The organism is Pseudomonas sp. QD4, from assembly GCF_049199125.1.
In the GTDB taxonomy this organism is placed as follows: Bacteria; Pseudomonadota; Gammaproteobacteria; order Pseudomonadales; family Pseudomonadaceae; genus Aquipseudomonas.
The window spans coordinates 337,905-565,761 of record NZ_JBLZOM010000002.1; the positions used below are offsets into that span (position 1 = coordinate 337,905).

221 protein-coding genes (2 of these 221 only partly in view) are annotated in these 227,857 nt (G+C 61.8%); 86 read left to right on the forward strand and 135 right to left on the reverse strand.

Annotated elements, in window-relative coordinates:
• From flhB to ACOZJV_RS12555, 37 genes are all read right to left on the reverse strand, one after another.
• On the reverse strand, window positions 1-931 hold the 5' portion of the coding sequence (flhB, locus tag ACOZJV_RS12375) for a flagellar biosynthesis protein FlhB (protein ID WP_078470992.1). The gene continues 206 nt to the left of window position 1, outside the view; 931 of the gene's 1,137 nt are visible here — the first part of the coding sequence; it begins with the start codon at window positions 929-931; the stop codon falls past the left edge of the window.
• A 2-nt stretch (window positions 932-933) separates the two neighbouring features.
• Window positions 934-1,716: a flagellar biosynthetic protein FliR gene (gene fliR, locus ACOZJV_RS12380; protein ID WP_078470991.1), complete on the reverse strand. Its 783-nt coding sequence runs from the start codon at window positions 1,714-1,716 to the stop codon at window positions 934-936.
• A 3-nt stretch (window positions 1,717-1,719) separates the two neighbouring features.
• Window positions 1,720-1,989, reverse strand: coding sequence for a flagellar biosynthesis protein FliQ (gene fliQ, locus ACOZJV_RS12385; RefSeq protein ID WP_078470990.1), 270 nt, complete (start codon window positions 1,987-1,989; stop codon window positions 1,720-1,722).
• A 23-nt stretch (window positions 1,990-2,012) separates the two neighbouring features.
• A complete protein-coding gene (gene fliP / locus ACOZJV_RS12390; RefSeq protein WP_078470989.1) occupies window positions 2,013-2,729 on the reverse strand; it encodes a flagellar type III secretion system pore protein FliP in 717 nt (238 codons plus the stop codon).
• Window positions 2,730-2,926: 197 nt separating this feature from the next.
• Window positions 2,927-3,322 (reverse strand): flagellar biosynthetic protein FliO, encoded by a 396-nt coding sequence (gene fliO / locus ACOZJV_RS12395; protein WP_207202405.1) that lies wholly within the window; start codon window positions 3,320-3,322, stop codon window positions 2,927-2,929.
• 45 nt (window positions 3,323-3,367) lie between these two features.
• The gene (fliN, locus tag ACOZJV_RS12400) at window positions 3,368-3,829 is read right to left on the reverse strand and encodes a flagellar motor switch protein FliN (protein WP_043230301.1); all 462 of its coding nucleotides are present in this window, start codon (window positions 3,827-3,829) and stop codon (window positions 3,368-3,370) included.
• 68 nt (window positions 3,830-3,897) lie between these two features.
• Window positions 3,898-4,866: a flagellar motor switch protein FliM gene (gene fliM / locus ACOZJV_RS12405; RefSeq protein ID WP_020299284.1), complete on the reverse strand. Its 969-nt coding sequence runs from the start codon at window positions 4,864-4,866 to the stop codon at window positions 3,898-3,900.
• Window positions 4,867-4,875: 9 nt separating this feature from the next.
• Complete coding sequence (gene fliL, locus ACOZJV_RS12410) at window positions 4,876-5,376, reverse strand: flagellar basal body-associated protein FliL (protein ID WP_078470987.1); 501 nt, start codon at window positions 5,374-5,376, stop codon at window positions 4,876-4,878.
• Window positions 5,377-5,666: 290 nt separating this feature from the next.
• Window positions 5,667-7,025, reverse strand: a complete 1,359-nt coding sequence (locus ACOZJV_RS12415) for a flagellar hook-length control protein FliK (protein ID WP_421547739.1) — start codon at window positions 7,023-7,025, stop codon at window positions 5,667-5,669.
• 107 nt (window positions 7,026-7,132) lie between these two features.
• Window positions 7,133-7,477 (reverse strand): Hpt domain-containing protein, encoded by a 345-nt coding sequence (locus ACOZJV_RS12420; protein ID WP_078470985.1) that lies wholly within the window; start codon window positions 7,475-7,477, stop codon window positions 7,133-7,135.
• A gap of 30 nt (window positions 7,478-7,507) precedes the next feature.
• Window positions 7,508-9,214: a fused response regulator/phosphatase gene (locus tag ACOZJV_RS12425; protein WP_078471273.1), complete on the reverse strand. Its 1,707-nt coding sequence runs from the start codon at window positions 9,212-9,214 to the stop codon at window positions 7,508-7,510.
• Between the two features lie 5 nt (window positions 9,215-9,219).
• Entirely contained in the window at window positions 9,220-9,525 is a 306-nt protein-coding gene (locus ACOZJV_RS12430) for an STAS domain-containing protein (RefSeq protein ID WP_020299289.1), read from the reverse strand.
• 86 nt (window positions 9,526-9,611) lie between these two features.
• Entirely contained in the window at window positions 9,612-10,061 is a 450-nt protein-coding gene (fliJ, locus tag ACOZJV_RS12435) for a flagellar export protein FliJ (RefSeq protein WP_078470984.1), read from the reverse strand.
• 6 nt (window positions 10,062-10,067) lie between these two features.
• Window positions 10,068-11,426, reverse strand: a complete 1,359-nt coding sequence (fliI, locus tag ACOZJV_RS12440) for a flagellar protein export ATPase FliI (protein ID WP_201130039.1) — start codon at window positions 11,424-11,426, stop codon at window positions 10,068-10,070.
• Entirely contained in the window at window positions 11,416-12,261 is an 846-nt protein-coding gene (gene fliH / locus ACOZJV_RS12445; protein WP_421547740.1) for a flagellar assembly protein FliH, read from the reverse strand. The genes fliI and fliH overlap by 11 nt, the downstream gene beginning before the upstream one ends.
• Before the next feature lie 9 nt (window positions 12,262-12,270).
• Window positions 12,271-13,290, reverse strand: coding sequence for a flagellar motor switch protein FliG (gene fliG / locus ACOZJV_RS12450; RefSeq protein WP_020299293.1), 1,020 nt, complete (start codon window positions 13,288-13,290; stop codon window positions 12,271-12,273).
• Window positions 13,283-15,070: a flagellar basal-body MS-ring/collar protein FliF gene (gene fliF / locus ACOZJV_RS12455; RefSeq protein ID WP_020299294.1), complete on the reverse strand. Its 1,788-nt coding sequence runs from the start codon at window positions 15,068-15,070 to the stop codon at window positions 13,283-13,285. The genes fliG and fliF overlap by 8 nt, the downstream gene beginning before the upstream one ends.
• A 15-nt stretch (window positions 15,071-15,085) precedes the next feature.
• Window positions 15,086-15,412, reverse strand: a complete 327-nt coding sequence (gene fliE / locus ACOZJV_RS12460) for a flagellar hook-basal body complex protein FliE (RefSeq protein WP_020299295.1) — start codon at window positions 15,410-15,412, stop codon at window positions 15,086-15,088.
• A 129-nt stretch (window positions 15,413-15,541) separates the two neighbouring features.
• Complete coding sequence (gene fleR, locus ACOZJV_RS12465) at window positions 15,542-16,951, reverse strand: sigma-54-dependent response regulator transcription factor FleR (RefSeq protein ID WP_078470981.1); 1,410 nt, start codon at window positions 16,949-16,951, stop codon at window positions 15,542-15,544.
• Between the two features lie 5 nt (window positions 16,952-16,956).
• Entirely contained in the window at window positions 16,957-18,150 is a 1,194-nt protein-coding gene (locus ACOZJV_RS12470; protein ID WP_201132130.1) for a sensor histidine kinase, read from the reverse strand.
• 128 nt (window positions 18,151-18,278) lie between these two features.
• Window positions 18,279-19,754, reverse strand: a complete 1,476-nt coding sequence (locus tag ACOZJV_RS12475) for a sigma-54 dependent transcriptional regulator (protein WP_020299298.1) — start codon at window positions 19,752-19,754, stop codon at window positions 18,279-18,281.
• Between the two features lie 168 nt (window positions 19,755-19,922).
• On the reverse strand, window positions 19,923-20,219 hold the full coding sequence (locus tag ACOZJV_RS12480) for a hypothetical protein (protein WP_020299299.1): 297 nt from the start codon (window positions 20,217-20,219) through the stop codon (window positions 19,923-19,925).
• Between the two features lie 10 nt (window positions 20,220-20,229).
• Complete coding sequence (fliS, locus tag ACOZJV_RS12485) at window positions 20,230-20,625, reverse strand: flagellar export chaperone FliS (protein ID WP_078470979.1); 396 nt, start codon at window positions 20,623-20,625, stop codon at window positions 20,230-20,232.
• A gap of 129 nt (window positions 20,626-20,754) precedes the next feature.
• The gene (gene fliD, locus ACOZJV_RS12490) at window positions 20,755-22,200 is read right to left on the reverse strand and encodes a flagellar filament capping protein FliD (protein ID WP_078470978.1); all 1,446 of its coding nucleotides are present in this window, start codon (window positions 22,198-22,200) and stop codon (window positions 20,755-20,757) included.
• 83 nt (window positions 22,201-22,283) lie between these two features.
• A complete protein-coding gene (locus ACOZJV_RS12495; protein WP_078471272.1) occupies window positions 22,284-22,649 on the reverse strand; it encodes a flagellar protein FlaG in 366 nt (121 codons plus the stop codon).
• A 73-nt stretch (window positions 22,650-22,722) separates the two neighbouring features.
• Window positions 22,723-23,571 carry a flagellin domain-containing protein gene (locus tag ACOZJV_RS12500; protein WP_078470977.1) on the reverse strand — a complete coding sequence of 283 codons (849 nt, stop codon included), beginning with the start codon at window positions 23,569-23,571 and terminating at the stop codon, window positions 22,723-22,725.
• Window positions 23,572-23,845: 274 nt separating this feature from the next.
• A complete protein-coding gene (locus ACOZJV_RS12505) occupies window positions 23,846-24,772 on the reverse strand; it encodes a ketoacyl-ACP synthase III (RefSeq protein WP_078470976.1) in 927 nt (308 codons plus the stop codon).
• A gap of 286 nt (window positions 24,773-25,058) precedes the next feature.
• On the reverse strand, window positions 25,059-26,003 hold the full coding sequence (locus ACOZJV_RS12510) for a class I SAM-dependent methyltransferase (protein ID WP_078470975.1): 945 nt from the start codon (window positions 26,001-26,003) through the stop codon (window positions 25,059-25,061).
• Window positions 26,004-26,068: 65 nt separating this feature from the next.
• Window positions 26,069-29,647 (reverse strand): glycosyltransferase, encoded by a 3,579-nt coding sequence (locus ACOZJV_RS12515; protein WP_421547741.1) that lies wholly within the window; start codon window positions 29,645-29,647, stop codon window positions 26,069-26,071.
• Between the two features lie 114 nt (window positions 29,648-29,761).
• Window positions 29,762-31,342, reverse strand: a complete 1,581-nt coding sequence (locus ACOZJV_RS12520; protein ID WP_078470973.1) for a flagellar hook-associated protein 3 — start codon at window positions 31,340-31,342, stop codon at window positions 29,762-29,764.
• Between the two features lie 13 nt (window positions 31,343-31,355).
• A complete protein-coding gene (flgK, locus tag ACOZJV_RS12525) occupies window positions 31,356-33,413 on the reverse strand; it encodes a flagellar hook-associated protein FlgK (RefSeq protein WP_078470972.1) in 2,058 nt (685 codons plus the stop codon).
• A 10-nt stretch (window positions 33,414-33,423) separates the two neighbouring features.
• On the reverse strand, window positions 33,424-34,689 hold the full coding sequence (gene flgJ, locus ACOZJV_RS12530) for a flagellar assembly peptidoglycan hydrolase FlgJ (protein WP_421547742.1): 1,266 nt from the start codon (window positions 34,687-34,689) through the stop codon (window positions 33,424-33,426).
• Window positions 34,690-34,700: 11 nt separating this feature from the next.
• Window positions 34,701-35,810: a flagellar basal body P-ring protein FlgI gene (locus ACOZJV_RS12535; RefSeq protein ID WP_078470970.1), complete on the reverse strand. Its 1,110-nt coding sequence runs from the start codon at window positions 35,808-35,810 to the stop codon at window positions 34,701-34,703.
• Between the two features lie 15 nt (window positions 35,811-35,825).
• Window positions 35,826-36,521, reverse strand: a complete 696-nt coding sequence (flgH, locus tag ACOZJV_RS12540; RefSeq protein WP_078470969.1) for a flagellar basal body L-ring protein FlgH — start codon at window positions 36,519-36,521, stop codon at window positions 35,826-35,828.
• 55 nt (window positions 36,522-36,576) lie between these two features.
• Entirely contained in the window at window positions 36,577-37,362 is a 786-nt protein-coding gene (flgG, locus tag ACOZJV_RS12545; protein WP_020299315.1) for a flagellar basal-body rod protein FlgG, read from the reverse strand.
• Between the two features lie 45 nt (window positions 37,363-37,407).
• Window positions 37,408-38,148 carry a flagellar basal body rod protein FlgF gene (locus ACOZJV_RS12550; RefSeq protein WP_201130006.1) on the reverse strand — a complete coding sequence of 247 codons (741 nt, stop codon included), beginning with the start codon at window positions 38,146-38,148 and terminating at the stop codon, window positions 37,408-37,410.
• 340 nt (window positions 38,149-38,488) lie between these two features.
• Window positions 38,489-40,054 carry a sigma-54-dependent transcriptional regulator gene (locus ACOZJV_RS12555; RefSeq protein WP_078470967.1) on the reverse strand — a complete coding sequence of 522 codons (1,566 nt, stop codon included), beginning with the start codon at window positions 40,052-40,054 and terminating at the stop codon, window positions 38,489-38,491.
• A 293-nt stretch (window positions 40,055-40,347) separates the two neighbouring features.
• Between ACOZJV_RS12555 and phhA the strand changes: the two genes are divergently transcribed.
• The 6 genes from phhA to ACOZJV_RS12585 all read left to right on the forward strand — a co-directional run bounded on the left by phhA (window position 40,348) and on the right by ACOZJV_RS12585 (window position 44,711).
• Entirely contained in the window at window positions 40,348-41,139 is a 792-nt protein-coding gene (gene phhA, locus ACOZJV_RS12560) for a phenylalanine 4-monooxygenase (RefSeq protein WP_020299318.1), read from the forward strand.
• A gap of 69 nt (window positions 41,140-41,208) precedes the next feature.
• The gene (locus ACOZJV_RS12565) at window positions 41,209-41,565 is read left to right on the forward strand and encodes a 4a-hydroxytetrahydrobiopterin dehydratase (RefSeq protein WP_078470965.1); all 357 of its coding nucleotides are present in this window, start codon (window positions 41,209-41,211) and stop codon (window positions 41,563-41,565) included.
• Entirely contained in the window at window positions 41,565-42,761 is a 1,197-nt protein-coding gene (locus ACOZJV_RS12570) for an amino acid aminotransferase (protein ID WP_421547743.1), read from the forward strand. Before ACOZJV_RS12565 ends, ACOZJV_RS12570 begins: the two co-directional genes overlap by 1 nt.
• 238 nt (window positions 42,762-42,999) lie before the next feature.
• Window positions 43,000-43,128 (forward strand): hypothetical protein, encoded by a 129-nt coding sequence (locus ACOZJV_RS12575; protein ID WP_020299321.1) that lies wholly within the window; start codon window positions 43,000-43,002, stop codon window positions 43,126-43,128.
• 36 nt (window positions 43,129-43,164) lie between these two features.
• Window positions 43,165-43,395: a hypothetical protein gene (locus ACOZJV_RS12580; protein ID WP_238596152.1), complete on the forward strand. Its 231-nt coding sequence runs from the start codon at window positions 43,165-43,167 to the stop codon at window positions 43,393-43,395.
• 116 nt (window positions 43,396-43,511) lie between these two features.
• Window positions 43,512-44,711, forward strand: coding sequence for an MFS transporter (locus ACOZJV_RS12585; protein ID WP_078470963.1), 1,200 nt, complete (start codon window positions 43,512-43,514; stop codon window positions 44,709-44,711).
• Here ACOZJV_RS12585 and arfB read toward each other — a convergent pair.
• The 8 genes from arfB to ACOZJV_RS12625 form a co-directional block, all read right to left on the reverse strand.
• Entirely contained in the window at window positions 44,708-45,121 is a 414-nt protein-coding gene (arfB, locus tag ACOZJV_RS12590; RefSeq protein ID WP_421547744.1) for an alternative ribosome rescue aminoacyl-tRNA hydrolase ArfB, read from the reverse strand. The genes ACOZJV_RS12585 and arfB overlap by 4 nt on opposite strands.
• 156 nt (window positions 45,122-45,277) lie before the next feature.
• Window positions 45,278-46,699, reverse strand: coding sequence for an amino acid permease (locus ACOZJV_RS12595; RefSeq protein WP_421547745.1), 1,422 nt, complete (start codon window positions 46,697-46,699; stop codon window positions 45,278-45,280).
• A 462-nt stretch (window positions 46,700-47,161) separates the two neighbouring features.
• Entirely contained in the window at window positions 47,162-48,379 is a 1,218-nt protein-coding gene (rluB, locus tag ACOZJV_RS12600; protein WP_020299326.1) for a 23S rRNA pseudouridine(2605) synthase RluB, read from the reverse strand.
• 150 nt (window positions 48,380-48,529) lie between these two features.
• Window positions 48,530-48,718: a DUF1289 domain-containing protein gene (locus tag ACOZJV_RS12605; RefSeq protein WP_020299327.1), complete on the reverse strand. Its 189-nt coding sequence runs from the start codon at window positions 48,716-48,718 to the stop codon at window positions 48,530-48,532.
• Window positions 48,719-48,768: 50 nt separating this feature from the next.
• Window positions 48,769-49,782, reverse strand: coding sequence for an SMC-Scp complex subunit ScpB (scpB, locus tag ACOZJV_RS12610; RefSeq protein ID WP_421547746.1), 1,014 nt, complete (start codon window positions 49,780-49,782; stop codon window positions 48,769-48,771).
• Between the two features lie 12 nt (window positions 49,783-49,794).
• Window positions 49,795-50,493, reverse strand: coding sequence for a segregation and condensation protein A (locus ACOZJV_RS12615; protein ID WP_177326802.1), 699 nt, complete (start codon window positions 50,491-50,493; stop codon window positions 49,795-49,797).
• Window positions 50,494-50,613: 120 nt separating this feature from the next.
• Entirely contained in the window at window positions 50,614-51,243 is a 630-nt protein-coding gene (locus ACOZJV_RS12620; RefSeq protein WP_020299330.1) for an L-threonylcarbamoyladenylate synthase, read from the reverse strand.
• Between the two features lie 13 nt (window positions 51,244-51,256).
• Window positions 51,257-52,117 (reverse strand): PHP domain-containing protein, encoded by an 861-nt coding sequence (locus tag ACOZJV_RS12625; RefSeq protein ID WP_020299331.1) that lies wholly within the window; start codon window positions 52,115-52,117, stop codon window positions 51,257-51,259.
• Between the two features lie 87 nt (window positions 52,118-52,204).
• On the opposite strand from ACOZJV_RS12625, the gene ACOZJV_RS12630 reads away from it, so the two are divergent.
• The 6 genes from ACOZJV_RS12630 to ACOZJV_RS12655 all read left to right on the forward strand — a co-directional run bounded on the left by ACOZJV_RS12630 (window position 52,205) and on the right by ACOZJV_RS12655 (window position 56,421).
• Window positions 52,205-52,801 carry a septation protein A gene (locus ACOZJV_RS12630; protein ID WP_020299332.1) on the forward strand — a complete coding sequence of 199 codons (597 nt, stop codon included), beginning with the start codon at window positions 52,205-52,207 and terminating at the stop codon, window positions 52,799-52,801.
• A gap of 1 nt (window position 52,802) precedes the next feature.
• Window positions 52,803-53,102: a YciI family protein gene (locus tag ACOZJV_RS12635; protein WP_078470959.1), complete on the forward strand. Its 300-nt coding sequence runs from the start codon at window positions 52,803-52,805 to the stop codon at window positions 53,100-53,102.
• Between the two features lie 110 nt (window positions 53,103-53,212).
• Window positions 53,213-53,623 carry a translation initiation factor 2 gene (locus ACOZJV_RS12640; protein ID WP_078470958.1) on the forward strand — a complete coding sequence of 137 codons (411 nt, stop codon included), beginning with the start codon at window positions 53,213-53,215 and terminating at the stop codon, window positions 53,621-53,623.
• A 7-nt stretch (window positions 53,624-53,630) separates the two neighbouring features.
• Window positions 53,631-54,308 (forward strand): response regulator transcription factor, encoded by a 678-nt coding sequence (locus ACOZJV_RS12645; protein ID WP_020299335.1) that lies wholly within the window; start codon window positions 53,631-53,633, stop codon window positions 54,306-54,308.
• Window positions 54,309-54,585: 277 nt separating this feature from the next.
• Window positions 54,586-55,023: a hypothetical protein gene (locus tag ACOZJV_RS12650; protein ID WP_020299336.1), complete on the forward strand. Its 438-nt coding sequence runs from the start codon at window positions 54,586-54,588 to the stop codon at window positions 55,021-55,023.
• 63 nt (window positions 55,024-55,086) lie between these two features.
• Complete coding sequence (locus ACOZJV_RS12655) at window positions 55,087-56,421, forward strand: ATP-binding protein (RefSeq protein WP_421547747.1); 1,335 nt, start codon at window positions 55,087-55,089, stop codon at window positions 56,419-56,421.
• A 78-nt stretch (window positions 56,422-56,499) separates the two neighbouring features.
• On the opposite strand, the gene ACOZJV_RS12660 is transcribed toward ACOZJV_RS12655, so the two are convergent.
• Entirely contained in the window at window positions 56,500-57,066 is a 567-nt protein-coding gene (locus tag ACOZJV_RS12660) for a nitroreductase family protein (protein ID WP_078470956.1), read from the reverse strand.
• Window positions 57,067-57,229: 163 nt separating this feature from the next.
• Here ACOZJV_RS12660 and ACOZJV_RS12665 point away from each other — a divergent pair, with 163 nt between their 5' ends.
• Complete coding sequence (locus ACOZJV_RS12665; RefSeq protein ID WP_020299339.1) at window positions 57,230-58,684, forward strand: TrkH family potassium uptake protein; 1,455 nt, start codon at window positions 57,230-57,232, stop codon at window positions 58,682-58,684.
• Here the strand turns inward: ACOZJV_RS12665 and ACOZJV_RS12670 are convergent.
• Complete coding sequence (locus ACOZJV_RS12670; protein ID WP_078470955.1) at window positions 58,641-59,702, reverse strand: AraC family transcriptional regulator; 1,062 nt, start codon at window positions 59,700-59,702, stop codon at window positions 58,641-58,643. The genes ACOZJV_RS12665 and ACOZJV_RS12670 overlap by 44 nt on opposite strands.
• Before the next feature lie 160 nt (window positions 59,703-59,862).
• Between ACOZJV_RS12670 and ACOZJV_RS12675 the strand changes: the two genes are divergently transcribed.
• Both ACOZJV_RS12675 and ACOZJV_RS12680 read left to right on the forward strand, forming a co-directional pair.
• On the forward strand, window positions 59,863-60,174 hold the full coding sequence (locus ACOZJV_RS12675; RefSeq protein ID WP_078470954.1) for a DUF962 domain-containing protein: 312 nt from the start codon (window positions 59,863-59,865) through the stop codon (window positions 60,172-60,174).
• A 118-nt stretch (window positions 60,175-60,292) separates the two neighbouring features.
• A complete protein-coding gene (locus tag ACOZJV_RS12680) occupies window positions 60,293-60,883 on the forward strand; it encodes an HD domain-containing protein (protein WP_421547748.1) in 591 nt (196 codons plus the stop codon).
• Window positions 60,884-60,899: 16 nt separating this feature from the next.
• Here the strand turns inward: ACOZJV_RS12680 and ACOZJV_RS12685 are convergent, their stop codons facing one another.
• Window positions 60,900-61,721 carry a UDP-2,3-diacylglucosamine diphosphatase gene (locus tag ACOZJV_RS12685; protein WP_201129999.1) on the reverse strand — a complete coding sequence of 274 codons (822 nt, stop codon included), beginning with the start codon at window positions 61,719-61,721 and terminating at the stop codon, window positions 60,900-60,902.
• 133 nt (window positions 61,722-61,854) lie between these two features.
• Here ACOZJV_RS12685 and ACOZJV_RS12690 point away from each other — a divergent pair, with 133 nt between their 5' ends.
• Both ACOZJV_RS12690 and ACOZJV_RS12695 read left to right on the forward strand, forming a co-directional pair.
• Window positions 61,855-62,610, forward strand: a complete 756-nt coding sequence (locus ACOZJV_RS12690) for an AraC family transcriptional regulator (RefSeq protein ID WP_421547749.1) — start codon at window positions 61,855-61,857, stop codon at window positions 62,608-62,610.
• A 114-nt stretch (window positions 62,611-62,724) separates the two neighbouring features.
• Entirely contained in the window at window positions 62,725-63,618 is an 894-nt protein-coding gene (locus ACOZJV_RS12695) for a DMT family transporter (RefSeq protein ID WP_421547750.1), read from the forward strand.
• Window positions 63,619-63,657: 39 nt separating this feature from the next.
• On the opposite strand, the gene ACOZJV_RS12700 is transcribed toward ACOZJV_RS12695, so the two are convergent.
• On the reverse strand, window positions 63,658-63,960 hold the full coding sequence (locus ACOZJV_RS12700) for a SelT/SelW/SelH family protein (protein WP_078470949.1): 303 nt from the start codon (window positions 63,958-63,960) through the stop codon (window positions 63,658-63,660).
• A gap of 67 nt (window positions 63,961-64,027) precedes the next feature.
• On the opposite strand from ACOZJV_RS12700, the gene ACOZJV_RS12705 reads away from it, so the two are divergent.
• The 8 genes from ACOZJV_RS12705 to ACOZJV_RS12740 all read left to right on the forward strand — a co-directional run bounded on the left by ACOZJV_RS12705 (window position 64,028) and on the right by ACOZJV_RS12740 (window position 74,026).
• Complete coding sequence (locus ACOZJV_RS12705; RefSeq protein ID WP_421547751.1) at window positions 64,028-66,217, forward strand: patatin-like phospholipase family protein; 2,190 nt, start codon at window positions 64,028-64,030, stop codon at window positions 66,215-66,217.
• Window positions 66,218-66,461: 244 nt separating this feature from the next.
• Window positions 66,462-68,495 carry a type VI secretion system Vgr family protein gene (locus tag ACOZJV_RS12710; protein ID WP_078470947.1) on the forward strand — a complete coding sequence of 678 codons (2,034 nt, stop codon included), beginning with the start codon at window positions 66,462-66,464 and terminating at the stop codon, window positions 68,493-68,495.
• Between the two features lie 2 nt (window positions 68,496-68,497).
• A complete protein-coding gene (locus ACOZJV_RS12715) occupies window positions 68,498-69,076 on the forward strand; it encodes a DUF4123 domain-containing protein (RefSeq protein WP_421547752.1) in 579 nt (192 codons plus the stop codon).
• A complete protein-coding gene (locus ACOZJV_RS12720) occupies window positions 69,076-69,918 on the forward strand; it encodes a hypothetical protein (RefSeq protein WP_078470945.1) in 843 nt (280 codons plus the stop codon). Before ACOZJV_RS12715 ends, ACOZJV_RS12720 begins: the two co-directional genes overlap by 1 nt.
• The gene (locus ACOZJV_RS12725; RefSeq protein WP_421547753.1) at window positions 69,911-71,827 is read left to right on the forward strand and encodes a hypothetical protein; all 1,917 of its coding nucleotides are present in this window, start codon (window positions 69,911-69,913) and stop codon (window positions 71,825-71,827) included. Before ACOZJV_RS12720 ends, ACOZJV_RS12725 begins: the two co-directional genes overlap by 8 nt.
• Before the next feature lies 1 nt (window position 71,828).
• The gene (locus ACOZJV_RS12730) at window positions 71,829-72,752 is read left to right on the forward strand and encodes a hypothetical protein (RefSeq protein ID WP_421547754.1); all 924 of its coding nucleotides are present in this window, start codon (window positions 71,829-71,831) and stop codon (window positions 72,750-72,752) included.
• 41 nt (window positions 72,753-72,793) lie between these two features.
• Complete coding sequence (locus ACOZJV_RS12735; protein WP_421547755.1) at window positions 72,794-73,681, forward strand: hypothetical protein; 888 nt, start codon at window positions 72,794-72,796, stop codon at window positions 73,679-73,681.
• 78 nt (window positions 73,682-73,759) lie between these two features.
• Entirely contained in the window at window positions 73,760-74,026 is a 267-nt protein-coding gene (locus ACOZJV_RS12740) for a PAAR domain-containing protein (RefSeq protein WP_078473934.1), read from the forward strand.
• A gap of 1,360 nt (window positions 74,027-75,386) precedes the next feature.
• Here ACOZJV_RS12740 and ACOZJV_RS12745 read toward each other — a convergent pair.
• Together ACOZJV_RS12745 and ACOZJV_RS12750 are read right to left on the reverse strand one after the other, a co-directional pair.
• A complete protein-coding gene (locus ACOZJV_RS12745) occupies window positions 75,387-76,880 on the reverse strand; it encodes a PepSY domain-containing protein (RefSeq protein ID WP_421547756.1) in 1,494 nt (497 codons plus the stop codon).
• Window positions 76,881-76,887: 7 nt separating this feature from the next.
• The gene (locus ACOZJV_RS12750; RefSeq protein ID WP_421547757.1) at window positions 76,888-79,050 is read right to left on the reverse strand and encodes a TonB-dependent receptor; all 2,163 of its coding nucleotides are present in this window, start codon (window positions 79,048-79,050) and stop codon (window positions 76,888-76,890) included.
• 372 nt (window positions 79,051-79,422) lie between these two features.
• On the opposite strand from ACOZJV_RS12750, the gene ACOZJV_RS12755 reads away from it, so the two are divergent.
• The 15 genes from ACOZJV_RS12755 to gspM all read left to right on the forward strand — a co-directional run bounded on the left by ACOZJV_RS12755 (window position 79,423) and on the right by gspM (window position 95,394).
• On the forward strand, window positions 79,423-80,064 hold the full coding sequence (locus tag ACOZJV_RS12755; RefSeq protein WP_078473930.1) for a response regulator: 642 nt from the start codon (window positions 79,423-79,425) through the stop codon (window positions 80,062-80,064).
• An 11-nt stretch (window positions 80,065-80,075) separates the two neighbouring features.
• Window positions 80,076-83,666: an ATP-binding protein gene (locus tag ACOZJV_RS12760; protein WP_421547758.1), complete on the forward strand. Its 3,591-nt coding sequence runs from the start codon at window positions 80,076-80,078 to the stop codon at window positions 83,664-83,666.
• Between the two features lie 261 nt (window positions 83,667-83,927).
• Complete coding sequence (gene gbpA / locus ACOZJV_RS12765; protein WP_421547759.1) at window positions 83,928-85,415, forward strand: N-acetylglucosamine-binding protein GbpA; 1,488 nt, start codon at window positions 83,928-83,930, stop codon at window positions 85,413-85,415.
• 64 nt (window positions 85,416-85,479) lie between these two features.
• On the forward strand, window positions 85,480-85,995 hold the full coding sequence (locus tag ACOZJV_RS12770; RefSeq protein ID WP_201129986.1) for a cytochrome b: 516 nt from the start codon (window positions 85,480-85,482) through the stop codon (window positions 85,993-85,995).
• Window positions 85,992-86,510, forward strand: coding sequence for a type II secretion system protein N (locus ACOZJV_RS12775; protein ID WP_421547760.1), 519 nt, complete (start codon window positions 85,992-85,994; stop codon window positions 86,508-86,510). Before ACOZJV_RS12770 ends, ACOZJV_RS12775 begins: the two co-directional genes overlap by 4 nt.
• Window positions 86,507-88,414 (forward strand): type II secretion system secretin GspD, encoded by a 1,908-nt coding sequence (gene gspD / locus ACOZJV_RS12780; RefSeq protein ID WP_421547761.1) that lies wholly within the window; start codon window positions 86,507-86,509, stop codon window positions 88,412-88,414. Before ACOZJV_RS12775 ends, gspD begins: the two co-directional genes overlap by 4 nt.
• A complete protein-coding gene (gene gspE, locus ACOZJV_RS12785) occupies window positions 88,411-89,883 on the forward strand; it encodes a type II secretion system ATPase GspE (protein ID WP_421547762.1) in 1,473 nt (490 codons plus the stop codon). The genes gspD and gspE overlap by 4 nt, the downstream gene beginning before the upstream one ends.
• Window positions 89,884-89,885: 2 nt before the next feature.
• Window positions 89,886-91,103, forward strand: coding sequence for a type II secretion system inner membrane protein GspF (gene gspF / locus ACOZJV_RS12790; protein WP_078473923.1), 1,218 nt, complete (start codon window positions 89,886-89,888; stop codon window positions 91,101-91,103).
• A 15-nt stretch (window positions 91,104-91,118) separates the two neighbouring features.
• Window positions 91,119-91,553 (forward strand): type II secretion system major pseudopilin GspG, encoded by a 435-nt coding sequence (gene gspG, locus ACOZJV_RS12795; protein ID WP_078473922.1) that lies wholly within the window; start codon window positions 91,119-91,121, stop codon window positions 91,551-91,553.
• Window position 91,554: 1 nt separating this feature from the next.
• A complete protein-coding gene (gene gspH, locus ACOZJV_RS12800; protein WP_421547763.1) occupies window positions 91,555-92,037 on the forward strand; it encodes a type II secretion system minor pseudopilin GspH in 483 nt (160 codons plus the stop codon).
• Window positions 92,024-92,392, forward strand: coding sequence for a type II secretion system minor pseudopilin GspI (gspI, locus tag ACOZJV_RS12805; protein ID WP_078473920.1), 369 nt, complete (start codon window positions 92,024-92,026; stop codon window positions 92,390-92,392). Before gspH ends, gspI begins: the two co-directional genes overlap by 14 nt.
• Entirely contained in the window at window positions 92,389-92,988 is a 600-nt protein-coding gene (gspJ, locus tag ACOZJV_RS12810) for a type II secretion system minor pseudopilin GspJ (RefSeq protein ID WP_421547764.1), read from the forward strand. The genes gspI and gspJ overlap by 4 nt, the downstream gene beginning before the upstream one ends.
• Window positions 92,981-93,859, forward strand: coding sequence for a type II secretion system minor pseudopilin GspK (gene gspK / locus ACOZJV_RS12815; RefSeq protein WP_421547765.1), 879 nt, complete (start codon window positions 92,981-92,983; stop codon window positions 93,857-93,859). The genes gspJ and gspK overlap by 8 nt, the downstream gene beginning before the upstream one ends.
• A gap of 6 nt (window positions 93,860-93,865) precedes the next feature.
• The gene (gene gspL, locus ACOZJV_RS12820; protein WP_421547766.1) at window positions 93,866-94,945 is read left to right on the forward strand and encodes a type II secretion system protein GspL; all 1,080 of its coding nucleotides are present in this window, start codon (window positions 93,866-93,868) and stop codon (window positions 94,943-94,945) included.
• A 2-nt stretch (window positions 94,946-94,947) separates the two neighbouring features.
• Window positions 94,948-95,394 carry a type II secretion system protein GspM gene (gspM, locus tag ACOZJV_RS12825; RefSeq protein WP_421547767.1) on the forward strand — a complete coding sequence of 149 codons (447 nt, stop codon included), beginning with the start codon at window positions 94,948-94,950 and terminating at the stop codon, window positions 95,392-95,394.
• A gap of 104 nt (window positions 95,395-95,498) precedes the next feature.
• Here gspM and ACOZJV_RS12830 read toward each other — a convergent pair whose 3' ends face one another.
• Both ACOZJV_RS12830 and recQ read right to left on the reverse strand, forming a co-directional pair.
• Window positions 95,499-95,933 carry a MarR family transcriptional regulator gene (locus ACOZJV_RS12830; RefSeq protein ID WP_201129978.1) on the reverse strand — a complete coding sequence of 145 codons (435 nt, stop codon included), beginning with the start codon at window positions 95,931-95,933 and terminating at the stop codon, window positions 95,499-95,501.
• A 117-nt stretch (window positions 95,934-96,050) separates the two neighbouring features.
• Complete coding sequence (gene recQ / locus ACOZJV_RS12835; RefSeq protein WP_020297784.1) at window positions 96,051-98,177, reverse strand: DNA helicase RecQ; 2,127 nt, start codon at window positions 98,175-98,177, stop codon at window positions 96,051-96,053.
• A 275-nt stretch (window positions 98,178-98,452) separates the two neighbouring features.
• Here recQ and ACOZJV_RS12840 point away from each other — a divergent pair, with 275 nt between their 5' ends.
• Entirely contained in the window at window positions 98,453-99,040 is a 588-nt protein-coding gene (locus ACOZJV_RS12840) for a YecA family protein (protein WP_078473914.1), read from the forward strand.
• Between the two features lie 152 nt (window positions 99,041-99,192).
• Entirely contained in the window at window positions 99,193-99,588 is a 396-nt protein-coding gene (locus ACOZJV_RS12845; protein WP_020297782.1) for a YbaN family protein, read from the forward strand.
• Between the two features lie 4 nt (window positions 99,589-99,592).
• Here the strand turns inward: ACOZJV_RS12845 and ACOZJV_RS12850 are convergent, their stop codons facing one another.
• Window positions 99,593-100,189 (reverse strand): tRNA-uridine aminocarboxypropyltransferase, encoded by a 597-nt coding sequence (locus ACOZJV_RS12850; protein ID WP_421547768.1) that lies wholly within the window; start codon window positions 100,187-100,189, stop codon window positions 99,593-99,595.
• 10 nt (window positions 100,190-100,199) lie between these two features.
• A complete protein-coding gene (locus tag ACOZJV_RS12855) occupies window positions 100,200-101,093 on the reverse strand; it encodes a LysR family transcriptional regulator (RefSeq protein ID WP_020297780.1) in 894 nt (297 codons plus the stop codon).
• A gap of 323 nt (window positions 101,094-101,416) precedes the next feature.
• Here ACOZJV_RS12855 and speB point away from each other — a divergent pair, with 323 nt between their 5' ends.
• The 5 genes from speB (at window position 101,417) to ACOZJV_RS12880 (ending at window position 106,370) form a co-directional block, all read left to right on the forward strand.
• A complete protein-coding gene (gene speB / locus ACOZJV_RS12860) occupies window positions 101,417-102,367 on the forward strand; it encodes an agmatinase (protein ID WP_020297779.1) in 951 nt (316 codons plus the stop codon).
• Between the two features lie 9 nt (window positions 102,368-102,376).
• Window positions 102,377-102,784 (forward strand): YybH family protein, encoded by a 408-nt coding sequence (locus ACOZJV_RS12865; protein WP_078473911.1) that lies wholly within the window; start codon window positions 102,377-102,379, stop codon window positions 102,782-102,784.
• A gap of 55 nt (window positions 102,785-102,839) precedes the next feature.
• Window positions 102,840-104,351: a purine-cytosine permease family protein gene (locus ACOZJV_RS12870; RefSeq protein ID WP_078473910.1), complete on the forward strand. Its 1,512-nt coding sequence runs from the start codon at window positions 102,840-102,842 to the stop codon at window positions 104,349-104,351.
• 77 nt (window positions 104,352-104,428) lie between these two features.
• The gene (locus ACOZJV_RS12875) at window positions 104,429-105,808 is read left to right on the forward strand and encodes a sodium:solute symporter (protein WP_078473909.1); all 1,380 of its coding nucleotides are present in this window, start codon (window positions 104,429-104,431) and stop codon (window positions 105,806-105,808) included.
• Window positions 105,809-106,118: 310 nt separating this feature from the next.
• Window positions 106,119-106,370: an acyl carrier protein gene (locus tag ACOZJV_RS12880; RefSeq protein WP_421547769.1), complete on the forward strand. Its 252-nt coding sequence runs from the start codon at window positions 106,119-106,121 to the stop codon at window positions 106,368-106,370.
• Window positions 106,371-106,478: 108 nt separating this feature from the next.
• Here ACOZJV_RS12880 and ACOZJV_RS12885 read toward each other — a convergent pair whose 3' ends face one another.
• Window positions 106,479-106,607, reverse strand: coding sequence for a PA1414 family protein (locus tag ACOZJV_RS12885; protein ID WP_274522656.1), 129 nt, complete (start codon window positions 106,605-106,607; stop codon window positions 106,479-106,481).
• A 124-nt stretch (window positions 106,608-106,731) separates the two neighbouring features.
• Complete coding sequence (gene ptrR, locus ACOZJV_RS12890) at window positions 106,732-107,637, reverse strand: putrescine utilization regulator PtrR (RefSeq protein ID WP_421547770.1); 906 nt, start codon at window positions 107,635-107,637, stop codon at window positions 106,732-106,734.
• Between the two features lie 103 nt (window positions 107,638-107,740).
• Between ptrR and ACOZJV_RS12895 the strand changes: the two genes are divergently transcribed.
• Window positions 107,741-108,952, forward strand: a complete 1,212-nt coding sequence (locus tag ACOZJV_RS12895; protein WP_421547771.1) for an MFS transporter — start codon at window positions 107,741-107,743, stop codon at window positions 108,950-108,952.
• On the opposite strand, the gene ACOZJV_RS12900 is transcribed toward ACOZJV_RS12895, so the two are convergent.
• The 3 genes from ACOZJV_RS12900 to ACOZJV_RS12910 form a co-directional block, all read right to left on the reverse strand.
• The gene (locus ACOZJV_RS12900) at window positions 108,906-109,829 is read right to left on the reverse strand and encodes a DMT family transporter (protein WP_078473905.1); all 924 of its coding nucleotides are present in this window, start codon (window positions 109,827-109,829) and stop codon (window positions 108,906-108,908) included. The genes ACOZJV_RS12895 and ACOZJV_RS12900 overlap by 47 nt on opposite strands.
• A 161-nt stretch (window positions 109,830-109,990) precedes the next feature.
• The gene (locus ACOZJV_RS12905; RefSeq protein ID WP_421547772.1) at window positions 109,991-110,404 is read right to left on the reverse strand and encodes a DUF2177 family protein; all 414 of its coding nucleotides are present in this window, start codon (window positions 110,402-110,404) and stop codon (window positions 109,991-109,993) included.
• Window positions 110,405-110,433: 29 nt separating this feature from the next.
• Window positions 110,434-111,270: a CvfB family protein gene (locus tag ACOZJV_RS12910; RefSeq protein ID WP_020297769.1), complete on the reverse strand. Its 837-nt coding sequence runs from the start codon at window positions 111,268-111,270 to the stop codon at window positions 110,434-110,436.
• A gap of 348 nt (window positions 111,271-111,618) precedes the next feature.
• On the opposite strand from ACOZJV_RS12910, the gene ACOZJV_RS12915 reads away from it, so the two are divergent.
• The 3 genes from ACOZJV_RS12915 to ACOZJV_RS12925 all read left to right on the forward strand — a co-directional run bounded on the left by ACOZJV_RS12915 (window position 111,619) and on the right by ACOZJV_RS12925 (window position 113,658).
• Window positions 111,619-111,807: a hypothetical protein gene (locus ACOZJV_RS12915; RefSeq protein WP_017337097.1), complete on the forward strand. Its 189-nt coding sequence runs from the start codon at window positions 111,619-111,621 to the stop codon at window positions 111,805-111,807.
• Between the two features lie 196 nt (window positions 111,808-112,003).
• A complete protein-coding gene (locus ACOZJV_RS12920) occupies window positions 112,004-112,723 on the forward strand; it encodes a TorF family putative porin (RefSeq protein ID WP_421547773.1) in 720 nt (239 codons plus the stop codon).
• A gap of 65 nt (window positions 112,724-112,788) precedes the next feature.
• Complete coding sequence (locus ACOZJV_RS12925; protein ID WP_421547774.1) at window positions 112,789-113,658, forward strand: DUF6279 family lipoprotein; 870 nt, start codon at window positions 112,789-112,791, stop codon at window positions 113,656-113,658.
• A gap of 37 nt (window positions 113,659-113,695) precedes the next feature.
• Here ACOZJV_RS12925 and ACOZJV_RS12930 read toward each other — a convergent pair whose 3' ends face one another.
• Window positions 113,696-114,088, reverse strand: a complete 393-nt coding sequence (locus ACOZJV_RS12930) for a transcriptional regulator (RefSeq protein WP_078473901.1) — start codon at window positions 114,086-114,088, stop codon at window positions 113,696-113,698.
• Between the two features lie 179 nt (window positions 114,089-114,267).
• Here ACOZJV_RS12930 and ACOZJV_RS12935 point away from each other — a divergent pair, with 179 nt between their 5' ends.
• From ACOZJV_RS12935 to ACOZJV_RS12945, 3 genes are all read left to right on the forward strand, one after another.
• Window positions 114,268-115,215 (forward strand): AraC family transcriptional regulator, encoded by a 948-nt coding sequence (locus ACOZJV_RS12935; protein WP_421547775.1) that lies wholly within the window; start codon window positions 114,268-114,270, stop codon window positions 115,213-115,215.
• A gap of 454 nt (window positions 115,216-115,669) precedes the next feature.
• Window positions 115,670-115,942 (forward strand): hypothetical protein, encoded by a 273-nt coding sequence (locus ACOZJV_RS12940; RefSeq protein ID WP_421547776.1) that lies wholly within the window; start codon window positions 115,670-115,672, stop codon window positions 115,940-115,942.
• A gap of 50 nt (window positions 115,943-115,992) precedes the next feature.
• Window positions 115,993-116,592 carry a DUF4291 domain-containing protein gene (locus tag ACOZJV_RS12945; protein WP_421547777.1) on the forward strand — a complete coding sequence of 200 codons (600 nt, stop codon included), beginning with the start codon at window positions 115,993-115,995 and terminating at the stop codon, window positions 116,590-116,592.
• Window positions 116,593-116,629: 37 nt separating this feature from the next.
• On the opposite strand, the gene ACOZJV_RS12950 is transcribed toward ACOZJV_RS12945, so the two are convergent.
• Window positions 116,630-117,067, reverse strand: a complete 438-nt coding sequence (locus tag ACOZJV_RS12950) for a hypothetical protein (RefSeq protein WP_421547778.1) — start codon at window positions 117,065-117,067, stop codon at window positions 116,630-116,632.
• A complete protein-coding gene (locus tag ACOZJV_RS12955; RefSeq protein ID WP_421547779.1) occupies window positions 117,060-117,488 on the reverse strand; it encodes a hypothetical protein in 429 nt (142 codons plus the stop codon). The genes ACOZJV_RS12950 and ACOZJV_RS12955 overlap by 8 nt, the downstream gene beginning before the upstream one ends.
• A 182-nt stretch (window positions 117,489-117,670) precedes the next feature.
• Here ACOZJV_RS12955 and ACOZJV_RS12960 point away from each other — a divergent pair, with 182 nt between their 5' ends.
• Complete coding sequence (locus tag ACOZJV_RS12960) at window positions 117,671-117,946, forward strand: hypothetical protein (protein WP_421547780.1); 276 nt, start codon at window positions 117,671-117,673, stop codon at window positions 117,944-117,946.
• A gap of 60 nt (window positions 117,947-118,006) precedes the next feature.
• On the opposite strand, the gene ACOZJV_RS12965 is transcribed toward ACOZJV_RS12960, so the two are convergent.
• A complete protein-coding gene (locus ACOZJV_RS12965; RefSeq protein ID WP_078473893.1) occupies window positions 118,007-119,353 on the reverse strand; it encodes a DEAD/DEAH box helicase in 1,347 nt (448 codons plus the stop codon).
• Between the two features lie 193 nt (window positions 119,354-119,546).
• Between ACOZJV_RS12965 and ACOZJV_RS12970 the strand changes: the two genes are divergently transcribed.
• Entirely contained in the window at window positions 119,547-120,845 is a 1,299-nt protein-coding gene (locus ACOZJV_RS12970; protein ID WP_421547781.1) for a mechanosensitive ion channel family protein, read from the forward strand.
• A gap of 133 nt (window positions 120,846-120,978) precedes the next feature.
• Here ACOZJV_RS12970 and ACOZJV_RS12975 read toward each other — a convergent pair whose 3' ends face one another.
• The 3 genes from ACOZJV_RS12975 to ACOZJV_RS12985 all read right to left on the reverse strand — a co-directional run bounded on the left by ACOZJV_RS12975 (window position 120,979) and on the right by ACOZJV_RS12985 (window position 123,115).
• Window positions 120,979-121,845, reverse strand: coding sequence for a carboxylate/amino acid/amine transporter (locus ACOZJV_RS12975; protein WP_421547782.1), 867 nt, complete (start codon window positions 121,843-121,845; stop codon window positions 120,979-120,981).
• Window positions 121,846-122,042: 197 nt separating this feature from the next.
• Window positions 122,043-122,642: an FMN-dependent NADH-azoreductase gene (locus ACOZJV_RS12980; protein ID WP_078473890.1), complete on the reverse strand. Its 600-nt coding sequence runs from the start codon at window positions 122,640-122,642 to the stop codon at window positions 122,043-122,045.
• A 158-nt stretch (window positions 122,643-122,800) separates the two neighbouring features.
• On the reverse strand, window positions 122,801-123,115 hold the full coding sequence (locus ACOZJV_RS12985; RefSeq protein ID WP_078473889.1) for a 3-phosphoglycerate kinase: 315 nt from the start codon (window positions 123,113-123,115) through the stop codon (window positions 122,801-122,803).
• Window positions 123,116-123,164: 49 nt separating this feature from the next.
• Here ACOZJV_RS12985 and ACOZJV_RS12990 point away from each other — a divergent pair, with 49 nt between their 5' ends.
• The 5 genes from ACOZJV_RS12990 (at window position 123,165) to aqpZ (ending at window position 128,288) form a co-directional block, all read left to right on the forward strand.
• The gene (locus ACOZJV_RS12990) at window positions 123,165-124,088 is read left to right on the forward strand and encodes a LysR family transcriptional regulator (protein ID WP_421547783.1); all 924 of its coding nucleotides are present in this window, start codon (window positions 123,165-123,167) and stop codon (window positions 124,086-124,088) included.
• A gap of 29 nt (window positions 124,089-124,117) precedes the next feature.
• Window positions 124,118-124,921 carry an alpha/beta fold hydrolase gene (locus tag ACOZJV_RS12995; protein ID WP_078473249.1) on the forward strand — a complete coding sequence of 268 codons (804 nt, stop codon included), beginning with the start codon at window positions 124,118-124,120 and terminating at the stop codon, window positions 124,919-124,921.
• 3 nt (window positions 124,922-124,924) lie between these two features.
• A complete protein-coding gene (locus tag ACOZJV_RS13000) occupies window positions 124,925-125,488 on the forward strand; it encodes a peptidylprolyl isomerase A (RefSeq protein ID WP_020297750.1) in 564 nt (187 codons plus the stop codon).
• An 88-nt stretch (window positions 125,489-125,576) separates the two neighbouring features.
• Entirely contained in the window at window positions 125,577-127,409 is a 1,833-nt protein-coding gene (locus tag ACOZJV_RS13005) for an ABC transporter ATP-binding protein (RefSeq protein ID WP_078473248.1), read from the forward strand.
• A 183-nt stretch (window positions 127,410-127,592) separates the two neighbouring features.
• On the forward strand, window positions 127,593-128,288 hold the full coding sequence (aqpZ, locus tag ACOZJV_RS13010; RefSeq protein ID WP_201129938.1) for an aquaporin Z: 696 nt from the start codon (window positions 127,593-127,595) through the stop codon (window positions 128,286-128,288).
• 17 nt (window positions 128,289-128,305) lie between these two features.
• Here the strand turns inward: aqpZ and ACOZJV_RS13015 are convergent, their stop codons facing one another.
• Window positions 128,306-129,430, reverse strand: coding sequence for a GNAT family N-acetyltransferase (locus ACOZJV_RS13015; RefSeq protein WP_421547784.1), 1,125 nt, complete (start codon window positions 129,428-129,430; stop codon window positions 128,306-128,308).
• Between the two features lie 85 nt (window positions 129,431-129,515).
• A complete protein-coding gene (locus tag ACOZJV_RS13020; RefSeq protein WP_078473245.1) occupies window positions 129,516-130,403 on the reverse strand; it encodes a LysR family transcriptional regulator in 888 nt (295 codons plus the stop codon).
• A gap of 102 nt (window positions 130,404-130,505) precedes the next feature.
• On the opposite strand from ACOZJV_RS13020, the gene ACOZJV_RS13025 reads away from it, so the two are divergent.
• Window positions 130,506-131,876, forward strand: a complete 1,371-nt coding sequence (locus ACOZJV_RS13025; protein ID WP_421547785.1) for an MFS transporter — start codon at window positions 130,506-130,508, stop codon at window positions 131,874-131,876.
• Entirely contained in the window at window positions 131,857-132,279 is a 423-nt protein-coding gene (locus ACOZJV_RS13030; protein WP_421547786.1) for a DUF4440 domain-containing protein, read from the forward strand. The genes ACOZJV_RS13025 and ACOZJV_RS13030 overlap by 20 nt, the downstream gene beginning before the upstream one ends.
• Before the next feature lie 86 nt (window positions 132,280-132,365).
• Here ACOZJV_RS13030 and ACOZJV_RS13035 read toward each other — a convergent pair whose 3' ends face one another.
• The 4 genes from ACOZJV_RS13035 to aceK all read right to left on the reverse strand — a co-directional run bounded on the left by ACOZJV_RS13035 (window position 132,366) and on the right by aceK (window position 141,198).
• Complete coding sequence (locus ACOZJV_RS13035; protein ID WP_078473242.1) at window positions 132,366-133,709, reverse strand: OprO/OprP family phosphate-selective porin; 1,344 nt, start codon at window positions 133,707-133,709, stop codon at window positions 132,366-132,368.
• 423 nt (window positions 133,710-134,132) lie between these two features.
• Complete coding sequence (locus ACOZJV_RS13040) at window positions 134,133-135,254, reverse strand: beta-ketoacyl-ACP synthase III (RefSeq protein WP_078473241.1); 1,122 nt, start codon at window positions 135,252-135,254, stop codon at window positions 134,133-134,135.
• A 242-nt stretch (window positions 135,255-135,496) separates the two neighbouring features.
• A complete protein-coding gene (gene hrpA, locus ACOZJV_RS13045) occupies window positions 135,497-139,393 on the reverse strand; it encodes an ATP-dependent RNA helicase HrpA (RefSeq protein WP_078473240.1) in 3,897 nt (1,298 codons plus the stop codon).
• Window positions 139,394-139,479: 86 nt separating this feature from the next.
• Window positions 139,480-141,198 carry a bifunctional isocitrate dehydrogenase kinase/phosphatase gene (gene aceK / locus ACOZJV_RS13050; RefSeq protein ID WP_421547787.1) on the reverse strand — a complete coding sequence of 573 codons (1,719 nt, stop codon included), beginning with the start codon at window positions 141,196-141,198 and terminating at the stop codon, window positions 139,480-139,482.
• 413 nt (window positions 141,199-141,611) lie between these two features.
• Between aceK and ACOZJV_RS13055 the strand changes: the two genes are divergently transcribed.
• Together ACOZJV_RS13055 and ACOZJV_RS13060 are read left to right on the forward strand one after the other, a co-directional pair.
• Complete coding sequence (locus ACOZJV_RS13055) at window positions 141,612-143,237, forward strand: methyl-accepting chemotaxis protein (protein WP_078473238.1); 1,626 nt, start codon at window positions 141,612-141,614, stop codon at window positions 143,235-143,237.
• A gap of 72 nt (window positions 143,238-143,309) precedes the next feature.
• Window positions 143,310-144,203 (forward strand): DMT family transporter, encoded by an 894-nt coding sequence (locus tag ACOZJV_RS13060; RefSeq protein WP_078473237.1) that lies wholly within the window; start codon window positions 143,310-143,312, stop codon window positions 144,201-144,203.
• Between the two features lie 45 nt (window positions 144,204-144,248).
• Here ACOZJV_RS13060 and ACOZJV_RS13065 read toward each other — a convergent pair whose 3' ends face one another.
• Window positions 144,249-145,424 carry an L-rhamnonate dehydratase gene (locus ACOZJV_RS13065; RefSeq protein ID WP_078473236.1) on the reverse strand — a complete coding sequence of 392 codons (1,176 nt, stop codon included), beginning with the start codon at window positions 145,422-145,424 and terminating at the stop codon, window positions 144,249-144,251.
• Between the two features lie 33 nt (window positions 145,425-145,457).
• Entirely contained in the window at window positions 145,458-146,783 is a 1,326-nt protein-coding gene (locus ACOZJV_RS13070; protein WP_201129930.1) for an MFS transporter, read from the reverse strand.
• 299 nt (window positions 146,784-147,082) lie between these two features.
• Between ACOZJV_RS13070 and ACOZJV_RS13075 the strand changes: the two genes are divergently transcribed.
• On the forward strand, window positions 147,083-148,027 hold the full coding sequence (locus tag ACOZJV_RS13075; protein WP_078473234.1) for a LysR family transcriptional regulator: 945 nt from the start codon (window positions 147,083-147,085) through the stop codon (window positions 148,025-148,027).
• Between the two features lie 37 nt (window positions 148,028-148,064).
• Here ACOZJV_RS13075 and ACOZJV_RS13080 read toward each other — a convergent pair whose 3' ends face one another.
• The 4 genes from ACOZJV_RS13080 to cysK all read right to left on the reverse strand — a co-directional run bounded on the left by ACOZJV_RS13080 (window position 148,065) and on the right by cysK (window position 151,984).
• The gene (locus ACOZJV_RS13080; protein ID WP_201129929.1) at window positions 148,065-148,451 is read right to left on the reverse strand and encodes a type 1 fimbrial protein; all 387 of its coding nucleotides are present in this window, start codon (window positions 148,449-148,451) and stop codon (window positions 148,065-148,067) included.
• A gap of 173 nt (window positions 148,452-148,624) precedes the next feature.
• Window positions 148,625-149,488: a DMT family transporter gene (locus ACOZJV_RS13085; RefSeq protein ID WP_421547788.1), complete on the reverse strand. Its 864-nt coding sequence runs from the start codon at window positions 149,486-149,488 to the stop codon at window positions 148,625-148,627.
• Between the two features lie 346 nt (window positions 149,489-149,834).
• On the reverse strand, window positions 149,835-150,773 hold the full coding sequence (locus ACOZJV_RS13090) for an aspartyl/asparaginyl beta-hydroxylase domain-containing protein (RefSeq protein ID WP_421547789.1): 939 nt from the start codon (window positions 150,771-150,773) through the stop codon (window positions 149,835-149,837).
• 236 nt (window positions 150,774-151,009) lie between these two features.
• A complete protein-coding gene (cysK, locus tag ACOZJV_RS13095; RefSeq protein WP_020300530.1) occupies window positions 151,010-151,984 on the reverse strand; it encodes a cysteine synthase A in 975 nt (324 codons plus the stop codon).
• 222 nt (window positions 151,985-152,206) lie between these two features.
• Between cysK and ACOZJV_RS13100 the strand changes: the two genes are divergently transcribed.
• The 3 genes from ACOZJV_RS13100 to ACOZJV_RS13110 are packed head-to-tail and all read left to right on the forward strand — an operon-like array spanning window position 152,207 to window position 155,406.
• Window positions 152,207-153,364, forward strand: a complete 1,158-nt coding sequence (locus tag ACOZJV_RS13100) for a M20 aminoacylase family protein (protein WP_078473231.1) — start codon at window positions 152,207-152,209, stop codon at window positions 153,362-153,364.
• Between the two features lie 59 nt (window positions 153,365-153,423).
• Window positions 153,424-155,070, forward strand: coding sequence for a sodium:solute symporter family transporter (locus ACOZJV_RS13105; RefSeq protein ID WP_421547790.1), 1,647 nt, complete (start codon window positions 153,424-153,426; stop codon window positions 155,068-155,070).
• Between the two features lie 27 nt (window positions 155,071-155,097).
• Window positions 155,098-155,406 (forward strand): DUF485 domain-containing protein, encoded by a 309-nt coding sequence (locus ACOZJV_RS13110; protein ID WP_078473229.1) that lies wholly within the window; start codon window positions 155,098-155,100, stop codon window positions 155,404-155,406.
• Here the strand turns inward: ACOZJV_RS13110 and ACOZJV_RS13115 are convergent, their stop codons facing one another.
• Window positions 155,407-156,327 carry a LysR family transcriptional regulator gene (locus ACOZJV_RS13115; RefSeq protein WP_421547791.1) on the reverse strand — a complete coding sequence of 307 codons (921 nt, stop codon included), beginning with the start codon at window positions 156,325-156,327 and terminating at the stop codon, window positions 155,407-155,409.
• A gap of 147 nt (window positions 156,328-156,474) precedes the next feature.
• On the opposite strand from ACOZJV_RS13115, the gene ACOZJV_RS13120 reads away from it, so the two are divergent.
• The 3 genes from ACOZJV_RS13120 (at window position 156,475) to ACOZJV_RS13130 (ending at window position 159,744) form a co-directional block, all read left to right on the forward strand.
• Window positions 156,475-157,551: a DUF748 domain-containing protein gene (locus ACOZJV_RS13120; protein WP_201129922.1), complete on the forward strand. Its 1,077-nt coding sequence runs from the start codon at window positions 156,475-156,477 to the stop codon at window positions 157,549-157,551.
• Between the two features lie 156 nt (window positions 157,552-157,707).
• Complete coding sequence (locus ACOZJV_RS13125; RefSeq protein WP_078473226.1) at window positions 157,708-158,553, forward strand: AAA family ATPase; 846 nt, start codon at window positions 157,708-157,710, stop codon at window positions 158,551-158,553.
• Window positions 158,554-158,565: 12 nt separating this feature from the next.
• Complete coding sequence (locus ACOZJV_RS13130; RefSeq protein WP_020300523.1) at window positions 158,566-159,744, forward strand: vWA domain-containing protein; 1,179 nt, start codon at window positions 158,566-158,568, stop codon at window positions 159,742-159,744.
• Between the two features lie 156 nt (window positions 159,745-159,900).
• Here ACOZJV_RS13130 and ACOZJV_RS13135 read toward each other — a convergent pair whose 3' ends face one another.
• From ACOZJV_RS13135 to ACOZJV_RS13145, 3 genes are read right to left on the reverse strand one after another with little or no spacing between them, the layout of a single operon-like run.
• Complete coding sequence (locus ACOZJV_RS13135) at window positions 159,901-160,824, reverse strand: biotin-dependent carboxyltransferase family protein (protein ID WP_078473225.1); 924 nt, start codon at window positions 160,822-160,824, stop codon at window positions 159,901-159,903.
• Window positions 160,821-161,525 carry a 5-oxoprolinase subunit B family protein gene (locus tag ACOZJV_RS13140; protein ID WP_421547792.1) on the reverse strand — a complete coding sequence of 235 codons (705 nt, stop codon included), beginning with the start codon at window positions 161,523-161,525 and terminating at the stop codon, window positions 160,821-160,823. Before ACOZJV_RS13140 ends, ACOZJV_RS13135 begins: the two co-directional genes overlap by 4 nt.
• On the reverse strand, window positions 161,522-162,274 hold the full coding sequence (locus tag ACOZJV_RS13145) for a 5-oxoprolinase subunit PxpA (RefSeq protein WP_421547793.1): 753 nt from the start codon (window positions 162,272-162,274) through the stop codon (window positions 161,522-161,524). Before ACOZJV_RS13145 ends, ACOZJV_RS13140 begins: the two co-directional genes overlap by 4 nt.
• A gap of 286 nt (window positions 162,275-162,560) precedes the next feature.
• On the opposite strand from ACOZJV_RS13145, the gene ACOZJV_RS13150 reads away from it, so the two are divergent.
• Window positions 162,561-163,475 (forward strand): LysR family transcriptional regulator, encoded by a 915-nt coding sequence (locus ACOZJV_RS13150; protein WP_078473222.1) that lies wholly within the window; start codon window positions 162,561-162,563, stop codon window positions 163,473-163,475.
• A 36-nt stretch (window positions 163,476-163,511) separates the two neighbouring features.
• On the opposite strand, the gene ACOZJV_RS13155 is transcribed toward ACOZJV_RS13150, so the two are convergent.
• From ACOZJV_RS13155 to ACOZJV_RS13165, 3 genes are read right to left on the reverse strand one after another with little or no spacing between them, the layout of a single operon-like run.
• Window positions 163,512-164,054, reverse strand: coding sequence for a DUF2937 family protein (locus ACOZJV_RS13155; protein WP_078473221.1), 543 nt, complete (start codon window positions 164,052-164,054; stop codon window positions 163,512-163,514).
• 11 nt (window positions 164,055-164,065) lie between these two features.
• On the reverse strand, window positions 164,066-164,842 hold the full coding sequence (locus tag ACOZJV_RS13160; protein ID WP_078473220.1) for a class II glutamine amidotransferase: 777 nt from the start codon (window positions 164,840-164,842) through the stop codon (window positions 164,066-164,068).
• 32 nt (window positions 164,843-164,874) lie between these two features.
• The gene (locus ACOZJV_RS13165) at window positions 164,875-165,372 is read right to left on the reverse strand and encodes an MFS transporter (RefSeq protein ID WP_078473219.1); all 498 of its coding nucleotides are present in this window, start codon (window positions 165,370-165,372) and stop codon (window positions 164,875-164,877) included.
• A 100-nt stretch (window positions 165,373-165,472) separates the two neighbouring features.
• Here ACOZJV_RS13165 and ACOZJV_RS13170 point away from each other — a divergent pair, with 100 nt between their 5' ends.
• Both ACOZJV_RS13170 and ACOZJV_RS13175 read left to right on the forward strand, forming a co-directional pair.
• Window positions 165,473-167,527 (forward strand): S9 family peptidase, encoded by a 2,055-nt coding sequence (locus ACOZJV_RS13170; RefSeq protein WP_421547794.1) that lies wholly within the window; start codon window positions 165,473-165,475, stop codon window positions 167,525-167,527.
• Window positions 167,528-167,629: 102 nt separating this feature from the next.
• Window positions 167,630-168,103 carry a cyclic nucleotide-binding domain-containing protein gene (locus tag ACOZJV_RS13175; protein WP_020300514.1) on the forward strand — a complete coding sequence of 158 codons (474 nt, stop codon included), beginning with the start codon at window positions 167,630-167,632 and terminating at the stop codon, window positions 168,101-168,103.
• On the opposite strand, the gene ACOZJV_RS13180 is transcribed toward ACOZJV_RS13175, so the two are convergent.
• On the reverse strand, window positions 168,100-168,405 hold the full coding sequence (locus tag ACOZJV_RS13180; protein WP_020300513.1) for a hypothetical protein: 306 nt from the start codon (window positions 168,403-168,405) through the stop codon (window positions 168,100-168,102). The genes ACOZJV_RS13175 and ACOZJV_RS13180 overlap by 4 nt on opposite strands.
• 76 nt (window positions 168,406-168,481) lie before the next feature.
• Here ACOZJV_RS13180 and ACOZJV_RS13185 point away from each other — a divergent pair, with 76 nt between their 5' ends.
• From ACOZJV_RS13185 to ACOZJV_RS13200, 4 genes are all read left to right on the forward strand, one after another.
• Entirely contained in the window at window positions 168,482-169,168 is a 687-nt protein-coding gene (locus ACOZJV_RS13185) for a spermidine synthase (protein WP_020300512.1), read from the forward strand.
• Window positions 169,169-169,219: 51 nt separating this feature from the next.
• Complete coding sequence (locus tag ACOZJV_RS13190) at window positions 169,220-169,582, forward strand: YajD family HNH nuclease (protein ID WP_020300511.1); 363 nt, start codon at window positions 169,220-169,222, stop codon at window positions 169,580-169,582.
• Between the two features lie 133 nt (window positions 169,583-169,715).
• Window positions 169,716-170,183: an RNA methyltransferase gene (locus ACOZJV_RS13195; protein WP_007926908.1), complete on the forward strand. Its 468-nt coding sequence runs from the start codon at window positions 169,716-169,718 to the stop codon at window positions 170,181-170,183.
• An 81-nt stretch (window positions 170,184-170,264) separates the two neighbouring features.
• Window positions 170,265-170,642, forward strand: a complete 378-nt coding sequence (locus tag ACOZJV_RS13200) for a YgaP family membrane protein (protein ID WP_020300509.1) — start codon at window positions 170,265-170,267, stop codon at window positions 170,640-170,642.
• A 65-nt stretch (window positions 170,643-170,707) separates the two neighbouring features.
• Here the strand turns inward: ACOZJV_RS13200 and ACOZJV_RS13205 are convergent, their stop codons facing one another.
• Entirely contained in the window at window positions 170,708-171,946 is a 1,239-nt protein-coding gene (locus ACOZJV_RS13205; RefSeq protein ID WP_421547795.1) for a hypothetical protein, read from the reverse strand.
• A gap of 54 nt (window positions 171,947-172,000) precedes the next feature.
• Window positions 172,001-172,450 (reverse strand): YcgN family cysteine cluster protein, encoded by a 450-nt coding sequence (locus ACOZJV_RS13210; RefSeq protein WP_020300507.1) that lies wholly within the window; start codon window positions 172,448-172,450, stop codon window positions 172,001-172,003.
• A 277-nt stretch (window positions 172,451-172,727) separates the two neighbouring features.
• On the opposite strand from ACOZJV_RS13210, the gene ACOZJV_RS13215 reads away from it, so the two are divergent.
• On the forward strand, window positions 172,728-173,321 hold the full coding sequence (locus tag ACOZJV_RS13215) for a nitroreductase family protein (RefSeq protein WP_020300506.1): 594 nt from the start codon (window positions 172,728-172,730) through the stop codon (window positions 173,319-173,321).
• A gap of 160 nt (window positions 173,322-173,481) precedes the next feature.
• On the opposite strand, the gene ACOZJV_RS13220 is transcribed toward ACOZJV_RS13215, so the two are convergent.
• The 5 genes from ACOZJV_RS13220 to ACOZJV_RS13240 all read right to left on the reverse strand — a co-directional run bounded on the left by ACOZJV_RS13220 (window position 173,482) and on the right by ACOZJV_RS13240 (window position 178,229).
• Entirely contained in the window at window positions 173,482-174,414 is a 933-nt protein-coding gene (locus ACOZJV_RS13220; RefSeq protein ID WP_421547796.1) for a D-2-hydroxyacid dehydrogenase, read from the reverse strand.
• Between the two features lie 126 nt (window positions 174,415-174,540).
• Window positions 174,541-174,834 carry a YcgL domain-containing protein gene (locus ACOZJV_RS13225; protein ID WP_078473215.1) on the reverse strand — a complete coding sequence of 98 codons (294 nt, stop codon included), beginning with the start codon at window positions 174,832-174,834 and terminating at the stop codon, window positions 174,541-174,543.
• Window positions 174,831-175,964: a ribonuclease D gene (rnd, locus tag ACOZJV_RS13230; protein ID WP_078473214.1), complete on the reverse strand. Its 1,134-nt coding sequence runs from the start codon at window positions 175,962-175,964 to the stop codon at window positions 174,831-174,833. Before rnd ends, ACOZJV_RS13225 begins: the two co-directional genes overlap by 4 nt.
• Window positions 175,965-176,086: 122 nt before the next feature.
• Complete coding sequence (locus ACOZJV_RS13235) at window positions 176,087-176,767, reverse strand: class I SAM-dependent methyltransferase (RefSeq protein WP_421547797.1); 681 nt, start codon at window positions 176,765-176,767, stop codon at window positions 176,087-176,089.
• Window positions 176,768-176,849: 82 nt separating this feature from the next.
• Window positions 176,850-178,229 carry a glutamine synthetase family protein gene (locus tag ACOZJV_RS13240; protein WP_421547798.1) on the reverse strand — a complete coding sequence of 460 codons (1,380 nt, stop codon included), beginning with the start codon at window positions 178,227-178,229 and terminating at the stop codon, window positions 176,850-176,852.
• A 487-nt stretch (window positions 178,230-178,716) separates the two neighbouring features.
• Here ACOZJV_RS13240 and ACOZJV_RS13245 point away from each other — a divergent pair, with 487 nt between their 5' ends.
• From ACOZJV_RS13245 to ACOZJV_RS13260, 4 genes are all read left to right on the forward strand, one after another.
• On the forward strand, window positions 178,717-179,493 hold the full coding sequence (locus ACOZJV_RS13245) for a transporter substrate-binding domain-containing protein (protein WP_421547799.1): 777 nt from the start codon (window positions 178,717-178,719) through the stop codon (window positions 179,491-179,493).
• Between the two features lie 171 nt (window positions 179,494-179,664).
• Window positions 179,665-180,849: a cyanate transporter gene (locus ACOZJV_RS13250; RefSeq protein WP_078473209.1), complete on the forward strand. Its 1,185-nt coding sequence runs from the start codon at window positions 179,665-179,667 to the stop codon at window positions 180,847-180,849.
• A 16-nt stretch (window positions 180,850-180,865) separates the two neighbouring features.
• On the forward strand, window positions 180,866-181,777 hold the full coding sequence (locus ACOZJV_RS13255; protein WP_421547800.1) for a DMT family transporter: 912 nt from the start codon (window positions 180,866-180,868) through the stop codon (window positions 181,775-181,777).
• Window positions 181,778-181,943: 166 nt separating this feature from the next.
• Complete coding sequence (locus ACOZJV_RS13260) at window positions 181,944-182,882, forward strand: LysR family transcriptional regulator (protein ID WP_078473254.1); 939 nt, start codon at window positions 181,944-181,946, stop codon at window positions 182,880-182,882.
• A gap of 110 nt (window positions 182,883-182,992) precedes the next feature.
• Here ACOZJV_RS13260 and ACOZJV_RS13265 read toward each other — a convergent pair whose 3' ends face one another.
• The 8 genes from ACOZJV_RS13265 to ACOZJV_RS13300 form a co-directional block, all read right to left on the reverse strand.
• Window positions 182,993-185,869 carry a filamentous hemagglutinin N-terminal domain-containing protein gene (locus tag ACOZJV_RS13265; RefSeq protein ID WP_421547801.1) on the reverse strand — a complete coding sequence of 959 codons (2,877 nt, stop codon included), beginning with the start codon at window positions 185,867-185,869 and terminating at the stop codon, window positions 182,993-182,995.
• Between the two features lie 351 nt (window positions 185,870-186,220).
• Window positions 186,221-189,253 (reverse strand): GLUG motif-containing protein, encoded by a 3,033-nt coding sequence (locus ACOZJV_RS13270; protein ID WP_421548319.1) that lies wholly within the window; start codon window positions 189,251-189,253, stop codon window positions 186,221-186,223.
• 75 nt (window positions 189,254-189,328) lie between these two features.
• Window positions 189,329-190,972: a ShlB/FhaC/HecB family hemolysin secretion/activation protein gene (locus ACOZJV_RS13275; RefSeq protein ID WP_421547802.1), complete on the reverse strand. Its 1,644-nt coding sequence runs from the start codon at window positions 190,970-190,972 to the stop codon at window positions 189,329-189,331.
• A 1,367-nt stretch (window positions 190,973-192,339) separates the two neighbouring features.
• Complete coding sequence (locus ACOZJV_RS13280) at window positions 192,340-193,365, reverse strand: hypothetical protein (protein WP_421547803.1); 1,026 nt, start codon at window positions 193,363-193,365, stop codon at window positions 192,340-192,342.
• Between the two features lie 384 nt (window positions 193,366-193,749).
• Window positions 193,750-194,949 carry a low temperature requirement protein A gene (locus ACOZJV_RS13285; RefSeq protein ID WP_421547804.1) on the reverse strand — a complete coding sequence of 400 codons (1,200 nt, stop codon included), beginning with the start codon at window positions 194,947-194,949 and terminating at the stop codon, window positions 193,750-193,752.
• 81 nt (window positions 194,950-195,030) lie between these two features.
• Window positions 195,031-195,951, reverse strand: coding sequence for a LysR substrate-binding domain-containing protein (locus tag ACOZJV_RS13290; protein ID WP_078473203.1), 921 nt, complete (start codon window positions 195,949-195,951; stop codon window positions 195,031-195,033).
• Between the two features lie 81 nt (window positions 195,952-196,032).
• Complete coding sequence (locus ACOZJV_RS13295) at window positions 196,033-197,679, reverse strand: hypothetical protein (RefSeq protein ID WP_421547805.1); 1,647 nt, start codon at window positions 197,677-197,679, stop codon at window positions 196,033-196,035.
• A 254-nt stretch (window positions 197,680-197,933) separates the two neighbouring features.
• Window positions 197,934-198,737 carry a phytanoyl-CoA dioxygenase family protein gene (locus ACOZJV_RS13300; RefSeq protein WP_078473201.1) on the reverse strand — a complete coding sequence of 268 codons (804 nt, stop codon included), beginning with the start codon at window positions 198,735-198,737 and terminating at the stop codon, window positions 197,934-197,936.
• A gap of 247 nt (window positions 198,738-198,984) precedes the next feature.
• On the opposite strand from ACOZJV_RS13300, the gene ACOZJV_RS13305 reads away from it, so the two are divergent.
• Window positions 198,985-200,400 (forward strand): amino acid permease, encoded by a 1,416-nt coding sequence (locus ACOZJV_RS13305; RefSeq protein WP_421547806.1) that lies wholly within the window; start codon window positions 198,985-198,987, stop codon window positions 200,398-200,400.
• Here ACOZJV_RS13305 and ACOZJV_RS13310 read toward each other — a convergent pair.
• From ACOZJV_RS13310 to ACOZJV_RS13320, 3 genes are all read right to left on the reverse strand, one after another.
• The gene (locus ACOZJV_RS13310) at window positions 200,397-201,293 is read right to left on the reverse strand and encodes a LysR family transcriptional regulator (RefSeq protein ID WP_078473199.1); all 897 of its coding nucleotides are present in this window, start codon (window positions 201,291-201,293) and stop codon (window positions 200,397-200,399) included. The two genes, ACOZJV_RS13305 and ACOZJV_RS13310, sit on opposite strands and share 4 nt — an antisense overlap.
• A gap of 295 nt (window positions 201,294-201,588) precedes the next feature.
• Window positions 201,589-201,960, reverse strand: coding sequence for a 4-fold beta flower protein (locus tag ACOZJV_RS13315; protein ID WP_421547807.1), 372 nt, complete (start codon window positions 201,958-201,960; stop codon window positions 201,589-201,591).
• Window positions 201,961-202,437: 477 nt separating this feature from the next.
• Complete coding sequence (locus tag ACOZJV_RS13320; protein ID WP_421547808.1) at window positions 202,438-202,833, reverse strand: hypothetical protein; 396 nt, start codon at window positions 202,831-202,833, stop codon at window positions 202,438-202,440.
• Between the two features lie 30 nt (window positions 202,834-202,863).
• Between ACOZJV_RS13320 and ACOZJV_RS13325 the strand changes: the two genes are divergently transcribed.
• Window positions 202,864-203,118, forward strand: coding sequence for a hypothetical protein (locus ACOZJV_RS13325; protein WP_421547809.1), 255 nt, complete (start codon window positions 202,864-202,866; stop codon window positions 203,116-203,118).
• On the opposite strand, the gene ACOZJV_RS13330 is transcribed toward ACOZJV_RS13325, so the two are convergent.
• The 30 genes from ACOZJV_RS13330 to ACOZJV_RS13475 all read right to left on the reverse strand — a co-directional run.
• Window positions 203,099-203,620, reverse strand: a complete 522-nt coding sequence (locus ACOZJV_RS13330) for a lysis system i-spanin subunit Rz (RefSeq protein ID WP_421547810.1) — start codon at window positions 203,618-203,620, stop codon at window positions 203,099-203,101. The two genes, ACOZJV_RS13325 and ACOZJV_RS13330, sit on opposite strands and share 20 nt — an antisense overlap.
• Window positions 203,617-204,243 (reverse strand): glycoside hydrolase family 19 protein, encoded by a 627-nt coding sequence (locus ACOZJV_RS13335; protein ID WP_421547811.1) that lies wholly within the window; start codon window positions 204,241-204,243, stop codon window positions 203,617-203,619. The genes ACOZJV_RS13330 and ACOZJV_RS13335 overlap by 4 nt, the downstream gene beginning before the upstream one ends.
• 53 nt (window positions 204,244-204,296) lie before the next feature.
• Window positions 204,297-204,731 (reverse strand): phage tail assembly chaperone, encoded by a 435-nt coding sequence (locus ACOZJV_RS13340; RefSeq protein WP_421547812.1) that lies wholly within the window; start codon window positions 204,729-204,731, stop codon window positions 204,297-204,299.
• Window positions 204,731-205,948: a tail fiber protein gene (locus tag ACOZJV_RS13345; RefSeq protein ID WP_421547813.1), complete on the reverse strand. Its 1,218-nt coding sequence runs from the start codon at window positions 205,946-205,948 to the stop codon at window positions 204,731-204,733. Before ACOZJV_RS13345 ends, ACOZJV_RS13340 begins: the two co-directional genes overlap by 1 nt.
• Complete coding sequence (locus ACOZJV_RS13350; protein WP_421547814.1) at window positions 205,949-206,557, reverse strand: YmfQ family protein; 609 nt, start codon at window positions 206,555-206,557, stop codon at window positions 205,949-205,951.
• On the reverse strand, window positions 206,545-207,585 hold the full coding sequence (locus ACOZJV_RS13355) for a baseplate J/gp47 family protein (RefSeq protein ID WP_421547815.1): 1,041 nt from the start codon (window positions 207,583-207,585) through the stop codon (window positions 206,545-206,547). Before ACOZJV_RS13355 ends, ACOZJV_RS13350 begins: the two co-directional genes overlap by 13 nt.
• The gene (locus ACOZJV_RS13360) at window positions 207,575-207,973 is read right to left on the reverse strand and encodes a phage GP46 family protein (protein ID WP_421547816.1); all 399 of its coding nucleotides are present in this window, start codon (window positions 207,971-207,973) and stop codon (window positions 207,575-207,577) included. The genes ACOZJV_RS13355 and ACOZJV_RS13360 overlap by 11 nt, the downstream gene beginning before the upstream one ends.
• Window positions 207,974-207,975: 2 nt before the next feature.
• A complete protein-coding gene (locus ACOZJV_RS13365) occupies window positions 207,976-208,482 on the reverse strand; it encodes a phage baseplate assembly protein V (protein WP_421547817.1) in 507 nt (168 codons plus the stop codon).
• Window positions 208,479-209,594 (reverse strand): phage baseplate assembly protein, encoded by a 1,116-nt coding sequence (locus ACOZJV_RS13370; protein WP_421547818.1) that lies wholly within the window; start codon window positions 209,592-209,594, stop codon window positions 208,479-208,481. Before ACOZJV_RS13370 ends, ACOZJV_RS13365 begins: the two co-directional genes overlap by 4 nt.
• Before the next feature lie 3 nt (window positions 209,595-209,597).
• Window positions 209,598-210,848: a DNA circularization protein gene (locus ACOZJV_RS13375; protein WP_421547819.1), complete on the reverse strand. Its 1,251-nt coding sequence runs from the start codon at window positions 210,846-210,848 to the stop codon at window positions 209,598-209,600.
• A 2-nt stretch (window positions 210,849-210,850) separates the two neighbouring features.
• A complete protein-coding gene (locus ACOZJV_RS13380; RefSeq protein WP_421547820.1) occupies window positions 210,851-212,902 on the reverse strand; it encodes a phage tail tape measure protein in 2,052 nt (683 codons plus the stop codon).
• A gap of 130 nt (window positions 212,903-213,032) precedes the next feature.
• Window positions 213,033-213,329 carry a phage tail assembly protein gene (locus tag ACOZJV_RS13385; protein WP_421547821.1) on the reverse strand — a complete coding sequence of 99 codons (297 nt, stop codon included), beginning with the start codon at window positions 213,327-213,329 and terminating at the stop codon, window positions 213,033-213,035.
• Entirely contained in the window at window positions 213,326-213,673 is a 348-nt protein-coding gene (locus ACOZJV_RS13390; RefSeq protein WP_421547822.1) for a phage tail tube protein, read from the reverse strand. Before ACOZJV_RS13390 ends, ACOZJV_RS13385 begins: the two co-directional genes overlap by 4 nt.
• A gap of 60 nt (window positions 213,674-213,733) precedes the next feature.
• Entirely contained in the window at window positions 213,734-215,227 is a 1,494-nt protein-coding gene (locus ACOZJV_RS13395; protein WP_421547823.1) for a phage tail sheath subtilisin-like domain-containing protein, read from the reverse strand.
• Window positions 215,227-215,427, reverse strand: a complete 201-nt coding sequence (locus ACOZJV_RS13400) for a DUF2635 domain-containing protein (protein ID WP_421547824.1) — start codon at window positions 215,425-215,427, stop codon at window positions 215,227-215,229. Before ACOZJV_RS13400 ends, ACOZJV_RS13395 begins: the two co-directional genes overlap by 1 nt.
• The gene (locus tag ACOZJV_RS13405) at window positions 215,424-216,014 is read right to left on the reverse strand and encodes a phage tail terminator protein (protein WP_421547825.1); all 591 of its coding nucleotides are present in this window, start codon (window positions 216,012-216,014) and stop codon (window positions 215,424-215,426) included. The genes ACOZJV_RS13400 and ACOZJV_RS13405 overlap by 4 nt, the downstream gene beginning before the upstream one ends.
• A 61-nt stretch (window positions 216,015-216,075) precedes the next feature.
• Window positions 216,076-216,675 carry a hypothetical protein gene (locus tag ACOZJV_RS13410; RefSeq protein ID WP_421547826.1) on the reverse strand — a complete coding sequence of 200 codons (600 nt, stop codon included), beginning with the start codon at window positions 216,673-216,675 and terminating at the stop codon, window positions 216,076-216,078.
• 80 nt (window positions 216,676-216,755) lie between these two features.
• The gene (locus ACOZJV_RS13415) at window positions 216,756-217,277 is read right to left on the reverse strand and encodes a hypothetical protein (RefSeq protein ID WP_421547827.1); all 522 of its coding nucleotides are present in this window, start codon (window positions 217,275-217,277) and stop codon (window positions 216,756-216,758) included.
• Window positions 217,270-217,632 (reverse strand): head-tail adaptor protein, encoded by a 363-nt coding sequence (locus tag ACOZJV_RS13420; RefSeq protein WP_421547828.1) that lies wholly within the window; start codon window positions 217,630-217,632, stop codon window positions 217,270-217,272. The genes ACOZJV_RS13415 and ACOZJV_RS13420 overlap by 8 nt, the downstream gene beginning before the upstream one ends.
• 2 nt (window positions 217,633-217,634) lie before the next feature.
• On the reverse strand, window positions 217,635-218,186 hold the full coding sequence (locus tag ACOZJV_RS13425) for a hypothetical protein (RefSeq protein ID WP_421547829.1): 552 nt from the start codon (window positions 218,184-218,186) through the stop codon (window positions 217,635-217,637).
• 3 nt (window positions 218,187-218,189) lie between these two features.
• The gene (locus tag ACOZJV_RS13430; protein WP_421547830.1) at window positions 218,190-218,477 is read right to left on the reverse strand and encodes a hypothetical protein; all 288 of its coding nucleotides are present in this window, start codon (window positions 218,475-218,477) and stop codon (window positions 218,190-218,192) included.
• Between the two features lie 48 nt (window positions 218,478-218,525).
• Entirely contained in the window at window positions 218,526-219,845 is a 1,320-nt protein-coding gene (locus ACOZJV_RS13435; protein ID WP_421547831.1) for a phage major capsid protein, read from the reverse strand.
• A 63-nt stretch (window positions 219,846-219,908) separates the two neighbouring features.
• On the reverse strand, window positions 219,909-220,853 hold the full coding sequence (locus ACOZJV_RS13440; protein ID WP_421547832.1) for a S49 family peptidase: 945 nt from the start codon (window positions 220,851-220,853) through the stop codon (window positions 219,909-219,911).
• Window positions 220,850-222,121, reverse strand: coding sequence for a phage portal protein (locus ACOZJV_RS13445; protein ID WP_421547833.1), 1,272 nt, complete (start codon window positions 222,119-222,121; stop codon window positions 220,850-220,852). The genes ACOZJV_RS13440 and ACOZJV_RS13445 overlap by 4 nt, the downstream gene beginning before the upstream one ends.
• A 2-nt stretch (window positions 222,122-222,123) precedes the next feature.
• The gene (locus ACOZJV_RS13450) at window positions 222,124-222,303 is read right to left on the reverse strand and encodes a hypothetical protein (protein WP_421547834.1); all 180 of its coding nucleotides are present in this window, start codon (window positions 222,301-222,303) and stop codon (window positions 222,124-222,126) included.
• Entirely contained in the window at window positions 222,300-224,117 is a 1,818-nt protein-coding gene (locus ACOZJV_RS13455) for a terminase large subunit (RefSeq protein WP_421547835.1), read from the reverse strand. Before ACOZJV_RS13455 ends, ACOZJV_RS13450 begins: the two co-directional genes overlap by 4 nt.
• Window positions 224,077-224,472 carry a phage terminase small subunit P27 family gene (locus tag ACOZJV_RS13460; RefSeq protein ID WP_421547836.1) on the reverse strand — a complete coding sequence of 132 codons (396 nt, stop codon included), beginning with the start codon at window positions 224,470-224,472 and terminating at the stop codon, window positions 224,077-224,079. Before ACOZJV_RS13460 ends, ACOZJV_RS13455 begins: the two co-directional genes overlap by 41 nt.
• Window positions 224,473-224,766: 294 nt before the next feature.
• Window positions 224,767-224,991, reverse strand: coding sequence for a hypothetical protein (locus tag ACOZJV_RS13465; protein ID WP_421547837.1), 225 nt, complete (start codon window positions 224,989-224,991; stop codon window positions 224,767-224,769).
• 124 nt (window positions 224,992-225,115) lie between these two features.
• Entirely contained in the window at window positions 225,116-225,460 is a 345-nt protein-coding gene (locus ACOZJV_RS13470) for a phage holin family protein (protein WP_250329164.1), read from the reverse strand.
• A 1,004-nt stretch (window positions 225,461-226,464) separates the two neighbouring features.
• On the reverse strand, window positions 226,465-227,857 hold the 3' portion of the coding sequence (locus ACOZJV_RS13475) for a DUF5906 domain-containing protein (RefSeq protein WP_421547838.1). 1,304 nt of this gene lie beyond the right edge of the window; the window shows 1,393 of its 2,697 coding nt (coding positions 1,305-2,697); the start codon falls outside the window, past its right edge; the stop codon is at window positions 226,465-226,467.

A 227,857-nucleotide genomic window follows, 5' to 3' on the forward strand; every position in this document is an offset into this window, starting at 1 on the left:
CCTCGTTGGCCACCGCAATCTCGCGGATCTTCAGCGCCAGGAAATCGCTGCCCTTGGCCAGCAGCACCGGCGCCCCGCCCTTCTCGGCGTCGTACTTGAGCGCCACGGCGTAGTGAGTCGGGTTGGTAATGACCACGTCGGCGTCGGGAATCGCCGCCATCATCCGCCGCTGAGACATCTCGCGCTGCAACTGGCGAATGCGCTGCTTGACCTCCGGCCGCCCCTCGTTGTCCTTGTGTTCGTCGCGCACTTCCTGCTTGGTCATCAGCAGTTTCTTGTGGCTCTGGTAGAGCTGCACCGGCACATCGACCGCGGCAATCAGGATCAGCCCGCAGGCCATCCACAACGCGCTCCAGCCCACCAGTTGCAGGCTGTGGACCAACGCCCGCTCCAAAGGCTCGTGAGCAATTTGCAGCAGGTCGTCGATGTCCGACGAGAGCACTGACAACGCCACAAACAGCACCAGCAGAAATTTGGCCAAGGCCTTGAGCAACTCGATCAGCGCCGTCGAGGAGAACATCCGCTTCAGGCCACTGGCAGGATTCATGCGACTGAACTTCGGTGCCAGACTCTTGCCGGCAAACAACCAGCCGCCGAGGGAAATCGGACCGATCACCGCCGCCAGAACCAAGGTTAGCAGCACCGGCTGCACCGCCAGAATCGCGATCTTGCCCGAATGCAGCAGGTAGCGAGCCATGGCTCCGGTGTCGAGTACCACTTCGCGCGGCAGGGAAAAATTCAGGCGCATGATTTCTTGCAGATCCAACGCCAGGCCGCCGCCATAGACCAGCAGCGCACCAGTTCCCGCGAGCATGATCGCGAGGGTGTTGAGCTCCTTGGAACGGGCAATCTCCCCCTTCTCACGGGAGTCCTTCTTGCGCTTGTCCGTGGGGTCTTCTGTCTTGTCCTGACCGCTCTCGCTTTCCGCCATGGCTAACGCGCCTGAGCCAGACTGCGTAACAGCTGCAAGGCTTCAACGGCCAGCGGCTGGTACTGATTGAGGATATCGCCGAGGGTGACCCAGAAAATCACCAACCCCAGCACCAGGGTCAAGGGAAAGCCGATAGAGAAGATGTTCAGTTGCGGCGCGGCGCGGGTCATGATGCCAAAGGCGATGTTTACCACCAGTAGTGCGGTGATCGCCGGCAATACCAGCAGCATCGCCGCTCCCAGCACCCAGCCGAGCTTGCCTGCCAGCTCCCAGAAATGATTGACCAGCATGCCGCTGCCCACCGGCAAGGTGGTGAAGCTTTCGGTCAACACCTCGAACACCACCAGATGGCCGTTCATGCCCAGGAACAGCAAGGTCACGAGCATGGTCAGGAACTGTCCGATCACCGCCGCCGAGACGCCGTTGGTAGGGTCGACCATCGAGGCGAAACCCATACCCATCTGAATCGAAATGATCTGCCCGGCCACCACAAAGGCCTGGAAGAACAGCTGCAGGGAAAAGCCCAGCAGCGCGCCGATAATCACCTGTTCGCCGATCAACAACAGCGCGCTCAAGTCCAGCGCGCGGACCTCGGGCATCGGCGGCAAGCCAGGCACCAACACCACAGTGATTGCCACCGCGAAATACAGGCGCACCCGCCGCGGCACCAGAGTCGTACCGAAGATCGGCATGGTCATCAGCACCGCCGTGATGCGAAACAGCGGCAGCATGAAGGTCGCGACCCAGGTACTGATCTGGGTGTCGGTCAACGCCAGCAAGGACATGGGTCAGCCGATCAACTGCGGAATACTGCCGTACAGCTGCAGGATGTATTCCATGAAGGTCTGCACCAGCCAGGGGCCGGCGACGATCAGCGTGATCAGCATCACGATCAGGCGCGGCAGAAAGCTCAAGGTCTGCTCGTTGATCTGGGTCGCAGCCTGGAACATCGCCACCACCAGCCCCACCAGCAGACTGGGGATCACCAGCACCGCAACCATCATGGTGGTCAGCCACAGCGCTTCGCGAAACAGGTCTACCGCAACTTCAGGAGTCATTGTGCATTACCCGAAAACAAGGTTTAGACACCACCGAAACTGCCCGCCAAGGTGCCGATGATCAGGGCCCAGCCATCCACCAGGACGAACAGCATGATCTTGAACGGCAGGGAAATGATCAGCGGCGACAGCATCATCATGCCCATGGCCATCAGCACACTGGCCACCACCAGGTCGATGATCAGGAACGGGATGAAAATCATGAAACCGATCTGGAACGCGGTCTTCAGCTCCGAGGTGACAAAGGCCGGCACCAGGATGGTCAGCGGCGCCTGATCGGGGGATGCAATGTCCGTGCGCTTGGACAAGCGCATGAACAGCTCCAGGTCGCTGCTACGGGTCTGCGCCAGCATGAAGTCCTTGATCGGCACCTGGGCCTTGGCCACCGCATCCTGAGCCGAGAGCTTTTCCGCGAGGTAAGGCTGCAGCGCATCCTGGTTCACCCGGTCAAATACCGGAGCCATGATGAACATGGTCAAGAACAGCGCCATGCCGGTGAGAATCTGGTTCGACGGCGTCTGCTGCAAACCCAGGGCCTGACGCAGAATCGAGAAGACGATGATGATCCGGGTGAAACTGGTCATCAGCATGACGAACGCCGGGATAAAACTCAGCGCGGTCATGATCAGCAGGATCTGCAGGCTGACCGAGTACTCCTGCTGGCCGTTGGCCCCGGTACCCAGGGTAATGGCCGGAATCGACAGCGGGTCGGCCGCAAACACCAACGGCGCGGCCAGCATCAGCGCCAGGGTCAAGAGGATGCGCGGCAGGCCGCGTGAGAACGTAGTGAGCGAAGGAAAGACAAGGCAAAAACAGGCGAGGACGCGGAGTTTACAGGCGGTAAATGAGCAGTCCGAACCTGTTTTTAACGCAGAATTTCGCACGTGCGACGAAGGAGCGCAGCCTGGAGTAGTTATCACGGGGCCTGACAATGCCATTACTTCCTATCCTTCTGATCCTTGCCCAACAGCTCCATCAGGCGCTGGGCAAACTCGGGTGTCGCCTGCTCGGTACTGGGCACCTGCACCGGCTCTTTCATCACGTGCAAGGCGGTGATGCTGCCCGGCGTCAGGCCAAGCAGGATCTGCTCGTTGCCGATCTGCACCAGCAGCAGCCGATCACGTGGCCCCAGGGCTCGGGAGCCGATCAGGTCGATCACCTGGCCCTTGCCCGCAGGCCCAGCCCGTTGCACACGGCGCAGCAACCAGGCCAGGAAGAAAATCAGCCCCAGCACCAGCAACAGACCCAGCACCAGCTGACTCAATTGCCCGGCCACGCTGCCACTGCCGACAGGCAAAGGCGCGGCGGTCGACGCTACGGGCTCGGCCGCCATGACCATGGCCGGCAGGGCCAGCAACACACCGAGAAACCTTTTCACTTAGCGCAGCTTCTTGATGCGTTCGCTGGGGCTGATCACGTCGGTCAGGCGGATGCCGAACTTCTCGTTGACCACGACCACTTCGCCATGGGCGATCAGGGTGCCATTGACCAGCACATCCAGCGGCTCGCCGGCCAGACGATCAAGCTCGATCACCGACCCCTGGTTGAGCTGCAACAGGTTGCGAATATTGATATCGGTGCTGCCCACTTCCATGGAGATCGACACTGGAATATCCAGGATCACGTCCAGGTTCGGGCCTTCCAGGGTCACGGGCTCATGGTTCTTCGGCACGCTGCCGAATTCTTCCATTGGCAGGCGACCGGGGGCCGACGCGTTGCCGGCATCGGCGGCCAGCAAGGCATCGATATCGTCCTGGCCAGCGTCACCGGTTTCTTCCAGGGCCGCAGCCCACTCATCGGCCAGGGCCTGGTCGTCTTGGGAATTCATATCGTTAGCCATCATTTGTCCTCGGCGGGCAACTCTTCAATCAGAAGCAGTCGTTTAAAAGCAAAAGAGTGAGGCGCCGATTAACGGCGCCCGATCGGCTCGACCACTTGCAAGGCCAGATTGCCCTTGTGGGAGCCCAGCTTGACCTTGAAGGCCGGCACGCCATTGGCGCGCATGATCATTTCGTCCGGCAATTCAACCGGGATCACATCACCCGGCTGCATGTGCAGAATGTCCCGCAGGCGCAATTGGCGGCGGGCCACGGTGGCGCTCAGCGGCACATCGACATCCAGCACGTCTTCACGCAGCGCCTTGCTCCAGCGCTCGTCCTGGTCATCGAGGTCGGACTGGAAGCCGGCGTCGAGCATCTCGCGCACCGGCTCGATCATCGAGTACGGCATGGTCACGTGCAGGTCGCCGCCACCGCCGTCGAGTTCGATATGGAAGGTCGAAACCACAATGGCTTCACTCGGGCCGACGATGTTGGCCATGGCCGGGTTCACTTCCGAGTTGATGTACTCGAAATTGACTTCCATGATCGCCTGCCAGGCCTCCTTCAAGTCGATGAAGGCCTGCTCCAGCACCATCCGCACCACACGCAACTCGGTCGGGGTGAACTCGCGACCTTCGATCTTGGCGTGACGGCCGTCGCCGCCGAAGAAGTTGTCCACCAGCTTGAACACCAGCTTGGCGTCGAGGATGAACAAGGCGGTGCCGCGCAAGGGCTTGATCTTCACCAGGTTGAGGCTGGTAGGCACGTACAGCGAATGCACGTACTCGCCGAACTTCATCACCTGCACACCGCCTACCGCCACATCCGCCGAACGGCGCAGCATGTTGAACATGCTGATACGGGTGTAACGGGCAAAACGCTCGTTGATCATTTCCAGGGTCGGCATGCGTCCACGGACGATGCGATCCTGGCTGGTCAGGTCGTAACTTTTGATGCTGCCGGGCTCGGCAGCACTATCGGTCTGTACCAGACCATCATCGACACCATGCAACAGCGCATCGATCTCATCCTGGGACAGCAGGTCCTGCACGGCCATGTCGAGTTCCTACTGCAGTACGAAGTTAGTGAAGAGCAACTGTTCGACCACCACTTTGCCGACCTCTTTCTGCGCCACTTCCTGCACGCTGGCGGTGGCCTTCTGGCGCAGCATTTCCTGGCCGACCGGGGTCGCAAGGGTGTCAAAGCTCTGCCCAGAGAACAGCATCACTAAATTATTGCGGATCACCGGCATGTGGACTTTGAGCGCATCCAGATCGGCCTGGTTACGCGCCAGCAGGGTAATGCTCACCTGCATGTAACGCTGCCGACCGTTCTGGTTGTAGTTGGCCACAAAGGCTGGCGCCATGGGCTCGTAGATCGCCGCCGGCTTGACGTTGCTGGCTGCTTCCGGGGTCGGTGCAGGCTTGCTCTGGGCACTGTGCATGAAGTACCAGGTTGCCCCGACGGACAAGCCGATCGCCAACAACAAAGCGACAACAATCAAGAGGATAAGCTTGAGTTTGCTTTTCCCTGCGGGGGGTTTCTCTGCTGCTTCGCTCTTCGCCATGCCAATAATCCGTCACTATTCGGGTTTTCACAGTTGCACGCCTAGGCAAGAGCAAGTGTTATGCCAGATTTGTCTGAACGGTCATTGCCCCGCTACACGCCAGGCCGTCGCGGCCGCCAGTAGCTGGCGATAGCCGTGATGAAAGACGGTATGCCCCGGGGGGGGAGATGGCGCCTTGGGCGGACAGCGCAGCCTTCGGCAGCGGCTAAAACGGTCGTGATATTCGGGAGGCAACGCCGCTCGCGCGGGTCAGGGCGACCCGCACGGCGAACAAGGTGGCGCGCTGGGCGTCAGGCGTAATAGTCCACGGCACTGGAGCCAACCACCGACGTGGTGCTGGCGGCGATTTCCGCGATGCCCTGGGGCGTTTCATCATCCATGGCGTCCAGGCGCCCACCATTGGCACTGCTGCCACTGCTGCGGTTCTGGCCTTGCTGGGCCTGCTGCTCCTGACCCTGCCAGCCACGGGACTGATCAGACACGTTGACGTCAACCTGCCCCATGCCCTGCTGGCTGAACATATCCCGCAGGCGGTGCATCTGCCCTTCCAGAGCCTCACGCACACCGGCATGGGCACTCATGAAGCTGACCTGGGTCTGCTGGTCCGGAATCATGTTGACCCGGATATCCAGGCGCCCCAGCTCAGCCGGTTGCAACTGGATTTCCGCCGACTTGAGGTTAGTAGCGGAGAGGTACATGACCCGGTTCACCACCTCTTCGGTCCAGCCGCTCTGGTGCATGGCCAATGGTTGATTCACCGGGATGGCATTGGCAGTCTTGGGCGTGGCCGCCTGAGTCAGTGCCGCCAGGCGGTTGGCGAAATCGTCGACCCGGGTATCGCTGGAGGCGCTTTTCAGGTCTTTCAGGCCATCGTCGATCAGGCCGCTGAAGGCCTTGTCGCCGCCTTGCTCGGTACTGTCCTTGGCCGACTGCAGGTCAAGCATGCCCGCCATGCCATTGGCGAAGTTCTGTGCCGAAGTCGGCTCGGCATCGGTTGGCGTCGCCGGCGCGTTTTTAGGTTGCGCCTGGCTGCTCGCCGACACATGCCCACCCTGCTCCATGGCCAGGCGCACGGCCGGCAAGGCATCGAGCGGATCGGCTTCGGGATCGAACGCAGGCTCGACCGCCACCGCCGGCGCGGCATTGTTCACCGTCGCCGCCACCAGAGGCGTCACTTCAACCTCTGGCGGCGTGGCCACCGGAGCCGGCGCCGCTTCAGCCACCACGACCGGAGGCACGGCTTGCGCGGCTTGCAGCAGGGCCGGGTCGAGGGTCGGATCCACGGGCAGCGCATCGGCCACCGGCGTATCGCTGGCGCTCGAATCGTCGCTGGCGGTTTTGTCGTCACTGCTGGCAGCCTTGTCGGCAGGCAAGGATTTGCCGCTATCGGCAACCGCAGGCTCGGGGGCGGCAGCCTTGTCGCTGGCGACATCCTTCTTGGCGCTGGTGTCCGCGCCCTTGTCGCGCGCCGGCTTGAGCGGGCCATCACTGGCGCTCTGGGCCTTGCTTGGGGACTGGTTGGCGTACACCTGGGCGAAGCTTGAGGCCTTATCCCCGGGCTCAGGAGCATTCGCCACAGTATTGGCGGACGCGGCTTGAGTCTTGGCCTGCGTAGCGGCCTGAAGAAGCAGATTGGGGGCAAGTGGCATAACACGGTCTCCGCTGCACTGGGATCGTAGGTACAGGTAGAAGACAAGACTGCAAAGGTCGAGCCAGCTTTTGCCTTACCCCGATAAATTCCCCAGCCACGAAGCCTTCAGCAGTGAAAGCGCTGCCGCTCCTGCTCGCACAGGCTGCGGACAATGGCGAACTCACCGTCGATTTCGCCGACCAGTTTTTCGATCCCGGAAAGCGACGGCTGTTTGGCGCGCTGCTCCAGCTCATGGCACAACCGCGCCAGGCGAATCGCGCCCATATTGCTGCTACTGCCCTTGAAGCTGTGGGCGGTGGCGACCAGTTCGCCGGCATCGTCGGCGTGGCGCAGCACGCGCAGGCGCTCCTCGGAATCACACAGGAAGGTCTCCAGCAGCACCGGATACTCCTCCTCCATGACCTCCTGCAATGCGCTCAATACGTTGTGGTCCAGATGAATCTCAGCCACTTGTTCACTCCTTGATCAAGAATCGACGAATTATGCCTGAGCCTCCCAGGAAAACTCCACGCAGGCACTGCGACCATCGTCTGACCAACTGGCCCGGCGGCTCAGTTGCCGGACCAGGCTCACCCCACGCCCGGAAAGCCGGTCGGTGTCGTGAGGCCTGGCCATGACCCGTTCGATATCAAACCCCTTGCCACTGTCCTCGACCCGGATGGTCAGGCAACCGCCGGTCGCTTGTGGAACCACTTGCAGATGCACCCGGACAAAGCCTTCCTGCAACTCGGCCAGACGCGCGCCACGCTCACGGTAGTAACGGGCAAACCCCTGGGCGTCTCGCTTGAGGCTCGAGTCCAGGCCCAGTACCCCGTGCTCCAGGGCATTGGAATACAACTCGGCCAGCACACTGTAGAGCGCTCCGCTCTGGGCCCGCAGCCCATGCACCTCCAACAGCAATTGCAACAGGTACGGCAACGGGTTGTAGCGCTTGAGAGTGGCCGCGCGAAATTCGAAACTCAGCGACCAGTCCAGGGGACACGACTGGCCGCTGTCGGAATACACCAGGCTCGGCGGCCGCAGTTGCGTCGGCTCCAGCAGGCCGACTTCGACCATGCTCACATCATCACGCACCTGGCCGCCAAAATCGGCCAGGGCCTGCTGGATTTCCTCGAACAGGCTGTCGACGTGCCGGTTGGCGGCAAACACCTGCTGCAAGCGCTCGGCGCCAAACAATTGATCGTCGGCATCGCCGGTATCGATGACCCCGTCGGACAGCAGGAACACCCGATCCCCCCGTGCCATGGGCCAGACCTCGGTGCGATCGTCAAAGGCTTCCGCCCCGAGCACACCCAGGGGCAGATGCCGGGACACCAGCGGCGTGCGCACCCCGCTTTCCAGGCAGTGCAGGTAGCCATCGGGCATGCCGCCGTTCCAGACCTCCACTGCGCGCCGCTGAAAACTCAGGCTGAGCAGGGTCGCACAACAGAACATGTCCACCGGCAGGATGCGCTTGAGCTTGGCATTCATCTCGCGCAGGGTTTCCGCCAGGCCATAGCCCTTGGCCGTCATGCCATAGAACACTTCGGCCAGGGGCATGGCGCCAACCGCCGCGGGCAAGCCGTGCCCGGTGAAATCCCCGAGCAGGATATGCATGTCGCCGGCCGGGGTGAACGCCGCCAGCAGCAGGTCGCCATTGAATAGCGCGTAGGGCGATTGCAGATAGCGGATATTCGGCGCGTCGAGGCAGCCGGAGTGCGCCACCTTGTCGAACACCGCCTTGGCCACCCGCTGCTCGTTGAGCAGGTAGTCGTGGTGACGGATGATCTGGTCGCGCTGCTGCAGCACCGTGTCCTGCAAGCGGCGCAGGCGATCCATGGCCTTGATCTTGGCCGCCAGGATTACCGGGCTGTAGGGCTTTGCCAGAAAGTCGTCGCCGCCCGCCTCCAGGCAGCGGGCCAGGCCTTCACTCTCGGTCATCGAGGTCAGGAAAATAATCGGCACCAGCGCTTCGCCTGCCAACTGCTTGATCTGCCGGGCCGCTTCGAAACCGTCCATCACCGGCATGATCGCGTCCATCAGCACCAACTGCGGCCGCTCACGCTCGAACAGCGCCACCGCTTCGGCGCCATTGGCGGCGGTCAGCACTTCATGCCCCTGGCGGCGGACGATGCTCGATAGCAACAGGCGATCGGCAGCGCCGTCCTCGGCAATCAAGACACACAACGGCCGCGCCATCGAACGCATATCGATCAACTGATATCGAAGAGTTTGTCGAAGTTGGAAATTGCCAGGATCTTGCGTACATCCGAATTGCTGTTGATCACCCGTACGTCGGAATCGTCGCCCCCGGCGTGATCGCGCAGCAGCAACAACATGCCCAGGGCCGAGCTGTCGAGGTAGGTGGCGTCCTTGAGGTCGACCACGATGGAGTCGGGCTTCTGATTCAGGCGCTCGTAGGACTCGCGAAACTCCTGATGCCGACCGAAATCGAACCGGCCCTTGATCGAGATCGTAAGCGTTTGCCCATCCGGGGACACTTCAGTAACGACTGACATAAGACTGCTTCCTTGTCATTGGCAACGTGCAGAAGGTTTAGCACCCCCACGGCACATGGACAACCCGCAGTAGCAAAATGCGCGGATCAGTACTGATCTTGACGGGGCAGGCGCTGGGAAAGTTCATCGAGCAGCTTCTGCTCACGCTTGTCTTCCAACTGCCTGGCCTCATCGACATAGCGCTGCACCAGCTTGCGCAGCCCTTCGACCCGGGCATAGGCCTGCTGCCAGGTCTCCCGCGCACGATTGAGGTTGGTCTGGTGCCAGACCAGGCTCTGGCGCTGCTGGGCCACGGCTGTTTCCAGCTGGTTGAGGAAGTGCTGGTAGTTCATCAGCCACTGCCCGGACACCCCGTGGCTGCCACGGTCGATCCATTGCTGCTGATATTCGCCACGGAAGCGCTCAAGGTCGCCGAGCTTGCTTTCCGCCAGGCGCACCTGGCCCTGGAAGTGCCCCAGGCGCTGGGCGGCGGTGCGTTCGGCGCTTTGAGCCATGTCGACCACCGGCGCCAGGCGCGCGGCGCGGCTGTTAGCCATGGCCTATCAACCCCCGGGCGCGGGAGCGAAGACCATCTCCAGATGGGCCTCGCTTTCGCCCAGGCTGATGCTGTCGTTCAGGCCCTGGCGCAGGTACACCACCATCGACGGCTGCAAGGCGATCGCGGTATCGGTTTCCCGATCGCCGCCCGGCACATAGGCGCCGACGCTGATCAGGTCGCGCGCCTGCTGGTAGCGCGACCACAACTGCTTGAAGTACTGGGCCCGATTCATGTGCTCGGGGGTCACCACCGCCGGCATGACCCGGCTGATGGAGGCCTCGATATCGATTGCCGGGTAATGACCTTCTTCGGCCAGGCGCCGCGACAGCACGATATGGCCGTCGAGCACGCCCCGCGCCGCGTCGGCGATCGGGTCCTGCTGGTCATCGCCTTCGGACAGCACGGTATAGAACGCGGTGATCGAACCGCCTCCGGCCTCGGCATTACCGGCGCGTTCCACCAACTTCGGCAGCTTGGCGAACACCGAAGGCGGATAACCCTTGGTCGCCGGCGGCTCGCCGATGGCCAGGGCGATTTCCCGCTGGGCCTGGGCGAAACGGGTCAGGGAGTCCATCAGCAACAGGACATTCTTGCCCTTGTCGCGAAAATATTCAGCGATCCGCGTGCAGTACATGGCGGCACGCAGGCGCATCAGCGGCGCATCGTCGGCGGGCGAAGCCACTACCACCGAACGCTTGAGTCCTTCTTCACCGAGGATGTGCTCGATGAACTCCTTGACCTCACGACCCCGCTCGCCGATCAAACCGACCACGATAATGTCGGCCTCGGTGAAGCGGGTCATCATGCCCAGCAGCACACTCTTGCCCACGCCGGTACCGGCGAACAGACCCAGGCGCTGGCCGCGGCCGACCGTCAATAAACCGTTGATCGAACGAATGCCAACGTCAAGGGGCTGGCTGATGGGGTCGCGCTTGAGTGGGTTGATGGTCGGGCCATCCATGGGCACCCAGTCTTCGGCCTTCATCCCGCCCTTGCCATCCAGGGCGCGACCGGCACCGTCAAGCACCCGCCCGAGCATGCTCATGCCCATCGGCAGGCGCCCGGTATCCGCCAGGGGCACCACGCGGGCTCCCGGGGCGATGCCAGCGACGCTGCCCACCGGCATCAGGAACACCTTCGCGCCGGAGAAGCCCATGACCTCGGCCTCGACCTGCACCGGGTGGTAGCTGTCGTCGTTGATCACCAGGCAGCGGGTGCCCATGGCGGCGCGCAGGCCCTCGGCTTCGAGGGTCAGGCCCACCATGCGCAACAGGCGCCCTTCGAGAATGGGTTGGCCAGGCAATTCGCTGGCCTCGGCATAACTGCCGAGGCGCTTGCCGAAGCTGGTGCGCTCAAGGCGCATTGGCAGGCTCCGAATCCGGCTCCGACGGCGCCTCTGGCGTGCCCTCGGTGGCCGGCTCGGCCTCAGGGACCGGCGTTGCGGCCGCCCCCAGCTCAAGGCTCAGGTCGGCCGGCGCCGGATGCAGGACCTGCTCGTGCAACTGGTCATCGAGCTGGTCCATGATTTTGGAAATACGCGTCTCAATGGTCGCATCGATCCGGCTGTGCTCGGTCTCGACCCGGCACCCGCCCGGCAACATGGCTTCGTCCTCGACGATGCGCCAGGTTTCCTCATGGCGTTCGCGCAGGCTTTTGACCTGCTCGAAATCCTGCGGGTTGATATACAGGCGCACATTGCCCACACCCAGGGGCAGCAGCTTGAGGGCTTCGCGCATGACGTGTTCGATCTGCGTCGAGTCCATCGCCAGCTCACGCTGGATCACTTGCCGGGCGACATGCTTGACCAGGCCCACCAGGGACTTCTCGATCTGCGCGTCCTGCTCGGCGATAGGCTCAAACAGGTTGCTCATCAGCAGCTCAAGGCTTTGCAGCTTGGCGCCCAGAGCCGTGTCGGCTTCCTGGCGGACTTTCAGCGTGGTGCTGTGAAAGCCCTCTTTTTCGCCGGTGGCAAAACCTTCGTTGTAGGCTTCCTGACGAATGCTTTCGAGCTCTTCCAGGGTCAGTGGCTGGACTTCATCCAGCGGCACTTCTTCCATCTGCGCCGGCAGTTCTTCTTCCGGCTCAGGCTCGGGCTCAGGTTGATGCGGGTCGAAGCTGGGCAGCGACCAGACGTCGAAACCTCCGACGTCCCGGGCGCGAATCAGGTCGCTGGGGGATTCATCACTGCTGGACGACATAAAGCGACCTTAGATCATTTCTTCGCCGCCCTTCCCGCCGAGAACGATTTCTCCGGCTTCGGCCATACGGCGGGCAATGGTGAGGATTTCCTTCTGCGCGGTTTCCACATCGCTGACGCGCACCGGGCCCTTGGCCTCGAGGTCGTCGCGCAACAGTTCGGCAGCCCGCTTGGACATGTTCTTGAAGATCTTTTCCTTGACGCCTTCGTCCGACCCCTTGAGGGCCAGCACCAGCACATCGGAAGACACTTCGCGCAACAGCGCCTGGATTCCACGGTCGTCGACATCGGACAGGTTGTTGAAGACGAACATGAGGTCTTCGATCTGACCGGACAGATCTTCGTCGACTTCGCGAATCGAATCCATCAACTGACCTTCGATCGAGCTGTCGAGGAAGTTCATGATGTCGGCCGCGCGCTTGATGCCACCCAGGGTGGTGCGCGAGGCATTGGAGTTGCCGGAGAACTGCTTCTCGAGAATCTGGTTCAGCTCTTTCAGGGCGGCAGGCTGCACGGTATTGAGCGAGGAAACCCGCAAAATGATGTCCAGGCGCGCCTTATGGTCGAAGTTGCCCAGCACTTCACCGGCCTGGTCGGGGTCGAGGTACGCCACGACGATGGCCTGGATCTGCGGGTGCTCGTAACGGATCACGTCCGCCACGGCACGCGGCTCCATCCACTTCAGACTGTCCAGGCCGCTGGTGTTGCCGCCCAGGAGGATGCGGTCGATCAGGCCGTTGGCCTTGTCTTCGCCCAGTGCCTGGGTGAGCATTTTGCGCACGTAGTCATCGGAACCGACGCCGAGGCTGGTCTGATCGCCGACGATGTCGACAAACTCGCTCATCACCTGTTCGACCTGCTCACGGTGCACGTTGCCCATCTGGGCCATGGCCACACCCACCCGCTGGACCTCCTTGGGCCCCATATGGCGCAGCACTTGCGCAGCATCGGTGGACCCCAGGGACAGCAGCAGAATCGCGGCTTTGTCGACCCGGGTCAGTTTGGCGGTAGCGACTCGGTTATCACTCATCTGCGTTAATCCACTCTTTCACGACCTGAGCCACACGACCCGGGTCTTCAGCCACCAGACTCTTGATCGCGTTCAATTGAGCGTCATAGCCTTCGCTCGGGCTAGGCAGCAGGATGCTTTGCGGACCACCGAGGCTGACACGGTCGTTGGCCAACTCGCCATCCAGACCGCCCATGCCACCCAGCTCGACATCGCTGCCCAGGCCTGCCAATTGCTTGCCTTTGCCGCCGCCGGTGATGTTGTTGAGCACCGGACGCAGGACACCGAACACCAACAACAGGATGAAGAGTACGCCCAACACCTGTTTGACAATGTCCCAGAACCACGGCTGCGAATAGAACGGAATATCGGCAATCACTTCAGCGCGTTCAGCCGAGAACGGCACGTTGATCACGCTGACACTGTCACCACGACTGGCATCGAAGCCCACCGCGTCCTGCACCAGGCGCGTGAAGCGCGCCAATTCATCGGCGCTCCACGGCGCTCGGCTGGTTTCGCCGTTGGCAGCGTTGACCTTGACCTGATCGTCGACCACGACGGCGACCGACAGTCGATTGAGGCGACCCTGCTGCTGCTTGGTGTGGCTGATGGAACGGTCGAGCTCGAAATTCTTGGTCGATTGTTGACGCTTGTCGGCCGGGTACGGTGCCAGCATCGGCTGGCCGGTGGCCGGGTCCATGATCTGTTGACCGTTGGCGTCGAGCAGTGGCTGGCCTGGCTGCACCATGCCGGCCGAAGCGGTGGCGCCGCCGGTGGTTTGCGGCGCCGAAGCAGGCGCCGGCGGCTGGTTGCTCAAGGCACCCGGCACACCTTGCGGGCCATTGCTGGCGGTACGTTGTTCGTTGACCGACTGCTCGCTGCGCAACGCAGGCTGGTCAGGGTTGAACTGCTCGGAAGTCGATTCGACCGCACTGAAGTCCACATCGGCGGACACTTCAGCCTTGTAGCGATCGTTACCCAGCACCGGTTGCAGGATGTTGTGTACCCGCTGCGTCAGCATGCTTTCCATGCGGCGGCTGTAATCGAATTGCTTGCCGGCCATGGTCAGTTCGGAGTTTTCCGCGAGATCGGAGAGCAGGTTGCCCTTCTGATCGACCACGGTGATCTGCGATTTGCTCAGCTCGGGAACGCTGGTAGCCACTAGGTTGATGATCGCCAGCACCTGGCCGGGCTCCAGGGAGCGCCCGGAATACAGCTCGACCAATACCGAGGCGCTGGGCTTGCGCTCGTCGCGCACAAACACCGAGCTTTTCGGAATCGCCAGGTGCACGCGGGCGCCCTTGACGTTGTTCAGGCTGGAAATGGTCCGCGCCAGTTCGCCTTCCAGGCCGCGACGATAACGGGTCGCTTCCATGAACTGGCTGGTACCCAGGCCCTGTTCCTTGTCGAGGATTTCAAAGCCGATATTGCCGTCACCCGGAGCCACGCCGGCAGCGGCCAGCTTCAGGCGCGCACGGGACAGGTCTTCGGACTTGACCAGCAGGGCCCCGGAGTTGGGCTCGACGGTGTAGGGAATGTCAGCGGAGGCCAGGGTGTCCATCACCTGCTTGGCATCCATACCGGCAAGGCTGCCGTACAACGGACGGTAATCGGGCTGCTGAGACCACAGCACCACGGCAAAACCAATCGCCACGCTCGCCGCCAGACCGACCAGAAGGCCTACCTGACGCAGCATGGTCATCTCGGAGAGGTTTTCCAGGAAGGACAGCCCGAACAGCGGCGGTTTGCCGTCTATCGGGGTGGCCTTGGCCGGTACGTTATCGGCGACTGCTTCTGCCATGACTCAATCTCGTCCTTAAACCGGCATCTGCATGATGTCTTGGTACGCCTGAACCAGCTTGTTGCGCACCTGGGTCAACGCCTGGAACGACACACTGGCTTTCTGTGAGGAAATCATCACATCCGTCAGATCCACGCCGCTTTTGCCAATCTCGAAGGCGCTGGCCAACTGGTTGGAAGCCTGCTGGGTATCGCTGACCTTGTTCACCGCCTGCCCGAGCATGTCGGAGAAGCTGCTGCCGCTGATTTGTGGCACGGCGGCCGATTTGGGCTGAGACATGGCGTCCATTTGCATGGCCCGCATATCCAACATCAATCGATTAAATTCAATACCCTGGCTCATGCTCTACTCTCTCTGACGACCCGCAATTTTTTGACACTCACTCAGCGGTTAGTGAGGTGTTAGCAACAAGGGTGCCAGCTCCATGGCCACGCCGAACAAAAGCCCATCCCGGGCCTAGTGTGAAACGATTCATGTTGCAAACAGATAGGCCTCGACATCCATTCCCGCATCACGCATCTGCGCCAACTTGTAGCGCAGCGTGCGCGGGCTGATGCCCAGGCGCTCGGCCGCCTCTTTGCGGCGCCCACGCTCGGAGCGCAAGGTATCGATGATCATCTGGAACTCGCGCCGCCGCAGGTCATCCCCCAGCGCACCCGCCGATTCACCCACTCCCGCCTCGACCTCTTTCACCTGCGCCCGCTCCGCAACCGGGGTCCGGGGCGCCAGTGACGGCAGCGGAGCGCAGGCCACAGGACCGGCAAGGCAGAAGTCCTGGGGTTGAATCAGGCCGCCCTGCTGCAGGATCAGTGCACGCTGAATGGCGTTGTCCAACTCACGCACGTTGCCCGGCCACGGGTAGCCGATCAGGCAGGCCTGGGCCTCGGGCGACAGCCGCGCCGCGGCGTGTTTCATTTTATTGACGTGCTTGGCCAGCAGACGCTCGGCCAGTGGCAGGATATCGGCGGTGCGCTCGCGCAGTGGGCGCCAGGCCAGAGGAAAGACCGACAACCGGTAGTACAGGTCCTCACGGAAACGCCCGGCAGCCACTTCAGCGGCCAGATCCCGGTTGGTGGTGGCTACCACGCGGATATCCAGGGTGATGGGCTTGCGCGCGCCGACCCGCTCCACTTCCCGCTCCTGCAGCACACGCAGTAACTTGGCTTGCAGGCCCAGAGGCATTTCGGAAATCTCATCGAGCAGAATCGTGCCGCCATCGGCCTGCTCGAACTTGCCGGCCTGAGCCGAGATGGCGCCGGTAAACGAGCCCTTCTCGTGACCGAACAAAGTCGCTTCGAGCATGTTGTCGGGAATCGCCGCACAGTTAATGGCGATAAACGGCTGGCTGGCACGGCCGGAATGCTGGTGGATGTAACGCGCCAGCACCTCCTTGCCCGTGCCCGACTCGCCGGAAATCAACACCGTGGAGTCACTTCTGGCGACCCGCGCCGCCAATTCCAGCAACTGCGCACTGGCCGGCTCGAACGCCACTGGCCCCTCGCCTTCCGCAGCGCCCAGACAACCCAGGGCGTGACGCGCCACCAGGTCGAGCAGAGCCTTGGGCTCGAAGGGCTTGACCAGGTAATCGGCGGCGCCTTGACGCATGGCATCCACCGCGCGCTCGACGGCGCCGTGGGCGGTCATCAACAACACCGGTAATTGCGGTTGGCGCGAGCGCAACACATTGAGTAACTGATGACCGTCCATACCCGGCATGTTGACGTCACTGACCACCAGGTTGAACGATTCGCTGGCCACCGCGTCCAGAGCGTCTTCGGCACTGCCGACCGCCTTGTAGTCATGACCCGCCAGGAGCAGCGTGTCCGCCAAGGCCTCGCGCAGGGCACGATCGTCTTCAACCAGTAACACCTTGATCGCCATTACTTTCACTCCGTTGCGTGAGCGCTGGAGAACAACGGCAAGGTCACCAGCGCACAGGTTCCACGCCCCGAACGCGAGCGCAGCTGCAATTCTCCCTGATGGGCACGGGCCACCGCCTTGACCACCGTCAGGCCAAGGCCGGTTCCATTGGCCTTGGTGGTAAAAAACGGCTCGCCAAGGCGCGCCAGCACCGCTTCTTCGATACCACTGCCACTGTCACTGACGCACAGACGCAAGGTGTTATCGCGGGTGTAGAGGTGCACCTTGAGCCGTGCCTGGCCGGCACTGGCCTGGATCGCATTTTCAATCAGATTGAGTACTGCGCCGACCAGGGTGTCGCGATTGCACAACAACTCGCCGGCATGGCTGTCGCACTGCCAACGGACTGGCACGTCCTGGACCTGGGTCGAGGCGGCCGCCTGCAGCGACTGCAACAAGGATTTGGGGGTGATGCGATCGGTCAGCGGCAGCTCGCCCCGGGCGAACACCAACATGTCGCGCACCTGATGCTCCAACTCGTGCAAACGCTCCTTCAGGCGCCCGGCGAAACGCTGCTGGGTTGCCAGCGGCAACTCCTGCTCAGTCAAATGACTGGCGTACAGCAAAGCCGCCGATAACGGCGTACGAATCTGGTGGGCCAGGGAGGCAACCATGCGCCCGAGGGAGGACAGGCGCTCGTGGCGCGCCAGCTGGTCTTGCAGGTGTCGGGTTTCAGTCAGGTCGTTAAGCAGCACCAATTGCCCCGGCTCGGCATCCAGCGAGCGCGTGGCAATCGACAGGCGGCGCCCGTCCTTGAGGGAGATTTCATGACCATCGTCTTCACGAGGCGCAAAGCAGCGGGCAATGACCTGGCGCCACAGTTGCCCTTCGAGCGGCAGACCGAGCAATTCGCAGGCCGCCGGGTTGGCCTCACGGACCATGCCCTGGCCGTCGATGACGATGACGCCACCCGGCAACAGATCAAGGAGGTTTTGCAGGCGATTGGCCAGGCGTTCTTTTTCCGCCAATTCCTGCATGCGCTGTGCGCTGACCACCGCCAACTCACCCTTGAGCTCGGTGACCCGCGCTTCAAGCATGCTGTAGGAGTCGGTAAGTTGGCTCGACATCTGGTTGAACAAGGCAAACGCCTGCTCAAGGCCAAGCCGGCTTGCCTGCTCTACGGACGACGATTGCCCCGGAGCGTCAGGGACATGAGACATCTGGGCGGCTTGGGGCATCGTGCTCTCTCGCTTGGCTGACCGTCAGTTAAACGGAACGTTGCAAGAGACTTAGCAATACCCGTGCCTAAAAAAAACCACAGCCATTTCAACGAGTTGAAAAACAGGCGTCAATCATCCGCCTGTTCATCACCCTCACGACGACTCATGCCGTACTTGCGCATCTTCTCCACCAGGGTGGTGCGACGAATACGCAAGCGCTCCGCTGCACGCGCAACAATGCCATTGGCATCGTCCAGCGCCTGCTGAATCAAGCCCTGCTCAAGGCTACCCAGGTAGTCCTTCAGATCCAGGCCTTCAGGCGGCAACATGGCGGTGGACGCGAAGTCCGGCGCATGGCCATTGATCGCCACGCGCTCTTCCAGGTCACTGCGCAGGCTGTCGACCAGTTGTTCGTCTTCGTCATCGACATAGCGGAATTTCTTCGGCAACTCGACCACGCCGATAACCCCATAGGGATGCATGATCGCCATGCGCTCCACCAGGTTGGCCAGCTCGCGGACGTTGCCCGGCCAGCCATGGCGGCACAGCGACATGATGGCGGCGGAGTTGAAGCGGATCGACCCGCGCTTCTCGTGCTCCATGCGCGAGATGAGCTCGTTCATCAGCAACGGGATGTCCTCGACGCGCTCGCGCAGCGGGGCCATCTCGATCGGGAATACGTTCAGGCGGTAGTACAGGTCTTCGCGGAAGCTGCCGACCTCGATCATGCTTTCAAGGTTCTTGTGGGTCGCCGCAATGATCCGCACGTCGACGCTCTGGGTCTTGTTGCTGCCCACACGCTCAAAGGTACGTTCCTGCAGGACCCGCAGCAGCTTGACCTGCATCGGCAGAGGCATATCGCCGATTTCGTCGAGGAACAGGGTGCCACCGTTAGCCAACTCGAAACGGCCAGCCCGGCTGGTGATCGCCCCGGTAAAGGCGCCCTTCTCATGGCCGAACAATTCGCTTTCAAGCAGTTCCGCAGGAATCGCCCCACAGTTGACCGGCACAAATGGCGCGTCGCGGCGTTTGGAATGATAGTGCAGGTTGCGCGCCACCACTTCCTTGCCCGTGCCGGACTCGCCAAGGATCAGCACACTGGCGTCGGTATCGGCCACCTGCTGCATCATCTGCCGCACATGCTGGATAGCGCGACTGGTGCCCACCAGGCTGCGGAACAGGTTCGGCTCGCGATGACGACCGCGCTCGCGGGCCTGATCGTACATTTCACGATAGACCTGGGCACGGTGCAGGGAGTCGAGCAGTTTGCTGTAACTGGGGGGCATTTCCAGGGTCGAAAGCACTCGCCGACGCTGGTCTTCAGGCAGGTCAATGGAAGAATTATCGCCCATTAACAAAACTGGAAGGAACTCATCCCAGGTTGAGAGTGTCTTTAACAGGCCCAAAAGCGCGCCAGGAGCACTCACCGTCCCGATCAGTACGCAAATGACTTCACGACTTGATGACAAAGAGCCGACCGCCTGCTGCCAGTCATGGCTGCCGCAGGGTAAATTTTCTTCGCCGAGAAAATTTAAAATTACCGCCAGGTCGCGGCGGCGGACGCTATCGTCATCGATCAGCAGAATTTTGGTTTCACGCCACATGCAATAGCAACTTCCCTAGTCAACTCAATGCCCAGAATGAGGGGCAAGCTAGACGCTTGTAGGCATTATCTGCCTTATAGACGTCTGAAATCTGAAAACAGCACTAGTTAAGTCAAAAAAGCGTGCACAGTCAAATTTATGGCGCGCCAGGTTCGGATTAACTCAACATTAACCGAACAGATGGTAAACCTTTGCCGCGCTCTGTGCTTGATGGATCTGCGACATCTCGTCGACAATCGCCTGACGCTCACCACTCGCCGCCTCCAGTAATTGCTTGTAGACCCCAAGCAACTCCTCAAGATTATTGCGCAACGCCGCCTCGTCCACCGAAGCTTCACTCAAGACGTCTTCCATGCAGGAACGGCACGCCAGGTCCAACTCACCAATGGCTTCCCAATTACGCTCGGCCAGGGCTCCGACCAGGGCATCACGGGTGTGTTCGATACGCTGCAATACAAGACTCATGGCGATCTCCTTAAAACTGCGGACCAGGCTCGGCGATGGCATCCCAGCCATCTTTGACCGTGCGGAGCAAACCTGCGACCTCATCGAGAATCCGGGGATCGCTTTTCACGTTGGCTTCTGCCAGACGCTTCATCATATAGGTGTAGAGGCTATCCAGCTCGCCCAGGGTGTCGAGTGAGTTCTCCAGATCCAGCCCCTCGCGCAAGCCACCGACAATGCCGATGGCCTTGCCGATCAGAATGCCTTTGTTGGGAATGTCCTTGCGTTCCAGGGCGCCTTTGGCCTGCGCGATACGGTCCAGGCCACCCTGCATCAGCATCTGTACCAGACGGTGCGGGCTGGCTTCGGAGGTCTGCGCCTGGGCACCAATTTTCTGATATTGGCGAAGGGCTAACATTGGATTCATGCTCTACCTCATGCAAATTCTATGGTTCGTATAACCAGTGTATCGACAACGCGTCAAAAATCTTTAGACCTGAAACACAAAAGCCCGGAACACCAAAAGGCGCCGCCGGGCTTTTGGCACTAGCGGCTATCAGCTTTTCTGCTGGGCGTTCATCGCTTCAAACATCGAGGTGATGTTGCTCGCAGTGGCTTTGAGCTTGCCGACCAGAGTATCCATGTCGTTGTACTTTTTGGTCAGTACGGCCGTGAGGTTTTCAATACGACGGTCCAAAGCCAATTGATCGTTGGCAAGCTTGGTCTTGGTCTTGGTCAGCGCATCACTACGGGCGGTGAGAATACCGTCAGTCGCAGTGTAAGGCTTGATTGCATCAGTCATCCGCGCCATCAGGCCATTCTCGCCGGAGAACAAATTCTGAACCTCGCCGCCGAGCTTCTTGTCGTTCATCGCCGCGTCGAACTTGGTGGTGTTGAAGGTCAATGCACCTGTTTTCTGGTCGGTATTGATGCCCAACTGAGAAAGTACGGTCAACTTGTCGCCGTTACCCGCTTCAGCCAATGGGCCACGAATGGCCGCAAGGATGGAGCGCGGCATGGCATCGCCAGTTAACGCCGCGGCAATGGTCGGATTGCCATCGTCATCCAGAGAAGGCTTAGTAAGCGAGGTAATGGCGTTGACCACGGCATTGTAAGCATCGACGAACTTCTGCACCGAGGTTTTCAAGCCATCGTTGTTCGGACTGACCACAACCCGCGACTCACCCACCGCAAACAGAGTCATCGACAAACCAGAGACGGTGTTATCGAGCTTATTGCTTGCACTGATAATCGGCATGCCATCGATACTGAACTTCGCATCCCTGGCCAACGCTCCGACAGCACCCGAGGAAGTCGCTGAAGCCTCAGTCGTATCGGTGGGGCCACCGGTTCCAGCCATCACTTTCGTGCCATCGACTTTCAGTTCATCAATCCCGCTGAGAGAAATATCAGAACCAGCACCGGTATTCGACGAACTTACAACCAGGCGCGAACCGAAACTGTCGGTCACGATGTTGGCACTCAGACCACTGAACTGATACTTGTCGTTTATCGACTTGGCAACCGACTCCAGAGTCGCGCCGTCAGGCACTTCCAGGTTATAGGTCTTGGCCGTGTTGGCACTGGAGGCCCCCGTGGTAATCACCATGGTACCGGCGGTGATCGCACTCTTTGGACCGTCCTTGAATGCCGCCGAGGCAATCTTAGAGCCAGAGGCAATCTGATCGACCTTGATGTTGTAAACACCATTGATCGCCGAGTTATTGGCTGTTGCAGAAAGGACTTTAGCGTCGGAAGGGGTCGCACTAAACGCAGTGAACTGAGGCTCAGTGGTGTTACCCAACGCCGTCAAGGTCGTCTGGAATGTCGCCATCAGCGACTTGAGAGTACCGATACCGGAGATGGACGCAGTATTGGTGGTGGTGCCACGGTCAATCTGCCCTTGCTTGGCCGCCTTGTCAGCGTTGACCAGAGCCTTGACGATTGCACCGGTGTCCAGACCAGAGCCTAAACCCGTGCCTGGTAGAATTGGACTTGCCATGAGGAACTCCCTTTTAGTGTCTCGCCGGTCTTTTGACCACTACAACGCCCAAAAGAACATAGCAACAAAATTTGTGCCAGCTGTCAGACTCGAGCGCTGAACAGCAGACTGCTTGCGTCATTCAAGCTATTGGCCAATTTCAGAACCTCTTCGTTGGGGATCTGACGGATCACCTCACCGGAGTCACTGGCTATGACTTTGACGACGACTTTGCCTGAGGGTTCATCAATCGAGAACTCCAGGTTTCGCTTGACCGACTGCACAAACTTTTCAATTTCCTGAACGGCCATTTTAAGTTTGTCTCGCTCGCTGGTCGTATCTTTTGCTTCATCCTTGACCGTTGCCGCAACCGCAGCAGCGGCTTGAGGCTTCTCCGCCACAGGCTCAGCAACAGGCGTTGCAGGCTTCGCAGCAGGATAAGACAAGTTCAGCTTGACGCTCATATCCATGTCCATCACCTCTTTAACTAAAAAAGCGAGAGAGTGCGACTAGCGCACTCCCCCGCCTAAAACGCATCAGCTATTACTGAAGCAGTTTCAGTACAGCGGATGGCAGTTGGTTGGCTTGAGCCAAAACTGCGGTGGAAGCTTGTTGCAGGGTTTGCTGCTTAGTCAACTGCGCAGTTTCAGCAGCGAAGTCGGTATCTTGTACGCGACCCAATGCAGCACTGGCGTTTTCGTTGATGTTCTGCAAGTTGGAGATGGTGCTGGTCAGACGGTTTTGTGCAGCACCCAGGTCAGCACGGGAGGCGTTGATGGTGCCCAGAGCCGCGTCGATGTTGGTGATGGCTTTGGTGAAGTTGGCTTCGATGTCTGCACTGGTACCGGTGATGGCGATAGTAGCGCTGTCAACCGACAGAGTAGCGGCGTCGAACTTGGCGCTCAGGTCCAGAGTGATCTGGTTGTCAGCACCGGTGTTGGAACCGACCTGGAAGGTCATGGTGCCAGCGTCGCCGTTCAGCAGAGCCTTGCCGTTCAGGTTGGTGGAAGTAGAGATACGAGTCAGCTCAGCACTCATTGCCACGAATTCTTTGTTCAGAGCAACGCGATCGTCGGTGCTGTTGTTGTCGTTTCGCGACTGAACAGCCAGTTCACGCATACGCTGCAGAATGTTGCTTTGCTCTTGCATCGCGCCTTCAGCAGTCTGGGCGATGGAGATACCGTCGTTGGCGTTTTTGATTGCCATGGTCTGACCACGGATCTGCGAAGTCATGCGGGTTGCGATTTGCAGACCAGCGGCGTCGTCTTTAGCGCTGTTGATTTTCAGGCCGGAAGACAGGCGAGTCATCGAAGTCGACAGAGCATCGGAAGCGCGGCCCAGGTTTTTTTGGACGTTCAACGATGTGACGTTGGTGTTTACTGTTAAAGCCATGACGAATTCCTCGTTGGTTGGGTACTGCGGCTTCCGGCCCTGGCAACCGCCGGGTGTGGCCTAGAGAACCTTCGTAATAGTTATCGTCGCTATGGCAGGTTGCTTGAGGGCTTTTTTGAAAAAAATTACTAGCACTCAGCCATCCCCAATAAAACAAGGGTTTAGCAACGTCGTCGCGTTGAAAAATGACGTCAAAAAAGCCTCTGTGAATACTTCAGGCAAAAAAAAGCGCCACCGGCAAGACCGGTAGCGCTATGCAACAACCAATCAGCGATCAGTCGCGATAGATGATAGCTGAACCCCAGGACAAGCCGACGCCGAACCCACTGAGGGCTACGCGCTTCCAGTTTGAGGTCAATACGTGCTTTTCAAGCAGAAGAGGGATGCTGGATGAAACGGTGTTACCGGTCTCCACCATGTCCTTGATGAACTTCTCGGGCTCGCCTTCAAACCGACGGGCGACGGCGTCGACTATCGCCGCACTGCCTTGGTGAATACAGAAGGCATCGATATCGCTGGTTGTCAGCGACGACTCATCCAGCAGCTCGTGCAAGTGCGCGGGCACCTTCAACAAGGCGAAGTTGAACACCTGGCGCCCATTCATGAAGAACACACCGTCGGTGACCTTCAGGTGCGGCGCTCCGGAACCATCAGTCCCGAACTTGGCCTTGCCCAACTGCCAAGACGCATCCTCCCCCATCCAGGTGGCGGTGGCGGCATCGCCAAAGAGCATGGTGGTGTTACGGTCTTCTGGATCGACAATTTTCGAATAAGGGTCGGCGGTGATCAGCAGGCCATTCTTCAACCCGGTTGCCTCCATGAAGCCCTTGATCGCATAGATACCGTAGACATAACCGGAGCAGCCCAGGGAAATGTCGAATGCCGCCACGGTAGTCGGCAGGCCGAGCTTGTCCTGAACGATCGCCGCGGTGTGGGGCAAACCTTCCTCATCGCCGTTCTGGGTGACGACAATCACCACGTCGATGGATTCGCGCGTCAGCTGTGGATTGTTGGCGAACAACGCGTTTGCAGCTTCGACACACAGATCGGAGGTTTCTTGACCAGGATCTTTGCGGGGCAGGAAGGCCGAACCGATTTTGCCGAGGATGAATTCTTCATCCTTCTGGAATTTTGCACCTTGTGCGTAATTGTCCACGCCCGCTGCAGGCACGTAGCTCGCAATGCTTTTTATGCCAATCATCATGGCTTCCCAATAATAAACAACTAAACGTTGACCCCTGAAACAAAATCCGGAGCGCTATCAAATAGAGTTGATTTGCCTGGGACAGGCGAAAAACGGGCGTATGCAACGACGCCGCAGAGCCTCCCCACCGCAACACAATACTGTGAAGATGCACTTTATGACCGAAAGGTCACTCTGTCATGGGAAGGTTGCTGTTTTTGCGCAAGATAACGAGCAGACAGGAGCAGAACGAGGAAGAAAGCACGCGATATGCCACAGGGACATATCGCGCTTTACAGCTGAATCACGCCTTGGCGGTGACCATTTCCAGCACTTGCTTGAGCTGGGCATTCAGCGCCTGAGACTCACGCAGTTCACTTTTGAGCTGAGTGATCTGGCGATCCATGTCTTGCAGCAGACCGGCAGCTTGGTCCATTTGATCAGCAGATTGCTGCATCGAGGCTTCGTTTTTCTGGTTCAGCACGCGCATGTAGTTCTGCAGCGACAACTGCTGACCCTGGGCGTGGAAGTAGCTGCGGGCGTTATCCGGCAGTGCCTGCAACTGTCCAAGCAAATCCAGGAAGGTTTGCGGCACTGCTTTGCCCACGCACAATATCCCCAGGCCGTGACCATGGTGGAATTCGAACGAATTGTATTGGCTGGAGATATCAGCCCAGAGCTTCCACACACCAAAGTTGCGATCACGCACCACAGTGTCATGGAACAGGATCACGCCGCGCTCACTCATCTTCGGCAGCCAGGTCTCGAAGTCATGCTTGACAGCTTCGTAGGTGTGCAGGCCGTCGATGTGCAGCAGGTCGATGGAACCGTCGGCGAAATCATTGCGTGCGTCATCAAACTTCATGCGCTTCATTTCAGAGAAATGACCGTACGGCTTGTCATGTACCGACTTCAATCGATCGTAGACTTCCTGACCATAGAATCCGGCGTGCGGGTCGCCCTCCCAGGTGTCCACGGCAAAGGCGCGCATCGGCAACTCGAGGGTTTTCGCTGCCTGGCAGAAAGCCACATATGAGTCGCCATGGTGCGAGCCCAGCTCGACAAAAATATCCGGGCGCAGGGCTTCGACCGCCAGGAAGGCGAACGGGATATGTTCAATCCACGCGCTGCCGCCTGAAAGGTAATCCGGCTTGGCACTGAGCAAAGAAAACGTCAACAGATTGCCTTTCATCGGTATCTCCAAATATTGAGTGAGCGGCATGTGCGCATTATTTATAAGGGCGGCCATTTTTTTGGCAGCAGGCAGGGGGTAACAGCAGCTTCTGTGCCAGAGTTAAATATCGATGCCTGTGATCAGTCGCCGACCCAGGCATTGAACCAGCGGTCCAGGGTATCGCCCTGCAACAACCAATCACGCATCACCGCCTCATGCAGGGCGTCGCCCATACGATAGCTGGCATCCGGGTCGCTCAAGTGCATGCGAATCGCCGCCACCCAATCCTCGGTGCTGTTGCTCGGTACACGGGTGCAGGGCAAATCTCCACGATAGGCCTCGGTATCGGAGCAAATTACCGGGAAGCCACAGGCGCCGTACTCCAGCAGCCTCAGGTTGCTTTTACAATCATTGAAAATATGCTGTTCCAGCGGCGCCAGAGCGAGGTCAAGATTCAAACTTGAAAGCTTGGCCGGGTAGTCCTTCAAACTGATGGATGCATGAAACTCATGAACATAGGGCAGCAGCCCTTCAGGGCACATGCCAAAAAAGACCCATTCCACTTCATCGGCCAGCTCTCTCACCACTTGCGCAATGATCTCCAGGTCGCCGGTGTGGCTGGAACCTCCGCCCCAACCGACCCTTGGCTTGCGCGACGTTGCACGTTGAGCACGCAGCCCGTTCCATATCTGCGGTACCAGGGTATTGGGCACCACCCGAATGTCCTGGTGCATGTTCGACAAGGCATTGGCCAACGCGTCGGTGGTCACTACCACACGATCACACAGGTCGATGGATTTGCGCACAATGTCTTCGATGTTCGCTGCCTTGTTCCGCGCATGGTTGTTTTTCTTCGGCGCGCTGATGACGTAGTCATCCAACTCAAAGATGCGCCGAGCGCTGGAGTAGGTCTTGAGTCGCTGCAACTCGGCGGCAGAACCTTCGCCATAGCGGCATTGCAGCAGGATCATGTCCGGCGCCATGCGCTCGATATCAATCACCGACGGCGGCTCATAGACAAAACGTCCTACCACCCTCCCCGCTGACTCCAGTGCCTTGAAAGGCTCGGTTACGCGGTAATGACCAGTGGCGGAGCTGTTGATCGGCAACGCCAGAATCGATGGTACGGCGCGGGTATAGAGCGGGTTCCAGCTGTCGCGAATACCTGACTCGAGCCTGAAGTTGGAACTGTTCAAACTCAACTGCGGGTTGTAGGCCGGATCGCGGGCCAACTTCGGCAACCAGCGTAGATAGAAGGTTTCCTCCTCCAGCACACGCAACTCGTTAGCAGCTGACTCAGGCACCTGCACAACGTGCGAGCCCAGCATGATGCTGGCGTGCGGCGTCCAGACCACCAGATAGCCCGCCTGCCCGATCCTCAGGCACAGATCCAGATCATTCAGGCCAAGGGTAAATGCCTGCTCATCGAGACAACCAATGTCCTCGAACACCTGCTTGCGCACCATCAGGCAGTCACCACTGACCGCACTCCAGTTCTGCGCGACTTGCAGGCGCTGCAAATAACCACGGGCCTCGATGTCTTCGTCCTGGAATGCGCTATTGGCCGGCCCCGCCATCCCCAGCACCAACCCTGAACGCAAGACCTTGCCTTGCGGGCTCAGGACTCGAGCACCGACCACCCCGACCTCTGGACGCTGTGCATGGTTAAGCAATTGCTCCAGCCAATCGGCAGCGCAGATCACACTGCGGGCGTTGAGCAGTACCAGATAGTCACCACGGGCCTCGCTCGCAGCAAGGTTGTGGATGGCCGCGTCATTCGGTGCATCGGAAAAGCCGATAACCCGTAGCATCGAGGCACCTAGCTGGGCCATCGCCAGCAGCCACTGCGCCATCTGCGCATCGCCGGCACCGCTATCGACAATCAGGATTTCATAGTGGGCATAGCGGGTCGTCTCAAACAGGCTTTCAACGCAACGCTGCAAGCCCGGCAGGTCGGTGCCGGCCTGGATGATTATCGAAACCACGGGCTTGTGCTCATGCAGGTATTCAACGTGGTTGAGCACCGGCAATGGGTCGGAATGCAAGCGGAAAGGCACGCGCAGCCGTTCCAGATGCGCAGCAACCAGCAGGGCACTGTGCTCGACCACCTGCGGTAGCGAAAGCCACTGGGCAAAACTCAAATTCGACTCGACCTGGATCTCGGCAATATGCTCGACCGTCTGCGGCCCAACCGCTTCCACCAGACGCCATAGCGCATCCTGAGGTGACAGCTCGGCAAAAGCATGATCAAAACCGCCCAATTCAAGGATGCTCTCGCGCTCGAAAGCCAGGGTTCGACCGACATAGGGGTAGCTGCGCATAAGGTCGAGGTTGAAGTCAGGCTTGAAGACCGGCTCACCCGACTCGCCATCGACCAACGCACCTTCATCGCTGTACACGCATCGGATTCCCGAGAGGTGGGCAATTCGCTCGGCCAACAATAGCAACGCCGAATCCGCCAGCTTGTCGCCTGCCTGTAGCAGGTAGAACCAGTCACAACCTTCCAGGGTCGGCAGCAGATCGTTCAGTTGCTGCACCCAGTCCTGGGCTGCCGGCAACTGCAATACATCGCTTTTCGCTTCATACAACACATCAGACAGCAGCACCACCTGGTGGGGCGCGTAGATCTGACGCTGCAAACTTTGCAGCGTGGCTCGCAACGGGCCACGCTCACCTACAGCATCGATAATGATCGGCACCAGAGCCGGCCGCCGAGGCCATGCATCAACTTTTTGCGACATCAACTGGCGCTCGACCACCGAGAAACTGCGCGCAGCCAGCCACTCCCGATAAAACTCGGCGTAGCTTTCGCTTTGGGTACCGATACGCGCCTTAAACGCATTCTGACGATTGGCCAAAATCAGCGTCACGCACACTTCCTTCCAGGCCCTGCCACCGTCGGTGGTAGGCACCTCCAGTGCAACGTGACGCACCCAACCCGAAGCTGGAGGCTGCTCACCCGTACGGGCGCCCAGCATCGCCTTGAGCCAATCCAGCTCGGTCGGCGCCGCAGCAGCGACATGTGGTTGTTTGCTAAGTTGGTCTTCGTGCAAACGCTCGGTACTTAACACCTGAGCCAGCATCGCAAAGTTGCCACGCCGCAGCAGGCAGACGAACAGAGCAAAATCCAACTGTGCGAGAAAGCCGCCCGTTGCTTGCGTCAGCGCCGGGACCAGTGCCAGCAGATCACTGCGACGCATTAGTGCAGCACTGAAGTTACCCAGGACATTGCGCGGGCTTTTTTCAAATATCGCCAACAAGTCCTCGCCTTTGAAAATCGCATCCGTGGGCACCAGGCCGCAATTATCCAGGCGCATGGGCAAGGCGAAACTGTTGGCATCGGTAAGCAGTCGCAAGCCAAACACCAGATTGACGTCTGCGTGATCATTCAACACCTGGGCCTGGCGGCTGATGCATTCGTCAAACAACAGGTCATCGTCGCAGAGCACTTTCACCAACTCGCCCCGGGCCGCCTCTATACCGCGTAAGAGATTACCGGTGAACCCCAAATTCTCGGGGTTGCGCAGATAGCGCAATGGCACCCGCGCCTGCGCCGAAAACGAGTCGACAATCTGCTTGATCTCGTCATCGAAGCAATCGTCACAGACGATGATTTCAAGATTCTGATAGGACTGGCTCAGCGCACTTTGTAGGGCAAGGCCGAAGAAACGCGGACTGAAGGCAGGGATGACGATGCTGACGAGGGGGGCTGTATTCACGAAGGGTAACTCTCGAGCGGCGCACTCCCCAGCCAAGGCAGATGGGGAGCACAGAACCGCTTAAAAAAGGACGGCGGCGCTCGCTGGTAAACGGCAGGACAGAGTCCCGAACATTTACACCTTGTTGAACAGCCCAAGCTGGGCAATTTTGCTGAACGCCAATTGCGAAGCCTGCAACATGGTTTGCTGCAACGTCAGGCGGGTCATGACCGCGGCCGGGTCGGAATCACGGATACCCGACTGAGTCTGGGCATTGGCCAGTACCAGTGACTGGTTGGTGTCATTCTGGGTCTCCAGCGCCGCCCCCCGACCACCGACCGAGCTCAGGCCAGCAGAGAGCTGATCGTTGCCGCTGGCCAGGTTGGCAAGGCCCGAGGCCAGGCCGGCATTAAGCTTCTGCAGCGCAATCGGATTGCCATCTACCGGAGTATTCAAGGTTTTTTTCAACTGGCTCACGGTGTCCAGAATGTTCTGGGTCTCGTGGGTGTTGACCGCCACGCTGTACTGATTTCCCGCGGCTGGTGCGGTGCTGTCCAGGGTGAACTCGACACCGGACGCGGTGGCCTTGTTGCCCACCACAGTGCCGCTGGATACCGGCTTGCTGCTGGAAGTCAAGGGCGCGGCGTACAGCTCGAAGTCAGTGGAACTGGTGAACTTCAGGATCGCCGAACCGTTTGGGAAACTGGCGTGGTAAGCGGCTGGGTCGGTGACCTTTGAGCCGGTTATCTGAGTTGTGGTGGGGTTACCCGGGCTGCGAGTGACGTTGAACGAATCCGGCTTGGACGCCAGTTCGAAACTGTAGTTGGGCAGATCGGCAACCGGATCATCACCGGCGGCCAGATTGATATTGAGGTTCAGATCAACGCCGCGAAATTTGACGCTCTGCGTATCTTTCTTGGTGGGATCAAAAGCGCCGGCCAGGCTGGCCTCGGACGTTACATCAAGATTGTTGGAGTCGGTGATCTTCAGCTGGTTGCCACCGACAATCTCAATCTTGTAAGGCTCGCCACTAAGGAACTTGTTGCTGTACGTCACGCTGGACGTCACCTGACCATTGGACAGAGTGATTTGGTTCTTGTCCTGCGGCGACCCTGGCACGGGTGCGGTCGCAGTAACCTGGCTGCGGCTGGTGTTGATCGCTTGCTGGAACACTTCCCAACCAGTGCTGTTGGTGGCCATCGACATGCTGTCGCCGACTGGCAAGTCCAGGGTCACCTGGTCACCGTTGTAGGTGTAGGTGCCGTCACTGTTACGCGAGAATGGCGCAACGTCACCCTTGGAACCGGAGAAAATATATTTGCCGTTTTCGTCCTGGCTGTTCATCAGGCTCAACAGCTGCTCTTCGATCTGCCCAAGCTCCGAGGCGTTGGCCTGGCGGTCGGCGTCGGTGTAGCCGGCACTGCCTGCACCAACGGTGAGTTCCTTGGCACGCTGCAGCACATTGTTGATGCTGGTCATCACCGATTCGGTTTGCCCCAGGGTCGCCTTGATGGTACTGGTATTGGTCTTGTACTGATCCAGCATCGAGGCTTGCTGCCCCAGTTGCAGCAGACGCGAGGCACCGACCGGATCATCGGCGGCGGTGTTGACGCGCACCAGGCTGCTGGCCTCTTCGCTGCTTTTAACGACGTTGGCGAAGTTCTTCTGGTAGTTGGCAGCGGTGGACTCGTAAAACTGGGCGGTAGAAATGCGCATGGGCTACGACTCCTTAAAGACTGTTGATCAGTGTGCTGAAGATTTCCTGCGCAGCCTTGATGATCTGCGAAGACGCGGTGTAGTACTGCTGGTACTTGACCAGGTTGCCGGTTTCCTCATCGAGATCGACCCCCGACAGCGAATCCCGGGCGCCCTTGGCGTTGGCCAGGATGGCCGAGGTCGCGGCGTTGTCGAGCTTGCCCTGGGCGGCCTTGGCGCCCACACCTTCGACCAGCTTGCCGTAGGCATCAGTCAGGGAAATACCTTTACTGGCACTGCCGGTATCGACGGTTTGCGCCGTCTGCAAGCCGGCCAGGGTCGTGCCGTTGCGGTTGTCCAGGGTGCCTGGCTGGCTGAGGGAAATATTGATCCCGGCAGCCGAGGCTGGAGAGCCTGCGACGGTCATCTCGAACGCGGCGGTGCGCTGCACCGGCGGCGTGCCCGAATCCATGATCGCGTTGCCGCTAGCGTCGACCAGCGGAATGCTCAGGCTCAAGGTGTTGCTCTGGCCGGGCACGATGGTGCCGTTGCTGATCTCGTGGCCGCCAGCGTCGAGTAACTGGTAAGTCTGGGTCGTGCCGCCGGCAGTGCCGAAGACCAGCTTGACCGGAGTCGATGTCTTCAGGCCGTTCTGGATCGCCTGGGTAGCCGCCGTGTCGTAGATATCCAGCGAGGTTTTCAGGGTCGGCTGACCGCTGGCCGGGATCGACAGCGTGCCACTGCTGCCCGAGGCGATGGCGGCACCCAGCGGCGCGGCAATGGCCAGGCGCTTGGAGTCGGTCATCTCGGTCTTGATGCTGGTCGCGGCGTTACGGGTCGGGGTCAGCTTGAAGGTGTCGCCGGCAGTCGCGCTGGTAGCGGTGAACTTCAGGGAGAAGCCATCGATCACCGGCGGCGTGGTGGCCGTGGTGCTGAACGAGCCTGCGGAGCTGCCATCGGACAGGCGCTGCACGGTGTAGTCGGTGGCGCTGGTGAAGGTCACCTTGTAATCGCTGATCGACAGCTTGCCGGTGTCTTCAATGTTGACATTGAAGGTGCCCGCGCCAACGTTGGAGGTCGAGGCGACACTGCGCTGAGCAACCTGGGAGGCACTGTTGATGCTGCTGAAAATGTTCGAGCCGAATTCACCGTTCTTGTCGATGCCCTGGGCCTGGATGGTGTTCATCTGGTCGGCGACCACCAAGGCCACGCGCCCCAGTTCATTCATGGCCGGGTCCAGCACCGTGCTGCGATAACGCAACAGGCCGCCGATCTCGCCACCGGTCATGATCGAGGTGATGTCGATGGTGCTGGCGCCACGATTGAGCTGAATCGCCGAACGCGACGGATCGTCCTTGCTCGGCACCACTTCCAGGGTGCTGACGGTGCCGCCCATGACCAGCGGCTGGCCGCTGCCCAGGTAGATATCCAGGTTGCCGTCGCGCTCCATGACCTGAGCGCCGGTGAGGCTGGAAAGCTGGCGCACGGTTTCGTTGCGCGAATCCAGCAGGTCATTCGGCATGCCGCCGGAGCTGGAGATCTCGGTGATGCGCTGGTTCAACTGGGCCACGGTACTGGCCAGCTTGTTGACCTGGTCCGCCATGCTCGACAGGTTGCCGTTGATGGTGGTGTTCTGCTCGTTCAACTGGGTGGACATCGAGTTGAAACGGTTGCTCAGGGCCTGGGCATCGCTGAGCAGCAGTTGGCGCGATGCATCGTCACCCGGCTTGGAGTTGACGTTCTGCACCGAGGCGAAGAATTTGGTCAGAGCGCCATTGAGGCCCGTGCCACTGTCGGAGAGCAGGCTGTCGAGCGGCGTGACCTGGCCCAGGTAGGCGGCCGAGTCGCTGTTGAGCGAGGTCTTGGTCTGCAGTTGCGCGTCAAGGTAGCTGTTGTAGACGCGGCGCACGTCGGCCAGGGTGGTACCGGTGCCGATATACACCGTGCCGTACTGGATGGAGGCCTTGGTGCCCTGCACGGTTTGCTGGCGCGAATAGCCGGCGGTATCGGCGTTGGCGATGTTGTTACCCGTAGTCATCAACGACGATTGGCTGGCTGACAGCCCCGACATCCCGATATTGAGCAAACTCATGGTTCAGACCTTATAAATTCGTGGAAGCGCCCGCCGCAGCGTAGTTCTCGTAGCTCTTCATCTGCTTGGCAATCTGCGAAATCTTGCTTGCGTAATCCGGGTCGGTTGCATACCCGGCTTTTTGCAACTCGCGTACAAACTGTTCAGGCTTATCGGCCGACTTCAGCACTTCTTGATAGCGATTGTTGCTCTGCAACAAAGTCACCAGGTCATGGAAACTGTCCTGATAGGAATCGTAGGAACGGAACGCTGCCGTCTCCTTGACCATCTCGCCATTTCTGAATTCGCTGGTGATCGCTCGTGCCTGATCACCCTTCCAACTGCTGCCGGCCTTGATGCCGAACAGGTTGTGGCTGCTGGAGCCATCCTGCTGGCGCATGACCGACTTGCCCCAGCCAGTTTCCAGCGCGGCCTGGGCCACCAGGTAGCGCGGATCGACACCAATGCGCTTGGCCGCCTGCTCTGCCATCGGCAGCATGGTGGCGACAAAATCATCGGATGAACTGAAGGCGCTCTTGGCCGGCGCCAAGGGCGGCTGGGCCACGGCGCGACCGTAGATCTGCATCCGTCCACGGGGCGCGGCGAAGGTCTGCGCACTTTGCCAGTCACCCTTGATCACAGCGTCAGTGGCGGCTGTAGTGCGCCCTGGCGCGGCGTTTTTGCCGGAGGCATCGGTGCCGGTAGCAGAAGGCACGATGCCCGCCAACAAGCGATCGGTCAGCTTGCTCGGCAGCGAGATCCGCCGCTGATTGAGCAAGGCCATATCGTTGTGCGCGGTCCCCGAGGTGTGCGGATCGACGGCGCGCGAGGCCCACAGCGGACGCTGGCCGTTGACCCGGGTCAGCGGCCCGCCGATGGCGGTGGTGCCCGCGGCAATGGCGGTGGGCGTCGCCTTGGCGTCGGCAGTGGCCCCCGGCACGGCAGCCGCTGTGCCCGGAACCACCGGTTTATTCTTCGACATCTGGCGCATCAGCACATCGGCCAGGCCGATACCGCCGCCATTGCGCGACAGGGAAACCGCCAGCTGCTGGTCGTACATTTCCTGGTACTGCTTGGCCGCTGGCGTATTGAGCGGGTTGTCCTTGCCCAGGGCTTCGGTGGCCGAGCGCATGGACTTGAGCATTTCCCCGAGGAACAGCGACTCGAACTCCTGCGCCACCTTGCGCATGTTGGCGTCACTGTTCTTGTCGCCGACCTTGAATTGGTTAAGCCGGTTGAGGTCCGAATACGACCCCGAATCACCGCTGCCCACCAGGCCGCTCTTGCGAATATCCATGCTCGCCTACCTCAAATCACAATCAGGTCGGCTTGCAACGCGCCAGCCTGTTTCAACGCTTCAAGGATCGCCATCAAGTCACCCGGCGCTGCACCGACCTGATTCACCGCCCGCACGATCTCGTCCAGGGTGGTGCCCGGGCCGAACTTGAACATCGGCTTGGCTTCTTGCTGGGCGTTGACCCGCGAGCGCGGCACGACGGCCGTCTGCCCATTGGACAGCGGGCCCGGCTGGCTGACGATCGGGTCTTCGGTGATGGTCACGGTGAGGCTGCCGTGGGTCACGGCGGCCGGCGAAACCTTGACGTTCTGGCCGATCACGATGGTGCCGGTGCGGGAGTTGATGATGACCTTGGCCACCGCCTGCCCCGGATCGACTTCCAGGTTCTCGAGAATCGACAGGTAGTCCACGCGCTGGCTTGGATCGAGCGGCGCGGTCACCCGGATCGAACCGCCATCGATGGCCTGGGCCACGCCAGGGCCGAGCATGTCATTGATCTTGTCGACAATGCGCTTGGCGGTGGTGAAGTCGGAGCGGTTGAGGTTCAAGGTCAGGCTGTTGCCCTGATTGAAACCGCTCGGCACCGCACGCTCGACCGAGGCCCCGCCCGGGATGCGACCGGCCGACGGAACGTTGACGGTGATCTTCGAACCGTCGCGCCCCTCGGCATCAAAACCGCCCACTACCAGGTTGCCCTGGGCGATGGCGTAGACGTTGCCGTCGATACCCTTGAGCGGCGTCAGCAGCAAGGTGCCGCCGCGCAGGCTCTTGGAGTTGCCGATGGAGGACACGGTGATGTCCACCACCTGCCCCGGCTTGGCGAACGCCGGCAGGTCAGCGCTGATCGACACCGCCGCGACGTTTTTCAACTGCACGTTGCCGGAACCGGCCGGCACCTTGATGCCGAACTGCGACAGCATGTTGTTGAAGGTCTGCAGGGTGAACGGCGTCTGGGTGGTCTGGTCGCCCGTACCGTTAAGCCCGACCACCAGACCGTAGCCGATCAATTGGTTGGAACGCACGCCGGAAATACTGGCGATGTCCTTCAACCGCTCGGCCTGTACGCCAAGGGATGTGGACAGCAACAACGCGGCCGCCATCAGGTGCTTGAAATTCAGCATTTGATTTTTCATCACCTAGAAAGGGAACAGCGGGCTTAGGAAGAAACGGTCGAACCAGCCCGGCTGGTTCGCATCGGCAAACGAACCGGTGCCCGAATAGGTAATGCGCGCATCGGCGACCCGGGTCGAGGACACGGTGTTGTCGGTGGCGATATCGTCGGCCCGCACCAACCCGGCAATCCGTACCAGCTCATCGCCGGTATTGAGAGTCATCCACTTCTCACCGCGCACGGCGATGATGCCGTTGGGCAGCACGTCGGCCACGGTGACCGTGATCGAACCGGTCAGGCTGTTGCTCTGGGCGGCCTTGCTGTCGCCCTTGGTGGCGCGGTTGCCGCTGTATCCGGCATTCAAGGTCAGGTCGCCATCGCCCAGCGGGTTGTTGGTATTGGGCACGGCGCCGAACAGCGAACTCAGGCCGATGCTGTTGTTGCTGGTCTTGGTCAGCGCCGAGTTGGCCCCTTTGCTGGCCTGGGTCCGCTCGTTGAGGGTGATGGTGATGATGTCACCGACCCGGAACGCCTTGCGGTCGCCATAAAGGTTCTGCTCGAAGCCGGCCTGGTAGATCGAGCCGTTATTGGCGGCTGCAGGCAACGGCGTGCGCGGCAACACCGGCGCGTAGTACGGGTCATTGGGTTTCGGCGGCGGGCTGACACAGCCCGCGAGCACAGTGATCCCACTCAGCGTTAGAACACACACAAACCGATTCATGACCCTACCTCACGGTGTTGCAGGCGCGCCGTTCAAGGCCGCCTCGAAGACTTGATTACAGATTCTGCGTTACGAACGAGAGCATCTGGTCGGCGGTGGAAATCACCTTGGAGTTCATCTCGTAGGCACGTTGAGTGGTGATCATGTTGACCATCTCTTCAACGGTGCTGACGTTGGATGTTTCCAGGGTGTTCTGCAGCGTGGTGCCGAAACCGTTGAGGCCCGGGGTACCGATCTGCGGCGCGCCGCTGGCGGCGGTTTCCAGGAACAGGTTGTTGCCCACGGCTTGCAGACCGGCCGGGTTGATGAAGTCGGCAGTTTGCAGGTTGCCGATCACTTGCGAAGCCGGGTTGCCGGCCACGGTGATGGAAACCGTGCCGTCCTGGCCTACGGTGAAGGTCTGGGCATCGTTGGGAACCACAACCGCAGGCTCCAGGGTGAAGCCGTTGGCGGTGACGATCTGGCCATTGGAGTCCAGGTGAAAGGTACCGTCACGGGTGTAGGACGTGGTGCCGTCCGGCTGCAGGATCTGGAAGAAACCACGACCGTTGACCGCCAGGTCGAGCGGCTGCTCGGTGGTCTGCAGGCTGCCGGCAGTGAAGTTCTTCTGGGTGCCGACGATGCGCACACCGGTACCGACTTGCAGGCCCGATGGCAGCTCGCTGTCCTGGGTCGACTGCGAACCAGGCTGACGCTTGATCTGATACAGCAGGTCCTGGAACTCGGCGCGATCACGTTTGAAACCCGTGGTCGAGACGTTCGCCAGGTTGTTGGAAATAACGGTCAGGTTGGTGTCCTGGGCGGACAGACCGGTTTTGGCAACCCATAGAGCCGGAAGCATTCGATTCTCCTCGTGCGCCTGTTTTACGGCGCTACGTACTGGTGATTAGCTGATCTGCAAGACCCGAGCCATGGCCTGGTCGTCTTCTTTCGCGGAATTCATCATCTTGATGTGCAATTCGAACTGCTTGGCCAACGCCAGGACCGAAGTCATTTCTTCAACGGCATTGACGTTGCTCGACTCCAGGAAACCCGACACCAACTGCACATTGGCATCGGCCGGCGCGGCCTGGCCGTCCTTGGTCTGGATCGAGCCGTCGAGGCCCTTGGTCATGCTTTTCAAATCCGGGTTGACCAGCTTGATGCGGTCGACTTCGGCCATCACCCGCGGGCCTTCGCCCATGGCGCGGATGCTGATGGTGCCGTCCTGGCCGATTTCGATCTTCTGCTCGGGCGGCACGGCGATCGGACCGCCATTGCCCATCACCGCCATGCCGTTGCCCGCCCGCAACACACCCAGGGCGTCAACATTCAGGCTGCCGGTGCGCACGTAGCTTTCACCGCCACCCGGGTTCTGCACGGCAATCCAGCCATTGCCACTGACGGCCACATCCAGCTCGCGACCGGTTTCCACCAGGGAGCCAGGCGTGAAGTCGGTGCCAGGACGTTCCGACATGGCAAAGGCGCGCGCCGGAAAGCTGTCACCGAACACCGGCATCGAACGCGCCTGCTCCAGGTCGCGCTGAAAACCGTTGGTGGAGATGTTCGCCAGATTGTTGGCATGAGCCTTTTGCGCCAGAGCATTCTGGCTGGCGCCGGTCATTGCCACGTAAAGGTACTTGTCCACAGTCTTTCCTCTGTCTGCCGGACGTTTGCCGCCCACCGCTGTACTGATGAGCCTTAAGCAATAAGCGCACCAACTTTTTTTAGAGCGATCAATCCCCAGGCGGAGCAAGGCTTTGGCGGGGCGGGGAGGAAATTCGGAGCGCGGCGAGAGACGGAAAAACGGCGGTCTTATGCCGCTAACGGCAAGTAACGGCCTGGATACACAGTTGCACCCGAGGTATTACGGCACTCGCCGCTACACGTGTAGCCGCTGCCATGCGCAACGCCGCGCTTCTCCAGGCATCACTCCAGCACCCGCCCGAGCCCAGCATCCGAACTCGTCCCAAACCTATCCACATCGGCTACCGGTCGACAGGGGTTTTGCCGAGCTGATGATCACGCAATTTATTGGCGATGGTGGTGTGGGAAACCCCCAGGCGCTTGCCCAGCAGGCGGCTGCTCGGATGCTCGGCATACAGGCGCTCAAGCACCGTCTTTTCAAAACGCCCAACGATATCCTCCAGGCTGCCCTCCAGGGAAAAATCGCCAAGCGGCTGACGCACGCCATAGTCCGGCAAGCGAATATGCTCGGCCTTGACCAACGCCCCATCACATAACGAAACCGCCTGGAACAACACGTTCTCCAACTGCCGCACATTGCCCGGCCAATGGTAGTGGCTGAGCCGCTCCATGGCGGGCGGGGCCAGGGTCGGCAACGGGCAGCCGATCTGCCGGCTGGCCTGGTCAAGAAAGTGCTCCACCAGCGGTGCCAGACCGTCGAGGCATTCGCGCAATGGCGGGATATGCAGGGACAACACATTGAGCCGATGGTAAAGGTCCTGGCGAAACTCGCCGCGCGCGCAGAGCTCCGAAAGATCGACCTGGGTCGCGCAGATCACCCGCACATCCAGGTACACCTCCTCATCACTGCCTACTCGGCGGAAGCAGCCATCCTGCAAAAAGCGCAACAGCTTGACCTGCAGCCGCGGGCTCATCTCCCCGACCCCATCCAGAAACAGCGTGCCACCGGCGGTCAGCTCCAGCAGCCCGAGCTTGCCTTCAGCCCGCGCGCCCTCAAACGCACCCGGGCCGTAACCGAACAGCTCGGTCTCGGCCATCGACTCCGGCAACCCGGCGCAATTGAGCGCCATCAGCGGCGACTGCCCACGGGGGCTGGCCAGGTGGCAGGCTCGGGCCAGCAACTCCTTGCCGGTGCCGGTCTCGCCTTCGATCAACAGTGGCGCATCCAGCGGCGCCATGCGCCGCGCCTCGCGCACCACCGCCGCCATGACTTTGGAACTCTGGAAGATACTGTCAAAGCCTCGCAGCTCCTGCTTGCGCACGTTATAGATGCGCTCACCGACCCGATCCGCGCGGTGCAGGGTCAGGACCGCGCCCGCCAGCGCCTCGCTGTCGTCATGCTCCGATTGCAGGGGCGCGATATCCGCCAGAAATACATCCCCCTTGACCTTGACCCGCAGGCCGTTGATTCGCGACTTGCTGGCCCGTACCAGCTCCGGCAAATCAAAATCCTCGGCGTACCGCGACAGCGGGATCCCCGGCACCTCGTCCACCCGCACCCCGAGCAACTGCGCCGCCGCGCGGTTGGCGGCCACGATCGAACCGCCCATATCAATCGACAGCACCGGGAACTCCAAGGCACCGAGCAAGGCGTTGAGCTCCATATGCCGGCGCTCGCTGGGCATCAGCCCCACCCGCTTGACCCCGAACACCCCGGTAATGGACTCGAACTTGGGGCGCAAGGCCTGGAACTGCAGATTGATCAGGTTCGGGCAGTGCAGGTAGATCGCATTGCCGTGCTCCCCGCCCACCTCGCCCCGAGCCACGTTGATCCCGTACTCCACCAGCAGGTTGAGAATGTCGCGCAGGATGCCGATGCGATTTTGGCAGTGGACTTTGATCCGCATATAAAAGACCCGAAACAGGTAAAGAGAGGCATGAGCGCCAAAACCAGCGGCCCGCAGCGCCGACTTTTTCAGACGTGGCGCAAATAGACGTAAAGATTATGTGACAGCGATCGCCGTTATCAACTCAAGAAAACGCCATGATTACGCCACATAGGTCAATTCGTAACGAATACTTTACGATTCTTGATTAAAAAGCGCCTGCGAGGCGCCGGCGACCTGCTGCATGCTCCGGCACCTTGGAGTATCTCTAGCGTCATACATAACAAGAACGCAGCCCCTTGCAGGAGAGCAGCATGAAGCAGACGCAGTACGTGGCCCGCGAGCCCGACGCGCACGGTTTTATCGACTACCCGGCCGAAGAACATGCGGTGTGGAACACCCTGATCACCCGCCAACTCAAAGTGCTTGAAGGTCGCGCGTGCCAGGAATACCTGGACGGCATCGAAAAGCTCGGCCTGCCCCACGACCGCATCCCGCAGTTGGGCGAAATCAACAAGGTACTCGGTGAAACCACCGGTTGGCAGGTGGCCCGGGTTCCGGCGCTGATCCCCTTCCAGACCTTTTTTGAATTGCTCGCCAGCAAGCAGTTTCCCGTAGCCACGTTTATTCGCACCCGCGAAGAACTGGACTACCTGCAAGAGCCGGATATCTTCCACGAGATCTTTGGCCACTGCCCCTTGCTGACCAACCCCTGGTTCGCCGAATTCACCCACACCTACGGCAAGCTCGGCCTGCAGGCGACCAAGGAAGAACGGGTATACCTGGCGCGTCTGTACTGGATGACCATCGAGTTCGGCCTGGTCGACACCCCCCACGGCAAACGCATCTATGGCGGCGGGATTCTTTCGTCGCCCAAGGAAACTGTCTACAGCCTCTCCGACGAGCCCGAACACCAGGCCTTCAATCCCCTGGAAGCGATGCGCACGCCTTATCGCATCGATATCCTGCAGCCCTTGTATTTCGTCCTGCCAAGCCTTGAGCGCCTGTTCGACCTGGCCCATGAAGACATCATGGCCATGGTCCACCAGGGCATGCAGTTGGGCCTGCATCCACCCAAGTTCACGCCCAAGCCCAAGGCGGCCTGAGCAGATCACACTCGCGACGTGCCGCGAAAGATAGTAATTTCCAACAAGAATCGATTTCAGGAACACACCATGACCGCTCTGAACCAAGCCCATTGCGAAGCCTGCCGTGCCGATGCCCCCCAAGTCAGCGACGAAGAACTGCCGGTACTGATCAAGCAGATCCCCGACTGGAACATCGAAGTACGCGACGGCGTGATGCAGCTGGAAAAAGTCTTCCTGTTCAAAAACTTCAAATTTGCCCTGGCTTTCACTAATGCCATGGGTGAAATTTCCGAAGCCGAAGGTCACCACCCAGGCCTGCTCACCGAGTGGGGCAAAGTCACCGTGACCTGGTGGAGCCATTCCATCAAGGGCCTGCACCGCAACGACTTCATCATGGCCGCACGCACCGACGAAGTGGCCCAGACCGCAGAAGGACGCAAGTAATGCACTTCGACGCCATCGGCCGCGTACCCGGCGACCCGATACTCGGCCTGATGGAGGCCTACGCCTCGGACAGCAACCCACTCAAATTCGACCTCGGCGTGGGGGTCTACAAGGACTCCCAGGGCCTGACTCCGATCCCGCAGTCGGTAAAACTGGCCGAGCAGCGCCTGGTCGATCGCCAGACCACCAAGACCTACATCGGCGGCCACGGCAACGCGGCCTTCGGCAAGCTGGTCAATGAACTGGTGCTGGGTGCCGATTCCAAGCTGATCGCCGAGCAACGCGCGGGTGTTACCCAGACCCCGGGCGGCACGGGAGCCCTGCGGCTGTCGGCCGATTTTATCGCCCAATGCCTGCCCGGCCGCGGCATCTGGCTGAGCAACCCGACCTGGCCGATCCACGAAACCATCTACGCCACCGCCGGGCTCAAGGTCAGTCATTACCCCTATGTCGGCAGCGACAACCGCCTGGACGTGGAGGCGATGCTCGCCACCCTGAAGCAGGCTCCCAAGGGCGACGTGGTACTGCTGCATGCCTGCTGCCACAACCCGACCGGCTTCGACCTGTCCCATGACGACTGGCGCCGGGTGCTGGAAGTGGTACGCGCTCGCGAGCTGCTACCCCTGATCGACTTCGCCTACCAGGGTTTTGGCGACGGCCTGGAACAGGATGCCTGGGCTGTACGGCTGATGGCCTCCGAGCTGCCGGAACTGCTGATTACCAGTTCCTGCTCGAAGAACTTCGGCCTGTACTCCGACCGCACCGGCGCGCTGATCGTCTGTGCCAAGAATGCGGAAAAACTCACGGACATTCGCAGCCAGCTGGCCAATATCGCCCGCAACCTGTGGTCCACCCCACCGGATCACGGCGCGGCGGTGGTGGCGACCATCCTCGGCGACCCCGAGCTGAAAAGCCTGTGGGCCGACGAAGTGGAAGCCATGCGCCAACGCATCGCCCAGTTGCGTGCCGGGCTGGTCGAAGCCCTGCAACCCCACGGGTTGGCCGAGCGCTTTGCCCATATCGGCGTGCAGCGCGGGATGTTTTCCTACACCGGGCTGTCGCCAGCCCAGGTCAAGGAACTGCGCGACCACCACAGCGTGTACATGGTCAGCTCCGGCCGGGCCAACGTCGCTGGCATCGATGCCACCCGTCTCGACCTGCTGGCCGACGCCATCGCCAAGGTCTGCAAGGCCTGATCCTCGTCACCCTCCAGTGCCTGCCCCGAACCGGCAGGTGCTGGCGGAATGACCTTTCCCAAAGGCCACCGACAGCTCCCGCCCCAAGCCGGAATCGAGCCTTGATGAAATCCCTTTCATCTCCAAAGGCGCAATAAACATCTTTTTGTCATTTGCACTGCTGTATCCTGCCCAAGCTTTTTAAAAGCGCGGATCTACCCAGCGATTTAAAAAACAGACCTTGCGAGGAGCAACGAACATGCATGAGATTCCTAATCTCCCCTTCCCAAGCCTGCACGAAACTGAGCAGACAACCCCGCAACAAGCCAGTGCGCAAAAACCTGAAGTGAAAGAAGCCGAAAGCCGCAAGGCCGACAGCAAAGACTAAAGAGCACTGCCCAGACCGTGTGGAAAGCGCAAACTGATGCGCTTTCCACACAGCCTGAATCCCCCGCCCCGCGAGCCCCGAACCATGACCGACTCCTTCAGCGACACCCAGGCCAGCGTGCTGCTCGGCACCGCCGAGAAGATGATCGATGTCTGGAACCGCCTCTCCCCGGAAAAACAGGCCGCCCTGCTGGCGCGCTTCGGCACCCAGGAAAACGCCCTCGCGGCCCTGGTGACCACTCAATTGCTGGCCCCGGCAACACGCTGATACCGCCCCTGCCATAGAAACATCGCGACGCCACGTCGATTTCTCCCCCTGCATCCCTGCAAGCATCGGTATCATAAGCAGCCTATCTATCCTGCCGTGCCAGTGGACCTTTACCCATGCCAGATACCCAGCGACCCATGGCGGTCACGCTGCAAGTCGTTTCCATCGTCCTTTTCACCTTTATCGGTTACCTCAACATCGGCATCCCCCTGGCCGTCTTGCCCGGTTACGTGCACAGCGACCTGGGCTTTGGCGCCGTGATCGCCGGGCTGGTGATCAGCGTGCAATACCTGGCCACCCTCCTCAGCCGGCCCTATGCCGGACGCATGATCGACAACCTCGGCAGCAAGCGCGCAGTGATGGTCGGCCTGGCCGGCTGTGGCCTGAGCGGCGTGTTCATGCTGCTTTCGGCCTGGCTGCACACACTGCCGGGCCTGAGCCTGGCCTGCCTGCTGGTGGGCCGTCTGGTGCTGGGCAGCGCGGAGAGCCTGGTGGGTTCCGGCGCCATTGGCTGGGGCATCGGTCGGGTCGGCGCGCAGAACACGGCCAAGGTCATTTCCTGGAACGGCATTGCCAGCTATGGCGCCCTGGCTATCGGTGCACCGTTCGGCGTGTTTCTGGTGGGTCAGCTGGGCTTGTGGAGCATGGGGGTCAGCATCATTCTCCTGGCCCTGCTCGGCCTGGCCCTGGCCTGGCCGAAAGTCGCGGCGCCGATCGTGGTTGGCGAACGCCTGCCGTTCATGCATGTGCTGGGCCGGGTATTGCCCCACGGGTGCGGCCTGGCCCTGGGCTCGATCGGCTTTGGCACCATCGCCACCTTTATCACCCTGTATTACGCCACTCAGCACTGGTCGAACGCGGTGCTGTGCCTGAGCCTGTTCGGCGCCAGCTTTATCGGTGCGCGCCTGTTGTTCGGCAACCTGATCAACCGCCTGGGGGGCTTTAGGGTGGCGATTGCCTGCCTGTCGGTGGAAACCCTGGGGCTCTTGCTGCTGTGGCTGGCACCGGATGCCCACTGGGCCCTGGCCGGAGCGGCGCTGAGCGGTTTTGGCTTCTCCCTGGTATTCCCGGCGCTGGGGGTCGAGGCGGTCAACCTGGTGCCGGCCTCCAGTCGCGGGGCGGCGGTGGGTGCCTACTCGCTGTTCATCGACCTGTCCCTGGGCATCACCGGGCCGCTGGCCGGGGCGATTGCCGCCGGTTTCGGTTTTGCCTCGATCTTTCTGTTCGCCGCCATTGCCGCCTGCAGCGGCCTGATCCTCAGCGTCTATCTGTACCGTCAGGCGCCGAAGTACCGCCAGGAACGCGCGGGCCGCTAGAAGTCCACCCGGCCGCGGCCGGCCTTGATGTCGCCGCGCTTGGACTTGGATTCCAGGCGGCGCTTTTTCGAGCCCAGGGTCGGCTTGGTCGGGCGGCGCTTCTTTTCCACCTTGGTCGCGCTGAGGATCAACTCGGTCAAGCGCTCCAGGGCATCGGCGCGGTTCTGCTCCTGGGTTCGGTACTGCTGGGCCTTGATCACGACCACACCGTCACTGGTGATGCGACTGTCACGCAGCGCCAGCAGCCGCTCCTTGTAGAACGGCGGCAGGGACGAGGCCGGAATATCAAAGCGCAGGTGCACGGCACTGGAGACCTTGTTGACGTTCTGCCCACCCGCGCCCTGGGCACGAATCGCCGTCAACTCGATCTCGGCATCCGGCAGATGCACGTTGTTGGAAATCACCAGCATGAAAAACCATCCGCGTTCAGGGCCCACAGGATACCCATTTGTATCGCCGCAGGCTCGCCGGCAAACGCCAGCCAAGACCGCTGGGCGTCCGCAAGCCCACTCCCAGAAACGAAAAACCCGGCGCCAGGGCCGGGTTTTTCAGAGCCATTCAAGGGCTTACTTGATCGACGAACTCAGGGTTTGCACAGCCGGTTGCTCACTGCGCTTGCCTTTGATCAGGTAGCAGACCCACATAAAGACCAGCCACACCGGAATCGCGTACACCGAGATCTGGATCCCCGGAATCAGCAGCATGATGCCGAGGATAAACACCACGAACGCCAGGCAGACAAAGTTGCCGTAGGGGTACCACAGCGCCTTGAACAGTGAGGTCTGCCCGGTGCGGTTCATGTGCTGGCGGAACTTGAAGTGCGAGTAGCTGATCATCGCCCAATTGATCACCAGGGTCGCGACCACCAGCGACATCAACAGCTCCAGCGCGTGCTGCGGAATCAGGTAGTTGAGCACCACGGCGACGAAAGTCACCAGGGCCGAGGCCAGGATCGAACGCACCGGTACGCCGCGCCTGTCGATCTTGGCCAGAGCCTTGGGCGCATCGCCCTGCTCGGCCATGCCCAACAACATGCGGCTGTTGCAGTAGGTGCCGCTGTTGTACACCGACAAGGCCGCAGTCAGGACCACGAAGTTGAGGATGTGCGCCGCCGTATCGCTGCCCAGCATCGAGAACACCTGGACGAACGGGCTGCCACTGTAGGCATCGCCGGAAGCATTGAGGCTCACCAGCAGGCTGTCCCAGGGGGTCAGGGACAGCAGCACCACCAGGGCGCCGATGTAGAAAATCAGGATCCGGTAGATCACCTGATTGATTGCCTTGGGAATCACGGTTTTCGGCTGGTCGGCTTCCGCTGCGGTAAAGCCGAGCATCTCCAGGCCACCAAAGGAAAACATGATGATCGCCATGGCCATGACCAGGCCGCTGACGCCATTGGGGAAAAAGCCGCCGTGTTCCCACAGGTTGCTCACCGAGGCTTGCGGGCCACCGTGGCCGCTGACCAGCAGGTAGCTGCCCAGGGCGATCATGCCGACAATCGCCACCACTTTGATAATGGCGAACCAGAACTCGGCCTCGCCGAAGACTTTGACGTTGGCCAGGTTGATCGCGTTGATCAGCACGAAGAACACCGCGGCCGAAGCCCAGGTCGGCACGTGCGGCCACCAGTAGTGCACGTACTTGCCGACCGCAGTCAGCTCCGACATGCCCACCAGGATGTACAGGATCCAGCAGTTCCAGCCCGACAGGAAACCGGCGAAGCCACCCCAGTATTTATGGGCGAAGTGGCTGAAAGAGCCGGCAACCGGCTCCTCGACGATCATCTCGCCCAACTGGCGCATGATCATGAAGGCGATAAAGCCGCAGATGGCGTAGCCGAGGATCATCGACGGGCCGGCGGATTTGAGCACGCCGGCGGATCCGAGGAACAAGCCGGTACCGATCGCGCCACCCAGGGCGATCAGTTGAATATGGCGATTTTTCAGGCCGCGTTTCAGCTCGCCTGAATGCGAGTTCTGTCCACTCATTGAAAAGGTCTCACGCAAGGTTTGATGATGTTCGATAGGCGTTGCTGCAAGGCGTTGGCTAAGCAGCGCAGATCAAACCCCAGCGCAGGCACCAGGAGTTCAGCGTTTGTTTAACGGTCATACGTCACCTGTTTGTTTTTATCTGTGACGAAATCGAACCCACCACGCTTGTGACGCGGCGGAATGAACAAGGCGGATAGCCCTGAATGTATTGCTCGTCGAGCTGGTAGCCAGCGGCGGAAGACAAGCCTTCGAACCGCGTCGGCACCAGTAGATCAGACGCAAAATGCGCGGATACGCAGTTGGGTCACAGTTAAAACGCCGCGCATTGTACACCCCTGATCCCCTGCTGCCAGACACTGCGACATCAGCGCCCCTCTGCACTGCCAGGCAAAAAAAAACGCCAACCCGGAGGTTGGCGCTTTTCACTTGCAGCTTTCAGCCTTGCGGCTTAGGCCTGCCTCACTCCGGCTTGCGACGACCAAAGCCCGGACGCTGGCCGGAACCGGCTGGTGCGCCACGACGCTTGCCCGATGGCGCATCGCGGTCGACCAGGACAATGCCCGGACGCTTGGACTTCGGCGCCGGCTTGGCCGGACGCTTGGTGTCGCTTGGACGGTCGGCCACGGGCGTGCCACGACCCGACTCACCACGACCGGCCGCCGGACGTGGAGTGCGTGGTCCGCGCTCGCCATCCTGACGCGCTGCCGGCTTGCGCCCTGGGCGCTCGCCTTCGATGTGCGGCTCACGCGCGGGACGGGCGCCGCCTGCGGCGGGAGCACCGGCAGCAGGACGCAGGGTGCGCACGCGCTCGCTCTTGCCCACCGGGCGCGAGGATTTACGCTGCATGCGTTCCAGCTTGTCCTTGCTCTTGGCGTTCAACTGCGGCATAGCCACCGGCGTCAGGCCAACCTCGGCACTGAGGATATCCACCTCGTACTGAGTCATTTCACGCCAGCGGCCCATCGGCAGGTCGGAGTTGAGGAACACCGGACCGAAACGCACACGTTTCAGGCGGCTGACCACCAGGCCCTGGGATTCCCACAGGCGACGCACTTCACGGTTACGGCCTTCCATCACCACGCAGTGGTACCAGTGGTTGAACCCTTCACCCCCTGGCGCCTGCTTGATGTCGGTGAACTTGGCCGGGCCGTCTTCGAGCACAACACCGGCTTTCAGGCGTTCGATCATCTCGTCGTCGACTTCGCCACGCACACGTACCGCGTATTCACGGTCCATTTCGTAGGAAGGGTGCATCAGGCGGTTGGCCAACTCACCGTCGGTGGTGAACATCAGCAAGCCCGTGGTGTTGATGTCCAGGCGACCGATGTTGATCCAGCGGCCCTCTTTCGGGCGCGGCAGCTTGTCGAACACGGTTGGACGGCCTTCAGGGTCGTCACGGGTGCAGATCTCGCCGTCGGGTTTGTTGTACATGATCACGCGGCGCACCGATTCGGCGGCCTCTTCGCGCTTGATCACCTTGCCATCGATGGAAATGGCGTCATGCAGGTCGACGCGCAGGCCAAGGGTGGCGTCTTTGCCATTGACCTTGATCCGGCCCTGGCTGATCCAGGACTCTACGTCGCGGCGCGAGCCGACGCCGATACGGGCGAGGACTTTCTGCAGTTTTTCGCCTGCTGGGCCGATTTCCTGGCTGTCTTTCTGGTCGTTGTCACTCATCTGGGCACCTCCCGGTGTGTCGATTCAGGCGGTGAGTGGCCTGAAACGTGTAAAAACAGGTCTTGTGGCGAAGGGATCGCCAAAGGGTCGCGAATCATACGCTCATGGCGTCGGTTGCGCATCACAGACTAGTTGATATGTCGCGAGGGGCTACTTTTTCCGCCGACCGGTGGCGCCCAGGGCCAACAGGCGCAACTCGGCCTCGGCCAGGACGCCGCGCTTGTCGACCTTGTCGAGCTTCTTCCAGGCCTTGATCTCGCGCTTGCTGCGCCCACAACCGATGCAGATATCGTCGCTGAACTTGCAGACACTGATACAGGGGTCTTTGGTGGAGCTCATGGGCCTTCTCCAGTAATCGCGATGGCCGGCAGCCCGACCCCAGAAAAGGATCAGTCTTCCAGCAAGCGTCTTTCATTCTCGATGGCTTCGGCCAAGGCCAGGGCCTCGGCTTCTTCATCACTCAGACTGGGGGCCGGTGGCTCCAGGGCAGCCACGGCGGCCAGCAACTTGGCGCGCGCCTCTGCCACGCCCAGCACATCGTCATCGGTTTCGACTTCCAGGCTGGCGTCAGGTTCGACCTCAAGCACCGCCTCGACCTCGACGGCAACTTCAACAGCCACCTCGACCGGCACATCGGGCTCGGGCGCAAGCCCGCTCTCGACGCTGGACTCGGAGGAATCCGGAGCGCCATCGCGCAGCAGGTCATCGAAGTCGGTCTTGATCCCCTCCTCCATCGAATCCAGCTCCAGCAGCAAGGTGTGGAAACTGGTTTCTTCCTTGGGCTCTTCCGGTTCGGCACTGGCATCGGCCAGGGCCTGCAGATTTTCCGGCACTGGGGCGTCGTCGAACTCGAGCACCGGCTCGACTTCCATCTCGCGCAACTCCGCCAGGGGTGGCAGGTCGTCGAGGTTTTTCAGGTTGAAGTGGTCGAGAAACACCTTGGTGGTGGCAAACATCGCCGGCTTGCCCGGTACATCACGGTAGCCGACGACACGGATCCACTCACGCTCAAGCAAGGTCTTGACGATATGGCTGTTGACCGCAACCCCACGCACATCCTCGATTTCGCCCCGGGTAATCGGCTGGCGGTAGGCGATCAGTGCCATGGTTTCGAGCATGGCCCGCGAGTAACGCTGCGGGCGCTCCTCCCAAAGTCGCCCGACCCAGGGGCTGAATTTCTCGCGGATCTGCAACCGATAACCGGAGGCCACTTCCTTGAGTTCAAAGGCCCGGCCGTCGCAGGACTTGGCCAGCAGCGTCAGCGCCTTTTTGAACACGGCCGGCTCCGGCCGCTCACCCTCCTCGAAGAGTTCGAACAGGCGATCCAGGGATTGGGGCTTTCCCGAGGCCAACAGAAAGGCTTCAAGCAGCGGCGCCAGCTCGCGGGGTTCAGTCAGATTCATTGTTTCAGCTCGTTATTCGGCTCGCGCCCGCACATGGATCGCCGCAAAGGGCTCATTCTGCACCAGCTCGACCAGGGATTCCTTGACCAGTTCGAGGATCGCCATAAAGGTCACCACGACCCCCAGGCGCCCTTCCTCGGCGGTGAACAGCTCGACGAAAGGCACGAAACCGCCGCCCTTGAGCCGCTCCAGCACATCACTCATGCGCTCGCGGGTCGACAGCGCTTCGCGGCTGACCTGGTGGCTCTCGAACATGTCGCCCCGGCGCAGCACCTCGGCCATGGACATCAGCAACTCTTCCAGGCTCACGTCCGGCAGCAGCTTGCGGGCCCGGGCCTCGGGGGCGTCCAGCTTGGGCACGACCACGTCGCGGCCGACCCGGCTCAGGTTATCGATACCTTCGGCGGCAGCCTTGAAGCGCTCGTACTCCTGCAGGCGACGGATCAGCTCGGCGCGCGGATCGTCTTCTTCCTCTTCGATCTCGGCAGAGCGCGGCAGCAGCATCCGCGACTTGATCTCGGCCAGCATGGCCGCCATCACCAGGTACTCGGCGGCCAACTCCAGGCGCACCGACTGCATCAGCTCGACATAACCCATGTACTGGCGGGTAATTTCCGCCACCGGGATATCGAGGATGTTGATGTTCTGTTTACGGATCAGGTACAGCAGCAGGTCCAGCGGTCCCTCAAAGGCCTCGAGAAAGACCTCCAGGGCGTCCGGCGGGATGTACAGGTCCAGGGGCATTTCCAGCACCGCCTGGCCATAGACCATGGCGAAGGGCAGTTCTTGCTGGGCGCCTGCCTGGTCGTCGACGGTTTGTACTGCGGACATCTAGGCCTCGGCCATGAACGGCGCAGGGTCGCCGCAACCGATGCGGATCACTTCCGGCTCGCCATCGGCCAGGTTGATCACCGTCGACGATTCGGTGCTGCCGAAACCGCCATCGATGATCAGGTCCACCTGATGTTCGAGCAACTGGCGCATTTCATAAGGATCGTTCAACGCCTCGCTTTCGCCGGGCATGATCAGGCTGACGCTCATCAGCGGCTCGCCGAGTTCGGCCAGCAGGGCAAGGGCAATCGGGTTGCGCGGCACCCGCAGGCCGATGGTGCGCCGCTTGGGGTGCAGCAACAGCCGCGGCACTTCGCGGGTGGCATTGAGAATGAAGGTGTAAGGCCCCGGCACATAGGCCTTGAGCAGGCGGAACGTGCCGGTGTCGATCTTGGCGAACAGACCCAATTGCGACAGGTCGCTGCAGATCAGCGCGAAGTTGTGCTTATCGTCCAATTGACGCAAGCGTCGCACCCGCTCGATGGCGCCCTTGTCGCCCATCTGGCAACCGACGGCATACGACGAATCGGTGGGGTAGATCACCACCCCGCCGGCACGGATGATTTCAACCGCCTGTTTGATCAGGCGCGGTTGCGGGTTCTCCGGATGTATCTGGAAAAATTGACTCACTGTCTCTACCTGTTCAGGCGGCAATAATTGGGTCATGTTTGAATCGACACCAAAGCGGCGGCAGATCCTCCGGAACCGGGCGGTACTCGCCTATTTCGGACCAGCCTCCAGGACCATGGAAATCACTGCCGGCACTGACCAGCAGACCGAACTCACGCGCAAGAATCGCCAGGCTGCCCACTTGTTCCGCAGGCTGATGGCCATTGACCACTTCGATAGCGTGGCCACCCGCTTGAATATAGTCGGCAATCAGGCGCCGGCGCTTGCTGCGGGTGAAATCGTAATGCCAGGGGTGCGCCAGGCTGACCCAGGCTCCCGCTGCACGCAGGGTGCCGACGGTGTCTTCCAGGGTCGGCCAATGTTGCTTGACGTCCCCCAGTTTGCCGGCCCCCAGCCACTTGCGAAACGCTTCGGCGCGATCCTTGACGTAGCCGGCACGCACCAGGTAGTCGGCAAAGTGCGGCCGCGCCGGGGCATTGCCGCTGTCGCCCAACTCCTGCTGGATGGCCCGGGCCCCTTCTAGGGCGTCCGGCATGCCTTTGAGCGCGAGTTTGCGGCTTATTTCTTCTGACCGCAGCCAGCGCCCATCGTGCAATTTGGCAATGGCCTCGACCAGCGCGGGGGCGTTGACATCAAAGCCGTAACCCAGGACATGGATGGTCGCGCCGCCCCAGGTGCAGGACAATTCAACGCCGTTGACCAGTTGCATACCCAGCTCGACCGCCGCGCGACGGGCCTCATCGAGCCCTTCCAGGGTGTCGTGGTCGGTCAGGGCCAGGACTCGCACGCCTTTTTCAAACGCACGCGCAACCAGTACCGCAGGCGCAAGAGCGCCGTCGGAGGCCGTGCTGTGGCAGTGCAAATCAACATTCACGGGACTGTTCAACCTCAAGTCAGCTGGCGCTTTCGCTACCATGGATGTTTGTTATTATGCCGCCACATCCTGCTTCTGGCTGCCACTGTGAAACAATTCATCGACTTCATCCCGCTGTTCCTGTTTTTCATCGTCTACAAAATCGATCCCCGCGTGGTCGACATTGCCGGTCAACAAGTGACCCTGGGCGGCATCTACAGCGCCACGGCGATGCTGATCATCAGCTCCCTGGTGGTCTACGGAGCCTTGTTCATCTCCCAGCGCAAACTGGAAAAAAGCCAATGGCTGACCCTGGTAGCCTGCCTGGTCTTCGGCAGCCTGACCCTGGCCTTCCACAGTGAAACCTTCCTCAAGTGGAAAGCCCCGGTGGTCAACTGGCTGTTCGCTCTGGCCTTTATCGGCAGCCATTTCATCGGTGACCGCCTGCTGATCAAACGCATCATGGGCCACGCGCTGACCCTGCCGGACCCGGTCTGGACCCGACTGAACATCGCCTGGATCGGCTTTTTCCTGTTCTGCGGCGCCGCCAACCTGTTCGTTGCCTTCACCTTCCAGAGCATCTGGGTCGATTTCAAGGTGTTCGGCAGCCTGGGCATGACCCTGCTGTTCCTGGTCGCCCAGGGCATCTACCTGTCGCGCCATATGCATGACACCGAACCCACCACGCCGAAAACCGAGGACTGACATGCTTTACGCAATCATTGCCACAGACGTCGCCAACTCCCTGGAAAACCGCCTGGCCGCCCGCCCGGCGCATCTGGAGCGGCTGCAGCAGCTCAAGGCTGAAGGCCGCGTGGTCCTGGCCGGACCGCACCCGGCCGTCGACAGCAATGACCCGGGTGCCGCCGGTTTCACCGGCAGCTTGATCGTCGCTCAATTCGACTCGTTGAGCGCCGCCCAGGCCTGGGCCGATGCCGACCCGTATATCGCGGCAGGCGTCTACGCCAGTGTTTCGGTCAAGCCGTTCAAGCAAGTCCTGCCGTAAATCCTCTTCCACGCGATGAACCTTGTCGGTTCATCGCGTTCTCAATCGCTCATTATTCTCGTTTAACGGCCGACAACCTGCCCAACACTCGATTGGAATCAGGAGTTCCGATGCGCCAAGGTACGTTGTGTCTGCTGTTGGTCATGTTATCGATCGGGGCCGTTGCCCATGCCGAAGAAACCCAGGACTCGGGCCGCTCCACGCCTCTGTCCCTGAGTGCCGGCAGCCAGATCACCGAGTTGCAGCAACGCTTGAAAGAAAGCGAGCGGCTGCGTGATGAGTTGAGCAAACAACTGCAAAATGCCGATGCCGAACGCGAAAGTGCCCAGCTCGCCCGCTTGCGCCAGGAGAACCAGCGCCTCAAGCTGCAACTCAAGGAAGCCCAGGCCAGCCCGGTACCACGCCTGCTGACCGATCAGCAGCAATGGTTCGTGACAGGCGCAGGAGTGGCACTATTGGCCCTGCTCTGCGGTATCTTCGCCAGTGGTGGGCATCGAAAGCGTCGACAATGGCTAAATTGAGTGATGAATGAGCGACCTGTTACTGATTGATGACGACCAGGAGCTGTGCGAGCTCCTGACCAGTTGGCTGAGCCAGGAAGGTTTCCAGGTTCGGGCCTGCCACGATGGCCAGAGCGCCCGCCGCGCCCTGGCCGACAGTGCACCGGCTGCCGTGGTGCTGGACGTGATGCTGCCCGACGGCAGCGGCCTGGAGTTGCTCAAGCAACTGCGCAACGATCACCCTGACCTGCCGGTGCTGATGCTGTCGGCTCGCGGCGAACCGCTGGATCGGATCCTTGGCCTGGAACTGGGCGCCGACGACTATCTGGCCAAACCGTGCGACCCGCGCGAGCTCACCGCCCGCCTGCGCGCCGTGTTGCGTCGCAGCCATCCGGCCGCGGTGTCGAGCCAGATGGAGCTGGGCGACCTGTGCTTCAGCCCGATCCGGGGCGTGGTCAGCATCGATCAGCAGGACATCACCCTCACCGTCTCCGAAAGCCGCCTGCTCGAAGCCCTGCTCAAGCAGCCCGGCGAACCGCTGGATAAACAGGAACTGGCGCAGATCGCCCTGGGCCGCAAGCTGACCCTGTACGACCGCAGCCTGGACATGCACGTCAGCAACCTGCGTAAAAAGATCGGCCCCTACCCCGACGGCCGCCCGCGTATCGTCGCCCTGCGCAGCCGCGGCTACTACTACAGCCTGTAAGACCGTGTGCTGGCGGGCGACGTCGCGCACGCGCTGCAGCCGATAGGCCCGCTTCCCCCACTCCCATCGTCCGCCGGGGGCGCCCATGAAGGCCGCGGCCGAACCCGGCCCGAGCCTATCGGCAGCGGCTACAGGCGTTCATCTCCGGTGGAGAATTGTCAGGCCGGGGGATTTTCGTCTTTACCCAAGCTTTACCCTTCGCTGACTGCCGCTGACCTTGATCTGCGTAACCTGAACTCATCCGGAACTGACCGGGAATGAGACAAGGAGACACACCATGCGCAAGACCCTTATCGCTCTGATGTTCGCCGCTGCCCTGCCGACCGTGGCCATGGCCATGCCTGAAGGCGCAGGCCCGATGGGGCCGATGGACGGCCCACGCCACAGCGAGCACATGCGCGGCAAAGGCCCTTTCAGCCAACTGGATCTGAGCCGTGAACAGCGCCAGCAGATTGGCAAGCTGATGGGTGAGCAGATGCACGAACGCAAGCAACTGGTCGAGAAGTACCTGGAGAAACTGTCCCCAGCCGACCAGAAGGCCATGAAGGACGAGATCGCCGCCAAGAAACAGAAAACCGAAGCGGACATCCGGGCGGTGCTCAAGCCGGATCAGCAGAAAGAGTTCGACGCGATCCAGAAGAAACAGGCTGAGCGTCGCGCCGAATGGGCCGAGTTCAAGGCCTGGAAAGCGCAGCAACCGCAAAAAGCGCAATAATGCGTTAGCGTTTCCCCAGCCCAGTGGCCCCCCCACTGGGCTTTTCCTGTTTGAGGATTTCCTGTGCGTTCATTGTTCTGGCGCATCCTGGCCAGCTTCTGGCTGGCCATCGCCCTGGTTGCAGGGCTGTCGATCCTGCTTGGGCACATGTTGAATCAGGACGCCTGGATTCTCAGCCGTCATCCGGGCCTCAACACCCTGGCCCAGGAGTGGACGCAAAGCTACGAAGCCCAGGGCGAGGATGCCGCCCAGGAGATCCTGCAGCAGCGCAAGCGCCAGTACCATATCGACGTGCAGGTGCTCAATGACAGCGGTGATCCGGTGGTACGCGGCACCTTCCCCAAGCGTGCAGCGGCCTTCGAGGCGCGCCAGAACAGCGATGATCGGCATTTGCCGTGGCGCCGCCTGACCGACGAATACACCAGCCCCAAGACTGGCGACACCTACCTGCTGATTTACCGTATCCCGCACCCTGAGCTCGACGCCTGGCACCGCGACAGCCTGATGTGGCCCTTGAGCGCCCTGGCCATCGCCCTGGTGGTACTGACGTTGTTCAGCCTGCTGGTGACCCTGTCCATCACCCGCCCCCTGAGCCGCCTGCGGGTTGCGGTGCATGACCTGGGCCAGGCCACCTACCAGCAAAACAGCCTGGCCCGGCTGGCTGCCAGGCGTGACGAGTTCGGCGTGCTGGCCAACGATTTCAACCGCATGGGCTCGCGCCTGCAAAGCCTGATCGGCAGCCAGCGCCAGTTGCTGCGGGATGTCTCCCACGAACTGCGCTCGCCCCTGGCCCGGCTGCGCATCGCCCTGGCCCTGGCCGAACGCGCCGAGCCTGCGGAACGCGAACGGCTGTGGCCGCGATTGACCCGGGAATGCGACCGCCTGGAAGCCCTGATCAGTGAAATCCTGGTCCTGGCGCGGGTCGACGCCGACAACGCCAGTGCTGAAGACGTGGACCTCAACGCCTTGCTCGGCAACCTGCAGAAAGATGCGCAACTTGCCTGCCCCGAGCAAAGCGTGCGCATCGAAGCCGAACCCGGCCTACTGCTCAAAGGCTGGCCGACCATGATCGAGCGCGCCATGGACAACCTGCTGCGCAATGCCCAGCGGTTCAACCCGGACGGCCAATCGATCGAGGTATTGGCGTTGCGCCAGGGAGAAAAGATCGTACTCAGCGTGCGTGATCATGGCCCCGGCGTGGAGGCCGAACACCTGGGGCAACTGGGCGAGCCGTTCTATCGCGCCCCCGGGCAAACGGCGGCGGGCCATGGGCTGGGCTTGGCGATTGCGCGTCGCGCGGCGGAGCGCCACGGCGGCAGCCTGATCCTGACCAATCACCCGGAAGGCGGTTTTATTGCCAGCCTGGAGTTGCCACTGGAACCGGGGGCGGTGGCCTAATACCGAATGCAACGGGCCCCTGCCTGGAGTGGCAGGGGCCCGTTCAGCGATCAGCGGCATTTAGCCCCATTGCTTGAGTCAGCCCTGGCCCGACCAGGCGCTGACAAACTCCGCCGTGTCGACCTTGGGCGCCACGCGGGGTTCGTTCTGCGGCGTGCCCAGGTACAGGAAGGCAATGATCTCCTCGCCTTCACCCAGGCCCAGGCCCTTGGCAACATGGGCCGAATAGGACAGCTCTCCGGTACGCCATACGGCACCGATGCCCTGAGCGTAGGCCGCCAGCAAAATACCGTGGGCGGCACAACCGGCAGCCAGCAGTTGCTCGCTCTTGGGCACTTTGAAGTGCTCCTGCAAACGGGCCACCACCACAACCACCAGCGGCGCACGCAACGGCATGGCACGGGCCTTGTCCAGCGCCGCCTGGGTCACCTCGCCGCCCTGCAATTGCACGGCTTCGGCCAGCAACTCGCCCATCTGCTCGCGAGCCGCGCCTTCGACCGTCAGAAACCGCCACGGCCGCAATTGGCCATGATCCGGAGCACGCAGAGCCGCGGCGAACAGCGCTTCACGCTGGGCGGCATCCGGCGCCGGGTCGAGCAGGCGCGGTACGGAAACACGGTTGAGCAAAACGTCGAGAGCCTCCATCGGCCACCTCCTGCAAAAAATGTCCGGCCATTCTAGGGGCAGTTGACGTTTGGCGACAGGCCGCAACCGCGCCCCACGGGCAAACGCCGAGGGGGCCCCGGTTTACATGCCTCGCCCCGCAGGTAGAATGGGCGCCCTTCAGTTATCAGCCCGAGCGGACTTCATGGCGTTGCCGACCTTACGGATCATTGGTTTCATCATCGGCATCTTCCTGATCACCCTGGCCATCGCCATGGTCATCCCGATGGCAACCCTGGTGATTTTCGAGCGCACGGGCGATCTGCCGTCGTTCCTCTGGGCCAGCATGATCACCTTTATCGCCGGCCTGGCGCTGGTGATCCCCGGGCGCCCGGAGCATGTGCACCTGCGTCCGCGCGACATGTACCTGCTGACCGTATCGAGCTGGCTGGTGGTGTGCATCTTCGCCGCCCTGCCGTTTCTGCTGACCCAGCACATCAGCTATACCGATTCGTTTTTTGAAAGCATGTCCGGCATCACTGCCACCGGTTCCACGGTGCTCAGCGGCCTGGACACCATGTCCCCGGGCATTCTGATGTGGCGCTCGCTGCTGCACTGGCTTGGCGGCATCGGCTTTATCGGCATGGCGGTGGCGATTCTGCCGCTGCTGCGCATCGGGGGCATGCGCCTGTTCCAGACCGAGTCTTCGGACCGCTCGGAGAAAGTCATGCCCCGCTCGCACATGGTGGCGCGGCTGATTGTGGCGGCTTATGTCGGTATCACTATCCTCGGCAGCCTGGCCTTCTGGTGGGCAGGGATGACCCCGTTCGACGCCATCAACCACGCGATGTCGGCTATTTCCACCGGTGGTTTCTCCACGTCCGACGAATCCCTGGCCCACTGGAAACAACCGGCGGTGCATTGGGTGGCGGTGGTGGTGATGATTCTGGGCAGCCTGCCGTTCACCCTGTATGTCGCCACTTTGCGTGGCAACCGCCGGGCGCTGCTCAAGGACCAGCAAGTGCAAGGCCTGCTCGGCCTGCTGCTGGTCACCTGGCTGGTACTCGGCACCTGGTACTGGTGGACCACCAACCTGCACTGGCTGGATGCCCTGCGCCACGTGGCGTTGAACGTGACCTCGGTGGTCACCACTACCGGTTTTGCCCTGGGCGACTACAGCCTGTGGGGCAACTTCTCGCTGATGCTGTTCTTTTACCTGGGGTTTGTCGGCGGCTGCTCCGGCTCAACGGCAGGCGGGATCAAGATCTTCCGCTTCCAGGTGGCCTATATCCTGCTCAAGGCCAACCTTAACCAGCTGATTCACCCGCGCGCGGTGATCAAGCAGAAATACAACGGCCATCGCCTCGACGAGGAGATCGTGCGTTCGATCCTGACCTTCTCGTTTTTCTTCGCCATCACCATCTGCATGATCGCCCTGGCCCTGTCCCTGCTCGGGGTGGACTGGATGACGGCCCTGACCGGTGCCGCCAGTACGGTGTCCGGCGTCGGCCCGGGACTGGGCGAGACCATCGGCCCGGCCGGCAACTTCTCGACCCTGCCAGACGCAGCGAAGTGGATCCTGTCCCTGGGCATGCTGCTCGGGCGCCTGGAAATCATTACGGTGTTCGTGCTGTGTATTCCGGCGTTCTGGCGTCACTGACCAAGGCTGAATCCTGCAACAGCCGCGCCCGATATTCGCCGGGCGTGGCATCGAACCAGCGGCGGAACGCGCGGAAGAAGTTGCTCGGATCGGCAAACCCCAGCAAATAGGCGATCTCCAGCAAGGTCATGCTTGGCTGGGCCAGGTACTGTTCGGCCAACTCACGGCGGGTGTCATCGAGCAGGGTCTGGAAGCTGGTGCCCTCTTCCTGCAGCCGCCGTTGCAGGGTGCGCTGGGACAGGTGCAGGGTCTGGGCCACCATCTCGCGCTTCGGTTCGCCCTGGGGCAGCAGTCGGCACAACACCTGGCGCGCCTTGTGGGTTACCCGGCTTTCGGAAAACCGCGCCAGGTATTCGCCGGCAAAGCGATCGTGCAACAGGGCCATGGCCTCATTGGCCGTCGGCAACGGCGCTTCCATGTCGCCCCGCTCGAAAATCAGCGCATCGTAGGGCGCGTTGAACACCAGCGGCGCATGAAAAGCGTGTTTATAGGGCTCCAGGTCCGCAGGCGGAGCGCCCTGGACCAACACCTTGCGCGGCTGCAAGGTGCGCCCGGTCAGCCAGCCGCACAGGGCCAGGGCGCAGGCCAGGGAGGCTTCGGCACTTTGCCGGGTCGGCGGCAGATGATCGCCATGCACGGTCAGAATCAGTGCATAGCCTTCAGGTAAAAGTCGAAAACTCAAATCAGCGCTTTCGGCAATGATGCGTTGATAGCGCACCAATCGCTCGAAACCCTCGGCCAGGGTGCGACTGGACATCAAGGCATAACCGGCCACATGAAACGACGCCGGGCGCACCACCTTGCCCATGTTCAGGCCGATCGCCGGGTTGCCCGACAGCTCGACCGCGCGCTGCCACAGGCGGGTCATCGAGTCCTGGGGGAAACGTGCATCAGGGTCGTCCAGCGATCCATAGTCGAGGCCCAGCTGCTTGAACAATGCACGGCAGTCGAGGCCATCCATCTCCAGCGCTTTGACAATTCCCATCGCCCAGCTTGCAGAAGTCGTTCGTTCGCTCATGGCGTTTTCTTACATGGTGAGCCGCATGCTACGGCCAGATTTGCAAGGATACTAAAGTGGCGCCCATTGTCACTGGCTACATCCATTGATGACTCTAGACTCAAATAAGCTCCCCGCGGCACATCCCATTATCAGAACAACTACCAGCGAGGCCGTAGGCGTGGAAAACATCAAGCGATTCAACAGCTTTGCCGAATTCTATCCGTACTACCTGAGCGAACACGGCAACAGTACCTGCCGCCGTCTGCATTTTATCGGCACCAGCCTGGTGATCTTCATCCTGGCCCTGGCCATTGGCAAAGGTGCCTGGCTGCTGCTTCTGGCGCTGCCGGTGGCGGGCTACAGCTTCGCCTGGATTGGGCACTTCTTCTTCGAAAACAACCGCCCCGCCACCTTCCAGCACCCCTTCTACAGTCTGCTGGGGGATTTCGTCATGTACCGCGACATGATCCTCGGCAAGGTGCCCTTCTAGTCCAGACTCCCCTGCGAGCCACGCGGCTCGCCTGGTCAGCAAGCCGTCTCCCACAGCCACTGCGCGGGCAATCACAGGGCATAGACTCGAACCATCATCCACAACAAGAAGATGGCCCATGAGCGATCACGCCCGTTTTACCCATATGCAGGATGGAACCGAGCAGGACTGGGCGATCATCGCCGCCGACTTCAGCACCTATGCCCGGCAGCTGGCATCGCGCATCGTCACCCACTTGCGGCTGCTCGAAGGCGACTTCGGCGGCTTCCCGGTGGATCGCCTGAGCCACTCCCTGCAGACCGCCAGCCGCGCCTGGCGCGATGGCCAGGATGAGGAGTATGTGGTCTGCGCCCTGCTCCACGATATCGGCGACACCCTGGGCAGCTACAACCACCCGGATATCGCCGCCGCCATCCTCAAGCCCTTCGTCAGCCCGGAAAACCTGTGGATGGTGCAGCAGCACGGGATTTTCCAGGGCTACTACTTCTTCCATCACCTGGGCATGGACCGGCACCTGCGGGAACAATTCAAGGACCACCCGCAGTACCAGCGCACCGCCGAGTTCTGCGCCAAGTACGATGCCGCCGCCTTCGACCCGGACTACGACAGCCTGCCCCTGAGCTTCTTCGAACCCATGCTCGAGCGCCTGTTCGCCCAACCGAAAAACTCGATCTACAAGGCCGCCATGCAAGAACACCACGCGGCCTGAACCGCGCCAGCGGGGCTCATGCCGGCTCCGCCACCTTCTGCTGTTCGGCCTTGAGCTGGGCTTCGCGCGCCTGGGCATCGGCCAGGCGATACAGCTCGATGGTGCCGTCCCAATGCTCGATCAGCGCTGTGCATGACTCCACCCAATCGCCGCAGTTGAGGTAGTCCACCTCGCCGACCTTGCGGATCTCGGCATGGTGAATGTGCCCGCAGACCACGCCCTGCAAGCCGCGCTTGACGCATTCATGGGCGATGGCTTGTTCAAAGTCGCTGATAAAGCTGACCGCGGTCTTCACCTTGTGCTTGAGGTAGGCCGACAGCGACCAGTAGCCGTAGCCATAACGGGCGCGCCAGTGGTTGAGCCAGCGGTTGAGGGTCAGGGTAAATTCGTAGGCCGAGTCGCCGAGAAAGGCCAGCCAGCGGTGGTAGCGGGTGATCACATCGAACTGGTCACCGTGGATCACCAGCAGGCGCCGACCATCGGCGGTGGTGTGCAGCGCCTCGTCCACCAGTTGGATATTGCCCAGGATCAGCTTGGAGTAGCGGCGCAGGAATTCATCGTGGTTGCCGGTGACGTAGATCACCTCGGTCCCGCGTTTGCTCATGGTCAGCAGCCGGCGGATCACATTGGTGTGGGCCTGGGGCCAATACATGCCGCCGCGCATTTTCCAGCCGTCGATGATGTCGCCCACCAGGTAGATGCGGTCGGCCTGATAGCCCTTGAGAAACTGCGACAGATGCTCGGCCTGGCAATCTCGGGTGCCCAGGTGCACGTCGGAGATCCATAAAGTTCGCACCCGCTGCTTACGACTGGGTTTGACGAGTTCGGCGCTGGTCATGGGCACTCTCCTGCTGTTTTTGCGAGCTTGCTCCGTGGCGATTAATAGCCCATGACACAAATACGACCGTCCGATGACAGCCCGCGCGCAACGGCCCCCGGTGTAGACTGCCGCCTCTGCCAAGGAGACCGGGATGCGACCGATCCTCACCCTGCGCCACTACAGCCACGACCTGATCGTCCACAGCCATGACCATGCGCAACTGGTGTTCGGCCTGTCGGGCCGGCTCGACTTCGAAGTCGACGGCCAGGGCAGCCAGGTCGGCCAGCAGAGTTTCGTGGTGGTGCCGGCCGGCGCCCACCATGCCTGTGGCAGCCCCGACGGCAGCCACTGCATGGTGCTCGACGTGCCAAGCGAGCACTGGGTCATGCAATCGCTGGGGGAACACGCCGAGGCCAGCCGGCGCTTGCTCGACACTCCCGGGCGCCTGCTGCTGGCCCCGGCCCAGAGCCAACTGGTCGACTGGCTGGCCGCCAGCCCGGTGGCCGATCCGCTGATTGCCCAGCAAGGGGCAGTGCTGTTGCTGGCCAGCCTCAACAGCGCGCTGCCGGTCGGTGGCGGTCGGCGCCTGCCCTATGCCGCCTTGAATGCCCACATCGACCAGCACGCCGCCCACCCGCTGCAAGTCGCCGATCTGGCACGGCTCGCCGGCCTGTCCAGCGCACGCCTGCATGCGCGATTCGTTGCCGAATGCGGGCAGACGCCGATGGACTACATCCGCAGCCGCCGCCTGCACATGGCGGTCAACCTGTTGCGCGACTCGCCCCTGGCCATCGGTGAAATCGCCCAGCGGGTGGGCTACAGCTCACAGAGCGCGTTTGCCGCTGCCATCCTGCGCGAATACGGCACCAGCCCCGGCAAGTTGCGGCGCGCCACGGAGCCGCGCTAGTTCCTCGACAAAAGACGCGAGCCCCGCGACAGACAGCGCATCGGCCACGCCCGTAAACTGCTGCCCTGCCGCAGCGCCCGCCAGAGGGCCCGGCTCTATTGTTTAAGGATTGAAATGACTCCGCGTACCGCCCTCGGTGCCCTGCATATCGGCGCCCTGATGTTCGGCCTGACCGGGGTGTTCGGCAAACTGGCCGCCGCCTCGCCGGCGATTATCGTGTTTGGCCGCGCCGCCTTCGCCGTCCTGGCCCTGGCCTGTTTTGCACGCCTGGCCAGCAACACCCGCTGGCAGCCATTGACCCGCGGCGACTGCTCGCGCCTGCTGCTCAGCGGCCTGCTGCTGGCCGGGCACTGGGTGAGTTTCTTCATCGCGGTAAAGGTGGCCGGGGTGGCCATCGCGACCCTGGGTTTCGCCAGCTTTCCGGCGTTCACCGTGATCCTCGAAGGCCTGATCTTTCGCGAGCGCATCCGCCTCAACGAGATGGTGCTGGTGCTGCTGGTGAGCATCGGCCTGGTGCTGGTCACGCCGGACTTCGACCTGGCCAGCGAGGCCACCACCGGCCTGCTGTGGGCTGTGGCCTCGGGGCTGTTGTTCGCCCTGTTGTCGTTGAACAACCGGGTCAGTTCCGGGCGTATTCCGGCGGTCCAGGCCGCCCTGTGCCAGAACCTGGTGGTCGCTGCCTGCCTGCTGCCGGTGGCGGCGCCGGGGCTGGGCGAGGTGCGGGCGCTGGACTGGCTGTGGCTGGCCCTGCTCGGGGTGTTCTGCACCGGCCTGGCCCACAGCCTGTTCGTCGCCAGCCTGGCGGTGATCAAGGCTCGCACAGCGGCGGTGGTATTCGCCCTGGAGCCGGTCTACGGGATCAGCGTGGCCTGGTTGCTGTTCGGCGAAACCCCGACCCTGCGCATGTTGCTCGGCGGGGCCTTGATCATTGTCGCCATCGTGGTCTCCAGCCAACTGGGCGCTGCTTCAACTCGCAAGGCTAGTAACGAGCATGCCCCCTCTCACTGACGCCCCATGCTCGACGCGCCGCTGTTTTTGGTACAGGAACTAGACCGTAGGCGGGTTCTGAGTGCGGTCGTTATGGCCCAGGTCGCGCTGCGGGTCGATCTGGTCCCGCAGCCGCTGCTTGAGCACCTTGGCCTCGGGGAAGCCGCCATCGGCCTTGCGCTCCCAGATCTGCACGCCATCGCAGGTGATGCGAAAGGCGCCGCCGGTGGCCGGTTCCAGGGCCACGCGCCCCAGGTCGTCGCTGAACGTGCTCAGCAGTTCCTGGGCCAGCCAGGCGGCGCGCAACAGCCACTGGCATTGGGTGCAATAGGTGATGACCACTTCGGGTTTACGTTCAGTCATGGTTCGGCGGACTCCTGAGTTTCGGCCGCTATAATAGCCGCCTTTTTCCGCCGCCCCGAGAGCCGTGATGCGCCGCCTGTTGTCCTGCCTGTTGCTGTGCCTGTTGCCATTGATGGCCCAGGCCGCAGAAATCCCCCGTCCCACCATCGGCCTGGTGCTGTCGGGGGGCGCCGCCCGGGGCCTGGCCCATATCGGCGTGCTCAAGGCATTGGAGGAGCAAGGCATCCGCATCGACGCGATTGCCGGCACCAGCATGGGGGCGGTGATCGGCGGGCTGTACGCCTCGGGCTACAAGATCGACGAGCTGGAAAAACTCGCCCTGGGCATCGACTGGCAGCAAGCCCTGTCCGATGCCCCGCCGCGCGAGGACGTGCCCTTTCGCCGCAAGCAGGATGACCGCGACTTCCTGGTCAAGCAGAAGCTCAGCTTCCGTGACGACGGCAGCCTCGGCCTGCCCCTGGGGGTGATTCAGGGCCAGAACCTGGCCTTGCTGCTGGAGAGCAAGTTCGCCCACGTCAGCGACACCCGCGACTTCGACAAACTGCCGATTCCGTTTCGCGCGGTGGCCACCGATATCGCCAGTGGCGAGAAAGTGGTGTTCAGCAAAGGCCACCTGCCCCAGGTGATTCGCGCCAGCATGTCGATCCCGGCGGTGTTCGCTCCGGTGGAGATCGACGGCCGCCTGCTGGTAGACGGCGGCATGACCGACAACATCCCGCTGGACGTGGCCCGGGACATGGGGGTCGACATCGCCATCGTGGTCGACATCGGCTCGCCGCTGCGCTCGCGCAAGCAATTGACCACCGTGGTCGACGTGCTGACCCAGTCGATCACCCTGATGACCCGGCGCAACTCCGAAGAACAGCTGGCCGCCCTGCACCCGGACGACATCCTGATCCAGCCGCCCCTGTCGAGCTATGGCGTGACCGATTTCGGCCGCGCCCAGGACATGATCGATGCCGGCTACCGCGCCACCCGCATCCTCGATGCGCGCCTGGCCCGCCTGCGCCCGACCACGACCGTGGATGCCGAACTGACCGCGGCCCGGGCGCCGAGCCAGCGCACACCGATCATCAGCGCGATCAAGGTCGAGAACGACTCCAAGGTCAGCGATGACGTGATCCGCTATTACATTCGCCAGCACATCGGCGAGCCCCTGGACCTGGGCCGCCTGCAAACCGACATGGGCACCCTGTACGGCCTGGACTACTTCGAGCAGGTGCATTACCGGGTGGTGCACAAGGACGCGGACAACACCCTGGTGATCACTGCTCGCGGCAAACGCAACGGCACCGATTACCTGCGCCTGGGGCTGAACCTGTCCGATGACCTGCGCGGCGACAGCGCCTTCAATATCGGCGCCAGCTACCGGGTCAACGGCATCAACAGCCTCGGGGCGGAATGGCTGACGCGCTTGCAGTTCGGCGATCAACAAGAGCTGTACAGCGAGTTCTACCAACCGCTGGACGTGGGTTCGCGCTACTTCGTCGCCCCGTACATCGCCGCCGAATCACAGAACATCGAGTCGGTGCTGGACAACGACCCGATCGCCGAATACCGCCTGGAACGCTACGGCTTCGGCCTCAACCTGGGGCGGCAGATCGGCAACAGCGGCGAGATCCGCTTCGGTGTCGGCGAGGCCTGGGGCAAGGCCAAGGTGCGCATCGGCGAGCAGGACCTGCCCAGCGAAAACTTCAGCGAGGGCTACTACCAGCTCAAGTACTCTTTCGACTCCCTGGACAACGTCTACTTCCCCCACAGCGGCGAAGACATCGGCCTCTCGCTGCGCCAGTTCGAACCCAACCTGGGCTCGGACAAACGCTACCGGCAATGGGAATTCAAACTGGACAAGGCACTCAGCAGCGGCCCCAACACCTTCATCCTCGGCGGCCGCTATGGCCGGACCCTGGACCAGGCCGACGTGGTGTCGTCGAGCTTTGTGCTGGGCGGCGCGCGCCAGCTTTCAGGCTTTCGCCAGGACGCCCTTTCCGGACAGAACATCAGCCTGGCGCGGGCCGTCTATTACCGCCGCCTGACGCCTCGGGCCTACCTGCCGCTGGACTTCCCGCTGTACATCGGGGGCTCCCTGGAACGAGGCCGGGCCTGGAACAATGACAATCAATTCGACAGCGGCTACATCAATGCGGCGAGTATTTTCCTCGGCTTCGATACCCCCCTGGGGCCTTTGAATTTCAGCTACGGCGTCAACGACGACGAGCAGAAGGCGCTGTACCTGAACCTGGGGCAGACGTTCTAGTCCCTCAGGCGCGTAGATACTATGGCGAGGGAGATTGAGTGTTTGTCGGAGCGTCGGACCCGATTGCTCCAAGTCATAGGGCGCAAATAAACAACGCACGTAGCCTTCTATCAAGAACAAGAATGTTCCCACGCATTAATCAGACAACCCTTATATACCAGCCTTGGAGGCCTCTTATAACTTGGCGCGTTCAACTTGATGCCAAGGACAGACCTATACGGCCTGTCACAACTGGAAACTCGCCATGCCCATCCAGTCCGACCTGCGCTTTACCTTCAGCGCAGGCAAGGAGTCTTTCGACGTAGTCGAGTTCACCTTGCACGAAGCGCTGTCCGAGACCTTCCTCCTTGCGGTTGAACTGACCAGCGACAACCCGGCCATCGACTTTGGGCAGGTGCTTGATCGCTCGGCGCTGCTGACTCTTTGGCACGGCGAGCGTCCCGTACGCTACGTGCATGGGGCTGTCTCTTCCTTCGTCCAGCACGACAGCGGCTTCAGGCGTACGCGCTATTCGGCAGTGATCGAACCTCGCCTTGCGCGACTAAAACTCAGCTCCGACTGGCGCATCTTCCAAACCCTTACTGTCCCGCAAATTACCGAAGCGGTGCTCAAGGCCCACGGTCTGACTCAAGACTACGAACAACGCCTCACCACCGAACACCAAGCCCGAGAATACTGCGTACAAGCCGGTGACACTGATTACCACTTTGTAGAACGCATCATGCGCGAGGAAGGTTTCTTTTATTCCTTCCGCCACAGCGCCGAAGGCCATCAACTGGTCCACAGCGATCGCCTGTTTATCCACGGTCGGGTGGGCGATGAACCGGTGCAATACAACCCCACGCCCGGCGGCGACCAGCCGCAACCCGCGTTACGCCGTTTTGCCTACAGCGAAAACGTGCGTACCGCACGCCAGACCCAGCGCGACTACACCTTTCACCACCCCAACTACAGCCACCAGCACAGCCGCGATGGCGTCGAACTCGACCACCAGGGCCGCGAATACGAACGCTACGATTACCCGGCCCGCGCCAAGTTCGACGAGGCCGGAAAACCCTTCGCCGAGAACCGCCTGCGCGGCCATCGGCGCGATGCGCGCATTGCCCTGGTCGAGGGCGATGATCCGCGCTTGCAGCCCGGTATTTCTTTCATCCTGGCCGGCCACCCACGCGATGACATGAACCGTGGCTGGCGTCCGGTGAGCATTGTTCACCACGGCAAACAGCACACCAGCCAGGGCGAAGAAAGCGCCGAGGCGCAACTCGGCACTCACTACAGCTACCAAGCCGAACTGGTGCCGGACGACGCCGAATGGCGCGCCGAACCGCTGCCCAAACCTCGTATTGACGGCCCGCAAAATGCCACGGTGGTCGGCCCCAAAAATGAGGAGATATTTACCGACGAATACGCCCGGGTGAAGGTGCAATTTGCCTGGGACCGCGAAGGAAAACAGGACGAATACAGCTCCTGCTGGATCCGCGTTTCGCAAAATATCTCGGGCGCCACCTGGGGCCATATGGCGATCCCGCGTATCGGTCAGGAGGTTATTGTCGACCATTTTGACGGGGATCCGGATCAACCGGTTATCACCGGCCGAACCTTTAACCGCCTGCAACTGCCGCCCTACGAACTGCCCCGGCACAAGACCCGGATGACCCTCAAGAGCAAAACCCACAAGGGCGAAGGCTTCAACGAACTGCGCTTCGAGGATGAACAGGACCAGGAAGAAATCTACGTCCATGCACAGAAAGACCAGAACATCCACGTCAATCACGACGAGAGCCGCGCGATAGGTAATGACCAAACCAACGGGATCGGTCGTGACCGCAACACCAACATTGGCCAGGACGATACGCATAGCGTTGGCCGCGACCGCAAGGAGCATATCCGCCAGGATGTTTTCAGCACCATCGACCGCAACGAAATCCGCAAAGTCGGCAACTCTCAACGAGAGGACATTGCGTCCAGCCGCCAGGTCAAAATCGGCGAAAACGAGACCATTGTCATTGAAGGCATTCAATCGATCGAGGCTAAAACTTCCCTGCGGACGCTGACCCGTGACCATGTATTGCAGGGCACTGACCGCATACTGATCCGTGGCCCGGCCGGAACGATCATCCTTGATAGCAACGGCATCAGCCTGGATGCCCCCAATATCCTGCTCAAAGGCAATGTAAAAATACTGTCGCCCGGCTCCAATCAGGTCAAGGCGATAGAAGCGGCCATCCGCGAAGGCTCGCCGTTGATTGAAGAGTGCCCGCTGGATAAGGGGAATTGACCATGAGCCTGCAGAGTTGGCTTGCAGACCGGGGCATCGCTCCAGCCGTTCCTGAAATGAACGTCTTTTTCCTGGCACAAATGTCGGCTCACACTGAACTGCGTGCTCGCCTGGAGTTTCACGACCAACCTTATCGTTTGCTGTGGAAACTGGAGCCCCAAAGCACGCTGGAGCAACATGCACCCTGCCTGTTTCAGAGCGATGCCGACTCTGCCTTCGACCATTGGCTGGGCAGTACGATTGACGCATTCCCCCTGAGCATTCTGCTCAGCCGCGAGGGGATCGATGGTATCGGTGCGCGTCTGCGTCGGTTCACCAAGTTCGAGGACAGTGCCGGCCGCTACTTTCTGCGATTGGGCGATCCTGCGGCCCTGCGCCTCTATCTCGACTCCATCGCCCATACGCCCGAAACCGTGGCGAAACTGTTCGGCCACAAGGGTGTAGAGGCGCTCTATCTCCATGCACCAAATGTTGCGCTGTCTCAGCGGGTGGAGCCGCTCTTCGAGCACGGTTGGGACCACCCCGGCCGTGAAGGTTATCTCCTTTGGAGAGACGCACCCGCTTTGTCGGAGCGCACGTAATGGCCCTGCTCACCATCGATCGAAAGCAACTCGAGCGGGCAGCAACGCTCGAGACCGACCGCCAACTGATTCGGTACATCCGTGACACGCTGGGCCCCGTCCTCCCTCGCTTACCCGCGCAACCCGAGCTTATCGGCCCCTTCGTCCAAAAGGCGGGCCGGGAAGCTATTGAGAGTGGGTATGGCGACGGTGGCCAGTACAGCTTCCATATCCTCACGAGCTTGCTGTTGGGCTCGTCTTGGGAGCATCACTCGTTCTACACCGGACGGTTCGAGAAGTATCTGGATACCCCGGGCATGGAACAGAGCGCACGCATCACGTTAGCGCTGGGTGCTGTTATTGATGCGCGGCAGGCGCTAGAGGCTGTTTTGCCCAGGCTGATCGACGCCGCCGTTGAGTCGCTGGGCATTTATCCCGAGCGGTTCAAGCCTGAGGACATCTGGAATACCTTCCAGCACATGGCGCACGCACGCGGTTTTCAGCCTCGCCAAGTGCTCCCGTTGTTTGAGCATTTTGAAGCCGGCTTCCGCAAAGGAAATGGGTTGCCCCCGATACGGCGCGAAAAGCTCGCGGGACACGTAGAGGTCGGGTACATAGCGCAAGGCATACCGCTGCCCAAGCCCAGTGACGCTATCCGTGACCTCAATTCGCTCCAACTGATGAACTTCAACGGCAGCCTCCTGTTGGCGCTGATCTATGGTCCGGCATTTACCTACAACCTGTTTTTCAACGGGCTCCTGCAGACCCTCGACAGCACCAACCAGCCCGACGTCTATCAACACGAATTGAAAGAGTTCCTGCTCTCCCACCGTAGAGCGTTATCGGAGAACACTGATGAGTGAGGGTGCGGTAGCCGCAAGCTACAACAAGCTGGCACAGGACGCGGCGGATGGAACCTTGCCTCAGCCGCAGAAAATCTGCGTGGAGTGCACGGTGCCAGGTCCTATATTTTCCCTCAATCCGGATGGCGGCCCACGCAACGCCGACCTGCTTCTGGGAGTCCCCTCACAGGGAACCGCCGCGACGTACCGGTGGTTTATGGACAACCCCTGGATCCGCGACAAGGAGCGCAACTTCCGTGACACCTTATTGCTGCAAGTCCTGGAGCGTTTTGGGGCTAAGTATGGTGAGGCCTGGCTGGCGGAACTCTCGGCATTCATTTCGGTACAGGACTGCGAAATTATCTGCCTGGATGATGAGATCGCAGACGACACACTCTCTCCAGGCGTGCTCGCCAACTTCGGCAAGCGCACCGATGACGGCATGGGGTTTAGGATACAGCGCAACTTCGTGTTCGCCGGCGGGAAACTCTACTACCTGACATTCACCGCCATTACCTGGAAGGAAATTCCCCGAACCGAGTACGTGCATGAAGACGGCCTGAACGGGATAAGCATGCCGTTCACCTGGAACACTCCCAAGGGCTTGTACTCCATTGACCATGCGGTCCAACAGTTGGCCGCGGAGTTTGAGCGCGCCAAAGCGAATGTCCGAATCTGGGAGGCCATCAAGGGTTTTTTCGAAGTCGCCACGGCACTGCTGGCGTTCGTACCCGTAGCAGGTGGAGTCGCTCTGGGCGCGCGTGGAGCGGTCGCCAGCGTGCGCTACATCTTCGTTGCGGTTGACCGCGCGCTGGCACTGGATGCCCTGGTAGATGGCTCCAGCCGCATGATTACCGGCGAAGGGTTGAACATCGGCGAGAAGTTTTTCGAATCGCTCGCCGCCCTGGCTAATCCCACGACCGCCGAGGATCGCGGGAAGCAGGTCTTTATGAGCATCAACCTGGCGATGCTCACACCGTCGATTTTCGGCACCGCCCGCTGGGTGATGCGCCAGATAGGCGGCAAGGCCGTGAAGCTGGACACCAAGCTGCTCACCGAAGCCGAACTCAAGCGATTGACCCAGCATAAGAATGCTCAAATCACGGCGCTCGAAACCGTTGTGCAAACCCGTGAGCGCGTACAGGGCGGAACACGGGTACAGGTACGAGAGCGTCATTCCCTCGACACCAACAAGAGTCAGGTGATTGTTCAGGCTGATGCCGGTCGAGCCGATTTCGCCGTCACCACCAACAGCCTTAGGGAGCGGCTGGTTCTGCAGTTGCATCTGCTGGCAAGCGCTCGAAAGGCGAGGAACCTGCGAAACGTACTGGGTGACGTGGGAGAGGAAGTCTTGGCCTATGGGCTGGTCAAACACTGGGGAGTGAAACCCGAGAATATCTTGGGCTACAACCAGAAAAATGCAGGCATCAGCTACTTCGGCCTGAAAAACAAGAACGGCCATGGACTCGACGTTTTGCTCAAGGTACCCCCGCCGCCCAAAATGAAAATCCGTATTCCCAGCGCCGAAGCACGCCACCATATCGAAGGGCTACGCGACCCGTCCCAATACAAAACGCTGACGTTTGCAAAAGAGACGCTGCTCGTGGTGGAAGTCAAAGCGACGTTGGGAAAAAGCAAGACGCCAGATTTTTATGCAAATACCCAAGGGAAAGGTGGGGAACAAAACACTGAGCGCGTGGTGAACTTGGCCAAACGTGCAGGACCGTACTGGAAGCGAGAGAAGGTTTTAGAAGTTGACCCATCTGCGATGGATAAAGTGGATGCCATCGAAAAAGCTAAGATTTCTGGGAATATTCAATACATTCACGCTCAGGTATTTCTCAATAGCGAAGGGAAGATCAATACCCTGGTAGGTAAGGGCGTTGGTCAAGGATCAGGTATTCAGCTCAACGATTGGCCTAGGATGTGATATGAAAACCAAAAAAACCAAGTCCAGACTGGATAAAACGTTGCCCAAAGTCGAGGCTTGGGCAAAAGACATGTGGCCCCCGAGAAGTTGGTTTGATGAGTACCTGTCAGGGGGAGGCGAAGCAGGTCTTGCCGCTGCGGATCTTTACCGGCACGGAATGATCCAGTGTGCTCAAAGCCTGTCGTACGCCAAGCAGGGGCAATTGTCAGAATCCATACATCATATGGCAAATGGCTTCGCGAGAAGAGCCATTGCAGAGGCGATAAGTGTAGAAAGACTGAAGGGAACAACCCGGTATGCCACCGGAGACCTCGATGGCCTTACCGACCTGATGTTCGGAACCATCGCATTGGGTCGTCCGGACGTTGCCAAGGGCCTGTACCAGGCGGCACTCGGTGGTATCGAAGGCGGCTATGGCGTACGTGATGGCCACGATCTGCCCATTGGCACCACGCTGCGCTATGCAGCCTTCGGCCTGAGCATCATCAGCAATTGGCTCGGCCAGCCGCTGGACCTGGATAAGCACGCCCTGCCTCGTGACCCGGCCTGGGGGCCGTTGGTATCACAGTGGCGGGAGCCCGATCCCAACACGTTTCTGTCGGCGCTACTGACGGCCTGCGATGTCCACGTAGACCGTATCGCGGTCACTTATCGCGAGCACGAAACCATCGCCGAAGAGTTCGAGTTCGCCACACCGCTACTGGCCGTTCATCCCACTGAAATCCTGGCCGTGCTTCGTCTGCGCGATCTGCTCGGCTTGCCAAACCCGACACAGATCGACCATCCGTTGATGCAGACACCCTACGCGCAAATCACCTGCACCCCGGAGCTCCTGGCTTCCCAAGGCCAACGCGACGAGTTGCTGGAGAAATTCCTCGACACCGTTCGCCAACGAGACCCTCAGGTCCTGCCTGGAGGGCTATAACGATGGCAAACCGAGCGCCAAAATCAAGACTGGAAAAGACGTTGCCCAAAGTCGAGGCTTGGGCAAAAGACATGTGGCCACCAAATGAATGGCTGGAACAATATATTTCAGGTGAGATCGATAGACCGGGCTTGGCAGCCATAGATATGTATAAGTTCGGAATGCTCCTGTGCTCTAGAAGCCTGCTGTTCGCCAAGCAAGAACAAGTAATAGACTCCGTTGTGAACATGAGTTCTGGTTTTACGCGAAGGGCAATCTCTTACACCATTCAAATTGAGCGCCTCAAGGGAACAACGCGGGTTGCCGTTGCAGACCTCGATGGCCTTACCAACCTGATGTTCGGAACCATCGCATTAGGTCGCCCGGACATTGCCAAGATTCTGTACCAGACGATACTTGCCGGTATGGAAGGGGGCTATGGCGTCCACGATGGCCACGATTTGGAAATCGGCACCACGCTGCGCTATGCGGCCTTCGGCCTGAGCATCATCAGCAATTGGCTCGGCCAGCCGCTGGACCTGGACAAGCACGCCCTGCCTCGCGACCCGGCGTGGGGGCCGTTGGTATCACAGTGGCGAGAGCCTGATCCCAACAGGTTTCTGCCGGCGCTACTGACGGCCTGCGATGTCCACGTAGACCGTATCGCGGTCACTTATCGCGAGCACGAAACCATCGCCGAACAGTTCGAGTTCGCCACACCGCTACTGGCCGTTCATCCCACTGAAATCCTGGCTGTGCTTCGTCTGCGCGATCTGCTCGGCTTGCCAAACCCGACACAGATCGACCATCCGTTGATGCAGACACCCTACGCGCAAATCACCTGCACCCCGGAGTTCCTGGCTTCCCAGGGCCAGCGCGACGAGTTGCTGGAGCGCTTCCTTGAAACTGTACGTCGCCGCGACCCTGCGGTCCTGCCCAAGGGGCTCTGACCATGGCAAACCCTGTTGAAATCACCCGGAGCGCTTTGTGGTCCATGACGATAATTTGCGCCACGAAGGAGCCTTTTCATGTCTAGAGGCGCCATTCGGCTCGGGGACAAGCACTCTGGTGGCGGCGTCATGATAGAAGCCAGTGGGTTCCCAGTGAACGGTAAGCCCCAATGCCTGCTCGGTGACAAAGCGGTATGCCCTACGCACAAGGGGGTGTTTCCCCTGGTTTCCGGTGGGGATGAAACCGCCATTCACAACGGCCGCCCGGTGGTGTTTGAGCCGGCCAAACTCGCATGTGGCTGCCAGGTTTCCTCATCGTGTTCGGCGCATTACCGAAAGGCGTAGGACAAATGGTTCCTCGTGCATGCAAAGCGGGTCAGCCATGACCAAGAGTCGCGAACCCGACAACGCCCTTGCGCAACCGAATCACCCAGTTCTCGATCGTGATCCAGGCTTGCGCGCCGCTGCCGTTCGTAGCGGACTCGATTGCCTTGACCATCAGTGGAAAGGGGTGAACGCCATGTATCGCTTTCGCTGTGATCGAGGGCATGTGTTCCTAAGAACGCTTCAGACATTTTCTCGAGTATCGAACGCGAAATGTCCAACGTGTGCTGTTGAAGCGCACATGAATCAGTTGCGCACGCTGGCAGATCGGAACGGGGTGAAATGCCTTGAAACGCGCTGGCTCGGCTGGGATGCCGCCCATAGATTCCAATGCGCACAAGGGCATATCTGGAGCCGCCGGGGCAATCGCGCCCTATCCGGCATTGACTGCCCCCATTGCGGCAAAGCCTCTGGCTACGACCGCAGACGCGCTGAGAGTCTGGCTCGACTCCATCAGATAGCCGCCGAGCGCGGCGGTGTGTGCCTGAACACGAGCTACCAGGCGAATAAACCCTATAGATTCCGCTGCGCTCGTGGGCATGAATGGGAGGCGCAGGGTCATGAAGTGAAGCGTCGAACCTGGTGCCCCGAATGTGCCCGCCTGCGCAAGGTTGAGGGGTATCGCCATCAGGATGGGCTGGAACGCCTTCGACAAAAGGCCGCTGAGCGCGGTGGGCAATGCCTGGCCGAAGCGTACCTTGGCGTCGGTTCGCGCTACCGCTTTCGCTGTGCCAAAGGACACGAATGGGAAACCCTCGGGCGGCGAATGCTACGTGGTGGATGGTGCCTTATCTGTGCCTATGACAAAAAGCGGCTCTCCATTGAAGATGCACACGCCAGCGCCAAAGCTCGGGGAGGCCAATGTTTGTCGACCTCGTACATCAGGGTCATCGATAAACTGCATTGGTTGTGTCACCGCGGCCATAGTTGGCATGCCCAATATGCAAACATTCGAGCGGGCCACTGGTGCCCGGAATGCGCCAGTATGGACCGAGTCACTAACCCGAAATCCAACGCTTGGAAACGCTATAAGGCAGTTCCATTTGCAATGGATGCGCTCTTATTCGGTGATCGCGCTGAGGAATAGGAAAATGACGTCTCCAGGCTGACGGCATGCGCACTGTCCAGATTAAGAGGATCTCAGATGCCCAGGTTCAGCCTTCCACCTAGCATTTAGCCCGGTTTGTGCACTCAAGGGGCTTTCGCGGCATATCCTCACTCACTGCGCCCAATTCGGAATGAAGCACCGTACTATCCACGCGGAAATGCAGCTCCCCCGTCGACACAGGTCAGCGAAGCATTCGTCCAAGCCCACTGCCCCTTACTTTCGCTTCGCCGCCAGGCGCCTGGCCAAAGGCTTGCGCGGCCGCAATCGGCGCCAACCGAGCCAGGTGGCACTCAGGCTGAGTAACGAACCGCCGACGCTCAGGGTGATCAGCATGCCTTGCCACAGCGGCGGGCGCTCCAGCAGCGGCAGCCAATCCCAGCTGTGCAGCAGGTTGAACAGCCAGCGATAGACCCGGCGCCGCTCGTCCAATTGTTCGATCAAGGCACCGCTGCGCGGGTCCAGGTGCAGCCAGGTGGCGGCCGGGTCGTCGAACCTCAAACGCAGGGCCGGCAAGGGTTTGTCCAGGTGGCCGAGCATGCTGTGCTCGGCGCGACCGTAGTAATAGGCATCGTAGGCATGCAGGGTTTCGACTTGCGGTGTGCCGGCCGGCCACATGGCCGCTGCGGCGCGGACCAGGGCCTCGGGCTCCAGGCTTTGATGCACGCGGCCGTCGCCGTCCAGCAGGCGCACCGCGCCAGTGCCATCGCGGGCCAGTAGATAACCCTGGCCGCCGATCCGCCGCCACTCGATCTCCCGGGGGATAAAGCCCTCGGCCGTGAAGCGCGCCAGGGCCTCGGTAGTGTCTGTGGCAAACGCCTCAGCAATCAAGGGCCCACCCTGATAGGCGGCGCTGGCCAAGGCTTGCGGATGCTCGAACACCCGCCACGGGTTCATCGACAACCAGCCGCTGAAGACCCAGGTCAAGGCCAGGCTGCCAAACACCAGGCCGAGCAGGTGGTGCCAACGGGCGATGCCTTTATAGGGGGTGCGCGAACCGCTGCGATAAGGCTTGGTAAAACGCCAGCGCAGCACGCCGACCAGCATCCCGGAGAGGCACATCAGGCTGGCGGCGAACGCCAGGCTGGTCACCACCCAACCCCAGGCGCCATCCAGCACCCCGCCGCGCAGCGGATACAGCCAGTGCAGCCAAGCCCCGACCCAATTCCACAGGCGTTCGTTGCCGGTGGCCACGCGCACCACCGCGCCGGTCTGCCCGGAGAGGTACAGCAGGCTGGCGTCGCGGTCCTGCAACTGGATGCGGTGCAGCGGTCGCTCGGAGTCCAGGGCTCGGGAGTGGCTCCAGGCGTCTTCCCATACCGAACCCAGGTACACCGCCGGCGCCGGGTCGAATTGCTCGGCACTGGCCATCAACGAACCCAGGGTCGGGTACACCCGCTGCCCGCTGCGGGCATCTACCGCAACACTTTCACCAGCGCGGTAGCCCAGCAGGTAATGCGGGCGGCCGGCCAGGCTGCTGAGGCGAATACTGCTCGGTGCATGCTCGCGCTGCGCCGCCTGCAACGCCACGCTCAGGTCGACGCAGCAGCCTTGAGCCGACAAAGGCGGCAGCCGCGCCAGGTGCTCGGCGGGGGTGAGTTTGGGGTAACCGACATAGAGCATCACCACCCCGGAGAAAAACCACAGCGCCAGCAGCAGGCACAGGCCAATCCCCAACCAACGGTGCCACAGGTACAGATAACGTTTCATTCGCGCCTCAGAACCGCGTGTCCAACGCCAGCTCAACGCTGCGCGGGGCTCCCAGGTACAGCTGCGTGCCATTGGCGCGCTCGGCATAAATTGCGTCTGTCAAGTTGCGCACCCGTGCCGTCAGGCGGGTATCGGCGCTCAGGCGGTAACCGGCAAATGCCCCGAACACCTGGTAACCCGGGACCCGCCGCTCGTTGGCCGCATCGGCATACACCTGGGCCACATGGCGGCCGTCGAAACCGAGTTGCCAGGCCGGGTCCAGGTCCCAGGTCAGCCACAGGTTGGCCACCTGACGCGGGGTGTTGCCCGGTGTGTGCCCCTTGCGCGACACACTCACGCCATCGACCCGCTCATTGAAATCGTCGTACCAGGCCTCGGTGTAGGCCAGGTTGCCTTCCACCAGCCAATGCGGGGTCACACGCAGCGAGCCGGCCAGTTCCAGGCCACGGCTCGATTGCTGGCCGACTGCCAGGCTTTGCCCGGGATTGAGCGGGTCGGCGGTGGCCAGGTTCTTGCGCTCGATCTGGTACAGGGCTACGGTGCCGGCGCCGCGCCCCTGAAGAAAGTCGAACTTGGCGCCCACCTCCAGCTGCCGGCCACGGGTCAGGTCGAAATCCTCGACCTGAACCAGGGTCGCGGTGGCGAGCATGCCGGCCGGCGGATCGGCGGCAGTGCTGTATTGCACATAGACGTTGGCGTGCGGGGTCAACTGGTAGACCAACCCGGCGCGACCGGTACTGGCAGCGTAATCACGGCTGAAATAGGCCGGGTTGCTCGCGCTCACCGCGCGGTAGTTGTCGACCTGCAACTCGATGCGCTCATGGCGCAGGCCGGTGAGCAGCGACAGACGCTCGGTCAGTTGCAGGTGGTGCTCGAAAAACAGCCCCCGGGTGTCCACCTGGTTGCGCCGGTCCTTGTGGAATCCACGCTGCATGCCGGGGATGTCCCAGAAACTGCCCGGGTCGAAATCCCCCGGATCCACCTGGTCCACCACGCCGGGCATCGAACGCGGCAGGCGCATCTGTACGTTATGGCTGTAGTCCAGCCCCAGCAGCCAGCGGCTGTCGAGGTCGAACAACGGCTGTTCGCGGTGCAGCTCGAAACGGTTGCCGATGACCTGTTGCTCATGGCGCTGCAACAGCGCGCCGGAACGGATCACCGCGCTGTTGTCGGCGTTGTAGCGGTAGTTTTCCAGGTTCTGAAACTGCCGCGTGGCCTGGTAGCGGTAGAGGGTGTTGCGCAGCTCGGTGGCCTCGTCGAAGCGGTATTCGCTGAGCGAGCGCAACCACTGCACGCGCTGCTGGTACAGGCTGTCGTCGACATTGAAATTGCGCAGGCGGTCGCGGCGGTCGATCTTCATCGTGCGGCCAGTGCCATTGAGCACCGGCGTGCCCCAGTAGGGGTTGTCGACCCGTTCTTCCTGATACTCCAGGGCCAGGGTGTGGCTGAACTGCGCGCTGATATCGCTGAGCAGGGAGAAGGCGCTGGTAAAGGCCTCGCGCCGCTCGCGGTCGGCATAGCCCCGGCCCTGGCTGTGGCTGAAGTCCAGGCGCGCGACGTGGTTTTCTCCCAGGCCGTGGTTGAAGCCCAGGGCGGTTTCACCGCTGTGATCCGAGCCCTGGCGCAGCCGAGCCTGGTTGAAGTCGTGGCCGCGCAGCGGCTGTTTGGAGATGTAATTGAGCGAGCCACCCACCGCCCCGGCGCCATTGAGAAAACCCGAGGCCCCGCCAATGGCTTCGACCCGGTCGTAGATCCAGCCGTCCACCGGACTCGCGGTGATGCTGTCGTAATGCAGGCCGATACCGTTGAACAACTGGCTCACCTGGCCGCCGCCAAAGCCGCGCCAGCTCACGGCATTGCCCATGCCTGGCGGTGCCGACGCATTGAGCCCGGGCACGCTGTCGAGCATCTCACCAGTGGTGCGGGCGCCGCGGCGCTCGATCTGCTCGCGGGTGACCACGCTGACCGAGGCCGGGGTCGAACGCAGGTCAAGGCCCAGCCGCGAACCGGTGCTGCTCAGGCTGTCCAGTTCCAGCCCCGGGCTGAGGGGCGCCTCATCGGCGCTGACGACCTGATCGGGCAGGACCAGCGCCTCTTCGGCCAAGGCCGGGGAACACAGGGTGGCGCACAGCAGCGCAGCGTAACGACGGCGGGCCGGGAGGTGGTTCATGACGGGCTTTCCTGAAGACGCGGGGCGCTGCAAAAGACCCCGCGACGGGCTCGGGGCACGCCAGGTCGAATCGGCGACCGGGCGCACCGGATTAAGGGCGCCATGGTGCAAAAACAACGGTCCGAGGCCTATCGGCCAAGTACTAAAACCTCAGCCCCGCTCACGCTTCGAGCTGCATATCCGGCCATCGGAAACCAACACTTCTTTACAAAAAAGGCACCCCGCGTTCAGGCAGGTGACAGGTTTTTCTCTATAGAATCGCCGCCCCTCGCTACCCCCCCAGACAACACACCCCCTGACAAGCGGTGAACGGAGCCCTATTGCCAGGCCAGCAAGCCCCCCTCTCCCCTGAATCAAAAGAGACCCGACCCGATGCCAATCCAAACCGTGATCGTCGATGATCACCCCATCACACTGATCGGCATGCGCGCCCTGTTGAGCGATAACCCCAAGCTGTCGATCGTGGGCGAGGCGCAGGACGTCGGCGGGCTTTTCGAACTCCTCGGTCGGCAATCCTGCGACCTGCTGATCACCGACCTGATGATGCCCGGCAGCGAGCAGGTCGATGGCCTGCGCCTGATCCAGCAACTGCGCCGTCGCTACCCGCAGCTGGCGATAGTGGTGGTCACCATGCTCAACAACCCGGCCCTGATCGGCTCGGTGCTCAAGCTCGGGATCCAGGGCCTGGTGAGCAAGCGCGGGCTGCTCAATGACTTGCCCAAGGCCATTGGCGCCAGTGCCTCGGCGCCCTTTCTTTCGCCCGTGTTCAGGCAACTGCTGGACCTGGGCGAGGCCGAGCACGGCAAACCGCTGCTGCAATTGGAAGAACTCTCGCCACGGGAAGTCGAGGTCCTGCGCCTGTATGGCAGCGGCCTGACCATCGGCGAAATCGCCCTGCACCTGAACCGCAGCAAGCAAACCATCAGCACCCAGAAGATCAGCGCCATGCGCAAGCTGGGGCTGGACACCAACGCCGCGCTCTACCTCTACATCCAGGAAAACGGCCTGACGTGAAGGCGACTGCCATGCATCGTTTGCTGCGGTCCCTGATCGCCCCGTGCCTGCTTGGCCTGTGTGCTCTGACAGGCCCCAACAACGCCCTGGCCGACGCGCCCGAGCCGACCCCGGCCAGCCTGGCCCAGCTCAACGCCATGCGTCAGTCACTGCCGAGCAAAACCCTGCGCGTGGCGCGCATCACGCCACCCGAGAATGTGCGCGAAGGCAGCGCCAACCTGGCCCTGCGCGCCATCACCGAGGACTACCTGCAACTGGTCGGGGACTTTCTCGACCTGTCGATCGAGGAGGTGTCCTACCCCAGCGTGGCGGCAGCCATAGACGGGCTCAAATCCGGGGAAATCGACCTGCTGACCCGGGTCACCGACTTTGAACGCCAACATGCCAGGCTGATACTCAGCCGCCCGTACCTGACCAATGCACCGATCATCGTCGGCCGCAGTGCCGACAACAGCCTGCCTCCCGACCTGGAAGGCAAGCGGGTCCTGCTGCTCGCCGACTACATGGACTTGGCCACCGTGCTCCAGGCCTACCCGCACGCCAAGCTGAGCACGGTTGCGAACACCGCCGAAGGCCTGCGGCGCCTGGCGGAGGGCGAAGTCGATGCGTTTATCGGCGACAAGGTACGGGCCAATTTCCACATGCTTGCCCTGCCCGAGATGAAGCTGCAAAACAAGTTCGCCGCGCACCTGAGCAGCGAAGGTTTCTCCTTCGCCGCCCGGGAAAACGAGCACGACCTGATTACCCTGATCAACGTGACCCTGGAAAGCATCTCCGAGGCGCGCAATCGCGAGATCATCGAGCAGCGTACCCAATCCACCCGGCTGTTCGCCCCGGCGGACGCCTTTGCCCTGACCCCCAAAGAGCGTGAGTGGCTGCACCAGCATCCAACCCTGACCCTGATTGCCAGCGAGCAACCGCCCTACTTCTATCGCGATAACGAGGGCCAGTGGATCGGCCTGGGCATGGAGATCCTGCGGGGCCTGGGCGACGTCTACCCCCTGCAACTGGAAGTGCTCGCCAGCCAGTCGCCCGCCGCCGACCAGCAACTGCTGCAAGGCGGCCGCGCGCAGTTGGCCACCAGCCTGCCAGCCACCGCCGAACGCCGGCAGACCCTGGCCTTCAGCGAACCCTTCGGCGCCCAGGCCTGGACCTTCGTGATTCGCCGCGACGCCAGTTCGCCCAGCTCCCTGGAGGCCATGGTCGGCCGCCGCCTGGCCTTGCCGTTCAATCACCCCCTGGACAGCTGGTTGCAGACCCGCTACCCGCGCGTCCAGGTGGTGCGCACCCAAACCACCGAGCAGGCTCTGGCCCTGGTGGAAAGCGGCAAGGTCGACGCCACCCTGTACACCGCGCTCTGCACCCGTGGACGCCAGCCGTGGCTGAGCGGACGCGACCTGCGGGCCGGGCAGACGATCCAGGCCATGTCCCTGCCCCAAGTGTTCGCCATCAGCCCCAGCGCCCCCGAGCTGCGCGGCATTCTCGATAAGTTGCTCGGGTCGGTGGCCGGCGAGCTCAATGGCCGGGTCAAGCTGCTGACCAGCCCCCAGGCCGAACACGCACCCTGGGAGCAACTGCCGGATGGCTTCTGGCACGCCGTGGTCCTGGCGCTGGTGGTGGTCCTGCTGTCGCTGCTGTGGAACTGGCGGCTCAAGGTCCAGGTGCGCCAACGGCGTGCCGCCCAGCATCAGCTGAGCGACCAGTTGGCCTTCCAGTTCTCCCTGCTCAACGGCTTGCCGACGCCGCTGTACGTGCGCGACCTGGAGTTGCGCCTGAGCACCTGCAACCGCGCCTACGAAAGCTTCTTCGGCAGCGCCCTGGAACAGCTGCAAGGCACCACCCCGCAGCAGCAGGGCATGGCGCCCCACAGCCTGGCGCTGAATCTGGAAGAGCAGTACCGGCTGCTGCTGGACAACCGTCAGCCGCAGTTTTTCGACGGTTGCATCGAGGTCAACGGCGAGCGGCGGCATATCTACCATTGGCTGGTGCCGTTCTACAGCGCGCGCGGCAAGTTGCAGGGCCTGCTCGGCGGCTGGATCGACATCAGTGAACGCAAGGGCCTGGAACTCAAACTGCGAGAGGCGCAACAGACCGCGGTCGATGCCAGCGCCGCCAAGGGCGAGTTCCTGGCCACCATGAGCCACGAACTGCGCACCCCGCTCAATGCCCTGGTCGGCCTGCTGGAACTGGAAAGCCGGAGCGAACGGGCACCGTCGGAAAACCTGCGGATCGCCCAGCAGTCGGCCCATTCGATGATCGACCTGATCGGCAATATCCTCGACCTCGACAAGATCGAGAGCGGACAGATGCAATTGGCGCCGCAGCCGGTGGCCCTGGCGCCGCTGCTGCAAGACTGCCTCGATCTGTTTGCCGCCCAGGCCCGGCAGAGCGGCCTGGCCCTGAGCCTCGACTGCTCCGGCCTGACGCCCCAGCGCCACTACTGGCTGGACCCCATGCGCCTGCGCCAGGTGCTGCAAAACCTGTTGGGCAACGCGTTGAAGTTCACCGCCCGCGGCCAGATCCGGCTCAGCGTCGAAGAGCTGGACCTGGGGGGCGACAAGAGTTTATTGACCCTACAGGTCAGCGACACTGGCATCGGTATCTCCAAGGCCATCCAGCCACGGATCTTCGAACCCTACATGCAGGCCCATGCCGAGGTCGCGCACCTGTATGGCGGCTCCGGGCTGGGGCTGAACATTTGCAGCCAGCTGGTGCAATTGATGGGGGGCCGGATCTGGCTCGACAGCCAGCCCAACCAGGGCTGCCAGGTCAGTGTCGAACTGCCCCTGACCTGGCAGCCGGCGCCGGCGCTGGGTAGCGATCCACAGCACCATCTGCCGCAAGCCTTGAGCCAGGCGCTGAAGGTGCTGATCGTGGACGATGTCTCGACCAACGGCCTGGTGTTGCAGCAGCAACTGGCCAGTCTTGGCCACCGCGCGACCTTCGTCTGCAGCGGCGCGGCGGCCCTGGAGGCCTGGGAGCGCGAGCCCTTCGACCTGCTGATCAGCGACTGCAACATGCCCGGCATGGACGGCTACACCCTGGCCCGGACCATTCGCCAGCGCGAGCAGGTCCTGGGCCTGGTGCCGCGCCCGATCATCGGCTACACCGCCAGCGCCCTGACCGGGGAAAACCAACGTTGCCACGACGCCGGCATGAACGAGCTGATGATCAAACCCGTGACCCTGGCCCGCCTGCGCGAAGCCCTCGCCGGGCAAGCGGCACAGCCCCAACGACTGCGGCCCGGCACCACCACGGGCTTTGACCTGAGCCATCTGGAGGGCCTGGCCGGCGCCGATCCGAGCCTGATCAGGCGTTTGCTGGAGGAGTTGCACAGCAACCTGAAGGAGGAATGCCAGCGCCTGCAGCAGCCGCTGGCCGACAACAACGACGACGAAGCCATCGGCCAATTCATGCACCGCCTTGAGGGCCTGGCCTGCACCATCGATGCGCCCGGGCTGCTGCGTGCGTGCGAAGGGGTGCGCCAGGCTGCCAGCCAGGGCGTCGACCTGGATCCTGCCCAGGCGCAGTTAGTGGCGGTGCTGCTCGGCCTGTTGGACGATATCCGGCATCGGCATCCGGACCGACCGCCCCGAGGGTAGGGGCTCGCCCATTGCGCCCGCCTCGACGCGGGCCTGTTCGACCTGGCCATTCACGTCATGCTCCGGCGCGCACCCTCGGGGCTGCCGCCCCATTGGATGGCTCCCGTAAAAGTCCCCCGCACCCGACTCTCGTACTCGTCCCATGGGCGCCTCTCACCCCCGCGGGCATCCTGCCCAGGCCTTCAAAGGCGGGCTCAGCACCCCATACGTACCCGCCCTTGACGGCTCTATAACCAATTAGAAAGCCATCAAGGATTCACCATGATTCATAGCAAACGTGCAAGCGCCCTGCGCAAACTACCCCTGGCCATGGCCATTGGCCTGGCCACCCTGGCTTCGCAGCAAGCCTTCGCCCACGGCTACATTGAAAGCCCGAAATCCCGCGCATTCATGTGCAATGAAAACGGTGGCGAACTCAACAAAGGATGCGGCGCCGCCCAATATGAACCACAGAGCATGGAGTACTCAGCCAATGGTGCTCAGTATCATCACACTGGCACGTACTGCGCTGAAGACTTCAGCAAATGCGGCCCAGCTGACGGTAAAATCCCTAGCGGCGGCCTGCAATCCTTCGATCTATTGAATGAGCAGAAAGCCGATCGCTGGGCCAAGACCACCATCAAGCCGGGCATGAACGAGTTCCGCTGGAGGTACACCGCTGTGCACCCGGCCGCCTATCGCCAGTTCTACATCACCAAGAAAAACTGGAACCCGAACGAGCCACTGACCCGCGATTCCTTCGAGCTGACCCCGCTGCTGCACGAAGAAGGCCACAACAAGATTCCGTCCCTCTCCGAGCCGACCAAGCACCAAGTCAACATTCCGGCTGACCGCTCGGGCTATCACGTCATCCTCGCCACCTGGCGTGTCGGTAACACCAGCGCTACCTTCTACCAGGCGGTCGACGTCAATATCGATAACGACGGCGCTCCTGTTTCCCAATGGAGCCAGATCGGCTCCGTGCAGCCTGAACAGCTGCAAATTGGCGACAAAGTCATGACCCGCGTGTTCACCGCTGCTGGTGAACAGACCAGCCGTCAGACCGTGCTGGAAATCAACACCGTCGAACAGGCTCAGGCCAAAACCTGGCCATTCCTGCTGGCCGAAAAAGCCAACAAAGCCAACGCCGGCTACCAGATGGGCAAGATTGGTGCCGGCGATAAAGTCGTGCCTAGCTACGACGCCAACGGCATCTACATCACTGCCAAGAGCGACGTGACAAAGGTCATGATCGATAAAGATCAACCGGCTCTGCCAGGCACCCTGAACCTGACCGGCCTGGCTGCTGACTACACCTTGAATAACGGCGCCGCCGACCTGCACTTCAACGCTATAGCTCAAGGTGGCAAGTACACCATTGACGCTTCCGTGTTCAATGCCAAGGGCGAGAACATCGCTTACCAGCAGGCCGCTGTCGGGGAAAACACTGCGCATTTCACCATGGCACTGAAGGACGTCACTGCCGGTGACTACGACCTGGTGGTCGTGGCCAAGGCCGACAAAGGCGAGCTGCTGCAGAAAACCCACAGCTTCAAACTCAAGGACCCAGCGGTCGGTGGGGGCTATGACTTCGTATTCCCGGATGGCGAGAACGACTACAAAGCCGGCACCAAAGTACTGGCCTCTGACGGCAAGATTTACCAGTGCAAACCGCATCCATTCTCCGGCTGGTGCAAGAACTCGTCCGGCAATGCCTACGCACCTGGCAAGGGCTGGGCATGGGGTCAAGCCTGGGACCTGGTCAAGTAATTCATAAGGCTGCAACACGAGCGTGACGCCTGGCGTCACGCTCTTTTCGTTCAGGAATACCCCCATGTCCGCTCATAACTATTCCCAGCCGCGTCGGCTGCTGCACTGGTGCTCGGCCCTGATCATTATCTGGGCCTCCGTCAGTGGCTTTGCCGTCGCGTTGCTGGAGATGCCGCACGCGATCGAGAGCGGCATCACCTTTATCAACGTCTCGCTGACTGCGTTGCTGATACCGCTGTTTGCGCTGCGTCTGTTTTTTTCCGTGGCCCACCCGGCGCCACCGGAGCCGTCCATGATCGGCGCCGCCAGCCAGGTGCTGGCCAAACTCGGCCATCTGGCGCTGTACATCGCCACCGCCTTGGTGCTGGTGACCGGCGTCTTGATGATGAACCGGCCCATCGATTTCTTTGGTCTGCTGACCTTGCCCCAGCCCCTTGAAGAACCGCTGCTGCTGGAGTTTTTCAACCAGGTGCACCGCGCTTGCTGCGTGGTCCTGGCCCTGTTGGTACTGGGGCATGTCGGCGCAGTGGTGCTGCACCAGTGGCGTGGCCACGGCGTGCTGCAGCGGATGCTGCCTTGATCAGCCTCAACGCGGTGCATGCCCTGCTGGCCCGGCTGCCACTGAGCCAAGGCCTGCTGCCCGCCATCGCCTGTGCATTGTGTGCCTGGCTTGCCCTGGGCAGTTGGGACTTCATCCAGCAGTTGCCCGCGCAGACCGCCGGCGACGCGGCCCCGGCACCGACCGCCCAGCCGCTGCCAGCGCTGGACCCGAACGGCATCGCCAGCCTGTTCGGCGCCGTCCCGCCCGAGACCCAGGCCAGCGCCTACGCCGTGCCGCTGACGCTGCTGGCCAGCCTTGCCGCACCGCGCAGCGAAGATTCGCGGGCGCTGATCCGCGCCCCTGGTGGCGCCGCGTTCTACAGCATCGGCGACCGCCTGCCCGGCGGCGCCAGCCTCAGCGCGATCAGCCCGGACCACGTCGTGGTGCTCCAGGGCGGTCGCCTGCAAACCCTTGCTTTCCCCAGTCATTCCGCGCGCCTGCTGACCCCCACAGCAGAGCCCGCTTTACCCCCCCTTGCAGAGATACAACCATGAAACTGTCCCAGATCACCGGTGCCGTGCTGATGCTCGGCACCCTGCTTTCACCCTTGCCGACTCTGGCCGCCGCCGAGGCCAAGCGCCAGTGGACCTTGAACATGAAGGACGCCGAGCTGCAGGACCTGGTCAGCGAAGTCGGCGAAATCACCGGCAAGACCATGGTCCTGGACCCGCGCATGAGCGGCAAGGTCACGGTACAGTCGGCCTCGGCCATGGACCGCGAGGGCATCTACTCGCTGTTCCTCACCGTGCTGCGCAGCCAGGGGTTTGCCGCCCTCGACCAGGGCGACCGGGTGTTGATCGTGCCGGTCAGCGAAGCCAAGACCAAGGCCGTCGGCAGCAAAATAGCGGTCGGCGATATGTTCATCACCCAGGTGCTGCCGCTGTACAACGCCACCGCCAGTGAAGTGGCGACCGTGGTCCGGCCGCTGGTGGCGCCAGACGCTTATCTGGCGCCCTCGGCCAGCTCCAATGCCCTGGTCATCACCGACAGCGCCAACAACGTCGAGCGCATCCGCCAGGTAGTGCGTGACCTCGATGCCGCCGGGCACAAGGCGGTGACCACCCTCAACCTGAAACACGCCTGGGCAGTCGACGTGGCCAAGGTCCTGAGCGAAAGCGTGGCGCAGAACAACAGCGGCAATAACACCGCCAAGGCCATTGGCGACGCCCGCAGCAACCGCCTGATCCTGATCGGCCCGCTGCCCGCTCGCCAGCAGATGGAACGCCTGGCCAAGACCCTGGACGTCGCCGGCAACGCTGACGATGGCACCCGCGTGGTGCGCCTGCGCCACAGCGATGCGACGAAACTGGCCGAGCTGCTCAATGACGTCGGCAAGCGCATCGAAGGCGGCCGTGGCGGCAAGGACGGCGGCACCCAGGGCAAATCGATCCTGGTCAGCGCCGACCAGAGTCAGAACGCCCTGGTGCTGATGGCGGAGCCGGCGCAACTGAACATGCTCGACAAAGTCATCGCCGAGCTCGACCGCCCGCGCGCTCAAGTCCTGGTGGAAGCGGCCATCGTCGAAGTCAGCGGCGACATCAGCGAGGCCCTCGGCGTGCAGTGGGCCGCACGTGCCGGCAACGTCACCGGCGGCACCAACTTCCCCGCCAGCGGCCTGGCCATCGGCAGCCTGCTGGGCAACCTCGAAGGCGACAAGCGCCCGACCCTGCCCGATGGCGCGATCATTGGCCTGGGCAGCCGCAACTTCGGGGCCCTGGTCACCGCGCTGTCCAGCGACTCCAACAACAACCTGCTGTCGACCCCCAGCCTGCTGACCCTGGACAACGAAGCCGCGGAGATCCTGGTGGGGCAGAACGTGCCATTCCAGACCGGCTCCTACACCACCGACAGCGCTGGCGCGAGTAACCCTTTCACCACCGTGGAGCGCAAGGACGTGGGCATCACCCTCAAGGTCACGCCCCATATCAACGAAGGCAACACCCTGCGCCTGCAAGTCGAGCAGGAAAGCTCCGAGCTGGCCGCCGCCCCCGCCGGCATCAGCACCAGTGACGTGATCACCAACAAGCGCTCGGTGAAAAGCACCATCCTCGCCGACGATGGGCAGATCATCGTGCTCGGCGGCCTGATCAAGGACAACGTCAAGACCCAGGTCAGCAAGGTTCCGGTACTGGGCAGCATCCCGCTGATTGGCCGGCTGTTCAGCAGCAGCCGCGAGGTCACTGAAAAGACCAACCTGATGGTGTTCCTGCGTCCGACCCTGCTGCGCACCAGCAATGACAACACCCACCTCGGCGAGCGCAAGTACGAGAACCTGCGCCAACTGCGGGCCCTGGACGGCAGCACCAATAGCCTGCGCCTGCCCAATGACCCACGGCAGATGTTCGAGGCCGCCCCGCAAGGCACCGTGATCGACATGCGCAGCGAGCCGCAACGATGACCCAGGCCCCACGCCTGCCCTTCAGTTTTGCCCGGCGCCACGGCGTGCTGCTGGAGGCCGGCCAACTGCTGTGCCGCAGCGACACCCCGCTGTCGGTGCTGGCCGAAGTACGCCGCCGTCACGGCGCACCGCCGCGCAGCCAGGTACTCGGCGCCGAGGCCTTCGCCCTGCGCCTGGCCGAGCACTACCGCGATGGCCAGGACGATGCGATGCAAATGGCCGAGGGCCTGGGCGACCAGATCGCCGACCAGGACGACCTCGCCAGCCTGGCCGAACACCTGCCGCAAACCACCGACCTGCTGGAGCAGGAAGACGATGCGCCGATCATCCGCCTGATCAACGCCATCCTCGGCGAGGCGGTCAAGGCCAAGGCCTCGGACATCCACCTGGAAACCTTCGAGCAACACCTGTCGGTGCGCCTGCGGGTCGATGGCCTGCTGCGTGAAGTACTGCGCCCACGGCGCGAACTGGCGGGGCTGCTGGTGTCGCGGATCAAGGTCATGGCGCGCCTGGACATCGCCGAAAAACGCATCCCCCAGGACGGCCGGATCGCCCTGCGGATCGGTGGCCATGAAGTCGATGTACGGGTCTCGACCCTGCCCTCGGCCTATGGCGAACGGGTGGTGATGCGCTTGCTGGATAAACAGGCCGGGCGCCTCGAGCTCGGGCGCCTGGGCATGGCCGATGCCAGCCGCCGACGCCTGGAAGGCGCACTGTCGCGGCCCCACGGCATCCTGCTGGTGACCGGGCCCACCGGCTCGGGCAAGACCACCACGCTGTACGCCGGCCTGGCCAGCCTCAACACCTTGTCGCGCAATATCCTGACCATCGAAGACCCGGTGGAGTACCACCTGCCGGGCATCGGCCAGACCCAGGTCAACACCAAGGTCGACATGACCTTCGCCCGTGGCCTGCGGGCGATTTTGCGCCAGGACCCGGACGTGGTGATGATCGGCGAAATCCGCGACCGCGAGACCGCGGAAATCGCCGTGCAGGCCTCCCTCACCGGGCACCTGGTGCTGTCGACCCTGCACACCAACAGCGCGGTGGGCGCGGTGACGCGCCTGGTGGACATGGGCGTCGAGCCGTTCCTGCTCTGCACTTCCCTGCTCGGGGTGCTGGCCCAGCGCCTGGTGCGGGTGCTGTGCGTCGAATGCAAAGTCGCCGCGCCGGCCGATGCCAGCGCCTGCGCCCGGCTCGAACTCGATCCCCTGGCCCCGCCCCTGCTGTATCACGCCCCCGGCTGCGCGGCCTGCCAGCACAGCGGTTATCGCGGGCGCCAGGGCATCTACGAACTGGTGCTGTTCGACGATGAATTGCGCCAGTTGGTGCACCAGGGCGCCGGCGAAGCCGAACTCAGCCGCCACGCCCGCGCCCACGGCCCAAGCCTGTTCGCCGATGGCCGCGACAAGGTGCTGCAAGGCAGCACCAGCCTTGAAGAACTGCTGCGCGTGACCCAAGAGGATTGACCATGGCCGCCTTCGAATACCTCGCCATGTGCAATGCCGGGCGCAAGACCCGCGGCGTGCAGGAGGCCGAGAGCCTGCGCCAGGCTCGCCAGTTGCTGCGCGAACGCAACCTGATCCCGCTGCAGATCAAGCCGGCGCGCGGCAACCAGGAGCGCGGCCCGGGCTCGACGGCAGCCTCTCGGCGCAGCCTGAGCCCTGCGCAACTGGCCTTGCTGACGCGCCAGTTCGCAACCTTGGTGCAAGCCTCCCTGCCACTGGAAGAAGTGCTGGCCGCCGTGGCCGCCCAGTGCGAAAAAAGCGCCCAGCAGAGCATGGTCCTGGCGATTCGCGCGCGGGTCCTCGAAGGCCACAGCCTGGCCCGCGCCATGGGCGAATTCCCCCGGGCGTTCCCGGCGCTGTACCGGGCCACGGTGGCCGCCGGCGAGCGCGCCGGGCACCTGGGCCAGGTGCTGTTGCAACTGGCCGACTACACCGAGGCGCGTCAGGCCGCGCAGCAGCAGATCCAACTGGCCATGCTGTACCCGAGCATCCTGATGGTGGCGGCCTTCAGCATCGTCGGTTTCCTCCTGGGGTTCGTGGTGCCGGACGTGGTCAAGGTGTTTATCGACAGCGGCCAGCAACTGCCGGTGCTGACCCGGGGCCTGATCGCTGCCAGCGGCGTGCTGCGCGACTACGGCCTGTTGATGTTGCTGGTGCTGGCCGGCGGGCTTGGCTTGGCGCGCCTGGCCCTGCAAAAACCGGCAGCGCGCCTGCGCTGGCACCAGGTGCAACTGCGCCTGCCATTGATCGGCCGGGTAATCCGCGCCAGCAACTGCACGCGTTTTGTCAGCACCCTGGCGATTCTCGGACGCAGCGGCGTGCCCCTGGTGGACGCCCTGGAGATCGCCGCCGAGGTGGTGGCCAACCAGCAGATTCGTACCTGTCTGAAAGACGTCGCCCAAGCCGTGCGCGAAGGTAGCGGCCTGACTCGGGCCCTGGAACACAGCGGTCATTTCCCGCCGATGATGCTGTACATGATCGCCAGCGGCGAACGCTCAGGCGAGCTGGACGCCATGCTCGACCGCGCCGCGCACCAGCAGGAAGCGCAGCTGGCCAACCGCATTGCCATGCTGGTGGGCCTGTTCGAGCCGGTGATGCTGGTGTTCATGGGCGCCAGCGTGCTGCTGATCGTGCTGGCGATCCTGATGCCGATCCTCAGCCTCAACCAACTCATCACCTGATACACAGGAACGCGCATGCACAAGCGACACAAGCAACGGGGTTTTACCCTGATCGAAATCATGGTGGTGGTGGTGATCCTCGGGGTCCTCGCCGCCCTGGTGGTGCCGCAGATCATGAGCCGCCCGGACCAGGCCAAGGCCACCGCGGCGCAGAGCGACATCAAGGCCATCGCCATGGCCCTGGACATCTACAAGCTCGACAACCACAACTACCCCAGCACCCAGCAAGGCCTCGAAGCGCTGGTCAGCAAACCCTCGGGCACCCCGCCAGCGCGCAACTGGAATGCCGACGGCTACCTCAAGCGCCTGCCGGTCGACCCCTGGGGCAACCCCTACCAGTACCTGGCCCCGGGCAGCCGGGCGAATGCCTATGACCTGTTCTCCTTCGGTGCCGACGGCCGTGCCGGTGGCGAAGGCCTGAACGCCGACATCGGCAACTGGGACCTCTGACGTGCAACGCGCAGCCCGGGGCTTCACCCTGCTCGAGGTGCTGGTGGTGATCCTGATCGTCGGCCTGCTGGCCGGCCTTACCGGGCTGGCCCAGGTCGACAGCGGCCAGCAGGCACGGCGCGAAGCCGAGCGCCTGCGCAGCCTGATCGGGTTGCTACGCGCCGATGCCCTGCTCAACCACCGCGACTACGGGCTGCGCCTGGACAAAGACCGCTACTCGGTGCTGCTGCGTGCCAACGACGGCCGCTGGCAGCCCGCCTTGCAGTACCGCGAGCAACAGCTACCGGCCGACCTCCGCCTGCAACTGCAAGTGGAGGTCGAGCTGCTCGATCCCGCCTCTGCGCCCAGCGGGGCAGTGCCGCAGTTGCTGGTGCTGTCCAACGATGAAATCTCGCCTTTCACCCTGCGCCTGGAACAGCGCCTGACCCCGGTGCTCTCGCTGCACAGCGACGGCCTGGAAGAGGTGCGCATTGAAACGCTGTGAAGGTTTTACCTTGCTGGAAGTGATGGTCGCCCTGAGCATTTTCGCCACCCTGTCGGTGGCCCTCTACAGCGCTGCCCAGCACATCGCCGGCAACAGTGCCGGCCTTGCCGAACGCAGCCTGGCCCATTGGCTGGCGGACAACCGGATGAATGAGCTGCGCGCCGGCATGCGCTCGCTCGCCACCGGCCAGGAGCAGGATCGGCTGGACTTCGGCGGCCGCCAATGGCTGCTCGACAGCCGGGTGGCCAGCGCGCCGGACCCGAGCTTGCGCAAGGTCAGCCTGGAAGTGTCGGTGGTCGGCTCCAAGCCCGTGCGCCGAGCCCTGCTCAGCGGGTTTATCGAGGCACGACCATGAATCAGCGCGGCTTTACCCTGCTCGAAGTCCTGATCGCCATGGCCCTGTTCAGCCTGCTGGGCCTGGCCTGTTACCAACTGCTGGAGCGGGTGCTGCACAGTGAGCGGCGCATCGAGCAGCACGAACAGCAATTGCGCAGCCTGCAACGGGCCCTGGGGATCTTCGAGCGCGACCTGACGCAAGCCATCGTCCATCCGCTCGACGATGACCTCAGCCGCCGCCAGGCGCTGATCGGCCGCGCCGACAACCTGCGCCTGGTTCGGGGTGGCTGGAGCAACCCGCTGGACCAGGCCCGCAGCGATGTGCTGCAAGTCAGCCATCGCTGGGAAAATGGCCAGTGGCTGCGCGACTACCACAGCCCTACCGGGCAAGCACCAGGGCCCGGGGAGGTGCGCCAGCAGCGCCTGCTCGACGGCGTGCAACTCAAGCATCTGCGCTACATCGATGCCAGCGGTGCCGCGCACTCGGCCTGGCCGGCCCTGGGCCTGCCGCTGAGCCTGCCGCAGGCGATAGAGATCGAACTCGACGCCCCCGGCTACCCGGATATGCGCCGGGTCATCCTGCTGCCCGGCTTCCAGGGCAACGCCGGTGCATAGCCCGCGCCGGCAACGGGGCGTGGCGCTGATCAGCGTATTGCTGATCACCGCCCTGGTGACCCTGATCATCAGCGACATGCTCGCCCGCCAGCGCCTGAGCGTGGCCAGTAGCGCCAACCAGCTGCAACAACAGCAACTCTGGCAGTTGGCCCTGAGCGGCGAGGCCTGGGCCCGCGAGCAATTGCGTCGTGACCTGGGCACTGAAGACGGCAAGCTCCGGGTGCACCTGGGCCAACACTGGGCCAAGAGCGTCGGCGAATTCGAGATCGAGGACGGGCGCATCCGCATCCGCCTCGAAGACCTGGGCGCGCGCTTCAACCTCGATCGCCTGCGCAATCGCGACGACGACCTGAATCGTGCTCGTTACCAGCGCCTGCTGGTCCAGCTCGGCCTGACGCCCCATGACCCGGCGAACCTGCCCGCGCCCCTGGGCTACGACCACAAGCTCCAGCCCTTTGCCGACAGCAGCGAGTTGCGGCGCCTGCCGGCACTGGACGCGGCGGGCTGGCAGCGCCTGCAACCCTGGGTCGCGACCACCGGCAAGGCGCCGTTGAACATCAATACCGCCAGCGCCGAACTGCTGGCCACACTCGAAAGCCTGGACAGCGGCATCGCCCGCAGCCTGGTGCAACAACGTCCAGCGAACGGCTACAAGAGCGTGCAGGCGTTTCTTGATCAGCCGCAGTTGCAAGGCCGGCAGGTCAATGGCGCGGGGCTGGCCGTCAGCAGTCACAACTTTCGCGCGACCCTCGATGTAGCCCTGGGCGAACGCCGCCTGCGCCTGGTGAGCGACCTGCGCACCGCCAGCGACGGCCAGGTCCAGGTGCTGCGTCGCCAACTGGTCGCCCCCGACCGTCCCCTTTCGGAGTAACCCCCCGTGCACGCCTTGCTCCATCTTTCTTCCCTGGCCGATGACGCGCCCCTGACCTGGTGGCGCGGCTATGGCCCCGTGGTCCAGGGCGACCTGGATCAGGCGGCCCAGGCTCTGGCTGGCCAGCCGCTGCTCCTGCTGTTGCCCGCCGAAGCCGCCAGCCATCACCGCATCGACGTCCCGCCCCGCAGCGGCCGCTGGCTGCGCCAGGCGATCCATTCGGCACTGGAAGAAAAACTGCTGGATGACCTCGACTCACTGCACCTGGCCCAGGGGCCGTTGCGCCAGCGGCGTCATTGCCGGCTATGGGTGCTGCGCCGCGACTGGCTGCAGTCGCTGTTGGCGCGACTGGCCGACAAAGGCCTGGTGCCGACGCGGACTCATATCGATGCCGACTGTATCCCGGGCGAGCAGCCACGGGCCGTGTACTGCGCCGATCGCTGGCTGCTGGGCGGCGCGGCGGAGCATCCCTCGGCCCTGGGCGAAGAGGAACTGCAAACCCTGGCCGCATTGTTGCCAGAGGACCTGCAACGCTGCACAGACTCGCCCTGGCCACTGCTGGCCGAGGGCGCGCAACAGGCCATCGACCTGCGCCAGGGCGAATTTGCCCTCGGCAGCCAGCACCGCCTGCCCTGGCGAGCCCTGACCATGCTGCTGGTGCTGGGCTGTGGCGCCAGCCTGGCACAGGATATCGGTCACCGGCTGGTGCTTGAGCAGCGCAGTGCCGAGTTGCATCTGGCCAACCTCGACACCTGGCAGCAGCGGGTGCCCGACGAGCCGCGGGTCATCGACCTCAAGCGCCAGGTCCAGGCTCGACTGCAACAAGACCAGGCGCCGCAACAGGACCTGGCGCGGCGCCTGGACACTCTGGCCCAACACTGGGGCAACAGCGGCGGCGCCCTGGCCCGGATCGACCGGCTCGACTATCTACAGGGCGAAGGCTGGACCTTGCGCGTGATCGCCCCGGCCTTCGCCGACCTCGAGCGCCTGCGCGAGGGGCTGACCCGGGCCGGCCTTGCAGTGCAGGCCGATTCCACCGCCCGCGACGGCCAAGTGGTCAGCGCCCGCTTGCAGATCAAGGAATGAACATGCCCTTTCGCAATTTGCCCCCACGTGAACGCCGAGCCCTGGCGCTGTTGGCCCTGTTCCTCGGCGCGGTATTGATCTGGACGTTGCTGTGGCAGCCACAGCGCCTGGCCTTGCAGAACGCCGAACGTCACTACCGGGACGAGCTGCAACTGGCCGCCGACTTGCAACGCCTGCCGGCCAGCAGCGGCAGCCAGCCGGGAGTGGCGATCGATGCAGACGCCTTGCCGGGTTTGCTGGCGCGCACCAGCGCCGAGGCCAAGCTGAACCTGGAGCGTCTGGATAACGAGCAGCAGGGCCGGGTCAACCTCAGCCTCGATGGCGCATTGGCCGACCTCTTGCCCTGGCTGCAGCACCTGGGCGAGCAAGGAGTGGAGGTGAGTTCGGCGAACCTTGAAGTCAATCCGCAGGCCCAGGTCCGGGCGCGGCTGGTGCTGGAGGTCAAATAGGCCGAATTCCCCCGAATGCAGGCACACGCCAACCCCCGTGGACCCGCAAGAGCGGGAGGTCCACGGGGGGGACTGAAATCAGGGACGGAGGGAAAGGCCCGGGATCAGGACTTTTCCAGGTTGGCCAGGATGTGGCCATGGACGCGCATGCAGACCCGCAGGTCCTCTTCTTCAACACCCACAAACAGCTCTTGGCGCAGGGCATTGGCGATGGTTTCGATCTGTTCGATCAGTGGGCGGGCCGGGGCGCACAACACGATCTTTTTCGCCCGGCGATCTTCCAGCACCGACTGGCGCTGCACCAGCCCCTGGGTTTCCAGGCTGTCGAGCAAACGGGCCAGGGTCGGGCCTTCAACGCCCACACTCTGGGCCAGTTCGCGCTGGGTCGGGGCTTCTTCGAAGCGGGCCAGGTGCAGCAATACCAGCCAGCGCGCCTGGGACAGGCCCAGCCCGGCCAGACGCCGGTCCAGTTCAGCACGCCAGCCACGGGACATCTGCGCCAACTGCATACCAAAACGGTGTTGATCGGTTAACGGCATAAAAAACTCATGATTAGACTGAAGTAGTGAAAACTAATAATTAGTCAGCTAAGCATGCGCCTTGCCCGGAGGCAAGGCCCGACATGTACTGAATCGTTACTTCGTTGACGCAGCGACTCACATTTCGAATTCCGATTGCAGCGCCGCCCTCACGCAGTACAGAACGCCTTCAGGCACTCGTCCGGCGAACAACTCGGCAATTTCGGCCACCGGCGGCAGCTCACCCTCGCCGTCCAGGAAGGCATCCTGAATCTCACCCAGCAGGTCTTCCGGCAGATCCAACGCCTGTTCCAGGGACAACTCCTGCTTGCCGACAGCCTCGGCCAGCAGGGTGTAGACGTTCTTTTCCGAACATTGCAGCTGCCCGGCGATCTGCACCGGGGTCATGCCGGCACGCGCCAGGGTAATCAGCTCGTGGCGAATATCGGCCACCACTTTCGGCGCCTCGACCTCGCCCCCCAGCACTTCGAGGAAGGCCTCGCCGTAACGCTCGAGCTTGCGCGCGCCGACACCGCTGACCTTGGCCATTTCCGCCAGGGACGTGGGTTGGCTGCGCAGCATTTCGAGCAAGGTCGAATCGGGGAAGATGACGTACGGCGGCACACCGTGCTCTTCCGCCAGTTTGCGCCGCAGGGCACGCAGGGCTTCCCACTGTTCGCGCTCTTCGCCACGCACCAGTTGGCTGGCCTGGCTGGTGCTGGTCTTGGTGGTGGTCTGCGGCTTGAGCTCGCGGCGCAACTCCAGGGTCACTTCGCCCTTGAGCAGCGGCCGGCAGCTGTCGCTCAGGCGCAGTCCGCCATACCCTTCAAGATCGATATCGGCCAGGCCGCGTGCCACCAACTGGCGAAACAGCGAACGCCATTCGCCCTCGCTACGGGCCTTGCCGACACCGAACACCGACAGGTGCTGATGACCGAAGCTGCGCACCTTCTCGTTATCCTTGCCCAGCAACACGTCCACCAGGTGGCCGACGCCATAACGCTGGCCGGTGCGATAGATCGCCGACAAGGCCTGTCGGGCCGGCTCGGTGGCATCCCAGGTTTGCACGCCGTCGACACAGTTGTCGCAATGCCCGCAGGGTTGCGGCATGTCTTCATCGAAGTAGGCCAGCAGGGTTTGCCGGCGGCAGCGGGTTTCTTCGCACAGCGCCAGCATCGCGTCGAGCTTGTGCTGTTCCAGACGCTTGTGGCGCTCGTCACCTTCGGAGTTCTGCAGCATCTGCTTGAGCATCACCACGTCCTGCAGGCCGTAGACCATCCAGGCATCGGCTGGCAGGCCATCACGGCCGGCGCGCCCGGTTTCCTGGTAATAGGCCTCGAGGGATTTGGGCAAATCCATGTGGGCGACGAACCGCACGTTGGATTTGTCGATGCCCATGCCGAAGGCAATGGTCGCCACCATGATCAGGCCTTCCTCATTGAGGAAGCGCTTCTGGTTGTGAGCCCGCAGATCGCTGGGCAGCCCAGCGTGGTACGGCAGCGCCGGGAAGCCCTGCTCGCAGAGAAACGCGGCGACTTCATCGACCTTCTTGCGCGACAGGCAATAAACGATGCCCGCATCACTGCGCCGCTCGTTGAGGAACGCCAGCAACTGCTTGCGCGGCTGCTCCTTGGGTACGATGCGGTAGAAAATGTTCGGCCGGTCAAAGCTCGACAGGAAACGCTCGGCCTCCTGCAAATGCAGGCGGGTGACGATTTCTTCGCGGGTGCGCTTGTCGGCGGTGGCGGTCAGGGCAATGCGCGGCACATCGGGGAACATTTCCGCCAACTGCCCCAGTTGCAGGTATTCCGGGCGGAAGTCGTGACCCCATTGCGAGACACAGTGCGCTTCGTCGATGGCGAACAGGGCGATATCCAGCCCCTGCAGGAACGACAGCATGCGTGGCTGCACCAGGCGCTCAGGGGCCAGGTAGAGCATTTTCACCTCGCCGCGACGGATGCGCGCCGCCAGGTCGCGCTGCTGCTCGGCGCTGAGTGTGGAGTTCAGCGCGGCGGCGGCGACGCCGAGTTCTTCAAGGGTGGCGACCTGGTCGTCCATCAGCGCGATCAGCGGCGATACCACCACCGCCAGGCCTTCGCGCAGCAGCGCCGGAACCTGGAAACACAGGGACTTGCCGCCGCCGGTGGGCATCAGCACCAGGGCATCGCCGCCACTGGCCACGCGCTCAATGATCGCACCTTGGCGACCACGGAAACTGTCGTAGCCGAAGATGTCCTTGAGGACGCGTTGAGCCTGTTCGAGCATGAAAAACTCCAAAAATCGCTGAAATCCCTGAGCGCAGGCTGACTGAAAACACGCCGGGCTTCACGGACAAATCCGTTAGCGGACTTTTCCGCAACCGCCGCAACGCCTGCAGGGCATCACAAAACGCGCGAGTATACCCGAGCCCTCCCCGACAAAGGGTGCCGACAATCAGCCACCGGTAACCTTTGGAAGCGTTCAAATCTGCGCTGCGGCTGGCCTGGGCGCTCAAGAAGGCCTAGAATTCAGCATCGTTTATTCCCCAAGGTAGCCCCTCAATGTCCTTCGCCGAGCAACTAACCCGCCTGCAAGTCTTCCTCGACGCCGATGAGCTGCACGACGAGGCGCTGGACTACGTGGCCGCTCACGGCTACCTGACTGCGTTGTCGATCTGTTCCGAGAGCGTTCCCGATCGCGAGTGGATCGACGCCCTGTTCGCCGAGGAGCCGCACTACAGCGACGACACCGAACGCGAAGTGATCGAATCCACCCTGATTGCCCTCAAGGCCCACATCGCCCGCCAACTGGCGTCCGACGAAGAGTTCGAGCTGCCGTGCGAACTCGACCTGGGCGAAGACCCGGACGACTCCGACCTGCGCGGCTGGTGCATCGGCTTCATGGAAGGGGTGTTCCTGCGTGAAGCGGCCTGGTTCGAAACCGCCGAGGAAGAAGTCAGCGAAATGCTCCTGCCGATCATGGTCGGTTCCGGCCTGTTCGACGAACAGCCTGAATTCTCCGACATCGCCAGCGATGCCAACCTGATGGACGACATGATCGTACAAATCCCGGAAGCCCTGACCGCGCTGTACCTGCTGTGCAACGCCCCGGACGAAAAGCCGGCGATCCTCAAGCCACGCCACCACTAAGCAACTGCCCACGATCTCGCGAGCGAAGGGTCAGGCACGGCAAAAATGGCTGAGGAAGCGGAGTTTAGAGACCTAAATGAGCATTCCGAGGCCATTTTCAACTCAGCATCCCCAAGCACAGCACATCGTGAACAGACTCTGAGTCGTCGCCTATGACCCCGCCCATAGGCAATCGCCCGCTGCTTCTGCGCTACGCCCTGCTGGCCATTGGCTGGTTGAGCGTGGTGCTGGGGGTGATCGGAATTTTCCTGCCGGTGCTGCCTACCACTCCCTTCCTGCTGCTGGCTGCCGCCTGCTTTGCCCGCAGTTCGCCGCGTTTCTACCACTGGCTGGTGGAACATCCACGGCTCGGCCCGTGGATTCGCGACTACCTCGATGGCAACGGCATTCCGCTCAAGGGCAAGGTCTATGCGATCGGCCTGATGTGGCTGAGCATCGGCCTGTCCTGCTACTTGGTGCCGCTGCCCTGGGCCCGTGGTTTCATGCTGACCAGCGCGGTGCTGGTGACGATTTACATCCTGCGGCAAAAAACCCTGCACAAACCCTGAGCTATCAGTGGCCACCATGGTTGCGCTGATAGGTGTCCTCGCCCATGGCCGCGATCTGCCCCTCGATCAAGGCTTCGAACGGCTTGAGCAAAGGTTCGAACGAGGCCGGCGCTTCCAGGGTTTGCAAGGCCTGGACGATGGCCTCCAAGGTCGATAACGCTCCTGGCCCGGGCGCCTTGCGCAGGCGATAGCGCGACACCCCGCCCTGCCCCAGGCTGACTCGCGGCAACGCTGCCAGCAGCGGGTTGAGGTGCAGCAGCTTGCGCGCCTTGCGCCAGGTGCCGTCGGGCACCACCAGCAACAACGACTGCGCCGCTGGGCCATAGGCCTGCAACGTCTGTGCGTCATCAGCCGGGAACAGCAACCTGGCCTGATAGCCAGGGCGATTCAGCAACTGCGGCAAGTCCGCGAACACTTCGCCGACGATCAGCTCGGCATTGGTCAGGCCCAGGGCCGCCAGGCGGGCGGTGTTCAACGCATGGTTGACCTCACTGGGATGCTGAAGCAGCAGCACCCGGGTGCGGCTGTCCAGCTGCGGTATCAACGCGCACAGGCAATGGCTTTCGGGGCGCAGGCAGCGCGGGCATTGACTTCGTGACATGGCGGCCTCCTCAAGCCTGGTTGAGCTGCGCCTTGAGCAGGTCGCGGAAGGTCTGGATCAAAGGCTCGCGGCTGCGCCCACGGCGCATGATCATCGAGAACGGCGCCTGGTAGCCAAAGGTCGCCGGCAGCAACACCCTCAGGTCGCCCTTGTCGGCCCAGGCCTGGGCGTAGTGCTCAGGCAGGTAGCCGATGTAGGCACCGGACAGCACCAGGATCAACTGCGCCTCCATACTTTCCACCGTCGCCGCGCTGTGCTTGAAACCATGCCGGGCCAGCTCTGCCTGGCTCCAGTAGCCCCGGCCCACCATGCGCTGCTGGGTGATCAGTTGTTCGGGAATCCGCCGTTCGGTAAACAGTGGATGCCGACTGCTGCAATACAGCCAGTGCTGCTCGCGGTACAACGGCATGTACACCAGGCCGCTCATGCGCGTGGAGAACGCGCCGATGGCCAGGTCCAGGCGGTTGTCCTGCACCCCCAGCTGCAACTCGTAAGGGCTCATGACCGACAAGTGCAAATGCACCGCCGGGTGCTCCTGGCTGTAGGCGCCAATGGCTTCGGCGAAAGGCAGGGCCTTGTCGCTGACGGTGGAGTCGATCACCCCCAGGTTCAGGGTGCCGCGCAACTCGCCCTTGAGCGCCGCGGCGTATTGCTCGAAGCCTTCGAGTTCGCCGAGCAGGCGCAGGGTTTCCTGATGGAACAGCTCGCCCTTGCTGGTGAGGCTGAAACCGCCGCGCCCGCGATGGCACAGCACCAGCCCCAGCGCCGCTTCCAGCTGGCTCATGTAGGTGCTGATAGCCGAGGTCGACAGATTGAGTTCGTGCTGGGCATTGGCGAACCCCTGATGCCGCACCACGCTGACAAAGATGCGCAATAGTTTCAGATCAGGTAAAGCGTTGGCCATGACGGGCTCCGATAACCAGCGAAAAAACACCATCCATGGCTGAGAAAAATACCTGCCGCCGGCTTGAACCGACCCAGCACACACCCGGATTACGCCGGCTGCATCACCGAGCGGGAGCGAGCATCCTCGCCACAGGGGGCGTGGCGGCTGGGCGAGAGTCTAGCGCCAAGCTCGGCATTAGTTCAGAAAAATCTGAACTAAGTATTTGTTCACAGCGATTCTTTCCCCGCAGCGCATTTCGCAGAATCGGCCTCACTCGGTTGTGCGGGCAGAGCCTTCTGCGCCGCCCAGCCCAAAAATAAAACAACGATGAGGCCAATCCCGTGGACAAGATCCTTCACCAACCACTGGGCGGCAACGAAATGCCGCGCTTCGGCGGCATCGCCACCATGATGCGTCTTCCCCATTTGCCCACCGCCGCCGGCCTCGATGCCGCGTTCATCGGCATCCCGCTGGATATCGGTACCTCGCTGCGCGCCGGCACCCGCTTCGGCCCGCGAGAAATCCGCGCTGAATCGGTGATGATTCGCCCGTACAACATGGCCACCGGCGCCGCGCCCTTCGACTCGCTGTCGGTTGCCGACATCGGCGACGTGGCGATCAACACCTTCAACCTGCTGGACGCGGTTCGCATCATCGAAGAAGCCTACGACGGCATCCTCGAACACAACGTGATTCCCCTGACCCTAGGCGGCGACCACACCATCACCCTGCCGATTTTGCGCGCGATCCATAAGAAGCACGGCAAGGTCGGCCTGGTGCACATCGACGCCCACGCGGATGTGAACGACCACATGTTCGGCGAGAAAATCGCCCACGGCACCACCTTCCGCCGTGCAGTGGAAGAAGGCCTGCTGGACTGCGACCGCGTGGTACAGATCGGCCTGCGTGCCCAGGGCTACACCGCTGAAGACTTCAACTGGAGCCGCAAACAAGGGTTCCGCGTGGTCCAGGCCGAAGAGTGCTGGCACAAATCCCTGGCCCCGCTGATGGCCGAAGTCCGCGAAAAAGTCGGCGGCGGCCCGGTGTACCTGAGCTTTGACATCGACGGCATCGACCCGGCCTGGGCCCCTGGCACCGGCACCCCGGAAATCGGCGGCCTGACCACCATCCAGGCCATCGAAATCGTCCGTGGCTGCCAGGGCCTGGACCTGATCGGCTGCGACCTGGTAGAAGTCTCGCCACCTTACGACACCACCGGCAATACCTCGCTGCTGGGCGCCAACCTGCTGTACGAGATGCTCTGCGTACTGCCTGGCGTGGCCCACCGCTGAGTCACGGCCATGAGCGATCAGGAGAACGTCCTCAACGCCGCAGCCGCATTGGTCGCGGCCTTCGCCCGTAACGACCGCGAAGCCTACTTCGCGGCGTTCAGCCGCGATGCCAGTTTTGTGTTCTACACCCTTCCCCAGCCGCTGTTGTCCCGCGATGCCTATCAGGTGTTGTGGGACCAATGGCGCGCCGAGGATGGCTTCGAGGTGCTCGCGTGCACCTCGAGCAATGCCTTCGTCAGCCTGCAAGGCGACGTGGCGCTGTTTATTCATGACGTGGCCACCGAGCTGCGCATGCAAGGGGAGCAACACTTCAGCCAGGAGCGCGAAACCATCGTGTTTCGCCGACAACAACAAGGCCATTGGCTGGCCTGCCACGAACATTTATCCGCCATGCCGGAAGGGCTGCCACCCCCTTAGCCAATACAGGTGACGCCCGCACACGATGGGCGCGCCTCGATGATCGGAGCAGATCATGAATAACAACAACAAAGAACACAGCCTTAGCAGCATTGAAACCAACGGGGTCGAACAGATCCCCGATCACGAACGCAGCGCCGGCCCCGGCGACCTGTTTCGTCTGATCTTCGGCGGCGCCAATACCTTTGCCACCGCCGTGCTCGGCAGCTTCCCGGTGTTGTTCGGCCTGTCGTTCCAGGCCGGAGTCTGGGCCATCGTCCTCGGCGTGGTGCTCGGGGCGCTGATCCTGGCGCCCATGGGCCTGTTCGGCCCGCTCAACGGCACCAACAACGCCGTCTCCTCCGGCGCGCACTTTGGCGTGCACGGGCGGATCGTCGGCTCGTTCCTGTCATTGCTGACCGCCATCGCCTTCTTCTCGCTCTCGGTCTGGAGCTCGGGGGATGCGCTGATCGGTGGCGCCAAGCGCCTGATCGGCCTGCCGGAAACCGACCTGAGCCTGGGCCTGGCCTACGGCCTGTTCGCGATCCTGGTGCTGACGGTGTGCATTTACGGCTTCCGCTTCATGCTCTGGGTCAACCGCATTGCGGTGTGGGCCGCGAGCCTGTTGTTCCTGCTGGGGATCTTCGCCTTCGCGCCGACCTTCGACAGCCAGTTCGCCGGAACCGTCGCCATGGGCCAGGCCGGGTTCTGGGCGGCCTTTATCGGCGCCGCGCTGGTGGCCATGAGCAACCCGATCTCCTTCGGCGCCTTCCTTGGCGACTGGTCGCGCTATATCCCGCGGGAAACCCCGAAAGCACGCATCATGCTGGCCGTGATCGCGGCGCAACTGGCAACCCTGATCCCCTTCCTGTTCGGCCTGGCCACCGCGACCATCGTTGCGATCAAGGCGCCGGACTACATCGCCGCCAACAACTACGTCGGCGGGCTGCTGGCGGTCTCGCCGAGCTGGTTTTTCCTGCCGGTGTGCCTGATTGCGGTGATCGGCGGCATGTCCACCGGCACCACGTCGCTGTATGGCACCGGGCTGGACATGTCCAGCGTGTTCCCGCGCCTGCTGTCGCGGGTCAAGGCGACCCTGCTGATCGGCGTGCTGTCGATTGCCTTCATCTTTATCGGGCGCTTTGCGGCGAATCTGGTACAGAGCGTGTCGACCTTCGCCGTGCTGATCATCACCTGCACCACGCCATGGATGGTGATCATGATCATCGGCCTGCTGGTGCGGCGCGGCTTCTACTGCCCGGATGACCTGCAAGTCTTCACCCGTGGCGAACAAGGCGGCCGCTACTGGTTCCAGCACGGCTGGAACTGGCGCGGCCTCGGCGCCTGGATCCCCAGCGCGCTGGTGGGCCTGTGCTTCGTCAACCTGCCGGGGCAGTTCGTCGGGGTGCTTGGCGAACTGGCCGGCGGTATCGACATCAGCCTGCCGGTCACCCTCGGCCTGGCCTCCCTGGTGTACCTGGTGCTACTCGGCCTGTTCCCGGAACCGGCAGCGGTGTTCGGTCCAGGCGACCCACGCAGCAAGGGCATGGATTCGCTCACCAAACCGGCCCTCGGCCAAACCGTCTGAGCTCAAGGCGCCGGCTGGCCGGCGCTTGCCTGACCTAATAGTTTCACCATAAAAAAGATAATCGGAGAAACGCCATCATGGCTTTAGATCTATTTGTCGTACTTATCTACGCTGCCGCAATGCTGGTGCTCGGCTACTACGGCATGCGCAAGGCCAAGACCCACGAAGACTACCTGGTGGCCGGCCGCAACCTGGGCCCGACGCTGTACATGGGCACCATGGCCGCGACCGTGCTGGGTGGCGCCTCGACCGTCGGCACCGTGCGCCTGGGTTATGTGCATGGCATCTCCGGGTTCTGGCTGTGCGCCGCACTGGGCCTGGGCATCATTGCGCTGAACCTGTTCCTGGCCAAACCGCTGCTCAAGCTGCGGATCTTCACCGTGACCCAGGTCCTGGAAAAGCGCTACAACCCCATGGCCCGCCAGGCCAGCGCGGTGATCATGCTGGCGTACGCGCTGATGATCGGCGTGACCTCGATCCTGGCCATCGGCACCGTGCTGCAAGTGCTGTTCGGCCTGCCGTTCTGGATCTCGGTCCTGCTCGGCGGTGGCGTGGTGGTGGTGTATTCGGCGATCGGCGGCATGTGGTCGCTGACCCTGACCGACATCGTGCAGTTCGTGATCAAGACCGTGGGCCTGATGTTTATCCTGTTGCCGATCTGCCTGTACCGCGTCGGCGGCTGGGACGAACTGGTGAGCAAGCTGCCGGCCTCGAGCTTCAGCTTCACCACCATCGGCTGGGACACGATCATTACCTACTTCATGATCTACTTCTTCGGCATCCTGATCGGCCAGGACATCTGGCAACGGGTGTTCACCGCCAAGACCGATAAAGTGGCCCAGTACGCAGGCACCGTCGCCGGCGTCTACTGCATCATCTACGGCCTGGCCTGCGCCCTGATCGGCATGGCCGCCCACGTGCTGCTGCCGGACCTGGACAACGTCAACAACGCCTTTGCCGCCATCGTCAAAGCCTCGCTGCCGGACGGTATCCGTGGCCTGGTGATCGCTGCCGCACTGGCCGCCATGATGTCCACCGCCAGCGCCGGCCTGCTCGCCGCCTCCACCACCCTGACCGAAGACCTGCTGCCAAAACTGCGTGGCGGCAAACAGTCGAGCCTGGGCATCAACCGCCTGTTCACCTTCCTCACCGGGATCGTGGTGCTGGGCATCGCCCTGGTGGTCAATGACGTGATCAGCGCCCTGACCCTGGCCTACAACCTGTTGGTGGGCGGCATGCTGATTCCGCTGATCGGAGCGATTTTCTGGAAGCGCGCAACCACCTCCGGCGCCATCGCCAGCATGGGCCTGGGTTTCGCCACGGCTCTGGTGTTCATGATCAAGGACGGCCTGGACGCCAACACACCGATCTACTACAGCCTGGCTGTCGGCCTGATCAGCTTCGTGGTGGTCAGCCTTCTGTCCCGCCGCCCGGCTCCCCTGGCCAACGCGGTTTAAGCTGAATTCGGACATTTTTGGGAGTTTCTTCAGCGGGTGCAGCGTCGAGGCTGCACCCGTTTTTTTTGCCTGGGGAAACGCGCCGTACGCCTACCCGTCAAGGGCACACCCAGGCTCGCGGCAAGCCCGAGCAACCTGTGCTGTACTGCGACTAGCACCGCACCAGCTCCGCCGGTCGCGGCCAAGGGTAAATAACAATAAGACCCGAGGTGCTCATGAACGCCTTTGACTTGCCACTCGGCACCATCCCCCCATGCCATCCCCCCTGCTGCGCAAGCGCCCCATTGGATTGTCTGCCGGAGCCCCGGTCATGAAACGCGCCCATGTGCGCCAAGTCGTGCACGACTACATCCACCGCCTGCTGGAGCGCAACCAGCCGTTCGACGACCATCTCGACCTGCAAACGCTGGGCCTGGACAAGCAGGATCTGGAGGAATTGATTTTCCATCTGGAAGATGAGTTCGGACTGACAGCGTTTACCCACGAGGAAGATCAACTGCTCAAGGCCGCGAGCACGGCCAATGACCTCAGTCAGTTTTTGCTGAAGATTTCCAGGCATTGAACATCAAGGTGAGAACACTGGGAGTGCGCCTATGGGGACGTAGCCACATCCTCGGCGCGGGTTGAAAAGTAGAGGAGCAAGCCTTGCGCTTGCTCCACATCGACCCGATCAGCGGCGTTTTTGCTGCCGACGTCGTTGGTCGTCGTCCGTACGAATCGGCACCGGCTGCAACGGTGGCTCGATCAGGCCCAATGCGACGCCAAGGTCGTGAAGCCAGTTTTGCAGTTTGTCTTTCATAGCGCCCCCCTTAAGGGTCATGCCGAGCGACGGGATTCTTTGGCCGCTTCGCACTGATAATAGTCCTAAGTCCTACGCATTGCTCGCCCTAGATCGCAATGATCTGTTACCGGATTAATCTGAATCATCCGCGGACTTTTCTTAAAGAGCAGCCATCCACTGCCGCTTCGGCCTTGGCGGCTTCCTGCAGTTCGATCCAGGCCGTGAGGTTGGCGCCGAGCATGCCCTTGCGCCACATCAACCAGGTGGTGGCACTGGCGAACGGCTCGGCCAGGGCATGGACCGCGACACTCTCCCGCCCCGGCAGGCTGGCCAGCATCGACTGCGTCATCATCGCCACCCCGGAACCGGCAATCACACAGGCGAGCATGCCCTGGTAGGACTCGATCTCCATGGCCCGGCCCATGGTCGCGTGGTCATGGGCAAACCAGGACTCCAGGCGCATGCGATAGGAGCAGCCCCGACGAAAGGTAAATACCGCTCGGCCCTCGACGTCGCGGGCGCTGCGCACCGGTGGGTGGCCCGCTTCACTGATCAGCACCAGGGTTTCATCGCACAGGGGTACACCGTCCAGCCCCGCCAACTGCAGCGGACCGTCGACCAGGGCCGCATCCAGGCGCCCGGTCAGCAGGCCCTCCAGCAACTCACCGCTGGGGGCCGACTGCACCTGCAGGTTCACCATCGGATAGGTGCGGTGATAACGCGCCAGCAGCGGCGGCAACTGGATGGCTGCCGAGCTGTGCATGGTGCCCAGCACGAAGACGCCCGCAGGCTGCCCTCCTTGCAGCGCGGCCTGGGCCTCATCGTGCAGGGCGAACAAGCGCAGGCTGTAATCGAGCAGCACCTTGCCCGCCGGCGAGAGCAACAGCCGCTGCCGCTCCCGCAGAAACAGCTCGACGCCCAATTGCTCCTCCAGCTGCTTGAGCCGGGTAGAGAGGTTGGACGGCACCCGATGCAGACGCTCGGCCGCGCGGGTAATGGAACCCTCCTCGGCCACAGCCTGGAAGATGCGGAGCTGGCTGAATTCCACGATACTCTCCAAAAGTGAACAAGTTGCTTAATATTATTCATTTTTAAAGAAAGTCAATCGATCCTAGCCTGACGGTCACTGCTCCACTGATGGAACCCTGACCATGTCCCCGCTGATTCGCCTGCTCGCCAGCTTTATCGCCTTGATGATGGCCATGGGCATTGGCCGTTTTGCCCTCACCCCGCAGTTGCCCCATCTGCTCAGCGAAGGCCAGATCGACCTGACCGCCGCCGGCCTGATCGCCGCCGCCAATTACCTGGGCTACCTGTTGGGCGCCCTGGATGCAATGTTTGCCCGACGCCCTCGCCAGGTTCGCCAGCGCCTGCTCGGCGGCCTGTGGTTGTGCGTGCTGCTGACCTTGGCCTCGTTCTGGGCCCAGGGCTTCTGGGCACACTTGCTGCTGCGCTTCGGCACCGGGGTAGCCAGCGCCTGGGTGCTGGTGATGATCACCGCCCTGAGCCAGCCCCTGGCCCAGGCAGCCGGCCGGCCACGGCTCGGCGCCCTGGTATTTGCCGGGCCGGGCCTGGGTATCTTTCTGACCGGGTTGCTGGCGCTGGGCTCTAACCTGCTCGGGCAAAGTTCGGCCATGCTCTGGCTGGTGTATGCCGCGGTCGGTTTGCTGATGCTGCTGGTGATCCTTCCGATCCTCCCGCAGCCCGAATCCATGCCGCTCACCGCGCCCGCGCCTGCTACTGACGAGGGCCGGGAAATCCCCCGTCTGGGGCTGATCTACGGCCTGTACGGCCTGGGCTACATCATCCCGGCGACCTTTCTTTCGCAGATGGCCAGCGCGCATTTCCAAGGCCAGTGGCAGGCAGACCTGTTCTGGCCCTGTTTCGGCCTGACGGCGGCGCTCGGGGTATTGCTGGTCAGCCTGCGCCGCGCCAGCCCCGGGGCAACCCGCTATTGGCTGATGGCAACGCTGTGGATGCAAGCTGCCGGGGTCTTCGCCTGCCTGCTGGGCGATGGCACCGGGCTGGTACTGGGGGTGATCCTGTGCGGGACTTCGTTCCTGGCCTGCATGCAATTGGTGATGCAGCGCTCACGGGAGATCGCGCCCCATGCCACCCAGCGCAACGCCGGGCTGTTGACCGCCTGCTTCGCCATTGGCCAGTTGATCGGGCCGCTGCTCGCGGCCCTGAGCAGCCATTACAGCGGCGACCTGCACCCGGCGCTGATCATCGCCGGCGGGGGCCTGCTGCTGGCGGGGGCGTTGCTGTTAAGCCGCCAGCGGCTTGCCGGCAAGAGCCCGAAAGCCTGCGCAACCCTTACAGAAAGCGGCGAATACGTCGGCGCAACCACTGTTCGGCGCTGACGAACGTAATGCCCAACAGCACCAGCACCGCGCCCATCACGAAGTTGAAGCTCAGGGGTTCACCGAGCAGCACAACGCCAAAGGTCACGCCGAACAGCGGGGTCATGAAGGAGAACACCGCCAGGTTGGCCGCCAGATAACGCCGCAGCAGCCAGAACCAGGTCAGGTAGCTGAAAAACGACACCACCAGCCCCTGGAACAACACACTGGCGACCGCCACCGGGGTCAGGCTGACATGGCTGATCTGCCCGCTCAGCGCAGCAATCAGCAGCAGGCCGACAAAGCCGACGATCAATTGATAGAACAGGGTCAGGGTCGCCGGCGCCTCGGACAGCCGCGAGGCACGCACGACCACAGTGGTCGCGCCCCAGGCCATGCCGGCCAGCAGGCCCAAGGTGTCGCCCAGCAACATGCGCCGGTCCAGGTTCTCCAGGGATATGCCGCCGGCAAAGGCAATGCTGATGCCGATAAACGCCAGCAGAATCCCCAGCCACTGCAGGGGCCGCAGGCGCTCACTGGGCAACAGCCAGTTCACCCCCAGCGCGGTAAAGATCGGCGCGGTGTACAGAAACACCGACATATGGGCGGCGCTGGTCAGCTGCAGGCCTTCGGCGATAAACAGAAACTCCAGGCCGAACAGGCTGCCGGCCAGCAAGCCGCCACGCCAGGTGCTGCCGATCTGCGACCAGCCGCCCTTCCAGCACATCAACAAGGCCACCAGCAGCGCGGAAATCCCGGAGCGCGCCGCAGCCTGCATCACCGGTGCAATATCCGCCGCCGCCCACTTGATCATCACCTGCTGCACGCCCCAGATCAGGCACAGCCCCAGCATCACTTGCAAGGCAAAGCCATCGGCGCTACGCCGCTCTGTGCTCACCGCAAACACTCAACGTTAATCAACGACATGACAGTTACTCGACAAAAACGAAAAAGCCTCGCGATGGCTGCGTGGCGAAACAGAATCAGGTGGGTGTACAAAAAGGCATTGCCAGGACATCGCCGGCCATCCACATCCGTGGCGGCACAAGGCAAGACCGGCTAAGCGCGAAGATCGCCAAAGCGCCGCGCACAGGCATAGCCGATACTGCAGGCGACAGCGCTGGCGAAGGTGCCCCAGGCCATGTCCAGCAAGGCCAACTGCGCCGACCAGCCGTGCAGGGTCGACCAGTTGCTCAGGTCATAGGTGCCGTAGGCCACCAGCCCGAGCAAAGCACCGAGCCGCGTACTGTGCAGCCAACTGCCCCGAGCCAGCGCCGGCTGTACCGCAAACACCAGGCAACCCAGGACATACAGCAGATAAAACAGCGCTGCGGGGGCAAGCAGCGGCTGGTCGAGCATCAGCGAACCCAGCAGCGCCTTGTAGGTCGACCCCATCAACAGGCCCAGCCAAAGGCCGTCGAGCAGCAGAAACGCGAGCAATGTGCCGAAATAGGCAATCAGCCGGAGTCGCATGTCGAATGGCCTGTTCAGTGGGGTCCCGCTCAGCTTAGTTCAATGCGGTCGGCATGGATCACGATCTGACCCTGCTTATAAAGCGCGCCGATGGCCTTCTTGAAGTTGCCTTTGCTGACACCGAACAAACTGCTGATCACGGTCGGGTCGCTCTTGTCGCTGACCGGCAAGGTGCCGTTGTTTTCACGCAACTTGGCGAGGATCTTCGAGTTCAGGCTGGTGGAAGCTTCTTCGCCCACCGGTTGCAGGCTCAGGCTGATCTTGCCGTCACCACGAACTTCTTTGATAAAGCCTTTTTCTTCTTTGCCCGGGCGCAGGAACTTGAACACTTCGTTCTTGTGGATCAGCCCCCAGTGCTTGTTGTTGATGATCGCCTTGAAGCCCATGTCGGTGGCTTCGGCCACCAGCAAGTCGACTTCCTGACCCGGCTGGTAGTTGGCCGGGGTCTTGTCCAGGTAGCGGTCAAGACGCGCGGTGGCGGTGATACGGCGGGTGTGCTTGTCGAGATAGACGTGCACCACGCAGTACTCGCCGGCGGTCATCTGGCGCTTTTCTTCGGAGTACGGCAGCAACAGATCCTTGGGCAAACCCCAATCGAGGAATACACCGATGCTGTTAACTTCAACGACTTTAAGACTGGCGAACTCACCGACTTGAACTTTCGGTTTTTCAGTAGTTGCGATGAGTTTGTCTGCACTGTCCAGATAAACAAAAACATTGAGCCAGTCTTCGTCTTCACTGGGAATATCTTTGGGAATATAACGATTAGGCAGCAATATCTCGCCGTCCGCCCCACCGTCCAGATACAAACCAAAGTTAGTGTGTTTAACCACTTGCAAACTGTTGTAGCGCCCGACTAAAGCCATTTCCAATACCCTCATTGCGTGGGCGGCATTCTACAGGGGTTTTACCCGGTTGGTTTGATGCGCAGGCGGGCGGTGGACGAAATTTCCTTGAAGACATTGATTTTTCTCGATTTCCACAGCCATAGGCCTCCGCTCGTCAGGCAAAGGCCGTCCCGAACTCCCCGACCTGACCGCTAAAAAACGCCATAATCAAGCCAAAGTTTTAGTTAAAACAGCAGCTTAGGTAAATACAGCGAGCACTGTCCGATGCTCAACTCTTTATCACCCAATTATTCCGAAGGATATTTACCAAGCAATTGTCAAGCATTTCATGTATTATGCGTGGCCAAGTTAATTTTCTACAGGTTAATGGCCGCCATGCGTGTAAAAGCATCCAACAGCAAAGCAAAGCCAGCTCCAGCCGTTGAAACCAGCGAATCGATCAACAACCAGATCGCTGCATTCCTCAAGTCTGGCGGCGAGATTCAGCAAATTGCCAAAGGCGTCAGCGGCCAGACTTTCGGCCCGTCGAAGCAGATTACCCTCGGCAAAAAGTAATACCCCCGCAGCACATCCTGGTCCCTAAGCGCTTTGAACCTCAAAGCGCTAGGACTAGAGCCTGAACCTCCTCTCCTTGCATAAATCGACGAACGGCCCTCAACCCCGAGGTTTCGCCGGTATGCTTGCACACGTCTAGAACGGGCCTTTGCCAAGGGCTCTTGGTTTCTGCTCCTCGCTACCCATGGAGTGCAGCATGCTCAAACCCTCTTTCCTGCTGATCAGCGCACTGCTGGCCAGCCCCGTCAGTCATGCCCAGGTTTTCCAGCGTGAACTGGGCGACTCCGACCTCAAGCTGGGCACCACCCCGACGCGCAGCATGGCCCAGGGACTGGTCAAGCCGACCAGCTCCGGCTCATTCCACGGCGGCCTGGACCTGAGCCATGACAGCGGCTGGTACGCCGGGCAATGGTCACCCAGCGTGGGGCTGAGCCCATCGAGCAAACTGGAAGTGGACTCCTACCTCGGCTACAAGCAGCCCTTCGATCAGACCCTGGGCTATGAGCTGGGGATGATCCATTACAGCTACCCCAAGCTGGAAACCCTGGACAGCCATGAATTTTTCGGCGGCCTGACCCTGCTCGGCAGCCGCTTTGGCGCGGCCTTCAGCAACGACCCGGACAAACGCAACAGCACCCTGTTCGCCGACCTCGGCGGGAATGCGCCATTTGGTATCGGCGTCAGCGTCAAATACACCAACCACCAGCTGGGCAACCCGGTGTCGATTACCAGCGGTGGCTACGTCAACAGCTTCAATGACTGGTCGGTGAAGCTCTCACGGCCGTGGATGGGGATCGACCTCAACCTGATCTACAGCGACTCCAACCTCAACGGCGGCGACTGCTCGGCCTATTCTGGGCAAAACGCCGAATGCGACGGCCTGCTGACGTTCAAGGCCGAACGCTCCTTCTATTAAAAGGCTGAACTGCGGGGCGCCTTTCGGGTTCAGATACACAAACCCGCATTCGCAAGGACTCGCCCATGTCGCGCCGGTTAATCCATTTCGCATTGCTGTTAGTGCTGTGCTTCGCCTCCAGCGCCTGTAACCGCGTTGGCCTGGCCTATCGCAACCTCGACGTGATCATCCCCTGGACGCTCAACGACTACCTGGACATGAACAGCGAGCAAAAGGGCTGGTTCAACCAACGCCTCAAGGAACACCTGAGCTGGCATTGCAGCACCCAACTGCCGGGCTACCTCGACTGGCTCGACCGCCTGCAGCAAATGGTTGAAAGCAACCAGGTCGACGACGCGGCCCTGCAAGTGCGAACCCAGGAAGCCAAGCAGGCCATCGCCCAGACCGCCCGCGAGATCACCCCATCGGCCATCCAATTGCTGCAGGGCCTGGACGATCAACAGGTCAAGGACATGAACAACGCCTTTGCCAAAGATCAGCGCGAGCGTCAGACGCAGTACCTCAAGCCGACCTTGCAGGAACAGATCAAGCAACGCAGCGAGCGCATGACTAAACGCCTCAATGCCTGGCTGGGCCCGCTCAGCCCGCAACAGCAACAGCGGGTCGAACAGTGGTCAGCCGACCTCGGCGATCAGAATCAACAATGGATCGCCAACCGCGCCCATTGGCAGACGCAGTTCAGCGCCGCCGTGGAGCAGCGCCATGCCAGTGATTTCCCGCAACGCATCGAGCAACTGCTGGTCAATCGCGAGAGCTTGTGGACGCCGGAATATCGCCAGGCCTACGCCGCCACTGAACAGGCGGCGCGCAGCCTTTTGGTGGACCTGATGGCCCAAAGTACGGTGGAGCAACGCCAACGTCTGCTGAAGAAGATCGATGGCGTACGCAGCGACTTCGAAGCCCTCAAGTGCCTAAAAGCCGCGCGCCAGAGCTGAAGCTTTCACTGGCAACTGGCGACGCGGGGCTCAACGCTCAGGCAATCTGGGCCTTGCTCGCCACTTCGTCGAAGGTCGCCGGATCCAGGGCATCGGCCTGTTCGTCCAGTACCTGACGCGGGTGATCGTTGCCGGGGATACTGCTGTCGATCATGCACAACAGGCTGGAGCCTCGCGGCGTCAGAATGAAATTCTCACCGTTGCCGCCCTCGTCCTCCGGCCGCGACTCGATAAAGCCCCGATCCAACAGCAGCTTTTCGTACTCGGTGGCCGTGACCTTCAGCTCATCCAGATTGCCCGTCGACTCGCCCTCGGCTTCCTTGGCCGCCGCATGCTGCTCGGCGTAGGGCCGCGGGGTAAAGCTATGGCCGGCGCTGTTCTGCACTTCGTGCAACAGCCGTTCAATCAAATCCCAGTTATAAGTCGTCATCCTGATTCAACCTCCACACATAAGAGTGAAATGCCTTTCATAGGTTGTGACCGGTGTGGTTTTCAGCCGTTCAGGATTTCCTGCGCCTGATCCGACCCTTGATCGGAAACCGCTGGGCACCGGGTCGAACGCGGCAACGGCTAACCCGCATACCACCAAGCCCCGGCTAAGCTGCAAATATGACCCCCGCCGACCTCAGCCTGCACCAATACACCCTGCGCATGAACCGGGTGCTGGAGCATATCGACCATCACCTGGACCAGCCCCTGGAGCTGGCGGACCTGGCGCAAATCGCGCATTTCACCCCACGGCATTTTCATCGCCTGTTCAATGCCTGGGTCGGGGAACCCCTGGGCGATTACCTGCGCCGCAGGCGCCTGGCCCACGCCGCCTATCAACTGGCCAGTGAACCTCAGGCAAGCATCCTTGAGGTCGCGTTGACGGCTGGCTTCAGTTCGGGCGAGGCGTTTTCCCGGGCCTTCAAGCAACATTACTCAGTCACCCCAAGCAGCTGGCGCAGCAGCGAACCCAAACGCTGGCACCGTCGCCTCAGCGACGTGCGTGAGCGCCGCCTGCGCGAGTTACCCAACCCCGATCAGACCCATATCCCGGGATTCGACGACCCTGACGCCTTCATTCACCTCAAGGAGCCGCTGATGAACGTCACCCTCAAACACCTGCCACCGGTGCGCGTGGCCTGCCTGCGCTACACCGGCCCCTATGGCACCGGCATCGGCCTGTTCTGGCGCGAGACCGCAGCGCGCTGGATGATCGACAACCAGCTGTTCAACCGCGTGCGCTATGGCATCGGCCACGACGACCCGAGCATCACCCCGGCCCACCAATGCCGCTACGACGCCTGCATCGAAGTCCCCGCCGACTTCATCAGCGCCGCACCCGCTACCCTCAGCCTCCTGCCCGGCGGCCTCTACGCCGTCGCGCCCTACACAGGCAAAGGCCCGGACATCGCCGATGCCTGGCTCGAACTCTGCCGCGACTGGCTCCCGCGCAGCGGCCTGCAACTCGACGCCCGGCCGGCCTTCGAACGCTACCCGGTCGATGCCCACTACGACGCGCAAACCGGTGAGTTGGAATGTGAGATCTGTATTCCGGTGAAGGCGCTTTAACCAAAGGGCTCCCAGTGGCGAGGCAGCGTGCTCCGGCTCGACCGCACAGCGGTGGCAAAACCTGAGCCCCGATTTTCCCGGGCAGCCTCCCAGCATTTGCAAGGCCCGCTCCCCTTGCCCGCGACGCCTCTTGCAAAATAGGAAAGGCCTTACAACAACATCAGAAACCCCAACCCGGCCAGCCCTTTAAAGGCAATCAACGGATTGGCTATAGTCGGCAAGCCGTCGATAACGACGGCTGGGTTTGGCGACCTATATCTACAGAGTGATGCAAAAGATCCTGCTTGCAGGTATTTTGCGTCCGCACAATCAGCTTTATGGGGGCTGTGCGTGGGAGATCACTTGATCTGCCGGCTTTACTCTGTAGTCGGTTCGCCAACCTGCGCACAGCCGCCACCCTGCTGTTTGGCGACGATGGGTGATGGCATTGATCCAATCACACAGAGGTTTTCACATGAACCGATACATGCCCATTACAGGACACGACAGCACTCTACCTTCCCTGCTGATCGACACCCATGCGCCCATCGACGTGCTGCACGACGCAGCCGCCTACCGCATTCGTGCCGCCACCCAACTGCTGGAAAATTTCGCAGGCCCCGAGAAACCAGACCACGCGCCGGTCGTGCTCCAGGAACTGACCCTGGCCTGTACCATCCTGCTGCGCGACGGCTGTGATTTACTGGACGTGACGACGCGACGCCTGCAAGAACAACTCACGCTCTAAAACAAAACGGGCGACCTGAGAGTCGCCCGCTTAATGCCATCAAGGAAAATATGCCCGTAACACCATCGAACATACCTCACCGCCAAATCAGAGCGGTCTACGACGCCCACACCATTCGCGTCTACCAAGCCTATTGCGACACCATCGCCGACTCCGCCCTGGCCCACGGCACATTCATATCCCCACCGTTCAAAATGGAACGCATGACCTGGGTTAAACCGTCCTTCCTGTGGATGATGTACCGCGCCGGCTGGGGGTTTAAAGACGCCGGGCAAAAACGCATCCTCGCCATCGACATCAGCCGGGAAGGCTTCGAATGGGCACTGGCCAATGGCTGTTTAAGCCATGCCGATGAGTCCGTCAGCCAAGAACAATGGCTCACACTGAAAAACAATTCACCGGTGCGCATTCAATGGGACCCGGAACGGGATCTGCACTTGCAGCCACAGGAACACCGCGCGATTCAAATTGGATTGAGTAAAGAAGCGGTGCAGTTGTATGTGCATCAGTGGATACAACGTATTACTGACGTCACACCCTTAGCCCATTCGATCTGCAAACTGGTTCAGGAGGGGGATTTGGTAAAAGCGTGGGAGATGATGCCGGAGGAGCGGGAGTATCTACCGTCGACAGAGAAGCCCCTGTTGTAGACGAGCTCACCCGGCATTTCTATCCATACGTTGTCTTTTATGCCGGCACAAACCCAAACCCCATATCCCCCTCGAAGGTGAAACACATGAACCAGCCATGATCCGCGGCCAGAAGGTAGTGGTGCTGGGGAATGGAAAACAGACACTCCGGCACCTCGAGCAAGGCCGAGACATCGCCCACTACTGCGAGGCTGGTGGCGCTGTCACCGACGTACACGGCGTCTCCGGCGAGGCGAAATTGCTGGACCATCCGGGCAAAGAAGTCGCTGAAGGCCTGGGTCTGCTGCTGGCGATCCAGCGCCACCTCGGTCACCGCGAACGGCAGGCTCGGCCAGTGTGGGCGCAGGTTGCGGATCTCGAACCAGCCCTTCATCAGGTCAAAGTAAGCATCGACTTGCGGTTCGATCCGCAGTTGGCCGCTGGCGAGCGGCTGGCGCAGGTCCTGCAGCAGTTCCTGGTCAAAGTAGTTACTCATCTGCGGTGTGCTCCGGGTCGGATTCTGCCTTGTCGCGCAGAGCCTGGGCCAGGCGTTCCATGGCCTCGGCGTCGCGCTCGGTACGGATGTGCTGCTTCAGGGTCGGCAATAACAGGTACGCCAACAGGCTGCGGTCGCGTGGGGATTGGGGAAGGCGCTGGGCGACCCAGTCGGCCAGCACTCGGGTGGGCATGATCGAACAAAACGCCTGATAAGGCCGGGCGCTGGCGAAGGACAACGTCAGGTAGTGCTCGGCCAGCAAACGTTGCTCGCTGCGCTGCCAGGAACGATGGGGGATCAGTTGCAGGGCGACTGCGCTTGCAGGGCTGGCAGCGGGGTATTCGCGCAGCAGCCACTGCGCGGCCTCGGCGGAGCTCATGGCACGCAGGGTGGCGCACTGCTGGTTCAATTGGGCATCCATTGCTCATCTCATTGCTGATAACTGCTTCCCGGCCGCACGGGGCTTCGGGGCGCTCACGATAACAGCCGGCCAGCGGAAACAAAGTCATTTCCTGGCGCTGCGCAGCGCCTGAAACTCTGAACTTTTATCCGCCCCTCGGCCTCAACCGGGTAACTGCCTTATCGGACCCCGAGGCCACTGCCATGAAAACCCTGCGTAACCTTGTCATCGCCAGCACCCTGCTCTGCGCCCTGCCCGCCTGGGCCTGCACCCTCGAAGAGGCCACCGCCAAGCGCGAACAGCTGGCCCAGGAAGTGACGAAACTCACCCAGCAGAACCCGGCCAAGGCCAAGGAGATCAATGACGAGTTGCAAAAGATGAACCTGGAAACCGCGAGCAAGGACCTGCCCGACAAGTGCCAGTTGATCGATCAGCGCCTCAAGGAACTCGACACCGCCGGCAAGAAAGCCGACAGCTGAGGCCCCGGATGCAAAAAGCCCGGAACAGGTCCGGGCTTTTTTCAGGGGCACGCCGGGCGCTTATTCAGCGGCTGGAGCTTCCGGCTTGCGGCGCTTGAGCGGCGCCATGCCGTCCTTGCTGACCAGCGACAGGGCATCGGTTTTCGGCCGATTGGCGATCTTGCGCTTGGTTGGAGCCTTGGCCCCGGTCTTCTTCTTGTCGCCCTTGGCGTCGACCTTTTTCTTCTTCACGCCCACGGCCTTGCCCGAAGCCTTGACCTTTTTCGGTCCGCCGTAGGTGCCTTTGACTTCCTTGATGGTGCGGCGCTCGAAGCTCTGCTTGAGGTAGCGCTCGACGCTCGACATCAGGTTCCAGTCGCCGTGGCAGATCAGCGAGATGGCCAGGCCATCATTGCCGGCGCGGCCGGTACGACCGATACGGTGCACGTATTCGTCGCCGCTGCGTGGCATGTCGAAGTTGATCACCAGGTCCAGGCCGTCCACATCGAGGCCGCGTGCGGCTACGTCAGTGGCCACCAGGATCTTGACCCCGCCCTGTTTCAGGCGGTCGATGGCCAGCTTGCGGTCCTTCTGGTCTTTCTCGCCGTGCAGGACGAACGCTTTGTAGTCCTGGGCCACCAGGCGGCCGTAGATGCGGTCGGCCATGGCCCGGGTGTTGGTGAACACGATGGCCTTCTGGTAGGTCTCGTTGGCCAACAGCCAGTTGACGATCTGTTCTTTGTGCTGGTTGTGGTCAGCAGTAATGATTTGCTGACGGGTGGTAGCGTTCAGCTGGCTGACGGCGTTGAGCTGCAGGTGCTCCGGGTTGTTCAGGACCTTGGCGATCATTTCGCGCAGGCCCGAGCCGCCGGTGGTGGCCGAGAACAGCATGGTCTGCTGGCGGTTGGTGCACTCTTCCACCAGGCGCTGCACGTCTTCGGCAAACCCCATGTCGAGCATGCGGTCGGCTTCGTCGAGTACCAGTACTTCGACTTCTTTCAAATCGAGGTTGCCGGCGTTGAGTTGCTCGATCATGCGGCCCGGGGTGCCAATCAGGATGTCCGGCACCTTGCGCAGCATGGCGGCCTGGACCTTGAAGTCTTCACCGCCGGTGATCAGGCCGGACTTGATGAAGGTGAACTGCGAGAAACGCTCGACTTCCTTCAGGGTCTGTTGGGCCAGTTCGCGGGTCGGCAGCAGGATCAGGGTCTTGATGCTGACGCGAACCTTGGCCGGGCCGATCAGGCGATTGAGGATCGGCAAGACAAAAGCAGCAGTCTTGCCGCTGCCGGTTTGAGCTGTCACCCGCAGGTCACGCCCTTGGAGCGCGAGCGGGATAGCCGCTGCTTGCACAGGCGTAGGCTCGACAAATTTAAGCTCGGCCACGGCTTTGAGCAGGCGTTCGTGCAGGGCGAATTGGGAAAACACGGGTGCTACCTCGAAGATATGCAAAAAAACAGCTGCATAGGTTACCGGTTTCGAGCGCCGAGGCCGAGTTTCTTTGCGCGAACGGCGCTAAACCGATGTTTTTTTGTCAGCGGGTTTGTCGGCAACCGTCACTTTTTACGGCTTAAATGCTCTAATCGACCGAACTTGTCTTACAGAAGAATCGTTTTAGCTTATGGATTTCAAACAGCTCTGGCTCAACACCCAAGACCTCTGGGGCGCCCTTGATCAGCACCCGTTCCTGCTTTCCGGCCTGGCCCTGGCCCTGCTGCTGGCGGTAGCCCTGGTTCTCGGACGAGTGGCGCGCTATGTGGTGCTGCACGTCACCAAACTGCTGGGGCGCCAACCGGCCCTGCACTGGATCAACGACCTGCGCCACAACAAGGTGTTTCACCGTTTGGCACAGATGACTCCGTCGCTGGTGGTGCAGTTCGGCCTGCACCTGGTGCCGGAACTGAGCAAGGCCAGCCTGGTGTTCCTGGGCAACGTGGCGATGGCCTTCACCATTCTGTTCCAGGTCCTGGCCCTGAGCGCCCTGCTCAATGCCCTGCTGGACATCTACGCCCGCACCGAACACGCCCGCACCCGCTCGATCAAGGGCTATGTGCAGTTGGCGAAGATGGTGCTGTATGTGTTTGGCGCGATCATCATTGTCGCCACCCTGATCGACCGATCGCCGCTGTTACTGCTGTCTGGCCTGGGGGCGATGTCGGCGGTGATCCTGCTGGTCTACAAGGACACCCTGTTGTCGTTCGTGGCCAGCGTGCAGTTGACCAGCAACGACATGCTGCGGGTCGGCGACTGGATCGAAATGCCCCAGGTCGGCGCCGATGGCGACGTGGTGGACATCACCCTGCACACGGTCAAGGTGCAGAACTTCGACAAGACCATTGTCTCGATCCCGACCTGGCGCCTGATGTCCGAGTCGTTCAAGAACTGGCGCGGCATGCAGCAATCAGGTGGGCGGCGGATCAAGCGCAGCCTGTTTATCGACGCCAGCGGCGTGCGCTTCCTGCATGACGATGAAGAGCAGCGGCTGAGCAACGTCCGCCTGCTGACCGACTACATCAGCCGCAAGCAGGCCGAGCTCAAAAGCTGGAATGAAGCCCAGGGCAACGTCGCCGCCATGTCGGCCAATCGTCGGCGCATGACCAACATCGGCACCTTTCGCGCCTACGCCCTGGCGTACCTGAAGAGCCACGCCGAGATCCAGCCGAACATGACCTGCATGGTCCGGCAGATGCAAACCACCGCCCAGGGCATCCCCCTGGAAATCTACTGCTTCACCCGCACCACGGCCTGGGCCGATTACGAGCGGATCCAGGGCGATATCTTCGATTACCTGCTGGCGGTGATGCCGGAATTCGGCCTGAGCCTGTACCAGCAACCCAGCGGCAACGACCTGCGCGCCGGCCTGCTGCCCGCGGTGCTGGGGGCCAGTGCAATTCCCGAAGCGGAAAAACGCGCAATCTGATGTGCCCCGTAGCCGCTGCCGCCCGGCTGCGCTGGCCCGGGAGACCGCCGTGGGGTGCCAGGTGGATTGATGGTGTCGCAGCCTTCGGCAGCGGCTACAGGTCCGTAGCCGCCCGTTGAACCGCCGCTGGGTTTCAGGTGGATCGAGGCTGTGAGGTGTTGCCACGTCGGCTGATCCATACCGCCGCCAGGATCACCAAAGCCCCGAAAAACAACCGCCCCAGTTCTTCATGCTGGTTCCAGATCAACAGGTTGATCAGCAATCCCACCGGCACGTGCAGGTTGTTCATCACTGCCAGGGTCGCACCGTTCACCAGGCATGCGCCCTTGTTCCACCAGTACAGGCCCAGCGCCGTGGATACCAGACCGAGAAACAGCAGCACGACCCATTGCAGCGGCGCTTCGGGCAGGAAGTTGGATTTGCCGAACAACAGAAACGCCGGCAACGCCACCGCCAGCGCCCCCAGGTAGAAATAGCCAAAACGCCGGTAATGCGGCAGATCCGTGGGGTGACGCGCCACCAGGTGCTTGTACAGCACCTGCCCGGCGGCATAGGTGAAGTTGGCCAGTTGCAGCAACAGGAAGCCGAAGAAGAAATCCGGGCTGATGCGGTCGTAGCGGATCACTGCCGCACCCGCCACCGCCACCAGTGCCGCCAGCAGGCCCCAGGGGTTGAAACGTCGGTTCAAGGCGTCTTCGATCAGGGTCACGTGCAACGGCGTGAGGATGGTGAACAGCAACACCTCCGGCACCGTCAGCACACGAAAGCTCAGGTACAGACAGACGTAGGTCACGCCGAACTGCAAGGCACCGATCACCAGCATGCCGCGCATAAACTTGGGCTCGACCTGGCGCCAGCGAGTCAGGGGAATGAACACCAGCCCCGCCAGCACCACCCGCACCAGCACCGCGAAATAGCTGTCGACATGACCGGCCAGGTACTCGCCGATCAAGCTGAAGGAAAACGCCTGGATCAGCGTGACAAAAAGTAGATAGCCCATGGTCGCCTCGTCTGGAATGGCGGCGACGATAGCGGTTTGCCGATTCGCAGGCAAAAAAAACCCGATCTCGCCATGCGTTCGATCGGGCAGGAGCACTCAGGAGCAACAAGTGCAAAGGGAGGTTCGATGCGCGAACCGCTTGAAGGGGGAGCGCAGGCGTTACTTAAGCACTGCGCGATTATCTGACGATTAACGGATCAGGCGACCTGGGCCAGCTTGGCGTTGGCCTGGTTCAGGCCCTTCTCCTGGAAGTCGCCGCCCAGGTTCATGCCCTCGGCATGGATGAACTCGACATCGTGGATGCCGATGAACCCCAGCACCTGGCGCAAGTAGGGTTCCTGATGGTCGGCCGGGCTGCCGGCATAGATCCCGCCGCGGGCGGTCAGCACGTAGGCACGCTTGCCGGTCAGCAGGCCCTGGGGGCCGGTGGCGGTGTATTTGAAGGTCACGCCGGCACGCAGCACATGGTCGAGCCAGGCCTTCAGGGTGCTGGGGATGGCGAAGTTGTACATCGGCGCTGCCAGTACCAGTACATCGGCAGCCAGCAGTTCGTCGGTCAATTGGTTGGAGCGCTCCAGGGAAGCGTGTTCGCCGGCGTTGCGCTGTTCCGCAGGCTTCATCCAGCCGCCCAGCAGGTCGGCGTCCAGGTGCGGCACCGGCTGGCGCGCCAGGTCACGCACGGTGACTTCGTCGCCTGGGTGGGCGGCTTGCCACTGGCTGATAAAGGTCTGGGTCAGTTGGCGAGACACGGAATCTTGCTGGCGGGCGCTGCTTTCGATGATCAGGACGCGGGACATGGGCTGAAGCCTCCATCGGGGGTGCGTAAGTCGATGGAGGGGAGACTAAACAGAGTGATATCGATGAAAAAGCGCAAATAACTGCTATAACCAATCAACAAATTCGTTTATAAGCGCAGCGTACCCGGCATAAGCCCTACAGGCCGGGCACACCGGGATCACTTGGCGGAACAGTTCAGGTCCAGCCGCAGCTTGATAATTTTGCGGTTGAACTTGGCGGTGACGTTTTTGCTCTGCCCCGCGGCGACTTCCACCTTGCGCGTGCGCGGTGCTTCGGGGCCGTTGCGAAACACCACCGAACACAGCACATCGGTCTTGCCGAAGTTGTTCAACTGGATGGAGCCAATGTCCTGGTCGGTGTCGAAGGCGGTGTAGTCGACGCTCAGGCCGTTGAGCTGTTTCTCGACATCGATCGGGTAGGCAAAGGCGCTGAGTGGCAGCAGGGCCAACAGCGCACAACAGAATTTTTTCATTCGGCAGTCTCCAATGTGGAGCGCCAGCTTAGGACAAGAGGAGCCCCTCATGAAAGCGCCCCGCGTTACCCTCGATCAATGGCGAACCCTGCAGGCCGTGGTCGACCATGGCGGCTTTGCCCAGGCTGCCGAGGCGCTGCATCGCTCGCAATCCTCCGTCAGTTACACCGTGGCCCGCATGCAGGATCAACTGGGCGTGCCACTGTTGCGCATCGACGGCCGCAAGGCGGTCTTGACCGAAGCCGGCGGCGTCTTGCTGCGGCGTTCGCGGCAACTGGTGAAGCAGGCCAGCCAGCTGGAAGACCTGGCCCATCACATGGAGCAAGGCTGGGAGGCCGAAGTGCGGCTGGTGGTCGACGCCGCCTATCCCAATGCGCGCCTGGTGCGGGCCCTGACCGCCTTTATGCCCCAGAGCCGCGGTTGCCGGGTACGACTGCGCGAGGAAGTGTTGTCCGGGGTCGAGGAGGTGCTGCTCGAAGGCGTCGCCGACCTGGCCATCAGCAGCTTCAGCATCCCCGGCTACCTGGGCACGGAAATGAGCTCGGTGGAATTCGTCGCCGTGGCGCACCCGGAACACCCCCTGCATCGCCTGCAACGCGAGCTGAATTTCCAGGACCTGGAAAGCCAGCTGCAAGTGGTGATCCGCGACTCCGGCCGCCAGCAACCCCGGGATGTCGGCTGGCTCGGCGCCGAACAGCGCTGGACCGTGGGCAGCCTGGCCACCGCCGCCACCTTCGTCGGCAGCGGCCTGGGTTTTGCCTGGCTGCCCCGGCACCTGATCGAACGGGAAATCCGCGAAGGCGTGCTCAAGGTGCTGCCGATGGAACAAGGCGGCAGCCGGCACCCGACCTTTTACCTGTACTCGAACAAGGACAAGCCCCTGGGCCCGGCCACTCAGATTCTGGTGGAGCTGCTGCGCACCTTTGACACAGCACCGCTAGATGCGCCCTTCGCCGCCCCCGAACAAGCCTGACCCCCACCCGCCCGAACAGGAGTTGTGCCGTGGCCTATTTCGAACATGAAGGATGCACCCTGCACTTTGAGGAATACGGCCAGGGCACACCGCTGATCCTGATGCATGGCCTGGGCTCCAGCACCCTGGACTGGGAAATGCAGATCGCCGATCTCGCGGCCCGTTACCGGGTGATCGTGCCCGATGTGCGTGGCCACGGGCGCTCCGACAAACCCCACGAGCGCTACAGCATTGCCGGGTTCAGTGCCGACCTGGTCGCCCTGATCGAGCACCTGAACCTTGCGCCCGCGCACCTGGTCGGGCTTTCCATGGGTGGCATGATCGGCTTCCAACTGGCAGTCGATCACCCACAACTGCTCAGGAGCCTGTGCATCGTCAACAGCGGGCCTGAGGTCAAGCTGCGCAGTCGCGCCGATTACTGGCAATGGTTCAAGCGCTGGAGCCTAGCCCGAGTACTGGGCCTGGCGACCATCGGCCAGGCCCTGGGCCGCAACCTGTTCCCCAAGCCGGAGCAGGCCGAGCTGCGGCAAAAGATGGCCGAACGCTGGGCAAAAAACGACAAACGTGCTTATCTCGCCAGCTTCGACGCCATTGTTGGCTGGGGGGTAAAGGAACGACTTTCCCGCATTCCCTGTCCAACCCTGATCGTCAGCGCCGACCACGACTACACCCCGGTGGCGCAGAAAGAGGCCTACGTGAAATTGCTGCCCCACGCACGACTGGTGGTGATCGACGATTCACGCCACGCCACCCCGCTGGACCAGCCACACCGCTTCAATCAAACCCTGCTCGAGTTTTTAACCACAGTCGACACCACCACCCAGGATCACTGACCCATGCTGAAAAAAATCGCCCTCGTCGCCGGCTCCGTTCTGTTCGCCGCCAACCTGATGGCCGCACAACCGGCCAAGGCTCCCCACGTCGTGCTGGACACCAGCTTCGGCAAGATCGAAATCGAACTGGACCCGGTCAAGGCACCGATCTCCAGCAAGAACTTTCTTGAATACGTCGACAGCGGCTTCTACAGCAACACCATCTTTCACCGGGTGATCCCGGGGTTCATGGTCCAGGGCGGTGGATTCACTGCACAGATGAATCAGAAAGACACCCGCGACCCGATCAAGAACGAAGCCAGCAACGGCCTGCACAACGTGCGTGGCACCCTGTCGATGGCCCGCACCTCGAACCCGAACTCGGCCACCAGCCAGTTCTTTATCAACGTGGCCGACAACGCCTTCCTCGACCCGGGCCGCGATGCCGGCTACGCGGTATTCGCCAAAGTGGTGAATGGCATGGACGTGGTCGACCAGATCGTCAACTCCCAGACCACCACCAAACAAGGCATGCAGAATGTGCCGATCGACCCTGTGCTGATCAAGTCGGCCAAGCGCATCGACTAAAGACGCAAGGCGTCAGGAGCGGTCGTACCGTGCCGTGCGGCCGCTCATATCTTGACCAGGAGAGCCCGCCCTGCGGGCACCAAACCCAATGTTCTATCGCCGTTTCGAACAACTGATCGACATCTTCCGCGACGCCCCCACGGCTGCACCGCCAAACCGGGTCCTGGCGTTCTACCTGTACTACATCAAGCAAGTCTGGCCGAGCTTTGCCGCCCTGCTGGTGGTGGGCCTGTTCGTGGCCCTGATCGAGGTTTCGCTGTTCAGCTACCTGAGCCGCCTGATCGATCTGGCCCAGGGCACGCCCAATGTGGACTTCTTCAAGATCCACGGCACCGAGCTGATCTGGATGGCCGTGGTCGCGCTCCTGTTGCGGCCGCTGTTCGTCGGCCTGCATGACCTGCTGGTGCACCAGACCATCAGCCCCGGCATGACCAGCATGATCCGCTGGCAGAACCACAGTTACGTGCTCAAGCAGAGCCTGAATTTCTTCCAGAACGATTTTGCCGGGCGCATCGCCCAGCGCATCATGCAGACCGGCAACTCCCTGCGCGACTCGGCGGTGCAAGCCGTAGACGCCCTGTGGCACGTGCTGATCTATGCGGTCAGCGCCCTGGTGCTGTTCGCCGAGGCCGACTGGCGCCTGATGATCCCCCTGCTGGCGTGGATCGCCTGCTACATCGGTGCGCTGCGCTACTTCGTGCCTCGGGTCAAGGACCGTTCGGTGGTGTCCTCCGATGCACGCTCCAAACTGATGGGGCGCATCGTCGACGGCTACACCAACATCACCACCCTCAAGCTGTTCGCCCACACCCAGTTCGAACAGAACTACGCCCGCGAAGCGATTGCCGAGCAAACCGAAAAAACCCAGCTGGCCAGCCGCGTCATCACCAGCATGGACGTGGTCATCACCAGCATGAACGGCCTGCTGATCGTCGGCACCACGGGCCTGGCCCTGTGGCTCTGGACCCAGTCGCTGATTTCGGTCGGCGCCATTGCCCTGGCCACCGGCCTGGTGATCCGCATCGTCAACATGTCGGGCTGGATCATGTGGGTGGTCAACGGCATCTTCGAAAACATCGGCATGGTCCAGGACGGCTTGCAGACCATCGCTCAGCCCCTGAGTGTCACCGACCGCGAACAGGCGCCACGCCTGGCCGTGACCCAGGGCGAAGTGCGCTTCGAGCAGGTGGACTTTCACTACGGCAAACAATCGGGGGTCATCGGTGGTCTCGAACTGGTGATCCGGCCTGGCGAGAAGATCGGCCTGATCGGCCCGTCCGGGGCGGGCAAGTCGACCCTGGTCAACCTGCTGCTGCGGCTCTATGACCTGCAGGGCGGGCGCATCCTGATCGATGGCCAGGATATCGCCGAAGTCACCCAGGAGAGCCTGCGCGAACACATCGGCATGATCACCCAGGACACTTCGCTGCTGCACCGCTCGATCCGCGACAACCTGCTGTACGGCAAGCCCGACGCCACCGACGAGGAACTGTGGGAGGCCGTGCGCAAGGCCCGGGCCGACGAGTTCATTCCGCAACTGGTGGATTCCGAAGGCCGCAGCGGTTTTGACGCCCATGTCGGCGAGCGCGGGGTCAAGTTGTCCGGTGGCCAGCGCCAGCGCATCGCCATTGCCCGGGTGCTGCTCAAGGACGCGCCGATCCTGATCATGGACGAGGCCACTTCGGCCCTGGATTCGGAAGTCGAAGCGGCGATCCAGGAGAGCCTGGAAACCCTGATGCAGGGCAAGACCGTAATCGCCATCGCCCACCGGCTCTCGACCATCGCCCGCATGGACCGCCTGGTGGTCCTGGAAAAAGGCCGCATCGCCGAAAGCGGCAGCCATGCCCAATTGCTGGCCCATGGCGGCTTGTACGCACGCCTGTGGCAGCACCAGACCGGGGGTTTTGTCGGCATCGACTAACAGCCTTGCAAAACCAGCCAGAGCCCTTGTGTGTAGAGGGCTCTGGCTTTTTTATGGGCGCTGGAATTCGGCCAGAATCCTGCTGTACTCACCCTAGGTTCTGGCGCAGAACCTGTAGTTCATCTGCAGGGACGCATCATGGCGTTATCGAATCGATAGGTCGTCCTATCAAGGATTCACCTCATGTCTCTGTTCAAGCGTTCAGTCACTGAGTTGCTGGGTACGTTCTGGCTGGTTCTGGGTGGGTGTGGCAGCGCAGTGCTGGCCGCGTCTTCCCCCCTGGGGATCGGTGTATTGGGTGTGGCCCTGGCGTTTGGCCTCACTGTTCTGACGATGGCGTTCGCCATCGGCCATATCTCCGGTTGTCACCTCAACCCTGCCGTGTCGGTGGGGCTGGTGGTGGGTGGCAGGTTTCCGGCCAGGGAGCTGCCAGCCTATGTGGTGGCGCAAGTGATAGGCGGGATTGTCGCGGCGGCCCTGATCTACTACATCGCCAGCGGCAAACCCGGCTTCGAGCTGTCCAGCGGCCTGGCGTCCAACGGCTACGGCGCGCACTCGCCGGGCGGTTACTCGATGGCGGCGGGCTTTGTCTGCGAGGTGGTGATGACCCTGATGTTTGTGGTGATCATCCTCGGCGCCACCGATAAACGGGTCCCGGCGGGCTTTGCGCCGATCGCCATCGGCCTCGCGCTGACCCTGATCCACCTGATCTCGATCCCGGTCACCAACACTTCGGTCAACCCGGCGCGCAGTACCGGCCCGGCGCTGATCGTCGGCGGCTGGGCGATCCAGCAGCTGTGGATGTTCTGGGTCGCACCGATCTTGGGTGCGGTGATCGGTGGCGGGCTTTATCGCTGGCTGGGCCGGGAAGACCGCTAGCGCGCTGACCGCGAGGGTCAGGCTTGCCGATAAGGCAAGGCGGCCCTCGCTTCCTCGGCATAGGCCAGGATGCCGAGCCGTTCCTGCTGCAGGAAATCCTTCACCGCCGCATTCAGCCCGGGATGGCGCAGGTAGTGCCAGGAATGGGTAATCACCGGCTCGAAACCGCGAATCAGCTTGTGCTCGCCCTGGGCCCCGGCGTCGAAGCGTTGCAGGCCGTGGGCGATGGCGTAATCCATGCCCTGGTAGAAACAGGTTTCGAAATGCAGCCGATCGAACTCCGCCAGGCAGCCCCAGTAGCGTCCATAGAAACTGTCGCCACCCACCAGACTGAAGGCCATGGCCACCGGCCGCGGGCCCTGCTTGGCCAGGACCACGCGAATGGCCTCGGGCATGCGTTCGGCGAGCAAGCTGAAGAAGGCCCGGGTCAGGTAGGGCGTCTGGCGCCGCACGGCGTAAGTGTTGGCGTAGCAGGCGTAGACAAAATCCCACTGCGCCTCATCCAGCTCATGCCCGCCCAACCACTGGAACTCGATGCCCTGCCCCGCCACCTGCTCGCGCTCCTTGCGCATCTGTTTGCGCTTGCGCGACGCCAGGGTGTCGAGGAAATCCTGGAAGTCCCGGTACCCGCGATTCTGCCAATGAAACTGGCACCCCAGGCGCTGCAGCCAACCCGCCTGCCCGGCCAGGGCGGCGTCGGCAAAGGGGTCGGTGAAATTGATATGGGCGCTGGAAAGCTGCTCGATCTCCAGGTAGCCGGGCAGGCTTTTAAGCAGTTCGAAGGCGTCCTCCTGGCTGGCCGCCAGCACCCGCGGGCCACTGACCGGGCTGAAGGGCACGGCGGTCAGGAGCTTGGGGTAGTAGTCGATCCCGGCACGCTCGCAAGCCTCGGCCCAGCCGTGATCGAACACGTACTCGCCATAGGAATGCCATTTGCGATAACTGGGCAGCGCCGCCAGCAAACGCCCGTCTTCCACGTGCAACAGGTGCTCGGGCTGCCAGCCGGAGCGCGGGCCGAGACTGCCGCTGTCTTCCAGGGCGCTGAGAAAGGCATGCCGTAAAAACGGCTGCGCATCGGCCACCAGGGCATCCCACTGTTGCGGGTCGACGGCAGAGAGACTGTTCAAGGATTGAAGCGGCATTGCGTTCCCCGGTATTGATGGCCCAAGCACCGGCCGAGTATCCCCCATCGTCCGGCGCGCCGAAATAAAAACCGCCGGGGCAGGCTCAACGGCCCAGGTGCAGCGCCAGAAAATCGATAAAAGCCCGGGATTTCGCCGGCAGGTGCGCGCTGTTGGGAAACACCACCTGCACCGACTGCCTCGGCAGGCCGTACTCGGGCAGCAAGCGCACCAGGCGCCCCTGGGCCAGATCGTCGTCCACCATCCAGGCCGGCAGCACCGCCACCCCGAGGCCGGCCAGGGTCAGCGCGCGAATCGCCGTCGACGCGTTGGACTCATGCTGGCTGTTGAGCGTGACCTCGACATCGCCCCGCACCGGGTGGCTGAAGGTCCAGCTGGGCGGCCCCTGCAGCGTGTTATGGGTGATCCACGGCAGCCGGCTCAAGTCCTGGGGAACGTGCACCGCAACCCCCTGGGCGAATGCCGGACTGGCCACCAGCACAATCTCGTATTCGTCGAGCTTGCGGCTCTTGAACGCCGAGTCGCCGAGGTTGCCCAGGCGAATCACCAGGTCGAGTTTTTCCGCCACCAGGTCATTCAAGGATGAGTTGAAGTGGTAACTCAGGCGCACCTCGGGATGGCGCGCGGCAAACAGGGGTAACAGCGGCAAGACAAATTTCTCGGCGTATTCGCCGGTGGAACTGAAGCGCAACGTGCCCGCGACCCGGCCGTGACCGTTCAGAACATTGTCAAATGCATTGTCGATACTGGCGACGATGCCCTTGAACTCCTGATAGAAGTCCTGGCCGGTTTCAGTCAGGGAAACACGGCGCGTGCTGCGGATCAGCAAGGTGCTGCCCAGTGCCTGCTCCAGGGCCTTCACATGCAGGCTGGCCATGGCTTTGCTCATGCCCAGGTAATGGGCGGCCTTGGTATAGGAGGCGAAATCCACCACCGCGAGAAAGGTCTGCACCCGGTTCAGGTGGGCGTGCAAAGGGTTATTCACTGTCAAGCCTCATCAAACAATGTTTCAAGTATAGGGGCATGGACCCGGTCGGCCTATCGCCCCTAAGCTCCCCGGCAAAAGGGAGATGACATGACTTATCGCTACCAAGTGGCGCTGGTATTCCTGCTCGGGTTCTTTATCGACTGCGTCAATATCTTCATGTCGGCCGTGGCGCTGCCCAGCATCGCCACCGACCTGCAGGTGTCCGGTACTGCCGTGGCCTGGGTCGCCAACGCCTACATCCTCGGCCTGACCCTGATCATGCCCATCAGTACCTGGCTGGCCGGGCGCTATGGCAGCCGCGAGATCCTCACCCTGTCGATGCTGCTGTTCAGCATCACGGCCGGGCTCTGTGCCCTGGCCGGCAGTTTTCCCGAGCTGCTGTTCTGGCGCCTGCTCCAGGGGATCGGTGGCGGCCTGCTGATTCCGGTCGGGCAGGCCCTGACGTTCAATCTGTTCCAGGGCGAGCAACGGGCAAAGGTCTCGACCCTGATCATGGCCGTGGCGCTGATCGCCCCCGCCTTGTCACCGCCCCTTGGCGGGCTGATCGTCGACCACAGTTCGTGGCGCTGGGTGTTCTCCAGCAACCTGCCGTTTTCCCTGCTGGCCGCCGGCCTGGCCTGGTGCTGGATCCGCGAGCGCCGCGCTCCGCCCGGGCCCCGGCCGGACCTGCGCGGCCTGCTGCTGGTCAGCGCGGCGCTGGCCACGCTGCTCCTGGGGTTGTCGCTGTACGGCACCGATTACCCGCCCCTGGCTGCGGCGTCGTGCCTGTTGGCCGGGGTCGGTTTCAGCCTGCTGTACATAAGGCATTGCCGGCGCAGTACTCACCCCATCGTCGACCTGAGGCTGCTGCGCAGCGTCCGCCTCAGCGGCTCGATCGGCATTTATTACGCGATCCCCGGCCTGTTCACCGGGGCCAACCTGCTGAGCATGTTCTTCCTGCAAGACACCCTGCATTTCAGCGCCGGCCTGACCGGAAGCTTTATGGTGCTCTACGCCGGCGGCGCCTTCATCGCCATGCTGGTCTGCGGCCGGGTCTACCAGCGCATGGGCGCCAGGCGCCTGTTCGGCCTGGCCCTGCTGCTGCACAGCGCCGGCATCGGTCTGCTGTGCGGGGTCGATACAGCGGCCGACCTGCCGCTGATCATCGCGGCCTATGGGCTGATGGGGGTGGGCGGCGGCATCGGCGCCAACACCGCACAAACCACGGCGTTGCTGGATTTCGACGGCGCCCTGACACACAAGGGCAGCGTGATCTGGAACATCAACCGGCAGATGTCCTTCAGCCTCGGCGCCGCGCTGTTGCTGATGATCTGCAACCTGCTGCTGCGCACCCTGCCGACCCACTCGGCCTACCACCTGAGCTGGGCCATCGCCGCCCTGCTCGGCCTGCTGCCTCTTCTTTATCTGCATCGCCTCCAACCCGCCAAACAGGACACTTATGCACACCTCCAGCGCTGAACAGGCCATCCACAGCATTCGTCAGGTGCATGACCTGATCCACCAGGTATTCACCGACCATCACGGCCAGGGCCTGGCCGCCATCGAGCAACTGATGCCGGTATTTGCCGAAGACTTCAGCATGGTCACCACCACGGGCGCCTCGGTGGGTCGGGACCAGGTCGAACAGATGTTCCGTGGCGCCGTGGGTGCCCGTGCCGGCCTGCAGATCCACCTCAGCGAGTGGCAGTGTGTCTGGCAGCAACCCCAGGTCGCGGCGATCCGCTACCGCGAAACCCATCGCCTGGGAAACAGCATCACCTCGCGCCAGTCCCTGGCCATCATCGGCCTGGACCAAGGCTCGGCCCAATGGCTGTACCTGCACGAAACCTCTTGCCCGCCGTTGCCTGAAACGCCGTTCTGAGGCCAAAAAAAACCCCGCCGGGGCGGGGTTAAAACGAGAGGAGCTTTAACGGATGAGAAAGAGCTCTGTATCGGTTTTACAGCACCTTAGAACACGTACTGCGCGCGCAGGACGAAACCGTCACCGCTGTCGTCGCCAGTGCGGGCAGCAGGGATGGCGCCGGCAGCCGCGGTAGCGTTGGTGACCTTATCGGTCTTGGCCTTGAGGTACGTGGCGGAGATTTTCACCGCTTCGTTGGCGTACCAGTTCACACCCAGGTTGTGGACCTTGACCGAAGCGTCGCCGACATCACGGGTCAGGCTGGCGGTGGTCACGTTGTCGTCTTCCACGGTCAGGCTGTCGTAGCGGTAGAACAGTTCCCAGGCACCGAAGGCCTTGTTCGCCGGCTTGATCGCATCGAACTTGCCGACTTTATAGCCACGGGATTCGCCGGTCAGGGTGTAGGCACCCTGTACATAGAAGCCGTGACCCTTGAGGTCTTCAACGTTGCTGGCATCGGCCTTGGTCTTGCGAGTGACGTACTCACCCTGGATCGAGGCCGGGCCCATGGCGAATGCGGCTTCCAGGCCCAGGGCAGTATCACGGTCGTAGGAACCGGCAGGCGATGCCGAAGCGCCACCCAGTACCGGACGGTTGCCGTTGGTGCCGGCATCGTTGCCGCCCAGGGTTTCAACGCCACGCATGCCCATGCGGGTGCGGTAGCGAGAGTCGAACGCGGTGTCGGAAACGTCACGGGACGCGACGTTCACACCGAAGTGCAGCACGTTGCCCGCGTCGTGCATCGGGGCGAACACGAAGCGGCCGTTGACCTGCTTGATGCTGTTGCCGTCGGTGTCGTCGGTGTCTTTGCTGAACACGCCAGCAGACGCGTAGAACGACTCGGCGAAGACGCCGGAAGCCTGCAGGCCCAGGCCGTTCTGGTGGCTGTTGGCCCAGTCGACCATGTCGTAGGCGATGTTACGTTCGGGAGCGGTAACCCACTTCGAGCTGGTGGCTTTTTCCAGGCCGAAGTCGGGGTCGAAACGACCGACCTTGATCGACACCGGCTTGAAGCCGTTGTAGGCCAGCGACGCTTCGTCGAAGTAGCCGTTATCCGAGTCACCCGTGTTGTGGGAGAAGTCGTAGTTGATGGTGTAGGCCCAGTCGGTGTACAGCACGCCGGACAGTTCGAGGAACGCGCGACGGAAGTAGGCGGCGTCCGCGGTGTCACCGTTCTTGGTGTAGACACCGTCGAACTGGCTGTAGTCGGCCTGCAAGCGACCGCCCAGCTTGAAGCTGAACTCTTTGTCGGTGGTCGCGACCTCAAGGCCGCCTTTGGTTTTGACTACGATATCGGCGCCATCAGTGGTGACGGTGCCAGCGAAAGCCTGGGCGGTTACTGCCATGGCCAGGGCGCTGGCAGCAAAACCGGCGAAGTGCTTACGGATCATCGAAGAGTTCCCCTAATTGGTGGTCTGTTGCGTTGAAAACACGCGGTTCAGGCCCGCTCGTGTTGGGAGGGAATCTTGGCGACCGGTTATTTCAGGGGAGTTGCTGATAGATAAAGATTTTATGACAGGGGAACTTTTTTACTTCGAATTGAAATAAGGCAAAAAGCCTGTATCAGACGCGTTGCGCCGGCTCGGACGTAAGCAGTGCCGATAGGCTCGCGGGGGGGCGTACAGAGGGAATAGCGGTAGCCGCTGCCGCCAGGCTGCGCTGGCCGGCATGGGCGCCGGAGTACATTCGGGAGAATCGCGGTGGGGCTTAGGGCCAGCGTCCCAGCGCGGCCCAAGCCTATCGGCAGCGGCTACAGGGGGATGGCTGCGCGGATGGGGCGAGCGCCATGTCTCACCCCACCCATTAGCGTGGGATCAGCGTTTGCGCAGCAGCACGCTACCGATCGAGTAGCCGGCGCCAAAGGAGCTGAGCACTGCCAGCGAGCCGCTCGGCAGGTCGTCCTGGTAGGTGTGGAACGCAATCACCGAACCGGCCGAACTGGTGTTGGCGTAGGTGTCGAGAATCACTGGGGCTTCTTCCACCGAGGCTTCGCGGCCAAGGAGTTTTTTCACGATCAGGTGGTTCATGCTGAGGTTGGCCTGGTGCAGCCAGAAACGCTTCACGTCGCTGACGTTGAGCTGGTTCTCTTCCAGGTGCACACCGATCAGCTCGGCGACCATCGGGCACACATCGCGGAACACCTTGCGGCCTTCCTGCACGAACAGTTTGTCCGGGGCACCGATGCCCTCTTCCGCCGCGCGGTTGAGGAAGCCGAAGTTGTTGCGGATGTTGTTGGAGAACTTGGTCAGCAGCTTGGTGCTGACGATGTCGAACTGGTACGGCGAGGTCGCAAGGTCCGCACGTTCGATAATCACCGCGGTGGCGGCGTCGCCGAAGATGAAGTGGCTGTCGCGGTCACGGAAGTTCAGGTGCCCGGTGCAGACTTCCGGATTGACCATCAGAATCGCCCGCGCCTGGCCCAGCTGTACGCTGTTGCTGGCGGCCTGAATGCCGAAGGTCGCCGACGAACACGCCACGTTCATGTCAAAACCGAAACCCTGGATACCCAGCGCTTCCTGGACTTCGATGGCGATGGCCGGGTAGGCCCGTTGCAGGTTGGAGCAGGCAACAATCACCCCGTCGATGTCGGCGGCGGTCTTGCCGGCGCGCTGCAGGGCCTGTTCGGCAGCGCCGATAGCCATCTGGCACAGCACCGACCATTCGTCATTGCTGCGCTCGGGCAGGCGCGGGGCCATGCGTTGCGGGTCGAGGATGCCGTCCTTGTCCATGACAAAGCGGCTTTTGATGCCGGAGGCTTTTTCGATGAAGGCGGCGCTGGACTCGGTCAGCGCCTGGACCTCGCCGCGCTCGATGGCGGCGGCGTTGTCGGTATTGAATTGGTGCACGTAGGTGTTGAAAGACTGCACCAGCTCTTCGTTGGAGATGCTGTTGGCCGGGGTGTACAGGCCGGTGCCGCTGATGACGACGTTATGCACGGTCGTTCCTCTATTCTGTTCAGGCAGAAGGTATTGGCACCGACGTACCAAACCGTAAAGGGTCCATCCCGCAATCGACGGGGCAGAGCCTGGCATCGCTTTATTCCGATCCGCCCGGGCTGGCGGTGACGCCTGAACCCGGGGCCGGCATTTATGACGGCGGAGTTTGCCATATCCAATGGCATTTCGCCGCAACTGCGAGATCGACGGGGCACTTGCGGCAAGCAGGTGCCCTCCGCCAGTCAGGCCTCGACCTGGCTCCATTGCTTGCTCAGGCGCTTGTCGGAGATCGGCACCTTGGTCCCCAACTGCTGGGCAAACAGCGATACCCGGTACTCCTCCAGCCACCAGCGGTAGAGCTCCAATTGCGGGTCACGCTTGCCTTCCTGGGCGTGCTTGCCAGCCCGGGCCTGGTATTGCGCCCACAGGCCGCTCAACTCGCCACTCCACACCCGATCCTTCTGCACCTGGCTGCCGAGCTTCTCGAAGCGCAGCTCGATGGCCTTGAGGTAGCGCGGCAACTCCTTGAGCCACTGGCTCGGGGTTTCGCGGACGAACCCCGGGTACACCAGGTTGCCCAGTTGCTGCTTGATGTCATTGAGCGCCACCGCCTGGGCCAGGTCGATCTTGCCCTTGAAGCGTTTTTGCAGGCCGTGCCACAGCTTGAGAATCTCCAGGGTCAGCCTGGCCAGACGCTCGGCATGCTCGGTCCAGCCGCCACGCTTGCGCTCGGCCAGGGACGCCAGGCCGGCGCCGTCACGCGGCAGGCTGGCCTCGCCTTCAAGTACGCAGCTGTCGAGGCTGGCCAGCAGAATGTCTTCCACCAACGACTCGACACGCCCCAGTTCGCGGTACAGCAAGCCCAATTCGGTAAGCCCGGGCAATTTGCCGCGCAGGAACTTCGCCGGTTCGGCCAGTTGCTGCAACAGCAGGCGCTGCAAGGCCCGCCGGTGCTGGAACTCGGCCTCGGCGGCCGTGGAGAAGCGCCCTTCCTTGACAGTGCCGCCCTCCTCCACCAGCGCCGGGTACACCGTCATCGACAGCCCGGCGATCTTTTGCTGGGTCTTTTCTGCCACTGCGGCAAAGACCTTGGCCTCTACCGGCTGCTGGCTTTTCGCGGTCTGCGGTACGGCCAGGGCCGCTTGGCTGGCCTGGGCAAAACGCGCCGTGAGCTCAGCCAGGTCGCGCCCTTCACCCAGGAACTGGCCCTGGCCGTCGACGATTTCCAGGTTCATCTTCAGGTGGTTTTCCACCTGTTGCGCGGCCTCGGCCCAGGCTTCGTCGCTGACCCGGGCGCCGGTCATGCGCAGCAATTCACGGCCCAGGGCCTGGGGCAGCGAGCCCTGGCCAAAGTCGATGCGCTGCAGGGCGGCCTTGATAAAGTCCGGCACCGGCACGAAGTTCTTGCGCAAGGCCTTGGGCAGGTTGCGCACCAGGGCAATGCACTTGGCCTCGATCAGCCCCGGCACCAGCCACTCCAGACGCTCCACCGGCAGTGCCGGCAACAGCGGCGCCGGCACGCGCAGGGTCACCCCATCACGCGGGTGATTGGGTTCGAAGTGGTAACTCAGGGCCAGCTCCAGGTCACCGATGTGCAAAGTGTCCGGGTACTGCAAGGCGGTGACTTCACTGGCCTCGCGGGCCAGCACGTCCTCTTCGCGCATGATCAGCAACTGCGGGTCTTTCTGGCTGTTGACCCGGTACCAGCTGTCGAAGGTCGCGGTCTGGTGGATTTCCGCCGGCAGCCGCGCATCGTAGAAGGCAAACAGTGTTTCTTCGTCGGCCAGGATGTCGCGGCGCCGGGCCTTGGCTTCCAGTTCGTCGAGCTGCTCCAGCAGGCGGGTGTTGGCCGCCAGGCACTTGGCCCGGGACTGGATTTCACCCCGCACCAGGCCTTCACGGATAAACAGCTCGCGCGACACCACCGGGTCCACCGGGCCGTAATGCACCGGACGCCGGCCCACCACAATCAGCCCGAACAGGGTGATTTGCTCGTAGGCCACCACCTGCCCGCGCTTCTTCTCCCAATGGGGTTCGAAGTGGTTTTTCTTGATCAGGTGCCCGGCCAGGGGCTCGATCCAGTCGGGGTCGATCTTGGCTACCATGCGCGCGTACAGCTTGGTGGTTTCCACCAGCTCGGCGGTCATCAGCCATTGCGGACGCTTCTTGCCCAGGCCCGACGACGGGTGAATCCAGAACCGGCGCTGACGGGCGCCGAGGTAATCGCCGTCCTCGGTCTTCTGGCCGATCTGGCTCAGCAGGCCGACCAATACTGCCTTGTGCAGTTTCGGGTAATCGGCCGGCTCTTTATTGAGGCTCAGTTGCAGGTCGCGACAGATCAGGCTCAGTTGCCGATGGGAGTCGCGCCACTCGCGCAGGCGCAAGTAGTTGAGGAAGTTCTTGCGGCACCAGTTGCGCAGCGGGCTGGCGGTCAGGGCCTGGCGCTGCTCTTCGAAACCGCGCCACAGATTGACCAGCCCGGCGAAGTCCGAGTCCACGTCCTTCCATTGCGCATGGGCCTGGTCGGCCGCTTGCTGACGCTCCGGCGGCCGCTCGCGCGGGTCCTGGATCGACATGGCGCTGGCAACGATCAGCACTTCCTGCAAGCTGCCGAGCTTGGCCGCTTCCAGCAGCATGCGGCCCATGCGCGGGTCCACCGGCAAGCGCGCCAATTGCCGGCCCAACGGCGTCAGCTGGCTGTTGCGGTCAACGGCCGAGAGTTCTTGCAGCAGGTTGAAACCATCGCTGATGGCCTTGCCATCCGGCGGCTCGATAAACGGGAAGTCGGTGATTTCCCCCAGGCGCAGGTGCAGCATCTGCAGGATCACCGCCGCGAGGTTGGTGCGCAGGATCTCCGGGTCGGTAAATTCCGGACGCCCGATAAAGTCTTCTTCGCTGTACAAGCGGATGCAGATACCCGGCTCGACTCGACCGCAACGGCCTTTGCGCTGGTTGGCGCTGGCCTGGGAAATAGCTTCGATCGGCAGGCGCTGGACCTTGGCCCGATAGCTGTAGCGGCTGATGCGTGCGGTGCCGCTGTCGATCACATAACGGATGCCGGGCACCGTCAGCGAGGTCTCCGCAACGTTGGTCGCCAGCACCACACGCCGCCCCGGGTGCGACTGGAAAATCCGCTGCTGCTCGGCCGGTGACAGCCGCGCATACAAGGGCAGGATTTCAGTGTGCTTGAGCTGGGCCTTGCGCAGCATTTCGGCGGCGTCGCGGATCTCCCGTTCGCCGGGCAGGAACACCAGCACATCCCCGGGGCTGCGGCGCTCGCTGCGCTCATAGGCGGCAATTTCATCCAGGGTGGCGAGAATTGCCTGATCCACCGTCAGGTCGTCTTCGACCCGGTTGCCCTCTTCGTCCTGCTCCAGGGTCAGGGGGCGGTACCAGGTGTCCACCGGGAAGGTGCGCCCGGACACCTCGACAATCGGCGCCTTGTCGAAATGCTCGGAGAAGCGCTCCAGGTCGATGGTGGCCGAGGTGATGATGACTTTCAGGTCGGGACGACGCGGCAGCAGGGTCTTCAGGTAGCCCAGCAGGAAGTCGATGTTCAGGCTGCGTTCGTGGGCTTCGTCGACGATGATCGTGTCGTAGCGTTCCAGGTAGCGGTCGTTCTGGGTTTCCGCGAGCAGGATGCCGTCGGTCATCAGCTTGATCAGGGTGTTGGAATCACTCTGGTCCTCGAACCGCACCTGATAACCCACCAGCGACCCCAGGGGCGTGGCCAGTTCTTCGGCGACCCGGCTGGCAACACTGCGCGCCGCGATCCGCCGCGGCTGGGTGTGGCCGATCATGCCGTGCTGGCCGCGGCCGATTTCCAGGCAGATTTTCGGCAACTGGGTGGTTTTGCCCGAGCCGGTTTCGCCGGCGATGATCAACACCTGGTGCTTGAGCAGCGCCGCCTTGATTTCATCGCGCTTGGCGGCAATCGGCAGGCTGTCGTCATAGCGAATCACCGGCAGGCTGGCGCGCCGCGCCGTGACCTGGGCGCAAGACGCCTGCATGCGCTCGACCCACTGCGCGAGCTTGGCCTCGTCGGGCTTCTTGCGCAGCTCGAGCAATTGCCGCCGCAGCCGTTGGCGGTCGGCGAGCATGGCGTGGTCGAGGTTTTTCAGCAGGTGGTCAATAGTCATAGAGCAGCGGCTAGCTTCAAGCGAAAAGCGGCAAGATTAACGCAACGGCCCACTTTTAGCTTGCCGCTTGCAGCGTGTCGCTGACTCTATTCCTCCGCGCCTTTGCGCCGGTAAGGAAAGACATCGATGATTTTTCCGGCACGAATCGCCTCTTGCAGGCCTTTCCAGTAATCGGCGTTGTACAGCTCGCCGTGCAACTGATCGAACAGCTTGCGCTGCGCGAAGTCGGCGAACAGGAACGGCGGGAACTCCTCGGGGAACACGTCCAGCGGGCCGATGGAGTACCAGGGCTCGGAGGCCATCTCGTCTTCCGGGGTGCGCGGGGCCGGGATGTGGCGGAAGTTGGCTTCGGTGAGAAAGCAGATCTCGTCGTAGTCGTAGAACACCACCCGGCCATGGCGGGTCACGCCAAAGTTTTTCAGCAGCATGTCGCCGGGGAAGATATTGGCTGCCGCCAGTTGCTTGATCGCCAGCCCGTAATCTTCCAGGGCCTCGTGCACCTGGGCTTCGTCGGCGTTTTCCAGGTAGAGGTTGAGCGGGGTCATGCGCCGCTCGGTCCAGCAGTGGCGAATCAGCACCGTATCGCCCTCCACCGCCACCGTCGACGCCGCCACTTCCAGCAGTTCGGCCAGGCACGCCGGGTCGAACTTGCTCAGGGGGAAGCGGAAATCGGCGAACTCCTGGGTGTCGGCCATGCGCCCCACGCGGTCGACGCTTTTCACCAGCCGGTACTTCTCGATCACCGTGGCGCGGTCGACGTTCTTCGACGGCGAAAAACGGTCCTTGATGATTTTGAACACCGTGTTGAAACCCGGCAGGGTGAACACGCTCATGACCATGCCGCGCACGCCGGGGGCCATGATGAACTGATCGTCGGTGTTGGCCAGGTGGTTGATCAGCGCCCGGTAGAACTCCGACTTGCCGTGCTTGTAGAAGCCGATCGAGGTGTAGAGCTCGGCGATGTGCTTGCCCGGCAGGATGCGCTTGAGAAAGCCGATGAACTCCGCCGGCACCGGCACGTCGACCATGAAGTAGGAACGGGTGAAGGAAAAGATGATCGACACATCGGCTTCGTCGGTGATCAGCGCGTCGATCTGAATCCCCCGCCCTTCGCGGTGCAGCAATGGAATCACCAGCGGCCACTGCTCATCCTGGGTGTAGATGCGGCCCACCAGGTACGCGCCTTTATTGCGGTACAGCACCGACGAAAACAGCTCGACCGCCAGCTGCGGGTCCTTGCACACCCAGTCCGGCAGGTTTTCGCGCAGTTGCGCTTGCAGGCGGTTGAGGTCCCCCGCCAGGTCGGCGTAGGGCTCGCTGAAGCTGTAGTCGACAAAGATCTGCTCGAGCATCGCCGACAGCTCGCCATCGGGCTTGTAGATACGGGTTTGCGCGGCCCGGGCCCGGCGCAGGGTGGGCCGGGTGGTGTGGATGAACATGCAGCCGTCGCTGATCAGGTCATGGCTGAACAGCCCGCAGAAGGTCGAGTTGTACCAAGTCTCGGACAGCTCATCGTCAAAGCGCAGGTCAATCAGGCTGATGTAGGCGCTTTTGACCAGGGGCCACTGGCTGACGTCGAGCAAGGCCTTGTCCGCGAAGGCCGCGTGCAGCCGGGCGACGGTTTCGGCGACCTTCTCCTCGTACAGGTTGATCCGTGCCGCCGAGGCCGTCTGTGCCTCCTGCCATTGCGCACGCTCGAAGCGGGCACGGGCGCCGTCGGTGATCTGGCGAAAATGCTCGCGGTAATCGTCGAAGCCCTCAAGGATCATTCGAGCGATATCGGCGGCGGGCCATGGCTGCGGCATAAAGGAGACCTCTGCGGGAATTTTCGAAGCCTGAGCTTAGCCAGTGAAGCCGGTGCAGAGAAGCGCAATTTTTGCGCGCCGAGGCCGGCATCGGTCGGTGATCGGCAACCTGCGCCGAAGTTTTTTTAATCGACCGTTCGGTCAATAAAAGCACCGATCAGTCACCCCTTTCGTGATTAATCGATTCATCTACAGCCCGCCTGCCACCTGCCCTGCGCGGCAAAAAAGTGACGTCAAATTATTCGAGCGCACTTTTCACCGACTTCCAGCCTTGCCCTTTTTGCCGCCTGGAGCGCTCTGCGCCGGCCTTACCAGAATGATGGCACTTTGATATACAGCGCGCCTTGAACCTCTAACAACAAGATCCGAACCGACAAGGGAACACTGTTTTTTCAATGACCAAGGAGCACGTTATGTCTATCAGGAACATCCGCATCGGCCTGCGCGCCAGCTTGAGCTTCGGGGTGCTGGCCAGCCTGTTGATCGTGGTCGGGATGTTTTGCCTGGGCCAGATGGCCGCCCTGCGCGAAAGTGCAAAAGTCATCGAGGAGTCGTGGATGCCAAGCATCGAAAACATCCACGACAGCGCGGCCAATATCGCCGCTATCCGCCTTGAAGCGGTGCGCCTGATCGCCAACGACCAGGCGGCCAGCCACGACAAAAGCAAAGGCATCATCGCCAGCGAGCGCCAGGAACTGCAAAAACGCCTCGTCGACCACCAGGCCCTGCTCAGCAACGACCAGGAGCAGGCCAAGCTCAATGCACTCAAGACCCTGGTCGGTCGCTACCTGCAGATCCTCGACCAGATCATCGCCGAGATCGACGCCGGCCAGTCCGAGCAGGCTTATAAACGCCTCAATAGCGAACTGGCGCCCCAGGGCACAGTGCTCGACCAGGGCCTGGAGGACTTGATCACCTTCAACCAGGAGGGCGCCGACCTGGCCGCCGACAACGCCGCCGCGATGTACGACCGTTCGCTGTGGATTGTCAGCCTGATCATTGGCATCGCCCTGGTTGGCACCCTGCTACTGGCGTGGATGCTGACCCGCAGCATCACCACCCCGCTGGCCCAGGCCCTGGCGGTGGCGCAGACCATCGCCGCCGGCGACTTGAGCCAACCCATCGGCAGCGACGGCACCGATGAACCCGCGCAATTGCTCACCGCCCTGGCCGGAATGCAGGCCAACCTGCGCTCGACCCTGCACGGCATCAGCGAATCGTCGCAGCAACTGGCTTCCGCCGCCGAAGAAATGAGTTCGGTGATGGAGCAGAGCACCCGGGGCCTGCAACTGCAGAACGATGAAATCGAACAGGCCGCCACCGCCGTCACCGAAATGAGCGCGGCAGTGGATGAAGTGGCCGGCAACGCGGTGTCCAGCGCCGAGGCCTCGCAAGCCTCGGACGAGGACAGCAAGCACGGCCATTACCAGGTCAGTGAAACCATCAGTTCGATCCAGCAACTGGTGGACGAAGTGCTCGGTGCCTCGGCCCAGGCCCAGGGCCTGGCGTTGCAAGCCCAGGACATCAGCAAGGTGCTGGAGGTGATTCGCGGCATCGCCGGACAGACCAACCTGCTGGCACTCAACGCCGCCATCGAAGCGGCGCGGGCCGGGGAAGCCGGGCGCGGCTTTGCGGTCGTGGCCGACGAGGTACGCTCGCTTGCCCAGCGCACCCAGGACTCCACCGAAGAAATCGAACAGATGATCACCCGCATCCAGCAAGGCACCGACGCCACGGTCGGCGCCCTGCAAAGCAGCGCCGAGCAGGCCGGGCACACCCTGCAACGGGCCAATAGCGCGGGCAGTGCCCTGGAGAAAATCACCAGCGCGATCTCTCAGATCAGCCAGCGCAACCTGGTGATCGCCAGCGCCGCCGAGCAGCAGGCTCTGGTGGCCCGCGACGTCGACCGCAGCCTGGTGAACATCCGCGACCTCTCGACCCAGACCGCCGCCGGCGCCACCCAGACCTCCGCCGCCAGCCAGGAGCTGTCGCGCCTGGCCATCGACCTCAACGGCCTGGTGACGCGTTTCGTGTTGTAAAAGACCGATTAGGGTTTGCAAGGCCAGGGGCCTCTCGGCACACTCTCGCCCCCATTAGGTGAGAAGTTTGCCGTGAGCCCTGTCGATATCCTGCGCCTGCTGTCATTAGCTGCCATCTGGGGCGCGAGCTTCCTGTTTATGCGAATCATCGCGCCCGTGCTGGGCACGGTGCCCACAGCGTTTTTTCGAGTCTCGATCGCCGCCGGCGGGTTGCTGGTAATCCTGACGCTGATGCGCATCAGCTGGGATTTTCGCGGCAAGTTCAAAATCGTCCTGCTGCTCGGGATGATCAACTCGGGCATCCCCGCCACCATGTATTCAGTGGCTGCCCAGGTGCTGCCGGCCGGTTACTCGGCCATTTTCAACGCCACCACGCCGTTGATGGGCGTGTTGATCGGTGGCCTGTTCTTCCATGAAAAACTCAGCCTGGCGAAGATCGCCGGGGTCTGCCTGGGACTGTTCGGGGTCGGCATCCTGACCCGCGCCGGGCCCATGGCCTTTGACCTGCAACTGTTGCTGGGCGCCCTGTCCTGCCTGCTGGCCACCACCTGCTACGGTTTTGCCGGCTTTCTGGCACGGCGCTGGCTGGACCAGGCCGGTGGCCTCGACAGCCGCCTTGCCGCCCTGGGCAGCATGCTCGGCGCCACCTTGTTGCTGCTGCCGTTGTTCGCCTACAGCACCTTTACCCAACCGCCCGCCAGCTGGGGCGGCTGGAGCGTGTGGCTGTCGCTGCTGGGCCTGGGCCTGGTGTGCACGGCGCTGGCCTACATTCTTTACTTCCGCCTGCTGAGTTCGGTGGGGCCGGTCAAGTCGATGACCGTGACCTTCATGATTCCGCTGTTCGGGGTGTTGTGGGGGGCGTTGCTGCTGGATGAACCGCTGTCCATGGCCCACCTCTATGGCGGGGCGCTGATTGGCGCGGCGTTGTGGCTGGTGTTGCAGCCCACGGTGCTGAGAAAGCCCTGAACCTGCCGCCCTGGGCGCGGCGACAGGTGTCCACGAACGGGCGGCCTACTCGATGATGTTGAAATCACCGAGGTAGTCGTCGGAGATTTCCAGGCCCAGGCCCGGCTTGTGATCGTCGAGCTGGATGTAACCGTTGACCGGCTGCGGCTCACCCTTGAACACGTAATAGAACAGCTCATTGCCGACTTCGACGTCGAACACCGGGAAGAACTCGGCCATTGGCGAAGCGGTGGTGGACATCGTCAGGTGGTAGTTGTGCATCTGCCCGGCATGGGGGATCACCGGCACCGACCAGGCTTCGGCCAGGGCATTGATTTTACGTGCCGCGGTAATGCCGCCGACCCGGTTGGTGTCGTACTGGATCACGTCCACCGCACGCCGCTCCAGCAGGTCCTTGAAGCCATAGGAGGTGAACTCGTGCTCACCGCCGGAGATCGGCATGATGCCCATCTTCTTCAGTTCGATATAACCCTCGATGTCATCGGCGATCACTGGCTCTTCCAGCCAGCGCGGCTCGAACTCGGCCAGTTTGGGCAACATGCGGCGCGCGTATTCCAGGGTCCAGCCCATGTAGCACTCCAGCATGATGTCGATGTCCGGTCCGGCCAGCTCACGCAGGGCGCGCACTTGCTCGATGTTGCGACGCATGCCGGCCGGGCCGTCCTTGGGGCCGTAGCCGAAGCGCATTTTCAGCGCGGTGAAGCCCTGGTTCAGATAGCCCTGGGCCTCTTCGAGGAACAGGTCGAGGTTGTCGTTGGCGTACAGTTTGGAGGCGTAGGTCCAGATCTTTTCCTTGGTGCGCCCGCCCAGCAGCTTGAACACCGGCTTGTTCACCGCCTTGCCCATGATGTCCCAGATGGCGATATCGATGGCCGAGATTGCCGCCATGCCGATGCCCTTGCGGCCCCAGGCGTGACTCTGGCGGTACATCTTCTGCCAGATGTATTCGTTGTCGAACGGGTCTTCGCCGATTGCGATGGGTGCCAGGTAGGTGTCGATGATTTCCTTGGCCACCCGCGGTGCCAGGGCGCAGTTGCCGATACCGACGAGGCCGGTGTCGGTCTCGACTTCAACCACCAGCCAGCCGTGGAAACGGAACGAGCCCATGGCATCGCCACGCTCGAACAGGATATCGCTGGCGTTGGTGCAGAAGTGCGCCTGGGGTGGGACGACCTTGCCTTTCCACTCGAAAACGCGGGTACGGATCGCTTTGATTTTCATGGATACAGTTCCTTGCTAACGCTTGGGTAGAGTTCAGCCAACCTGGGCTGGTTTGAGCTGTTGGGGAGAGTTCGGGGTAGTGCCGGTGCGCAGTCGAGCCAGCAGGATGGCGCCGAGGATGCCCACCAGGGCCAGGGCAAACATGCCCGCGCGCGGGTCGGCAAACTGGCTTTCCATCACGGTTTTCAGGTTGGGGGCGACAAAGCCGCCCAGGTTGCCGATGGAGTTGATCAGGGCGATCCCGCCAGCGGCGGCGGCACCGCTCAGGTAACCGGTGGGGATGGTCCAGAACAGCGGCTGAACCGCGACGAATCCGGCGGCGGCAAAACAGAACGCCAGCACCACCGGCACCATGCTGTTGCCCAGGGCCGAGGCCGCGATGCCCAGTGCGGCCATGGTCAGCATGCACACCGCCATGCGCCGGTGCTGGCCGCTGCGGTCGGCATAGCGGGTGACCAGGCGCGTGACAACCAGGGCGCAGACCCAGGGGATCGCGGTAATCAGGCCGACACTGAGCCCGACATGGCCATCGAGCAGCCCGGCGATACGGGTCGGCAGGTAGAACACCACGCCGTAGACACTCATCTGGATGGTGAAATAGGCCAGGCAGAATTGCAGCACCCGAGGGTTGCGCAAAGCGCTGAGGAAACCGTGGGGGCTGCTGTGTTGTTTCTGGGCGTCCTCTTCGGCCAGGGCGTCTTGCAGCGCCTGCTTCTGTTCAGGGCTCAACCAGCGGGCATCGGCCGGACGGTTGACCAGGTAAAAATAGGCGGCGATGCCAACCACCGAAGCCATCAGGCCTTCGACCACAAACAGCCATTGCCAGTTGGTCAGGCCGAACACGCCATGGAACTCCAGCAACCAGCCCGACAGCGGGCTGCCCAACACCAGCGCCAGCGGCAAGCCGAAATAGAACAGGCCCAGGGCCTGGCCACGGCTTTGCGCGGGGAACCAATAGGTGAGGTAAAGGATGATCCCCGGGAAGAAGCCGGCTTCGGCCACCCCCAGCATGAAGCGCAGCACGTAAAAGGTTTCGGCGTTGTGGGCGAACATCATCGCCGCCGACACCAGGCCCCAGGTGACCATGATCCGGCACAGCCAGACCTTGGCGCCCAGGCGGTGCAGCATGTAATTGCTCGGCACCTCGAAGAACGCGTAACCGACGAAAAAGATGCTCGCGCCGAAGGCGAACGCCGCGTCGCCCAGACCGGTATCGGCCTGCAGCGCGGCTTTGGCGAAGCCGACATTGGAGCGATCGATAAACGCCAGGATGTACATCAGGATCAGGAACGGCAGCAAACGCAGCCGGCTTTTGGAGATGGCGCTGGACAACGCCAGGGCAGGATCTGGACGGGTCATTTGAGTGTTCCTTGAGACAGGCCCCGGGCAAGCGCCAGGGCTGGCTTTTTGTAGTTGTTGAGTCGCCCGAAGAAACGCCTCGGTGGCCGGTACGTCTTGAGCGATGGCGCGACTTTAGCCAGCGCCCGACACAGCGGCTAATCACTTATGCATATCCACCGATAGCCTCAGGTGATAGCAGAAGGCGCTTCCTGCCCACTTAGGGTTATCGGGAAAAACCCCGAACCTGATCATGGTCGCTGGTAGCGCCTGGCATTTGTTGGCAGGCTTGCCGCTGTCCCTTTTGCGAGCCCGGCCCCATGACCCGAATTCCTGATGCCAACGTAATCCACAGTCGCCTGCGCCTGCGCCAATTGCGGCTGATGCTGGCGCTGCAGGAATTCGGCTCGTTGCGCCGGGCGGCCGACAATATCGGCATGACCCAGCCGGCGGCGACCAAGATGCTTCACGAAGCCGAAGACCTGCTGGGGGTCGAGCTGTTCGAGCGCCTGCCCCGAGGCATGCGCCCGACGCCGTTTGGCGAAACAGTGATTTATTACGCGCAGATGGTTTTCGCCGAAGTCAGCGGCATGCGCGAAGAACTGGTGGCCCTGGAGTCCGGCAACCTCGGACGGGTCGCCGTCGGCGCCATTCCGGCGCTGGCCTCGGGCTTGCTGACGCGAACCATCGCCACCTTGAAAAAGAGCCACCCACGCTTGTCCATGAGCATTCAGGTCGACACCAGCGACGTGCTGGTGCAGGCCTTGTTGCAGGATCAACTGGACATCGTGCTCGGCCGGATCCCCGCCGGTGCAAGGGCCGAGGAGCTGCTGTTCGACAGCCTGGGCGAGGAGGAATTGTGCGTGATCGCCGGTGCGCAGAATCCGCTGGCACACAGTACCCGACTGAGCTGGGCCGAGCTGCAGAACGAAACCTGGGTCCTGCAACAGCACCCCAGCCCCATGCGTGCGATCATCAATCAGGTGTTTCACAATGCCCGGGTCGACATCCCCAGCAGCATCGTCGAGACCACCTCGATCATGACCCTGCTGTCACTGGTGCAGCAGACCGACATGATTGGCGTGACCCCGGTCTCGGTGGTCGAGGACTACCCGGGGCGCGATCTGCTGGCGGTACTGCCGATCAGCTTCGAAACGCGCCTGCCGCCCTTTGGCCTGATTACCCGGCGCCATCGCATCCAGTCATCGGCCATGCAGGCGTTCATGCACTCGGTGCGGGTCGAACAAGCCGGAGCACGGCCCTAGGGCTTGGCGAAAACCTCCGGCTCATCATCGGCAGGGTTCAAGGCGACGTCAGGGTGATGATGTAGGCGCCGCTGTTGACTGCCTTCCCTGCGCCATCGACCAGGGCGTATTGCTGGTTGTAGTAGCGCTCGGACCGGCCGCTGTCGGCGACCAATTTGACCTTGACCGCCGAGGGCGACAGCGCCGCCACCGTGGCGACGGGCTGCACGCTGAGCGAACCTGCGCGTGCGGCCTGCGGGCACCTGCTCAGGCTGAGGGTTGCACCGCTGTCCTGATGGGCTGAATGGGTATCAGGCGAGCAAGGAGATTCAACGATACTGCCGTAGAAGTGGATGACCCCTTGAGACAAGGGCGTTGCAGCGAAGGTCGGGCCAATGACCCCAAAAAACAACCCGACTGCTGCTGATAGGTGGTTTACGTTCATGCTGCGCCCTCCGTGTGTAGCCACTATGTCGTCAGCTTAGGCGGGCTCTTTAACTTTAAGGATTGTCTTATTTAATTTCATCGGAACGATGAAATCGATAATGCTTTCCGACACCGGGCGAACCCGCGACGCAACCTTGCCCGTTGCAGGCAAGGAGCGTCATCGACTGGGTATCAGGCGTTTTTACGGAAGACGAACACCAACCCGACAATGATCAGCAGCATGCCGAGGATGCTCAGGCTGGCCAGGCGATTGCCGAAGATCAGGTAATCCATGACCGCCGTTACCGCCGGCACCAGGTAAAACAGACTGGTGACATTGACCAGGTTGCCGCGGGCGATCAAGCGATACAGCAACAGGGTCGCCAGCACCGAAACCACCAGGCCCATCCACAGCACCGGCACGAAAAAGCCCGTCGACTGCTCGAAGTGGAAAGGTTGAAACGGCACGAACACCCCGCACAACAGCAAGCCGGCCAGGTACTGCACCGGCAGGGTGCCGAGGGGGTTGTCGGTGATGCGCTTCTGCATGATCGAACCCAGGGTCATGCTCGCCAGCGCCAGCAGGCCGAACAGCATCCCGGCCAGGGACATCCCCGCCAGGCCGATGCCCTGGTACACCACCATGATCAGGCCAGCCAGGCCCAGCGCCAGGCCGAACATCCGGCTCCAGGAGCGCTGGCGCTCCATCAGCACCACGGTGAGGATCGGTTGCACCCCCATGATGGTCGCCATGACCCCGGGGGTGACCTTCAAGTCCAGCGCCAGCAGGTAAAAGATCTGATAGGCCCCCAACAGCACCAGCCCGGTGGCCGCCGCGTACAGCATCGACTGCCGCCCACGGGGCAGCCTGAGTTTGAGCAGTGGAATCAACAGCACCAGCCCGCACAGGGCGATGGCGAAACGCAGCAGCAGGAAGGCAAAGGGCGAGGCATGGGCCAGCCCCCATTTGGAGAAGATCGCGCCACTGCTCCAGAGCAGGACGAACAGGCTCGTGGAGGCCGCCGCAAGCGCGGACTTTTTCGAAATGACAAACATGGTGACCACCTGTAATCAGGCAAAAAGCCAACTCAGCCGAGGCTGAAATTCAGTAGTTTTTTCTGGCGGGTACAGGGCACAGCAGTGACTGCTGATCAGCCCCGGACAACAACGCCCGGCGGTGATACGACGGCGTACACCGGCGTGCTACTGACAGGTGGGGGGTAGTGACTGATCTGCGCAGGCTGCTGATTCCCGCACGGCACGACGCCAGCGTTGACCGCTGAATCGACTACCGCATTGATCGGGGAAAGGGGCATGTGCAGATCTTTCTTAAGAGGGAAGGTGAATCGTCTGATGCACCGAGCGCCGACTATAACCAGCGCTCGATAACCTTTGCAACGCTTTATCCAAACAACCAGTAACCCAGGGCTGCCAGCACCACCACCGCCAGCACCGGACGCATGATCCGATACAGCTTGGGATTGCGGCGCTTCCATTGCTTGACCACGCCACTGAAGCGGTCGCTGAAGTTCTTGCTCCAGGCATAGGCCTGGTTGATCCCGCCGACGCGTTCGTCGTCGAGGTTCTGCGGCGCGGTGGCGCGCCCCAGCAGGCCACTGACCCAACGGTTGAGGCGGGTCATCAGGCGGTTGCTCAGCGGACGCTCGATGTCGCAGAACAGGATCACCCGCGTCTGCTCGGTCTCGTTCTTCACCCAGTGCACGTAGGTTTCATCGAACATCACGTCTTCGCCATCGCGCCAGGCATATTCCTGGCCGTCGACGAAAATCCGGCAGGCGTCGGAGTTCGGCGTGGACAGGCCCAGGTGATAACGCAGGGAGCCGGCAAACGGGTCACGGTGCGGGTTGAGGTGGCTGCCGCCTGGCAACAGCGCGAACATCGCGCCCTTGACGTTGGGAATGCGGCTGACCAGCTCCACGGTCTTCGGGCACAGCGCTTCGGCCGAGGGCAGGGGTTTGTCGTACCACTTGAGGTAGAAACGCTTCCAGCCCTTCTTGAAGAACGAACCGAAGCCGGCGTCGTTGTTCTTTTCGGCGGCGCGAATATAACCCTCGTCGAACAGGTGCATGGCTTCGTCGCGGATCACCTGCCAGTTGTCCTTGAGCACGTCCAGTTCCGGGAACTTGCTGCGGTCCAGGTATGGCTTGGAAGGCACACCGGAAAACAGATACATCAAGGCGTTGTAAGGGGCGAACAGCGCCGAATGGTTGACGAACTGGCGCAATACCGGCAGACGCGCCTTGCCGCGCAAATGCACGTAAAGGGTGCTGCCGATAAACACCAGCAGCACCCCGAACTTGGCAGCGAAGGAAAAGCTCATGCAACAACTCCTTGAAAATAGGCACTTGCGGGGTTGCGTTCACCCGACCTGGCAGCCGGCCATGATAAACACTCCTGGGCCTTGGAAAAACCCGCGCAACCGAACAATCAGCGTTAACGGTCGCGCAACAAAGCGTTAATTAGCATAAGGCCGCCAAACCCCGGCTGATGTGGATCAGCACATTGGCAAGGCGGCTGGCCGGTTCGCGTCAGGTGCCGCACCCGGGAAGGCCGGAGTTACTGCTGGTTTTCCTGGTCGGTGAACAGGTCGCTGAACAGCATGCTCGACAGGTAGCGCTCGCCCGAGTCCGGCAGGATCACGACGATGGTCTTGCCCTGCATTTCCGGGGTTTCAGCCATGCGTACCGCCACCGCCATCGCCGCACCGCAGGAAATGCCGCACAAGATCCCCTCTTCCTGCATCAGGCGCAGGGCCATGGCCTTGGACTCTTCGTCGGTCACCAACTCGACCCGGTCGACCATCGACAAATCCAGGTTGCCCGGCACGAAACCGGCACCGATGCCCTGGATTTTGTGGGGGCTGGGCTTGATTTCTTCACCGGCGAGCTTCTGGGTAATCACCGGCGAACCCGCCGGCTCCACCGCCACCGAGATGATCGGCTTGCCCTGGGTCTTCTTGATGTAACGGGACACCCCGCTGATGGTGCCGCCCGTGCCCACGCCGGCCACCAGCACATCCACTGCGCCGTCGGTGTCGTTCCAGATTTCCGGGCCGGTGGTTTTTTCGTGGATTGCCGGGTTGGCCGGGTTATCGAACTGCTGGGGCATGAAGTACTTGGCCGGGTCACTGGCCAGAATTTCCGCCGCCTTGTCGATTGCGCCTTTCATGCCCTTGGCCGGCTCGGTCAGCACCAGTTCGGCACCCAGGGCCTTGAGCACCTTGCGCCGCTCGACGCTCATGGAGGCCGGCATGGTCAGCATCAACTTGTAGCCCCGCGCCGCCGCGACAAACGCCAGGCCGATACCGGTGTTGCCCGACGTTGGCTCGACAATGGTCATGCCCGGCTTGAGTTTGCCCGAGCTTTCGGCGTCCCAGATCATGTTCGCGCCGATCCGGCACTTCACCGAGTAGCCCGGGTTGCGCCCTTCGATCTTGGCCAGAATGGTCACGCCACGGGGCGCGATGCGGTTGATCTGCACCAAGGGCGTATTACCGATGGAATGGGCGTTGTCAGCAAAAATGCGGCTCATGGCTGGGTCCTTATGCAGCATTGAAGAAGTGCTCAAGGGTATGCCTCGGGCCCATGAGCGTCCAGTCGTAGCCACAGGCCGCGCAAAACCCTGGCCGGGGCTATGCAAGAGACGCATAGCCGGGACTGAAGTTCGCATTGGTCGGGCCAATCGGGTCTGGGCCATGATGCCGCCCAAGAGTTGGCCAGCTCCCCTACCCGCCCCGTCAAAGGAATCATGCAGATGGCTATTGCCCCAGAAATCCAGTCCCTGGCCGACGACATGCGCGCCTGGCGCCAGCAGATCCACAGCCAGCCGGAAATCGCCTTCAACGAACACCAGACCGCCCACTTCGTCGCCACCCTGCTGCGCTCCTGGGGCATCGAAACCCATACCGGCATCGGCCAGACCGGGGTCGTGGGGGTGATTCACGGCGCCCTCGGCCCCGGCCCGAGCATCGCCTTTCGCGCCGACATGGACGCCCTGCCCATCATCGAGGAGGGCCAGCCCGCCTATCGCTCGCAGCATCACGGAGTGTTCCATGGCTGCGGCCACGACGGGCATACCAGCATCCTGCTGGGCACCGCCTGCCTGCTGGCCCGGCAGCGCCAGTTTCGCGGCCAGGTGGTGCTGATATTCCAGCCCGCCGAAGAAATCATCCAGGGCAGCCTGGCCATGCTCGAAGACGGTTTGTTGCAGCGTTTTCCCTTCGATGAGGTGTATTCCCTGCACAACCACCCGACCCTGGCGGCCGGCACCATTGGCGTGCGGGTCGGTGCCCAGCTGGCGTCGGTCGACTTCTTTTCGATCCGTATCACCGGGGTTGGCAGCCATGGCGGCATGCCGCATTTGAGTGTCGACCCGATCGTGATCGGCGCAGCCCTGGTCGGCGCCCTGCAAGGGATCGTCAGCCGCACCATCGACCCGCTGGAAAACGCAGTGATCAGCGTCTGCCGCTTCCAGGCCGGGGAAACCAACAATGTGATCCCCGAATTCGCCGTGCTCGACGGCACCATTCGCACCTTGTCCACCGCCGTTCGGCAACAGGTGGTCGAACGCATGGAGCAAGTCTGCCAGGGGCTGGCCCTGGCCCATGGCTGCCAGATCGACATGAGCCTGGCCAACAGCACCCCGCCGGTGGTCAATAGCCCGCAGCCGACCCGCTATGTGGTGCAGGCGGCGCAGCAGGTGGTGGGGCCGGAAAACCTGATTGAAAACGTGGCGCCGATCATGGCCGGGGACGATGTGTCGGTGTTTCTCCAGGCCCGTCCCGGCTGCCATTTCCTGCTGGGGCAGGACGGCCCCATGTGCCATCACCCGCACTATGACTTCAACGACGACGTGGCTGGTATTGGCGTTGCCATGTTCGAGCAACTGGTACGCCTGCGCCTGGCTGCCTGACACAACAACAACAACAACAACAACAACAACAACAACAACACGCCAGCCCGGAAGCCGCCATGAACCCCAGAACCCTGTTCGCCTGCCTGCCCCTGCTGTTACTGGCGCCCACCGCCCATGCGGCTTCCGGCACCAGTTATGCCGCCAACTGGCACACCCTGGTGCCCTTCCTGCTGCTGGTGAGCCTGACCCTGGGCGTCACCCGCTGGGCCGGTCGCCGCAGCCGCGGCACCGGAGACTTCTACAACGCCGGCGGCGGCATCAAGCCCTGGCAGAACGGCCTGGCCCTGGCCGGCGACTACATGTCGGCCTCGACCTTTCTTGGCGCGGTGGCGATGCAGGCGATGTATGGCTACGACAGCCTGATCTACGGGGTTGGGACCCTGGTCGGCTGGCCGATCCTGCTGTTTCTGGTGGCCGAGCCCTTGCGCAACCTGGGGCATTACACGCTGTCGGACGTGGTCTCGTTCCGCCTGCAAAAGCGCCCGGTGCATCTGCTGACCGCCGCCAACTCCCTGGTCATCGTGCTGTTCTATCTGGTGGTGCAGATGGTCGGCGCCGGCAAGTTGATCCAGCTGCTGTTCGGCACGCCGTACCTGGCGTCGGTGGCCATGGTCGGGGTCCTGGTGCTGCTGTACGTGCTGATCGGCGGCATGCTGGCCACCACCTGGGTGCAGATCATCAAGGCGCTGCTGATCCTGGCGATCGGCAGCTTCCTGTGTTTCATGGTCTTGCGCGTGGGTTTCAGCGCCAACCAGTTGCTCGACCGGGTGATCCAAGCCCATCCCCAGGGCCTGTCGGTGCTGGCCCCGAGCAAGCTGATCGCCGACCCGGTGGACGCCATTTCCCTCGGCGTGTCGCTGATTTTCGGCATGGTCGGGCTGCCCCATATCCTGATCCGCTTCTTCACCGTCAAGGATGGCGCCGCCGCCCGCCAATCGGCGTTCTACGCCACCTGCATCATTGCCTACTTCTATACCCTGCTGCTGGTGATCGGCGCCGGGGCGGCGATCTTCGTCCTCGGCAACCCGGCGTTTCTCGAAGCCGGCAGCCAGGACCTGATCGGCGGCAACAACATGGCGGCCATGCACCTGGGCAGCTTCTTTGGCGGCCAGTTGTTCCTCGGCCTGATGTCGGCCGTGGCCTTTGCCACCATCCTCGCGGTGGTGGCCGGGCTGACCATCTCCGGCGCCTCGGCGGTCGGCCACGATATCTACACCCACCTGTTCCGCCAGCCCACCAGCAACCCCGAGCGCGAGCTGAAGATCTCCCGGATCGCCAGCGTCACCCTGATTGTCGTCGCCCTGCTGCTGTCGCAATGGGTGCAGCACCTGAACATCAGCTTCCTCGCCGGGCTGGTGTTCGCGATTGCCGCCAGCACCAACTTCCCGATGCTGATCCTGTCGATCTTCTGGCGCGGACTGACCACGCGCGGGGTGGTCGCCGCCTGCCTCTGCGGGCTCGCCAGCTCCGTGGGCCTGCTGATACTCGGGCCAGCGATCTGGGTCGGAGTGCTGGGGCATGCGGCGCCGGTCTTCCCCTACTCCAACCCCGCCCTGTTCTCCATGAGCCTGGCCTTCCTCGCCGCCTGGGTGGCCTCGGTCACCGATCACAGCCCCTCGGGCGCGGCCGAGCGTGCGCGTTTCGACGCCCAGCACTACCGCTCCCTGACCGGCATCAACGCCCACGCCGCCGTGGCCCACTGAGCCCTGACTGACAACGAGGAAACCGCCATGCCCAGCACCGCCCGCCACTCCGATCACCTGCTGCGTCGCCTGAAGAAACTGCGCACACGGTTCAGCCTGGGCCTGAGCCTGCTGACCCTGGGCGCCTACTTCGGCTTTATCCTGCTGGTGGCTTTTGTCCCGCACTGGCTGACCCTGCCGCTGTCGAGCGAGTCACGCGTGACCAGCGGAATCCTGGTCGGGGTCGGCCTGTACGGGTTCTGCGTCGCGGTCACCGGCTTTTACACCTGGCACGCCAACCGCTACATCGACCCATTGCTCCAAGAGTTGCAGCGCTCGGCCGCTGCCGAAGACTGATCAAACCGGCAGCGCCAACTGCCCCGCATAGCCGGCAAAGATCTTCTGCGCCTCGGCCTTGGCGCTTTCCACCGATGGCGCCAGGGTGCGCCCCGCCAGGCTCACCGAGCCGAAGCGCGCGCTGCGTTGCAAGGGCGGGTCCAGCGGTATTTCGCACAAGCGGCCGTTGCCCAGCGCCTGCCAGAACGCCGGCCGGCTGCCGAACACCACGCTGTTTCCGGCCAGGGCCAAGGCCTCCAGATCACTCAGCAGATCGGTTTGAAAGTGCAGGGCGGTCTCGATCGAACACTCGAAATACGCTTCCAGATCCGCCATGGCCCAGGCCGATAACTGGATGCTGCCCAGGGGATACGCCAGCAGTTGTGCCCGCGACACCGGCTCGCCCTGCAACAAGGGGTGCCCGGCACGGCAGAAAAACCCGCTGCGCCAGCACGGCAAGGGGTCGACCTGCAGGTCATGGCGATAAGAAAGCAGCGCCACATCGCCAAAGAAGATATCGATCCGCTCCTCCAGCAACAGCCGCAACAGTTCCTCGTAGGTCCCGCCCTTGACGGTCAGCCGCAGCCGGGGGGCGTTGCGCGCGAAATGCTCGAGCAACGGCGCCTTCAGCAGCGCCGCTGCCGTGGGCCCGAAGCCCAGGGCGATCTCGCCATACTCGCCGCGGCGCACCCATTCGATGTCGCGCCGCAGTTCGTTGAGTTCGGCCAGCACCTTGCGTGCACGCTCGGTGAACACTCGGCCGTAGGGCGTCAGCTCGACCCCCGCCGGGCCGCGATCGAACAATTGCACCCCAAGCTCGGCCTCGATCGAGGCAATGCTGCGCGACAGCGCCGGCTGGCTGAGGTTGACCTCGATACTGGCTCGACTGAAGGTCAGGTGCTCCACCAGCCCCAGAACATGACGCAGCTTCCTGGTATCCATAATTACCTTCTTTGGCGAAAGACAAGGCCCGACAGCGCTGCCGACCATCGTACAAAAGCCGCTCGGCGTCCATGCCTCGACAGTTGCTTCGAACGACTGCGAGCCGAGGCAGTCAATCCCTTTAATGACAGATGGAGACTCACGCTCATGAAACGTCGTTACAGTTGGCCGCTATGGACCCTGGCCGCAGTTGTGGTGCTGCTGGTGGCCGTGCACATCGCCCTGCCCTACCTGGTACGCGACTACCTGAACGACAAGCTGGCGGACATGGGCGACTACCGGGGCCAGATCACCGATGTCGACCTGGCGCTGTGGCGCGGCGCGTATCGGATCAACGGGCTGAAGATCGTCAAGGTCGACGGCAAAGTGCCGGTGCCGTTCGTCGATGCACCGTTGATCGACCTGGCGGTGAGCTGGCATTCGCTGTGGTACGACCATGCCGTGGTGGCCAAGGTGCAGTTCGTCAATCCCGAGCTGAACTTCGTCGACGGCGGCCCCAACAAACAGGCGTCGCAGACCGGTCAGGGCACCGACTGGCGCGCGCAATTGAGCAAGCTGCTGCCGATCACCCTCGACGAAGTGCGGATCGACGACGGCAAGATCAGCTTTCGCAATTTCAACTCCAAGCCACCGGTCAACATGAACGCGACCCAGGTCAATGCCAGCCTGTACAACCTGACCAACGTGGTCGACGTCAAAGGCCGGCGCGATGCCCGCTTCGAAGGCAAGGCCCTGCTGCTGGGCCACGCGCCCCTGGAAAGCAGCGCCACCTTCGACCCCCTGAGCAATTTCGAAGACTTCGAGTTCCGCCTGCGGGCCAAGGACATCGAACTCAAGCGCCTCAACGACTTCGCCTCGGCCTACGGCAAGTTCGACTTCAATGCCGGTCACGGCGATGTGGTGATCGAGGCCGAAGCCACCAAGGGTCAGCTCAAGGGTTATATCAAGCCGCTGCTGCGCGACGTCGAAGTGTTCAATTGGCAACAGGATGTGGAGAACAAGAACAAAAGCATCTTCCGCTCGGTCTGGGAGGCCCTGGTGGGCGCCAGCGAGACCGTGCTCAAGAACCAGAGCAAAAACCAGTTCGCCACCCGGGTCGAGCTCAGCGGCAACGTGCACCAGCAGGACATCAGCGCGTTCCAGGCGTTTTTGCAGATCCTGCGCAATGGTTTTGTCCAGGCATTCAACGCCCGCTACGAGCAACCCAAGCCGTCAGCTGACTGAGCCTGCGCTGACCGAGTCAGCAAGTGACGCCCCATTCAGAGACTGAATGGGGCGTCTGCGTTCACAGTCGACGGGGCGCCGCGCTATAGTCGGCCATCCCGTTTATTGTTCCGGCCTGCCTGTGGCAGCCCGGCGTTACCGTTCGAGGAATTGCAGATGAAGTTCGAAGGCACCCGTGCATACGTCGCCACCGATGACCTGAAGCTGGCGGTCAACGCCGCCATCACCCTGGAGCGGCCGCTGCTGGTCAAGGGCGAACCGGGCACCGGCAAGACCATGCTCGCCGAACAACTGGCCGAGTCCTTCGGCGCACGTCTGATCACCTGGCACATCAAATCCACCACCAAGGCGCACCAGGGCCTGTATGAGTACGACGCGGTCAGCCGCCTGCGCGACTCGCAACTGGGGGTGGACAAGGTCCATGACATCCGCAACTACCTGAAGAAGGGCAAGCTGTGGGAGGCCTTCGAATCCGAAGAGCGGGTGATCCTGCTGATCGACGAGATCGACAAGGCCGACATCGAGTTCCCCAACGACCTGTTGCAGGAACTCGACAAGATGGAGTTCTACGTTTACGAGATCGACGAGACCATCAAGGCCAAGCAGCGGCCAATCATCATCATTACCTCCAACAACGAAAAGGAATTGCCGGACGCCTTCCTGCGCCGCTGCTTCTTCCACTACATCGCCTTCCCCGACCGCACCACCCTGCAGAAAATCGTCGACGTGCACTACCCGGACATCAAGAAAGACCTGGTCAGTGAAGCCCTGGACGTGTTTTTCGACGTGCGCAAAGTCCCCGGCCTGAAGAAAAAACCTTCGACCTCGGAGTTGGTGGACTGGCTGAAACTGCTGATGGCCGACAACATCGGCGAAGCGGTGCTGCGCGAGCGCGATCCGACCAAAGCCATTCCGCCCCTGGCCGGCGCCCTGGTGAAAAACGAGCAGGACGTGCAGTTGCTGGAGCGCCTGGCGTTCATGAGCCGTCGCGGCACCCGCTAAGAGGCTGCTGTCATGTTGCTCAACCTGTTCAATGAAATGCGCGCCGCCAAGGTCCCGGTGTCGGTGCGCGAGCTGCTCGACCTGATCAACGCGCTCAAGCAGCGCGTGACCTTCGCCGACATGGACGAGTTTTATTACCTCGCCCGGGCGATTCTGGTGAAGGACGAGCGCCACTACGACAAGTTCGACCGTGCCTTCGGTGCCTACTTCAATGGCCTGGAAAAGCTCGACGACCACTTGCAGGCGCTGATCCCCGAAGACTGGCTGCGCAAGGAGTTCGAACGCTCCCTGAGCGATGAAGAACGGGCGCAGATCCAGTCCCTGGGTGGCCTCGACAAGCTGATCGAAGAATTCAAGAAGCGCCTGGAAGAACAGAAGGAACGCCACGCCGGCGGCAACAAGTGGATCGGCACTGGCGGCACCAGCCCCTTTGGCTCCGGCGGGTTCAACCCGGAAGGCATCCGCGTCGGCGATGCCGGCAAGCGCCAGGGCAAGGCGGTGAAAGTCTGGGACCAGCGCGACTACAAGAACCTCGATGACTCGGTGGAACTGGGCACGCGCAACATCAAGGTGGCCCTGCGCCGCCTGCGCAAGTTTGCCCGCCAGGGTGCGGCAGACGAGTTGGACATCGATGGCACCATCGACCACACCGCCCGCGATGCCGGGCTGCTGAATATTCAGATGCGCCCGGAACGGCGCAACACCATCAAGCTGTTGCTGCTGTTCGACATCGGCGGCTCGATGGACGCCCACGTGAAGATCTGCGAGGAGCTGTTCTCGGCCTGCAAGACCGAGTTCAAGCACCTGGAGTACTTCTATTTCCACAACTTCATTTATGAATCGGTGTGGAAGAACAACCTGCGTCGCGGCTCGGAACGCACCTCGACCATGGACCTGCTGCACAAATACGGCGCCGACTACAAAGTGATCTTTATCGGCGACGCCGCCATGGCCCCCTACGAAATCACCCAGGCCGGCGGCAGTGTCGAGCATTGGAACGAAGAAGCCGGCTATGTGTGGATGCAGCGCTTCATGGAGAAGTACAAGAAACTCATCTGGATCAACCCTTACCCCAAGGACACCTGGGGTTACACCGCCTCGACCAACATCGTGCGCGATCTGATCGAAGACCGGATGTTCCCCCTGACCCTGCGCGGCCTGGAAGAAGGCATGCGGTTTCTTTCCAAGTAGAGTCGAGGAGCCTGTAGCCGCGTTTCGGACGCTGGCCAGGAAGGACGCCGAGGGGTGTCAGGTAGGTGTCTGCGCTCTGGAGGGCCAGCGTCCGAACGCTGGCCCTTCTACACGCCGTGAAGTGTCAGGCAGAACTGCATCGCGCTTAACCGCACGTTACTGCCCTTCAAGTTTCCGCAAATACGCCACTTGCTGCCGATACGCCGTCTCCTGCACCACCGGGGCCAGGCGCACTTCGTGGCCGGGCAGGCATTGCGCCAGGCGCGCCAGGGCCAGCGGTGTCAACGCCCCCAGGCGCGGGTAGCCGCCGATGGTCTGCCGGTCATTGAGCAACACGATCGGCTGACCGTCCGGCGGCACCTGGATCGCGCCCAAGGGAATGCCCTCGGAGATCATCGGCCGCCCCTGGTACTGCAACGGCGTCCCCAGCAGGCGCATGCCCATGCGGTCGGCCCGGCTGTCGAGGGTCCAGGGATGATTGAAGGCATCGAACAGGCTCTGCCCGCTGAACTCGCCGATCTGCGCCCCCAGGATCACCTGCAGCGGCGCTGCGGATTGCAGGTCCGGCAGCTGCTCGGCAGTCAGCTCCCGCAACCGGGTCGCGCTCCCCGAATAGCCCAGGCTCGCGCCTGCCGCCAATGGCCGGCCAAATCCGTCCAGCCCGCCCAGCTCCTCACGGACCACACTGGCGCAACTGCCCAGCACCTGCGGTGCATCAAAGCCCCCGGGCGCCGCCAGATAGGCCCGGGCTCCCAGTACCGGCTGGGTCAGGTGCAGGCGTTGGCCCTTTTGCAGAATAAAACTGCGGCCCGGGCTGATCGGCCGCTCATCGATGCAGGCCGTCAGATCCGCACCGGCCAACGCCAGAACGCAGTAGTCCTCGGCCAGCAGGCTGAAGCCGCCCAGGGTCACCTCGATCACCGGTGCATCCAGGGCATTGCCCAGCAGCCAGTTGGCCCAGGACATCGAGACCCAATCCAGCGCCCCGCCCTGGGTCACCCCCAGGTGGCGCACGCCAAAACGCCCGGCGTCCTGCAACAGGCACAACGGGGTGCTGGCTTCGATCGTCAGGCGGCTCATGGCGACACCTCCAGGGGCCGATCATCCCCGCCGAGGCGAATGAACTCGGCGTGCTCGACGGCTTCGAAACGCACGCGGTCGCCGGGTTGCATCAGGCTGTAGCCGTCGCGCTCGCGGTCGAACAGTTTGCTTGGGGTACGGCCGATCAGGTTCCAGCCACCGGGGGATACCACCGGGTACGCCGCGGTCTGGCGTTCGGCAATGCCCACGCTGCCCATGGCCACGCGCTTGCGTGGCGTATTCAAGCGCGGCGCCGCCAGCACTTCGTCGACCAGCCCCATAAAGGCAAATCCGGGGGCAAAACCCAGGGCAAACACCTGGTACTCACGCCCGCTGTGCCGAGCAATCACCTCGGCCACCGACAAGCCGCTGCGCCGGGCCAACAGGCTCAGCTCCGGCCCGACGCTCAGGTCGTACCACACCGGCAGCACATGGCACTGCCCGCCCGCCTGGGCATCCGGTTGCAGATCGGTCAACGCGGTGTCGATCAGCTCCCGGGCCTGGGATGGGCTCAAGGCGCGCAGGTCGTAATGCACCATCAAGGTGGTGTAGGACGGCACCAGATCGATCAGGTGTCCGGCAAAACTGGCCCGCAGACGCTGGCTGGCAGCCAGCATCCACGGCATGTTGGGTTCGGCGATCACGTCGAACAAACGCACCATCAGGCAGTCGATGGCCACCACTTCGACCCGCGCCTTCATGCTGGGCTCTGCTGGTTCAAGGCCTCGCGGATGCGCTGCACTGCCGCCACCGAACTGGCGTTGTCGCCGTGCACGCACAGGGTATTGGCGCGCAACAGCAAGGCACTGCCATCGCTGGCCTGCAACTCGTCGCCCCGGGCGATGGTCAATGCCTGCTGGATGATGGTTTGCGCTTCATGGTGCACCGCCCCCGGCAACTGCCGCGACACCAGATGCCCGGCGTGGTTGTAGGCGCGGTCGGCGAAGGCTTCGAACCACAGGGTCACGCCATATTCATCGCCCAGGGCCTGGGCCGCGCTGTTGTCGCGGGTGGCCATGAGCATCAACGGCAGCTCCGGGTTGTAGGCCGCTACCGCCTCGATCACTGCCCGCAGCTGGGCCGGGTTGGCCATCATGTCGTTGTACATCGCGCCATGGGGTTTGACGTAACTCACGCGGCTGCCCTGGGCCCGGCAGATGCCATCCAAGGCACCGATCTGGTAGTGCAGCAGGTCGCGGATTTCCTGCGGGCTGTAGGCCATGGAGCGCCGGCCGAAACCGGCCAGGTCCTGGTACGCCGGGTGGGCGCCGATCTGCACGCCATGGGCCAGGGCCAGGCTCACGGTCTTGCGCATGATGCTCGGGTCCCCGGCATGGAAGCCGCAGGCGATGTTGGCGCAATCGATAAACGGCATGACCTCAGCGTCCAGACCCAGGGTCCAGTTGCCAAAGCTTTCGCCGATGTCGCAATTCAATAACAGGCGGCTCACGGTCGGTGCTCCTGTGGGGTTTTATTCTTTTGACTGCGGGGTACGGCGCTCCGCAGATTATCAGTTAGCAGCCTGGCGTGGCTTGCGGGCGCGCGATGGCGCGGTGCCGGCATTGGCTGGCGACGGGCGTGTCGGAAGCACTCATGGCAAATCTCCCTGTCGATTTTATTGGTATTGTTGTGCGCCACAACGACGCCTATCGTGGGCTGGACGCATTCTTCGACGCAGGCGCCCTACCCGTCCAACTAATAAAAACCGCCTCATGGCATAAGAAAAAGTTGATCGCATGAACCTCAAGTTTCTCGAAACCTTTGTCTGGGTTGCACGGCTGAAAAGCTTTCGCCTGACCGCTGACAAACTGTTCACCACCCAGGCTTCGATCTCCAGCCGTATCGCCGTGCTCGAGGGCGAACTGGGGGTCAAGCTGTTCCTGCGCGACTCGCGCGGGGTGAGCCTGACGCCCGACGGCTTGAAGGTGCTGGACTACGCCGAACAGATGCTCGACACCATGCAGTCGCTCAAGCAGTCGATCGAGGCCCCGTCGAGCAAGGTCGGGCGGATCCGCATCGGGGTCATGGACACCGTGATCCACACCTGGCTCAGCCCCCTGGTGGCGGAAATCATGGACGGTTATCCGCTGGTCGAAATCGAGCTGGTGGCCGATACCTCGCTGAACCTCTGCGATCAACTGCAAAAAGGCTTTCTCGACCTGGCCCTGCAAACCGACCTGTTGCGCCAGGAAAGCATCCGCAGCCTGGAGCTGGCCAGCCACCCGGTGGGCTGGATAGTCGCCAGCCATTCTATCTACAACCGCGAGTACGCCAGCGTCGCCGAACTGGCCCGGGAACGGATCATCACCTACTCGAAAAACTCCCTGCCGCACCAGGATGTGCTGAGCCTGATGCAGGCCAATGGGGTGCTGACGCCACGGCTCAACTGCGTGAACTCGGTGTCGGCGATCACCCGCCTGCTGCGTGATGGCTTCGGTATCGGCGCGTTGCCGCCGGTGCTGGTCAGCGAAGAACTGGCGCGCGGCGAGCTGACCCTGCTGCCGATCGAGCAGCGGCCGCCGAACTTGCAGGTGGTGGTGTCGTGGCGAATCGGGGTGGAGCTGGCCGAAAGCGTGGTCGAACTGTGCCAGCAGGTGGTGCAGCGCTACGCCCGGCAGGTGGGCCCGGACCATATGGTCCTGGCCGAGTGAACCGGCGCCGCTGATGCGACGCCCGGCTCCGCAGGTTTACAGACCGCGCAAGTCGCGCTCTTCGATCGGCCGGCTCTGGCGCAGGCGCTTGCCGCCAAGCACCACCCAGTCGATCAGACGGAACAGGCACTCGATGCCGAACGACAGCAGCAAGGCGCCGCTCATGCCCCAGATCATCGCCTCCGGGGTCAGCAGGATCTGATAGCTGTAGCCGTTCCAGGTTTCCTTGCGGATATCCGGATCGGCCGCCAGCGCCACCTGCAGCACGCGGATGTACCACGGGCCCTGCATCGCCTGGAACTGCTTGTCCAGCGCCAACTGGCGGTTGAGCATCGCGCTCAGGCTGTCGGCATCGCTGCGGAACACCGGGTCGTCACTGGCGCGGTAATGCGCCACCAGGGCTTGCAGATCACCCTTGAAGAACTGCTGGGCGGTGCCCTGGAAGCCTTGCAGGCCGGTTTGCGCCTCGATCAGGTGGGCTTCGACGCGCTTGGCGTAATCGCTGATAAAACCCGGCACTTGCACGCCAATCAACAGGCCCGCTGCAAACAACACCAGCCGCAGATAACTGAGCAACATAGGGGATGTCCTTATTCGGTCTGGCCGTGGCTGACGCATTCGCCGCGCCGCCACAGGCTCCATTGGCCCGGTTCGTAACGGGTCCAGGTTTCGTTTTCGGTCAGGGGTTCGGTGGCGATCACCGTCACCACGTCATTGGGTGTGGTCTCGGCCTGGAAGTCGACGATCACATCGACATCCTTCAAGCGCGCCGGGCCGAAAGGCGCGCGCCGGGTAATCTGCGCGAGCTTGGTCGAGCAATAGCAGAACAGCCAGTCACCGTCGCTAAGCAGGCAGTTGAACACGCCCTTGCTGCGGTATTCGGCGCAGGCCGCCACCAGCGACGGCAGAAGCTCCTCGACCTCTACCGGCTCGGGAAACGCCGCGCGCACGCGGTTGAGCAGGTCGCAAAACGCCGCTTCGCTGTCGGTATCGCCCACCGGGCGGTAGAAACTCGGCGCCGGCTGGAAGTCGGCCAACTGGCCGTTATGGGCGAAACACCAGTTGCGCCCCCACAGCTCGCGGACAAACGGATGGGTGTTGGACAGGCAGACCTTGCCGACGTTGGCCTGGCGAATATGGCCGATCACCACTTCGCTCTTGATCGGATAGCGTTGCACCAGGTTGGCCACTTCCGACTCGCTGCTGGCCGCCGGGTCCTGGAACAGGCGCAGGCCACGCCCCTCGTAGAAGGCGATGCCCCAACCATCACGGTGCGGACCGGTACGGCCGCCGCGCTGCATCAGCCCGGTAAAGCTGAACACGATATCGGTCGGGACATTGGCGCTCATGCCCAATAACTCACACATGCTCGGACTCTCGCTTCAATGCCGGTACAGGCTTACAAACGCGGTTCGACGCGCGACCGCTGGGGACTGCCGGAAACCGGAGGGCGACCATAACGATCGTCGCCGGCACCGCCAAAGGGTTGATCATCATCACGCTCGGCGGCCTGGGCAGCGGCCTTCGCGGCTTCGTTGCGTTCCTTGCGTGCAGCGGATGCACGTTCGATCGGCCAGCGGATCAGCACAAAGACCAGGTACAGGCCAAAGGCGATCATGCCGTACATGAGCAGGTCGGAAACCGCGCGCCAGGCGTTGTTGCCCACCTTGAACGCCAGGTCCAGGGCGGTGATGGCCACGGCCGGAGCGTACTTTTCCTTGACCGGGTCAATGATGGTCGGGCAGAACAGCAGCACCGCCACCACCACCCGCAGCGGTTCGCGCAGCCAGCGCCACATCCAGCGGGTCATGCGCATGCACACCAGCAGGCAGCCCAAGGCGGCAAAGGCGTAAAGGCCCCAGGCGATCAGATAGTCGTTCTCGGTCATGGTGTCCATGGCAAGGCAGGCAAAGAGGCGCTTATGATAACGGCTTTTCGCATGTCAGGCTGCAACGCCGTCTGCCAAGCCCTCATTTGTCATCCCCCGAGAGCCATTCATGCCCCTATCTGCCAACGCCACCAGCGCCCCGATCGCCCACAAGGCCGAAGGTTCTGACCCGTACGCCTGGCTGCAGGAACGCGACACCGACGCGGTGCTCGACTACCTCAAGGCTGAAAACAGCTACCAGGAAAGCGCATTGGCCGACCAGGCCGCGCTGCGCGAGACTCTGTTCCAGGAGATCAAGGGCCGGATCCTCGAAACCGACTTGTCCCTGCCCTCGCCTTGGGGCCCCTACCTGTATTACACCCGCACCACCGCCGGCGACGAGTACGCACGGCACTACCGCTGCCCGCGCCCGGCCGACGACAGCCTGAGCGTCGACGAAAGCGCCGAACAGCTGCTGCTCGACCCCAATGAACTGGCCGGCGGCGGGTTCTTTTCCCTGGGCGCCTTCAGCATCAGCCCCGACCACCAGCGCCTGGCCTACAGCCTCGACACCACCGGCGAAGAGGTCTACACCCTGTTCGTCAAGGAGCTGTCCAACGGCAAGCTCAGCGAGCTGGCGTTCGAAGACTGCGACGGCAGCATGACCTGGGCCAACGACAGCCTGACCCTGTTTTTCGGCGAGCTGGACGACACCCATCGCCCGCACAAGCTGTACCGCTATCGCCTGGACGGCACCGCGGCCGAAGAGGTGTTCCACGAGCCGGACGGGCGCTTCTTCCTGCATTGCTACCGCGCAAGCTCCGAGCGCCAGTTGCTGCTGTCCCTGGGCAGCAAGACCACCAGCGAAGTCTGGGCCCTGGATGCCTCGCGGCCGCAAGAGGCCTTCGCCTGCCTGGCGCCACGGGTCGAAGACCATGAATACGATGTCGACCACGGCCTGCTCGACGGCCAGTGGACCTGGTTTATCCGCAGCAACCGCGACGGCATCAACTACGCCCTGTACCAGGCCCCGGACCAGGGCCAGGCACCTGAAGAAGCCGACTGGCAATTGCTCATCCCCCACAGCGACACGGTGATGCTCGATGGCCTGAGCCTGAACGCTGGCGCCATGACCCTGAGCCTGCGCGAAGGCGGCCTGCCGATCATCGAGGTGCACCCCGACGGCCTGCCCGCCTACCGCGTGCAACTGCCGGATGCGGCCTACAGCCTGCATGTGCAGAACACTCTGGAGTTCGTCAGCGATCGCATCCGCCTGCGCTACGAAGCCCTGAACCGTCCGGCACAGGTGCGCCAGCTGATACTGGCCAGTGGTGCCCAGAGCGTGCTCAAGGAGACTCCGGTACTGGGCGTGTTCGACCCCGAGGCCTATGTCAGCAAGCGCCTGTGGGCCAGCGCTGCGGACGGCACCCAAGTGCCCATCAGCCTGGTGATCAAGCGCGAAGCCCTGGGCCAGCCGACGCCGCTGTACCTGTATGGCTACGGCGCCTACGGCGAGAGCCTCGACCCCTGGTTCTCCCACGCCCGCCTGAGCCTGCTCGACCGCGGCGTGGCCTTTGCCATCGCCCACGTGCGCGGCGGCGGCGAACTGGGCGAGGCCTGGTACCGCGCCGGCAAGCAGGAACATAAGCAGAACACCTTCAGCGACTTTATCGCCTGCGCTGAACACCTGATCGCCGAAGGCCTGACCAGCCCCGAGCAGTTGGTGATCAGCGGCGGCAGCGCCGGCGGCCTGCTGATCGGCGCGGTGCTCAATCAACGCCCCGAGCTGTTCAAGGCGGCGATTGCCGAGGTGCCGTTCGTCGATGTGCTCAACACCATGCTCGACCCCGAGCTGCCGCTGACCGTCACCGAATACGACGAATGGGGCAACCCCGAGGAGCCCGAGGTCTTCGATCGGATCAAGGCCTACGCGCCCTATGAAAATGTCCGGGCCCAGGCCTACCCGGCGACCCTGGTGATCGCCGGCTACAACGACAGCCGCGTGCAGTACTGGGAAGCCGCGAAATGGGTGGCCAAGCTGCGGGCCAGCAAAACCGACGACAACCTGCTGCTGCTCAAGACCGAGTTGGGTGCCGGCCATGGCGGCATGAGCGGGCGTTACCAGGGATTGCGTGACGTAGCACTCGAATATGCATTTGTTTTGAAGATTCTGGGCCTGGCCTGAGGAACTCCCGCCGGCGGCTGTGTCTTACATTGCACCGCCGGCTCCTTGCGCGATCAAGCGCGCCCGGCCCCGCTACAGACACAAGAAAAAGACCGTGACGATATGTCTGAACCGACCTTACTGAACAACGAGATTCGCGACTGGCTGATGGATTGCGGCCTGTTCGATCAACTCCTGCCCGCCGACTTCGTAGCGGCGGCCGGCTACTTCAGCATCAGCAGCATCGCCCAGGGTGAAGAAATCTTTCACGAGGGCGACGCCGGCAGCTTCATGTGCATCATCCACTCCGGCCAGGTGGCGGTACAAAAACGCACCAGCGACGGCCAGCCCGTGACCATCGCCACCCTGCGCAGTGGCCGGGCGTTCGGTGAAATGGCGGTGCTCGACGGCGAGCGACGCTCGGCCAGTTGCGTCGCCGCCAGCGATTGCCAGCTGTTGAACCTGGGCAAGGACTCCCTGGAGAAGATGCTCAACGATGCGCCGAAAATCGCCGCCAAGATCATTCGCGCCATCGCCGTGTCGCTGTCCAGGCGCCTGCGCATGGCCGACGGGCAACTGCTCTCGCAACAGTTCTAGCCGCCTGGCGTCTTGCTCTTGTTCTCGCTTTGCTCAAGGCCCGGCAGGGTCTGGTCCTTGGGCGGCTTGGGCATGTCGATCGGCGGCAGCAACGGCGCGCCGCCATGGGCCCCGGCCTTGGGCGTGCTGGGTGGGGTGACCTGCGGGTAGGGGGTCGGGGTGGCCGTGCCGGGTGCGCCGATCGCCGGCGTCGGGGTCACCGGGACGCTTTGCAGCTCCTCGGCCTGCAGGCCGCTGATCGACAGCGCCGCACTTAGCAAGAGCGCGCCGCGGGCAATGACCGTTAGAATAGTGCGCTTCATCAATGGCTCCATCGCAATTATCAGCCGTCAGGCTACTCCCAACCGGGCCGATTTGCCTTCCTCTAATGAGACCCTCATGAAACGTTTCGTTCTGCTCGACACCACCCCGATTCCTGAAAACGGCGGTGCCCTGTGCCTGTTCGAATACGGCGAGGATTTCGTGATCAAGATCCAGGGCGGTGACGGCGGCCAATTGATGAACACGCGCATGCACGGCTCCGAAGACGCCCTGGCGGAGATTCCCTGCCGCAAGGTCGCCGGACGCCCGGGCTCACGGGTACTGATTGGCGGCTTGGGCATGGGCTTCACCCTGGCCTCGGCCCTCAAGCACCTGGGCAAGAGCGCTGAAGTGGTGGTGGCCGAGCTGGTGCCGGGCGTCGTGGAATGGAACCGCGGCCCCCTGGGGGAAAAATCCGGGCGCCCGCTGCTTGATCCCCGCACCGTGATCCGCCTGGAAGATGTGGCCAAGGTGCTGCAAGCCGAACCCCAGGGTTTCGACGCCATCATGCTCGACGTCGACAACGGCCCCGAAGGCCTGACTCAGAAAGCCAACAGCTGGCTCTATTCCGCCGGCGGCCTCGCGGCCTGCGCCAAGGCCCTGCGGCCCAAGGGCGTGCTGGCGGTGTGGTCGGCCAGTGCTGACAAACAGTTTTCCGACAAGCTGCGCAAGGCCGGCTTCAAGGCCGAGGAAGTGCAAGTCTTTGCCCATGGCAACAAGGGCACCCGGCACACCATCTGGATTGCCGAGAAGCTCAAGGGCTGAGCTAAACTTCGTCCATTACCGTCATTAGTCTTCCTAACTAAAGGTGAACCCATGAGTTCGACCAACACCTCCAAACTGGACCGCATCCTCGCCGACGCCCAGCGCGACCGGGAAATGGGTTACCGCGACAAGGCCCTGAAGATGTACCCCCACGTCTGCGGGCGCTGCGCACGCGAGTTCGCCGGCAAGCGCCTGAGCGAACTGACCGTGCACCACCGCGACCACAACCACGACAACAACCCGCAGGACGGTTCCAACTGGGAACTGCTGTGCCTGTACTGCCACGACAACGAGCACTCGCGCTACACCGACCAGCAGTACTTCGGCGACGGTTCCCTGAGTTCCCCGACCATCGCCAAGGCCACCCACAACCCCTTCGCTGCGCTGGCAGGGTTGATGAAGAAAGACGAGTAAGCCGCCCGTCCGGCCGGGCGCCATGCCCGGCCTGCCCTGCAGATTCTTTTATGACGAGGGCGCTTGCTGCCCCCGCCCCCAGACCCGCGTCGATCCCCGTATAATCGCGCTTTTTCTCGAAGGCTCCCCGCTCGTGGCAAACAAAAGGTACAGCTGCATTGGTTTGTATAACCCCAAGTCGCCGGAGAACGTCGGTTCGGTGATGCGCGCCGCCGGCTGCTATGGCGTCGCCTCGGTGTTCTACACCGGCAAGCGCTACGAACGGGCCCGGGACTTTGTCACTGACACCAAGAAAGTGCATCAGGACATCCCGCTGATCGGCATCGACGACCTGAAGAAGATCCTGCCCCTGGGCTGCGTGCCGGTGGCAGTGGAGTTGGTGGAAGGCGCCCGTTCGCTGCCCGAATACACCCACCCGGACCGCGCGCTGTACATTTTCGGCCCGGAGGACGGCTCCCTGGACAAGGACATCCGTGACTGGTGCGAGGACGTGGTGTACATCCCGACCACCGGTTGCATGAACCTCGCCGCCACCGTCAACGTGGTGCTTTACGACCGCCTGGCCAAAGGCAACAACACCCGCTCCGGCCCCAAATTCTGAGCCACCGCCCGCACATTGAATGGAACAAGCGACGCCCTTGTGCAGTCAGCTTTATATCCATTACCCCTCTGGAGACAGATCATGAGCGACAGCAACCGAATTCAACGCATCGACTCCACCCCGTTTCAAACCCTGCCTGAGCAGAACGTCCAGGGCTGGGAGCGTATCGGCTCGCTGGCCGGTGGCGTGGTGATGATGGGCAAGGGCCTGCGCCGTGGCGGCGTATTCGGCCTGATCCAGGTGGCCATCGGCGGGGTCGCCCTGGCTCGTGGCATTACCGGCCACAGCTCGGCAAAAAGCCTGCTGGAGAAAAGCCGTCAGGACATGAACAACGTGCGGGCGAAAATCGAACGCGCAGGCGAAGAGCTGAAAAACCTCAAGGCCAATGCCGAGGCGGCGACCCGTACAGCGACAGTCACCGGCAATGAATCGCTGAAGTCCCCCAAAGCCGGGGTTTAAGCCCTGACACCTGACACCGGCCCGCCGCGCTTGCTGCGTGGGCGCCGGGCTCAGGCTTGGCGGGGTCAGTGCAACAGGTCGGTATCCAGCACCGTCGACGACTCTCCCAGCACGCTTTCACTGATCTGCACAAACTCCTTGGTGCTGACGCTTTCCAGGCGCATCAACGCGCCCAGCACATCATCCAGGGAGCGCTTGTTGCGGGTCTTGAGGCGGATCTCGCGGTCCAGTTCCTGCAGCAGCAACACCGCCTTGGCCACCGTCGCCTCATTCACCTGTTCCCCTCGCAAACTGCTGACGGCGTGGCTGCGCTTGACCAATCCACGCTCCAGCGTCTGGTAACGCTCATCGCTGATGCCGCCGGCGCGGCGCAGCAGTTCGATCGAGTAGTACTCGGCCAGGCCTTCGCTGATCCAATCGCTGCGCTCGCTGTCGTTGATCCGCGCAATCACCTGCACCAACTCACGCAATAGCGGGCTGTTGCCATTTTCGCTGATCAGCGGCAGATGGCTGTGCAGGTAGATCGAGTCGCGCCCGGCCAGGCTGCCGCGCCACATGGGGTCGGCGGCGCCGACAATCAGCAGTTTGTCCGGATGCCGTGGAAACAGCGCCTGCACCTGGGGCCAGACAAAGGTCAGCAGGGTCAGGACATCCATGCGGCGCATGCCCTGGCTCAGGGGCGAGGTGACCGTGACCTCGGTTTCCCCCAGGCGTGTGCGGCGGCTGCCAAGGTTGCCAGCCAGCATCCAGCCGCTGGGGCGATCGAACAGGCGTGAGGGGTTGTCGATGCGAAAACGGTTCTTGCCGATGCGTGGCCAGGCGGTTTCGACGCTTTTCCAGCCGCTGGGCAATTCAAACTCCAGCCGCGAAACCAGCTCGATGCCGTCCTGCTGATCGAGCTTGGCCGCCGGCACCAGGCTTTCACCCCGTAACAGCGCCCACTTGGCAGTCATGCGGCTGTCGAAACTGCCCTTTTTCGGGCTGTGGCTGATGCGTACCCGATAACTCAGGCTGGCCTTGCCGCTGGCCGGGCGCCAGACCCCGCGTTGCTCGGCCCCGGCCTGGGGCGCCGTGCCCTGCCATTGGCCGTCGGCCTGGAAGTCGCTGTAATCACCGCTGCGGCCCAGGTCGAAATCCAGGCTGCGCACCGCCGCCCCATCGGCCAGGGTCAGGCGCACTTCGGCCTGATCGCTCTGCGGCAGGAAACGCACGTGGTAATCCAGATCAACTTTCTTCGCCGCCCATACCGGCGCGCTCAACACCAACGCCAGCGCGGCCAGCGACAGCCTTGCCCCAACAGCCATACACACTCCTTCGTGGCTCATGCAGGCCGCAGATCGCAGCCTGGACGCCGGGCATCAGCCGGCGCGAAAAATCAGATGATCTTCCCAATCGTCTTCGGCGACACTGCCTTCGGCGAGCATGCGCCCGGACTGGGAAATACGCTCATGGTGCACGGCATCGCGATCGCCGCAGACCAGATGGTGCCAAAGCGGCAGGTCCTTGGCTTCGCTGACCAGACGATAACCGCAAGTCGGCGGCAACCATTTGAACTCGTCGGCCTTGCCCGGGGTGAGCTGGATGCAGTCCGGCACCGAGTCGCGGCGGTTGGGGTAATCGGTGCACTGGCAGGTTTTCAGGTCCAGCAGTTTGCAGGCGATACGCGTGTAATAGACGCTGTTGTCGTCCTCGTCCTCAAGCTTTTGCAGGCAGCACAGGCCACAGCCGTCGCACAACGACTCCCACTCCTCCTGATCGAGTTGGTCGAGGGTCTTGCGTATCCAGAAGGGTTCTACTTTGGCGGCCATGGCTCAAGCATCAATATCAGGCAGTGAAAAGGCCGCCAGTCTAGTGCCCGCGGGCCCTGGGGCCAAGCGCTGGCGACTGTCGGTAGATCAAGACTTGTCAGGCGATACGCCGCGCAGTAGCTTTGCGGGTCGTAACGGCCCATGTCCGCGTGCCATTAACGCTCGACGCGTCGCACCCGGTGAATGGCAAAGGGTCAGGAAAACCTCATCGCCCAGCTCAACTGCGCCAGCCGGTTTACCCCACATTCGATTATCACAGCCCGTCAGGAGTCGTTTTATGAGCGCCAACCCACGCGTCGCCGAATATGCCATCCACCCTCAGTTCACTGATCGCTGGTCGCCCCGCGCCTTCACCGGCGAAACCATCCCCGAAGAAACCCTGCTGAGCTTTTTCGAAGCCGCACGCTGGGCGCCATCGGCCTACAACTCGCAGCCATGGCGCTTCCTCTACGCCCGTCGCGACACGCCGAACTGGGAACGTTTCCTGGGCCTGCTCAATGAATTCAACCGTGGCTGGGCGCAACACGCCTCGGCCCTGGTGATCGTGATTTCGAAAACCACCTTCACCGCGCCCGGCGCAACCGAAGAAACCCCGGCCCTGTGGCACACCTTCGACACCGGTTCGGCCTGGGGCCACCTGGCGCTGCAAGCCAGCATCAGCGGCTGGCACACCCACGGCATGGCCGGTTTCGACCAGGAACTGACCCGCAAGGAACTGAAGATCCCCGAAGGGTATGACCTGCACGCCGCCGTGGCCGTGGGCAAGCTGGGCGACAAGGCAACCCTCGCCGAGTACCTGCAAGCCCGCGAAGAACCAAGCCCGCGCCGCCCATTGCGCGAGCTGGCGGCCGAGGGTGAGTTCACCCTGTAAATCGACGCCAACATCCTTCTGGCCATGTCATGTAGCCGCTGCCGAGGCACGAGGCTGCGCTGGCCAGCATGCATGCCGTGGAGTATCAGGCAATGGCGTGTTGTTTGAACGGGCCAGCGCAGCCTGCGGCAGCGGCTACGGTAGCCGCTGCCGGGACGGGTCAATAACCGCGGTTGAAGTCCACTTCACCGCGCAGCGCCTGTTCACTCTGGTAGGCCCGCAGATTATCGACGAACAACCGCACCATCATCTCCGGTGAAGTCGGCGCCGAGCTGTGGCCCGTCAGCAACAGGCCCCAGGCCGTCCAGAATGGATGGCGCTGCGGCAAGGGCTCCTGACGGCAGACATCAATCACCGCCCCCGCCAGATAGCCCTCCTTGAGCGCCTCCACCAGATCCGCATCGACCACCGCCACGCCGCGTCCGACGTTGATGAACAGGCCGCTGGGCTTGAACTGCTTGAACAGCGTTGCGTCATACAGATCGTGGGTTTCCGGGGTATTGGGCAGCAGGTTGATCACGTAATCGACCTCACCCACCAGGCGTCCCAGGTCCTTGAGCGCCGCCACTTCAACGAACGGCGCCTGCTCCCGGGCTTCACTGGCGATGCCATACAGCTCCACGCCAAACGGCACCAGGAATTGCGCCACGCTCTGGCCGATATCGCCGGTGCCGACGATCAGCACCTTGCGCCCGGCCAGGCTCTGGCCCATGCGGTTATCCCACTTGCGCTCAACCTGGCTGACCAGCCGCGCCAGCACTTCACGCTCGTGACCGAGCATGTAAGTGAGCACGTATTCGGCCATGACCTGGCCAAAAATCCCCACCGCCCGGGTCAGGCGGTAATGACGCGGCAAGCCGTCGGCGAGCAACGGGGTGATTCCGGCCCAGGTCGATTGCAGCCACTGCGGCTGATGGCCCTGGCGCAACAGGGTGGCCAGCAGGTCCGGCTGGCCGAGCCAGATCGGGCAATCGGCGGCCAGGGTCGCCAGTTCGGCGGAGTCACCGCTGGTCAGCACTTGCAGTTCGGGAACGGCCTGGCTCAACAAACGGGCATAAATAGCGTGATCGTGTTCGGCAATCAGAACGCGCATGGTTCAAACCTATCAAAAAGGCGCGGGTGACCGCCGACGGAGTCTTGCTCCATCGCTCGCGGCCACCGCCAGATATTCAATTCCATTATTTCTCGATGCCCTGGACAGAGCATCTACAGGCATCCATCACATCGGGTCATTACGGCGCAGCAACTCTTCGGGCAAATGCTCGATGTATTCGTCTTCGGCCGGCGGCATCTGCAGGTGGTAGCCCTGCTTCTCCAGGTTCTCCAGCACTTGGTGGATATCCTCGCGCGACAGCTTGCGCTCGGGGCTCAGCACCAGGTCGAAGGCGTGAAACGGCTTGCCAAAGGCCAGCAGCAGGTTTTCCGGCACGCGCTCCAGAGCATCGCTCTTGAGCACATACAGGTACATCTCGTTCTTGCGCGGGCTGCGGTAGATGGAGCAGATACGTTTCAAGGCTGTTCTCCGGCGGCGGCCAGGCAGTCGAGCAAGGCCTGGCCCATCAATTCGCGGCGCCAGCCACGCAACGAATCGGGCAATTGGTAAGGACCGTTGGGGTAGCCGCTCTTGAGCAGGCTTTCCAGGGTTTTCTTGCGCAGCATCAGTTCCGGCGCGATGTCCAGGCGTTCGCCTTCGGCCTGGCCGAGGGCGCGCATCTGCTTGAGCAGGGCCGAGGCTTCGATCGGCAAAGGCTCTGGCACCGCCGGCGGCCATTGATCAGGCCCGACACTGCCGGCACGCTTGATCAGGTCCAGCAGGAACTCACCGTCCTGACGCACGGTACGCGGGTGCATGTCTTCGATTTTCGCCAGGGCGCCGAGGTTGTCCGGCTGGCTCTTGGCCAGGGGCCAGAGCGAATGCTCGCGTACGATACGGTTGCGCGGCAGGTCGCGGGCACGGGCCTCGATCTCGCGCCAGGCGCAGAGTTCGCGCAACACGGCGAGTTGGGCCCGGGACAGTTTCCAGGCCAGTTTGGCGTCGCGGTACACCTCGTACGGGTCCACTTCGCGGCGCAGATTGGCCACCAGCTCGGCGCCGTCTTCGAGCACCCAGCTGTATTTATCGGCCGACAATTTGGGCTGCAGTTGTACATACACTTCGGCCAGGTGCACCGCGTCTTCCGCGGCGTAGCTGATCTGAGTTTCCGACAGCGGGCGTTGCAGCCAGTCGGAACGGGTCTCGCCCTTGGGCAGTTCAATCCCCAGGACCGACTGCACCAGGCGCGAATAGCCCATGGAGAAGCCCAGGTTCAGGTAAGCCGCCGCCAGTTGGGTGTCGAACAAAGGTGCCGGCAGGCTGCCAGTCAGGCGCAGCAGGACTTCGAGGTCCTCGCTGCAGGCATGCACCACCTTGACCACGGCCGTGTTCTCCAGCAGCGCCGCGAGGGGCTGCCAGTCGTCGATGGTCAACGGGTCGATCAGGTAAGCGCGCTGGCCGTCGCCAATCTGCAACAGGCCGGCGATGGGGTAGAAGGTGTCGACCCGCATGAATTCGGTGTCGAGGGCGACGAATGGCAGCTGCTGCCACTCGGCGCAAAAGCGGCCGAGGCTATCGTTGTCGCGAATCCAGTGAATATCGATGGCCACACGGCTCTCCCTTGAAGAATGGCGCGCAGTATATATCGCCACCGGCAACTTCTGAGCACTGACTCGACGAGGCACGTGCGAAATTGCCTTACAGAGCCCAAGAATAGTCTGAGATAACCGGCTCACCCCTGCTTGCGCAGCACGTAAATCCGTGACGCGGCGCAGCCGGGAATGAAGTCATGGTGGCTCAACACCTCAAAACCGGCCTGCTGGAACTCGGCCTCCAGCTGCACCTTGCCGGCCAGCTGCGGCGCGCCGTCCGGAACCAGGCTGCGGGGCTTTTCGAGGAGCCTTTGCAGGGCGGTGCAACGGCTATCGACCCGCGCCGCGACGATCACCGCATCGCGACTGACCCGGTGCAACTCGCGCAACAGCGCCAGGCGGTGTTCGCCGCTGACAAGGTGTTGGAACAACTGCAGGCAGCAGATGCAATCCACCGCATTGGCCGACAAGCCGATGTTGAACGCCGAACTCTGGAAGGGCTTGACCCGCTTGAGCACGCTGGTCGGGTGATGGGTCTGGGCGTGGTCGAGCATGTCCTGGGAGTTGTCCGCCGCCAGGATCACCCGGTTGCCATGTTCGGCCAACACCGGCCAGAAACGCCCCGCGCCGCACGCCACGTCCAGGATCAACCCCGGTTCGCCGGCCATTTTCAGGGCCTGGCGCACCAGCTGTTCACTGCGCCACAGCGCCAGGCGCCGCCCGGTTTTCAGCGGATGCTGTTGCAGGCAGTCGCGCGCGTGCTCCTGGTCGTAACGCCGGGCGAACTCACGTTCCATGGCCGATGGGGGTTGCGCTGACATGACTCGCGAACTCTTGGTGGGTGCGGGTCGTACCAGATTAACCAGGCGTTCGTGAAAAAAAGGTCGAAAGCCGCGTCCGCCCTCAGGCCTCGTTCAAATACCAGCGCCAGTCCTGCTCGCCGACCTCGCCCATGAACTGCCGATACTCCTCGCGTTTCACTGCCAGGTAGACCCCAAGGAACTCACTGCCAAAGGCATCCCGGGCCCAGGCCGAAGCCTCGAGGGCGCGCAAGGTGGTCAGCCAGTCGGTGGGCAGCAAATGCGTGGCCTGGGCATATCCGTTGCCCTCGACCGGCGCGCCGGGGTCGCTCTGCTCGCGGATGCCGCGGTGAATGCCCGCCAGGATGGCGGCGGCCGCCAGATAGGGGTTGGCGTCGGCGCCGCAGATACGGTGCTCGATGTGTCGGGAGAACGCCGGCCCGCCCGGCACCCGCAGGCTTACGGTGCGGTTGTCGACGCCCCAGGTGGCGGCCAGCGGCGCATAGCTGTTGCTCTGGAAACGCCGGTAGGAGTTGGCGTTCGGGCAAAACAGCAGCAGCGAGTCGAGCAAGGTGTCGAGCATGCCGCCCACCGCGTGGCGCAGCAGCGGCGTGCCATCGGCCGCCTCGCTGGCGAACAGGTTGTTGCCGTGCCGGTCGGCAATGCTCACGTGCATGTGCATCCCGGTGCCGGCCAGGTCGGCGAACGGTTTGGCCATGAAGCACGCGCGCATCCCGTGCTTGTGGGCCACGCCCTTGACCAGGCGCTTGTAGCGCACGGCCTCGTCCATCGCCTGCAAGGCATCGGCGCGGTGTTCGAGGGTGATCTCCACCTGCCCCGGCGCGTACTCGGAAATCGCCGTGCGCGCCGGAATGCCCTGCAGCTTGCAGGCGCTGTAGAGGTCGGCGAGGAACGGCTCGATCTGCTCCAGCTCGCGCAGGCCATAGACCTGGGTCGCTCGCGGCCGGCCGCCATCGGCATCCCGTGCCGGTTGCGGCCGGCCGTTGCTGTCACGTTGCTGATCCAGCAGGTAGAACTCCAGTTCGGCCGCCATCACCGGGTAATAGCCGTCGGCCTTGAGGCCATCGATGACCTTGACCAGCAACTGCCGCGGGTCGGCCACGGTGGCCGGCAAGCCTTGCTCCGGGTGCATGCTGACCTGCACCGCGGCGGTCGGAATCTGCCGCCAGGGCATGGGCTGCAAACTGCCGCTCAGGGGGTAGGCGCGGCAATCGATATCCCCCACGTCCCAGACCAGGCCGGAGTTTTCCACGTCGTCGCCGTTGATGGTCAGGCCCAGGATGGTGCTCGGCAGCGGCCGGCCGCTCTGGTACACCGCCAACAGTTCGTCGCGGTGCAGCAACTTGCCACGCGGGACACCGTTGTTGTCGAGGATGAACAATTCGAACATCTCGATATCCGGGTGCTGCTGAAGAAAATCCTCGGCTTCTTGCAAGGGGGCAAAAGGAGTGTTGGCAGGCATGGTCATTCTCGTATTGGCGTGTCGGACGCGCGCAGGCAGCGTCGTGCAGACAGCGCTCGCCGCAGCGGGCAAACGGCTATCCGTGGGAGGGATCAACAGGCAATACGAGCATCCGGCGGGCGCGCATGGCGGCAATGCCACAGCGCCCAGAAGGCCAGTTCGGAAGGGAGAGCACAGAGTTTTGGCGCAGTGGCGGGCGTGCAGCGAGGACGGGGCTGACGGCAGGGTGCAGGCGCACCAGGCACAACCTCGGGTTTGATCGCAGCGGGCCAAGCGTCCATAGGAAAAACCGCAGACAACAGATGCCGGGCAGACTCACACGCTGCCATAAGCCGTTAAATCCACACTTGAAGAACCTTGGTTGCAAAATGGCTAAACATTGACCCGCCACTGGCCCTGAGCGGATCGAGACTTGCCCGCGCCGCGCGCTGATGCAAATAATGCCCGCGCCCTCTTCTTCCCCGGCAGCACTCAAGGATCGGACCGCATGCACGCACGTCTTTTACTCTGCTCGTTGCTCACCCTCAGCACCCCGCTCCTGGCCGAGCCCAGCGCCTCGCACCTGGACCAGGTCATCGAACGCGGCCACCTGAACGTTTGCACCACCGGCGACTACAAGCCCTACACCTACCTGCGCGACGATGGCAGCTACGAAGGCATCGACATCGCCATGGCCCAGTCTCTGGGAAAAAGTCTGGGCGTGGAGGTGAGGTGGGTGAAAACCAGTTGGAAAACCCTGATGCCGGACTTCCTGGCCAACAAGTGCGACATCGCGGTCGGCGGTATTTCGGTGTCCCTGGAGCGGCAGAAAAAGGCGTTCTTCAGCGACACCCTCGGGGTCGACGGCAAGATCCCCCTGGTACGCTGCGCCGACGTCGCGCGCTACCAGACGGTGGAACAGATCAACCAGCCTTCGGTGCGCCTGATCGAGCCACCGGGCGGCACCAACGAGATCTTCGCCCGCGCCCATTTGCCCAAGGCTGCGCTGACCCTATTCCCGGACAACGTGACGATCTTCGAGCAACTGCTGGCGAACAAGGCCGACGTGATGATCACCGACGCCTCGGAGGCGCGCTTCCAGCAAAAGCTCAAGCCGGGCCTGTGTGCGGTCAACCCCGATCGCTACCTGCAATACAGCGAGAAAGCCTTCCTCCTGCCCCGCGACGATGTGGCCTGGAAAAGCTACGTCGACCAGTGGCTGCACCTGAGCAAGGCCACCGGTTTCTATGACGGCGTGGTCAATCAATGGTTGGCCGCGCCCTGAATAGGAAACACAGCGCATACCTTTAACCGCTGCCGGGTTCATATTTCGACGTTGGGTTCGTGCAGCGGGCTCGACGTCTTATTTAGTTTTTAAATAAGCCGGCCGACTTTCTGATTTGCCCTCTTTTTACCGGCGCCGCCTAATCAGGCCCTGTTCCCTCAAGGTCTGGTTATGGAAAACGTTCGTGCGACAACCCGCCCCGCCGTCTGGCTGATGCTCAGTGTGGTTCTGGTGGCCCTTAATCTGCGGCCGTCGATGGCGGCCGTCGGCCCGTTGCTGTCGGCAATACGCGGCGATATTGCGTTGAGTTTCACCGCCGCTTCGCTGCTGACCATGCTCCCGGTCATGGCCATGGGCCTGGCGATGTTCTTCGGCATGCGCATCAGCCAGCGCCTGGGCGACCAGCGCACCGTGGTCATTTCACTGCTGATCATTGGCCTGGCCACGGTGTCGCGGCTGTTCCTCGATTCCGCCGCCGAGCTGATTCTGAGCGCGGTGCTGGCCGGGGTCGGCATTGCCCTGATCCAGTCGTTGATGCCGGCACTGATCAAGTCACGCTTTACCCACAATGTCTCGCTGTTCATGGGCCTGTACGTCACCTCGATCATGGGCGGCGCCGCCATCGCCGCCTCATTCGGCCCACTGGTGATGAGCCGCAGCGGCAGTTGGCGCCTGGGCCTGGCGATCTGGGCCGGACTGGCGGTGCTGGCCCTGCTGTTCTGGTACGCCCAGCGCTCCGCCATGCCCCGGTTGCCGGCAGCGGCGGCGGGCAATGAGTCGTTCTTCGGCAATCGCCGGGCCTGGTTGCTGGCGATTTTCTTCGGCCTCGGCACGGCGTCCTACACCTGCGTGCTGGCCTGGCTGGCGCCCTATTACGTGGAGCAGGGCTGGAGCGAACAGAACGCCGGTCTGCTGCTGGGCTTTCTCACGGCCATGGAAGTGGTGTCCGGGCTGATCACCCCGGCCATTGCCAACCGCAGCCAGGACCGGCGCCTGGTGCTCAGCGTGTTGTTGCTGCTGATCATCGCCGGCTTCTGCGGCCTGATCCTCAGCCCGCAACACCTGAGCCTGTTGTGGCCTTGCCTGCTGGGCCTGGGCATTGGCGGGCTGTTTCCGATGAGCCTGATCGTGTCCCTTGACCACCTGGAAAACCCGCGCCGCGCCGGGGGCCTGACCGCTTTCGTCCAGGGCATCGGTTACCTGATCGCCGGCCTCTCGCCGCTGCTGGCGGGGATGATCCGCGATCAGCTGGGGAGCTTCGAATGGGCCTGGTGGTCGCTGACCGCGGTCATGGCGCTGATGCTGCTGATGGTGCTGCGCTTCGACCCGCGGCATTACGCCCGGCACATTCACTGACCGACAGGACGCCCCCATGCAACCCACAAGCTTCACCAGCGCCCATATCGGCATGCTGCTCTGGGCCGTGCTGATCGCCGCCTCGTTCTTCGCCGCCGCCCAGGTCGGCCAGGGCATCGACCCGGTGCTGCTGACCGGTCTGCGCCTGCTGTTTTCGGCGTTGATGTTTTTGCCCTTGCTGCTGCTCAAGGGCTCGACACCCATGACCCGCGGCGGGCTGCGTGACCATGGCGTGCTGGGGTTGCTGCTGGCGCTGTACTTTGGCTCGCTGTTCGAAGCCCTGCGCTACACCTCGGCGGTCAACACCGGGACCCTGTTCACCCTGGTGCCGCTACTGACCCTGCTGTTCGAGGGGTTCCTGCTGCCGGGCAACAGCCTCAGGCAGCGGGTGCTGCCGACACTGATCGCAGCGGCCGGGGCCGTGCTGCTGATCGTCAAGGGCAGCGGGCCCAACGCCATGCCTTCGCTGTACGCGATGACGGTTTATGGCCTTGGCTGCCTGGCCATGGCGCTGTACTCGCCCCTGAGCCAACGCTTCAAGGCCGGCCACCTCAAAGGCCGCAGCCCAGCGGCCATGACCTTCTGGAACATGCTGTTCGGGGCGCTGTTTCTGCTGGTCTTCTGCCTGTTCAGCGGTGGCTGGCGCAGCGCCGGGCACCTGACCGTCAATGACCTGCTGTGGCTGATCTACCTGGCCCTGTTCGCCACCCTCGCCACCTTCTGGCTGCTGCACCGGGCCATCGGCGTGATCGCCCCGGCCACGGTGATTTCCTACATCTACCTCAGCACCTTGTTCCTGACCCTGTTCCACTGGGTCTGGCTCGGCCAGCCACCTTTGCCGACCGAGCTGCTCGGTGCCCTGCTGGTGGCGGGGGGCATGCTCGCCCTGATCCTGCTCAGCCGCCGCAGCACGCCCGCCCTGGGCTGAAGCGGCCGTGCACGACTTGCGCAACCCCGCGCAGGTCGTGTTCACGGAAGGTTTTGTCTCTCTGCTGTCCGCCTGCCCCAAAGCAGGCATTTAATCAGCTCCATCGCTGCGTTAGCATCAGACGCCCTTGCGTTCACCCGGCGCCAAGCTCAACGAGATGGATCTGATGCTCAACAGCAACTTGCTTAGAAAGCTCGATATGCAGGACCTCATGGTGTTTATCGCCGTGTACGAGCAGAGCAGCGTCACCGGGGTCTCGGAAAGCCTGTGCGTCAGCCAGTCGACCGTCAGCTATTGCCTGAAAAAACTGCGCAACGCCTTTGAGGACGAACTGTTCATCAACACCCGCACCGGCATGCGTCCCACCTACAAAGCCAGCACCATGTACAGCCATGTGCTGAAGATCCTCGAAAGCATCAACCTCTGCCATTCCGGGGCCCAGGCCTTCGACCCGATCCGCCAGGCCGTGACCTTCAACATCTGCGCGCCGGAATATTTCGAGCTGCTGATTCTGCCGCGCCTGCTCAAGCAGTTCGATTTCGCCGACCTGCCGGTGACGGTCAATGTGCACAAGCTGGAAACCGACATCCCCGCCGAGGAGCTGCGCAGCGGCCAGCTGGACCTGGTGATCTGCTTCGGACCCAACTTCCACCGCACCCACGCCGACTTCAAGTCGCAGATGCTGCTGGAGGACGAACTGGTGTGCGTGTTCGACAAACGCGCCAGCGCACCCCAGCACCCGCGCTTCAGCCTGCAGGCGTTTGTCGAGCGCCGTCATGTGTTCCCCACGCCCTGGACGTCGGACAGCAACATGGTCGACGGCTGGCTGGCGAGCCAGGCCCAAAAACGGCAGATCGTCGCCCGGGCCAACAGCTACGGCGCCGCACTGAAGCTGATTACCGGCACCGACTTCATCCTGACCCTGCCGCGCCGCATCCAGGCACTGCTGGCCAGCGATACCCTGTTCAGCCACTGCTCGCCCCCCAGCGGCCTGCCGGGGTTCACTCTGGATATGCAATGGAGCCCGATCACCGACCAGGACCGGGCCAACACCTGGTTTCGCGAACAGGTGGTGAAGGTGTGTGCCGAGCAGGGGTTGCTCTAGTCCCGGCCCGCTCAGTGGCCAGTAGCGGCGTTGAGCGGTGGGTTCGGGCACGCCGGTTGTGGCCACGGCGTACCCGAAGTTACAAGCCCGCTACCAGCGGGTTCTCCTCATCAGTGACTGATTACACCTTCGTTGATGCCGGCCAGCGGCAGCTGGGCCAACTCGCTCGAAACCTTGTTATCGGTCAGAGAACCGCGGTTGATACCGACCAGGCTGCCGTAGTTCTGGCCAATGTTCGCGTAGACGATAACGCGGCCCAAGGCTGAAGACTGAGCAATATGGCCCAGGTTCAAGCCGGCCAGACCACCCAGAGAGGCAAACCTACCGCCACGGACCTGGCCACTGCTCAGGGCGTTGATGATCCGGCCCTCGTTCTGTCCAACCAGGCCGCCGACAACGCTATTGTCGCCAGCCAGGACATCACCGCTGGCCATGACGTTCTGAGTAATACCACCGAAGTTATGGCCGATGAGCCCACCAATACGCGCGCCCCGACGACCTGTCACGCCGCCTGATGCCTCGGCCTGCTGGATATCGCTCTCTATGTTTTTGCCAATCAGGCCACCGATATTCGAATCGTTTTGCCCCACAACCGAACCGCTGGCCTTGACCATGAATAACACGCTGTTCTGATTCAAACCGACCAAGCCCCCGACCGTTGCTGAGCCGTAACCCACTACCACGCCGCGAGCCTCAGAATCCCTGATAACGCCGGAATGATTGGAACCGACCAGACCTCCTGCTATGCCGTTGACATAGCCGATTACCGCCGCTGATGAACGAGAGCGCTCAATACGGCCCCCCTGGTTGACACCCACCAGCCCACCAACGCTAAGGCCGCTGTAACTGTCACGACTGGCATCTTGGCCAACCCTGCCAAAGCTGGATGAATCGACAATACTCCCGCCCTTGTTGACGCCAACCAGCCCGCCCATACCGCCCGCCGCTCCCATGGTAAAAACACCTATGGGCGTGCGGACATCGACATTGGCCCAACTGTTGGTCACGGAGCCGGTAGCGACGAGGCTATGGGTGTTCTCCCCTACCAGACCGCCCGCTGCGACGGTGAATTGGTTGCCAGTCACCAACCCCGCCATGGACGAATGATCGATGGTGCCGCCGGAATTGATCCCTACCAGCCCGCCGACAATATTTTTCTGGTGGCTGTTGGCGTCCACCGTAAAGTCGCTGGCACTGACGTTGGCGATACTGCCACTGTTAAGCCCGACCAGACCGCCAATAACACTGACAGAAGCACCGGGGACATACATTGCACCGTTGATACGCATCGAGGCGAGCTGGAGGTTACTGATACTGCCGCTCGACCTGGCGAACAGGCCACCGTAGGTGCCGTTAGTATCGACGGCAAAGCCGCTGATGGTGTTGCCCAGCCCCTCGAAGACCCCGCTGAACGCCTGCCTTCCATCACCAATGGACTGGAGGTTGCCGTTGCCGTGGATGGCCTGCCCCAGGACATAACGCCCCTGCAGGTTGTTATCGATCGCTTGCAGTTGCGCGGCGTTCTGAATGACGGTGTACTCGGCACCGTTGGCGGCAAACATGGCACCTTTGCCCGCGAGGGTCACCCGACCGTTCGTACCCGAGACAAAGTTGCCAGCGTAATTGAGCACAAGACTGCTGAAGATCCCGGAAAGCTGCACATGACTGTTGAGCTTGATGCTGCCCTTGGCATCGAGCAGGACCTGAGTACCGTCCCCTTGGCCATTCAGGTTTTTATCAAGGTGAATGTCCTTGGCCGACGAAAGGATCAGTCGTTTGCCGCTGTCCCAGACGATAGCGTCGTTTACCACCACGTCGCCCTTGCTACTGGCCAGTTCGATCTCGGTCGTCGCCAGGTTGCGCGACAGCGTATCGACATGAATGGTACTGCTCCCAGGGGTGGAGACTGGATCAACCTTGACCTCGGCAGAGCTGATTTTCCAGGTGCCGGTCTGGCCGTAACCTGCCGTGGTGTTGACCCGAGTGTCTCGGTCCACCTGAGTGATAGCGCCCTTGGTCTCGATCACGCCACCATCGCCCATCCCTATCGCCGCGCTGGCGTTCAATGAACCGCCAACCTTGACCACGCCTACGTCGCCACCGTCCAGGGTGATTTTACCGGCCCTATTCGACAAGGTCAGGGCTTCGATGGCGCCCGTGTTATTGACCACGGTATTGAGCATCGCACCAGCACTTTTGGCCGTCATCAGCACCTGCCCGCCGTCGGCCTTGAGCAGCCCACCATTGCTCACCAGCGCATCGATCGCAGCGGCATCGACTTTCAGGTCCAACAGGTTGTTGCTGTCAAAGCTGACGGTGAATCCGTCCCCCGCACCCAAGGCTACGCGCCCATTTTGCGCGGTGATGGTGCCCTGGTTGTCAACGGTTCTGCCGATCAGGGCGACGCTACCGCCATCAGCCGCGGTGATGGAGCCTTCGTTGACGACCTTGCCCGTCGAAGTACCTGCAAACGTGTAGTTGCCAGCCGTGAAATCGGCGTTTTTCATGTCCTGGGTCGAGGCCACCAGGCCACCGACATTGACTTGGGCACTCTTGCTGAACACCACACCGTTAGGGTTGATCAGGAACACCTGGCCGTTGGCATTGATCCGGCCCTGGATGTTACTGCCGTTAGCGCCAATCACCCGGTTCAACGCGATGGAGGTCGACTGCGGCTGGTTGAAGGTCACCGTCTGGCCGCCCTCCACACTGAAATCGTTCCAGTTGAGGATCAGCTTGTCAGTGTGCTGATTAATAGACATCTGCTGCTGCTCGTCGTACCTCAGGATATCCGCGGTTCCAGATACCACCGTCTCTCCGCTCGGCAAGGCGAACGCGGAGGGCAGCCCGCCGATTGTCAGAGCACTGGCCACTGCCACGAGCAGGCCTTTGCCACTGCCTGCCCGCCGACGGCGACGTGCGCCTTCGTGGGTCACGTTCCAGCAGCCCTGGGCCTGATTCCACACCCATGCATAAATCTTGTTCATAACCACTCCTTTGATTAATAAAACGCCCTGAGCGGCACTCCCTCTGAGGCCCGGAGGCTTTCAAAAAAGCTGTACAGGCGCACGCAGCAGGCAAAACACAGCCCCGACTGCACACCGCTCAGTGAGTACACAAAAGTAAAAGTGAACTGCGCTGTCCTCTGTGAGATGGCACGCGTTCTGCGCCAACGCATCGGGTGGCAGCGCGATGGCCAGTTGCTTGCGGCCATCAGGGAAGAGGAGAAACAAGGCACGAGATAAAAAGCATCCGCTAGCAACCGTCACTCGATACGCCCAGCACCTGCCAGGCGTACCAAGGGGCTGCAATTGCCCTGCTTTAACGGGAGCTAGCCATCACTCAAGAATGTCACCCTGGTTGATACCAACCGGTGGCACCGAGGCCGCCAAGCCCAATGCGGTGTTATGGGCCAGGCTGCCGTAGTTGACGCCAACCAGGCCACCGTAGGTCTGGTAGTTGCGCGGAACGACGTTGATCTTGCCGTAGGCTACGGACTCCCGAACAGAGCCCAAATTCAAGCCAGCCAAGCCCCCCATGCGCGCATAACTGCCGCCACTCACTTGGCCCGTGGCCAAGGAGTTGCTGATCCACGCATTGTTCTGCCCGACCAGGCCGCCTACAGAACTCTGGTTACCGCCAGCAACATCACCGTGGGCCGATGCAGAAAAAATGGTCGAGGATTTGTTGCTATTGGTACCCGCCAAACCGCCAGCAGCGCTACTGTTACCAGCATTGACCTTACCGTGGGCTTCAACCGATAACAGGTCGCCCTCGTTGTAACCCACCAGCCCACCCACACTGCTTAGAGCTCCGCCATCTACCTTGCCCCAAGCCGCAGCCTCCGAGGTTGTGCCCCAAATGTTGTGCCCGATGAGCCCACCGATATTGGCGCTGTTACCGCCCACAACCGCACCGGTGGCTTCAGCGAATTGGATCGCGCCGCGAATGCTCTTGCCTACCAGGCCGCCGACATTGGCGCCGGAGGAATCAACCACCTTGCCGGAAGCCTTGACGTTGACCAGAGTGCCGTAGCTGTTTATGCCCACCAGGCCACCTGCAGCCATACTTCCAAAGCCGCTGACCGTACCCGAGGCGCTGGACTCAGTGATGTAGCCCTCGTTGAGGCCCACCAGGCCACCAATAACACTGGCGACATAACCCACTACGTTGACCGAGGAGTGAGATTTCCTAATTTCGCCACCCTGGTTGTACCCCACCAACCCGCCGAAGTTCGGGTCTTTCTTGTACGTGGTGAAACCGGTCCCGACCGTTCCAGCACTTGACGAGTCGGTAATCAGACCGTTCTTGTTGAGACCTACCAGCCCCCCCATACCGCCAATGGGACTGATCTGCATGGTCCCAAGAACCTGTACGTTGGTGTGGCTATTGGAGATTCTGCCCCTGCCGAACGGATTGGGACTGTTGCTGTTTTCCCCCACCAAGCCACCGACGGCGAGAGTCAAGCCATTACCGCTGACAATACCAGCCACCGATGAACGATCGATGGAGCCGCCGGAGTTGACGCCCACCAGCCCACCCAAATTGTTGTAATTATTGCTGTTGGCGTAGACCCGCTGATTAGTGGCATTGACGTTGCTGATCATCCCGTGGTTCATGCCCACCAGCCCGCCGACATAGCTGAAGCCGGCATTGGAGGTCGTGCCGTAGATGGTCATCCCCGCCAGATTGAGGTTGCTGATGCTGCCGGACGATCGGGCGAACAGACCGCCGTAAGGACCGTCTGTACTGACAGTGAAACCGCTGATGGTGTTGCCCAGGCCATCGAACGTTCCGCTGAACTCAGCGCTGCCACCAATGGTCTTGATGCTGCCACTGCCTTTGATGTCGTTGCCCAGTACATACCGGCCACCAAGGCTGCTACCGATCCCCTGCAACTGAGTGGCGTTCTGAATCACACTGTACAGCTGACCCTGCGAGTCGAACGCCGCGCCGCTGCCGGACAGCGTGACCTTGCCACCCTTGCCCTGGATATAGGCGCCGCCGTAATCCAGGCCGAGGCTGCTGTTGGTCCCGGAGAGTTCCAGCGTGCTGTTGAGCGCGATGTCTTGTCCGGCATTGAGCTCGATACGGGTTGCGCCGCCGCTGCCCTTGAGACTGTTGTTGATCTGGATATTCTTATCGGCCGCAATGCTCAAATGATTGCCGCTGGCCCAGGAAACTGCGCCGTCCACCGTGACGTCTCCCCGGCTGCTCAACTCGATATTGGTGGTGGCCAAGTTATGCGCCAGGGTATCGCCATAAACGGTGTTGTTACGTGGAGCGGAGACTGGATTGACCTTGACTTCGGAGGAGCTGATTTTCCAGGTTCCGGTCTTGCCATTGCCCGCCTGGGTATTGACCCGAGCGGCCAGTTGCACCTGGGTGACGGCGCCCTTGGTTTCGACCACGCCACCGTCGCCTATCTCTGTCAGGGCGCTGGCGTTCAATGAGCCGCCGACCACCACCACACCTACGTCGCCACCGTCCAGGGTGATTTTTCCGGCCTTCTTCGACAAGGTCAGGGCCTCGATGGCGCCCGTGTTGTTGACCACGGTATTGAGCATCGCGCCAGCACTTTTGGCGGTCATCAGTACTTGCCCGCCATCGGCCTTGAGCAGCCCGCCATTGCTCACCAGCGCATCGATCGCAGCGGCATCGACTTTCAGGTCCAACAGGTTGTTGCTGTCGAAGCTGACGGTGAATCCGTCGCCCGCACCCAAGGCTATGCGCCCATTTTGCGCCTTGATGGTGCCTTGGTTGTTAACGACTCTGCCGATCAGGGCCACACTCCCGCCATCAGCCGCGGTGATAGATCCATCGTTGATCATCCTGCCCGTCGAAGTGCCTGCAAACTTGTAGTTGCCAGCCATGAAATCGGCGTTTTTCATGTCATGGGTCGACGCCACCAGGCCACCGACATTGACCTGAGCATTGTTGCTGAACATCACACCGTTAGGGTTGATCAGGAACACCTGGCCGTTGGCGTTGATCCGGCCCTGGATATTACTGCCGTTAGCGCCTATGACCCGATTCAACGCGATGGAGGTCGACTTCGGCTGGTTGAAGGTCAGCGTCTGGCCGCCGCCCACATTAAAATCGTTCCAGTTGAGGATCAGCTTGTCAGAGTGCTGATTGATAGACATCTGCTGCTGATTGTCGTACGTCAGAATATTCGCGGTTCCAGATACCACCGTCTCTCCGCTCGGCAAAGCGAACGCTGATGGCAGCCCGCCGATTGTCAGAACACTGGCCACCGCCACGAGCAGGCCTTTGCCACTGCCTGCCCGCCGACGGCGACGTGCGCCTTCGGGGGTCACGTTCCAGCAGCCCAGGGCCTGATTCCACACCAATGCATACACTCTATTCACGTTAACTCCTGTCTTTTCCAATTAACGTCCTGCAGTCCTGCAAGACGGCACCACCTCCAAAGCGCACACAGGGCTTCAGAAATACTGAGTCGCGACGGCCCAGATCCGAGGCGTACGCTCGGGGCCACTGCCTTCACTGTTGTTATCCAGCGTCCAGGAGCTGGTCACGCTGATCTGCTGCGAGGGCCCGATCCAACTGGCGCCCAGGCCCGCGCCCGAGAGCTGGCGACGGTTGTCTTCACGGGTCCAGGGGTGTTTGTTGACCTCCACCGCGCCGTGGTCGACAAACGCCTTGAGCTGCCAGCGGGGGGCCAGGGCGTAACGCAGCTCCAGGCTCGCCTGCCAGCCCTGGTCACCGCTGCCAGTTCCTTGGGGATAGGCGCGCACATCGAATGGACCGCCAATGCCGAATTTTTCCGAGCTGTCCAGGTTGGACGACGCCCACTGCGCATTGAGCTGGGTATAGAGCTGAAAGCGCGGGCTCAGGTACTGCATCCGCGCGGTGTTGAGATTGATCTTCTGGAAACCGCCGGCCGTACCAGCAGTGAGGCGATCACGCCACTGGTCTTGTGGTCCGTCGAGGCTCAAACGGCCACTGCCATAAGTGAGGTAGAAAATGTTCTGCCCGCCCCCAAGCCATCCGTCCTGATGGTTGCCATTGAGGCTTAGGCTCCAGAGTTCGACATGCTTGCTGCTGCTGGCCTCAAACAGGTCGATGTCGTCCCGCAGCCGCTTGTCTTCGTACTGCAACTGCGCGCTGAGGTCGAAGGAACGACTGCGGACCAGGGGCTGAGTGACAAAGAGGCTGCCGATACTCGCTTGACCATGGGCCTCCAGCACCTCGAAGTCCTTGCTCAACTGATAGCTCATGCGTGAGTAAGCCATGCCCAGGCCCGTCGACCAGGGACCTACCGGAAGTTTGTAGGCGGCACGGTAGTAGCGCTGATCCTCGTCACTGCCGAGCACTCGCAGGTTGAGCTGGTCACCCAGGCGCAAGGGGTTGTTGAGGTTGAAGCTGCCCCCGAGTCGATACTCGCCTGTGTAGAAAGCGCCGTAGTTATCCGCCTCCAGGGTACCGCTGGCCCATGGGCCGGGCTGGGCATCGATCAGCAGGTCGGTGGTTCCGCGGTGCGCACCGGCGCTCAAGGTGCCTTTGACCCGCACGCCGGGAAGGTCACTCAGCAGCAGCAGGCTGCGCTCAAGATCGTCGCTGTAGACCGCGGCATCGCTTTTGAGCGACGACAATGGACCGCGAATCACCGAGTCCAGCGCTCGGGACTGGTTGTGCAGTTCGATACGGCCGTAACGGCCCTCCAGGACCTCGATGCGTACGACACCGTCTTCGATCTCCTGGGCCGGCAGGAAGGCCCGGGCCAGCATGTACCCCTGCCCCTGGTAATAGAGGGTTAAACGCTCGGCAGCCGCACGCAACTGGTTCAGGTCCAGCTCCTGCCCTTTCAAGTCCGCCAGCAGGGGTTGCAGCACCTCGCTGCTGAACTGCTGATTACCGACAATGACAAAATCGTTGACCTGCAAACGAAACCCGGAGGTATCTGGGGCCGTCGCGCTCGGTTGATCAACCGTTGGCAGGTCCAACTCAGGTTCCGTGGTTTGTGGCAACGAAGGCTGCGTCGCTTCGATATCACGCATCACTTGCCCCGCGTTGGGTACATACACCGCCCCCGATGCGGCCCACGGCAACACCAGCAGCAGACCCAAACAGCCTCGGGACCAGCATTGCCTGGGCCCTTCGACACGCCCGCCCCATTGACCAGTAAATGGCTTGTCCCTGCCAGCCTCAGTCTTGCAACCGAACGCTTCCACTCGTCCTCTCCCCACTGTTTATCGCAATTTGGTAATGACCTGCCGACTGATCTGAGCCATCCGTTGCTTTACAGGCAGGACCTAACCAACCCAGCTCGATGCGCGCGATAAGCCGACCGCAGCGGGATGTCCGACGGCGCTGAACGCTCGACATGACCAGATCCCAACACGTTCAAGATTCAACTGAACAAACACAAAAAGTTAAATAAAAGGCCCACTAGAACCGCACAAACCAAAGCAGCTTTAGTTCACAAAAAACGTTGTACCGCAGACTTAAAAATCTCTTTCCCGAACCATTAGTTTTTATCAACCTCGACGAAAATGTTACGGACAGACGGTATAACAACGCCCGAACCCACCATGAACTTACGGTCATCCAGATCAAATCTTATTGTTTGAAAAAATCAATAAAACACCTAAATCGTTACACCTTCCACAGAGCCGAACGTTTTCCATCCTGACCAAACGCCAGCTTCAACTTTTCATATACCAAGCGCTTTACTGATGACAACGAGAAATATGCCATCTTCCGTTTACTAGATAAAAGAGAGCCATGCAGCCTGAGTAGTCCCAGAAGTCACCACAAAGACTTAAAAGGCCTATCCCCCTATGATTTAATTTTCATTATCAAACAACATTAGCCCAACCCACAAGACCCGTAGCTTGAATAGCGTGGCGAACCCGACACCCCGAAAAAGCATGAGCACCTGCCGATCCATAGAGCCTATAAAGCTACTGATTTTTAATTGACCCATTGGCATCAAAAAACTCAAAAACTTACCACGGGCCCTATTAAAACAACTTAAAAACAGCTTCTTCCATAAGGATCGTCTTAAACTGGCAAAAACAAAAACCGGACAATGCCTCGAACGATCGCCACCGCCACGAAACATGACGACACCGTCTGACCAATACGTCGCACGTCCTAGCTTGGTTACTCACCGACAACCGATTGAACAATAAATAAATATTCATCCACAATGGTTAGGATTAGCTCCGCGATGGCAGGCACTTCAGGGTTGGCAACTGCCAAAACATTTAGGGCCGCTAGGGAATACTGGGAAATACGCTCTTATTCTTCATGAAAAAGAGCTCACTTTCGCCACCACATTAATCACCATCGAGTGCAACCTGCGGTTCCGTTACGCGATATGAAACGCAAACCCGAGTTCGGGGCGTTCATACGAGTTTACTGCCCCAAACACATGCCGGGCAACATCATCACTTATCGTACAGAGCGCCGAGACCGAGTAAAAACCACCCTACCGATGGTAAAACTCCATGATGATCCCGCCTCTGAATCTCCCTGCTACTGGTCGATCAGTGCGCCAGATCAAGTTGACGTCGAGCTTTTGACTGCGCGAGATCTCGCTGCTCGCTTCGAACATCGTGGCTTCTTGGTTAAAGGGGATGACGGTCTTGTTTCTGAGCAACTGAATGCCCACCGAGTCGAAGGGCTTATTATCAGCCCCATAGGGAATCAGCAAATTCTCGCCAGCATTGACGGCACTTAAGGGAGCAGCCTTCATAAAGGCGTTTATGCTAAACACCGTTTTATCACCACGGCACAACCCTGAAGTATCTTTATTGGCAAAAAGAGTCACTTCACGAGTACTGGCCACATTACCAACGGCGGCGCTTCCGGATGACATAGTACCAAAATCAATATTCTGGGTAGAAAACCCTACCGTGATCGGACACTTTATATATTTTATTAGATGAAGATCTGCAAGGGTAAGCCCCCACATTTTAGCAGGGTCATCCGTGCCTGCATCCATGCCGCTCAACTGAAGTACTTTGTGGCTAGTCACCCCTGTAACGACGTCGTCCTGGTTATCTCCGGGCGGCGTTTTTTTGACGATGAACAAACTGTAATTGAAGGGAACAAGCACATTAGGACAGTTTTCGGTACAGCTGGGCAAGATGGCCTTCAATTCTATATTACAAGAAGATTGACACGTATAATCCTTCCCATTGTAGGTAACACCCAAGTCAAGATTGAGACCGAGAGGCTCGACGTTTTTGTTAGGATTGAGTATGTACGCCAGCGTATGCGATTGGCCATTAGGGGTGTTTTTACATAAAAACACACCCCTTATTGTGGGCGAGCGCCAGAGCACGGTCCCCTGCGTCGCTTCATTGGGTATATTTATAGTTCCGGGAACGCTCATACGCTCTTGATAATTCCCTGACAAGCTGCAGGTAAATTTGACAACAGGCGCTGCCTGGCTATTCCCTACCAATCCAAATAGCAACAAAAAACTTAATACACTCTGAAGGTTCCTCATAAAAAATACTCAGGCTCAAGCGAAAAGGACGTGACACGCTAATCCTTCCGTGGCCACCTTGATATAAGCCAAGTCTCAACTTCAAAGCCCCTGAAACAGATAGAAAAAATACCAAAACAATATCCCCGAGGCATTAAGCCACACTACTTTTTCTATCTATTTCCAGACGTTTTTTAACCCGACGCCATTCAGGGCCGGGCCTTGGAAAATGTGCTACTGACCCATACCGAACGGTTTTCCAGAGGCGCCGCTCGGCGACTCGATACAGTTAGCCGACGATGAAAAAAAGCACCCGGCGCCCGCGCTTCCGGTTCAGCCCGCCCTTGTTCTGGAATCAACACCAGCCAACGCCGGAATATTTCTGCGCACGCTCAACGCGCCGCCTCAATGCTCCGTGGCCGCCCTGTCATCGCGCAATGCCCGGCTCTCCCAGGCCGCCACCAGCACCATTACAGCCGTGGTCAGCGAGCCCAGGGCCAGGGCCGAAAACAGATGATTGAGGGCCGGCGGCAGCAACCCCAACAACAGCACCAGCCCCACCAGCCCCACCAGGTGCGACAGTGGCGGCAGCACCCGGTCGGCCATGACCCACTTGAACAGCGCGCAACCGAGCAGGAACAACCAGGGCCCGCCGATGATGGCGACGATCCCGGCATCGCTGGCGTGGTCCGGGTGCACCAGCACCAGTTCATCGGCCACCGCGCTGACAATAATCCCGGCGACAATCAGCACGTGCAGGTAGGTGTAGGCGATGCGCGCCTGGCGCCCGGGGTCGTCGGAGTGGGCGATCCGATGGTGGGCGCGCTCGGCGCCGCTGTCGAAATACACCCACCACATGGCAATGCTGCCCAGCACCGCCACCACGAAGGCCAGCAGCCCTTGAAGGCTCCAGGCCAATTCGGCGAAAGTCGCGCCGGTCACCAGCAATGACTCGCCCAAGGCAATGATCACAAACAACCCGCAACGCTCGGCCATGTGATAGCCTTCGACGTTCCAGTCCTTGAGGGTCGAGCGGCCCAAGCCCGGGACCCAGAAATACAACGAGGGCGAGACCAGTTCGATCAGCAGCGCCAGCGCCCACAGCAACAGGCGCTGATTACCCTGGAGCAGCGCCCCGCTGATCCAGAACAGCGCTGACAACAGCATCCAGGCCAGGATCCGCTGGAAGTTGCGGGTCATGTTCAGCGCCTCGCCGCGTACCGCCCAGATGGCAAACGCGGTACGCCCGACCTGCATGAACACATAGGCGCCGGCAAACAGCAGCCCGCGTTCGCCAAAGGCCTGGGGGATCGAAGACGACAGCAGCAGGCCGGCGACCATCAGGCCGAACAGGCCGAGGCGGATCGGCAGTTGCTCCGGGTCGAGCCAGTTGGTGACCCAGGAGGTGAAAATCCACACCCACCACACCGCCACCATCAACAACGCCACCTGCACCGCACCGCCAACGCTCAGGTGCGCCAGCAGCGAATGGGAGAGTTGGGTCACGGCAAAGACGAACACCAGGTCAAAGAACAACTCGACCATGCCGACCTTGCCGCTGTCGAGACTGCCACGGCCACGCAACAGCGAACGGGGTTTGCTCATGGGGATCTCCGCCAGAAATGTGCACCGGTCCTGCATCACAGCAAAGCAGCCGCGCCACGGGCCAGCAAGCCCGCGGCTGAATCAGTGCGCCAGCAGGCCGCGCTCACTCATGAAGGCTTCCAGGCGCGAGCGCAGCCAGCGCTCGGCCGGGTCGGTGTCGACATGGCTGAGCCAGACCATGGACAGGTCCAGGGTCGGGGTCTTGAACGGGAACGGCTCATTGAACAGGTGCCCGGAGGCGGCCATGGCGGCGGCGGTGTAGTCCGGCAGGCTGGCCAACAGGTCGGTCCCGGCCAGCAGTGCCGGCAGCGAACTGTATTGCGGCACCGACAGCACCACATGCCGCTTGCGGCCAATCTCCGCCAGCCACTCATCGGCGTAGCCGCTGACATTGGCCGTGTGCGACACCAGCACATGGGGCCGCGCGCAGTATTCATCGAGGGTCAGCGGGGTGCTGCTGGCATCGGCGCGCAACACGCTGGGCTGGATATGCCGCAACAGCTTGCGCTTGGCATTGGCCGGCAAGCCGCGGGTCTGGCTGATGCCTACGGTGATATCGCCGGAAGCCAGGAGGTCGGGGATGCGCCAGTAATCCACGTGCTGCACCACAAACACCACCAGCGGCGCTTCCTGGCGCAAGGCCCGCAGCAGCGGCGGCAACAAGCCGAACTCGACGTCATCGGACAGGCCGATGCGAAAGGTCATGGTGCTGCTGGCAGGGTCGAAATCACGCGTCAGGCTCAGGGCCGACGACAAGGCGTCCAGCGCTGGCGACAAATGGGCAATCAGCTCTTCGGCGCGGGCCGTGGGCTCCATGCGATGACCAACGCGGATAAACAACGGGTCATTGAACATGGCCCGCAGGCGGTTGAGCGCCGAACTGATGGTCGGCTGGCCAAGAAACAGCTTTTCCGCCACCCGCGTGACATTGCGCTCCAGCATCAGGGTCTCGAACACCACCATCAGGTTGATGTCCGCCTTACGCAGCTCATTGCGATTCATCAGCGCTCCCCCAGCCCCAAAAAACACAGGGGCCAGTGTAGGGAGGTCGCGGGATCGGCGTCTACGCACAGTTGCGCGTGGCTATTGCCCCTCGGGGGGATGGGGCTTGAGGCCTTTTTTCTTGAAAAACTCGATCAACCCCGGGTTGCCGATTTCAAGTGCCATGTCCAGCAGGTTGCTGCGCTGCTCCGGGGTGCAGGAGTAGCGACGGGTGGTGGAGGTGTCGCAGTAGGTCTCATCCAGGCGCATGCCGCGCTCGATAAAGATGGGCAAGATATCCCCGGCCGCATCGGGGCGTTCCGGCCGGTACTGGACGCCAACGAACAGCCGGTCCAGCACGTACTCCATCAACTCGCTGCCATGCTCGGGCAGCGGCAGGTGCCGGGCAATGGCCTGCCGGGCGGCGGGATGATCGGTATCCAGCGCCGCACGAAATGCATCCAGATCGGGATGGTCGGTGTTGTTGTAGTAGGAAACATCAGCACCGGCGGCCACCAGCAGATCGATGGTCTGCGTATCTGCCCCTTCCGTTATCGCGTAGATCAGCGGGCGCATGGAGCCGTCGTTTCGATATTCGTCGGCCGGTGCGCCCTCATCCAGCAGCCACTTGATGGTCGCCGGCGGGTTATGGGCCTTGATCGCCTCATTCAGCAGCGACGTGCGGAACCCCTCAAGCCCCGGCATATGGGCCAGATGCTTGCGCAAGGCTTGCATGGCCGGCAGCGCGGCCTTGCCCTGGAGCGCCACATGAAAGGCCGTGGTGTCGTCATCGGTGTCGTACACCAGCGGCAAGGCCTCGCCGAACCTGGCCAGCACCTGTTCCACATCCGCCGGGGTCGCGTGCTCCCAGAACCGCTCATTGAGCAGCATCAGCGGGTTATTGAAGTCCGAGCTGCTGGTGTAGATGCAGGGGTTGAGGGTCATGTCGGTCGCACCGGGAATATAGGTGCGCTTAGTCTCGGGCCCGGCATCCGGGCTCAGGCTGCGACTGATCGCGGCAATCACCCCGCGCGTGTCGTGGGACGCGTCCAGCTCCCAGCCCTGCCCTTCCTGCGACCGGTCCAGGCGCAGCTTCACCGGCAAGACCTTGCTGGCCGGCCCCTGCCAGGCACTGGAGAGCGCGGCAAAATACGGCTGCGCCAGCGCCGCCGGATCCTGCTGGCCACCGCCAGTCGCAGACCAGGCCGGGATCTGCGGCACCTGGCAGGCGAGGTGCACCTCGACCTTGGGCGAATCGCCCGCCGAGCACGCCGCCATGACCTGACTGTCAGTGACCTTGCATTGAACCTGTCGAATCGCCCGGACCTGTGCTTGCGCCAGGGCCTGCAACTGCTTTTCCTGATCGGCAGAAAGCGTGGGGCTGCGGCTGATGGCGCTGCGGGTAAAGTCCCCGAGGTTTTCCAGCGCGGCCCGCAACGCGGCACGTTCGGCCAGGGCCTGCATATTGGCCCGCACCTTTGCCGCATCGGCGTAATGCTGGACCGAACTCAAGCGGGCGAAGCTCGCCGGGTCGTCATTGATAAAGGCCTCGATATACAGCTGCGCCAACACGTCGGGCGATGGCCCGTCGCTGCTCGCTTCAGCGGCCTGGGCCGCAAACGCCTGGGCCAGCAGCACGGCGCAGAGCAGCCTTGTGCGACCCGGGTTCGGCCGGGACAACGGAGCAACAGACGGGCTGATGGAGTTGATGGCGAAGCGGAAACGGGAGCGAAAAGCGAGGCGGAACATCCATTTTTCCTTTGAACGTAAGGCGCGGGCGAACGCTGTGGCGAGGGAGCGACAAGGCACACAATCGTCGAACCGTCGCTGGAGCCAGTGCATACGCGTGCGCAGACAGGTGCGCAGTGTGACGGCCTGCTGGCGGAAGAAAAAGTCTTTTTGCCTGCGGGCAGACCCCCTCCCGTTCCAGAGCTGGGCTTATTGCAAAGTCACCCTGAGAAAAACACCGGGACCGGCATCAGCCCGGTCCCGGTGCAGGCCTGTCAGCGTTGTTCCCAGACCACCGGAAACCAGTCCTCGCGCATGCGATCGCCATCTTTCAGGTCGATGCCGGGGAACGGTGGCGAGGTGCGCCCGGGGCGCTGGATGTAGCGCACATCGTCGCCCATGAAACGAGTCGAGAACGCTCGGCGGCGACCGTTGCCGATGTTGCCGGCGGCGCCGTGCACGGTGCGAAAATCGAAGACGACGGCGTCGCCAGGCATCAGTTCAGGGGACAGGATCTGGTAGTCGCCGTTGTCCACGTCCGGCATGTCCATGAACCGACTTTCGCCGGATACCTCATCGGTGGCGCCGTAAAAGTCCTGGTTGCTGGCCCAGCTTTTCGGGCGCACCGGCTTGGGCCAGCGATGGGAGCCCAAGACCACGCTCAAGGTGTTGTGGCGGGTCACCGGGTCCAGGGGGATCCAGTAGCTGGCGGTTTGCAGGCCATCCACACAGTAATAGGGCAGGTCCTGATGCCAGGGCGTGGCTTTGGAGGTGCCGGGTTCCTTGACCAAAATATGGTCGTGGAACACCTGCACCTGCCGCGACTGCATCAGTTGGCCGGCAATGGCCGCAGCCGGCGAGTTCAGGACAAAGTCCTTGAACGGGGCGATGCGCTGCCAGTTGCAGTAGTCCTCGAAAAAGCGTCCGCGCTCACCATTGCCCACGTTCTCGATGGCAAAGGCACTGGGCTGGGCGAGGTTCTGCTCGAAACCGTCGCGCAGGCGTTCCACCCAGTCGCTGAATACGCCGCGCAATACGATGGCGCCGTCACGTTGAAACTGTTCGATATCCGAGTTCATCCGCCTGCCCTCTCTTGTTGTAATAAATCCCAGTATTGGAGGGCTTAACTTTTGCCGTAAACGATAAATTACTTATTTGTCACTATAGGTACTTTGTATGGCCGGCTTGTTGTCAGGCCCGGCAATTAACCGGTTAATAGCCATGACCTGCCGATTGCCTTGAGATCAATAAAGTGCAGGTCACTTCCTACGCTTCATCACCCGCAGTTAATCGCCAAATAATAAAAACAATCAGGAGTTACTTGGGATGAACGACAAAAGACCTGCAATGCGGCGGGGTTTGAATGCCCGTCACATTCGCTTCATGGCACTGGGCTCGGCCATCGGCACCGGGCTGTTCTACGGCTCCGCGTCGGCCATTCAACTGGCCGGGCCCTCGGTATTGCTGGCCTACCTGATCGGCGGCGCCGCCATCTACATGATGATGCGCGCCCTGGGTGAAATGGCGGTGCGCAACCCGGTCTCCGGCTCCTTCGGCCAGTACACCAGTCAGTACCTGGGACGCTTCCCGGGTTTTCTGACCGGCTGGAGTTATGCGTTTTCGATGCTGGTGGTGTGCCTGGCGGATGTCACCGCGTTCGGCGTCTACTTGGGGTTCTGGTTTCCCGACACCCCCGCCTGGATCTGGGTGCTGGGCATTGTGTTTTTTATCGGTGCCCTGAACCTGTGCAGCGTCAAGGTGTTTGGCGAGTTGGAGTTCTGGCTGTCGCTGCTGAAGGTCACCGCGATTATCTCGATGATCGTCGCCGGTGCCACAGTGCTGATTTTTGGCATCAAGCTGGGGAATGCCGCTGAACACACCGCGTCCATCAGTAACCTGTGGAGCTATGGCGGCCTGTTCCCCAATGGCCTGAGCGGCATGATCGCGTCGTTCTCGGTGGTCATGTTCGCCTTTGGCGGAGTGGAAATGATCGGCATCACCGCCGGCGAAGCCAAGGACCCGCAGCGGGCGATTCCCCGGGCGATCAACTCGGTGCCGCTGCGTATCCTGCTGTTTTACGTGCTGACCCTGCTGGTCCTGATGTCGCTGTACCCGTGGCCGAAAATCGGCGGCGAGGGCAGCCCCTTCGTGCAGATCTTCAGCGGCCTGGGGATCAGCTCAGCCGCGACCCTGCTGAATATCGTGGTGATCTCGGCGGCGGTATCGGCCATCAACAGCGATATTTTCAGCGCCGGGCGCATGATGTACGGCATGGCCAACAATGGCCAGGCGCCGGCCAGCTTCGCCCGGTTGTCGCGTTTCGGGGTGCCATGGATGACGGTACTGGTGATGTCTGCCGCGTTGCTGCTGGGCGTGCTGCTCAACTACCTGGCGCCGAAAAACCTGTTCCTGATGCTGGCCGCCGTGGTGACGTTTTCGATTGTCTGGGTCTGGCTGATGATCCTGCTGTCCCAGGTCGTGATGCGCAGCCGCATGAGCCCCCAGGACATCGCCGAACTGCAATTCCCGGTGCCGTTCTGGCCACTGGGCCCGGCCTGCGCGATCGTCTTCATGCTGTTTATCTTCGGCGTGCTGGCCTGGTTCCCGGACACGCGGATGGCGCTCTATGTCGGCATCGCCTGGCTGGCGTTGTTGTCGGTCGGCTACTGGCTGTGCCTGGCGCGCCACGACAAGCTGCTCGGCATACAGCCCAAGGCCAGCGTCTCACGTCTGCAACCCTAGGCGGGAAACTGCTCGGTCGCCCAATCCAGGAACGCCTGCGCCACTCGCGACGCCGGCATCGCACTGGACTGGGCGAGAACCACCGACTGCGGACTGACCGCCTCCACCAGGGGGCGGCAGGCCAAGGGCCGACCGTCATAGCTGCAATCCCCCACCGGGCGGGTACAGGACAGCGCCACCCCATAACCGTGGGCCACCAGCCCGCGCTGCATCTCGAAGGTCTGGGTCAGTTGCTGTGACCTGGGCTGCAGATCGCAGGCCCAGAACAACGACAGGAAATACTCACGGGTCCGGGCGATGTCTTCCAGAATCAGGCACTCGTCGGCCAGGTCCACCAACGACACCTGCTCCTGCTGCGCCAACGGGTGGTCGGCCGGGAGCAGCGCATAGGGCGCCAGCCGCGCCAGCACTCGGGTCTCGATATGCGGGTCGAGCCCGACCTCATAGGTCAGCGCCAGCTCGGCCTTGCCGTCGCTCAGGCGGCGGTTGACCCCGGCCAGATCGGTTTCAAACAGGGTGATGCTGACCTCGGGGTGCAACTGGCGAAACCCCGCCAGCAAGCGCGGGGCAAAGTACGGTCCCAGGTCCTGGAAGCAGATCAGGCTCAGCGTCCCGCGCAAGCCGGCCTGCTCATCCTCTACGCCACCCATGGCCCCCGCCTTGCTCAAAATCTCCCGCGCCTGCTCCAGCAATTTGCGTCCGGCCGGGCTCAAATCAAGGCCGCGGCTGGCCTGACGATGAAACAGCTTTTCACCCAATATCGCTTCCAGCTGCGAAATGGCCAGGGACACCGAGGGTTGGGAAATATGCATGGCCCGAGCTGCGGCGCTGATGCTGCCCTGCTCCGCGGCGGCCACAAAGTATTCGAGCTGGCGGAAGGTAAAACCAATCATCGGCCGGGTATCCCTATTATCGTTTTGCCCGATGATACCCCAGGCCATGTCCGCTCAAAGGGGGTACTCCTGACAGGGCGTTTTACTAGAATCCGGAAACGAAAAAGCCCCTGAAACCAAAGGTTTCAGGGGCTTTTCTATGTATGGCGGAGAGATAGGGATTCGAACCCCTTCCTATCTGCGCGCAGGCCGCTTTAGGCCAGTAATTACGGTAAACCTCGCAGCAATAGAAGGCGCATAGAGGCCTATAGCGGCCCCTGTTCTGCCCTAAATTTGCCCTAAGCTCTGATGATGTCTATCTCAAAAAGAAAGCCTTCCCATCCAAGGGCGACCACGCCGCCGCCCTAGTCGGCCGAGCAGGGCGGGCTTGACGAGCGCCACGGGCGGGGCGGGCTTGCCTAGCAGAACGAGCTGGGCGCGCAGCACGAGCTGGGCGCGGAGGGCCGCCACTGCATCCAGGCGTAAAAAGGACGGCGCGACCAGACGAATCCCGGACCCAACCATCTATAAACCAACCGAGATGCGCCCCAGAATAAGCATAAACAGACTCATCTGAAATCCAAGCTACTGGCTGCCCGCTATAAAGATAAATGGCAGGGTGGTCCTGCTCATCATCAAACCACGCGATAGCCTGCCCTTGCTGATCGTAAAGAGTTACATAGCCCACAATTCACCCCCTCCTAGCATTCGATAATCGAAGCGAAGCATAGACAAGGCATTTCAATATCACACACCGATTGTGTTTGAGCATTAACGCAATAAAGCCCTACAGCCCCGAATTACAAGGGCTGTAGGGCTTTTTTGACAATGCTATATATAGCGCCATTTGGCATTAAATGGCATTGATTGGCGTACGGTTTGCCCCATTTTTGCCCCATGCGGCCCATGCGGCCCATGCGCGCGCCATCCACTATGGAGCAACGAAGAAGCTGAATGCAAAACCGGAGGGAGCGAGTACAGGGAACACTGCACGCGATCCACCTTCACCGCCAAGCATCAAAATTCAGAAACAAAAAAAGCCGCATAAGCGGCTTTTTTCGCAAGCAATGTTTATTCTCCCAAGCCGTGATGCTACGATGACACCACAACAAAGGCATAGACTATTGACCAGTAACTATAGTCTAACAGGCAAATGACGGACTCGTCAACTAGATTCCATCAAATTCCAAGCCTTTCGTTGCAAGGCGCCAATCTGACTGCAGATTGGCTTTTCCAAACCTTCAACGGAGATTGCTTGATGAAGCGATTTTTTAATGAAGAGCTGATTAGAGCACTGCAGGCCATTTACTGGCTTGTAAAGCTCGGCAGCTTGATTCCACAACTGTTCCGCTAACGCTGAACAAAAGCAGGCTAGATCATTCTGGCCTGCTTCCACACCGATCTTATCGACTGCTCGTCGGCCCGAATCGCGGCACATCCCGGAATCAATTACTGTATATAAAAACAGTACTATTGAGGCCTTGCCGTGGATCACACTGAGATAGAAGACACCGACGACTGGCTTGGCATACCCACTCCCCTGGAGTCTTGCAAGCAACACATCTTGCTGCTGGAGGAGGAGGTCGACGACTTGAACCGCCAACTGCGCAAAGCCAGGGCCGACATCTTCGGCCTGGTCCAAATGAACGACCAACTGGCCTATGACAAGTCGAGGCTCAATAGTGAAGTGAAAAACACAAAAGCGCAGATTGCTCGCCTGAACAGCGAGGCTTCTGAGCTACGCAACAAAGTCGGAAGCCTTGAGCAGATCAGACACCAGCGCGATCACTTATTGAGAGAAATGGGGCTTGAAACCGACATGATGCTCAAGGCGCGACTTCCCTGACATACGCCTGGCACGCTCGTAATGCGATCAATCCTTGATCCCCTTCTCCGGCGATGGCGACAATTCGTTGAGCAGCCGCTGGGTCAAGTCGGGCGCGTGATCCTCCATGAACCACGCCGCCGGCGCCGGAACCGGCCGGCACTGTACAGCCACCGTCCGAGTCGGCGGCGTCGACAAGGACTGACAGCCGCATGTCAGCAGTAGCAATCCTGTCACGCAGCCGAGCTTGGTCTTTCCGAGCATTAGTCAACTCCTGGTGTTGGGTTTGGTCATTCGTCTTCAGCCGATCCTCCAGTTCCCGACGTGCGCTCTGCTGGACTTCCTGCCAGTCGAGTACAGCCGTTGCCGTACTCTCTCGCTCTCGCTGGTAAGCCTCAGACTGCTCGGCCAACTGTCGGGCGTAACTGTTGGCCTGCCACTGCCAGGCGGCCCACCCACTGCCGGCCATCAGCAACAGGACGATCAGAGCTGCGCCGCCCAAGCGCCAGATCGCGGCACTCATGCCAGCACCTTCGCCGCTAGGTCGCGCAGGGCCACGCGGTCGGCCTGGCCAGTCAGGCCGCCGTTGATGGTTCGGGTGATCTTGGCAAACTGTCCGGAGTCGGCTAGTTCATTGAGGCCGTTCGACTGCCAGAACCACCCGGCGACCAGAGCGGCAGTGTCAGGCTGCTCCACCAGTTCAGGGTGATTCACCAGGTCCAGGCCCAGGCCGGCGCCGGCAGCGTGGTAGTTGTTCGCTCCGGTCAACTGGATCAGGCCTCGCCCGCGATACTTGAAACCATCACCGGGCTTGTCGTTTCCCATTCGACCGCCGTAAACCGCCTCAGCAAATGCCCGTGGATTTCGTTCAATCGCCTTCGCCTGGGGAACCAGGGACCGCCAGCGAGTGCTCGGCGCCGAGGCGTTGCCCAGCTCAACGATTCGTGCAGCGCTGTAGTTCAGGTTCTCGACCATCCGCGTCAACTGGCCGGACTCATGCCCGACCTGGGCGATGAAGGCCGCCATGCGCACCGGGGAGTTGATCTTGAAACGCGCCATCGCTGTATTCAGCGCGGGCACAAAAAAGCCCGCAACGGCGCGGGCTTGGGGGAGGATCTGCAGCAGCTGCTGCTGTGTGATCGCCATAGATGCAACCTCAAACAAGTCAGAAAGGAAAACGCCCCGTCAGTGCGGGGCGTTTATTGGTTTTGGTCAGCGATCCAGGGCGGCGCTGCAGGGCGCTGCTCGATGACGGGAAAGTCTGGCGATTGCGGCCAGTCGCGCAGGGCCTGCATGTACAGCAGCAGCTCTTTGAACTGTTCCGCCCTAAGCGTGGTTTCCACCTCGATCTCCAGTTGGTCGCGGTGACGCTCGCGCAGCCAGACAGCTGATGCAAGCTCACCGTCGCGCCAGGCTCGTTCCGCTTCTATCAATTGTTCATGAGAAGGCGGGCCAGGATCGACAGCAATCGGAAATCCTCGCTCGTCCGGCACGATAACTTTTAACTCGCGTTGAGCGGCAAGAAGCGACACTAGGGCCTCACGCGTAATCTCAACCGCGTCCGACGGCATGCTCTTGCCGTTTACAGCAGACGTGTAAAAGCTGTGCGCTGTTGCAGAGTAGAAATGTCCCATCAGTACCCCCATGCCCACCAAAAATCGGTTTCTGTAATTGTTCCGCCTGAATGCCGGAAAGTGGCGCTCGAATTGGTAAGCGGAATGTTTTGACTTAGCGTCAACGCATACGCCCCCGTGCCGTCCGTGACACGTTGCGCAGAAATAAAAACCGCGCGTGACGGGAATGCAGTCGGGAAAAGCACAGTGGCGGAGTTGCCGTTGATCGAGAATCGACCCCACTGCAAGATAAATCCGCCTAGCCAAGTCGGGAGCGCAACATAGCCGTCAGTACCGAACATGCATGAAAAACCAAGGCGCTGTTTTTTTGGAGTGACGATTGTCGCGTCATTCGCACCAGCGTTGATCTGCGCGTCAGTTGCGATTTTTGCCGTACCTTGATTTGCCTCGGTAGCCTGGGCAGCCAGCGGAACAAGGGCTGCGATATCGATGTTTCCCTGATTGGCGGGTGCGTTCCAAGCCTTGATGCACCACATTACCGCCAGGTTGCGCGGGCGGGTTTCAGAGCCGCCAGCGGCACCGGTTGCAAAAACCTGACCTTGGTTGCCTGAGCCCCAAGCGTTACCGCCAGTTCCAGCGGTCGAATTCAGCATAATGGCCGGCGAGTTCACATGCATGTGACTCTTGTACTCGTCCAGCTGATTGGTACCCAGCCCTCGCCCAGCATCAACACCGCGCCCATGGTCCCAGCCCCGAAAGAACTCGCCACGCGAATCCGGCAATCGGAAGTTTCCGGCACCCTCGCCGCCCGTGTTGAACGTGGTCCCGAGATACGCCGCCAGGTCGGGATAGGTTGCGGTGCTCTGTACGCTGCCGTCGACCTCAAGGAAGCCCGGCGGGACCGTGCCCTTGGGAAACGGCACCATGGCCCCCACAGGCAGCGCTGACATGTTCTTGAGCAGCGCCTCAATCTCGGCCTTGGTGTACGTCACCGACTTGGTGTAAGCGTCAGTAATGCCGTACTCGGCCAGCGTGGTACGGATCTTCTCCGGTGGGATTGAGTCACGGACAATCGCCTTGATAGCGGCCAGTAACTGGTCATTTTCGTTCTCGGCCGGCTCATCACCGCCGGCACGGATCACGTTCAGCAGCTCATCAGTAACCAGATTGCCCCAGACGGACGGGATCAGCGAACCGACTTGGCCGGTCGCCGTGTTCTCGTCGACAAACTTGCCATTGACCAACCCAACGTTCGGCACACTCTTTGGATAATCCATCTAAATCCCTACCCCATAATTGATAAATTCCAACGCGTGCGCCGGAGCGCTTCGCCGTATGACGCATTCAAGCGCCCCGCTCGGGTTGACTCCAAAGCGTTCACCCCAGTAGCTGGCACCGAAGCGCCTGCCCAAGCGCCGACGCGGGCCGGTGTTGAGCGTCCACATGAACTGCGCAGACCAGGTACCGAAGTGCGAACCACCGAACCGGGATCGGCCGAACCGGGGGGCGCGCCCTTCGCTGATCGTTGCTTCGGGGTAGCCCAGCCGTACCGCGAGTTCAATGAAGTAGCTTCCGGCCTGGCCACCGACCGCCGTCAGTCGCTGACGCACCGCCAAGCGCCGATCCTCAAAGGCGGGCTCAAGGCCCAGGCACGGATCGGGCAGCCCCATGACGCGCTCCCAGTCAGGCACCAACTCATTCACGCCGCCAGCGTCCAGCTCGTTCAGCAAGGCAAAAGCCCGAGACTCAACCCGGGCAAGCTCTTGTGAAACGCCTGTTAGCACCGACCCCAGCTCAGGGACCCGCTCAGGGTCCCAAGCTGGGCCAGGGGGCAACAGGGATTTCAGTTGCGCGAAGTACTGCTGCGCGGTTCTTAACCCAGCCATAAGCAGCCACCAAACGTGAGCAGTTCATTAGCGTGCGCCGTGACGTCAACCACCGGCGCCACCAGGGTGTGGTCCCACTCGCCGGAAGAACCGCTGATCGCCTCAGCGATGTGCGTCAGCAGCAACGTCTCACCCAGCGCCGCCTCCCTGACATGAAGGTCACGCAGCTGCGCCTCTACCGATGCCCTTACCGCCGAGGTATCTGGGTTCAGTCGGATGCTGTACACCACCGACTTCTGGATAGGTGCCAAGACATAAACCTCAGCCGTGACAGGCCGGCGAGGCTCGATGTAAAGCCTGACCTCTTCCAACTGCTCAGCCGTCGGTACAGGGTTGGCATCGTCATCACGCATCACGAAAACAGCGACGGTCCCCGGCCCGACATATCGGCGCCGCGTCCAAGCGCGGGTGATGCCGGGGCACTCCAGCGCCCATGTTTCGTAGTCGTCTGCTGAGCCACCGTGCGGTATCACTCGATAGGACTGGATAACCCGGGCCCGCAATGACTCCACACTTTCCTGCGCAACGCCGCCCACCAGGCCACCGGCCAGAACAGTGAACGCGCTATCTACGCCCTGGACCGGCTGAACAAGATTCAGCACCAGGCCGCCGTCAGCATTGCCCAATGTTCCAGCGTCCACAGCTTCAATTCTTGCGGTGTTGGTACCGGCGATAGTCGTCACCCCGGCAGTGACCCGATACGCTCGGCCATCGCTCGCCTGCAGTACGGTGTCAACGTCCAGCACCGCACCCGCTGCTGCCACGAAACTGGCCGCCCCTTCTGCCGCCTGGGCCGCCTTACGCGGCTGACTCAAACGAAGGGAGGCAATCCGCTCAAGCGTTTCGACCTCGGCGGTGTCGGGCAGAATCTGCTCAGCGATCCAGCCCATGTAGCCGTAGATGCCAAACGCGGCACCACTGACCGTACGGGCCAGCACCTGCGCATCGGAGCGGCGTAACGAATCGCCGACCAGATCACTTTGTGTGCGATGTACCAACACCGGCAGCGACGGAGTTTCAAACGGCATAAGTCACCTGCCACAGTTGGTTTGAGTTGATCTCCAGCCGCTCGGCGGTTGAGAGGGTAAGGATCACGCCAAGGCTGAGCCGGGCCACGTCTGCACGCTCACTTGTGATTTCAATGCTGGTCACCTGGCCGTCATCGAGCAGCCACTGCAGCGCCTCCTTGGCGTAGAACTCGGCATCCAGCTGAGTCTGTCGCGTGAGCTTGACTCGCCTCAGCAGCCAAAGCCGGGAGCCAATCCGGTCATCATCGACAGCGGGGTAGCTATCACCCCACCAGCCGAATCGCTCATCGTCGTCAACTGGGTCATCGGTTGCGGCGCGCCGCCAGGTAAACAAGCTGATCACCACCGACCGGATCAACGTGGCTTCCAGCGAATCTGAATTCAGCATCGTCAGCCCCCCGCAACAGGCGCGCTCGTTTGCCCAGGCCCCGGCATCACCCCCGCGTGAACGTGATTGATTTGGCTGATGCCGCCGGCGATTTGGTCGCCCTGGGAAACGATTTGGCCGGACTGGGTGAGCGTGGGCGTATCGATGTTTACCGCGACGCTGGCCTTGATGTTCAGCGTCTCGGTCTCTATATCGATCACCCGACCGCGTTTGAAATGCACTTTGTCGCCCTCATCCGTGTAGATGGCGACCTCGCCCGGCTTGAGTTCCTGAACCCGGTACCGGCGATCAGACGCCACCAGCACCACACCGTGCGAGCGATCACCGCCGAGGAAGAAGGTCAGGACCTCTGCGCCAGCCAGGGGATTACTGGTGAAACCGTAGGCTTCAAAGTGCTCCAGGCCACCCTTAACCTCACCGGCTGTGAGCCGCACCTGTAGCGCTTGTAGCTTTCTTGCGGCATTGGTCATCACCACCGTGCCACGGACCAGCAGGTTCATCAGGCTCATTTTTTCGGCTCGTAGTCAGCGGGGATCAGGTATTCGAAGTTGTCGCCTTTGCCGCCCTTTTTCAGTTTGCGGTTCTTGTGCGAGTCATCCGGCTCAGGCTCGAACCCGTCCGGGGGACCAACGACCATCTTCGCGGTCATGCCCTGGTCGCTCAGGCTGTAGGTGATTTCGGCTATCAGCATGTCGCGCTCAAAGCCGATGATTGGATCGATGACCCGCACAATCATGTTGTGCTTCCAAAGCCGGCCATTGGACTGGCGCCATCCATACACCGTGTACGTCGTGCTGAGCGCCTTGCCCATTCGCGTACTGCGCTCCCAATTGGCCCGGGCCTGGGCAAGTTCCTGAGTCATCTGCCCGGACTCCTGAATGATCATGGTCCGCCGGCGGCCAATACGATCGTCTGTTAGCGAGGCCGATACCTCGGCGGCCTCGGCGCCGAACGCGTCATCCGTGCCAGTCTTTTGCCCGAGCACCTGGTATTCAGAAAAAACCCCGGAGAAGTCCAGAGGCGCATCGCCGGCCTTGATGTTTTGCCCCACCACCAGCGAATCGAAAGCGCGGCCCTCACTGCCCGGCTTGGCAAGCACTGCCATGCCACGCGCGTCATCCGTCGAGAACACCCGAAACAAGGTCAGCAACCGGTCGATGGACTCAAACGCCGTCTCTCCGGGCTTGATGGTGTGATCCGATAGCTGCGAGCTTTCGGGGATCTCACTGCGTACCGATATGCCGTAAGGCGCTGCAAGGGCCTTCACAATCGACAGCACGCCCTGGTTGCTCCACTGCCCCGGCTTGTTCACCGCAGCACAATCAACCAGGTCTGCAGTGAGCGACCGCCCGGTGATAGACCGGGTGATCTGCTTGTCGTCATAGCTGACCGGTGAACTGAACACCCAGCCGGTCAGCACCAGGTCATCACCGATGCTGACCTGGCACTTTGCGCCTTGCCGTATCGGAACCTCGATCTTCTGATCACTCCACTTCCAGGTAATGCCAAGGCTGAAGTCCCGGGCCTGGCGCTCCAGGCCCGCAGAGATCTCCACTGATTTCCAGCCGCTGTAATCCACGCCGTCGACCGTGAGGCTGACGACGTTCTGTGTATCGATCATGGGTTACTCCCGAGCGATCTTGAGCGGCACCGGTGGCACAAAGCCGGGGTGACGGATGCGGTTGCGCTGCACCACCTCACCGACCCGCGTGGCGTCACCGAAACGCCGGTACGCCAGCACCAGGGCAGGCAGCGTTTCTGCGGGGGTTATATCGACCAGGCGCACGCCCGACTGCGCAACGGCGGTCAAGTGCTTCACCAGATCCTGGCGGAACGTGTTCAAGGCTTGGTAGTGAAAGTACTCAGCCTTCAGCGAAGCCTCATAGATGGCCTCACTCAGGCTATCGCGAAGCTCAAGCACGTCGTCGGCTACCGGAACCTCGGGGCGCACAACTGGCTGAACGGCCTGCTGGTCAACCGAAGGGGTCGCATCAGCCGATGTCGGCTGGCTCGCTACTGGCATCTCGCTGATGATCAGACCCACCTGGACCAGCAGCGCGTCCTGTACCAGGTCCGCAGTAGCTTGGGCGGCTGACATATTGTCGGCGCCGCCGGCCTGGGCCACCGAGTTAATACCGCTCACGGCCTCGCTGTGCTGGGTCGCGGTACCGATGAAGCTGCGATAGCTGGAGCCTGAGCTGGAGAAGTCCAGGCCCTTAAAGTCACTGAAGTAGCTGGAGAACAAAGCCCCCAGCGCGCCCGGCGAGTTCATCAGCGATTGCACGAAACCGGAGATGCCATTGAACAACCCCACCAGCGGGGCAAACTGGCGCTGAATCACGGCATAAACATTCGACAGGCTGTTACGCAGGCCAATCACGCCGAGCCGCGCCTGATCGACCTTGGCCATTGCCGCCTTGTACCGGGCCAGTGCAGAGTCCAACAGGCTCTCCGACGACTTCACAACCTGTTGCCGGGTATTGACCCTGGCGACCGGAAACTGCCGAGGCTTGTCGGGATAGAAGGTGACATCAAAGGCGACCATGCCACCGTCGCGCCGGCTGTGATTCATCTCACAAGCGCCGGCCTTCACCTGCAGGCGCCCGAGCCACGGGTGCACCAGCTCCCCCGGGCCGGGGGTCTGAATCGCCTCCAGGAACTTGTCGCGCCGCTCGAAGCAGTCGTCGCCGATGATCCACACCGTCAGGGCGTGAACCTGCGACTGTTTGCCAAGCTGCTCAAAGAACGGATCGTCCCGCTGAGGGAATTCATGCAACTGCCCTTTCAGGCCCATCGGCACCGCCGCCTGATCGATCAGGAAGCTGATCCCCCGAAACGATGCTGGCAGCAGCTCATCACGCCATGTTCTGTTCATGACTACGTTGCCCCCACAGTGCGTTGGCCGACGTTCGGTTTCATGGTCAGCCCGCGTTGATTGCTTTTCGATTCTTCAACGGTCGACCCAGGCGGCGCGCCTTTAAGGTTGATGTCGATCTGCCCCTTGAGGCTTTGGGCATTGGCTGCGGCTGTTTGCTGCAGCAGGCTGCCCGGGGCTGGCATCTGGCCCGGTGGACGCAGCAGCGCGCTGGCACTGGCCCCACCCTGCGTTTGGTTCAGCAACGACTGGCGATCCTGCATTGCCTTGGCTGCGTCCGACCGAAGGAAATCCCCGGTACCGCCACCCTCCCCCGCGTTTCGCTTGCGTTGCTCTTCAGCGAAGGCGTTGGCCTTGTTGGTGGCGGTCTGGATGATTCCGTCGCCGCCCTCACCGGCGCCCATGAACTTCAGGATCGGTTCAATGATTGGCTTGATGGTTTCCCATAGCCCCTTGAACCACGCAGTGATCGGCTCCCAGTTCCTGATAATGATGCCCAGCGGCGACCAATCGAACATGTGCTTGATGAAGTCCCAGGCAGGGCCAGAGATGGCCACCAGCACACCCCAGATTGCCTTGAAGAACTCCGTCAGCGGCCCCCAGTTTTCGATCACCATGCCTATCGGCGTAAAGGCAAAGGCTTGCTTGAACCAGCCCCATAGCACCATGGCCGGCCCCTTGATGCCCTCCCACAGCTTCACAAAGAAGGGGCCAACCGTGTCCCAGTTGGCAATGATCAACCCGGCGGCGAGAGCAATCGCCGTCGCGATCAAGCCAATAGGCGTAGCCCCAAATGCAAAGCTGGCGATTTTGATGGCCGTTGCGGCGGCCAGGCCGGTCGTCGTCAGTACACCAAAGGTCACGCCCGCGGCTGCCAGCCCCTTGACCAAATTGGGGTTCTGCTTGATGACGTCGGCAACCCGGCTTACAAACGGCCGAAGCTGATCGACTACCTGATTGATACCCGGCAACAGTGCAGCCCCGATTGCTCTCGCAACGTTATCGGTCGCACCGCGAAGAAGCTGCAGATTGTTGGCAGTCGTGGCCGCCCGAGAGGCGTACTCCGCATCCATGGAGCCGCCGAACTTCTTCTCATCGCTGACCTTCTTCAGATTGCTCTTCAGCAAATCCAGGTTGGTCAGTAGCGGTGAAATAGCGGTCACCGACTCAGAACCAAAAAGCTGCGTAAGAAGCCCAGCCCTTGCAGCAGGGTCCACCAGCTGCACCCGATCCAGAAGATCAAGAATGGTGCCCTGAGCATCCTGCTGCATGGACTTCGCCACTTTTTTCGAGTCGAGTCGCAACGACTTGAACGCCTGGGCCTGGGACTTCGTTGCCGCTGACCCTTTCGTCATCGCCAGCATGAAGTTTTTGATGCCGGTCGCGGCCACCTCTTGTTCGACCCCAACCCCCGCCATCGTCGCGCCAAGCGCCGCGATCTGGCCGGAAGCAAGACCGGCGATTTCACCGAGCGGGCCGATCCGGGTAACGATGTCGGAGATCTGCTTGGTGTTTGCTGGCCCGGTATTGCCCAGGTAGTTGATCTTGTCAGCCAGCCCGGTGACCTCAACCTGGCTCATCTTGAACGCAGTTCGCCACTTGGCCATCATCTCGCCGCTTTGCTCGGCGGTCTGATCAAAGGCAATGCCCATCTTCACTGCAGCTTCGGCAAAAGCCAGCAGCTCATCACGTGCGATCCCTGACTGACCACCAGCAGCGACGATCTTCGCAATGTCACCAGCGGCCATCGGCAGCTTCTCTGACATCTTCTCGATGTCGTCGCCCATCTGCTTGAACTGCGCAGGCGAATCAAAGTTGACCACTTTGCGCACGTCGGCCATCTGGCTTTCGTAATCAATCGCCGCCTTCGCGCCCAGGATAAAAGGGGCGGCCAATGCTCCGCCCCTCACTACATCACCAAAGCTGAGTTTGCCGAGCCCCGTCTTGTCTAAGCTTTTCTTGAAACCAGCGACATTTTTTCGGATCCCGGCCAACGTCGGCGACAGCTTGTCGACGCCGGTGATCAACGCCTTGAGCTGGAACTTGTCGCCCATCACTGCACCTGCTGCGATTGGTTGATACGTTGCGCGTGCTCCAGAGCCTCCCAGAGCAAGTCGAGGGGTTTGGCCTGCATCTGGTCCGGGTCAACCTTCCAGAACCAGGCCAAGTCGTAGGCAACAGCAATCAGGTCGTCGATGGCCCCGATGCCGCGCTCATGAAAAAACTCGCCACCGCCCAGCAGAGCGAGTTGAGGTCAGCCAGATCCAACTGGTTCACCGAGGATGGCGGGATACCCGCACACACCGCGATGTACTTGGCGGCCACGTCCATGTCGAGACTGACCTCTTCGTTTTTGTCGATCCTGTACGGCAACGCCTTGATGGCCCGAACTTCCTGAACGGTCGGGCGGCGCAGATCCAGCTCCGCCACGGACTCGCCATGGGCCTCGATAGCCACCTGCAACTTCACTTTCATGCTCATTGCCATGTCCCCTTGATGCCATCGAATTGCAGCTCAGCGGTGCCGTCGTCGCCCTTGTAAGTGGGCTCGTCGACCAGGTAGGCCCCAGCCAAGACATAGACTTTGCCATTCTTGAATTCGCAGGTGACCGTCATGTCACGGCCGTTGATGATCTTTTTGATGTCCAGGTCCGGCGCCAACACGGCAGTAAGTTTCACGTAGGGCGCCAGGTCTTCTTCCTTGTAAAAGCCCGGCGCAACAGTTTCGCGCTTGACCTGCATCAGGGGGGCTTCAGCACCACCGGTAATGGTGAGCTGTGCACCATCCACCTTGACGTAAGCGGTGCCCGCAACTAATTGACCCATGGTGTTCTCCAGTATGAAAAAGCCCGCTCAAGGCGGGCTGTGTGTCCAATAACGGCTTTATCACGCCGCGTCGTATTGCAGGCGGAACTGATTAAGCAGCGCGAAGATGCGCAGGCCGTTGATGTAGTCCGGCGGGAACAAGACGTTTACCCGGCTTGGGTCGTTCCCATCACGCTCCACTACCAGGTGTTGGGCGAACAGCTCGGCATTTTCAACGTGCCCTTCCAGCTCCAGCTTGGCGTACTGGGCAATCAACTCGCCACGGATGGTGCTCGGGGTAACGATTGGCTGACCTGCGCCGAAGCGGGTACCGTCGTTTGCCAGCTTGTGGCGGCCGTACTTGCTGGTGATCACGCTCTGCATACGCCGGATGATGAACGCCGACTGGTGCATGGTCTCGCTGTCCAGGTACGAGTTATCGGCCTGGCCGTAGGCGTTCTTCTGATAGGTGGTGATCGAACGCTGAATGCGCACATAGCCGCCTTCGTAATAGGCCGTCGCAATGCCGTAGCTCAGCAACGACTGGCGCTCAGTGAGGGTGAAACGCTCACTGGCCGGGGCCGGGTCCAGCCCAGGCAGCGAGCCGCTTTGCGTCGGCCGACTTGCATCTGCCGAAATAAACACCGATGTACGGGCTGCGAGCGATGCCGCCTGTACCCAGAAAGGCTGGGGCGCGCCTGGCTCCATGGCCTGAATGGTGACGTGCTGATCGTTGCGTGTTTGCCCCAGCGCCACCAATGTTCCGAGCGTGCCGCGCTTTGCGCTGTAGACGTGCCCGAACAACTGCTTGGCCCAGCTCCAGCGGCCAACGTTGTCATCCATAACCGCCTTCCAGGCGTCCAGTGTGGTGGTGTCCGACCACGGCACACAGAGGAATTCGAAAGGTTCATCACCCAAAGCTGCGATAGCGTCCACCTGATCCGGCGCACCGGTACCGCCCAGCATTTGAGTCGGCACCACCGTCAGACCGGCCGGGGTAACTTCACCATTGGTCTTGCCCAGGCGATTCAGGACAATCCCGATATCATTCCCGCTCTCACCCGACCACTTGCAAGTCACCGTCACCACGCCGGCCACCGCCACCGCAGTGACGGGCAGATCGACCGCCGCATTGATCTTGACCGCCAGCGCGGCTGCCGCAGAGGTTGGAGTCGCAGCAGCCGCAATAGTGGCCTGGACACGAACCCCAGCCACATACAGGTTCAAGAGCCCGGCCTCGGTTGCGCCCCCCGTAATCGTGATCGTGGCGGAAGCCTTGGAGCCTTCGGTGCTGAGCAGAGGCAGGCACCAGATTTCGCCGATAGGATCGGTCTTGCGCCAAGCCTCGTACATAGCGGCAAGCATCGAGCCTTGGCCACCGATGCTTTTAGCCATGCCGACGCTGGGCACCAGCACCAGCTGGCCCACGGCATCGACCGGTGCATTGTCGTTGACCTGGGCGACGATCAAACGGCGCAAGGCCGAAGCCGCGCTATTGGCCGCCGAGTTATCCATCTCCGCATAAAACAGCGGCACACGGATATCGGCCGGGATGTTGCTGAATCCGATAGCCATTATTTCGTTTCCTCGGGTTTCGCCGCACTGGCGGCTTTGTTGGGTTTGGCAACATAGAGGGTGACGTCGCCATCAGCCAGGCGGCGCCGCCACCAGGCATTGTCGGGAACTTCCCGCCCAGCGACCGGCAACAGGTCGCCAGCCTCAGGGTCGGGTACCGCACGGCCCAGGGCCGGCAACACAGTGATGCGCTTGGTCATGGAACTACGTCTCCTGAAAATTTCACTTCAATGCGCCCATCAGGGCCAGGTCGTTGCAAGTTGGGGTCAGCTGGGTCGATGCAGTCCATGGCGAAGCTGGCACCGGTGAATCCCGGGAGGCCGTCCGCTTCTCGTTCCTGCCAGGTTTCCGGCGGATCGCTCGGCAAATTGCGGCCGAGCTGGAAGTCGGCGAAGAAGTTGAACTGATAGACAACACGGGCACGGCTGATATGCAGCAACGCCCCTTTGCCATACTCGATTGGGTTGTACTCCGGGCCAGGCCTCCAGCCGACCAGAGCCCGCCACAACTCAGCGCGGATGTCATGTAACAGGTCGTTGGCCTCCTGGCCGCGCTCATCTTCCGGCTCAAGCACAATGACCACGCTGACCTGATCAGTAATCACCTGGAGCACAGTGTTCTGCGCCCGATTAGGCTCTGCCGCATCCGCCGAGGCGATCACATAGGCAGCAGGCAGCGCCAACTTTGCACTCTCAACCACAGCATCCCAGTCAATGCCGCCCGCGACTCTTCCGGCAAAGCTGGGGCAAGTCGCCCGCAGGTGGGCAACAACGGGGTTCAGTTTCATCGAGTCAAATCCCAGGCATAAAAAAACCCCGCAATTGCGAGGTTTAAAAGTGTTGTGTTGCTTATCCCTTACTAAAACTTTCGACTGCAGCAGATACGTCTATATCAGCAGGCAAAGGGAGTTTTGAAAGTTCTATATCGCGCTCGTTTGAAAGTTTGGTTTCAGCGAGTCCACGGGCTGTTCCGTTGATGGACTTAAACTTTCCACCCTCATAAAGCCATACATGCGGCGCACTGTAACCACCCATCATCTGCGCTCTACAGGCGACCATCGAACGCACCCCAAACACCTGCGAGGTGCAGACGACGGGATTATTCGCATAAATTTTATGGTTGAGATAAATCAAAGTGATGCGGTCAATCGCCTCGCGAGGAACTTGACGCGATTCAATTTCCGCCGCAATGGCTTGAAGTCTTTTCTGCTCGGCAGCTTTAGCATCCTGCGCCGCCTGCTCAGCAACTCGGGCTTGCTCCCTACTGGCTAACTCGGCCTCTGTCGGCTTAGGCAACGCGGCAGATAGCGCAAGGATGCCCAGCACCACACCTGCAATCACCCCTATCCAGTGAGCAGTCGACTTAGGGATTCGCCCCCGATAACGAACAACGGCAAACCACACCGCCGCCAGAACAATAAAGGGGACGAGCAAAATAAGTGCCTTCATAAGTAACTCCCTGTAATCGAAGGCGGCAAGCCTATCGCAAAGCACGAACGTCTACCTAATCGAATAGTTGCACCAGGCCATCATCCTAACGCGGCAGCAAACGCCGCCGAGAGAATGCTTTGCACGTCCGCGCTGGAGTCCTGCAGGGCGTCAGCCATGTAGTTGTCACGCGGCTTGATACGCCATTCACCGGCAGCGCGCTCGGCCAATGCCGCAGCACGAACGCCAGCCGCTCGCCGGTTAGACTTCCCTTTGCCCTTGCCTGGCGCCAACTTGCCCAGGCGCCGACCACTCTTCACGCCGTAGTGCAGATAGGCCGGATAAAACTCAGCCATGGCCGCAGTCTTCCGGGGCGCGATCTTGACCAGGAAACCCGAGCGGGACACCTTAAAGGCAATGGATTGCAGCGTGGCGCCACTGCGATTCACCGGGTAACCGTCCTGCCCCTTACCAAGGGCCAGGTTCATCTGTGCCCGCTGAACAATCAGACGGCCAGCTCTGCGCATCCCTGCACGGATCTGTTTCTTGTCGAAGGCATCACGCTGGAAGTTGTCGAAGCCCTCAAAGTGCAGGTAGCCCTCGAGCGATGCCGAATTAGACATAGATTCCCCCATCTTCTTTTTGAGGCCCCAGCTCTTCGACCTCAAGCAAGCTGTAGCGCCGCGAGCCGTTCATATCGGCGACCCGCCGCACCCGATAGACCGTTAAGCCATGAAGCACTTCGTGCGCCTCACTGACGCCGGGCAAGAGGTACATGGTGATCCGGTGCGTTATCTTTCGCTCCAGTTGTAGGCCAGCGTTGTACACAGCAGTACCGACCGGCTCAATCTTCGCCCAACGGCGCTTCGACTCCGTGAAAACCGGTGTCAGCCCCAGATCGCCGGCCGGATCGTCCGTTCGCACACGAATAGTGATTCTTCGGTCAAGCTCGCCGGCACTGGGTTCGCGCATGGCCATATTCAGAACCTCGGCGGGACGGTGACCTCTGCCACCAGGTGATCAAGAAAAGTAGATGGCAGTTCGGCCAGGGTCTGGCCAACCAGAAACATTTCCGGATGCCGGTAGATGGTCGCTGCCGCCATCAACAGCCAGTTACGAACACCGAGGTGAAGATCAAGTTCAAGCGCGGCCTTATAGCGGATCCGCAGCCGGCCACCGGGGCGATCTGCTGGGAATGACAGAAAGCTTTCCCGCTGTTCCCGAATCAACTCAAATGACCCGACCTGTTCTGCCCATGTGCCGTCTGGCTGTTGGGCGAAAACCGAAACAACCTCAAAGGCTTGCCCAATATCCAAGGCGTGCCCGCTCGGGCGACCGACAGGCCATTCCTCTTCGTAAACGGCACCGCGAATTGCAGCGCCTGTTTTCGATTCGCACTGCGCAGTGACGCCAGGAATGATGATCTGTTCGACCAGCGCTGGCTCCATGTCTTCGGGCTCGACCCGACACTGGAACGCGACCTGCGCCAGCGTCAGGACTGGCTCGCCGAAATACTCGATTCGACGGGCCATGGCTTACGGCTTCGCGTCATCATCGGCGCCAGCATTACCTTCGCTGCCTTCAGCACCGGTTGACGCAGCGGTCGATGGCTCGGCGGGCGAAGTGGCCGCGCCTGGTTCGCCCGCATTTTTGCCGCTACTGGCTTTTTGCGACGACGCCTTGCCGGCTTTCGGCTTTTCGTAGACCTCAGCAAAACCCTTGGATTTCAGGCCTTCAACAACATCGGAATCAAACCCGGCCAACTCGTCTGCCGAGTAACCACGCCAGGCTTTCAGAAAACGCACCACAACTTTATCGCTCATCGCTTCGACCTCAGATATGCAAAGCCCCGCCGAAGCGGAGCAAAAGGATTACATGCCAGCGCCCCACTTCACGGCGACGGCGACCACAATGCATTCCACATGACGTGGGCCGAAGTCGTGCTTGGCGATTACCTTGACCAGGGTCTGGTCACGCTGGAAGGCGCTGACCATGTTGCCCTCGGAATCTTTATACGAAGCCTCGCTACTGAACGAGATCGTCAGGTCCATGTCTTCGCCGATCATCATGTCTGCGAAGTTGACGAAGTAGAATTCAGTTTCGTTGCCGCCGGCGCCGAGGTTGACCGGGATCTGGTTGCTCAGACCAACCGGATAACCCTTGAACAAACCCTGTTCAATTTCCGGATAAGCCTTGTTACCGTTGCCATCACGCAACGACTGCAACCAACGGAAGACACGCGGATGCATCAGCCAACCACAGTCTTTCATCATCACGTTGGCGGTTTCGATGCGAAGCATCATGCCGCCACAGAACATGTCGATTTTTTCCAGGGTGATGCCTGCAGTGTCGGGAGCGGGCAGCACGTTGAACGCTTGCGCCCAATACCGCATACCCTTGGGAAGCGTGCCGCTACCATCAGCACGAATGAAGTGCAGGTCTTCCGAAAGCCCCATAGACACTGCCAGATCGGCAACAACAATGTCATCGATTCGCGGGCTGATGCCAGCGTTGGCAATCAGGTCATTGGAGATGGGCACGATAGCAGCGGCTTTTTTCGCCGACAGTTTCGTATCCGCGAACGTCATACCGGTGAGCGGAATATCGGTTTCGGTACCGATGTAGGTGACGATGGTGTTTCCGGTAATGCGAGGCTGAGTCAAGTTGCCGTTGTTCAATGGCAGGCTACGAGCCCCCATCTTGCGCACTACCGACATCGGGCGCAGAGCCTCGATAATTTCGGTGGCAAAGTTTTGAGGAACCAGCACACCACCGGCACCCGGCGTCACCGTGCTCAATGCCATGGCTACATCAGTGGAAAAACCACCTTGCTCGGCCATTTGAGCGGCCTGATGCTGATTGCCACCAGCTGCGGCCAGCAAACGAACCATCTGAGCCATGCGCACACCTGGCGCATCAGCCGGCCCCGAACCGGAGATATAACCTGGTGGCGGACCGGTGCGGCCTTGCGCCGACTCATTGACCGGCACCGCACTTGCGGCGGCCATTCGCTCGGCCTGTTCCGCTCGACTGATCTTGTCAGTCAGCGCATTGAACTGAGCCTCCAGGCTGGTGAACTGAGCCAGTTGCTCAGCCGACAGGGCCTCGCCAGCGGCTTCGAGTTTAGCCAGCGCCTGAAGCGTGTCATTGAGTTTGGCGCGTTCGCTACGCAATTGAAGTACAAGGGACATGGTGCCTCCTGGGCATAAAAAAACCCGCACTAAGGCGGGCTTCGACGACTGCCGCGAACGCGGTCAGATCTTGGTTTGAAAATCCAGCGCAGCTGCTCGGACCGAAAGACGGCCTTGCTGCCGGCCCGCTCGGCTCACGGCCACCGAGTGGGATAAATCGTCAACAGCTTGTTGCGGGCTTTGCATGCGATCAGCGAGGCCCGCCGCAATACCCGCTTGCCCTCGGTACAGTCCCGCCTCAGTGGCAATGACCTGTTGCACCGAAAGCCCGCGGTAGTCGGCAATTGCATTAACGAAGAGCTGATAGCTCTCCTGCACAACGTCATTGAGGTACTTGAGCGACTGATCACTCAGCGGCTCATGCGGACTGAGATCATTCTTGTGGGCGCCGGCGAACACGGTAGTCACCTTGACTCCCATGCCCTCTTCCATCTTGGAGCGATCCATGTGACTGGCGATGACACCAATCGATCCAACGCCACTGGTCTGGCTAACCACCAGCTCGCTACAGGCGGCACCGATCAGATACCCGCCGCTGTAGGCCATGAAGTTGACGATGCCGGTGATGGGCTTTTGCTCGGCCATAGCGCGAATGTCGGCGGCCAGCTCGAACGCACCGACGGCAGAGCCGCCAGGGCTATCGATGTCTAACACAATGCGCTCGACCATCGGATCCGCAACAGCATTGCTAATCTGAGCCCGCAGCGCTTCATAGCTGGTCATCGTCTCGCACATGCTGACGTGGCTGCCACGACTGACCAACACGCCGCTGACCGGAATCACTTCAATACCAGTGCGAGCAATCGCTGTGCGGCGCTCTTCTTCACGCTGGGCGATGCGGTCCATGCCATCATCGGACCAGAGCCCGGCGCCTGCTACAGCCCCAATGTTGACGATGTTCAAGCTCATTGCCTGGTTGGCCCAGCGAACGCCAAGATCCAACATGTCAGGCGTCACCAACAGCGGCTGATTGAACAGCAGGCTGGAGGCTCGCAGGTAGTTTTTCATTGCGCGAGAATCCTCTCAATTTCAGCGTGCTGCATTTCGAGTTGCGCACGCACGGCGGGGTTCTTCAAGTCGGCGCCGCTCTTACCTGCGTCAACCATGTTCAACGGCTGCATGTAGATATCACCGCCTGTTACCGGCGGCATGTTCTCCAGGCGCCGTATGTCATTAGCACTGAGCCAGCCCCATTGCCGCCCAATGGCGTAGGCCTCGTAGCGGCTCTTCTGATCTCCACGCAACAACCCGGACAGGTTGAACTCAATGAAGTAGTTGCGCCGATCGGCTGGCAACAGGAAGTCGCGCATCATCGACTGTTCATGACGCTTGACCCAGGGCAGCAACGCGAACACCACGAACTGAATCATCAGTTGTTCAAGGGTGTTGTAGTTGGACTTCTCCAGGTCGTTGACCATCGGCAACGGGATCTTGTAGATCCTGGCGATGTCGGTACCGGTGGTTTTGAGGATGCCCAATACCTCGGCGTCCACGTTGCTCATAGAGACGGGTTTGAAAGTCATACCCTCTTGCAGCAGTGCGACTTTCTTGGCGTTATCCATGCCGCCGAACTTCTGGCCCCACTGATCGACAATCTTGTCGATACTGCCTTGATCCTTGATCGCCGGGGCCTCACGCGGGCGCTCGATCACACCGGAGACGGTCACACCGTTGGCGAAGCTTTTGCCCGTGTATTGCCGCACCGCCTGAGCCAAACCCAGCGATTCGGCGTGCACCTCAATCGGCGACAGCCCAACGTAATGGTTGGTACTGAACCACCGAACGTGGTGAATCATGCGCATCGGCAGTGCTTCGCCGCCGCTGATCCGGTAATACGGCAGCATGTCGCCGCCCTTCAGTACCTGCACCTTGTCGTTGCACAACGGCCAGAGCGCAACGACGTTTCCGTCCTCACGACGGTCAATGAAGCTGTAAGCGTTACCCCGCAACCCGGCAGCGCCTTGCGTGCACTCCCGGTACTCATACGGTGTCTGAAATCCGTTTGGCTGGTACCGAAGGACGTCATACGCCGGATGGTTGATGGCCGCTTCTCGCTGGCCTTGGTCCAGCCGGCGGTACATCTCGCAAGGCAATTGCCCCATGGTCTCAGCCAGAAGCGTCACGCAGTTTTGCAGGATCGGCAGGCCCAACGCCGACTCGGGCGTGACTCTCACACCCGAGCTGTTGCGGCCGCCCCCCAGGAGACCGCGCCAAAAGCCGCCGCCCGTTTCCGTGAGGTTGCCGCGCCCCTCGCCGAGCACGCTTGAAAAGAACATGCTCAAGCTCCTTTGGGTTTAGGTTTCATTGCAGCGGCGGCGCGGTCGGCCAGCCGGGACCAAGCCATAAGCCCAACACCAGCGACGACACACGCGCCGGGCACGTGAACCATAGCCACACCACCGACCAGCAGAGCAAAGCCCAGCAGGCCGGCAAGCCATGACAGGATGATCAATTTCATATACCTGCGCCTTCGTCGTAGATGGATTTGCCAGTCGACCCGGCAGCCTTGCTGCTGATGCCGACGGCCATGATGGATGCGACGATGCCATCGATCCGGCCGGTCGCCTTGGCCTTGTCGGCCTTCCGGTTGTTGGCTGGATCGGAAACGATCACCGCGTTGCCGGCGCACCAGGTCATTACCGGGTTGCCGTCGTGACGAAGGGTTTCCACCGTCTCGCTTTCGATGACCTCCCAGTCAGCGGGATCAAGATCGATCACGTCCTGCTCAGGGGCCAAGCCCAGCAGACGGCGCTCGAACTCATCGACTGCGGGCCCCATGTCTTTGTAACCCTGGCCGAAGCCCACCATTTCCGGCAGTGCGATGGCGTACTCGGACATCAGCTGCAGCAGGTCTTCAATGCGCCACCGGTCATAGGCAATGCGCTCAACGTCGAAGTACGCGCAGATCGTGACCAGGCGGCGCAGCACATGCAGCTTGCTGATGGCCCGGCCCGGGGTCGTTTCAAGGTGACCATCTTTAACCCACATGGCGTAAGGCACCTTGTCGCGATCCTCGCGCCCCTGCAGGTCGTCATCCGGGATCCAGAAGTAGGGCAGCAGCCGCCAGTGCGGGTCGTGCGGGGCGGGCCAGAAGATCAGGACGAATGCGGTCAAGTCCGTGGTGCTGGCCAGATCGAGCCCACCGACGCAACGACGGTTGCGCAGTAGCCGCATCGGCACTCGCTCTTCGGCCTGCTTCCAAACGCCCCAAGAAATCCACGGGGCATCGGCTTGTGTCCACTCGCAGAAGTTGAGGCGGCGGATAACTGCCTCCTGAGCGGGCAGGCCTCGGGCTGACTGGACCTGCTCCCGCAGATACTTGCGCCCCGGGATGCCGTCGGTCTGCCCCTCAACAATGTGATCAAGCGAGGGGTTTACCTTGGGCCAACAGGTTTCATCCGTGAACGGGTCTTCCCCTTCATCCAGTGAGCAGATGTAAGCGAAAAAGCTGTCGTCTTGCTCAATATCCGCACAGATCCGAACACCCAGGTCATGGTACTGACCACAAACCGTTTTTTTGTCGGACCCGCTGTTTGTGATCATGACCACCATGGCTTTGCGGCGGTTCTTGGTACCGGCACGCATCATGTTCACCGTTGCGGCGGTCTTGTGTTCGTGGACCTCATCGAGCAAGCCAATGTGAGGCCGCGGGCCTGACTTGTTCTTGTCTGAACTGATCGGACGGAAGAATGAGTTGCTGTTCGGATAGAACAGGTTCCAGACCTTTTCGTCACGGCCCGATTGAACAAGGCGTGAGCTAAGGCTGGGCGACATGTCCACCATCGACACAGCATCGCGAAACAGAACCATAGCCTGGTCGCGGTTGGTGGCAGCTGCGTAAATCTCGGCTCGCTTTTCGCCATCAGCAACCAGGCCGTACAGCCCGATGCCTGCGACCAAGGGGCTTTTGCCCGAGCCCTTCGCCGTCTCGATGTAGCCCAGACGAAAACGGCGGAAACCGTCTTCCGTCATCCAGCCGAACAGGCTTCCTACTACGAAGGCTTGCCAGGGCGCGAGCAGGAACGGTAGCCCTTCGAAGTCCCCGCCATTGAGAAGCAGAACATCCTCGAAGAAGCCAATCGCCCGTTTGGCCAGGGCCAGATCCCATATCAAGCCACGGGCCGCGCCGCTCGCCAGATCTCGCAGGTGTCTTTTGCATGCGTTGCGGACGTTGGGGCCCGCGAGGATTCGCCCGGCCAGGATGTCTTCGGCATAGGCGGTAACGCGATCATCAACTACTGAAGTACCGGTCTGCGGCTGCTTGCTGTTCATTGGGGAAAAGTTCGCCTTGAGGTCGCGCCGTTTTCAAGTTGCGCCGGGACATCGGCGACAAGCCGAACTGGGCACCCGCTGCATTGGCCCGTTTCTCGGCATCGTTCGCGAGTTGGCGAAGAACATGAACTTGCTGTGCGCCAGTTTTGTAGGTCTGGACCTCACCGCCGAGTTCATCGTCAGACTTGGTGTTTCTGGCGAGGATCAACCGCTGGAATCGCGTCCAGTCGGCATACGCCTGGCAGTAAGTTGCCAGCGCCATTTGATCCAGCTCCGAAACAATGCCCAGTGAAATCAGCGCTGGAACAAGGCGCTCCCACTCGGCGACAGCATCATCTGAAAGCACATCGGGCATCGGCGGCGCCCCGACAGGAACTGCCTGGTCCTTCACCTCACCGATCAGATCAGAAAAACTTTTCCCGCTAGGATTGCCCCTCAGAAGGTGAACCGACGCAGGCAACCGTGGGCGACCCGAGTTTCCGTTTCCGGCCATAAAACCCCCTACCTATTGATACCCCCCCCTATCCATTTTTCCCGACTTTGCGCAGAGAGGGGGGCGAGCGGTCTAGAAGAGGTTCGGACAGGAGTTTTTTACCCCCCCTCCCCTCATGAATGAGAATTTTTCTCAAAAACCCGAGATGTCGAGATTTCAGCGGTTCCAGTGGTGATTTGGGTCGAGTGGCATGCCATCTGTGCGGCATCCCGGCAGTCGACCGCTCTTCTCCATCCGCTGCTTGGTCGAGTCGTGGCAGAACTTGCACAACCCGGCCCAGTTGGCTGGGTTCCAGAACAACTTCCAGGCGCGCTTGAGCTGGTCAGCGTCGCCGCTGTCCTTGGCTTCCTTGAGCTTCGGCGCGATCTTGTGGTCGACCACCGTTGCAGCAACTGGGCGGCTGTCCGTTGAACACATCGTGCAATAAGGATGTTGACGCAGGTACCCCTCACGGGACCGCTGCCACTTGTAGCCATAGCCACGCTCGGTGCTACTGCCCCGAGAATCATTGCCCGGCCTGGCCATTGTCCGGCACCTCACATACACCCAACCGCTTTGCTGCCCACCGCTCATACAACCCGATAGCCACATCGGCCCCAGCCATAGCGGTCAAGCAGCCAATGGCGCAGGCAGTCCAAATCGAAACACCAGCGGCATACAGCAGCATGATTGCTGATACCCCGCAGACCACACAGGCGCCGGAGCGAAGCGCCAAGCGGCGAAGCAACGCCCAACCGCGAGCCCCCTCTTTGTCAGCACGCCACATTTCCCCGGATACGCCACCGACCAATGCCAGGACGATTACTAGCCACAGAGGCATCTCTGCCAGCGCTTGCTGCTCATTTGTCATGTTGTGCCTCAAGTGATTGAGCGCGGCAGACGCCGAAAAAAGAAAACCCCGCCGAGGTGGCAGGGTTTTCAGTGTCCTGGCTTGCGCCAAGGCGGGGTGCACAGCACGTGCTCGGTGAGCGCCAAGGCGCAAATTGCATATCGTGGGGACTTTTTACCCCCTCAGTACGGAACCGAAAAGGGGGCTTTTTCGGTTAACTCACTCGACGCTACTTTGACGCAACTTTGACGCAAGCTTGAGGTAAATCACCCCGACGAACGGTAAGCCATTTACGCCCTGCTGCCCGCTTCGTCAGCACCTCCAGCAGGCGCAGGTGTAGCGCATGCACGTGATCGTAGTAGGTCTGCCGGGCCCCCGAAGTAAGGCCAATCAAATGCATCTGCATTGAGATGGTTGGCGCCGACTCATCCCCATAACGCAGGCCGGCCAAGCGCTCCAATCGCGCGCCCCGAGCATCTTGTCTCCCGATCTCAGCCAAGGCGGCAGTGATCTCTTGAGCAACACCGTCAGGGCCGGAACCATCCCCTAGGAGAATCCGGGAGCCTGGCGTCCCACGCGGGGCACAACCACCCCATTCCATGATGGTGCCCATTGGGCTCCCCATGCTGCTGCCCGCACCATTCAAGCGGCATTGCTGCCCCCAGTGCTGCAACAGATCTTCGATTCCCTCAATCATCGCCCCATCCCCCTGAAAATCGAACCCAACACAAAAACCGTCACACCCAACACAGACCCAACACAAAAAAATCCCTTTAAATTCAATACCTTTAACAACTTTGTGTTGAGTGTGTTGGGTTTGTTGGGTTTATCAGTCTTCGCATAAGAAAAATTTAGCCGGGTGTTAGGACGATCAAATATCGTCACGCATGCGCGCACGCGAAGCCAAACCCAACACACCCCACACACAACTCGGAATGCCGCGCAATACAAGGGTTCAACCTGTGCTGAGTTGCGAAATCCAACCCGACACACACCCGACACACCCAACACACTATTTGGCGTAGTCATGCGGCAGCCGCCTTGATGTGGTCCCAGTTGTCCACGTTCCAGCCGGCAAGCTTCGCCTTGGCGCGCCAGTTGACCACCTGCTTACCCAGCTCGGCCGACTTCAGTGATGGGGGCGGGGAAGCGTCCTGATCGAGTGGAAAGAAGAAAGCGCCGAACCGCCGGTTGCTGCCATCGGTCCAGGGAATGGCGCGGGTCTTATCCACCTCGGAGCTGATGAACAACGAGAACTTGGTCTGGCTCATCACGTGTTCTTTATTGCGCTGACACCACTCCAGGAACAGGGAATACAGGTCGGTGGACAGGCACGGCCCCCAGAGGCCATGGCCCAGCTCGCTGTACTTCCAAAGGTGCAGGAACGTTTGCCAACCTGCACGACTCAAGGCCACCAGCCGTTCCCGGGCGGCCGTTGACGGTGGCCGCGTACGCTGGTTGAAGTCGCCCAGATCGACCGACAACAACCAGCCATACAAAGCTGCGACCCCGCCCTGCTCCAGCTCACGGCCTATGGCCTTCTGCCGCTCCACAGGCAAGGTTTCCATGGGCCACATCACCAGCATCCGGCGGTCACTCTCGCTGATGGGCCAGGGCAAGATTTCGTTGCTCAGGAACACCGCGTTCATGTGGTTGGCTTCTTCCCAACCGTTGATGAACTTGGATTCCATCCGAACGGTTTTACCGGTGATCAGGTGCTTGATCTTGCCGACCTGGTTGTACCGCTGATCACGGCTCACCACTTCTTCAAACACCGACCACAGCTTGCGGCTTTGCCAGGCGTTGAAGTTGCTTTCCAGCTGTGTCTGGCCCACGGTCGCGGCGTACTGGCCGTAGAGCATTCCCAGGGCATCGGCGAACAACAGGCTTTTGCCTGACCCTTCCATGATCGAGTGCATCAGCACTGCTGTATCCATCTTGGCGCCCAGGTGCTGCAACGGATACGCCAGCCAACGCGTGAGCCACTGGGCCGCCGGCTCATCGTGGTTGCACAGGAACGAGATCAGCCAACGCAAGTTGGCACAGGCGGCATCGTTCCTAACTGGCTCCAGCGGCAGGCCGTCAAAGGTGTTGATGTACACCGCCGGATCTTTGGTCATGGTCGGGTCGAACACGATGTGCTCAACGTCCACCGTGCGCCGCTCACTACTGTTCAGCCACAGCGGATAGGTATCGCCGAGGGCCATCTTTACCGCGCCTTCGGCTATACGCCGTTTTTTCTCCCGGTCCCAGACGTCCTTGGTCCCGTCTATGTACACATACCGATCAGTCGGTGACATGCCGAAGGCATCACCCTTCTTGCCCGCCATGCGCCGTGCCTGCTCGATGTCGCTGACATGATCAGCGGAGATAAGGCGCTTGCCGGTGTTGTCCAGCCACTCCTTGGCGATGGGCTTG

Coding starts and splice junctions, on each gene's coding strand:
- fleR (WP_078470981.1), bottom strand. CDS start 16,951: ATGGCGATCAAGGTGTTACTGGTTGAAGACGATCGTGCCCTGCGCGAG.
- ACOZJV_RS13200 (WP_020300509.1), top strand. CDS start 170,265: ATGAGCGACAGCAACCGAATTCAACGCATCGACTCCACCCCGTTTCAA.
- ACOZJV_RS12855 (WP_020297780.1), bottom strand. CDS start 101,093: ATGGCCAACGCTTTACCTGATCTGAAACTATTGCGCATCTTTGTCAGC.
- ACOZJV_RS13455 (WP_421547835.1), bottom strand. CDS start 224,117: ATGAACAGCAAGCAGCCGCAGACCGGTACTTCAGTAGTTGATGATCGC.
- ACOZJV_RS13240 (WP_421547798.1), bottom strand. CDS start 178,229: ATGCCTGCCAACACTCCTTTTGCCCCCTTGCAAGAAGCCGAGGATTTT.
- flgK (WP_078470972.1), bottom strand. CDS start 33,413: ATGAGTTTGCTCAATATCGGGATGTCGGGGCTGTCAGCCAGCCAATCG.
- ACOZJV_RS12535 (WP_078470970.1), bottom strand. CDS start 35,810: ATGCTGAATTTCAAGCACCTGATGGCGGCCGCGTTGTTGCTGTCCACA.
- rluB (WP_020299326.1), bottom strand. CDS start 48,379: ATGAGTGACAACGACCAGAAAGACAGCCAGGAAATCGGCCCAGCAGGC.
- ACOZJV_RS13445 (WP_421547833.1), bottom strand. CDS start 222,121: ATGTTCTTTTCAAGCGTGCTCGGCGAGGGGCGCGGCAACCTCACGGAA.
- gspM (WP_421547767.1), top strand. CDS start 94,948: ATGCCCTTTCGCAATTTGCCCCCACGTGAACGCCGAGCCCTGGCGCTG.
- ACOZJV_RS12705 (WP_421547751.1), top strand. CDS start 64,028: ATGCGCCGCCTGTTGTCCTGCCTGTTGCTGTGCCTGTTGCCATTGATG.
- ACOZJV_RS12905 (WP_421547772.1), bottom strand. CDS start 110,404: ATGCGACTCCGGCTGATTGCCTATTTCGGCACATTGCTCGCGTTTCTG.
- flgH (WP_078470969.1), bottom strand. CDS start 36,521: ATGAATCGGTTTGTGTGTGTTCTAACGCTGAGTGGGATCACTGTGCTC.
- ACOZJV_RS13220 (WP_421547796.1), bottom strand. CDS start 174,414: ATGCGCGTTCTGATTGCCGAACACGATCACGCTATTTATGCCCGTTTG.
- ACOZJV_RS12940 (WP_421547776.1), top strand. CDS start 115,670: ATGAACCGATACATGCCCATTACAGGACACGACAGCACTCTACCTTCC.
- ACOZJV_RS13105 (WP_421547790.1), top strand. CDS start 153,424: ATGAACCCCAGAACCCTGTTCGCCTGCCTGCCCCTGCTGTTACTGGCG.
- ACOZJV_RS12670 (WP_078470955.1), bottom strand. CDS start 59,702: ATGAGCGAACGAACGACTTCTGCAAGCTGGGCGATGGGAATTGTCAAA.
- ACOZJV_RS13265 (WP_421547801.1), bottom strand. CDS start 185,869: ATGAACAAGATTTATGCATGGGTGTGGAATCAGGCCCAGGGCTGCTGG.
- ACOZJV_RS12695 (WP_421547750.1), top strand. CDS start 62,725: ATGACTCCGCGTACCGCCCTCGGTGCCCTGCATATCGGCGCCCTGATG.
- ACOZJV_RS13355 (WP_421547815.1), bottom strand. CDS start 207,585: ATGCCGTTTGAAACTCCGTCGCTGCCGGTGTTGGTACATCGCACACAA.
- ACOZJV_RS13185 (WP_020300512.1), top strand. CDS start 168,482: ATGAAACGTTTCGTTCTGCTCGACACCACCCCGATTCCTGAAAACGGC.
- ACOZJV_RS12870 (WP_078473910.1), top strand. CDS start 102,840: ATGAATAACAACAACAAAGAACACAGCCTTAGCAGCATTGAAACCAAC.
- ACOZJV_RS13335 (WP_421547811.1), bottom strand. CDS start 204,243: ATGGCGATCACACAGCAGCAGCTGCTGCAGATCCTCCCCCAAGCCCGC.
- ACOZJV_RS12520 (WP_078470973.1), bottom strand. CDS start 31,342: ATGCGCATTTCTACCGCCCAGTTTTACGAGTCCACCGCTGCCAACTAC.
- hrpA (WP_078473240.1), bottom strand. CDS start 139,393: ATGACTATTGACCACCTGCTGAAAAACCTCGACCACGCCATGCTCGCC.
- ACOZJV_RS12865 (WP_078473911.1), top strand. CDS start 102,377: ATGAGCGATCAGGAGAACGTCCTCAACGCCGCAGCCGCATTGGTCGCG.
- ACOZJV_RS12960 (WP_421547780.1), top strand. CDS start 117,671: ATGAAAACCCTGCGTAACCTTGTCATCGCCAGCACCCTGCTCTGCGCC.
- ACOZJV_RS12950 (WP_421547778.1), bottom strand. CDS start 117,067: ATGAGTAACTACTTTGACCAGGAACTGCTGCAGGACCTGCGCCAGCCG.
- ACOZJV_RS12750 (WP_421547757.1), bottom strand. CDS start 79,050: ATGAACCACCTCCCGGCCCGCCGTCGTTACGCTGCGCTGCTGTGCGCC.
- ACOZJV_RS12830 (WP_201129978.1), bottom strand. CDS start 95,933: ATGCCGTTAACCGATCAACACCGTTTTGGTATGCAGTTGGCGCAGATG.
- ACOZJV_RS13255 (WP_421547800.1), top strand. CDS start 180,866: ATGCAACCCACAAGCTTCACCAGCGCCCATATCGGCATGCTGCTCTGG.
- ACOZJV_RS13025 (WP_421547785.1), top strand. CDS start 130,506: ATGACTTATCGCTACCAAGTGGCGCTGGTATTCCTGCTCGGGTTCTTT.
- fliP (WP_078470989.1), bottom strand. CDS start 2,729: ATGCTGGCCGCGCCGTTGGTGTTTGCGGCCGACCCGCTGTCGATTCCG.
- ACOZJV_RS12915 (WP_017337097.1), top strand. CDS start 111,619: ATGGCCGCCATGCGTGTAAAAGCATCCAACAGCAAAGCAAAGCCAGCT.
- ACOZJV_RS12585 (WP_078470963.1), top strand. CDS start 43,512: ATGCCAGATACCCAGCGACCCATGGCGGTCACGCTGCAAGTCGTTTCC.
- ACOZJV_RS12920 (WP_421547773.1), top strand. CDS start 112,004: ATGCTCAAACCCTCTTTCCTGCTGATCAGCGCACTGCTGGCCAGCCCC.
- flgJ (WP_421547742.1), bottom strand. CDS start 34,689: ATGGATATTCGCAAGAGCGGCCTGGTGGGCAGCGGTGATTCGGGGTCG.
- ACOZJV_RS13125 (WP_078473226.1), top strand. CDS start 157,708: ATGAAGTTCGAAGGCACCCGTGCATACGTCGCCACCGATGACCTGAAG.
- ACOZJV_RS13100 (WP_078473231.1), top strand. CDS start 152,207: ATGGCTATTGCCCCAGAAATCCAGTCCCTGGCCGACGACATGCGCGCC.
- fliJ (WP_078470984.1), bottom strand. CDS start 10,061: ATGGCTAACAGCCGCGCCGCGCGCCTGGCGCCGGTGGTCGACATGGCT.
- ACOZJV_RS12990 (WP_421547783.1), top strand. CDS start 123,165: ATGAAAGCGCCCCGCGTTACCCTCGATCAATGGCGAACCCTGCAGGCC.
- fliE (WP_020299295.1), bottom strand. CDS start 15,412: ATGAGCCAGGGTATTGAATTTAATCGATTGATGTTGGATATGCGGGCC.
- ACOZJV_RS13365 (WP_421547817.1), bottom strand. CDS start 208,482: ATGAGCCTGATGAACCTGCTGGTCCGTGGCACGGTGGTGATGACCAAT.
- ACOZJV_RS13350 (WP_421547814.1), bottom strand. CDS start 206,557: ATGGCTGGGTTAAGAACCGCGCAGCAGTACTTCGCGCAACTGAAATCC.
- ACOZJV_RS13150 (WP_078473222.1), top strand. CDS start 162,561: ATGAACCTCAAGTTTCTCGAAACCTTTGTCTGGGTTGCACGGCTGAAA.
- ACOZJV_RS12650 (WP_020299336.1), top strand. CDS start 54,586: ATGCGCAAGACCCTTATCGCTCTGATGTTCGCCGCTGCCCTGCCGACC.
- ACOZJV_RS12730 (WP_421547754.1), top strand. CDS start 71,829: ATGAAAACCAAAAAAACCAAGTCCAGACTGGATAAAACGTTGCCCAAA.
- ACOZJV_RS12640 (WP_078470958.1), top strand. CDS start 53,213: ATGCGCCAAGGTACGTTGTGTCTGCTGTTGGTCATGTTATCGATCGGG.
- ACOZJV_RS12980 (WP_078473890.1), bottom strand. CDS start 122,642: ATGTCCCGCGTCCTGATCATCGAAAGCAGCGCCCGCCAGCAAGATTCC.
- fliG (WP_020299293.1), bottom strand. CDS start 13,290: ATGAGTGATAACCGAGTCGCTACCGCCAAACTGACCCGGGTCGACAAA.
- ACOZJV_RS13360 (WP_421547816.1), bottom strand. CDS start 207,973: ATGCTGAATTCAGATTCGCTGGAAGCCACGTTGATCCGGTCGGTGGTG.
- ACOZJV_RS13140 (WP_421547792.1), bottom strand. CDS start 161,525: ATGAAGGCGCGGGTCGAAGTGGTGGCCATCGACTGCCTGATGGTGCGT.
- ACOZJV_RS13385 (WP_421547821.1), bottom strand. CDS start 213,329: ATGAGCATGAAAGTGAAGTTGCAGGTGGCTATCGAGGCCCATGGCGAG.
- ACOZJV_RS12680 (WP_421547748.1), top strand. CDS start 60,293: ATGAGCGATCACGCCCGTTTTACCCATATGCAGGATGGAACCGAGCAG.
- ACOZJV_RS13030 (WP_421547786.1), top strand. CDS start 131,857: ATGCACACCTCCAGCGCTGAACAGGCCATCCACAGCATTCGTCAGGTG.
- ACOZJV_RS13405 (WP_421547825.1), bottom strand. CDS start 216,014: ATGAAACTGAACCCCGTTGTTGCCCACCTGCGGGCGACTTGCCCCAGC.
- ACOZJV_RS13340 (WP_421547812.1), bottom strand. CDS start 204,731: ATGGGACATTTCTACTCTGCAACAGCGCACAGCTTTTACACGTCTGCT.
- ACOZJV_RS12985 (WP_078473889.1), bottom strand. CDS start 123,115: ATGAAAAAATTCTGTTGTGCGCTGTTGGCCCTGCTGCCACTCAGCGCC.
- ACOZJV_RS12875 (WP_078473909.1), top strand. CDS start 104,429: ATGGCTTTAGATCTATTTGTCGTACTTATCTACGCTGCCGCAATGCTG.
- fliQ (WP_078470990.1), bottom strand. CDS start 1,989: ATGACTCCTGAAGTTGCGGTAGACCTGTTTCGCGAAGCGCTGTGGCTG.
- fliI (WP_201130039.1), bottom strand. CDS start 11,426: ATGCGCCTTGAGCGCACCAGCTTCGGCAAGCGCCTCGGCAGTTATGCC.
- ACOZJV_RS12635 (WP_078470959.1), top strand. CDS start 52,803: ATGCTTTACGCAATCATTGCCACAGACGTCGCCAACTCCCTGGAAAAC.
- ACOZJV_RS12770 (WP_201129986.1), top strand. CDS start 85,480: ATGTCCGCTCATAACTATTCCCAGCCGCGTCGGCTGCTGCACTGGTGC.
- fliO (WP_207202405.1), bottom strand. CDS start 3,322: ATGGCGGCCGAGCCCGTAGCGTCGACCGCCGCGCCTTTGCCTGTCGGC.
- ACOZJV_RS13085 (WP_421547788.1), bottom strand. CDS start 149,488: ATGTTTGTCATTTCGAAAAAGTCCGCGCTTGCGGCGGCCTCCACGAGC.
- ACOZJV_RS12430 (WP_020299289.1), bottom strand. CDS start 9,525: ATGTCAGTCGTTACTGAAGTGTCCCCGGATGGGCAAACGCTTACGATC.
- ACOZJV_RS12740 (WP_078473934.1), top strand. CDS start 73,760: ATGTCTAGAGGCGCCATTCGGCTCGGGGACAAGCACTCTGGTGGCGGC.
- ACOZJV_RS13300 (WP_078473201.1), bottom strand. CDS start 198,737: ATGAACTCGGATATCGAACAGTTTCAACGTGACGGCGCCATCGTATTG.
- ACOZJV_RS13190 (WP_020300511.1), top strand. CDS start 169,220: ATGAGTTCGACCAACACCTCCAAACTGGACCGCATCCTCGCCGACGCC.
- fliR (WP_078470991.1), bottom strand. CDS start 1,716: ATGTCCTTGCTGGCGTTGACCGACACCCAGATCAGTACCTGGGTCGCG.
- ACOZJV_RS12930 (WP_078473901.1), bottom strand. CDS start 114,088: ATGACGACTTATAACTGGGATTTGATTGAACGGCTGTTGCACGAAGTG.
- ACOZJV_RS13390 (WP_421547822.1), bottom strand. CDS start 213,673: ATGGGTCAATTAGTTGCGGGCACCGCTTACGTCAAGGTGGATGGTGCA.
- fliM (WP_020299284.1), bottom strand. CDS start 4,866: ATGGCCGTGCAGGACCTGCTGTCCCAGGATGAGATCGATGCGCTGTTG.
- fliS (WP_078470979.1), bottom strand. CDS start 20,625: ATGAATCCAATGTTAGCCCTTCGCCAATATCAGAAAATTGGTGCCCAG.
- ACOZJV_RS13070 (WP_201129930.1), bottom strand. CDS start 146,783: ATGACCCGTCCAGATCCTGCCCTGGCGTTGTCCAGCGCCATCTCCAAA.
- ACOZJV_RS13410 (WP_421547826.1), bottom strand. CDS start 216,675: ATGAAGGCACTTATTTTGCTCGTCCCCTTTATTGTTCTGGCGGCGGTG.
- ACOZJV_RS13450 (WP_421547834.1), bottom strand. CDS start 222,303: ATGAAATTGATCATCCTGTCATGGCTTGCCGGCCTGCTGGGCTTTGCT.
- ACOZJV_RS13330 (WP_421547810.1), bottom strand. CDS start 203,620: ATGAGTGCCGCGATCTGGCGCTTGGGCGGCGCAGCTCTGATCGTCCTG.
- ACOZJV_RS12605 (WP_020299327.1), bottom strand. CDS start 48,718: ATGAGCTCCACCAAAGACCCCTGTATCAGTGTCTGCAAGTTCAGCGAC.
- ACOZJV_RS13035 (WP_078473242.1), bottom strand. CDS start 133,709: ATGATCCGTAAGCACTTCGCCGGTTTTGCTGCCAGCGCCCTGGCCATG.
- ACOZJV_RS12495 (WP_078471272.1), bottom strand. CDS start 22,649: ATGGATATGAGCGTCAAGCTGAACTTGTCTTATCCTGCTGCGAAGCCT.
- ACOZJV_RS13415 (WP_421547827.1), bottom strand. CDS start 217,277: ATGTCTAATTCGGCATCGCTCGAGGGCTACCTGCACTTTGAGGGCTTC.
- ACOZJV_RS13180 (WP_020300513.1), bottom strand. CDS start 168,405: ATGAAGCGCACTATTCTAACGGTCATTGCCCGCGGCGCGCTCTTGCTA.
- ACOZJV_RS13370 (WP_421547818.1), bottom strand. CDS start 209,594: ATGATCGATACACAGAACGTCGTCAGCCTCACGGTCGACGGCGTGGAT.
- ACOZJV_RS12885 (WP_274522656.1), bottom strand. CDS start 106,607: ATGAAAGACAAACTGCAAAACTGGCTTCACGACCTTGGCGTCGCATTG.
- ACOZJV_RS12975 (WP_421547782.1), bottom strand. CDS start 121,845: ATGGGCTATCTACTTTTTGTCACGCTGATCCAGGCGTTTTCCTTCAGC.
- cysK (WP_020300530.1), bottom strand. CDS start 151,984: ATGAGCCGCATTTTTGCTGACAACGCCCATTCCATCGGTAATACGCCC.
- ACOZJV_RS13460 (WP_421547836.1), bottom strand. CDS start 224,472: ATGCCCGATGTGCTTTCAGATGATGCTGTCGCCGAGTGGGAGCGCCTT.
- ACOZJV_RS12850 (WP_421547768.1), bottom strand. CDS start 100,189: ATGTCACGAAGTCAATGCCCGCGCTGCCTGCGCCCCGAAAGCCATTGC.
- ACOZJV_RS12910 (WP_020297769.1), bottom strand. CDS start 111,270: ATGGCTTTAGTCGGGCGCTACAACAGTTTGCAAGTGGTTAAACACACT.
- ACOZJV_RS13345 (WP_421547813.1), bottom strand. CDS start 205,948: ATGGATTATCCAAAGAGTGTGCCGAACGTTGGGTTGGTCAATGGCAAG.
- ACOZJV_RS13090 (WP_421547789.1), bottom strand. CDS start 150,773: ATGAGCTTTTCCTTCGCTGCCAAGTTCGGGGTGCTGCTGGTGTTTATC.
- ACOZJV_RS12710 (WP_078470947.1), top strand. CDS start 66,462: ATGCCCATCCAGTCCGACCTGCGCTTTACCTTCAGCGCAGGCAAGGAG.
- ACOZJV_RS12660 (WP_078470956.1), bottom strand. CDS start 57,066: ATGGAGGCTCTCGACGTTTTGCTCAACCGTGTTTCCGTACCGCGCCTG.
- ACOZJV_RS12955 (WP_421547779.1), bottom strand. CDS start 117,488: ATGGATGCCCAATTGAACCAGCAGTGCGCCACCCTGCGTGCCATGAGC.
- ACOZJV_RS12580 (WP_238596152.1), top strand. CDS start 43,165: ATGCGCTTTCCACACAGCCTGAATCCCCCGCCCCGCGAGCCCCGAACC.
- ACOZJV_RS13285 (WP_421547804.1), bottom strand. CDS start 194,949: ATGAGCAAACCCCGTTCGCTGTTGCGTGGCCGTGGCAGTCTCGACAGC.
- ACOZJV_RS13420 (WP_421547828.1), bottom strand. CDS start 217,632: ATGGCCATGCGCGAACCCAGTGCCGGCGAGCTTGACCGAAGAATCACT.
- ACOZJV_RS12475 (WP_020299298.1), bottom strand. CDS start 19,754: ATGTGGCGTGAAACCAAAATTCTGCTGATCGATGACGATAGCGTCCGC.
- fliF (WP_020299294.1), bottom strand. CDS start 15,070: ATGGCAGAAGCAGTCGCCGATAACGTACCGGCCAAGGCCACCCCGATA.
- ACOZJV_RS12505 (WP_078470976.1), bottom strand. CDS start 24,772: ATGATTGGCATAAAAAGCATTGCGAGCTACGTGCCTGCAGCGGGCGTG.
- ACOZJV_RS12725 (WP_421547753.1), top strand. CDS start 69,911: ATGAGTGAGGGTGCGGTAGCCGCAAGCTACAACAAGCTGGCACAGGAC.
- ACOZJV_RS12845 (WP_020297782.1), top strand. CDS start 99,193: ATGACCCCGCCCATAGGCAATCGCCCGCTGCTTCTGCGCTACGCCCTG.
- ACOZJV_RS13170 (WP_421547794.1), top strand. CDS start 165,473: ATGCCCCTATCTGCCAACGCCACCAGCGCCCCGATCGCCCACAAGGCC.
- ACOZJV_RS13245 (WP_421547799.1), top strand. CDS start 178,717: ATGCACGCACGTCTTTTACTCTGCTCGTTGCTCACCCTCAGCACCCCG.
- ACOZJV_RS12645 (WP_020299335.1), top strand. CDS start 53,631: ATGAGCGACCTGTTACTGATTGATGACGACCAGGAGCTGTGCGAGCTC.
- ACOZJV_RS13250 (WP_078473209.1), top strand. CDS start 179,665: ATGGAAAACGTTCGTGCGACAACCCGCCCCGCCGTCTGGCTGATGCTC.
- ACOZJV_RS12480 (WP_020299299.1), bottom strand. CDS start 20,219: ATGAGTCTTGTATTGCAGCGTATCGAACACACCCGTGATGCCCTGGTC.
- ACOZJV_RS12690 (WP_421547749.1), top strand. CDS start 61,855: ATGCGACCGATCCTCACCCTGCGCCACTACAGCCACGACCTGATCGTC.
- ACOZJV_RS13135 (WP_078473225.1), bottom strand. CDS start 160,824: ATGAGCCGCCTGACGATCGAAGCCAGCACCCCGTTGTGCCTGTTGCAG.
- ACOZJV_RS12970 (WP_421547781.1), top strand. CDS start 119,547: ATGGATTTCAAACAGCTCTGGCTCAACACCCAAGACCTCTGGGGCGCC.
- gspG (WP_078473922.1), top strand. CDS start 91,119: ATGCACAAGCGACACAAGCAACGGGGTTTTACCCTGATCGAAATCATG.
- ACOZJV_RS12685 (WP_201129999.1), bottom strand. CDS start 61,721: ATGACCAGCGCCGAACTCGTCAAACCCAGTCGTAAGCAGCGGGTGCGA.
- ACOZJV_RS13005 (WP_078473248.1), top strand. CDS start 125,577: ATGTTCTATCGCCGTTTCGAACAACTGATCGACATCTTCCGCGACGCC.
- ACOZJV_RS13305 (WP_421547806.1), top strand. CDS start 198,985: ATGAACGACAAAAGACCTGCAATGCGGCGGGGTTTGAATGCCCGTCAC.
- ACOZJV_RS13260 (WP_078473254.1), top strand. CDS start 181,944: ATGCTCAACAGCAACTTGCTTAGAAAGCTCGATATGCAGGACCTCATG.
- ACOZJV_RS12745 (WP_421547756.1), bottom strand. CDS start 76,880: ATGAAACGTTATCTGTACCTGTGGCACCGTTGGTTGGGGATTGGCCTG.
- ACOZJV_RS12715 (WP_421547752.1), top strand. CDS start 68,498: ATGAGCCTGCAGAGTTGGCTTGCAGACCGGGGCATCGCTCCAGCCGTT.
- ACOZJV_RS12945 (WP_421547777.1), top strand. CDS start 115,993: ATGCCCGTAACACCATCGAACATACCTCACCGCCAAATCAGAGCGGTC.
- ACOZJV_RS12565 (WP_078470965.1), top strand. CDS start 41,209: ATGACCGCTCTGAACCAAGCCCATTGCGAAGCCTGCCGTGCCGATGCC.
- recQ (WP_020297784.1), bottom strand. CDS start 98,177: ATGCTCGAACAGGCTCAACGCGTCCTCAAGGACATCTTCGGCTACGAC.
- ACOZJV_RS13165 (WP_078473219.1), bottom strand. CDS start 165,372: ATGGACACCATGACCGAGAACGACTATCTGATCGCCTGGGGCCTTTAC.
- ACOZJV_RS13175 (WP_020300514.1), top strand. CDS start 167,630: ATGTCTGAACCGACCTTACTGAACAACGAGATTCGCGACTGGCTGATG.
- ACOZJV_RS13430 (WP_421547830.1), bottom strand. CDS start 218,477: ATGAGCGATAAAGTTGTGGTGCGTTTTCTGAAAGCCTGGCGTGGTTAC.
- fliD (WP_078470978.1), bottom strand. CDS start 22,200: ATGGCAAGTCCAATTCTACCAGGCACGGGTTTAGGCTCTGGTCTGGAC.
- ACOZJV_RS12665 (WP_020299339.1), top strand. CDS start 57,230: ATGGCGTTGCCGACCTTACGGATCATTGGTTTCATCATCGGCATCTTC.
- ACOZJV_RS13015 (WP_421547784.1), bottom strand. CDS start 129,430: ATGCCGCTTCAATCCTTGAACAGTCTCTCTGCCGTCGACCCGCAACAG.
- ACOZJV_RS13110 (WP_078473229.1), top strand. CDS start 155,098: ATGCCCAGCACCGCCCGCCACTCCGATCACCTGCTGCGTCGCCTGAAG.
- ACOZJV_RS12425 (WP_078471273.1), bottom strand. CDS start 9,214: ATGCGTTCGATGGCGCGGCCGTTGTGTGTCTTGATTGCCGAGGACGGC.
- ACOZJV_RS13120 (WP_201129922.1), top strand. CDS start 156,475: ATGAAACGTCGTTACAGTTGGCCGCTATGGACCCTGGCCGCAGTTGTG.
- ACOZJV_RS13000 (WP_020297750.1), top strand. CDS start 124,925: ATGCTGAAAAAAATCGCCCTCGTCGCCGGCTCCGTTCTGTTCGCCGCC.
- ACOZJV_RS12595 (WP_421547745.1), bottom strand. CDS start 46,699: ATGAGTGGACAGAACTCGCATTCAGGCGAGCTGAAACGCGGCCTGAAA.
- ACOZJV_RS13075 (WP_078473234.1), top strand. CDS start 147,083: ATGACCCGAATTCCTGATGCCAACGTAATCCACAGTCGCCTGCGCCTG.
- ACOZJV_RS13155 (WP_078473221.1), bottom strand. CDS start 164,054: ATGTTGCTCAGTTATCTGCGGCTGGTGTTGTTTGCAGCGGGCCTGTTG.
- ACOZJV_RS12700 (WP_078470949.1), bottom strand. CDS start 63,960: ATGACTGAACGTAAACCCGAAGTGGTCATCACCTATTGCACCCAATGC.
- ACOZJV_RS13470 (WP_250329164.1), bottom strand. CDS start 225,460: ATGACAAATGAGCAGCAAGCGCTGGCAGAGATGCCTCTGTGGCTAGTA.
- aqpZ (WP_201129938.1), top strand. CDS start 127,593: ATGTCTCTGTTCAAGCGTTCAGTCACTGAGTTGCTGGGTACGTTCTGG.
- gspE (WP_421547762.1), top strand. CDS start 88,411: ATGACCCAGGCCCCACGCCTGCCCTTCAGTTTTGCCCGGCGCCACGGC.
- ACOZJV_RS12755 (WP_078473930.1), top strand. CDS start 79,423: ATGCCAATCCAAACCGTGATCGTCGATGATCACCCCATCACACTGATC.
- ACOZJV_RS13435 (WP_421547831.1), bottom strand. CDS start 219,845: ATGTCCCTTGTACTTCAATTGCGTAGCGAACGCGCCAAACTCAATGAC.
- ACOZJV_RS13290 (WP_078473203.1), bottom strand. CDS start 195,951: ATGAATCGCAATGAGCTGCGTAAGGCGGACATCAACCTGATGGTGGTG.
- ACOZJV_RS12935 (WP_421547775.1), top strand. CDS start 114,268: ATGACCCCCGCCGACCTCAGCCTGCACCAATACACCCTGCGCATGAAC.
- ACOZJV_RS12510 (WP_078470975.1), bottom strand. CDS start 26,003: ATGGCCGCCCTTATAAATAATGCGCACATGCCGCTCACTCAATATTTG.
- scpB (WP_421547746.1), bottom strand. CDS start 49,782: ATGAATCTGACTGAACCCCGCGAGCTGGCGCCGCTGCTTGAAGCCTTT.
- ACOZJV_RS13400 (WP_421547824.1), bottom strand. CDS start 215,427: ATGACCAAGCGCATCACTGTGTTGCCGGCCCTGGGCCGTGCGGTACCC.
- ACOZJV_RS12895 (WP_421547771.1), top strand. CDS start 107,741: ATGTCCCCGCTGATTCGCCTGCTCGCCAGCTTTATCGCCTTGATGATG.
- ACOZJV_RS13295 (WP_421547805.1), bottom strand. CDS start 197,679: ATGTTCCGCCTCGCTTTTCGCTCCCGTTTCCGCTTCGCCATCAACTCC.
- fliL (WP_078470987.1), bottom strand. CDS start 5,376: ATGGCGAAGAGCGAAGCAGCAGAGAAACCCCCCGCAGGGAAAAGCAAA.
- ACOZJV_RS13440 (WP_421547832.1), bottom strand. CDS start 220,853: ATGAAAAACTACCTGCGAGCCTCCAGCCTGCTGTTCAATCAGCCGCTG.
- ACOZJV_RS13210 (WP_020300507.1), bottom strand. CDS start 172,450: ATGGCCGCCAAAGTAGAACCCTTCTGGATACGCAAGACCCTCGACCAA.
- aceK (WP_421547787.1), bottom strand. CDS start 141,198: ATGCCGCAGCCATGGCCCGCCGCCGATATCGCTCGAATGATCCTTGAG.
- ACOZJV_RS13205 (WP_421547795.1), bottom strand. CDS start 171,946: ATGGCTGTTGGGGCAAGGCTGTCGCTGGCCGCGCTGGCGTTGGTGTTG.
- ACOZJV_RS13310 (WP_078473199.1), bottom strand. CDS start 201,293: ATGATTGGTTTTACCTTCCGCCAGCTCGAATACTTTGTGGCCGCCGCG.
- ACOZJV_RS13160 (WP_078473220.1), bottom strand. CDS start 164,842: ATGTGTGAGTTATTGGGCATGAGCGCCAATGTCCCGACCGATATCGTG.
- ACOZJV_RS12415 (WP_421547739.1), bottom strand. CDS start 7,025: ATGCCACTTGCCCCCAATCTGCTTCTTCAGGCCGCTACGCAGGCCAAG.
- ACOZJV_RS12570 (WP_421547743.1), top strand. CDS start 41,565: ATGCACTTCGACGCCATCGGCCGCGTACCCGGCGACCCGATACTCGGC.
- gspJ (WP_421547764.1), top strand. CDS start 92,389: ATGAATCAGCGCGGCTTTACCCTGCTCGAAGTCCTGATCGCCATGGCC.
- ACOZJV_RS12840 (WP_078473914.1), top strand. CDS start 98,453: ATGTCCTTCGCCGAGCAACTAACCCGCCTGCAAGTCTTCCTCGACGCC.
- ACOZJV_RS13425 (WP_421547829.1), bottom strand. CDS start 218,186: ATGGCCCGTCGAATCGAGTATTTCGGCGAGCCAGTCCTGACGCTGGCG.
- ACOZJV_RS13375 (WP_421547819.1), bottom strand. CDS start 210,848: ATGAACAGAACATGGCGTGATGAGCTGCTGCCAGCATCGTTTCGGGGG.
- ACOZJV_RS13395 (WP_421547823.1), bottom strand. CDS start 215,227: ATGGCTATCGGATTCAGCAACATCCCGGCCGATATCCGTGTGCCGCTG.
- ACOZJV_RS13130 (WP_020300523.1), top strand. CDS start 158,566: ATGTTGCTCAACCTGTTCAATGAAATGCGCGCCGCCAAGGTCCCGGTG.
- gspF (WP_078473923.1), top strand. CDS start 89,886: ATGGCCGCCTTCGAATACCTCGCCATGTGCAATGCCGGGCGCAAGACC.
- ACOZJV_RS12555 (WP_078470967.1), bottom strand. CDS start 40,054: ATGCGGATCAAAGTCCACTGCCAAAATCGCATCGGCATCCTGCGCGAC.
- ACOZJV_RS12575 (WP_020299321.1), top strand. CDS start 43,000: ATGCATGAGATTCCTAATCTCCCCTTCCCAAGCCTGCACGAAACTGAG.
- fliH (WP_421547740.1), bottom strand. CDS start 12,261: ATGTCGTCCAGCAGTGATGAATCCCCCAGCGACCTGATTCGCGCCCGG.
- gbpA (WP_421547759.1), top strand. CDS start 83,928: ATGATTCATAGCAAACGTGCAAGCGCCCTGCGCAAACTACCCCTGGCC.
- ACOZJV_RS12925 (WP_421547774.1), top strand. CDS start 112,789: ATGTCGCGCCGGTTAATCCATTTCGCATTGCTGTTAGTGCTGTGCTTC.
- ACOZJV_RS13280 (WP_421547803.1), bottom strand. CDS start 193,365: ATGAGGAACCTTCAGAGTGTATTAAGTTTTTTGTTGCTATTTGGATTG.
- ACOZJV_RS13055 (WP_078473238.1), top strand. CDS start 141,612: ATGTCTATCAGGAACATCCGCATCGGCCTGCGCGCCAGCTTGAGCTTC.
- ACOZJV_RS12760 (WP_421547758.1), top strand. CDS start 80,076: ATGCATCGTTTGCTGCGGTCCCTGATCGCCCCGTGCCTGCTTGGCCTG.
- ACOZJV_RS12720 (WP_078470945.1), top strand. CDS start 69,076: ATGGCCCTGCTCACCATCGATCGAAAGCAACTCGAGCGGGCAGCAACG.
- arfB (WP_421547744.1), bottom strand. CDS start 45,121: ATGCTGGTGATTTCCAACAACGTGCATCTGCCGGATGCCGAGATCGAG.
- ACOZJV_RS13065 (WP_078473236.1), bottom strand. CDS start 145,424: ATGAAAATCAAAGCGATCCGTACCCGCGTTTTCGAGTGGAAAGGCAAG.
- ACOZJV_RS13080 (WP_201129929.1), bottom strand. CDS start 148,451: ATGAACGTAAACCACCTATCAGCAGCAGTCGGGTTGTTTTTTGGGGTC.
- ACOZJV_RS13215 (WP_020300506.1), top strand. CDS start 172,728: ATGAGCGCCAACCCACGCGTCGCCGAATATGCCATCCACCCTCAGTTC.
- flgG (WP_020299315.1), bottom strand. CDS start 37,362: ATGCTTCCGGCTCTATGGGTTGCCAAAACCGGTCTGTCCGCCCAGGAC.
- ACOZJV_RS13235 (WP_421547797.1), bottom strand. CDS start 176,767: ATGTCAGCGCAACCCCCATCGGCCATGGAACGTGAGTTCGCCCGGCGT.
- ACOZJV_RS12500 (WP_078470977.1), bottom strand. CDS start 23,571: ATGGCTTTAACAGTAAACACCAACGTCACATCGTTGAACGTCCAAAAA.
- fliN (WP_043230301.1), bottom strand. CDS start 3,829: ATGGCTAACGATATGAATTCCCAAGACGACCAGGCCCTGGCCGATGAG.
- ACOZJV_RS12470 (WP_201132130.1), bottom strand. CDS start 18,150: ATGTCTCATGTCCCTGACGCTCCGGGGCAATCGTCGTCCGTAGAGCAG.
- ACOZJV_RS13115 (WP_421547791.1), bottom strand. CDS start 156,327: ATGGATACCAGGAAGCTGCGTCATGTTCTGGGGCTGGTGGAGCACCTG.
- phhA (WP_020299318.1), top strand. CDS start 40,348: ATGAAGCAGACGCAGTACGTGGCCCGCGAGCCCGACGCGCACGGTTTT.
- ACOZJV_RS12880 (WP_421547769.1), top strand. CDS start 106,119: ATGAAACGCGCCCATGTGCGCCAAGTCGTGCACGACTACATCCACCGC.
- gspD (WP_421547761.1), top strand. CDS start 86,507: ATGAAACTGTCCCAGATCACCGGTGCCGTGCTGATGCTCGGCACCCTG.
- ACOZJV_RS13380 (WP_421547820.1), bottom strand. CDS start 212,902: ATGGGCGACAAGTTCCAGCTCAAGGCGTTGATCACCGGCGTCGACAAG.